Here is a 230,686-nt window from a genome sequence, read left to right on the forward strand (position 1 = left end):
AGGGAAAGAGAGTTATGAAATCTGGCAAAATAAGGATGGTAAATTTACTGGAGAATCTTACAAAATAAGAGATGAAAAAAAATATGTTTCTGAAAAGTTAGAGATAAAATTGTTTGATAATAATTTAGTATATATTGCCACAGTATTCAATCAAAACGAAGGGAAAGGTATTAGATTTATACTAAAACAGTCAGAGAGATATTTATTTTCTTTTGAGAATTTGCAGCATGACTTTCCAAAAAAAATTCAATATAAAATTATTAATAAAGATGAGTTACTTGTATCTGTTCTGGGAGAGTATGATAAAGGATTTTCCTATACTCTAATTCGGGTTCATAGTTCTGGAAAAGAAAATTAACAACTACTCCTTTTGTATGCTTACAAAATCTATTACATTTAAAGTAAGTATTCTGTGAAGAGTACTTAATTATTCGTGAAACAATTAAAAATATAAAGGATGAAACAAATAAAATGGTTTGATCGGAAATTTGAATTTTCCTTTGAGCAGAATATTTTTCCTTCAATACTAGAGAGACTAGATGGTACTTCATTGCGACTGAATGATAAGATTAATAAAATACCAACAGAACAATTAACCAAACGTAATAATAATAGCTGGTCGATTCAGGAAAATGTAGGGCATTTGATTGACCTTGAACCTATTTGGCAAGGTAGATTAGAAGATATTCTTAGTAATCAAAAATATCTGAGAACCGCTGACTTAGAAAACAGAAAAACTCATTTTGCACAACATAATAAAAAACCAGTTGAACTTTTGTTAAAAGAATTTCAAGATATTCGAAAAAGGACAATAAATAGCTTGAAATTAGTAACAGAAAAACAAGTTTATCAATATGCACTACATCCAAGACTAGAAACGCCAATGCGAACCATGGATCTGTTTCTTTTTGTAGCAGAACATGATGATCACCACCTTGCTAGGATAAGTGAGTTGAATAAATTACTAACAGAGTGAGCAAGAAATTGCTCAAAAAGACACCAATACTCTAGTAGGCATGAGAAGATTTTTAACCCCCAAGAGATTCAGGGATATTGTGTATATGCTTTTTAAAGAGAGTTTTGAATACATAGTTGACTAAACATGTGTTGCTAATTCTGAAACATATGTTTCTATTATATAGGTTGAAACCTTATAGATTTGCATAAAAACGCCATCATGTTCAAAAAAAATCCCCCCTTCAAGTTAATAGTATTTTTATTTATGTCTGTCAATATATCTGTAACTAGTTGTAGTAGTAATGATGGGAGCGATGTTGAAACAGAAGAGCCCAAGGATAATATAGACCCTACTATAGCATGTATTTCAAATATTAGTGAAGTTGTGGATGCTTCATCAAATGGTAAAGAGGTAACATATACTACACCAGTTGGTTCTGATAACCTACCAGGAGCTGTCACTTCACAAACAAAAGGTTTAGCATCTGGTGAGGTATTCCCCGTTGGAACTACCACAAATACATTTCAAGTAAAGGATGCAGCTGGCAATACGGTATCTTGTAGTTTTGACGTTGTAGTAACAAGAGACGAACCTTCATCAAATGCCCCTTACTTTATAGGGTCTGCTGATCCAGCTCCTTCTGGTAAATCATGGAGTAAAGTAGAAAACTTATCTGATGAGTTTGATGATGGTATTTTTGACGAAAGTAAATGGTTAAACACAGATCCAAAGAGATGGATTGGGAGAGCTCCAGGGATTTTCAAGAAAAATACAATGACAGAAACTGAAAATAATCTTAGACTAACAGCCTATAAGTTGGATACACCAGAAATGGTAAATGGTAATACATTTACACATGCAGGGTCATATATTGGTTCCAAGGCAGCAGCGCAGGTTGGGTATTATTTTGAATGTAGAATGAAGGCTAATAAAACGTTTATGTCCTCTACATTTTGGTTAATTAATCATAGAAATGAAGGTACAGGTTGCGATAGAAGAGTTACAGAATTAGATATTCAGGAATGTGTAGGACAAGTTACAGCAACTGCAGATTGGGCTTTGCAATTTGATGAAACTATTCACTCTAATACACACAGTAGACAAGCTGATTGTCCAGCAACAGGAACAGGATCTGTGGGAGGTAATACCGAAGTAGGAGGGAAAGTATGGTCAGATTATCATATTTATGCCGCTTGGTGGAAAAGTGCAACCGAAATAGAATTTTATTTAGATGGTAAAAAAGTGTATACGGCTATTCCAAAAGCAGATTTTGATTTACCAATGTATTTAAGAATGGTTGTTGAGACATATGACTGGAACCCTGTTCCTTCTGATGGGGGTATGACAGGAACCGAAGAAGAAAGAACAACCTCTTATGATTGGGTAAGAACGTGGGAATTAAAATAAAAAAATTAAAACCAAGCATGTGATACCGAATGCATGTGCTTGTTAACTCCTTAGCTTTGAAATACTATTAAATACTAAGGGTATACATTATTTAATTTGCTTTATGCTCTTGTATGTTATTCAACATATCTTCTAAACAGAGTGTAAGGATTGATATATAGATTTAAAAGTTTAAAAAACTTAACCAATTCTCAGGTAAGTTTCACTGAAAACAAGGTAATTTAAGAAAGAAGGAACACTTATTTTTATTCTGAAAAGATTGAAACATCATTTAATTAGAATAAATCAAACTGAGAAATGAACTTACAATATATTTTGCTTGGTTTAATTTTGATAATATCATGCAAATCAAATACCAATAAAGATGAGAAGGAAGAAAAATTGATAGAAGAGTCAAATAAAGAAGAAGAGGTTGCTAAAGAAAATAGTAAAGAATTTATAACCTTTTGTTTTTATCAATTAGATGATAAATATTCGAATGAAAATGATAGTATTAAAATACAAGAATGGATAAAAAAAGAATCCGACATCATAAAAACAGGAAAGCTTAACAGTAATGATTTATTTGATCATAATGCTGGTGGGCCTAACGGTGCAGAATGGAATGCTGGGACTCATATCTATCTGGTAATACAACAGTCACCACCTTCTGTAACTGAGAACCCAAAAATATGGATCAATGGAAAACCTTTTTATGATAAAAGCATCTATGAATCAAAAGACCTAAAATGGTTTCTCATCAGAAAAGAATATTGGTATAATCAATTAAGAGATGTAAATTCTGCAGATATCAAAGATTTATATCCTGATCAAGAAATTCAAAACGCCATTAAAAATGAAGAATATGAACCTTATGTTGGACAAGTGCTAAGGTTTGATATTAGTTATGAGAATTTACATCGAATAACCAAATATTTTCATGTAGCTTATGGAGAATGAAATTTTAGATTATGAAAACCAACTATCGATCAGGGTTTTTATTTCTGATTTTGCATGTCTAAGAATTGAGTTTAATTGGTCTCTATTTTGATCAACTCCAAAAGCCAAAATCTGTTCTGTAGGAATGCCTATGAAATCAAAATTTTGTTTAATCGTAGATGAAGCATATTCTTTAACATTATTCGAAGTATTATAATCAAAACCACTTACTATAATTGATAAAGCTTTTTTATTGGCACAAAGACCTGTAAATCCGGTTTTGGGGCTAAAAGAAAATGTTTTGTCACTAACAATAATAGCATCTATCCAAGCTTTTACGGCAGCTGGCATTGTAAAATTATAAATTGGAAAAGCCAGTACAATATTGTCAACTTCAAGCACTTGTTCTATGAGTTTATGATGATTCGATAGAATTAAGAGTTCTGTTTCTGAAAAATCTCTTTTGCCTTGATTCCATTGCATTATTAAATTCAAATTTTTTGTTAATAATAAATCAGGTGGGGTTTCGGCTAAATTTAGATGCCTTATTTCTGTTTTTCCTTTAGCTAGTTTCACAAATTCATCAAATAAAATTTTTGTATAAGAGCCTTTTCTGGGAGTGTAATTTATTACTAATGTCTTTGTCATGTTTTTATTTTTGAACAAATGTAAATTCAATCAATTAATAATTTTAATTATTTTTGTTTGATTATTTATAATAAATGTTATGATTAACTTGGAGTGGTTGAGAACTTTTAGGGCTATATATGAATGTAAAAATATTACAGAAGCTTCATTAAAATTAAATATGACTCAACCAGGGGTTAGTAAACATTTGTCAGCTCTCGAAAGCCATATTGGCAAAAAGTTGTTTGAAAGGACTACCAGAAAATTAGCACCTACCGAATATGGGAAATTTTTGTATTCACAAGTTAATAATCCATTACAAGAATTAGAGAAGGTAGAGTATTATTCGAATCAAAGAAGAAAAAAAACACGCTCTGCAATAATAATTGGTTGTACTACAGACTTTTTTAATAAAGAACTAATCCATAAAATGTATTCATTTGATATGTACATTGTAACTCATTTTGGGACAGAAAAAGAGCTAATAGAAGCTCTTGAAATAGATAAAGTTCAGTTATTAGTCGGAATAAAAAAACATGGTATTTATGATCATCAATTTGCGTATATAAAAAATGAAGAATTAGAATTAATCTGTTCTAATACTATAGATATTCCAGAAAATATAGAAAATAATGAGCGAGAACTCACCAAATGGTTGCAAAAGCAAACTTGGTTTGTCTATGACAATGATCAGAGTGATATTAATTTTTTTTGGGAGACAAATTTTAACAAGAGTCTCAAAATAATCCCGAGATATATTTTACCTTCTTATCTGGATATAATAGAGGTTTTAAAAAAGAATAATGGGTTTAGTGTAGTTCCTAAACACTTGTTTGAAAAAGAATTAAAAGATAACTTAATTAAGACTCCAATTAATTCTGCTAAAAAATCAGAACAAAAACTATTTTATTCTTATAAACTTAAGAATAGTAACTTGAAAGAAATTAATAAATTCATAGAGGGAATGAAAAACTAGTACTACTACAGAATATCTCGAATTATTAATAAAGGTTTTTTTAGAGAATCATCACAGGTTTTCGGTCTTACCATTATAGTACAGATCAATACAAACACAATAGAGATTGTTTTTATTGAGAACAGGAGTCTAAATAATATTTAGAAAAACGAAAGCCGTTCCTCCCCAGGAACGACTTTGTTCATCATTGCTTATTATGTGTTGCAATAACTACCTAACCAACTAAAAAAGGTTTTGTATAGATCTTAAAATTTAAAGCTTACCCCTGTGTAAACTCCAAAATAATAAGGTTTAAAATTACCGGCATTATTATTAAATGCGTTAAATTGATATTTAAAGATGGGTTCGAGATTAATCTCGAACTGATCTGATATTTTATAATCAACACCAAGTCCGATGTTACCTGTAAAACTTAAATCATTAAGATTATTGGCTTCACCAATAGAAGTTTCAAAATCTCCGGCCTCTAGGGAAACCTCGTTATCTTGTAAAAATAATGTGCTAAAACCGCCAATCATATTGACACCAAACTTTTTGTCTACTAAGGAATACTTCATTTCCATAGGAACTTCTATATATGCAATACTCTGATTGATTAATCCAACATTTTGAGTTTGGTCTAGTGCATTTCTGTTAATATCAAAAGCTTCAATATCTCTTGTGTTTCCAATATCAGAGATAAGAATTGCTCCGGCATTTTCATTATAATTTACACTTTCTAGGTTTTGTCCAACAGCAGAAGGAGCAAAACCAACACCATTTGTATTGTAGCTTAAATCTACCTTACTTACTCCTGAGCGGACACTAAGTTTTTTAGTAATAGCATAAGAAACTTGAACTCCATAACTCATATTTACCTGTCCATTTTTGTTGTTGTCAGCAAATTGAGGATCAATCGGAGATCCATCTCCAATAGAATTGTAATATACGGGAGCTATGTTTGGTGAAATATTCCATTTTTTTGAAGATGATGGGGTTTCAACAACCTCTTCTTCTTGATTTACTACATCAAAGATGGACTTTTTACCTTTGTCATCTAGATGTTCAGATTCTTCAGGAACGGTATTATTTTCTTTATTTCTTTCAGTATTGTTAGTATTCTTTTCGGCTATAGCATCTGTATTTGTTGCATTATTTTGATCTGGAGAGATAAAAGTAGAATGCTCTTTATCAGATTTCATTTCTTTATTTGGAGAGTTAGCAGCAGTAGAGGGCGTAGTCGAATTTTTTTCACGAATTACATCATCTTTTTCAGAACTAAAGGTTTTGCCTTTAGTATTTGTAGGAGTATTTATAGTTTTATTTCTTTTAGAATGATCATTACTTTTTTCAACTATAGCATTAGTGTTTGTTGTATTATTTTGATCTGGAGAGATAAAAGTAGAATGCTCTTTATCAGATTGTATTTCTTTATTTGAAGAGTTAGCAGCAGTAGAAGAAGTAGTCGAAATTTTTTCATGAACGATATCCTCTTTTTCAGAATTAAGAGCTTTGTCTTTAGTAGTTGTGTTTTTTAAAGAATGATCAACTATACGTTGTTCATCATTGGTAGTTGTAAGAGTATTTGTCGCATTATTTTTTACTGATTGTGATTGCTTTTCTTTAGTATCAGCAATAGTTATATTTTCCTTTGTTCCAGAAGGATCAAAATAATTGTTTTGAATTGTTTTGGTATCGTAATCATTTTTTTCTTCACTTTTATCAGAACCAGAGGCTTTTTCTTTTTCTGTATTGACTATTGGTTTTTTATTAGTTGTAGTTGTTTCAAAAGAATCATCAGGAATCTCTTCGACATTGGTTTTAGTTTCAGAATTGGTTATCGTCTGATCTTGTTGTTGGGTGGTGGTATTAAAAGGAAGGTTGCTGATACCAAATATAATAGCAATTAAAGCAGCAATACCTGCAATTCTATACCAAAAAGGAATAAGAAAAACTCTCTTTTTATTTTGGTTTTTCCGGGCTTTTATTTTCTCCCATACTATTTCATCAGGAATAACTTCAAAATCTTTGAATTTTTCCTGAAATAACCGATCTATATTTTTTTTATCATTCATCTTCGTCCTTCAATTGAGCGAACATATGGTTCTTGGTTGGTTTCTAGTTTTTCTTTTAAAATATTTCTTGCTCTGGCAAGGTTAGATTTAGAAGTTCCTATAGATATCTCAAGCATTTCAGCAACCTCCTTATGTGAATACCCATCTAGCACATAAAGATTAAATACCAATCGATATCGATCAGGTAGTTGTTGAATAATTTTAAGAAGATAATCTAATGAAACTTCATCATCGTCAATTTGTACTTCTACTTCTTCAATTTGTTCTTCGTTAATAATATCAAAAACTTTTTGTTTCCGATATTTTTGTAAAGCTGTATTTATAGTTACCCGTTTTATCCACCCTTCAAAAGAACCCTTATTTTTATATTGGGTTATTTTATCAAAAATGGTGATGAAAGCATCTTGCAGGGTATCTTCGGCACTAGAATAATCGTTAGAATATTTTAAGCAAATAGAGAATAACTTGCTACTGTATAGTCTATACAATTGTTCTTGCGCTACCGCATTTCCTTTTTTACATCCCTTTATGAGTTGGTCTAAACTCACTAATAACTTTTTTAGTTTAATTATAATACAGGTACTTCTCTAATTAAAAATTGATTATCTCCATTCTCATCTTTTCCTTGCCAAAATCTAAAAATGTAAGAATCTTCTTCTCCAACCAAAAAGTCGAAAGAAACTTCTACAAGATCTGTCATGTCTAGTTCTTCACAATTCCCTCTGTTAACCACCAAATTGATTACTGATACAGTTCTTTCGTTGGCTAATCTGTCATAATCAAACCCTGCAAAAGAATGACAATTTGATGTTCTAAAATAAGAAACAGTAATTGTATAAATCTCACCACGGTTAAATTGCTCAGGGACCGAAGCATCTTGTACCGTAACTAATTCATAAAAAAAACTAGTTTCATTATCATCATTAGAACACGTTGTAGATACAGCTACAATAAAAAATATCAATATTATTCTTATCCTTCTCATAATTGGGGTTTCGAGAAATAATACAATTATTCTATTATGTAGATGTAAGTAAGTAAATAAGGTTGCTTAGGTAAGCTTAAATTTACACTTATTTTAATTATATCAGGATATAGTTACCTTTACACATAAAAAAACCCCGAAACTTCGGGGTTTTTTTTATGGTATTAAGAAAGTTTTACTCTTTTACAATTTTTATAGCTTCAATAATTTTCTGTTCGAGCTCTTCCATAAGCTCAGGATTATCATTAAGTAATGCTTTTACCGCATCTCGGCCTTGACCAAGTTTAGTATCCTGATAGCTAAACCAAGAACCACTTTTCTTTATGATTTCATAGTCAACACCAATATCAATGATTTCTCCATTTTTAGAAATACCTTGTCCGTACATGATATCAAACTCTGCAGTTCTAAATGGTGGTGCAACTTTGTTTTTGACTATTTTTACCCGTGTTTTATTTCCTTGTACCTCGCTATTACTATCTTTAATTTGTGTAGAACGGCGAATATCCAAACGAACAGAAGCATAAAACTTTAATGCATTACCACCAGTAGTAGTTTCAGGATTTCCAAACATCACTCCGATTTTTTCACGAAGCTGGTTAATAAAGATTACAGTACAGTTTGTTTTACTAATTGAGCTGGTTAGTTTTCTAAGAGCCTGTGACATTAATCTTGCATGAAGACCCATTTTAGAGTCTCCCATTTCGCCTTCGATTTCACTTTTAGGAGTAAGTGCAGCTACAGAATCGACAACTATGATGTCAATAGCTCCAGAACGAATTAAATTATCCGCAATCTCTAAGGCTTGTTCACCATTGTCGGGTTGAGAAATAATTAAATTTTCAATATCTACACCTAATTTTTCTGCATAAAAACGATCAAAAGCATGTTCAGCATCTATAAATGCTGCGATACCTCCACCTTTTTGTGCTTGAGCTATGGCGTGCAGTGTAAGGGTTGTTTTACCAGAAGATTCTGGTCCATAAATTTCTACAACTCTACCTCTGGGATATCCTCCAACACCTAAAGCTAAGTCCAAACCAAGTGATCCTGTAGGGATAACCTCCACCTCTTGGATGGCACTGTCCCCCATTTTCATTACAGTTCCTTTTCCGTATGCTTTATCTAATTTATCTAAGGTAAGTTTTAGTGCTTTTAATTTTGCGTCTTTTTCTGTACTCATTTGTTGATCAAATATATCGGGATTTGACATTCTATTGTAAACTTTTTGCTAAAGTACTATTTCTTTTTGTAGTTGTGATATGGATTCTAAAATCGTTATTAACAACAGAATATAATGGATTTATATATAATATTTCTAGAATTATAAGAATCATGATATAGTACCTAAAAAGTACTTTTTCTATTATATCACGCAACCTTATATTTTTTTTGCATCTACTATAAAAGCAAATATGAACAAAAGAAGGAGGAAGGTGATCGATGAAATTTCTTAAAAAGGTCGTAAGACATAACCTTAACCACTCTACAATTGCTAGTATTAGCAATTGTAGAGTAGAAGGTGGTTAGCTTCGTTATTATATTGATTTAGATCGTTAAATTAAGTATTAACGAATTGGCCAAAAAAATGCCTTGAATTCTTTTCAAGGCATTTTTTATATTCAGAAAATACAATTTATTGATTTTACTTCTACAGAATTATTCTCATATCTAGACTTTCATAATAGATATGTAGTATCCGTTTCATTTTTTGGGACTTGGGTTTTAAAGTTAGATAGGGTTTTTTTATAAAGAGAAAGTAAAGTTGAATCTAGTATTGGACCCTGAGATGAAAATAAAAATTATTTGTACTTTTGTGCGAAATAAATTATTCTTTTTAACTTAAAACGTAGGTATAGCATGCAACTGTACAACAAATTAAGCGCAAAAGAAAGAGCAGCTCTTATCGATGAGGCGGGTACAGACCGACTTACGCTATCTTTCTACGCATACGCAAATATTGGTAATCCAGAAATCTTTAGAAATCACCTTTTTATTCATTGGAATGAACTCGATGTCCTTGGTCGAATTTATGTAGCCAAAGAAGGAATTAATGGGCAGTTATCTGTTCCTGCGCCTAATTTTTTGGCTTTCAAAAAACACTTAGATAGTATTACCTTCCTGGAAAATGTACGTCTTAATATTGCACGAGAACAGGATGCAAAATCCTTTTTAAAACTGAAAGTAAAAGTGCGTAACAAAATAGTTGCAGATGGTCTTAATGATGATACTTTTGATGTGACTAATAAAGGAATACATGTAGATGCTTCGGCATTTAATCAACTTATAGAAGATCCAGATACTGTATTGGTTGATATGCGTAATCATTATGAGAGTGAAATCGGACATTTTAAAGGAGCCGTTACACCAGATGTTGATACGTTTAGAGATTCTTTGGATATTATAGAAGAAGATCTTAAAGAACATAAAGAGGATAAAAAACTAGTAATGTACTGCACAGGGGGTATACGATGTGAGAAAGCTAGTGCTTATTATAAACATAAAGGATTCAAAAATGTATTTCAATTAGAAGGAGGAATCATAGAATATGCAAGACAAGTAGAAGCACAAGGTCTGGAAAACAAGTTTTTAGGAAAAAACTTCGTTTTTGATCACAGAAGAGCAGAACGTATATCAGAAGATGTAATTGCTAACTGTCATCAATGTGGAGAGCCATGCGATACTCATGTAAACTGTGATAATGAGGCGTGTCATTTACTATTTATTCAATGTTCAACATGTGCCGAGACCTTTGAAAATTGTTGTTCGACAGAATGCATGGAGATTAATAGATTACCATTCGAAGAACAAAAAGCTCTTAGAAAAGGCAAAGCAAATAGTAATAAAATCTTTAAAAAAGGTCGTTCTGAAGTATTGAAATATAAACAGTAATTGCTAAAATGCAAAAGATACTATGTTGATAATTTTTTTCATAGTATCTTTATCGATTAAGATATTAGATACGGTAATCGTTTCTGATTTTAGTAAGAACCATATTTGTTGTAGTGTTTAAAGCTACAGACAAATTTCAATATAGATAGAAAATATGGGGTGTAGCAGTTGTTCCTCCGGAAATGACGGGCAACCGAAAGGATGTAAGAATAATGGTACTTGCGGTACCGATGGATGTAATAAATTGACGGTTTTTGATTGGTTGTCTAATATGTCGCTCCCTGGTGGGGCAAAACCTTTCTCATGTGTTGAAATTAGATTTAAAAACGGAAGAAAAAATTTTTATAAAAATACAGAGAATCTCTCTCTAAGTATTGGCGACATTGTAGCTACAGAATCTTCGCCAGGTCATGATGTTGGAATAGTTACTCTTACTGGTGAGCTGGTTCGTATCCAGATGAAGAAAAAGAAAGTAGAAGAAGATAGCGAAGATGTTAAGAAAATCTACAGAAAAGCAACTCAAAAAGATATTGATATTTGGCAGAAAGCGCGTGATCGAGAAGAGAGCATGAAAGTGCGTGCACGTGAAATTGCGATTAGATTAGAACTCCAAATGAAAATTTCTGATATCGAATTTCAAGGAGACGGATCTAAGGCTACTTTTTATTATACTGCAGAAGAACGTGTAGATTTCAGGCAATTGATTAAAGAATTTGCCCATGAATTTAGCACAAGAATAGAAATGCGTCAAGTAGGTTTTAGACAAGAAGCAGCTCGATTAGGGGGTATTGGTTCTTGTGGGAGAGAGCTTTGTTGCTCAACATGGCTTACCGATTTTAGATCAGTAAATACTAGTGCAGCGAGATACCAACAATTGTCTTTAAATCCACAAAAACTGGCAGGTCAATGTGGAAAATTAAAATGCTGTCTTAACTACGAGTTAGATGCTTATATCGATGCATTGAATAGTTTTCCTAAAACTGAAACAAAACTCAAGACAGAAAAAGGAACAGCAGTATGTCAGAAAATCGACATTTTTAAAGGAGTATTGTGGTATGCTTATGAAGGAGAATGGATGAATTGGCATAAAATAACCGCCGAAGATGTAAATGAAATTATTGCATCTAATATAAATAACGAAAAAGTAGCAAGTCTGGAAGATTTTGCTTCTGAACTTATAGAGGATACTAAAACAGATTTTGAGAACGTTGTAGGACAGGATAGTCTAACGAGATTTGATCAACCTAAACGTAGTAATAGAAGAAGAAATCGTAATAAAAGGAAAAATAAAAAAAGAGGATCTTCAGAAAAACAAACTGTAGCTTCAAATAAATCAAAAGCGGGAAATTCTGAAAACAAAAACTCAAATAAATCAAACAATCAACCTAATAAAAAACGTAGGTCTAGGAATAAAAACAATGGTAAATCTTAGATTTTTTTTAATAGTTTTTATTATAATTGGAATAGTTTCTTGTGATGACAAGCAGGTTTTTGATGAATATCAAACCGTAGCAGATGCATGGGAGATAAATGAGAAGGTAAGTTTTACAATACCAGAACTCGATTCTCTACAAGACTATAATTTGTTTATTAATGTTCGTAATAATAACTCTTACAGATACAGCAATTTATTTTTGATCAGTGAGATGAAATTTCCTAATGGAAAAGTAATCACTGACACTTTAGAATATCGTTTGGCCGCGCCAGATGGACAATGGTTAGGCACTGGCTTTTCTGAACTTAAAGAGAATAAATTGTGGTACAAGGAAAAAGTAAAGTTTAAAGAACAAGGACAATATATGATAACGTTACAGCATGCTATGAGAAAGAATGGTGAAGTAAATGGCATAACATCGTTAGAAGGAATAACAGATATTGGATTTAGAATAGAATACGCGCAAAACCCTTAGGATATGGCAAAGGCAACACCCAAGTCGACAAAAAAAAGAAAAAAGACTCCAGCAAATAATACCATAAAATTTATAAAAGGATTCTGGATACTATTTGGATCAGGGATATTTTTAGTTATATTATTATTCCTTTTTGCGAGTTGGGGAGTATTTGGTGAGATGCCAACATTTGAGGACTTAGAAAACCCACAAAATGACTTAGCAACTCAGATTATTTCTTCTGATGGGGTGCAAATAGGAACTTTTTTTGATGAAAACCGTACTCCTGTAAATTATAATGATTTACCCGAACATTTGGTAAACGCATTGGTAGCTACAGAAGATGCAAGGTATTATAGTCATTCTGGTATCGACGGTAGAGGTACAGTAAGAGCATTTGTCTTTTTGGGAACCAAAGGTGGAGCAAGTACAATATCACAGCAATTGGCTAAACAATTATTTACAGGAGGGTCTAGAAATATATGGGAGCGAATCACGCAAAAACTTAAAGAATGGGTGATAGCTACCCGCCTAGAGAGACAGTATACTAAAAATGAGATTATTGCTATGTATCTCAACAAGTATGATTTTCTTAATCAGGCCATAGGGATAAGTTCTGCATCTAGAATTTATTTTGGTAAAACACTAAAAGATCTTAAAATAGAAGAAGCTGCTGTATTAGTAGGAATGCTAAAAAATTCATCTTTATACAATCCATTACGCAGACCCGAACTGGTAAGAGATAGAAGGAATACCGTACTTGGACAAATGTATAAATACGGTTATATTGGCGAAAAAGAAAAAAATGCTTTGCAAGAATTACCATTACAATTAGAGTATTCTCCAGAAGGCCATAAAGATGGAACAGCACAGTATTTTAGAGAATATGTGAGAAGTTGGATGGCAAACTGGGTAAAAGAGAACCCTAAAGGAGAAAATGAAGAAGGAGATCCAGAGTATTATGATATCTATAGAGATGGGTTGCGAATTAATGTAACTATAGATTCTCGTATGCAAAAATATGCAGAAGCAGCAGTGCAAGAACATATGTCTAACCTTCAAAAAGAGTTTGATAAGCAAGAGAAGAAAAACAAAACTACTCCGTTTAGAAACATTACAGAGGCAGAGAAAGAATCAATTCTCAAAAGAGCGATTAAAAGTTCTGCAAGAAGAAAGAAAATGCTTAGTGCTGGTAAAAGTGAGAAAGAAATCAATGCATCTTTTGACATAAAGACAGAGATGACCATATTTAGCTGGAAAGGTGATATTGATACCATTATGACCCCGAGAGATTCAATTTTATACTATAAAAAATTCTTACGATCTGGGTTAATGTCAATGGAGCCACAAACGGGGCATGTTAAAGCTTGGGTAGGAGGGGTTAACTATACACATTTTCAATATGATCATGTGTACCAGGGGGCACGTCAGGTTGGATCTACATTTAAGCCTTTTGTGTATGCTACGGCAATAGATCAGCTTAAACTTTCTCCTTGTGATACACTACCATTGTCACAAATAACTATTTCTGCAGGTAGTCATGGAGTTACAGAAGATTGGACTCCTAAAAATAGCGATGGAGAATATACAGGATACCTAAGCCTTAAATCTGCTTTAGCAAAATCTGTGAATACAATTTCTGCTCGCTTAATGGATAAAATAGGTCCAGAACCTATTGCCCGGTTAGCCACAAAAATGGGAGTAAAATCGCCAATTACACCAGTCGCTTCGATTGCACTAGGATCGGTAGATTTAAAATTATCAGAAATGGTAGGCGCCTACAGCACCTTTGCAAATCAGGGAATTTATACTAAACCTGTTACGATTACCAGTATTGAAGATAAAAATGGGGCAATATTGTATCAATTTGTTCCAGAAACCAAAGATGTAATTAGTAAAGAAGCAGCCTATGTTACTATTAATTTAATGGAAGGAGTTACACATTCAGGCTCAGGAGTGCGTTTACGAACAGGGGCTTCTTCAAGATATGATTTAAAAAATGTAGTTACTGGACATCCCTATCAATTCACAAATCCAATTGCAGGTAAGACAGGAACGACCCAAAACCAAAGTGATGGTTGGTTTATGGGAATTGTTCCAAACTTGGTTACAGGAGTATGGGTTGGTGCAGATGATAGAGCAACACATTTTCAGACTACCAAATTCGGACAAGGAGCTACAATGGCATTGCCAATCTGGGGATTGTATATGAAAAAATGCTATACAGATAAGACTTTGGAGGTTTCTACAGGTGCATTTCCTAAGCCAGAAGAACTAACTATTGAAGTAGATTGTAAAGTCTTTAGAGAGAGTAATATTCAAGATGAAAATATAGATGAGTTTAGTATGTAAAGAGGACTTTGTTCATCGATTAAATTATTCATAAAACTATCTTATTTCAAACGATCTAATCCTATTTTTTTAGTACTTTTAGTCTGCTAAAATTAGAACATTATGATTCGTAAAACGGTACCCAATGTTACCGAAGCTTTGACAGGAGTCAAAGATGATATGACCTTTATGTTGGGAGGGTTTGGGTTATGTGGTATTCCAGAAAATGCTATCGCAGAACTTGTAAAACTCAATATTAAAGGACTTACTTGTATATCAAATAATGCAGGAGTAGATGATTTTGGATTAGGGCTTTTACTTCAGAAAAAGCAAATCAACAAAATGATTTCTTCCTATGTTGGAGAAAACGATGAATTTGAACGACAAATGCTAAGTGGAGAATTGGATGTAGAACTTATCCCACAAGGAACACTGGCAGAACGATGTCGTGCTGCACAAGGCGGGTTTCCTGCATTTTATACTCCAGCAGGTTACGGTACCGAAGTAGCAGAAGGAAAAGAAACAAGAGAGTTTAATGGTAAAATGTATGTGTTAGAACATGCATTTAAAGCTGATTTTGCATTTGTAAAAGCATGGAAGGGAGATGAAGCGGGAAACCTTATTTTTAAAGGAACCGCTAGAAATTTTAACCCTTGTATGTGTGGAGCGGCAAAGATAACCGTAGCCGAAGTAGAAGAATTAGTTCCTGCAGGAAGTCTTAATCCTGATGAAATACATATCCCTGGGATATTTGTACAACGAATTTTTCAAGGAAAAGACTACGAAAAAAGAATAGAACAACGTACAGTACGTACAAGAGAATAATTTTTGATATTTTAAATTTTTAAACACATAAATCATGGCGGTATTACGATTAGGAGATGAGGCACCAAACTTTGATGCACAAACTACAGAAGGTGAAATTAATTTTCATAACTGGTTAGGGGATAACTGGGGAATTCTTTTTTCGCATCCAGCAGATTACACCCCTGTTTGTACAACAGAATTAGGAACGGTAGCAAAATATACAGAAGAATTTAATAAGCGTAATGTAAAAGTGGCTGCGTTAAGTGTTGATGGTGTAGAATCTCATCATGGATGGATAAAAGATATTAATGAGACACAACATACTACAGTTAATTTTCCGATTATAGCTGATGAGGATAGAAAAGTATCAGAGCTGTATGATATGATCCATCCTAATGCAGATAGCCAATTAACGGTGCGATCTGTTTTTGTAATAGGACCAGATAAGAAAATTAAACTTACTATTACTTATCCGGCATCTACAGGTAGAAATTTTGATGAATTATTACGCGTTATAGATTCACTTCAATTAACAGCATATCATAAAGTGGCAACTCCAGCAAATTGGAATCACGGAGAGGATTGTGTTATTGTTCCTTCTGTAACTAATGAAGAAATCCCTAATCTATTTCCTAAAGGACATAAAGAAATCAAACCATATCTTAGGATGACACCACAGCCTAATTTGAATTAATCAAAACTTTTATATGAAGCTAGAATTTACGTGTTCACAATGTAAAATTCAGAACAAATTCGTTCCAGTCGTTTCTACAAGAGGACAATTACAAATGCAAGTTGGGGATGAGGTTGAGGTTGAGTGTAAGTATTGTAATAGAAAAGATAAAAAACATATTAATAGAATTGATGCAGTGGTAGATAATAAAAAGATTTTGATTGTATTCATTATAAGTATGGTGATTTCGGTTGTTTTATTTTTTATGTTTGGACTGATAGGATCTTTGGTAATATCATTACCTATATTAATGTGGATTCAGGAAGGTAAATCAACAAGTGATTTTAATTCATATAAGATTAGAAGAAAATAGATATGCTTGATAAAAACGGAATAGCAAAACGTATCGCTAAAGAGCTTAAAGACAAATATTTTGTTAATTTAGGAATCGGTATACCAACGCTGGTGGCAAATTATATACCACAAGGTATTGAAGTCGAGTTTCAGAGTGAGAACGGAGTTTTAGGAATGGGACCTTTTCCATTTGAGGGAGAGGAAGATGCAGATGTCATTAATGCTGGAAAACAAACCATTACTACTATGCCTGGTGCATCATTTTTTGATTCGGCTATGAGTTTTAGTATGATTAGAGGTCAGCATGTAGATCTGACCATCCTGGGAGCAATGGAAGTTGCTGAAAACGGAGATATTGCAAATTGGAAAATCCCTGGTAAAATGGTAAAAGGAATGGGAGGAGCAATGGATCTAGTCGCAAGTGCAGAGAACATTATTGTAGCCATGATGCATACCAATAGGGCAGGAGAATCTAAATTACTTAAAAGATGCTCGCTTCCTCTTACAGGAGTAGGTTGTGTTAAAAAAATAGTTACTAATTTGGGTTTTCTTGAAGTGACCAATGACGGTTTTAAACTTTTAGAAAGAGCCCCTGGAGTTTCTGTTGAGGATATTAAAAATGCAACCGAAGGAAATCTCATAATTAAAGGAGATATTCCTGAAATGATATTGGATTGATTTAATCTAATTCTTTTGATATCCTAACGAATAATAATTAAAGGTTTACGGATAATAAATTAATAAAAGAAACGTTTGATATAAAACAGTACCAAATTGCTCTTCTTTGAAAGAAAAATACTACACTTTCAATGGTTTTTCTATTGTCTTAAACCTTTACTTTAACCTGTAAAAACAAGCTCCACAACCTTAAATGTTAAAATTTTGGGTATTTTGTCGATTTATTACGTATTTAAACGCTATTATTGAAAATAATTTGCATATTAGTGTCCCCTTAAAAAAGAATGCCCCCTATTAACATTGTTTTTTGAGATTAAAATAAATTATTAACCCACACAAGTTTCCCCTATTATGAAAAAGCGTATTAATCGTATACAGAGATCAGTTAGACCCACAATGGAATTGATTTCTAATTGTATGTATGTTGCGAAGAAAGTATTTTTGTTGATGTGATTTTTTGTTGTTAATCAGTCGCAACCTCCCCAAGTCGCGATGAATTAAACCTGTTAGACTTACGTAGCTTAACAGGTTTTTTTATTTCGACCGATTAGATGATTACGACGCTTAAAAATTTATGAAGTTCAGATAGAGAATAGTTTCTAAAAGTATCAAAATAACCTTAATTCAGTATAGTTCAAATACCTAATAAGGTAATTGATGTATAAAAAAACTAGCAAATCAACTTATATTTATCCTATAAATAAAACGAGTTTTTTAGACCAACTAACATTAACAATACATCAAGCTCAATTAATTTTTTCAAATATTGAATACTATACTATTAGGTTTTGCAATTCTTGCCAGTGGAATTATAGGATATTTTATCAGTATCTCATTGGTCACCACTCCTTTTTATAAAAATCCCGCAAATAACTATCTCTCTCTGTCATTGTTCTTGCTAACAAGTTTGACTTTGTTAGGGTGGTTTAACATAGAAGATACGGTTTTAGAATTTTTAAACAATCCTGTATTGGAGTACCTGGTAGGAGTTACTCTATTTACCTATTTTCTAATTCAAATTGAACATAAGTACCTTAAACAAAGCTGGTATAAATGGCTTTATCTTCCTTTTATTGGCGCTTTGATTATAGAAACTATTCTTTATTTAGATACTATTTTTAACTTCTATAATTCAGATTTTGTTGATCTGCAATTGCATATTATGGATAATGGATCATTTTTCTATAATGTTTTTTTGATCTTTTGGGGGAGGAAATTAATAAAAGGTTCTAAGACTATTTCAGAAGATAAAAAGCGTTGGCTGTTAAGATTAAACCTTTTTATGATATACATTATTATTATGTGGCTGTTGTCTACCATAGAATTCTATGTATTCGATTCAGAATATGCTACAAGTTTTCTATGGGTACTGCTTTCTTTTTTATCGTGGTGGGTGTTGTATTACGGAGTGTTCAGACTACAATTAGTAGTGCAAAAAGACGAAATACACCAATATTTAGTTTCAAAAAAGACAAATAGTACTAAGACAAAAAAGAAAATAAACGAAATTAAAGTTTCCAAAATTATTAGTCAATTATATGAGATGATGGATGAAGAGGAACTGTATAAAAACCCTCTTTTGAGTAGATCAGACCTGTCAAATCGATTAGAAACTAGCGAAAGATATTTATCGCAAATTATAAATCAAGAGCTTAACAAAAGTGTGATTCAATTTGTGAATGAATATCGAATTGAAGCGTCTAAAAACCTATTGCAAAATCCAGTATTTAATAAATATTCTGTTGAGGCGATTGGTATGGAGGCCGGTTTTAAATCTAAAAGTGTTTTTTATAGTACTTTCAAAACCAGTGAAGGAGTATCGCCTGGTGCTTACAGAAAGCTTCAAAAACAGTCCTAATTTATATAATTATCCCGTATTAGGACTTCTACAATTCTAAAATTGCATTTTTATTTTTTTGATTCAGATACTTTTACTTCGGTTAATCAAAAAAACATAATAATGACTAAAATAGTTTTTGCCTCCTTTTTAGCAATGAGTTCTTATTTAGGGTTTTCTCAAAATGAAAAAGACATATCGGTAGAAAAATCAGTTTTGGTATTCAAACAGGATTATTAGGTATATGGGCGCACAATGAATTAAAATTATCAAATCAAATTGCATTACGAAGTGAAATATGTTTTGGAGGTCTTAATACATCAAATATTAAACCTGTAATAGCATTAGAACCTCGTTGGTATTACAATCTAAAAAAACGGCTGATAAAAATAAAAGAATAGATGGCAATATTGGATATCGTTTTTAGCAATTTTCATAATCCTTAAATAGCAAAGAATACCGTTTTCTTTGGATCAAGTGTTTTTTGAATAGATGATCAAACGTTACAATTTTCAACTATAATAATTTCAAAAATAAAACTATGATGAATTCATATATCAACATAAAAACAGAAACAATAAAGTATGTTAATGCGTGTTTGCTAATACTCATTTTATTAATTTTTACCGCTTGTCAATCTGATGATGACATGCCTGCTACGCCACAAGATTCAACCAATGGATTTTGGTCAATAGCAGATAAAGGTTGGATTTTTGAATTTACCGATGGAAATGATGTGTTTTACAACACAAATGCTGCTGGTTGCTCAATTCAAAACGATGATTTTGTTCTTCAGGATTTCTTTGGATTTGACTTTGATCTTATCAGCGAAAATGAACTTGTTGCCTCTTCAGAATTATCAGATTCTGAAATAAAATTTGTTCGATTACCAAATCAGAATCCAAACTGCCTACCTGATCAAATTTCTGACACAGAAGACCCTCAAGTAAATTTTGATCATTTCTGGAACATCTTTAATGATTATTATGCTTTTTTTGAAACAAGAAATATTGATTGGTCTCAATATGAAGGTTTACGAGATCAAATAACAGCAGAAAATTTTTATGATACTTTAGAAGAGTTAGTCTTTTTATTAGAAGATGGTCATGTAAGTATTACAGATGAAAATAATGCTATTCAAATTGAATCAGGAAATCCTAAATTATATGAAAGATTAAATGCTAACCTAAGTGGAGATCTTATCATAGAGAATGGGGACGATTATGATGCTCTTTTCAATCAAAAAGCGATAACAATAGTATCAAAATATTTAGGAGGAGATTTTGAAATAGATGAGAGAGAGAAGATTATATGGGGGTTGATTAATGATGATGTTGGGTATATTCTTGTTTCGGCCATGGAAGGATATGGAACAAATTTTAATAATGAATTATCTACATTAAATACTGTTTTAGATACGATAATGAATGATCTTAAAGAATCTGGGGTTTCTAAACTAATTCTCGATATGCGTTTTAACGATGGAGGATATGATACTGTAGCTTTAAATATGGTATCCCGTTTTATGGATCAGGAGCGAGTTTCATATTATAAAAAAGCTAGATTAGGTGATGGTTTTACAGAAAATAAACCCTTTTCTGTTGGGCCACGCGGGGATTTTCAATTCACTGGAGATATTGTATTGCTTACAAGCCCTTTTACCATAAGTGCAGCAGAACTTTTTACATTATGCATGAAAGATTTACCGAATGTAACCCTAGTAGGAGAAAATACAAATGGCGCTTTTTCTACTATTCTTACGCATGTATTGCCTAATGGAGCAGAAATAGGATTATCAAACGAAATATATAGTGATGCACAAGGAGAAGTATTTGAAGCTATTGGAATTGGACCTGAAAATCAAGAAAATCGAGTGCCATTTTTGTCAACTATAGATTTTCAAGAAGAAAAAGATAGCGGAATAGAACGTGCTTTTGAATTGCTAAACAATTAGACGGTATCTATGGCGTTGTTTACCTAGAGCGGTAAACTGCTATACGACGTAACGTAACTAAAATTATGAGAAATGTTTTCATATTCACTTTAACATGTTTCGGCTGTCTGTCTGCTCAACAGAATAATGTGACCACAGTAAGAGATGGTTTTATTGGTATTGTAACAGATGGTAGGGCGGCTGGTCAAGGTGATGTTGGGGTAGGAACATCTACCGATGCTTTTTCTCAATTTTGGAATCCTGCAAAACATGTGTTTTCTGATAAAGCATGTGAAATAGGAATTACTCAAGTTCTTGGAAATAACCAAGAGTTTAATGAGCTTAATCAATTAAATCTAAGTTTTTATAATAAACTCGATACCCGCAGTGCCTATGGCTTAGGTTTTCGAGGTTATGCTTATGAAATCAGTAAATTTGTGGCATTCAGAACTAGAACTATTCAAGCCGCTCTAGAATTATCTATAGATGGTTCTTATTCGCTAAGATTGAGTGATACGTTTGCAATGTCGGTTGGGGGGCGTTTCATTTTATTAGAGGATAAAGTTCTTCTTTTAGATGAGTTTAGTGATGTATCAAGTCTATATGGTATCGATGTTTCAGGATTCTATTATGGAAATGAAATAGCATACAAGAAATTTAATGGTAGATGGAGAGCAGGGTTTCATTTTTCCAATTTAAGAGGGAGGTCTTTAAATGACAATAAACCTATTGAAATTTATGCTCCTTCTACTCTAAGTATAGGAACAGGTTTTGACTTTATTTTTAACCAGGAAAAAATACTTGGGATTACTACAGAGTATAAAACATTACTTGATTCATATGTTGAGAATACTAATGGAGAAAACCTTGGTTTTGGTTTAGAAGGCTCGGTAATAGCATTGGGCTTAGAGTTTGCATATAAAGAAAAATTAATAGCAAGAAGTGGTTATTCTCATGGTATAAATCGACTAACAGATTCTTTTGTCTCTATTGGCGCTGGTTTCAAAGGAAAATATGTTGATTTAGACGTTGCTAGTTTATTAGGACTATCAGAAGAAGAGAACCCAATACGAGAAAAGTTACGTGTATCGTTGAGTCTTAATTTAGAAGAAATTTTATAGAGCAGAAGGAGTCGCTATTTTTATTTTGGTTATGATGTTATATGAAAATGTATCTACCTGCTTTTAGGAATTGCCTGTATTAACTTTTTAGTATATTCTTTTTGTGGGTTTTCATATATTGTATCTGCATCTCCTTGCTCTTCTATTTTACCACTATTCATTACCAATAATTGGTCAGACATGTATTTTACCACAGCAAGATCATGAGAAATAAAAATATACGTAAACCCAAAATTATCTTTTAATTCATTTAATAGGTTAAGTACCTGAGCTTGTACAGATATATCCAGTGCACTTACAGATTCATCACATATAATGAGCTTTGGCTGTAAAGCTATGGTTCGGGCAATACCGATGCGTTGTCTTTGTCCTCCGCTAAATTCATGTGGGTAACGGTTAAAATGTTCCTCGCTAAGGCTTACTCGGTTTAGCAATTCTAATACTTTTTCTTTTCTTTCTGCATCATTCTGATATAACTTATGAGCTTGCATAGGTTCCATGATAGCTTTTCCTACGGTAATTCTTGGATTAAGAGATGCAAAAGGATCCTGAAATATAAGTTGGATTTCTTTTCGAAGAGACCTTATTGTAGAGCCTGATAATCGTGTAATATCTTCACCTTTATAAATAATTTGACCTTTATTTGCTCTGTCTAATTGTAAAATGGTATTTCCCAAAGTTGATTTTCCACAGCCTGATTCTCCTACAAGCCCCAGGGTTTCGCCTTCATATAGTTTAAAACTTACATCATCCACGGCTTTAAACTCTGCTTTGCCAAATAACCCTACTTTAGAAAAGTAACTTTTTTCAACATTAAGAACTTCTAATAAAGGTGGATTGCTATATAAGTTTTGATGATTTTGAGCTCGCTTTTCTTTAGTAATCACTTCCCGGTCTTTATCACCATCATCAAGAAAATCGGCTATAGTTGGTAGTTTTTTAAACCTGATATCCATAGGAGGTCTTGCATTAATTAGCGCTTTGGTATATTCTTTTTCGGGATTATGAAATATATTGTGTGTCGTATTGTATTCTACCATTTTCCCTTGATACATGACAAGAACGTGATCTGCTATTTCTGAAACCAGAGATAGATCATGTGAAATAAATAGAACACTCATTTTGTATTCTGCCTGTAAGCTTTTAAGCAACTCAATAATTTCTTTTTGTACAGTAACATCAAGTGCTGTGGTTGGCTCATCAGCAATTAGTAGTTTTGGTTTACACGCAATCGCCATAGCAATCATAATTCGTTGCTTTTGACCACCACTTAATTGATGAGGGTATGAAGTATAAGCACGAACAGGGTCAGGAAGTTTTACCTTATGAAACAAAGAAAGGACCTCGGCTTTTATCTCGGTTTTGGATAAGTCAGTATGTTGATGCAGGATTTCGGCAACCTGTTTTCCACATTTCATAGATGGATTCAAAGAGCTCATAGGTTCCTGAAAAATCATAGCTATCTCATTACCACGAATTGATCTATATTCTTTTTGATTAAGACCAGTTAGAGATTTGCCATCATAATTAATGTCTCCTTTGGTGATATTCGAGATTTTATTGGGGAGCAAACCAAGGATGGCAAGAGATGCTACCGATTTACCACTACCAGATTCTCCTACAACTCCTAAGATCTCGTTTTTTTGAATACTAAAAGATAGATCAAATAGAACTTGATTTTCTTTGTCTTCTGACAAAAAAGAGACGCAAAGATTTTGCACAGAAAGTAATGTAGAATTGTCCATAAAGTAAAAGCTAGGTAAATTTAGGAAATTCGAAGCTTTTTGAGATTTCTTTTTACAACTATTTTGGTGCGATATTTGCTATCTTTATGGTTCAAAAAATAATATGAGGCTACTAAGACTTTCTCTTCGTACACGAATTTTTATCTCGATGACTTTATTGATTTTTCTAGCTTCAATATTGATTGCAGCTGTTACTGTTTATCAATATAAAGAAGAAGCAGAAGAATATCACAGGGAACGTTTAGAAAGAAAAGAAGAACGAATACAAATTGCTATTGATAATGTTTTAAAGAGTACAACATATCCTGTAGAAGAAGATAATATAACCCTTATTTTTAGAGAAAAGAATCGTATTTATCAGATTTCAGAAGAACATTCATTGCCAATTAATATCTATAGTCTTTCTGGTAAGTTATTGATCAAGTCAGAAGCAGCTTTTATAAAAGACACAGTGCAATTGAACTCATTGATTATAGATACACTTTCTTCTCAATTTGATAAGAGATACCTGGTGGAGTCTGAGAGGAATGAGGGGAAATTTTTGACTTCCTATACTTATATTACTGATCGTAAAGCAAAACCATTAGCAATACTTAATCTTCCTTATTTAGAAGATAATGATTTGATTACTAGAGAGTTATTTGAATTTTTAAAGCGTTTAGGGCAAGTATATTTATTAATGCTTTTGATTGCAATTGCATTAGCCTATTTTCTGTCTAAATATATTACAAGATCATTGAAAACAATTTCTGAAACGATTGATCAAACCCGGCTTGATAAACGAAATAAGAGAATCGAAATTGGAGATGCAAGTGATGAAATCTACTCTTTGGTGAATGCGTATAATAGCATGATTGATGAGTTAGAAGAAAGTGCTGTCATGTTGGCTAAAAGCGAAAGAGAAGCAGCATGGAGGGAAATGGCAAAACAAGTAGCGCATGAAATCAAAAACCCATTAACACCGATGCGGTTAACTGTTCAGAGTTTTCAACGAAAATTTGATGCTAATGATCCTAATATTGATCAGAAAATACAGGAATATAGCGATACCTTAATTCAACAGATAGATACAATGAGTTCTATAGCTTCTGCATTTTCTAATTTTGCGCAGATGCCTGCTCAAAAAAGTGAAACTCTGGATGTAGTAAAGATTGTAGGATTGGCACTAGATATATTTAACGAAGGATATATTGTTTTCCCTTCAGAAAAAGAAAAAATCATAGCAGAATTCGATAGAACCCAACTTATAAGAGTAGTTACCAATTTGGTAAAAAATGGAATACAGGCAATTCCAGAAGATCGTACTCCAAAAATTATTGTAGATGTTTTTACCGACGGAAATGATGTGGTAATTACTGTTGCAGATAATGGAATCGGAATTAATGAAGAAAATAAAAAGAAGGTTTTTGAACCCAAGTTTACAACAAAGACAAGCGGAATGGGATTAGGTTTAGGAATGGTAAAAAATATTGTGGAAACCTATAATGGAAGTATTACCTTTACCTCTCGGGAAGAAAAAGGAACTGTTTTTAAAGTCAGGTTTCCCAAGGAGTAAATCAAAAAGCCTCTCACAACTGTAAATTTTGAAATAATTTAATTTATACAACAATTATAGTCTCGTAAATGCGAGAAAGAAAATAACTTTTTATGTACACTAATATTCTCACATCTCAAAACAAAGGAATTACAAGGATTACAATAAACCGTCCATCAAAATTAAATGCACTTAATAAAGAAACAATACAAGAATTACATGCTGCTTTTAGAGTAGCTGATCTTGATGCTGATACCAAAGTTATTATTGTTACCGGAAGTGGAGAAAAAGCTTTTGTAGCCGGAGCAGATATCAGTGAATTTGCTGATTTTTCTGTTGCCGAAGGAGGAAAACTGGCAGAAAAAGGTCAGGAAGTATTGTTTGACTTTGTTGCGAATCTTTCTACACCTGTAATTGCAGCTGTCAATGGTTTTGCGTTAGGAGGTGGATTAGAATTAGCAATGGCTGCGCATTTTAGAATAGCCAGCGACAATGCAAAAATGGGACTACCAGAGGTTTCTTTAGGAGTGATCCCGGGATACGGCGGTACGCAGCGATTACCACAATTGGTTGGTAAAGGTAGAGCTATGGAAATGATCATGACAGCAGGAATGATTGATGCTAATCAAGCATCACAGTATGGTTTGGTTAATCATGTTACCAGTCAGGAAGAATTAATATCATTAGCCGAAAAACTGGCAGGAAAAATTATGAGAAACTCTTCTGTGGCTATTGGTGCAGCGATCAAATCGGTAAATGCCGCATACGAAGATGGAGTGAATGGATTTAAAATGGAAATCGAACAGTTTGGTAACTGTTTTGGTACCGAAGACTTTAAAGAAGGAACTACAGCTTTTCTTGAAAAACGTAAAGCAGACTTTCCTGGGAAGTAGTTAGTTTATTAAGATAATAAACATATGACCCCTATAGATTTTATCTGTAGGGGTTTGTACTTTTAAGATACAAGAAAAGATACTATTGGTTTTTAGTTGTGGAATTATTTTTTTATTTCTAAGCAATTGATTAGTTTTGAATCATAAAATAAGTTTTTGGCAAGAAGAAAAGAATATAAGGAAGAAGAAGTAATAGAAAAAGCGATGCAGCTTTTTTGGAGAAATGGCTATGAGACTACTTCTGTGCGAATGTTGGAGAAAGAGATGGGGATTAACCAATTTTCTGTCTATGCTAGTTTTGGCAATAAACAAGGAGTATTTTTAGAAAGTATAAAATGTTATAAGAAAAAAGCACAATTTGAACTCATTGATAGATTAGATAACTCTGATGGAGTAGAAGGAATAAAACAATATTTCTATAATTTTATTGAATTTTCAAAAGATAATAATAGCAATAAAGGATGCTTGCTTACTAATACAGTAAATGAACTCGGGGAGAATGCAGATACATTAATTATGTCAGAAATTGTAAAATTTGCTACAAATGTTAAGGAGTCTTTTATAAATAAATTAAGCTTTAATTCTCAAAAGGATAAGGTTACAATAGATAAACAGGCAAATTATCTTATGGTAGCATTACAAGGGTTATCTGTAGCATCAAAAATGTTTAATGCAAAACAGTTGGATGACTTTATTGAAGTTACATTCAAAAACGTGTAAGTTTTTTTATACCAAAACTAAGCAATTGCTTAGAAATATTAATTTAAATTTTTTAGTACCATGAACACATTAAAAACAATGACTTTAGAACCAAAAACAATCGAAAATGCAGATGGAGTTTCGAGTAAAATACTGGAGAATACAGAAAAAAAACTAGGTTTTATTCCCAATATGTACTTAGGTATGGCAAATAACCCTGCGTTATTAGATAGTTATGTTGCAGGGTATAATTCATTTAGGGCAAATTCTGGTTTTACTCCGCAAGAACAAGAGGTTGTATTGCTATCTGTTGCCTTTGAAAACGGCTGTGAATACTGTATGGCAGCACATAGTTTTGTAGGAGATCATATGACCAATGTGCCTGCAGAAGTAACCAATGCAATTCGTGATAATGCTGAAATACCAGATGATAAATTGAAGGCATTAAGTTTGTTTACAAAAATCGTTACTTCAACAAGAGGATTACCCTTACAAACAGATATTGATAGTTTTCTAAGTGCTGGTTATACCGAAAAACATATTCTTGGTGTTATCACGGTGGTGGGTATTAAGACAATGAGTAACTATTTTAATCATATTTTTAATACAGCTGTTGATGATGTTTTTAAAGATCGGGTATGGAAAAAAGCATAGTATAAGATCTAAAAGTATATACAGATAATGAATAAAAAGCACAACTTTTAAGAGTTGTGCTTTTTTTGCTTCAAGTAATATTATTTGTTTTTCTTATAACAGAATTAATATTCAAAGGGTCCATGTTCTTTCTCATATATAAATTACTTTCATTCCATGTTAATACATATCGTATAAAAATACTTTGGCATAAGTTTCACTGGATTCAGGGATGTATCAAAACTCTATCAAAATGTATTTTGCGACACAGATTTCTTTTTTTATAAACTTTTGGTCATTCGCGGAAACTGGTTAAAAAAAATGATGAAACAATTATACTTATTAGGGTTGCTTTTAATAAACTCAACCCTGTTAGCGCAAACTAGTACAGAAGATTTATTTTTGAAATGTTATGGAAGAGGTGATACAACTCTAGACAATTTAAACGATTCAAGTATTGACATAAATGCCCAAAATAAAACGGGTAATACACCATTAATGGCTGCTATCAGTGATCGTCCAGAAATGGTTGAACCATTAATAGAGGCAGGTGCAGAATTGGATTTTGTTAACAATAAGGGGAATACTGCTCTTATGATAGCTCTTAATTATTTCAGAAAAAATAAAGAAAGTGCTACGTTATTAATTGAAGCTGGAGCCAAAGTAAGTTTAAAAAATAAAGAAGGAAAAACAGCTCTTATGATAGCTGCAAGTCATTATAATTCTCCAATAGTCAAGTTGATTGAGGCTGGGGCCAATCTAAATTCCCAAAATAACAAGGGATATACCGCTCTTATGATAGCTGCCTCAGACAGTAAAGAGAATACTAAACTTTTAATAGAGGCAGGTGCAGAACTGGATCTTGTTAACAGTGAAGGAGATAGTGCTCTCATGATTGCAGCTAGAGGTTATAATCTTTCTATGATTAAACTCTTAATAAAGGCTGGAGCTAAATTGGATTTGAAAAATAAAGAAGGAAAAACAGCTCTCATGATTGCGATAAGAGATTATCCGGAAAAGGCAAAACTCTTAATAAAAGCAGGTGCAAAATTGGATATTGTGGATAATGAAGGGAATACTGCTCTAATGATAGCTATAGGAAAAAATCCTCTTTTTGGCATTCCACCTATAGCTGAATTAATAAAAGCAGGTGCAAAATTGGATATAAAAAATAATAGAGGGAATACTGCTCTTATGATTACTGCTAAAAAAGGATATGGAGAAAATGTTATGCCATTAATAAATGCTGGAGCTAAACTAAATCTCATTGATAAAGAAGGGAATACTGCTCTTATAATTGCCGCAAGTCGTAACGATTTTCCAATAACCGAGTTGATAGAAGCTGGTGTTAAATTAGATGCAAAAAATAATAGAGGGAATACTGCTCTTATGATAGCTGCTAAAAAAGGCTATAAAAAAAACATGAAATTATTAGCAGAATCAGGTGCAAACCTTAATGCTGCTAATTATAATGGCCAAACAGCCTTAACGATATTAAGGTTAGGTTCTTTTTCTGGTTATCATGAAGGAAAAAGACATTTTGAAACATATTCATTTTTAAAAAGTAAGGGAGCTGTAGAGCAAGATTATGTAAAATATATTGCAGAAAACTTATCAGGAAATAATGATATAGCACAAAGGGAAGTATTATTGATAAAACAAAAATTTCAAAATTTCAATAAAAATATAAGATCCTATACAGTAAAAAAGTATGTCAAAGAATCAGATGATAAATCATCATATGATAGATATAATGTTAGATATGATAATAGGGGAGATATAGTATTTTTTCAACATCAAAGCTTTAATAACGATGAATGGGGAGATAACGGATTTCATGAAAAAATGGATGAACAATATTATTTTGAAAATGGGAAGTTATATTTTTATTTTCAAAATGGAGAACTTGGTAAAGGTATAACTTATGGTAATGAAAAAGATAAAGAATTTTATCAATTAAGGGTTTATGTAAATAATGGAAAAGAGGTGATAGCGGCTTCAAAGCATCTTAATGATTCTTATGGATTAGCCCCTTCAGAATTAAATAGTATTGATAAACTCATCAATATCAAATCAGATACAGTTGATCATTTTACCGTAGATGAAATTAATGTGAGGTTTAATACTAAACATGATAAAATTAAGTATTCTTTAAAATAGATAATAATGAACTTACCCTTCAAAAGTTTCATAAAGTAAAAACAAAAAGAACTACTGCGATTTTTTTGAATTATTGTATACTATCCTATCATAAAAACTTTAATAATAAGGGTTTTAATTGATAATTGTATTGTTTTTCAAAACCTAATAAAAGAATTGCTTTATACAAGTAATCAACTATAGATAGATTTTGTATTTTTATCTATATACTTTTAAGACCATGAAAGCATTATATAGGAACCCAATAGCAATAATTCTCATTATACTTGCTATTGGAAGTTTTATCTATTTTGAGGAACAGTTGCCGGCTATTGATCTTTCTCATTTGACTCCAGGAAATGTAATGGCTATGCTCGGTTATATATCGGTAATTATGCTGGTTGTAGAACAGTTTATTGAGATCTTTGTTGATGACCCTAATCAGAAAGTAAAAATACAATGTAAAGATCGTATTACTGATATTAACAAGTTCCTGGAGCGTTTAAATAATCCAATTGATGTTGCTGCATTAACAGATCCAGAATCTACCGAAGAAAAACCTGAGTCTGCAGAAGTGGCAAAAATGATGAAAGAAAAAAAAGAATTAGAGGAGTTTCTAATGACAAGAGGATTAAAAAGACAAAGAAGAACAACGATTATTGCATTTGCGATAGGGTTAATTCTTTCTTTTTCTGGGTTACGACTTATGGCTGGAATAGTATTTAATGGCCCAGAGACAGAATTGTCAAGTATTCAAATTACGATTATTCAATCTATTGATATTGTTCTTACAGCTGGGATTATAGCGGGAGGTAGTGGTAGAGTACATCGACTTATGAAAAGAATAAAAGAGACTATGGGAGGAGGTTCGTCTATAAATAGTTTATAACGATTTATTGATAAAAATTCATTTCATCGATATATTCCCATACAGAAACAGGAAGTAATGGTTTTACATTTTTATTATTAGCAATAGAGTTACGTATAAATGTAGAAGAAATCTCCATAATAGGAGCTTTAATACGTTGAATTTTTGGATGATCCTTAAATTGAGATTCTACATTCCCTTCTGCAATACGAGGATATATATAGATGTTATGATTTTCTAGGATGACATCATAATTTTTCCACTTATGAAAACTCTTTAAATTATCTTCACCCATAATGAGATGAAATTGATCTTCTGGGTATTTTTCCTGCAAATGAGCTAGAGTATATACCGTATAATTAGGTTGAGGTAAACCAAATTCGATATCGCTGGGTTTTAGCTTTGGATATAACTCTGTAGCACGATATACCATCTCATAACGGTGATGATTATCTAATAAGGAACTTTTCTTTTTATGTGGATTATGAGGAGTCACTACCATCCAGATTTCATCGAGATCAGAGAATTCAGCCATGTGATTAGCAATGGCTAAATGACCTATATGAATAGGGTTAAATGTCCCGAAATATAATCCTATGTTTTTCAAATTATGATTAATGGAAAATAATTATTTCACATTAAATATAGTTTTTTGAAGGTGTAAATCACTTAAAGACATTAAATTATTCCCTCTTTTTTTAATTAAACCTTGTTTTACTAAATCCTCAAATTCTTTTGATATTTCTTCAAATTCCTTAGTAATATCATCCTTGGAAAACTCTTTTTCAACAAGTTTGATGGTCTCATTTAAATTTTCTTCGATAGTTTTTTCCATGACATTAAATAAATTTTCTTGTGTGTACAAAGTTACGTACTCCTCCTCGAATTACATAATCTGATAATAATTCATAATAGTTTCGAATTAATTTTCTTCTCTCTATATTGTTGCTGTAATCTTCTATTTCTAATCTAAGTTCTTTCAAAGCATCAATGTTTATTGGCCTTCCATGAGATTTCCATTTGTTATTGTCGCTTAAAAAATCTGCAATCTCTTTTGCTCTTTCAATTTTTTCAGGCTCAGTTACAGGTTGTCCTTTTAATTTCGGATTAGTTCTGTGAACATCCCAGTTTTTAAATTTAAAGTTAACCAACCACTTTTCCAATAAAGCAATGGTTAAATCTTTAGCTTGTTCGTATCCTCTTAATTCAGCTAAATCAAAATCCTTTAGTATTATAAATTCAGCTTGAGTTAAAGTGTTGCTTTGAGCTTTAGTAATGAGTTCATTTATTTTATCTAAATAACCTAAAGCTGCTACAAGTTTACCTTCTTTATTTTGTACTTGGGGATCAATAGGGCCAAGTACAGAAAAATAATCCATGAGAATATTATCTCCACTCATACAGAATATTGTTCCTGCACTATAAGCATAATCCGGAACAATAAAATTTATTTCATTATAGTGCTTTCTTAATATATTTACAAACCTTTCTACAACATTAGCACTTCCTCCACCGGTTGTTAGAATAATATATAATTTGTCTTTTTTATCTTTATCATAAGCAATTTCTTCTACAATTTTTAAGAAATCATTTTCATTTCCAGATTCAAAAGGACCATAATATGATAATATATCCGCTTTAAAGTGAGTTTCTAATTCTAATAAAAATTTATTTAAAAGATCAGTTATCGTATTATCGAGTGCTGGTTTCATTGTTTTTCTTCTAAGATAAAAACTTTTTCACTAATTGAGATACTTCTTCTTTTGCTTTTTCAAGATCATCATTGGTGACTATAGCGTCAAATTGTGGGGCAGTTGCCATTTCTGTAGATGCTTTAGCGACCCGCATATTGATCTTATCTTCAGATTCTGTTTTACGTTTTTTAAGACGAATTTTGAGCTCTTCAATACTTGGAGGCTTTACAAAAATTGCTAAAGTACGATCTGGATAGATTCTTTTGATATCCAAACCGCCAACGACATCAATATCAAAAATCACATGTTTACCACTATCCCAAAGCCGCTGCACTTCGGTTTTTAAAGTTCCGTAAAAATTATCCCGATATACTTCTTCCCATTCTAGAAATTCATCAGCTTTGATTTTGTTTTTGAATTCTCTTAAGGATAAAAAATAATAATCTTTCCCATGAATTTCAGCTCCACGAGGTTCTCGGGAAGCAGCAGAAATTGAAAATCCAAGATTTAATTCCTCTTGGTTAAGTAAATATTTAACTAAAGTAGTTTTTCCACTTCCAGAGGGTGCCGAAAGTACAATAAGTTTACCTTGGCTCATTTACAATACATTTAGCAATTGTTCTTTAATTTTTTCGAGTTCATCTTTCATCTGAACCACCAATTGTTGCATAGGTGCGTAGTTAGATTTACTACCAATAGTATTGATCTCACGACCTATTTCCTGAGTTATAAACCCTAGTTTTTTACCATTAGAATCGGCAGAATTTAATGTGGTAGCAAAGTATTCCAAATGATTTGCTAATCTCACTTTTTCTTCAGTAATGTCGAATTTTTCAAGATAATAAATCAATTCTTGCTCAAAACGATTTTGATCTACCTCTTCTTTTAGATCAGAAACAGCTTTTTGTAATTTTTCTCTTACGGCAGTCATACGTTCCGGATCAATTTGTATTACCTTTTCTAGTAATTCACCTATGTTTTTGATACGAAGGTTAAAATCTTTTTCTAATGCTTTTCCCTCATCATTTCTATAGGATTCTATTTCTACAAGTGCTGTATTAAGAGCATCGGTTATGGCTTTAAATTCCTCTTCATTAATTTGTTCACGTTCAGTTTTTAAGGCATCTGGCATTCGAACAGCCATTTTTAACAATTCTGTAGTATCACCTTGATGTACATTGGATAGTTGCCTGATGTACTCTTTTACAATAGCCTCGTTAACTTTATTTGATGTTTCTTCACCAGTAGCTTCTACATATAATCCAAAATCAACTTTACCTCTAACCAAAGTTTTTGCTATGGTATTTCTCATCTGGAGTTCCTTTTCACGGTATTGTGAAGGAATTCGAGCATTAAGGTCTAGGTTTTTGCTGTTGAGTGATTTAACCTCTATAGTGATTTTTTTTGTAGGAAGTTGTAGAACCGACTTCCCAAAGCCTGTCATGGATTTGATCATAGAATTATGCTAAAAAGTTGCACGAAGATAATGAAAAGTCTTAACAACGTCACCCTAACACATAAAACCAAATTTTATACACCTGACCATCATTATTTTTTCTCTTAACTAAGAATCAAGAATTAAATACAAATTAGTCTAAAATGTTAAATATGTAACAATTTAGTTGTTTTAGTATCAGTGTTTTAATAATTTCAACATTCAACTTAAATATATACAAATTATGAAAACTTTTAAATTAGCTATGCTGATAGTTATTGCTATTGGTATGACAAGATGTTCTAGTGATGTTGACAATGATGTTCAACAAGACAGTACAATTACTCAACAGGATATATCTTCCGAAATTTTATCAAAATTACAGAGTATGGGATTTGATATGGATAAAACATCCGTTACATCCACTAAAGGAGGATATATTGTAGATGGAGATATTTTCTTCACCGAAGAAACACTAAAAGAAGATAACTACCAAAAACAAGCTTTTTTTGGTATTGTTAATTGTAACAGAGCAGGTAATATTCGTATTCAGAATGCTTTGGGTAATAATGCCGCAGGAAGAGGATTTCAAAGAGGTATTAACTTGTGGAATAGGGTGAATAATACAACGCTTCGATTAGTAGAAGTTACCTCTAATCCTGATATTCTCGTCCGTTTGGCAAGACCTGGTGAAATAGGTGGTTGGGGTCTAGGAGAGTTTCCTACCAATGGAGTAGAAGGAGGTCTGATTATTTTGAATCTTAATGAACCTAGTATTGATGGAGATCCAGTAACGGCTAGAGAATGGGGTAATATATTAACTCATGAAATTGGACATAATATCGGGTTTCTTCATGCAGAACAAGGGTTTTTTGGAACACAGGTGCCTGGAACACCTAATAATGATACTAGTTCGATTATGACTTCTGGATCAAATCCTAGTGTGGTTTTTAATGCAAACAATGTTTCTGTAAACGATCGTAGGGCTGTAAGAAGAATGTATAGCAATAGAAGTAACAGGTTATGTAGATAAAATAAGTAATGCACTTATAAATTAAGAGGCTGTCTAAAAATAATTAGGCAGTCTTTTTGTTATCACATCTTGAGAAAAAAGTAACCTCAAAGATTAATAATCATTGTAACCTTATCTATATATTTTTCCTCTTCAAGAAAGAAATTCTCAATAAATCCAGATTCCTTGAATCCCATTTTCTTATATAATCTAATACCAGGAAGATTCGTAGCATAAACTTCTAACCAGAGTAGTTTTAATAGGGTATTTTGTGTTGACCATGTCAATACATTTTGGAGCAATAAAGTACCGATTCCTTGATTTTGCCATGCTGTATGTATACCCATACCAATCATGGCAGTATGCTCCATTTTTTTTCTCCAACTGCCTGTAAGATCAATGTTTCCGATTATATTTCCATTATTCTCTGCAATAAGTAGTAAGCAATTAGGATTCTTTTTTAGGCGTTGAATTAATGCTCCTTCTTCTTCTATGGTATTAGTGTATTCATAATCGAATAAGGGTATAGTATCTGTTTCTTTAAGATATTGACGTTTAAGATCTAATAACTTTTGGGCATCTTCTGGAGTAGCTTCTCGAATGACTACAGATTTTCCTGATTTGGTCTGATATGTTTGTGGAATAAAATTCAAGATACTTGCGATTTTACTTTGATTATTTTCTTGGGTGTTCGGGCCGGGCTATTCGTTTTATCTTTTTTTGCTTGTATACTTCGACAAGCTCAGTATGACAAGAAAAAAAGGATGCCACTTCTATCCCTAACGCAGTTTTAATTTGTACTAAGCCTCAGGGTTTTTATCCCTGATTCTTTTGTAAAGTTTGATTCCCATCATAAGTAATATAGATAGAGATATGATTGAGATGACGCCATAAATCCAGTTAACAGCATCTCTGACAACGACGAGAAAAATTACTGAAAAAAGTATAATTGTAGAGCCCTCATTCCACATTCGCATTTGATTAGAAGACCATTTTATGATATCATTTTGAAGCTGTTTGTAGATATGATGACATTTAAGATGATAAAGGATGAGTAATACCACAAAACCTAACTTAACATGCATCCATGGTTGTTCTAGCCAGCCAGGCATTAAAACCAGTAACCAAATTGCAAATAAAGTGGCTAAGATAGAAGAAGGCCATGTGATGATAAACCAAAGACGTTTGGCCATTAGCTTAAGTTGATTTCCCAGAATTTCTTTATCAGGAGATGGTTTTTGCGAAGCCTCGATCTGATATACAAATAGTCTGGGTATATAAAATAACCCTGCAAACCATGTAATCACAAAGATGAGGTGCAGGGATTTTATGTAATTATAATATTCGAGCATTTATTTTTCTACAAAAAGATAATTAAGTTGCAAGGTATTGAACTCTGTATTAAAACTTTTAATTTCTTCAGAAATTAATTTGTCAAAAGCGCTCAATTGCTCATCAATCTTTTTGGTAAGTTCATTTTTTACAGCGATATCCTGTTCTGTAGGTCCAAAATCTCCCATACCAACTAACGAATTAAGATGACCAAGCTTATTGGTCAGCTTAATAGGAAAATTTAATGGATCTTGATTACTTTTATTCTTTGTTTGATATAAAGCTTTTTCGATCTCACCAAATTGTTTTTGTAATTCTGAAGCCTTTTTTACCAAATCTTTTGTTGATTCATTATCCTTATACTGCGTTGCAAATGCTTTTAGTTGCTTATTTATTTTTTTGATTTTCTTTATAGATTTATGAGCTCTGTCTACAGTTTTGTTTACACTGGTGATGAAATCAAATTGAGACTGCATTTGTTGCACAGTAGACTCTGCTCTGGGATCAGCTAAAATGGTAAAAGATTTTCTTGATGCTTCTTTGCCATTTATAGTAAGGCTAACTTTATAATTGCCAGGAACGGCTTTTGGCCCATTAAGATTAGCCCACCATAAGATCATACCATCTAATTTTTCTGCTCCATCCCCTCTCATATTCCAAGCAAACATTTGAGCTCCTTTTTCCTCTATTTTTAATTGATTTTTTTTCTCTTTTGCTTTTGTACTAAAGGATTTTATGGTGTCATTTTTAGTATTAAAATAAGTCAACGAGATGGTATCTTTTTCTTTATCATAATTTTTAAGATAGAAATAGGTCATCACTCCTGCAGGATGATTGGTACCTTCTGTTTTAGAGTCTTTAATACTTCCGCCACTCATTCGATACGAATCTTTTGGCTTGTATAAAATGTGATTTTGAGTCTTTATCGTATTATTTAATTGATGTAATACAGTAAGATCATCTATAATCCAAAGGCTTCTTCCTTGAGTAGCCACAATCAGATTGTTATCTTTGATCGTTAAATCAGTAATGGGAACAATTGGTAAATTAAGCTGTAAAGATTGCCATGCTGCTCCGTCATTAAAAGAGATATACATACCGGTTTCGGTACCAGCATACAGTAATCCTTTTTGTTTAGGGTCTTCACGAAGTACGCGGGTAAAATGCTCGCTTTTGATTCCATTAGTAATTTTGGTCCATGATTTCCCATAATCTGTAGTTTTATAGAGATATGGGGCAAAGTCACCAGATTTATATTTGGTTCCTGCAATATAACAGGTTCCTTCAGCAAAAGCACTAGGCTCAATACTATTGATCATCATCCATTCGGGCATTCCCTTTGGTGTAACATTATTCCATGTAGCACCTCCATCTTGGCTTATATGAATCAATCCGTCATCACTTCCAACCCAAAGCAATCCTTCTTTGATTGGACTTTCTGCAGCAGCAAATATTGTACAATAATATTCTACAGAAGTATTGTCCTGTGTAATGGGCCCTCCAGATGATTTTTGCTTGTCAGGATCATTTCTGGTAAGATCTGGACTGATTACTTTCCAGCTTTGTCCTTCGTTTTCAGTGACATGCACACGATTAGAAAACGTATATAATTTGTTTGGATTATGCTTTGAGAATAGTATCGGGAAGTTCCATTGGAAACGATACTTCATATCTTCTGCTCCGTGTCCCATAGGATTGTCTGGCCATACGCTAACAGATCGAACGGTTTCTGTTCTGTGGTTTATGCGTGTCAGAAATCCATCATAGCTTCCGCCATATACAACGTCATTATCTTTGGGGTCAACTGCGATATGAGCTGATTCTCCACCAGCTGTTCTTTCCCAGTCATTTTCTGATATAGATCGACCTGTGCTTCTATGCTTGATTCTTATTGTAGAATTATCTTGCTGTGCTGCGTAAATTCTATACGGAAAGCTATTATCTGTGGTAACTCTATAAAATTGAGAAGTTGGTTGGTTATGATAAGTACTCCAGGTTTCTCCTCCATCGTAAGTAATTTGTGCACCACCATCATCTCCTATAACCATACGTTTTGGATTTTCTGGAGCGATCCAAAGATCATGATGATCTCCATGTGGTGCGCGATAACTACTAAAATTTTTACCACCATCTTTACTCTTGTGATAAGAAACGTTTACCACATACACCACATCTATATCCTGTGGGTCGGCATAGATACGGCTATAGTACCAGGCACGTTGACGTAAGCTTCTACTACTATTCAATTGTTTCCATGTATCACCACCATCATCACTGCGATACACACCACCTTTTTCTTTATTTTCTACTATGGCCCAAACACGTTCGCTATTTACCGGTGAAACCGTTATTCCCATGATACCTAGGGTATCCTTGGCGAATCCTTTATTTTTCGAAATCTCGTTCCATGTTTTTCCACTATCCGTACTTTTCCACAACGCAGAACCATTTCCTCCAGAGCTTAAACTATATGGTGTTCTTCTGGCGTTCCAGGTAGAAGCATATAGAATCCTTGGATTATTAGGATCTAACGTTAAATCTACAGCACCCGCATCTTGATTTGCGAATAGTACTTTATTCCATGTTTTACCACCGTCATTACTTTTATATACTCCTCGATCCTCTGTAGGTTTATATATATTTCCTAAAGCCGCGGCATATACGATATCTGGATTAGTAGGGTGTATACTTATTCTAGGAATATGTCTACTATTAGGCAAACCAGCCTGTACCCATGTTTTTCCTGCGTCAACACTTTTCCAAACCCCGTATCCAGAGGATACATTACCACGCAACGTTTTTTCTCCACCACCTACATAAATTACATTTGGGTCACTTTTGGATACAGCGATCGATCCAATAGACCCTCCAAAGAAACCATCAGAAATATTTGACCATGTACGACCACCATCGGTAGTTTTCCATACTCCACCACCAGTAGCGCCAAAATAGAATAAATTGGGTTTTCCCGAAACTCCGGTTACAGCAGCACTACGCCCGCCTCGAAAAGGTCCAATTAGTCTATATTCCAGAGCATCATATAGCTCTTGATTATAAGATTGAGAATTGATTGTGAAAATACTTCCAAAAGCAAAAAACAGAATACAAATTGCCTTAGTAAAATGTGAGTACATGTGAGTTGTGTTTTAGTTGAAAAATACCTTAGAGTATGTTTAAAAACCTTATTTCTTGAAAACTACTATTTTGAAAACTATGACTTTGTTTCAAAAACTTCAAATATCTCGATATGCTCAGCATTTGAAACTTCATCAAAACCTCAAACTATTCATTTTCAATTCATATTCTTTTTAAACATACTCTTAGCACTTTTTAGAAAAATTGTAATAAGTAGATTTGATGGGGCACTAAAGTCTGGAATTAAAAATTATTCCAAAAGATTTTCACGTAATTTTAACCTTACCTTATAAGATCATTCCTAATTTTGAAATATGGTCAAAGATGGTTTTATACTTGTTTTAAGCTGTTTGGGTTTAGCCCAAGCTCTATTCTTGTGTTTTTATTTGTTTACCCTTAAAAAAGGAAACAGAAAAGCCAATACATTTCTGGCATTTGTATTATTGGGATTAACCATAAGAATTACCAAATCGGTTTTTAATAATTATATGGTTCTTGATCCCTGGTATCGCAATCTTGGTATTTCAGGAATTTTATTGTCTGGTCCGTTTTTATGGTTTTATGGAAAAGCACTTCTAAACAAAAATGCCGTTTTTTCAAAGCTACATTATCTACACCTAGTTCCGTTTGTACTTTTTGTTCTATGCAGTAAATTGATTCCTAATGTCAAAAATTTCGAATCCTACTTAAGTTATGGATTGGTAGTCTTTCATCTGGCCATTTATCTTATTTTATCTTGGACTTACATTTATAAAAGAAGGAAAGTCGCTAATCCTCAACTTTTAAAATGGTATCGTACGATTGTAATCGGAGCTTGTCTTATCTGGTGTTTTTATCTAAGTAATTTTATAGGATTCATCCCTTTTTATATTGGAGGAGCTATTCTTTATTCTATATTGGTTTATGGTTTTTCCTATTTATTATTAAAAAGACATGTTTTTGCATTAGAAAAATATAGCAAATCAACGATTGATCGTACCGCTTCAAAAAAATTACTTCAGCAAGTAAAGGAGATGTTTGAAGATCGGGAAGTGTATCTGAATCCAAAGATTTCACTACAAACCATAGCAGATAAACTATCGGTTACTACCAGAGAATTATCTCAGGTGATTAATGAAAATGAGCAAAAAAACTTTTCAGAATTTGTAAATCATTATCGAATAGAAAAAGCCAAAACTTTACTGATTAACCCCAATTATGCATTAGAGAAAATGGCTACTATTGCATATGATTGTGGCTTTGGTAATGTAACTTCTTTCAATTTGGCTTTTAAATCAGAAACTGGACGCACTCCTTCACAGTACAAAAATCAATTTAGTACGGTTTAAGATCTTTTTCGTTTTAAAGATCATGATTTTTAAAGGTTTTTAATAGCATCTTTTGGATTTTGCGGTCAGAATTCAAAATCAAAAAACATGAACAGAGTAATCCTCTTATTGCTTTTAGGAACACTAAGTTGTAGTAAAGTCGAAAAACCTATTCAGACTATTTCTTCAAAAACATCTCCTGTAAAAGAAACTATAATTGATAGTCTTAATCATCCATGGAGTATTGCTTTTTTATCAGAAGATGAAGTTTTAGTATCCGAAAAAGATGGAGATCTTTTAAAAGTAAATTTAATTTCTAAGAAGAAAGAAATCATAAAAGGATTTCCCAAAGACCTTACTGATAGTCTGAGAGTAGTGTACAGAGGAGATAATTCGGGTATTTTTGAAGTGGTATTGGATCCAGATTTCAATAGTAACAAACATATTTACCTTTCTTATGCAGCCAAACAAAAAGGCAAAGGAAGTGCTACCAAAGTGGTTCGTGCTGTACTGGAGAATGACTCTTTAATCAATATTAAAACCTTACTAGAAGCTGGACCTTTTATGAGAGAATATTTTCACTACGGAGGAGGAATGACATTTGGTTCTGATCATAAGCTATACATTACAATGGGAGAGCGATTGTTTAAAGAAATTGATGAACCCAAAATGCCAATTGCTCAGGATGTAAGAGACAAACGAGGTAAAATCTATAGAATAAATTCTGATGGAAGTATCCCAAAGGATAATCCAGATTTTGGTGCAACAGCTATTCCGGGTATTTATGCAGCGGGAATTAGAGCAGCACAAGGAATAACAGTACAACCAGAAACTGGAAATATTTGGTTTAGCGAACATGGTACTCGTCAGGGCGACGAAATCAACTTGTTAACTCCGGGAGCAAATTATGGATGGCCAATCATTACTACTGGTGGTTATCGAAGTCGGGATTATGTTCCTCCCAGACTTGAAGGAGCGTCCTTTACAGATCCTGTTTGGTACTGGAAACATACCGTGGCTCCAACCGGACTTATGTTTTATACGGGAGATGAATTTCCAGAATGGAAAAATGATTTATTGGTTCCAGGACTATCTGGAGGTAGCCTTTGGCGATTTAGAATAGAAAATAAAAGTATAAAAAGTGCAGAAGAATTATTTGTTGATGATAGAGTGCGCTCAAGAAAAATAGCGCAAAGCCCAAAAGGAAAACTCTATATGTTGACCGATGAAGATCAAGGTAAGATAGTACGAATAAAGAATAGTGTCACTATTCATGAATGATTTCCAATCAAATTTGTGTGTAACTAAAATTTAGAAATGAAAAAAATAGCTTTTATATTACTATTAATTGTGCAGATTTCCTTAGCACAAGAAAAAAATAAAATTGACAATTATACTGTTCAACGTCTATTGATTTTTAATGAAAACAATGAAGTCTTATTACAAAATAATGAATATGGGTGGTCTACACCAGGGATAAGGAATAATACAAGACAATCTATTAAAGAATCACTTGATAGTTTAGCTTCCAAATTTGGATTAAAAATATCAGAACATCAACTAAAGGGACTTTTTACATATAAATATGAATTTAAGAATGAAGTATCATATCGTAGTCATTATTCTGCAAAGATGAATGGAGGTATATTGAAAACACCATCAGATATGAAACAAGCAGAGTGGTTTTCTATTTCAGAGGCTATAGAAAAGATATCTAATCCTAAAACAGGAGTATCCATAAGATTTTTTTCTGAAATGACTACTCAAATATTTAAATTTCCAGAAATGTTATGGGGAGGTTCATACTTACTTTATCAGGACGCTAATGGTGTCGTGAGAGATCGTAAGGTTTTAGAACCAATATATCCTTTGGGTAAAACTTCTTTTGAAACCAATGAAGAAGATCAAATTAGAACTACAATCAATGCGTATCTTGAAGGGACTTCATATAATAAAACAGAATCTATTAAAGAGGCTTTTTATGCAGAAGCAAATTTGTTCCTCACGCATAAAGACAAAAAACTATGGATCGTACCTATACAAGAGTATGCATCTTGGTTTGAAAAGAAAGAAGAAGGCAAATTTAATGGACGAATTGGAAAAATATTATCTATAGATCAAGAAAATGATATTGCGATGGCAAAAGCCGAAATTAAGGCTAAAGGAAAAGACATACGATATGTGGATATTTTTTTGCTAAAAAAAATTGAAGGAGAGTGGAAGATTATTAGTAAAGCTGCAACAAAAACGAACTAAAACAAAAACCAGATGGACAGAAAAACATTTATTAGAAACTCATTGGGAGGGATTGCTTTAGCAACTGCAACTCCACATTTAATCTACTCAGAATCTATACAAAATCCAGATCCAGTCGATGTTAAATTGGTAAAAGAATTTGTGTCGGCAGGTCACGGGGATATTAAAAAGGTAAAAGAAATGTTGGCAGAACAACCCAATTTAATATATAGTCGCTATGATTGGGGAAATGGAGATTTTGAAGAAGCTATTGAAGGAGCTGGCCATGTAGGCAATAAAGAGGTCGCAGAATATTTAATCTCTCAAGGAGCCAGGGTTAACCTTTTTGTGTTAACAATGCTTGGCAAGATAGAATTGGTAAAGCCGATTTTGGAAATGTATCCAGATTTGATTTTTGCTAAAGGACCTCATGGTTTTACTTTGTTGCATCATGCCAAAGTTGGAGCTCAAAATGAATTTTATGACTATTTAATTGACAAAGGGTTGAATAAAATGCAGATAGAAATCAGGTAGTTTTTGTAACTGAAAGTTTTGTTCGTATTTCTCGGTTTAAAAAATACCCGGTAACAATTGTGGATAGTATATCTGCAATGGGGAAGGAGATCCAAACTCCGAGCTCCCCATAAAATTTTGGAAGTATAAGAATCAAAGGGACAAAAAAGAATCCTTGCCTGGATAGTGTAAGTAGTAAAGCCGGAATTGCTTTTCCCGCTGCCTGAAAATAAGCAGCACCGATAAGCTGAAGGGCTATAATTGGGGTAGCTGCAAAAACCCACCGCATGGGCGTTGAAGTATGAGATAAAACAAACCGATTTAATGCAAGCTCTTTAGGGGCTAAATTAGGATCGTTACTCAAAAATAAAGAAGTAATTTCTGATGGAAAGATCATTAACCCAATAAAAACTAATGTTGCTACAATTGCTGCATAAGTAATTGCAGTATTTATAGTTTCACGTACACGCTGGTATTGTTGAGCACCATAATTATACCCTGCAATAGGTAAAAACCCTTGGGTAACTCCAAAAACAGGGAATAAAGCAAACATAAGCATTCTCCCAATGATAGCATATACGGCTACTAAACCTTCTTGTCCTATATCAAAAAGGATATTATTCATCAATAAATAGGTGACACTTACTACAGCTTGTCTAGAGAGCGTTACTCCTCCTAGTTTGGCAATTTCAGAAACAATATCCTTTTGTAATCTAAGGTGACGAAAACTAATCTTAAGCTCAGAGTTTTTTGAAGAAAAAAACCAAAAAATGTATAAGAAACATGCTAAGTACGAACCTGTGGTTGCCCAAGCTGCTCCATGCATTCCCATATCTAATACTTTAATAAGAATGTAATCTAGAAGTAAATTACTGATCGTGGGGATAATCATTGCAGTCATCGCAAATTTTGGTTTGCCTTCTGCTCTGATCACAGTATTACCCATCATTGCAAATCCAAGAATAGGAACTCCATATAAAAGGATGGTATAATAAATCTTTGCAGGTTCAAAAATATCACCTTTCCCTCCAAATCTTGGAATAATGTCGTCAACAAAGATTAGTCCCAGAACTACTAGGGAAACCATAAATAGAAATCCCAGAGAAATCTGATTTCCGAAGGTTCTTAAAGCTTTTTCTCTAGTGTTTGCTCCTAAAGCACGTGAAATAATACTAGAACCTCCTACGCCAATAGACATACCTATTGCTCCGATAAAAAAAGATACAGGGAGTACAACATTGATAGAAGCAAATGCAATAGAGCCTATCCAATTCCCTACAAAAATAGAATCGATAAGAATATTAAGAGACATTACTAATATTCCAATAGAAGCAGGAACAGCTTGTTTGATAAGCAATTTTCCAATAGGTTCATTTCCTAGGGCTTCAGAGGAGACTTTTGCCATTATACAAGTTGGGTTTTTACTGAAACCCACTCATTAATCCAGTTAGCTACAACTTCTGCCCAATCATCCCGATCATTAAGACAAGGAATAGTAGTAAATTCTTTACCTCCAACTTCGTGAAATATTTCTTCTCCTTCCATCGCAATTTCTTCTAATGTTTCTAAGCAGTCTGAAACAAAAGCAGGAGTTACAATAGCCATTTTTTTAATACCTTCTTTTCCCATTCGTTCGATGGTACGATCGGTATAAGGTTTTAACCATGGATCAAAACCTAAACGAGATTGAAATGAAGTAGAATAGGTTCCGTTTTTAAGTCCTAGTTTTTTAGCTACTTGCACCGTTGTCATTTCACATTGATGACGATAACAGAACTCGTGTTGCTTTGATCCTTTTTTAAAGCAACATTTTCCATCCATTTTACAGTTCCCATTACTAATATCACTCTTTCTTATATGCCTTTCGGGTACTCCGTGATAGCTAAATAAAAGATGTTCATATTCAATACCTTCTAGATGTTCTTTAATGCTGCCAGAAAGGACTTCGATATACTCAGGTTTGTTATAAAAAGCAGGAACATCCGTAATTTTCATATTGGGGAAATGCTCTGCCCGTAACTCTTCTGCCAGCACCAGAATAGTCTCAGTGGTAGCCATTGCAAACTGAGGGTATAAAGGTACTATCATAACTTCATTAACACCTTTATCATGCAATTCTTGCAATCCTTTTTTGATACTCATTGCTCCATAACGCATAGCCAAACCTATCGGGACAGACGTGCGATCGGCGACTTTTTTTTGCAATCTTTCAGATAATACGATAAGAGGAGAACCTTCTTCCCACCAAATTTTTTTATATGCTGCGGCAGATTTTTTTGGTCTGGTATTTAGAATTATTCCTTTTACCAGTAAGGTTCGTGCCCAAAGAGGAACATCAATTACTCTTGGGTCCATTAAAAACTCACCAAGGTATTTTTTCACATCTTTTGGGTCAGTACTGTCTGGTGACCCAAGATTAACGAGGAGAACTCCTTTACTCATAGTATTTCTTTTTCAGAAAACAAAAATACGAACTATTAGGAGGATTGGTAATAAAAAGATGATAAGACTTATCAATACAAATATAGAGAACCTAAGTACTAATGAAAAAGAAGGTTTTGTATTATGATGAATGTCAATTAGGGTTTTAGATTTTAGTTCTTCCAGAGATAAAGAAAGAAGATCTTTTTTGCTGAGGTTGAGGCTAATAATTCCTTTTGTACTAGCACCTTTACTAAATCCAAGGAATAATTGTTTTGGATACGTGAATACTCCAATAAAAAAAGCTGTAAAAGAAAATACCCAAGCCATATAATGAGTTCCTAATCCAGTAGAGATTTCCCATCCAGTTATAAACACTTCGTCACTCCATTTTGTAGATTTATTATGTAGTAAATGATGAAGATCATGTATATAGAGTACTTCTTGTCTTCCTTTTGGATTTGGAAGAGGTATTTTTATCACTTTGAAGTCGAACCATGCAATTTTATTGTAGGCATTACCATGTTCACCAAAATTGTTATCTGTATAAAACTCTTGTAGGATTTCTTTTAAATTAGGAGAAGAAGACATATAGAGCTTTGAAATTTAATAGATTAATGTAAAGATACGTATGAAGAATTTATAATTACGTTAAATTGTAACAAACTGAAAGTCGAGTAATTTTATTTTTAGTATTTTTAAATGATTAAAAAGCAAAGATGAAACCGACTCAATTAAAATAATATCTAGTGTTGTGTACTAAATGTTTATTTTAATTGTTAAAGTTTCCATGTGATGGTTAACAAACAAAATAAAAAAAACACATGAAACGAATAATTGTGGATGTCGAAAAAGAGAAATTATCTTTTGTTTTGGAACTTCTAGAACAATTTGATTTTGTATCGGTTTTGGCTGATGCCTCTGATGATGATCAGGGGATGTATGATTCTATAGTATCCTTACAAAAAGGTGTTGGGATTCCTAAAGAGTAATATCTAATTAGTAATGACAATATTAGTTTAGGCTCATTACATATTTTTTTGGAGTAGTGCCGAATTTCTTTTTAAACGCGGCAATGAAATGACTTGCCGTACTGTAGCCTACTTTTAGTCCAACTTCATTTACATTATGACTTCCTGAAGCTAATAGTTGTCTGGCGACTTCCATTTTGTAGTCAAATAAGAATGTATATACTGGTTCGCCATAGATTTGTTTGAAACCATCTTTAAGTTTTTTTAATGAAAGTCCAATTTCGTTGGATAATTCTTGTAATGTAGGGGGTTCTGCCATACGAGCGATAATGATCTCTTTGGCTTTTCGAATCTTTAATACATTTTCTTCATCTACTAAGAAAGGACACTGTTCTATATCTGCATTTTCTGGCCTGTTAAAGTAAAGACTTAGTAATTCGTAAGCTTTTCCTTTAAAATATAATAGTTTAATAGATTTATGTAGGCTATAATTCATGATTTGATTTAAAACTACAGCCATCGCAGGAGAAATTATTGCATCAGTATAATATTTTTTATCGCGATTACCTTCTCCAAGAAACGGAATATAGTCTGCTTCTCTGGAAAATAAAGAGTGAAACTTTTTTATAGAAATAAGAACTGTAATTAACCAGGAATCATTTTCCATTTCGAGATTCATTGGTAAATCGCGTTGAGGATTGTAAAGTAAAAGTGAATTCTCTTCAGTTAAACTGATGGCATAACTACCATTGTTAAAATTAAATTTTACAGCCCCTTTTACACAGAAATGAAATTGAATATAACTACTGTTGATTTCTCTTATAACACACTGATCATCATTGGTTTCGTTCTGAAATTTTAGAATATGAAAACCATCTTCAATCTGAGTTTCTTCCAAAATCCCTGGAGCGTTATTTTTCAATTCAATTTCCATGATTACTAATTTTTTCAATTTAGAATTAATCTAAACTATCGCTATGAGTTTTACATAATCATAACAAAAATAAGGGTTTTCGGGAGTTTTTGATATAAAAAATGTCAAAAATACCATTTTCCGTTACTTATTGTTCTTCTAGCGTTACTTTATAATGCATTTGTAAATTAGTTTTGTTCTCAATAAATTAAGGAATAGGATTTACATGGAGCCCCAAATGCGAGCTATAGGAAAATATTTTTATGCAATTGGCCTCAGTTATAAAAAAGCTGATGCCGAAGTTAGGGGTAACTTTAGTATCAATGATGAGGCTAAAAACAATATTCTTAGACAAGCCAAAAATGAAGGAATTCCTTCTTTAGTTGTAATTTCTACCTGCAATAGGACAGAATTATATGGTTTTGCAGAACATCCTTTTCAGTTAATTAAATTACTTTGTGAACATACACATGGTACTGTCGAAGAATTTGAGAAAGTAGCATATGTTCATAAAAATACTGCCGCCGTTTCACACCTTTTTAAAGTAGGAACTGGCTTGGATAGCCAGATTCTTGGTGACTTTGAAATTATTAGTCAAATAAAAAATGGTTTTAAACAATCCAAAAAGGAGAATATGGTGAATCCTTTCATGGAGCGTTTGGTCAATGCGGTTATTCAGGCTAGTAAACGTATTAAAAATGAAACTGAAATTTCTAGTGGTGCAACCTCAGTGAGTTTTGCAGCAGTACAATATATTCTTGCTAGAGTTCCTCATGTATCTGATAAGAATTTATTGCTTTTTGGCACGGGTAAAATAGGGAGAAACACTTGCGAAAACTTGGTTAAACATACCAAAAATGAGCATATCGTTCTTATTAACAGAACCAAAGATAAAGCAGAGAAAATAGCAGGTAAGTTTAATCTTTTGGTAAAAGAATATGCTAATATTCAGTCAGAAATTAAGAATTCTGACGTTCTTATTGTAGCAACAGGAGCTCAAAAGCCTACAATATCTAAACAGTTAATTCATTCTGATAAGCCATTATTAATTCTTGACTTATCAATCCCTCGCAATGTAGCTCTTGATGTAATAGAATTACCAAATGTAACATTAGTACATCTGGATGATTTATCAAAAATGACAGATAGGACATTACGTAGAAGAAAAGAACACATCCCTCAAGCAGAAAGCATTATCGAGGAAATAAAAGCAGAATTTGATAGCTGGTTAGAGACTAGAAAATTTGCTCCTACCATCAAAGCACTAAAGAATAAACTGATTACGTTAAAAGAAGCAGAGATTAATTTGCAGCGAAAGAAATATTCAGATTTTGATGAGGAACATGCAGATATAGTGAGTAATCGAATTATTCAAAAAATCACCAATCATTTTGCAAATCATCTCAAGAACGAACATACTTCGGCAGATGAGAGCATAGAACTGATTCAAAAAGTTTTCCAACTACATCAAAATAAATAGTCTTGGCTAAAACAATTCGTATAGGTACAAGGGATAGTGAATTAGCACTTTGGCAAGCTAACACAGTACAAAAATATCTTGAAGATTTAGGGTATGAAACCAAAATTGTTGCAGTAAAATCGATGGGTGATATCGTTTTGGATAAACCACTTTACGAATTAGGAATTACAGGAATTTTTACAAAGACGTTGGATGTAGCCATGTTAAATGGTGATGTTGATATTGCAGTACATTCTATGAAGGATGTTCCGACGGCGTTGCCCAAAGGAATTGTCGAAGGTGCTGTTTTGGAACGAGCAAATGTAAATGATATTCTGGTACATAAAGGGTTAGATTTTCTACAAAAAGATGGTGTCATTGCCACAGGTAGTCTTAGACGTAAAGCACAATGGCTTCATAAATATAATAAACATACCGTTGTTGATTTAAGAGGAAATGTAAATACAAGGATGCAAAAGCTCACCGATAGTGATTGGAACGGAGCTATATTTGCAGCTGCCGGGTTAGAACGCATTAATCTAAAACCGGAACATTTTATCGATTTAAAATGGATGATTCCGGCACCAGCACAAGGAGCGATGCTAGCAGTTGCAAAAGAAGAAGATACATATTGTAGAGAAGCATTATCAAAATTGAATCATAGTACTTCTGAAATTTGTGTACATATAGAGCGCGAGTTTCTAAGAGAATTAGAAGGAGGATGTACAGCACCCATTGGAGCATTGGCAGTAATGAAGAAAGAAACAATTGATTTTACGGGAGCTTTGTTTAGCCTTGATGGAAGTCGCAAAATTGAAGTGATCAAGCAGGTTGATATTGGTGATAAACAAGACTTTGGTAAAAAGTGTGCGCAGGAAATATTGAATAATGGAGGAAGAGAATTAATGAAGGAGATAAAAGCAGAAATGAAATAGATTGAATATCTCAGCAACCATATTATCTGCAAAAAAACTAACCACACCTCAAAAAGAGTTATTACTTAATGCAGGAGTTCGTTTTGTAGAATATGACCCTATACAGATCGAACTTTTGAATGTTGAAATCAAACAGCAAATTCAAAATGCAATTTTTTCGAGCAAAAATGCAGTAAAAGCAATTCAAAATGCTAAAATCAATATTCAGAATTGTTTTTGTGTTGGTGCAACGACCAAAAAGCTTTTAGAAGAAAATGGACAAAATGTGGTAGAAACTGCTCAAAATGCAATAGAATTAGCCGAAATCATTGTAAAAAAGTATAAAAGTGAATCTTTTTTGTTTTTCTGTGGAAATTTGAGAAGAGATGAGTTACCAGAATATTTGAACCAAAATAATGTACATCTGGATGAACAGATAGTATATAAGACACATCAAACAGCTATTAAATTTAACCGTTCATTTGATGGGATTCTATTTTTTAGCCCTTCTGGAATTCAAAGTTACGTATCAGAAAACAGTATTGGAGAGAGTATTTCCTTTTGTATAGGAAGTACAACTGCTTCAGAAGCTAAAAAATATACAAATGATATTATTATAGCAAATAAACCTACAGTAGAGAATGTGATAGTTCAAGCTGTAAAATATTTTAATAATAAATGAATTATTCTTCTGGCACTTCGTCTACGCTCAGTATAGACTCCAGCCAGAATCTATTTAAAAATATAAAAACAAAATAGCCTATTAATTTAGGATAACATATATAAGATGACACAGCTAAAAAACGATCTATTTCTAAGAGCATTAAAAGGAGAAACGGTAGAACGACCACCAGTATGGATGATGCGTCAGGCAGGGAGATACCTGCCAGAGTTTAGAGCTTTAAAAGCAAAATATGATTTTTTTACTCGTTGTAGAACTCCAGAATTGGCTTCTGAAATAACAGTACAACCTATTGATATTATTGGCCCTGATGCAGCTATTTTGTTTAGTGATATTTTGGTGATTCCTCAAGCTATGAATATTGAAGTTGAGATGAAAGACGGTATTGGACCTTGGTTGCCAAATCCTATTCGATCTTTAAAAGATGTAGAGCAAGTTGTTGTCCCTGATGTGTATGAAGAACTGGGATATGTTATGGACGCTATTAAACTTACTAAAGAGCAACTTGACAATCGTGTTCCTTTAATCGGTTTTGCGGGTTCACCATGGACAATCTTATGTTATGCAGTGCAAGGTCAAGGGTCTAAGAATTTTGATAAAGCCAAAGAACTTTGTTTTGCACAACCAAAGGCAGCGCATCAATTATTACAAAAGATTACAGATACAACAATAGCATATCTAAAAGCAAAAGTGGCTGCTGGAGTAAATGCAGTGCAAATATTTGATAGTTGGGGAGGGATGTTATCTCCTGTAGATTATCAGGAGTTCTCCTGGAAATATATTCAACAAATTGTAGATGCATTAAAAGATGAAACCGAAGTTATTGTTTTTGGAAAAGGATGCTGGTTTGCTTTACAGGAAATGGCAAACTCTGGAGCCTCGGCATTGGGAGTAGACTGGACCTGTTCTGCTCGTAATGCACGATATCTTACAGGTGGTAATATCACATTACAGGGTAATTTTGATCCTTCTAGATTATTATCTCCACCAGCCGATATCAAAAAGATGGTGAAACAGATGATTGATGCCTTTGGTAAAGATAAATATATAGCTAATTTGGGGCACGGAATTTTACCTAATATACCTGTAGAAAACGCACAAGCATTTGTAGATGCTGTAAAGGAGTATGGGATGTAGGTATGAATGTCTGGAATGTAATAAGAGGATTAAGTATTCGTCAAATTTTTAGACTTGCACGCATATTAATTTTACAACCTTTATTGATTTATCCAACATTAAAAGCGACTAGGCAAACCATAAAGGTTTGTGATTTACTATATCAAAAAAAGCATCATAAAAACGGAAAAGCAAACGCTTTTCGACATGGGCTATGGAACCTGTTGATATGTCAGAGAACGTTCAGGGTTACAAAAAGCAGAGAAAAATCTATAATCTGGGCCAAAAAAATAACTGATCTACACGAAAAACTGGCGCCTAATGATCCATTAGAAACTGCAATGGATTTACGTAATAATGAAGTTGGAAGAGCTATTTTCGATGCTATGATTGATAATTCTGAAGAAGAAATGATAGCCGTTTTAAAAGAAAACACAAAAAATGCTAAAAAAATAATTGAGATAGATAGTATACTAGATCATAAAAAGGATTTGGTTTATCTTTCGGAAGATTAATAAAGCATTTAGTGAATATTGAAACAAAATTTACTAAAAGTGTACTTATAAAAGTAAATGATCAATCTGTACTAAATTTATTTCAGTATCAAAAATAGTTATTTATGTTCAAGAACATTTTCAACGGAATCAAAGCTTATTTTGGAACATTTAAACTCATTTCACAACTTGGGTTATGGAAATATTTTGCAATTCCTATCTTAATTAGTGTTGTTACAGGATTATCTTTTGTAGCACTGGCATACTTCTTTTCAGATAATCTTGGTGCGTTCATATCACAAATATGGGTATGGGAATGGGGAGCAGAGACTTTTGGAACCATTAGCACATACTTAGGAGGCTTTTTGATATTAGTTTTAGGGTTGATATTATACAAGCATATAGTAATGGCATTATCTGCTCCATTTATGAGTCCGGTTTCAGAAAAAGTAGAAAACCACCTTTTAGGGCAAACAGAACATGTACATCGTGAGACTTCTTTTAGACAACAACTATTAAGGGGTATTCGGATTAACCTACGAAACTTATCCAAAGAATTATTGTTTATGATTCCACTGGTTATTCTAAGTTTTATACCTGTGATAGGAATTGTATTTACCATATTGATCTTTCTAATACAAGCCTATTATGTAGGGTTTGGTAATATGGATTATACTATGGAGCGCCATTTTAACTACAAAGAAAGCATTCAGTTTGTAAGAAAAAACAGAGGAGTAGCTATCGGTAACGGAATCGTATTTGTATTGATGCTCTTTATACCAATATTAGGATTTATCATCACCTTACCTATTTCTGTAGTAGCAGCCTCTACAGAAACTGTTAAGATTTTAGAAGAAAAGAAACTGATAGCAATAAAAGATACTTCAGAAAAACCTAAAGAAATTAAAGAATAGATTTTCACAGTAGTGAGAATAGTATAAAACTAATTTTACGAATGAAAGAAAAATTTTATCAATATATACAAGAACTTCAGGATACCATTACCTCTAAGTTAGAACACATTGATGGTAAAGTTAAATTTAAGGAAGATCTTTGGGAAAGGCAAGAAGGAGGAGGAGGTAGAACACGTGTCATAGAAAATGGAAATGTATTCGAAAAAGGAGGAGTTAATATCTCTGGTGTACACGGTGCTTTGCCAAAGGCTATGCAAAGTTATTTTAATGTAGGTGATGTAGACTTTTTTGCCTGTGGCCTCTCGCTAGTCTTACACCCTAAGAATCCTATGGTACCTACAGTACATGCTAATTGGAGATACTTTGAAATGTATGATAAAACAGGGGCTATAGTGGATAGTTGGTTTGGAGGAGGCCAGGATCTAACACCATATTATCTATTTGAAGAAGATGCTAAGCATTTTCATCAAGTTTGCAAAAGATCTTGTGATCTGCATAACCCAGATTTTTATGCTACTTATAAAAAGAAATGTGATGAGTATTTTTATAATGCACATCGAGAAGAAGGAAGAGGTATAGGTGGGTTATTTTTTGACTATTGTAAAGCAAATGATGAAATGTCAATAGAAAACTGGTATGATTTTGTAACTGAGGTAGGTAACAGTTTTTTAGACGCATATATACCAATTGTCGAAAAAAGAAAAGAAATATCTTACACTCCAGAACAAAGAGACTGGCAAGAAATCAGACGTGGTAGATATGTAGAATTTAACCTGGTTCATGATAAAGGAACATTGTTCGGACTTAGGACTAATGGGAGGATAGAGAGTATTTTGATGAGTCTTCCGCCACATGTACAATGGCGATATGATCATGTGCCGAAACCGGAAAGTGAAGAGGAAAAATTGGTTAAAGTGCTCAAAAATCCGGTTGAATGGTCGTAAATTGATTTTTTTTTATTATCTTGCAAGACAATTACTTATGCCCTTAAGATACATGTTAGACAATTTAACACAAATGCCTTATGAAAAAATTTCTACTATTGACGATTACCGCACTACTTTTAGTAGGGTGTGAACTAATTCCTGAAAAAAAGGAGGGGTTCTCTAAATTTTCAAAAAATAAGATCGAATTTAAGAATAATACGATTGTTCTTACAAGCGATTATGTAAAAGCTACACCAGAAGAATTTAGAACAAGATTAGATTCTTTAAAAGACAAACCTAAATTTAAAACGGTTGCTTTACAGGAATTAAAAAAAGTAGAAGATAAAAAAGTAGACTTTGAACTTTTTATTGACGATACAAATGTAGAGAATTACGTATTTATTTATACTTGTGACTTCTATCAATTTGATGAGCATAGAGCCGCTAGAGTCGTGCAATCGCTTAGTGATCAATTACAAGATGAAGCCAATATTCAAGAAGTGAAATACAAAAGAATTCATGGTCGATTTTTCTTTACGCCAACTTCTAAAGTTGTAAAATTAAAATATTTAAAAGCGTATAAAAAAGACAGAAAATTTCAAACAGAATATATAATTTCTTCAAAATCTGGAGGGATTGGATTACTAATTAGTAATCTGGAAGATATCGATTTTGAAGGATCTGTAAAACGATTAGCTTCAAAATAATACAAGTGCCTGGTCGTTTTTAACGATAAATCATAATATTATATACCGTATTTAGACAAACTGATGTCTAATTACGGTATTTTTATGTGTATTTAATAGTAATCTTTCGACTAACTAAAAAAAGATTAGGAATGCCGAGAATTATACTACTTCTATTTTTGATATGCACAATAAGCTGTGCACGTAGCGTAGAACCTACTGTAGAACATATCAACACTATATTTGCCTCAAAAGATTTTACTTTTCAATTTAATCGTTTAGATGGTAGACAAGAGTCATTAAGTTTTAGAAATGATTATTTAGTGTATAAAAGTGATAAGCCTACATTTCGACGAGAGGTAAGTTATGATGAAGTACTTTTAATCAATGATTTTATCCAGAAAATTGTTAACCTTCATTCTCATACATTAGATCCAGAAACTTCATCACATTATGTCATAAAAAATACAGCGTATAAAGTTATTATTGTCCCTGAGCAGGAAGACCTTTATTTTGATGCTTTGATTAAAACACTACGATTGGATAAGGTAAAATGATCGTATTTTTTATTTAAAAAACAAGGTAAATGAAGTCTCGCTATTTGGAATAGAACGAGCGATTAGATTTCCTCCATGTAAATGCATAATTTGTTTAGAAAGACTAAGACCGATACCCGTACCATCTTGTTTTGTAGTGAAGAAAGGAACAAATATTTGATCCATAATATCTTGAGGAATCCCAGGGCCATTATCCTTAACAGTGATATATTTTTCTCTATCAGAAGTGATGCCTAAAATGAATTGTAGGGTAGCTTCATTTGTCCCAGTTAATGATTGAATAGCGTTTTTAGAAAGATTTACAAGTATTTGAGTGATTTGTTTTTCATCAGCATAAATCTCAAGATCATCAGCGTTTTTATATATACTAAAAGAAATAGTATCAAAACCGATTTCCTGACTAATTAAGACGCTTACTTTTTCTAATAACTCATCAACCTTGATTATCTTTTTATCAGGAATCGGTACATTTAAAAAGCTACGATATGATTGTACAAAACTCATTAAATCATTTCCTTGATTTTTAATTACTTCAAGTCCTTTGGCAGTATTTTGTATCTTATTTTCATCTACCTGAATGGCAGGGATTATCCCATTTTCATCTTTATAATACCGTAAAATTGATTCTGAGATAGAAGTAATAGGGGTCACAGAATTCATAATCTCGTGAGTCAATACTCGAATAAGTTTTATCCATGAATCTGTTTCCTTTTTATCAAGTTCGCTATGAATATCCTGAATGGTAATTAATTTTAGAACCTTTCCGTTTAAAATGATTTTAGAAGATTTAATAGCAAGTTCTATAGTTTCACGTTCATTGGTAAGCTGAAAAAGTTTACGTTCAAATGGTTCAATAGTACTAAAGAGTTCATATAATTTTTTGTCAACCTGCTCTAGTTGTTTTACATGATTTAAAGGAGTATAATTAAGTAATTTTTCGACCTTAGGGTTACTAAAAAGAATATGCCCATTATCATTACATGTTAAAATACCAGTTTCTGCGTGTTTTAATATTTCCTGATAGTATTGTTCTTGTGTTTGATTTTTTAGATATATTTTTTGTATTACTTCATTAAGAGTATTTAAGCTTTTATTTAATTCATTAAATGATTTTGGAGCACCATTTTCTGGGAATCGTAGAGTGAAATCTTCATTTTTGATAGAATTAAAAAAGTAAGCTATTTTACGATTGTTATGATTTAGGTTTTTGATTAAGAATATGGTTTGTAAAACGAGAAAAAGAATAATAAGAGCAGATAGTACATACAATTCCTGTAAGAAAATAAAGGCTAATATTAATCCGGTAAAAGAAATAGCCACTATCCTTGAAACTAGTTGTAGATAAAACCTGCGACTTACCATTACTTCTCTGATTTTTTAATTTTGTTATATAGTGTCTGTCTTGAGATGCCTAACTCACTGGCTGCAGCGCTATAATTTCCGTTATGCTTATCAAGTGCTTTTGCAATCATTAATTGCTCCATTTCATCAAGTGTTTCTGGACCCTTGTCCAAAGAAATTCCAATAGTAGTACTCAATAAGAAATCAGTAGGTTTCAAGACATTTCCTTCACATAGGATGACAGCTCTTTCAATAGTATGTTGTAGTTCACGTACGTTTCCCGGCCAACGATAACCTAATAATTTTTCTTCGGCAGAAGTATTTATCCTAAGGGATGGTTTGCCATATTTTGTCGCGTATTTTTTTAAATAAAAATCTGCTAATACGAGAATATCTTTATCTCGCTCTCTTAATGGAGGTACTTCTATATGGATAGTGTTGATTCGGTATAATAAATCTTCTCTAAAAATTCCTTCTTCGACCATCTGATTAAGATTGCAATTGGTAGCACAAACCAAACGTATATTTACAGGAATAGACTTATTTGACCCTACTCTTACAATAGTTCTATTTTGTATTGCAGATAGTAGTTTTGCCTGAGTTTGTAAAGATAAGTTTCCTATTTCATCAAGAAATAAAGATCCATTATCTGCAGCCTCAAACTTTCCGGCTCGATCTTCTTTGGCGTCTGTAAAGGCACCTTTGGTATGACCAAAAAGTTCGCTTTCAAATAATGTCTCTGATATAGACCCCATATCAACACCGATGAAAACCTCATTTTTGCGAGAGGACATCCTATGCAATTCGCGTGCGATCAATTCTTTACCAGTTCCATTTTCTCCGGTAATCAGGACATTTACATCTGTTTTAGCCACTTTACGAACGAGATTTAATACAGATGTTAGCGCTTTGGAATTTCCTATAATATAGTTGCCATCTTGATTAATAACCTGTTTTAAATGGCTTTCTTTTTGTTTTAATTCTTGTACTTCTTTAAGAGATTTACGCAGTAAATATGCTGATTTTATAGTAGCAAGTAACTTCTCATTATTCCAGGGTTTCAATATAAAATCAGTAGCCCCTTCTTTTAATGCTCTTACTGCCAAATCAATTGCTCCATATGCGGTCATCATAATTACCGAAGTGAGGGGAGCTTTTTTTTTAATCTCTTTAAGCCAAAATAATCCTTCATTGCCAGTATTAACTCCTGCAGAAAAATTCATATCTAACAAAGCGATATCAAAATCACTTAAATTAGGTAAAGAAGGAATTTGATTTGGGTTAGAAATCGTTTCGATGTGTTTGTATTCAAATTGCAAAAGAATTTCTAAAGCACTTAGAAGACTCTTGTTGTCATCAATGATTAAAATTTTTGCATCCTGCATAGTTAGCATATTTAACTTAACGAAGTAAAACTACAAATTTGAAATAGGACTTGGACAAAGGTGTAAAATTATTAGACACTATTTGTATAATAATTTTACATTTTAAAAACAGTAATATTGTATTTTTATATATAACCACTTGATTTATAAGTTTTTGTGTTTTTGGCACGAGATTAGGATATAGGATTGGCATCAAAAAGTTATTTAAGTGTTTATACATGATAAATTATAGAAACAAAATCTTATATTTTCTCTTGATTTTAATATCAAATACGATGTATTCGCAAGAATTATGGTCATTAGATGATTGTGTAAAGTATGCAATAGAGCATAATTTACAGCTTAACGATTTTAAATACAATCAGGATGCGAATAAAGAAACGTATAGACAGTCGATAAGAAATTTGTTGCCGAGTATTAATGCGAGTGCAGATTACATTAAAAACTTTGGTCGATCTCCAAACCCTAACACTAACATTTTTGAGAATAACGAATTTGTTTCAAACGCATATCAATTAAATGCTCAAATTGATTTGTTTCGAGGGTTTCAAAAAGTAAATACGATAAAGGCTACAAAGCTTTTATATAGTGCGACTAATGAAGAGACTCTTCAACAAAAATACTTGTTAGCATTTAGAGTCATGTCTGCTTTTTATGATATCCAGTTTATGGAAGGTTTGTTAACCATTTCTAAGGAACAAGAAAAAGTCTCACAAAATAATTATGACTTAGTAAAAAAACAAGTTGAGATAGGACAAAAGGCAAAAGCTGATGTCTATGAAGCAGAATCAGCACTATTAGCAGATCAATTATTAGTAACTCAAAACGAGAATAATATTATAGCAGCAAAACTGTCCTTGATTCAGGAAATGAATCTAAAAGGTACTACAGACATTTCTATTTTGTCCTCTACTATAGAAACCAATGAAAATGAGGTTGATCTCCAAAAAGATAAGGATTCTATTTTTGCCAAAGCAGAGAGCTTTATTCCTATAATAAAAGCACAGGAACTAAGAGCAAAAGCAGCCAAAAGACAGTTGGCTGTCGAAAGAGGAAATCTGTATCCTTCTTTATCGTTGTTTGCGGGGTATGGATCCAGATATGTTGATAATGGTATAAATGACGATACAGGAGAGGTTATTCCTTTCAATACTCAAATAAAAGATAATGCAGCGCAGTTTTTTGGTGTCTCGATTACGATACCTATTAGTAATGGTTGGTCTAATCGCTCACGTGTAAAACAACAAAAAGTAGCTGTAATGCGTGCAGAAAATACTTTTGAAATTCAGAAACAGGAGCTATATCAACTTATTCAGCAACTTGTTCAGGAGGGTACTGCCTTAGAAACAGAATATCAGCAGAGTTCACAAAGAATGAAAGCACAAATATTAGCCTTTGACATTGCACAAAAACGATATGAAAAAGGATTGATTAGCGCTATAGAACTTAACCAATCCAAAAATGTATTGGCAAATTCGCAGAATGAAAACTTACAGGTGCAATTGCGCTTAAAAGTAAATGAAAGTACCTTAGATTTTTATAAAGGATTACCTGTATTTAACATAAATAGAACACAATAAAATGGATATAAAGATTGAAAAGAAAAAAGGATTAAGACCTAAACATTATGGATATATTGTTATTGGTGTAATTCTATTTTTTGTAGGATGGAAAATGGTATTTGGTAACTCAGCAGCAACTTTTAGAACAGAAAAAGAAAAGTTATCGATTACCGAGGTTTCTTTCGGAAAATTTGATGATTATATTACAATTAATGGATCGGTAGCACCAATAAGTACAATTTATATGGATGCTTATGAAGGGGGACGAGTAACAGAAAAAATGATCGAAGAAGGTGCGATGGTCAAAAAAGGAGATATCATATTAACTTTAGAGAATAGAGGACTTTATGAGCAAATATTAGCTAGTGAAAACAATCTTGCTCTAAAACAAAATGATTTGCGATCTACCAAACTTACATTTGACTCGAGACAAGTAGAAGGTCGTAAAGACCTGGTGAATTCGCAATATGAATTACAGAAACTAAAAAGAAACTACGAACAAAATAAAGCGTTGTTTGAGGATGAGTTGATTTCTAGAGAAGAGTATCTAACATCAAAAGAGAATTATGAACTTTCGCAGAAACAATATGATATTATCAAAATCCAAACAGAACAAGATAAGGTGTTACGCAATACATCACTTAGCGAATTAGATGGTGACTTGGCACGTATGAAAAAAACACTATCGATGGTGTATGAACGAATCGATCATTTAAATGTAAGAGCTCCCGCTGATGGACAATTAGGATTTTTAGATGCAGAAATTGGACAAAATATCAGACAAGGAGAACGAATTGGGCAAATAAATGTATTAACAGACTACAAAATAGAAGCTGATATTGATGAGCATTATATTGATAGAGTAAAAAGAGACCTGACGGCTGTTTTGGATCGAAATGGTAAAGAATATCAACTACGTCTTAGAAAAGTATACCCAGAGGTACGTAATGGAAAATTTAAAGTTGATCTTGTTTTTGCAGATCAAAAACCTGAGACGATACGAACAGGACAGAGCTATAATATCAAACTACAATTAGGAGCATCTAATGATGCCCTTCTTTTGCCCAAAGGAAGCTTTTTTCAGAGTACAGGGGGGCAATGGATTTTTGTAGTAGATGCTTCTGGAGAAGTAGCCTGGAAAAGATCAATTAGAATCGGAAAACAAAATTCGAGATATTATGAATTACTCGAAGGATTAGAAGCAGGAGAAAAAGTAATCACATCTAACTATGATAGTTTTGGTGACGCTGAAAAAATAGTATTAAAATAAATCAATCAAAAAATGATTAAGATAGAAAACTTAAAAAAGAGTTTTAGAACAGAAGAAGTAGAAACTCTTGCCTTAAATAGTGTAAACCTAAAAGTTGAAGGAGGAGAATTTGTCGCTATTATGGGGCCATCGGGTTGTGGAAAATCTACTTTACTTAATATTATCGGGATGTTGGATAACCCAAATGAAGGGTATTATTACTTCAACGATCAGGAAGTAGGGGGTTTAAAAGAAAATCAACGTACCAAAATCAGAAAAGGAAACCTGGGATTCGTATTTCAGAGCTTTAATCTGATCGATGAACTCACGGTTTTTGAAAATGTAGAACTTCCATTGATTTATCTCAACATGAAAAAAAGCGAGCGCGAACAAAAAGTAAAAAAAGTACTTGAGCGAATGAAAATTGCACATCGAGAGAAGCATTTTCCACAACAACTATCAGGAGGACAACAACAGCGTGTGGCTATTGCAAGAGCCGTAGTAACAAATGCCAAACTAATTTTAGCCGATGAACCTACAGGGAATTTGGATTCTAAAAACGGAATCGAAGTAATGAACCTGCTTACAGAACTCAACCAGGAAGGTACCACAATTGTTATGGTAACACACTCTGATAGAGATTCTCATTATGCTCACCGAGTGATTAATTTATTTGATGGGCAAATTGTTACAGAAAGTCAAAATAAACCGTTCGAAGTTAACGCATAATATATAGTAAAACACACTTAAAAATTAAACTCATGGCAAAAATATCTTTATATCTCGCAGCCCTGCTAATTTCAGTTATTTCTATGATGACTGGATATAGTCAATCAAAAACAATTAGTGTAGATCACTTTGATAATGTAATTGTTAGTCCACATATTCAAGTACATTTTAAAGAAGGTAATAGTGAAAAAGTTACCATAGATAATGCTCGTTTACCAGAAGATAAAATCAATATAGAAGTCATAGGAAGAACACTTCGTATCTATTTGGATGATGCTAAGATGACAACTAAGCACATTACAATAAAAGAAAATGGATGGAAAAGAAAAGTGCCTATTTATAAAGGTACCATGATGACAGCTACGGTTACATATACTCAACTTAAAGAGCTTTCGATTCGTGGAGAAGAGATAATTACATGTGAAAGCCCAATAGAAAGAGATGACTTTAGATTAAAAATGTACGGAGAAGGTAAAATGACAATGAATGCTGTAAAATTAAATTCATTACAAGTATCTATTTATGGAGAAAGCTATTTAGAGATTAAAGAAGGAGTAGCAAATAACCAGAAATATACAGTTTATGGCGAAGGAGAAATAAATACTTTGGGTATGAGTAATGAAAATACAAAGATTACAGCCTACGGCGAAAGTCATTTTAGAGTAAATGTGTCTGATAGATTAAAAGTTACTGCTTTTGGAGAAACAACCGTAGCCTACAACGGAAACCCTACAGTTAATAAAGGAATAGTTTTAGGAGAAGCAACCATTCAAAAAATGAACTAGGAATTCATCAACTCCTACTGAACTTGTTTCAGTATCAATCAAATTCTGAAAATCAAAAAACGAACAGTTATGTTTAAAAATCATTTAAAAATAGCATGGAGAAATCTTAAAAAACGAAAAGTATTTGCCAGCATTAACATTTTAGGATTATCACTTGGATTTAGCTGTGCTATTTTGATTTTTCTATTTGTAAATCATCATTTACAGTTCGATAATTTTCATAACAATTCTGATCGAATTTACAGGGTAGTAACAGAAGAACATCGTGATGAGGTTGGCTATGATGCAGCTGTACCACCAGGGTTTGCAAAAGGTTTTAAGACTGATTATGATTATGCAGAAAAAGTAACAAAAATTTTTACTAGAGAAGGCTGGCAGATTAATGGTACAGGCAATAAAACATCACAACGCTTTCAGGAGAATGTTGCTTTTACAGAACCTGTTTTTTTTGAAATATTAAATTTCCCATTGCTTGAACAACTAGGAGATCAAACTTTAGACCAACCCAATACAGCATACATTACAGAAAGATTCTCAAAAAAAATGTTCGGTGATGAAAATCCTTTAGGAAAAACAGTAGTAGTTCGAAACAAAGAAACGATTCAGATTATTGGAGTACTTAAAGATTTACCAGAAAATACTGTGGTTCAAGGAGGCATATTTCTCTCTTACGAAACTTTAAAACACTTTGATCGTTTTGTTTATAGTGAATCTTGGGGAGGGATTAATAGTAGTTTGATGTGTTTTGCTTTACTTCATCCAAATCAAAATATTGCCGAGATTGAGAAAAACTTGATTCAATTAGTTGATAAGCATCGTCCAACCAGTAAAAATGTTCATCGATATAAACTTCAATCCCTCGATGATATTCATTTTGATAATAAGTATGGAGGAGTTAATGTAAGTCTATTATGGATTTTTACATTAATAGGATTTTTTATCATTACAATAGCTTGTATCAACTTTATCAATATTTCTGCGGCTCAGGCTTTTACTCGTTCTAAGGAAATCGGAATCAGAAAAGTATTAGGCAGTTTCAAACAGCATCTTTTTTGGCAGTTTATTTCAGAAACATTTATTATCAGTTTGTTTGCACTGATTTTTAGTTTAATCATTGTCATAGCTGTTTTACCATCTTTTAATGGCTTATTTACACTTAACCTTTCTGTAATATCCTTACTCGATGTTAAGGTCATTGGTTTTGTACTGGGGTTATTGATTTTTGTTTCTCTTTTTGCAGGAAGTTATCCAGGTATTTTATTAGCCAGAATTCTTCCAACATTAGCGCTTAAAGGAAAGTTAACTCAAAAAGATACTGGAGGTAAAATGACCCGTAAAGTTTTGGTAACTGTACAATTTGCAATTTCTATTGTTTTAATCGTAGCTACTGTAATTATAGGAAAACAAATTAGCTACGCGATTAATGCAGATTTAGGATTTGATAAAGATGCCATTGTTATGGTAGATATCCCCGAAAATATAGAACGTATTAAGTTAAATGGTTTACTAGAACGTATCGGGAAAATCTCTGGAGTTAAAAATACTTCAGCTTGCCTAACAAGTCCGGGAGGAACAGACAGTAACTGGATTACAGGTATTCGATATAATAACAAAGCTGAGTATGAAGAATTTTCTATCTCTGCAAAATTAGCAGATGAAAATTATATAAACACTTTTAATCTTGAGTTGATAGCAGGTCGTAATTTTTATGTTCGTGACTCTATCACCGAAGTAGTGGTGAATGAGATGGTTGCGCAAAAATTAGGCCTCGCATCATCAGAAGAGCTTATAGGCAAACACATAGAACTTAATGGTGGTGATATTAAAGCCTCAATAGTAGGGGTGATAGCGAATTTTCATGATCAAAACTTTCATGAAGGAATTAGTCCTGTTTTTATAGCTCCTCAATCAAATGCATTTAATGAAATAGCAATCAAAATAGACAGTCAAAATGCAGATGCGGCATTGACTGGAATTGAACAACGTTGGAAAGAAGTCTTTTCTAAATATATATATGAATTTAATTTTCTGGATGAGCGTGTAGCAAGACAATATGAAGAAGAACAGCGCTTTTTATCTATGTCAAAATTATTTTCTGGATTAGCCATATTTATTAGCTGTTTAGGGCTGTACGGATTGATTTCTTTTTTCGTTGCTCAACGTAGGAAAGAAATTGGTATCAGAAAGGTTCTTGGAGGCAAAGTTGGAGATATTTTATTGTTGTTCACTCAAGATTTCTTAAAGCTAATCTTTATTGCAGGAATAGTAGCTACACCACTGGCTTGGTATGCGATGAATAACTGGCTTCAAAATTATAAATATAGAGTCACTATCGATTGGTGGGTCTTTGTATTGGCCATAGGGGCAATTATTGCCATTACCATGGTTACTATTAGTTATCAGGCAATAAAAGCAGCTACCGTTAATCCAATAAAAAGTTTACGAACAGAATAATACATCAATTTGTTCTGAACTTGTTTCAGAATCAATCAAAAAACAAACAGTTATGTTTAAGAATTATTTGAAAATTGCCTGGAGAAATTTATTAAAAAACAAGGGATATTCTGCTATAAATATTGGTGGTCTCGCTATAGGAATGACTTGTTTTTTGCTTATAACCTTGTTTATAAGGAATGAACTTTCTTATGATAATTATCATGAAAATGCGGATCATATATACAGAATAGTTCACCATGGTAGTAAAGATAATTTAGAAGATAGATGGATATGGGGGAATGCACCAGTGGGACCCGCTTTAAAAAACGATTTTTCAGAAGTCGTTGAAAAAGTTCAATTTTCAGGAAGATCCGATGTTTTATTAAATTATAATGAGCGTTCTTTCCAGGAAGGGAATTGTTTTTATGTAGATCCAACTGTATTTGATGTATTTAGTTGGCCCTTAGTTTCAGGAAACCCAAAAACAGCCTTGAAAGCACCATACTCTATAGTGCTAACTGAAAGTATAGCAAAAAAATACTTTGGTAATGAGGATCCAATGGGGAAAAGTATTGATGGTGTAGGAGGTAGAGCTAATGATGGTATATACACTGTTACTGGTGTAATGAAAGATGTGCCTTCCAATTCACATTTTTCTTTTGATGTACTTATGTCAATGAGCTCCTTTTATCAAACAAGACCAGGTATTTTTGATGTTTGGGGATACGTTGATTTTTATACTTATTTTTTAGTGGCTGATAACTTTGACCAAGCAGCATTTCAAGCTAAGATGCCTGATTTTCTAAAAAAGAACAGACCTTCTGAAGATGCTGAATATTATTATGACCTTTCATTTGAACCTTTAAAAGATGCTTATTTAAGTTCTAAAGCTGCTCGACAACCGGGGGTAACAGGTAATTTATCCAATATTTACATTTTTGTGATTATTGGTTTTTTCATCCTTATCATTGCTTGTATTAATTTTATGAACCTAGCTACTGCGCGTTCGCTAGAAAGGGCAAAAGAGGTTGGAGTAAGAAAAGTAATAGGAGCGGATAAAAAAGGCTTAATTTATCAGTTTTTGGGAGAGTCATTGCTTATGGTTTTCTTATCTGCAATAATTGGTTTTGCATTGGTTATTGTATGCCTTCCATGGATGAATAACATAACAGGAAAGCAATTTTTAATTAGTGAAATTTTTAATGGTTTTACACTTGCATTGTATTTCGGAACTGCATTGATCACAGGATTATTAGCAGGAAGTTACCCTGCTTTTATATTATCTAATTTCAAACCATCAAGTGTACTGAAAGGGGTTTTTAGCACGTCAAAAAGTGGAATTAACCTTAGAAAAGGGCTTGTAGTATTTCAATTTAGCCTTTCTATCGCTTTAATAGCAAGTACTGTAATAGTATATTCTCAATTGGAGTATATGCTAAACAAGAATTTGGGTTTTGATAGAGAGCAACAGTTGGTCATCGATTTCAATTGGGATGGACAAGTACGCGATAATATAGAAACCATTAAAAATGAATTTTTAAGTCATCCCGATATTAGTTCGGTTTCAGCTTCAAGAACAGTTCCTGGAGGTCATTTTCCAGCGGCAGGAACCAATATAGAAACAAAAGAAGGGCCAATGAAAAACTTTGATCCTTTTTTATATGAAGTAGATATTGATTTTATATCTCATTATGATATTGAAGTAGTTGCGGGTAGAGCTTATTCTAGAGACTTTGCTACGGATACTATTTCTTCAATGGTTATTAATGAAGCGGCGGCTAAAAGTTTTGGATACGCAGATCCATCAGAAATTATCGGGAAACGTTTTGAACAATGGGGTAAAGAGGGTACAGTCATAGGTGTGGTAAAAGATTTTAATTATTTATCCTTACACCAAAAAGTAGCTCCTTTAACATTGCGATTAGATCCTGGTAGCAGTCGATATTTCTCATTACAAATAAAATCTCAAAATCTTCAGAAAACTATTAAGGATATAGAAAATAAATGGGCTGCCTTAGCTCCTCATCGTCCTTTTTTATATAGTTTTTTAGATGATTCTTTTAATACACAATATGAAGCCGATTTTAAGTTTAAGAAACTGTTTACCATATTTTCATTTCTAGCTATTCTAATAGCTTGTTTAGGCCTACTAGGCCTGGCAATTTATAGCGCTATGCAGAGAACTAAAGAAATAGGTGTTCGAAAAGTATTGGGTGCTGAGGTTACAAGTATAGTAACACTTTTATCTAAAGACTTTATCAAATTAGTAGGTATTGCAATTTTTATTGCTACTCCTTTTTCATGGTATGCGATGAATAAATGGCTTAATGTTTATGCTTATAGAGTTGAAGTAAATTGGTGGGTTTTTGCCTTAGCAGGGTGCTTAGCCTTAACGATAGCAATATTGACAGTTAGTTTTCATGCCATAAAAGCAGCTAGAACAAACCCAATAAAGAGTTTACGTACAGAATAATATATCAATTTGTTCTGAACTTGTTTCAGAATCAATCAAAAAACAAACAGTTATGTTTAAAAATCATTTAAAAATAGCATGGAGGACTATAAAAAATGAAAAACTCTTCACTTTTATAAAAATAGGAGGTTTAGCTATAGGTATTGCTGCTTGTGCTTTGATTGCATTGTTTATACAAGATGAGTTGAGTTATGATCAACATATTGTTGAAAAAGATAACGTATTTAGAGTTTATTCTGAGGGGGTATATGATGGAGATAAAGAAAGAGTAACTTGGTTTCAAGCACCTTTTGCTAAGGCGTTGAAAACAGATTTCCCCGAAATAGAAAAATCAGGTAGGTATTTAACCAGTGAACTTTTTGGTGCCGGAAATAAGCAACTTCGTATAGAAGGGGAGATACAAAATTATTTTGAAAGTAACTTCATATTTGCAGATCAGGAACTGTTAGAATTATTTGAAATTCCATTTGTAGAAGGAAAGATAGAAAATGCACTTTCAGAACCAGCTACTATTGTTATTTCGCAAGATAAGGCAGATAAGTATTTTCCAAATGGAAATGCAGTAGGTAATACTTTAATTTTAGATAACGATACCAATAAACCATATAAGATTACTGGAGTAATGAAAAATACTTCAGCAAAATCACATTTCGATTATGATTTTATCATAACAATGGAAGGGAGAGATTTTTATCCCGGTGAGAACGAAAATTGGAGAGCAACTAATTATTACACTTATATTAAGATAAATGATCAGACTAATGTTCAACAATTAGAGCAAAAACTTCTTTCAGTAGTAGAGAAGTATCTTATACCTATAGAGCAGGAAAATGGAAATGCTGACGATATTAAATATTTAAAATCATTACAATATAAATTACAACCTGTTCATGAAATACACTTAAGGTCAAGAGGTATTCAAGATGGTTTAAAGCATAGTGATATTCGCTTTACATGGCTTTTTGCTGCAATCGCCGGATTTATTCTAATACTAGCATGTATTAATTTCATTAACCTTTCTACCGCTAAATCTGCAAATCGAGCAAAAGAAGTTGGCTTGCGTAAAACAATAGGTGCATTTAGACACAATCTGGTTTCACAATTTTTGGTAGAGTCTATTCTTTTTAGTTTAGGTTCTTTTGTGATCGGTATCGGGTTGGCATGGCTGCTTTTACCTATGTTTAATTCTGTTGCTTCAAAAAGTCTATTTATTCCCTGGGATCAATGGTGGTTTATCTTAATAATGGTAGCTTCTTCATTGTTTATTGGTTTTTTAGCTGGATTATACCCGGCATACTATTTATCTTCATTTAAACCAATTCAAGTTTTAAAAGGGTCTTTAAGTATAGGAAGTAAAAGTGGAAAATTGCGAAGCGGACTGGTTATATTTCAATTTACAACCTCTATAGTATTAATTATTTCGACTTTGGTTATCCATCAACAAATGGATTTCATCCTAAATAAAGAATTAGGGTATAGCAAAGATCAGGTGCTTGTCGTAAAGGGTACAAGTACCTTGGGTGATGAGGTAGAAAATTTTAAAGATCAACTTTTACAACTTCCAGAAGTAAAGCATGTAACTATAAGTGAATATCTACCTATAGAAGGAACGAAAAGAAATACTAATCAGTTTTGGGAAGATGGTAAGAGAGAAACAACTATTGGTGGACAAATTTGGAGAGTAGACCATGACTATCTCAAAACTTTGGGAATTAAATTAAAGGAAGGAAGAGATTTTTCTCTTGATTTTGCATCGGATTCAATCGAGAATGTCATTATAAATCAAACATTGGTTACCAAATTAGGTTTAAAAGACCCCATTGGAAAAATAATTACAAATGGAAGACCCAAGACTATTATAGGTGTGGTAGAAGATTTTCATTTAAACAATTTAAAAGAAGATATCACTCCGCTAGTCATGGCTGTTGGAAATAGTCAAGGTATTATTTCTGTTAAATTAAGCTCGGCGCAGATTGATAGTGCTTTATCGTCAATTGCTGCTGTCTGGCAAACGAAAGTTCCAAATCAATCTTTCAGATATACTTTTTTAGATCAGGATTTTGCTCTTATGCATGAGGATGTACAACGTATAGGTAAGATTTTTAATGCCTTTGCCTTTCTGGCCATATTAGTAGCATGTTTAGGTCTTTTTGCTTTATCTGCATTTATGGTAGAACAACGAAAAAAGGAAATAAGTATTCGTGTGGTTTTAGGCGCCAGTTTCAGGAGTATTTATAAACTACTCACTATAAATTTTTTAAAACTAATTTTTGTCGCGGTACTTATTTCGATTCCTATTGCCTGGTATATGATGTCTAGGTGGTTAGAAGATTTTGCTTATCGGATGAGCATTGGATGGGAATTATTTGTAGAAGGAGCTATCATAGCTTTACTTATCGCAATATTCACAATTAGCTATCAATCTATTGGAGCGGCTTTAATCAAGCCTTTAAAAAGTTTGCGTACAGAATAATACATCAACTCGTGCAGAACTTGTTTTAGTATCAAAGTCAAAAAACAAACAGTTATGTTTAAAAATTATGTCAAAATAGCCTGGAGAAATCTAGTAAAAAATAAAGGGTATACCATCATTAATATAGCTGGATTATCTGTTGGAGTATGCTGTTTTATATTAATAGCACTCTTTGTAGAAAATGAATTTAGTTATGATCACTTTCATTCAAAAGCGGATAGAATTTATAGGGTATGGCAATATGAGAACTATGGACCAAAAGAAGATTTTGTAAATACTACAACACCAGTGTCAATGGTAGAAGTTCTTAAAACTAATTTTCCCGAAATTGAAGAGGGAAGTCGGGTATTTCGATTCAATAGTTTGGTAAAAGGAAACAATAATGAATTTAACGAATCGATACGAGCGGTAGACCCTAGCTTTTTTCAACTGTTTGATTTCAATATTTTAAAAGGTAACACTGCGAATCCTTTTGCAACGGCTAATACGATGGTATTAAGCGAATCTTCTGCAAAAAAATACTTTGGTGATGAGAATCCTATTGGAAAATCCCTGGCTTTAGAATTTAATGAAGAGATTAAGTTTTTCGAAATTTCTGCTGTAGTAGCCAATCCTCCTGAAGAATCAAGTATTCAATTCGAAATTCTTGTTTCCTTAGAAAATGAAGCTTTGTTTTTTAGTGAAAGAGCAAGAGAAAGCTGGTTCAATGTATCTGTAGAGTCTTACTTATTATTACAAGAAGGTCAATCTGTTACCCAATTGGAAGCCAAATTTCCGACTGTAATCAAACAATACCTAGGTGATAATTATAAGGAGAATACATTCTTTCTAAATTTACAACCACTTACTGAAATACATTTAGATACTTCTTTACCACCAGGGTTTGAACCTATTTCTAATCCAAAGTACTCTTATGTAATGGGATGTATTGCTTTTTTGGTACTGCTTTTAGCTTGTATTAACTTTGTGACTTTAGCGATAGGACGTTCCTTTTCAAGAGCAACTGAAGTTGGAGTACGTAAGGTTCTAGGTGCATTTCGCAAGCAAATTATACGGCAGTTTTGGGGAGAGGCCTTATTAGTTACTTTGATAGCCGTACTCGTCGGTATACTTCTTTCTTTTATACTTCTAAATACCTTTAATGACCTTACAAATAAACAATTGAATTTATCATTCAATATCAGTTTCTTAGGTATAGCATCTGGTCTCGTCCTTTTTATTGCTCTTATTGCTGGGATTTATCCATCTATAGTACTTTCAAAATTTAATCCAATGGAAGTTTTAAGACGAAAAATGGGAAAAGGAACTTCTATGGGGTTGTTTGGGAAAAGTTTAGTAGTAGTTCAATTTGTTACCTCTATAGTGATGCTTATTGGTACCTTGGTAATAGGGAGACAGATAGACTATTTGGTCAATAAAGATCTCGGATATCAAAAAGATACAATAGTAGTAGTGCCTACCAACATGTCGGGAGAACAGGCCGATACCTTTGGTGACTTATACATTGCTGAACTTAGAAAGCAACCCATAGTTACCGAAGCTTCAAGGTCAATATTTAGTTTCATCGAAAATGGATGGGCCGAATTAGGGTTTACCGATAGTAAAAATTCATACCGTGAATTTAATTTTAATGCGGTAGATCATGACTTTTTGAAAACGTATAATATTCAAATTAAGGAAGGCAGGGATTTTCAAGAAGGGAATGCTAGTGACGCTCAAAATGGTGTATTGGTCAACGAAACTTTTGTTAAGGCATTCGGACTCCAAAATCCTGTGGGAAACTCCTATGATAAATTCAAGATAAAAATTTTAGGTGTTATGAAGGATTTTAATTTTAAATCACTCAATCATAGCATTGAGCCATTAATGCTCACTATAAATCCAAGCCCTGTTTTAGAGACCATTGAGAATGCAAGTTCGAAATATAATTCACAACCAAGAATTTCAGTACGACTGAATACCCAAAATATGACTACTGGTATCGCCGTTTTGAAAGATACTTGGGAAAAGATCAATCCATCTCAAGAATTCGAATATTCTTTTTTGGATGAAGCGCTATCTACCCAATATAAAAACGAGATGCGCTCAAAATCGATCGTAAATATTGCTTCTCTACTGGCTATTTTTATTGCCTGTATGGGGCTGTTTGGATTAGCAACTTTGACGGTTGCAAGACGTACTTCAGAAATTGGTATCAGAAAAGTAATGGGAGCAAGTGTGATTAATATTGTGGGAATGGTTTCAAAAGATTTTATAAAACTGGTTTTGATCGCCATTCTGTTAGCTTTTCCATTAGCTTGGTGGGCTATGAACGAATGGTTACAGGGATTTGCTTATAGCACAGGTATTAGTTGGTGGATTTTTGTACTTGTAGGAATTACTGTGGTCGGAATTACCCTGGTAACTGTGAGTTTTCAATCGATCAAAGCATCCTTAACGAACCCCGTAAAAAGTTTACGTACAGAATAATGAATGTATAGAAAAAACGAGAATCATGTTAAAAAATTATCTAAAAATTGCTTGGCGAAATTTACTCAGAAATAAGAGTTTCTCGGTATTAAACATTGTTGGACTATCCATTGGTTTGGCTGTTACAGCGCTTATTGTCATCTGGATCAATTTTGAAATAGGTATTGACCAATTTCATGAACATAAAGATCGTACCTATCAAGTATATAATCAATATCCTGTGGGCGGTGAAATATGGACCTGGAATTCTACACCTAAAGTTATGGCATCTGCCATACAAAAAGATTATCCCGATGTAGAACACGTTGCAAGAGTAAATTGGGACTCTGAATTTTTATTTGCAAAAGATGATAAAAGAATAAAGAGTACAGGTAAAATTGTTGATCCCGATTTTTTAAAAATATTTAGTTTTCCGCTAGTAGAAGGTAGTTTAGAAACCGTTTTGGAGGGGGTTAATTCGGTAGTTATTACAGAATCTTTTGCTAAAAAGATATTTGGGGATGAAGAAGCAGTGGGTAAAACCGTTAAGGTAGATAATGCCGATAGTTTTATGATCACGGGTATTTTAAAGGATTTACCTTCAAATACAGATTTTGAATTTGATTTTTTAATGCCTTGGGCCTATTTAAAACAACGAGGCTCAGACGATAAATATTGGGGTAATAATTCTATTGCTACCTATGTGATGCTCAAAGAAGGAGTAGACTACAACTCATTCTCTAAAAAAATTAAAAACTTAAGAAAAGTATATGATAAAGATTCTCCAGAAATGGTTACTTATTTGTATCCATTTACACGTTCCTGGTTGTATTCAAATTTTGAAAATGGTGAAGAAATAGGAGGTAGAATCGATATCATTCGAATGTTTGGGATTATAGCTGCTATTATTTTGATAATAGCTTGTATCAACTTTATGAATTTAAGTACAGCTCGTAGTGAAAAACGAGCAAAAGAAGTAGGTGTTCGTAAAGTTGTAGGAGCGAGAAGATTAACCCTTGTAAGCCAGTTTTTAGGAGAATCCGTACTGATATCATTCATTGCAGCAGTATTTGCTTTTATTATGGTTTTAATAGCCTTACCTCATTTTAGCACATTAGTAGAAAAGCCATTATCATTGGATTTGACTAATATTTGGTTTTGGGGATCAACTATAGTAGTAATAGTTTTTACAGGTCTTCTAGCGGGTAGTTACCCTGCATTGTTTCTTTCTAGATTTAAGCCTTCTTCGGTATTAAAGGGAACTTTTGCAAAGTCAAAAATGGGGGTTACACCAAGAAAAGTTTTGGTAGTCCTTCAATTTTCTGCGGCCATTATATTAATCACTTCGAGCATTATTGTTATGCAACAGTTGAAAAAGGTACAAGATAGACAAACAGGTTATGCAAAAAACAACTTGATTTACTCAATAATTCAAGGGGATGCAGAAAAAAACTATTCGCTTATTAAGGAGGAACTTATGGCATCTAATGCTGTTACTTCTATAACAAGAACCAGTTCGCCTGTGACAGAGGGTTGGAGTAATACCTGGAATTTTGAGTGGATGGGAAAAGATAAAGAAAATAAGCGCATTGTTCAAAGATTTGCTGCGGATGAAAATATAAAAGAGACACTTGGTATTGAACTTGTTGCAGGACGTGATTTTGATTTAAACAAATATCCAACAGATTCTACCGCAGCACTCATTAATGAATCTGCAGTAGCACTCATGAATTTTGATGAACCCATTGGCCAGATTATTAAGGATAATGGAATAGAATGGCATGTTGTAGGAGTAACAAAGGATTTTGTATTAGATTCTCCTTTCCAAAGAATTCAGCCCATGGTTATAGAAGGTGCTAAAGCAGGTTTTAATGTAATCCATATAAAACTTAATACAACCAGTAATACTTCAGAAAGCCTTGCCGAGGTAGAAACTGTTTTTAAGAAGTATAATCCTGAGTACCCCTTTGAATACCAATTTGTCGATCAGGAATATGCTAGAAAGTTTGATAGCGAAAAAAGAACAGGTCAACTTGTAAGCATGTTTACATTGCTTACCATTTTTATCTCTTGTTTAGGGCTATTTGGTCTTGCTAGTTACATGGCAGAAAATCGAATTAAAGAGATCGGGATTAGAAAAGTTTTAGGGGCATCGGTTAGGAGTATTACTACACTTCTTTCGATAGATTTCATAAAACTGGTTTTAATTTCTATCATTTTGGCGGTGCCTATTTCCTGGTATTTCATGAATAATTGGTTAGAAGATTTTGATTATAGAGTAAACATTTCGTGGTGGACATTTGTTTTAGCGGGAATTTTAGCTCTTGTAATAGCACTTATAACGGTAAGTTATCAAGCTATAAAAGCAGCGATAGTAAACCCTATAAAAAGCTTACGAACAGAATAATTCATCAACTTATACTGAACTTGTTTCGGTATCATCAAAAAACAAAGGTTATGTTTAAAAATCATTTAAAAATAGCATGGAGGAGTCTTAAAAAACAACCTTTTTTTACTTTCCTAAACACATTTGGACTTGCCATTGGTATGGCTGGAGGATTACTTATTTGTTTATATATCTACGATGAATTAAGTTTTGATAAAATGTTCGCAGATGCTGATCGCATTTATAGGATAAATGTAGATGTGAAGTTTGGAGGAAATGCCGAAGAATATTCAGAGGTGTCAGCTCCAATGGCCCAAGCGATGAAAAGAGATTATCCACAGATAGAAGTAGCTACGCGATTTAGGAATTTGGGGAGTATGTTTGTAAGAAAAAGTGATGCCGAGTTAAATGTTAAAGAGGTTGGAATAACTTATGTGGATACTACTTTTTTCGAGATGTTTGGTCTTGATTTGTTGGTAGGAAACCCCAAGACAGCACTAAAAGAACCTAATACTTTGATCCTAACCAAAACAGCAGCAGAAAAACACTTTGGGATAAGCGAAGCTTTAGGGCAAAATATGATATTAGATAATAGGGATACCTATACAGTGGTAGGAGTTATAGATGATATGCCAGAGAACTCTTTTATTAGAAACCACAATATTTTTATTGCAATGGCGGGAAATGAAGATTCTTTTTCTACCGAATGGGGAAACCACAATTATCCAACTTTTATTAAACTGAGATCGGGATCAGATATTAAAGATTTTGATACTTTTTTAAAATCTGCATTAGGCACCTACGTAATTCCGGGTGTTCAAAATTATGCACCAGGGATAACAGAAGAACAGTTTTTGGCGTCTGGAAACTATCTTAATTTTAGTACTATAGCCCTAACAGATATTCATCTATATTCTAACAGATATCCAGAATTAAGTGTAAATAGCGATGTTCAAAATGTTTATATCCTTTCTTTTATTGCATTATTTCTAATCATTCTGGCAAGTGTTAATTTTATGAATCTGTCTACTGCTCATTCTCTAAAACGAGCAAAAGAAGTAGGAGTTCGCAAAACCTTAGGTTCTAACAAATCAGAGCTCATTAGGCAGTTTCTAATAGAATCTGGTTTAATTTCTTTTATATCATTAGTATTAGCTATTATAGTAGCTTCTGTAGCACTTCCTTTTTTTAACGAACTTGCAGGGAAAGAAATTTCTATACCATTTACCAATCCTTTTTTCTGGTTGATTTTACTGGCTTCAGTAATGTTATTAAGTCTTTTTTCGGGGAGTTATCCTGCATTTTTTATGTCAAAATTTAAACCTATTCAGGCAATGAAAGGTATAGCAGAAAATAATATTGGAGGAGGAAAAATCAGAAATTCTCTTGTTGTTTTTCAGTTTGCTATTTCTATCTTTTTGATTGTAAGTACTCTAGTTGTTTTTCAGCAATTAAAATTTATTCAAAACAAGGATTTAGGATTTACAAAAGATCAGGTTTTAATTATAGATGATGTGTATGTTACCGAAAATGAAATAGCATCTTTTAAAGAAGAGGTACAGCAATTAAGTCAGGTAAGAAGTACCTCGATTAGCGGATTTTTACCAACACCTTCATTTCGAGGGAATAGTACATTTTATCGAGAAGGATTAAAAGATGATCATGAAAAAGCAATCAATATGAATGATTGGGATGTTGATTTTGACTATGTGTCAACTCTAAACTTAGAAATTATTGCAGGCCGTGATTTTAATCGACAATTTAGTACAGATTCAACAGCCATGATCTTAAACGAATCTGCAGTGGCAATCTTGGGGGTGACCCCAGAAAAAGCATTGGGGATGAGATTATCATCTGATTATGGAGAAGATGAGGTCGTATTTAGAACAGTAATTGGGGTTGTTAAAGATTTTCATTATGAATCTTTAAGAAGGGATATTGATGCGTTAGGACTTTCTCTGAATAATAGTTTTGGATCAATGGCAGTAAAACTAAATGCAGGAGATTTCTCTAATACCATAGCACAAATTGAAACAATCTGGAACAGAATATCTCCAGGTCAGCCTTTTAATTATTATTTTATGGATGAATCTTTCAATACGACCTATCGGGCAGAACAACGGTTAGGTCGAATTTTTATCATATTTACCATTCTATCTATCTTAATTGCTTGCCTTGGGTTATTTGGTCTGGCGGCATTTAATGCAGAAAAACGAACCAAAGAGATAGGTGTGAGAAAAGTATTGGGAGCAAGTGTAAGTCATATTACATATAAACTTACCATTGATTTCCTGAAACTTGTTGGGATAGCAATACTGATATCTCTTCCCTTAGGATGGTTTGCTATGCGTAAATGGTTAGAAGATTTTTCATATCGAATAGAAATTAGTTGGTGGGTATTTGTTACAGCAGCTTTTCTTGCTGTTTGTATTTCGATATTGACAGTAAGTTATCAAAGCATTAAGGCCGCTATAGTCAACCCCGTAAAAAGCTTACGAACGGAGTAAAATATCAAAAAAGAATAATTATGTTTAAAAACTATATCAAAATCGCCTGGCGAAATATAAAAAGAAACAAAGGGTATTCTGTTGTAAATATCGGTGGGCTTACTATTGGTTTATCGGCTGTGATTTTGATGCTTTTTTATATCAGCCATGAGAATAGTTATGATGTATTTCATAATGATTATGATAAGCTTTTTAGAGTAGAAAGAACATATGTAAGTAGTATCCAAAGTGATATTTGGGATAGTTCGCCTTACGCATTATCAAGTGAATTAAAAAGTTCTATTCCAGAAATCACTAATGCTACCAGTATAAGAACTACAACAAATTATCTAAGTATTAATGATGTAATGTATCATGAGAAAAATGGATTGTTTGCAGATCATAATTTTTTTAAACTATTTACGCTAAAACTCGTAAAAGGTGATCAGTACAGTGCTTTAGAAAACCCGATGAGTATAGTATTGTCAGAATCATTAGCCAAGAAGCTTTCTCCAGAGAATAATATTATTGGAAAAACAGTACGTATTGATAAAAAATATGACTGTATAGTTACGGGCATATTTACTGACTATCCGGATAATTCTCACTTAAAGATTGACTATCTACTTTCTTTTAGTTCGTATGAAACTATAACAAAAAATACGCTTGATGCAGGATGGAGTGTAAATAATGCATCTGTTTATGTTCGGTTGGATCGTAATGCAAGAATTGATAATGTATCAGAAAAAATAAAAGGAGTTTTAGCAGATCATCTTACACTAGAAGATGGGATTGAGGAATTGCTTAGTCTAAGACCTGTTAACGATATTTATATGAAAACTTCTAAGGTAAGAGGAGGTGGGGGCAATAGAAGTGAGATTACAGTCTTGTATCTTTTTCTTGCTGTTGTAATTTTCACAGTCTTAATCACTCTGCTAAATTACATAAATTCATCTACCGCCCAGGTCATGAAAAGGGAATTAGAAATAGGAATTAAGAAGGTGATGGGGAGTACAAAAAGTCATTTAAGATATCAGTTTATTACTGAGTCCTTAGTTATGGTATCTATTTCTTTTATTCTTGCTATTGGTTTGGTAGTATTATTTCTTCCACTCTTTAATAAAATTGTGGGAAAGAATTTATCGATTATTTTTAGTCAAGATTGGCCGTTTTTTGTATATGCTGCCCTTGGAACGCTTCTAATAGGTATTTTGGCTGGTTTATACCCGGTTTTCTTTCTTTCATCTTTAAAAATCTCCTCTTTTCTTCAAGGTAATTCATCAATAAAACGTCGTGCAGGTTTAAGAAAAGCCTTAGTTGTTTTTCAGTTAGTTTTAGTAATACCATTGGTATTTACTTCAATACTTATTATAGAACAGTTTAAATATATAGAACAAAGAGATATTGGGTTTGTAAAAGAAGATTTATTGGTGTCACATGTAGAAATTACAAATGATGAAAACAGAGAAGTACTTAATACTATAGGAGAGCAATTACTACAAAATCCTAATGTTCTTAATTATTCTATATCAGATTCTGCTCCATTCGGCGGAGGAAGTAATCAGAGTATGGATTGGGAAGGAAATACAACCAACGGAAAGGCTATGATTAGGTTACATAGGGTAGATTACGATTTTTTGAATACCTATCAAATGATACTAACAGAAGGAAGAGGTTTTTCTGAAGATTATGCTACAGATATCCAAAGTGCTTGCATTATAAATCAAACAGCTCTAGAATTGTTCGGATGGAAAAATGCCTTAGGTAAAGAAATTGATAATGGTCGTTTAAAAGTAATCGGTGTGGTAAAGGACTTTAACGATTATACGGCATTTAAGAAAATCCCACCTATGATCCTTTCTATGGATAAAAGTTCTGGTAGCTCATATGTAACCATAAAAGTAGCTTCAGATAAAAGGGCAGAAACCCAAGCATTAGTCAATACACTTTTTAACAACAATTTCCCGGAAAACCCTATAGAGTTTAGATTTTTGGATGATGAATTTGATAGTAATTATTTGAATTCATTAAAAGGTACCATCAATATTTTTATTTTTTTCTCGGTGTTGGCCATCCTACTGGCAGTACTTGGGCTGTATAGCCTGGTCTCTTTTTCATTAAAGACACAGCAAAAAATGATCGCCATAAGAAAAGTATTGGGAGCCAATGTAGAAAACATTTTTCTAATACTGCTTAAAGAGTACATGATATTATTTAGTATCGCTACAACACTAGGACTTGTTACTGTTTATTTCATCGCCAACAAAGTGATACATGTTTTTGCATATCATGAGGGAATCAAATTTACCTATTTCATTATAGCAGGATTGCTGGCTTTATTTATAGTGCTTTTTTCAGTGAGCAGCAAAATAATTTCAGCAGTATTACAGAACCCTATAAAAAGTTTACGTGCAGAATAACTCATTATCAATCAAAAAATTACAGCTATGTTGAGACATCATTTCATTTTGTATATAAGAAGTATTAAAAGATACAAAGCATCTTTTTTTATAAATATCATTGGACTATCCACTGCATTAACATGCTCTATTTTGATATATCTATGGGTAAACGATGAATTGCATACAGATAAGTTTCACGAGAATAGTGATCATATTTTTCATTTGATGGAGCTTGCCGAATTTCCACAAGTGACAAAAGTAGGTTCTACTACATCAGGAAATATAGCGCCGCTTATGTTGGCAGAAATGCCAGAGATCAATATGGCAACCCAGGTAGTAAAATATCCTCAAAATGCCACACTTTCTATAGAAGACAAATCTATTAAAGGAGATGGTCATTATGTGAGCAAAGATTTTTTTAAAATATTCTCTTTTCCTATTATCAAGGGAGATAAAAATGATATATGGTCAAATACAAATACCATATTCGTATCAGAAACTATAGCTACAACTCTTTTTGGTTCTGTAGAAGACGCAATGGGACAAAATATTGAATTTCAGAAAGAAAAAGAATATACCGTTGCTGGTGTTTTTGAAGATGTTCCACAGCGATCTTCAGAACGATTTGATTTTGTACTTTCTTATGAAGAAAAAGCACTTTCTCAAACGAATCTTTTGCATTGGGGAAGTCAATCAACATATGTATACCTAAGTATGAAGCCTGGTACCGATATTGTTGCTTTTAATGACAAGATTCATGATTTTATTCGCAAGAAAACCAATAGGGGGCAATCTTATCGCACTCCGTTCTTAAAAAAATATACAGATGAGTATCTATACGGGAGTTATGAAAATGGTGTTGAGGCTGGTGGCAGAATTACATATGTAAAACTGTTTTCTATTATAGCCTTATTTATTCTAGTTATCGCTTGTATTAATTTTATGAATATGTCGACGGCAAAAGCCTCGAGAAGACTTAAGGAAATAGGGATTAAAAAAGCTATAGGAGCAAATAGGAAAACACTTATTTTTCAATATTTGACAGAAGCCGTAGGAATTGCGTTTATAGCTCTATTGCTAGCAATGATTTTTGTTACTCTATTACTTCCTGAGTTTAATCAAATTACCGGAAAACAACTTTCCATGACGATAAGTTCTGGTTTTGTTTTGGCATTATTAGGGATCACATTATTCACTGGATTATTATCCGGTAGTTATCCTGCTTTGTATTTATCGGGTTTCAGGCCTGCTACCATATTAAAAGGAAAATTAAACACTTCTGTTGGGGAAGTATGGACACGTAAAGGGCTGGTTATTATTCAATATACGGTTTCGATAGTGCTCATTGTATCTGTATTAATAGTACATAAACAAATTGAATATATCCAAAATAAAAACTTAGGGTACACCAAAGAACAAATTATCCATTTTAGTCGAGAAGGAAAAACATTGGATAATAATCATATAGATACTTTTTTGGCAGAACTTAAGAATATCCCGGGAGTAACAGATGCATCAAGTACTCGTAATGCAATGACTGGAGATGGTTGGGGTGTAGGAGGTTTTGATTGGGAAGGAAAAGACCCTAATGATTATACTCAATTTCAAAACATGATAGCATATTATGGTTTGATTGAAATGTTAGATATTGAAATATTAGCAGGCAGATCGTTTTCAAAAGATTTTAGCGAAGAAAATACTAAAGTTATCCTTAATGAATCTGCTATCAAACGAATGCAATTGAAAGATCCTGTTGGTAAGTTTATCGGGTTTAGAAATAAAAAAAGAGAAATTATAGGAGTAATAAAAGACTTTCATTTTGAATCTCTTCATGAAGATATAAAACCGATGATTGTCAATTTATGGCCTGAAAGACTTACTAAGTTTATGGTAAAAATTGAAGTAGGTAAAGAACAGGAAACCTTAGCGTCACTTCAGGATTTTTATGAAAAATATAACCCTGGATTTTTGTTTGATTATATGTTTCTGGATGAGAATTATCAAGAACTTTATGTTGCAGAACAAAGAGTGTCTAAGTTGTCTCGTTATTTTGCTGTACTAGCTATTATTATCTCATGTTTAGGTCTCTTTGGACTAGTATCCTTTACCGCAGAACGAAGAAAGAAAGAGATTGGGATTCGTAAAGTCTTGGGTGATAGTAGTGCACATATTTCTTTTTTATTATCCAAAGAATTTGTAAAACTAGTCCTGGTAGCCATTGTTATAGGCTTACCCATAAGCTACATGCTAATTAATAATTGGCTTTCGGGGTTTGCTTATAAGACAGGACTAAATCTTTGGTATTTTTTTACAGCCGGAGTGTTAGTGCTTATTGTAACCATTTTTACAGTGAGTACCCAAACTATGATTGCAGCGAATAGAAATCCTGTGGACGCATTAAGAGACGAATAGGGTTAATTAAAAATAGATACAATGTTTAAAAGTTATATCAAAATAGCGTGGAGAAGTTTATCAAAAAATAAACTATATACAATTCTAAATATTATGGGTTTAGGATCAGGTATGGCTGCAGCAATTTTGGTTGGACTTTGGTTGGTAGATGAATTAAGTGCCAATCATTATCATGAGGATTATACCAGAATAGGACTACTTCATAAAAACAGACAATATAATGGAAGTATTTTCACAGAAGTTTCTAATCCAGTTCCATTAGGGCAGGAATTAAAAAATCTTTTTGCTGATGATTTAGAAGAGGTGGTGGTTTCTTCATATGGAGGAGAACGTTCTTTACGAATTGGTGATAAAACTGTAATACGAAGAGGTCTTTTTATGCAAGAAGGAGGTATTGATATACTGGGGTTAAACATAATTCAAGGAACTTTAAAACGCCAGTTAGAACCAAATACAATATATCTATCAGAATCTGCAAATAAGGCACTTTTTGGAAATCAATCGGGAGTTGGACAAGTAATTCGCTTGGATGAAAATGTAGATGTCGAAGTTGTTGGTGTTTTTGAAGATTTACCTAAGAACTCAACATATAAAAGCATTTCCTTTTATGGCTCTTTTCAATTGTTTGAAAACCTGGAGTTATGGGTGAAAAATTCAAGAGAAGATTGGGGGAACAATTCTTTTCCAATATATATTAAAATTGCCTCAGGAACTGACATGGATCTAGTGTCAGAAAAAATAAAGAATACCCTATATAATGTTACAAAAGATATATCAACGCCAGAGTTATTCCTTCATCCTATGGAAAAATGGCACTTATATCAGGAATTTAAGAATGGAAAAGCAATAGGAACCGGACTTAAAAACGTTCGCCTTTTTGCAATCATCGGAGTATTGATATTGCTTCTGGCAAGTATAAATTTTATGAACTTGAGTACGGCAAGATCTGCAAAAAGAGCAAAAGAAATTGGAGTTAGAAAAGCTATAGGTTCATCAAATCGCCAATTGGTAAAACAGTTTTTGATAGAAACCTATATAATGGTGATTTTATCCGTAGTAATCGCACTGGTCCTAGCACGTTTATTTCTTCCAACCTTTAATACTTTAACAAATGATGTAATACAAATCCCTTGGTTGCATCCAATTTTTATAAGTGCAATTGTTGTTTTTACTCTTGCAATAGGTTTTTTGTCAGGAAGTTACCCTGCTTTATATCTGTCTTCTTTTAAAGCTGTCAAAGCGCTAAAAGGAACTAAAACATACAGTAAAAAAGAATCTGTTTTAAGAAAAGGATTGGTTGTTACACAATTCGCAATTTCTATAGGCTTAATAATTTGTACAGTTTTTATTTATCAACAGATTGATTTAGGTAAAAATAGGCCTATGGGGTATGATCAGAATAATCTGATCTTTTTTCAAAAAAGATCAAACGAATTGAAAGGACATTTTTTTGCTATGCGAGAAAATCTTTTAAACTCTGGGGGAATTGTAGAAATGTCAGAATCGTCTGGACCTATAACCGAAATGTGGACAATGAATTCTGGCTTTGAATGGGAAGGTAAAAACCCTGAATCAAGAGATAATTTTATCACGTTAAGAGTTACTCCCGAATTTGGAAAAACTACTGCATGGGAAATTTTAAAAGGAAGAGATTTCTCTAGAGATTTTTCAACAGATACAGAAGCCATAATTCTTAATGAATCTGCGGTTGAGTATATGGGATTTGAAAATCCGATAGATCAGATGATTCGATGGGAAGGAGTTAACTATAAAGTTGTAGGAGTTTGTAAAAACCTAGTGATGGAATCACCTTTTGAAAAAGTAAAACCAACAGTTTTTACCATGAGAAAGGCTAATCTACCCTTTGTCACTATGCGAATGAATCCCGATCTATCCGTTTCAGAAAGTAGATCGAGAGTGACCAAAGTACTCCAGGGTTTTAGTCCTAACGGAGAATTTAATATCAAATTCGCTAATGAAGAATTCGGACTTAAATTATGGCGTGAAGAACAAGTAGCCAAGTTAGCTTCTTCTTTATCCATAATGGCCATTTTCATAAGTCTCTTGGGGATTTTTGGACTCTCTTCTTTTATGGCAGAACAACGCAATAAAGAAATTGGAATTAGAAAAATATTAGGAGCTTCTCTCAAAAATATTATTAGACTTATGACAGCTGATTTTATGGTACTCATGATTTTGGGCTGCATTCTTGCATTTCCTATAGCCTATATTTTTATAGATAATTGGTTATCAAAATATGAATTAAAAATTAATATTTCCTGGATGATTTTTATGATTGTTGGTTTTGCTGCAATCATTATGGTGATGCTTACAGTAGGTATTAGGTCATTTAAAACAGCAAATATGAATCCTATAAAAAGTTTGAGAACAGAATAAAATCATAAAACGACCAGAGATATGTATAATTTATATTTCAAAATAGCGATCAGATATCTTCTTAAGAACAAGCTCTATTCTTTTATTAATATCCTGGGCTTAGCTATTGGAGTAGCATCTTTTATTTTGATCATGGTTTATGTGAATTATGAAAATAATTATGACAAGTTCACAGGATCTGAAAATGTGTACAGGGTATATATGGACTATAAAAAAGGAGATCATTTTATACAAGGTGATGCACAGACGTACAATATGGCTGGCCCAACGTTCCAAAAAGAATTTCCAGAAGTACTAGATTATACACGGTTTTATAGATTAGACAAAACTACACTTAAAATAGAAGACAAAGTAATAGAGGAAACCAACGGAAATGTAGCTGACCCTTCCTATTTTGAGATATTTAATCAAATATTACTCAAAGGAGATTTAGCTACTGCATTGGTAGAACCTAATAGTATTGTATTGACTGAAACGGTTGCAGCAAAACTCTTTGGAAATGATAACCCCTTAGGGAAAACCATATCTGTTTTTTGGGGAGATCCTACCTTGGCAACGGTTACAGGAATAATGAAAGATATTCCTGAGAATACACATTTTAAGATTAGTTATTTGTTATCCTATACCACTATGAAGGGATGGGAAGCTATTGATGAGAATCAAAAAATACCCAATTGGAATAATAATGTGTTTTATACATATTTAAAACTTAGCCCAAACGCAAATATAACAGCTTTACGCAAAAAAATAGTCGAAAGTGATTTTGAAGATGATCCTGATGAAAGGCATAATATAGAACCCATCGAGGATATTCATTTATATTCTAATAAACCCTATGAAGCCGAATTAAATGGAAGTGTAGTTAGAGTTAAGTTTTTAACAGCAATCGCCTTTATTATTTTAATACTCTCTTGGCTAAATTATATTAATTTATCTACTACCAAATCATTAGAACGAGCAAAAGAAATAGGGATTAGAAAAGTAGCTGGTGCCCAAAAACAACAACTTATTATTCAATCCTTGTTAGAATCAATTATCCTTAATATGATTGCTATAATAATGGCAATTACAATTGCCATTATTATATTACCACTGTACAACTCGTTTACAGGAAAAGCATTGACTTTTGAACTAGCGAGTTTAATAAATATCCTCCCAATTTTAGGATTCATTCTTCTGGGAATGATGCTTGCAGGCCTATACCCTGCAATGTTACTAAGTAATTATTCTCCTTCAAAAGCATTAAAAGGCAAAATAAGAACTTCGGCTAGCGGATTAAACATTCGTAAAGGGCTAATTATTACACAATTTCTAGCTACCATAGTGTTATTAATTGGAACCATAGTAGTTACAAAGCAGATCAATTATATACAGAAACAGCCTATTGGTTCTGATCTTAATAATATTGTAGCCATACATGGAGAGATTTTAAATAAAAAATCTGATTCCTTGCTAATTCAAGATTTTACTGCACTTAGTAGTGAAATAAGAAAATTATCAATGGTCAAAGATGTGACAACAACTCAAACATATCCTGGAGATGGTTATGAAAATCTATCTTCTTTTATGGGGATTACGCATCCAGATGGCACAGAAGAAGGAAACGTAGTATATTATAATTATAGAGTAGAATCAAACTATTTTGATCTGATGGATATTGAGTTTTTAGCAGGTAGTACTTTTCTTCCAAATAGTAAAAGAAATGATAGAAACCTGGTTATTAATGAAAAATTCGCAAAAGAAGTAGGTATTGCCAACCCTAAAGCAGCAATCAATCAAAAAGTAAAATTTTGGGATGTAGAATGGAATATCATAGGAGTCATCAAAAATTATCATCACTTTGGTTTGAAAACCCCTATGCAGCCTGTAATGATTCGATATGGAAAAACAAGAAACAATCTGTTGGTAAAGTTAGATCCAGAGATGGCTTCAACAATAGGATATCAAAACTCATTGTCACAGTTACAAAATGTTTGGGAAGAAGTTTTTCCCGAAAGTACGTTCAATTATACTTTTATTAATAAAAAGTTTCAAGCGCAGTACGAAGAGGATACTAAGTTTAGTGAAGCGTTTAAGGTATTTACCGCGTTGGCCATCTTTATTGCTGCATTAGGCCTGTTCGGGCTTACTTCTTATACCTGTATACAACGAAAAAAAGAAATCGGAATCCGAAAAGTAAACGGAGCCTCGATTTTTAAAATATTAAAACTATTAAATATAGATTTTATCAAGTGGGTGGGGATTGCATTTATTATCGCTGTTCCTATAGCATGGTATGCTATGAATTCATGGTTAGAAAACTTTGCAGTAAAAACTAACATAAGCTGGTGGGTATTTATACTGGCAGGGATTATGGCATTAGGAATTACACTCCTTACGGTAAGCTGGCAAAGTTTTATAGCCGCAAATGGAAACCCTGTGGATGCCTTAAGAGATGAATAACTATTAATAGTCTAAAAATGTTAATACCATGGAAGAGATAAAAGAACAAATAGAGAAAGAAAAAGTAGGGTTAGAACTACGCCTTTTCATTGTTAACAATTTACCTGCTCTTAATGAGATGGAATTACATTCTGTTACATTTTTGATGGAAGAGATTATAAAAACAAAAGATTGTAATGAGCAGTGTTGATTCTAATAAAAACCTTTGTTAATACAGATAATGGCCATTATAGATGCTTTTTGGTTGGATACAGGATTTGTAGAATAAAATAATACAGATAATATTATGAACACACACATATTAAAAGCGATTATTAGAAATGTATGGAAGAAGAAATTCTTGTCATCAACAAAAATTTTAGGGCTGATTGTTGGATTTACTGTGTTCATTTTTCTTCTTGAAAAAATAAAACATGAAACTAGTTACGATACATTCTGGAAAGATTCTGAATCTATTTATAGAGTAGGTTTAGATTTAAAATATAAGGATGGTGAAGAAGTAAGGTCTGCAAAAAACTTTGGTGGATCCTCAGAGCTTTTAGAAGCAGAAATACCAGGTGTTGTCGCTCAGTGTAATTTTGGTAGAGATGTGGTAACTATTTTTAATGGTCCTCAACAAAAAATACAAGATGTTGATTTTGTTTGGAGTGACCCTTCTTTTTTCTCAGTTTTTGATCGTAAAATCATCACTGCCGAGACGAATTCTTTACTAGAAAATATTCATGGTATAGCCATTTCACAATCTTTTGCACAAAAATTATACGGAGAAGAAAGCCCATTAGGAAAGGAACTAACGGTCAATGAAGGGTGGAAATTTGTTGTTGACGCAGTTTTTGAAGATATCCCCAGTAATAGCCACATGAATATTGATGTTATTGGAACTTTTAAAACACTGTTTTATTACCTTCAAAATTTTGACAATAAAAATCAAGTATTGGTTGACAATCCTGATTATGAATATCAAAGGGCAACTCCATATGAAACAAAACGATGGCAAGCACCAGTACAATATCGATCCTATTGCTATATCAAACTAGACAAAAATACATCAATCAATGCGATAGAAAGTCGATTAGGCGGTTTGCTTGGTAAGGTGGCGCTTCCACAAAAATTAAAGGAGGCTAAAATGAATTTTATATTCCAACCTATAGCCGATATCCATTTAAAATCTAAACTTGATCATGAACTATCGGTTAATGGAGAACAAACGCAAGTATTTTTCCTGTCGATAATTATTCTAGTAGTGTTACTTGTATGTCTTATCAATTTTATTAATCTAAATACGATTACAACTCTCGAAAATGCTAAAAACTATTCAATAAGAATACTTAATGGTTCTGGATATAATCAAGTGTTCTACTTAATGTTTGTAGAAACGATATTGTTTAATATTGTTGCTATTATTGTCTCTATACCAATAGCACATTATTTGATCGATTCGCAACTTCCAATTGATGGAATCACATTTTCTACATATGCACTATTAGGAACTATTGGGATAGTTGTTGTGGGTATTGCTTCTATTGTGCCGTTTATGTCGGTGATCAAGAACAAGGCTTTCTCGGTAGTTAAAAAAGGTGATCAAAAACTACATCAAAAATGGACAAGTCAAAAAGTAATGGTCACCTTACAATTTTCAATCACCATTGTATTGATGATTTGTACCGTTGGAATTTATAAGCAGATGCAGTTTATGATGGATAAGGAATTAGGATTTAATGGTACGCAAACGATATTTAGTTTTACGCCTATGACAATGAATCAACATCCTGATCTTGTGAGTAGACTCTCTACTTTTAAAAACGAGGTATCTGCATTAGGAGGTGTTGCTTCGTTTTCGGCGAGTTCATCAATACCAGGTAAAGCGATTACTCGTCTAAATGATCAGGTAAAAGCTGTAGTTGCTGCTAAGCCTTATCCGGTGACCTTTAACCAGATTAGTATTGATGATGGATATTTGGATACTTATGATATTCCCCTAATTGCAGGTAAGAATTTAAACCCCGAAAGCAATTGGAAATCTAATGGGATATTAATTAATGAAACGGCACTTTCTAAAATGGGCAATATTCAAGCTGATAATGTTATAGGAAATGCTATTACTATTGGCAATAAAAATTATCGAATACAAGGTGTAGTAGAAGATTATCATCATGTTTCACTTCACAAAACTGTACAACCAACTATTTATATCCAGAACCTGGAGTGGGATCATGCTGTTGGGTATTACTCATTTAAATTAAAATCAAATACTATTGCGGGGACTATGGATCAAATAGCCCAAATTTGGAATGAATTGTATCCTAAAGAAGAGTTTATCTTTAATTTCTCTAATACAGTTTTTCAAAACCAATATGCAAAGGATCAGAAATTCAGTCAGATTTTAAATTCCTCTACGATACTTGCCTTATTTATTTCATGTATAGGTTTATTAGGAGTTGCACTATTTAATACCAGGAAACGAGTCAAAGAAATAGGTATTCGAAAAGTAAACGGAGCAAAGGTTAAACAGATCTTATTTACACTTAATAAAGATTTTATAAAATGGGTAACCATTGCTTATGTATTAGCGTGTCCTATTGCTTGGTATGCATTGAATATATGGCTGGAGAATTTTGCTTATAAAACAACTTTGGGGTTATGGGTATATGTTTTGGCTGGTCTAGGGGCGCTAACGATTGCATTATTGACAGTAAGTTGGCAAAGCTTTATAGCCGCGAGTAGAAATCCTATAGAGGCATTAAGAGACGAATAAATTTCATCAACGATTCAATCAAAGACAAGTAATTATGTTTAAACACAATGTAAAACTATTTCTCAGAACTATAAAGAGGTACAAAACCACATTTATGATTAATGTTATAGGACTGTCTTCTGGATTGGCCTGTGTATTTTTGATCGCTCTTTGGGTATTAGATGAGGTTCAAGTAGATAAAATTCATGAAAATGATGAATACCTGTATCAGGTATGGAATAAGTTTGAAAGCCGCGAAGGTCCTAGAGTCCTTAATTGGACTCCAAGTATTTTGGCAGAAACAATGGCCGATAAATTACCCGAAGTAAAATATGCAGCATCTCAAACAGTGCCTACACAATTTGCTAAAACACCACTTCGAGTAAATAACAAAATTATAAAAACTGCTGGTGTATTTGCTGGCAAAGACTATTTTAATATATTTTCTTATCCTTTGATAGAAGGAGATAAAAATCAGGTACTAGAGGAAATTAATTCGATTGTGATTTCAGAATCTCTGGCAAATCAACTTTTTGGATCTCCAAAAGAAGTAGTAGGAAAAGTAATCGAATGGGATGCAATGGGAATGCTAGGAAAACATCAAGTGAGTGGTGTTTTTAAAGATATTCCTACTAATTCAACAACTCATTTCGATTTTATATTACCATTAGCGGCATATAAAAAAGGAATTATACATAATGGCGGAAAAAATGATTGGGTTAATAATAACCCGATAACGTATATTTTACTAAATGAAGGAACGAATGTACAGGAATTTGCTGCTAAAATAGAAAACTTCTCGAAGCTACAAGACGAAGATGTTGAAGCAGATCTTATAATCACTAAATACTCATCTAATTATCTGTACAGTAATTTTGAAAATGGGAAACAAACTTCTGGACGTATGAATTATGTATACTTATTTTCCTGTATTGCATTATTTATTTTGACCATTGCTTGTATCAATTTCATGAATCTTTCTACAGCGAATGCATCAAGACGTTTAAAAGAAATAGGGGTTAAAAAAGCATTGGGATCCAAAAGAACTACGCTTATTACACAGTATTTTGGAGAATCGGTAATGACTGCGTTTATTTCTCTATTATTTGCGCTTTTAGTAGTGTTTCTTTTTATCCCACAATTTAATGTAATTACTGGTAAAACATTATCCTTAAGTTTTGAACCTTTGACTTTTGGTTTACTATTATTAATTGCTCTTTTTACTGGGGTATTGGCAGGAAGTTATCCTGCATTACATCTTTCTCGTTTTAAACCGGTAACCATTTTAAGAGGTCAATTAAAAAATTCTTGGGGAGAAGTTTGGGTCAGAAAAGGGTTAGTGATATTTCAATTTTCATTATCAATTATTTTAATTATAGCAGTGTTATTAGTTTCTCAACAAGTGGATTATGTACGGTCCAAAAACCTGGGAATGGATAAGGACAATGTTGTTTATTTTAGTCAGGAGGGTCACTTAAGACAAAATGCTGAGGCATTTTTAAAAGAATTAAAAACGTTTCCAAACATAGTTAATGCTGCTATGACCAGTCAAAATATCATAGGAACAAACATTAATACAACCGGGGGGGTAGTTTGGACAGGTAACGAAGAAGAACGTCAATCCCGTTTTAAAACACTTCGTATAGGTCATGATTTTATAGAGACCATGGATATGAAAATTAAAGAAGGTAGATCCTTTTCTCGGCAGTTTCCCGCAGACAGTGCTGCAATAGTTTTTAATGAAACCGCCATAAAGATGATGGGGATCAAAAATCCAATTGGAAAAACAATTCGTTACGGATCTACTCAATATACGATTATAGGAATCTTAAAAGACTTTCATTTTCAATCTTTTCGAGAAACTGTACGTCCCATGTTTTTTAGATTAAATAATAATAGATCCAATTTAGAATTTGTAGTTCGAATTGCTAGTGGAACAGAAAAAGAAACACTTACGATGCTTGCAGATGCATATGCCAAATTTAATCCTGGGTATGTATTTGAATATAGTTTCTTAGACACAGATTTTCAGGCACAGTATGCAGCAGAACAACGTGTAGCTTCCTTATCAAAGTATTTTGCGGGCCTAGCTATTTTAATCTCTTGTCTAGGTTTGTTTGGTTTAGCGATGTATACAGCAGAGCGAAGACGAAAAGAGATTAGTATTAGAAAAGTACTGGGGCAAAGCGTTTCTCAGGTTACAATTATGTTATCTGGCGAATTTGCGAAGTTAGTATTGATAGCTATAGGTATTGCAATACCCATAGCATATCTATTGGCAGGTAATTGGTTATCAAGTTTTGCATATAGAATCCCTTTAAAAATATGGTATTTCATAGGTGCAGGTTGTATAGCCTTATTTGTTGCTTTGCTCACGGTTGGATCACAAGCAATAGGTGCAGCAAATAAAAACCCTGTTGATGGATTAAAAGAAGAATAAGGAGAATCAGAATATCAAAAAACAAAAAGTTATGTTTAAAAATTATATCAAAATAGCCTGGAGGAACTTATTAAAAAACAAGTTTTTTTCACTCATCAATATCTTTGGGTTAGCAGTAGGATTGGCTACATGTTTTCTTTTGATGTTATATGTATTTAGTGAAACAAGTTATGATAAGCATCATAAGGATATAAATCAGATATATCGCGTAGCTCTAGAAGCTGATGGAGAAAAATGGGCTGCAGGTCCTGCACCATTAGCCCAAGGTTTGGCCTCTGATTTCCCTGAAATTGAAGAGGCAACACGTATCCTTAATTTTCCGACAACAGATAAAATGCTTTTAAAAGATGAGAGTACTAATATTAAATTTTATGAAACCAATGGGTATTATGTAGATTCTACTTTTTTTAAAGTATTCACATATGATTTTTCTTACGGAGATCTAAAAACGGCACTCAATCAACCTAATACCGTAGTGATTTCTGAAGCTATTGCCCATAAATTATATGGTAATGCAAATCCAATTGATAAAGTAATTAATATTGAAATCCCCTACGGAAAATACAATTACACCGTTAAAGGAGTTTTTAAAAACAATAGCACTAAGTCGCATATTAATGCAAACCTTTTTCTCTCTATGCAAAACACAGATATAGGAGAGTGGGTAGGTCAACAAACCAACTGGGCATACAATAATATTTTTCATACGTATATCAAACTTGGAAAAGGAACCAATGCTATTGCTTTTGAAGAAAAGCTACCTGCTTTTCTAGAACGTAACGCTGCTGTTGATTTTAAGGAAATGAATCTTTCTAAAGAACTATTTCTGCAGCCGGTAAAAGATATTTACCTAAAATCTGATATAGGTAATGAACTTTCTGTAAATGGTAATATGACATACCTGTATATTTTTGGTTCTATAGCAGCTTTCTTATTGCTGATTGCATGTATTAATTTCATGAATCTTTCTACAGCGCGTTCAGAAAAAAGAGCAAAAGAAGTAGGAGTACGCAAAGTAATGGGAGCACATAAAAAATCATTGATATTTCAGTATTTGGGGGAATCTTTGATGATGTCTGTATTGGCGTTAGGCCTTTCTGTGGTGATTGTAGTATTATTTTTACCAATTTTTAATAAGTTTTCACAGAAAGAGCTTGTCTTTTTAGAGAGCCCGCAACTCATATTCTGGGGTATTGGCCTTACACTTTTTACAGGCCTTCTTTCGGGATTGTACCCTGCATTTTACTTGTCTTCTTTTAAGATAACAACCGTATTAAAAGGAAAATTGGTCAATAGCTTTTCTGCAACTTTTATTCGCAAAGGATTAGTCGTTTTTCAATTCGCAATATCGGTATGCTTAATTTTAGTAGCGGTTGTCATCGCAAAACAATTAGATTTTATTAAGAACCAAGACCTTGGGTTTAAAAAAGATCAACAAATTATATTACCCTTGCGAAGCACGACTGCAGTAGATAATTACAATGCTTTCAAAAATGAAATGCTTAAGAACCCAAAAGTAGCTTCGGTTTCTGCGGGATCTACTTATCCGGGTTTTGACCTGGTACAGGATATGTTCATCTATGCTGAAGATAAATCCTTGGATGATAAAGTCGAAATTCATTATGCCCAGGCCAATGAAGATTATATCAAAACATTGGGGTATACATTAATAAAAGGTAGGCTTTTATCTACAAATCCAGAAGCAGATCTTGATGGAGTAGTACTTAATGAAACTGCTATTAAACAACTAGGATATGATGCTAATAATGCCATAGGAAAAAAAGTACATTACGAGTTTGATAATCAGCAACAGTCATTACAAATTGTTGGTGTAATTAAAGATTTTCATTCACGTAGTTTCCATAAAAGCATTTTGCCTTATGCTATACGAAAATTTGATAAGGGTAATCAGCCCAATTATTTTATTGTAAATATTAAAGAAGGGCAATTTGATAATGCATTGTCTAGTGTGAAAGGAGTTTGGAAAAAAATAAATCCTGAAGTTCCATTTCAATATTCTTTTTTAGATCAGGATTTCCAAAGAAATTATGAACGAGAACAACGTATGTCTAATGTAATTATGTGTTTTACATTCATTGCCATTTTTATAGCGTGTCTGGGATTATTAGGATTGGCTTCGTTTACAACAGAACAACGAAAAAAAGAAGTCGGAATACGTAGGGTTCTTGGGGCGTCTGTATTAGGAATTACCACGTTACTGTCTAAGGATTTTTTAAAGTTGGTGGTTATCGCTATTCTTTTTGCAAGTCCGATTTCATATTATCTGGGGAGCAGATGGCTAGAAGGTTTTGCATATCATATTAATATTAGTTGGGGATTATTTGTTATTGCTGGTGGAGTAGCATTAGGTATCGCTTTTGCAACGGTAAGTTTTCAGGTTATAAAAGCAGCTGTATCTAACCCTGTTAAAAGTTTACGAACAGAATAAAAGGAAAATTATGATTAAGAACTATATCAAAATAGCCTGGAGAAATGCCATTCGACAAAAACAATTTACAATTCTAAATATATTAGGACTTAGTATCGGTATTGCAACTTGTTTTATTATTGGCTTATATGTTCATAGCGAAATGACGTATGATACCTTTCATGAAAAAGCAGATCGTATATACAGAGTGAATCAACCCAATATTTGGGGAGATTGGGACGAAATGGTTTCTAGCACAGGACCTAATGTAGCTACTGCACTAAGAGCAGATGCACCAGAGTTTGAAGAAGTAACAAGACTTTTGAGTACCGGAAGACAAACAATTCGTGCTAACCATAATAATAAAGTTAATTTCTATAATGAAAGCCGTTACTTTGCAGCCGAAGAGAATGTTTTTGATGTATTTTCCTTTCAGTTTCTTCAGGGAGATCCAAAAACAGCACTTAGTGAGCCTCTTACTATGGTGATGACCAAAGAAACAGCAGAACGTTATTTTGGTGATGATGACCCTATGGGAAAAACATTGGAGGTTAAGGATTATGATGGTTCCTGGAAAACATATACTGTACAAGGTATTATTGCTGAGGTTCCTTATAAATCGCACCTTCAGTTTGATATGATCGTTTCTTTAAAAAGCTATTCAGAAATGATGGATGCTAATGGATGGAAATGGATATGGACAGCATTTGCAACCTATGGTCTGGTAAAAGAAGGAACCGATATGAAGGCGTTTACTGATAAAATTCAGGCAATACCCCCAAAATGGGCTCCACCAACAACCGAACGTATTTTTAACCAGACATTTGATGAGTTTACAGCTGGACATGCCTGGACATTAGATCTTCAACCACTTAGAGAGATATACTTATCAGAATCTCCTAATTTTAATGTTTTTGGACCTTCTGGTAATCCTATGTTTGTGAAGATATTTGGAGCTATTGGTATTCTGGTACTTATTTTATCCAGTATCAATTTCATGAACCTTTCTACAGCGCGATCCTCCAAAAGAGCAAAGGAGATAGGAGTAAGAAAAGTTCTGGGATCAAAACGAAAAGCATTGATCAAACAGTTTGTATTAGAATCAACACTTTTTGTATTGGCAGGTACGATTATCGCTTTGGTATTAGTACAAGTATCCTTACATACATTTAATGATATTGCAGAAGTACAACTAGCATTAATTCCGTACCTCATCAATCCCATATTTTTGGGAATCGTGGTACTATTTATATTAGGCTTAGGTCTTATATCTGGAAGTTATCCGGCTTTTTATCTTTCTATGTTTGAACCTGTAGAAACACTAAAAGGAAAAATCAGTAATAAGTTTAGAGGAAAAGGAATTAGAAACGGACTAGTGGTATTTCAATTTACCATTTCTATTGCATTGGTTATTTGTACACTATTTGTTCAAAAACAATTATCATATACTTCTACTCTTGATATAGGATTTGAAAAGGATAATATTTTGCAGATTCATAATATAGAACAGATGGGATTTGACACAGAATCACTTAAAGCAAAATTTGCATCAAACCCTGCATTTTCTAAAGTTGGTAAATCTTTTGGGATACCTCCAAACATATGGTCCGGAGATCGATACAAAGCTCTGGGACCCGAAAATGATGTGGTTCAGCTTAGAAATGTAAGAGCAGAAGAGGACTATCTCGATGTATTGGGAGTAGAATTTGTTGCAGGAGGTAATTTTGATTCCTCCCGACCTAATGATAAGTATAAAGTGATACTCAATGAGAAGGCAGTTAAAACATTAGGCTGGGGCTCAAAAGAAATGTATGCTACAGACTCTCCAATCGGAAAAATAGTGGCTCTCGCTTCTGGAAGCGAAGATGAATTTGAAGTCTTGGGAGTGGTAAAGGATTTTAATTTTAATAGTGTACATCAGGAAATAGGACCATTGGTTATTATCCACCATCAAAATGATAAAGTTTGGGATTATGGAGCAGGATTGTCTTTTTACTCCATGAAACTCAATCCAGAAGTAGTGAAGACTGCAACTGACCTGCAAGCTTTGGTCGAAAATGTAAAAGATGAGATTGCACAGATGGATCCATCAGTACCTTTTGAGTATAGTTTTATGGATCAGGAATTTGAAAACACCTTCGAGTCAGAACAACGAATGGGAGTTGTACTAAATATATTCACTCTTATGGCGCTTATTATTGCATGTCTTGGATTATTTGGTTTGGCTGCCTTTACAGCAGAACAGCGGGTAAAAGAATTAAGTATTAGAAAAGTATTGGGAGCCAAAGTATCAGAATTAGCAGTATTATTTTCATCAGAATTTGCCAAACTTATAGGAGTTTCGATTCTGTTAGCTTCACCTCTTGCTTATTTTCTGGTTGATGAATGGCTTAAAGGATTTGCCTATAGAACCCCGATCGATATATGGGTATTTATATTGGCTGCACTATGTGCGGTGATTATTACATTGCTAACTGTTGGCTTTCAAACGGTTAAAGCAGCATCATCTAATCCAATACATAATTTACGAACCGAGTAAAAGAAAACGTGATGATTAAAAACTATATCAAAATAGCCTGGAGAAATCTTTTGAAAAATAAAGTGAATACTGCTATTAATATCTTTGGATTGTCCATAGGGATTAGTACTTGTATGGTCATATTGATTTTTGTGAGGTATGAATCTAATTTTGATCACTATCACGAAAAAGCAGAAAACACGTATCGGGTAGTTCAACATAATCAATTACCCGATCAGACGTTATATTGGAATACTACGGCATACCCCTTAGCATCGGCACTACGTAATGATTTTCCCGAAATTGATATGGTTACTCAGACTGCTGGACCAGTAAGTCGCGAGTTTAGTATTGAAGACGGAGAAAGAGACTTAATACGATTCGAGGAATCTCATGTATTGTTTGCAGACCCTTTCTTTCTTAAAACATTTGATATCGAATGGATTGCAGGAGATTTCAATACTGCACTTTCAGATATCAATTCGATTATATTGACAGAAGAATTGGCGAACAAGTATTTTCCCGAACATAACGAGAATTATCAATCGATTCTGGGCAAAACCATAGCTCTACAAAGTAAAGATCCACTTAAAGTTACTGGTGTTATAAAAAGTGCTCCCGGAAACTCTAATCAACGATACAACATATTGATTCCGTATGAATTCTTTAAAATTAATAACCCCTATTTCTCAGGAAATTGGTCTGGGAATTACCAGGGAACGACCTATGTAGTTTTACAAAATGAAGAATTGAGGAAACCTCTAGAGGCTAAAATTGCTAGCTGGAAGAAAAAATACCTAAAACCAGAAGATGATAAACGTATTTCATATTTTCTCCAACCATTAACAGAAATTCATAACGAAACATTATATGGCAGTAGCCCTGGCGGATATATTTTGCCGTCAAAAATTCTCTTTACGGCTTCGATTGTAGCCTTATTTATTTTGGTCATTGCTATCGTTAACTTTATCAATTTACTTACTGCACAATCGATATCTAGATCAAAAGAAGTGGGTATTCGTAAAGTCTTAGGGAGTAAAAGAAGAGATTTAATACGTCAGTTCATCTTTGAAAATAGTATCATTATTATAGGGACATTATGTATTTCTGTTGCTATTGTGAGTGCCTTACTACATCAGTTAAATACTAATTTATCTATTATTGATTTGAAGCTTCAGTTTGCCTGGAGTCATATAGGTTTGATTCTACTCATCGGTTGTTTTACCATTCTTCTGGCAGCTATTTATCCTGCTATCGTTCTTTCTGCATATAGACCAATACAAGCATTAAAGAATAGAATTCAGCTACGCGGAACGGGAAATTTTAATCTACGTAGATCATTAATTGTATTTCAGTTTGTTATTGTTCAGCTTTTTGTCATTGCAGCGATAGTTGTGGCCTTACAGATGAATTATTTTAAGAATGAATCTATGGGGTTTTCATCAAATGCTGTAGTGATGACACCAACACCAGAGTTTTCAAAATTGGAAGTGTTTAGAAACGTACTGTTAGAAAACAATAACATTTCTAAAGTTAGTTTTGGTTCTGGTCCTCCTATGGCAGTTCATGGCTTTCAGTTAGGAACAAGTTTTCGTCGTCCAGAACAGACAGTAGAGGAATCTTTGGATGCTGAGATGAAAATAGGAGATGTTAATTATCTGGATTTTTATGATTTAGAACTCCTGGCCGGAAGAAATTTTACTTCCAATAAAGAAACCTTTGATGAATTTATTGTGAATGAAACCTTACTGAAATCCTATAACTGGACACCAGAAGAGGCGATCGGAAAGAAAATTCAGATTAATGAAGGTCAAGCCACTATTGTTGGAGTAGTAAAAGACTATCATAATAATTCCTTTCAGTATGAGATTACTCCATGTATTATTTTAAATTGGGAGTATTATCAAAATCAGGCATTTATCAAAATTGGAAATGAGAATTATGAATCCCTTGCGATGATTAAGGAGGTATGGGAAGATACGTTTACCTCTTCGATATATCGATATGATTTCTTAGATGATGCTATCGAAAAAGAATATGTTCTGGAGCGATTGGTGTTTAATGGATTTACCATTTTTTCTATTCTCGCCATATGCATAGGGTGTCTTGGTCTTTTTGGCTTGATGTCGTTTATTACTTCAAGAAAAACCAAAGAGATTGGAATTCGAAAGGTGATGGGAGCCAGCATCTTGCAAATTCTTTCTTTTTTTACAAAGGAGTTTATGCGCTTAGTCGCTTTGGCATTTATCATTGCCGTTCCTGTTGTATATTATCTTATGAATTTATGGCTTGAAGGGTTTACGTATCGTATTGATATATCGATTTGGATGCTTTTAAGTGGCGGACTAATCACTTTTATAATTTCGGTAATCACATGTAGTTTTCAGTCCATAAAAGCAGCGTTGGCAAATCCGATTCATGCGCTTAGAGAAGAATAAAAACAATACATCAATTCTTATAAATTGTATGTAAAATCAAATGATATAAATATTAATTATAAAAAATAAAACAAATACAGATGCTATTAAATTTAAAGAATATTTCGAAGTGGGTACATTCTGGAGGACAGAAGGTTTTCTTATTAAAAGATATTAATTTTTGGGTTAATGAAGGAGATTTTATCTCTATTATGGGACCTTCTGGATCAGGAAAATCAACTTTACTAAATGTAATTGGAATGTTGGATGATTTTAATGAAGGAGAATATACATTTTTGGATGAATCTGTTCATACGCTCAAAGAGAAACACCGCGCCAACTTATATAAGCAATATGTAGGATTTGTTTTTCAGGCATACCACTTAATTGATGAATTAACGGTCAAGGAAAACCTGGAAATGCCATTATTATACAAAAAACACAGTGCTTCTGAGCGAAAATCACTCGTTGGAGATATGCTAGATCGTTTTAATATTGTGGGTAAAAAAGATCTTTTTCCTGCTCAATTAAGTGGTGGGCAGCAGCAATTGGTAGGAGTAGCCAGAGCACTTATTGCGAGTCCAAAACTTATCCTTGCCGATGAACCTACCGGGAACCTGAATTCTAAACAAGGGGAAGAAATTATGGAGATCTTTACACAACTTAATAAAGAAGGTGTAACTATTATACAGGTAACACATTCTGAAAAAAATATGGCCTATGGATCGAGAGTGATTAATTTGTTGGATGGGAATATTGTTTAGGTATTGTTGCATCTCGATAGTCCTGCTGAGTTTATCGAAGTGTAGTTAAAAGAGTCATATAGATCCCAGCTTACGCTGGGATGACAACTTAATAATCATTATTTTAAACATTTTAGTTTTGTCATTCCGGACTTGATCCGGAATCTATTATAATTGTCTTTCTAATCTAAACTGGGGATGACAATAATACAATCATTCACTCTCTGGGGCTACGGTAAACTGTTTTATGGCCGCATTGGGCTCAATGATATTATACCCCTTCCAGAATTCTGGGTTGTATCTTGATAGGTATTCAGGCCTGATGGACTTGTTTTCTATGCTACCATTATAATCGGTTTCGGTTAAGGATTTAGAATCAAAAACTACTATTTCATATTTAGAAACATTACCAATACCGGCATCGATCTCCAGAGATAATTCATTTTGTTTGCGTTTTCCCTTAACGTGTTTGTTCTTTTCGATTACTTTTAGCGGTCGATCCACACCAAAAAGATTACCCTTTATTTTTTCGAGGTACTTTACCGTGTATTTATTATCCTGTCCTTTAGTAAAAATTGTTGTTCCTTTATAAAGGTTTTCCTGGTAGCTAAGTCCAAGCAGTCTAAAATTGCGTAAGTTTTTTACATTAGTATAATCAACACGCATGATGGCAAAGTCTTCGGTATTTACATATATAGTCCCCTTAAAATCTTCTCTTCTTTTAGGCGAAAAATTGATGATGTATACGCTACTGTCATCCATATAGGTGTAATCAATCAACTCAAACTCATATCGTCCTGATTTACTGATAAAATTTACTGTGGGATCTTCCTGAAAGAACATATTTTTAAAAAGCCCTTCTATTGCCATTCTTCTATATTTAAGAAACTCACTTTTTTCCTCTTTTTTATCATTGATCTCATCTTTGGCTGCTTTGGCTTCCTCACTCTGTTCGAGGATAGAATCTACTTGTACTTTGGTGCCAAATAATCCCGATTTAATTTTTAGATAAGAATCAGGTTTTACATTGTCTTTAAAGATTTTTTCTAACTTTTCTGACATTGCTTCCATAGAACCCGAATTATTTTTGTCGTATAATTCTGCAGCTTTAATGATATTGATTTTTCGTTTTTCGACACTACCATAATAATCACATAGGGTCTCTATATAATATTCTGATTTTCTTGGGATAATAGTAATCACACTATCGATAAATTCTTCATTAAGTTCTTCGATGGTGGATTTTTTAAACTCCACATCCAGTTTCTTCATGGTATTAAACTCAGATTGTCTAAAAAACAAACGCTTTTGCGTCATATCAAAATGATAATTCTGTGCTAATCGTTCCTCAACTTTATCCATGATTTCGTCTATAGTATAATTCTTGTTAGACAGGTATACACTTTTTAACTCTATCGCCTTGGGTTGGATATAAATGATACTATCTATTGCGGGCTGTACTGCAATACCTATTTTTTCATATCCCATAGAAGAGATATAGATAGAATCTGCAGAGGCATTTGCCTGACCCATATGTATCGTAAACCTTCCTTCTTCATTGGTAATGACCCCATCATTTTCTGATATCTGGATCGTGGCAAATGGTATAGGCTGGTTGGTTTTTTTATCTACCACTTTAGAAGTAATTGTTTGTGCAGAGCCTATAGTACCCACAAGACCAATTAAAAATGAAAAGATGATGGTTTTATTATATATCATTATGATGAAGTTTATATCAAACACGTTTCTATACCTATAGACAATATTTAGACGCAAATAGTTGCCTGACATGTCAATAAATAATAATGAATATCAAAAACATATGAAACACAATGGTTTTGATAGTGTAAAAGGAAGACTACAATATGGAAGAATTGTTACAATGGGGTGTGATGTAATCTGTTTTTTTTAGTTACTTAAGCTTGACTGATTCCTTCGCTATGCTCGGAATGACGATTTTTCAGACGGTCTACTCACATCTAATAAGGACTAATGCTTTGTAGTTTGAGACCCTGAAAGAAGTTCAGAGTGATGTGAATCACATTGTATAGTAGATATTCATAAAAGAGGAAGCCAGGCAAGTACGTATTACTTGCCTGGCTTCCTCTCTTCATTATTTTCATCAAAAAGATCCAATGGAACGTCTTTTTGGTTCATCGTTTTATAATCGTGTCTCAAAATTGAACCCTCAAAGTCCAAAAATGAGTGTCAGAAGTCCAATTTTAGAAGAAGTTAAAAATTACAATACTCACATACTAATTTATCAAAGGGAAAACAGTATGAATATTATAATGAAACATATCAAAATCATAGAACGTGTAGATCAATCAATTCGATTACAAGCAACAGGGTCTCCAGAAGATTTTTCGGCTCGTTTAGGAATTTCAAAAACCAAGCTTTATCGTATTATTAATGTCATGAAAACATTAGACGCTCCTATTGAGTATGATCTTTCTTTACAGAGTTTTGTCTATAGAGAAACCGTAAGTTTTGCATTTGGATTCTATGCCAAAGATCAAAGCCCAGAACAGATAAATCCATTTGTGGGATAGTGTCAGGTGCTTGAATGCGTAAGTTTAGAGTTAGAATTGAAAATTGGAAGTGTGGATATGGGATTAGGTTTTTACCTGATCATAAAAAAATCACGGCCGAGACAGCGCTTCTCAATCGTGATTTTTACAACTAACTAAAATTACTCTTCTTCAACAGGCCTTAGGTTATCACCAGAATTCCTGTCGATTAATTTATTATAAGGATCAATACCTGCTTTTATAGGTTTATTATCCGTAATGATAGTGAAGGTATTTTCACCAGGGTGTAACCATTTTCGTTCCAGGTAATATGGATTTTTAAGAGGAACTTCTTGGTCATCTACGATATCTTTACCAAATAATCCAACCTCGATATAATTGGTTTTGTCATCAATACGTTCTTCTTTTCCTGTATCGTCATAATAGATTTTCTGAGCATTAACAGTAAAAGTAGTTTCATAGGTATCATTATCCAGTTTCTTTGTTTTGGCCTGTACGACACGGTTTTCGTATAAGGCTATTTTGGTAAATCCATCTTCTACAGCATATTTTAGAGAATCTGGGGCTACTTTATAAATGGCATTATACAAGTTTTCTGAAGTGGGATACACCCCTTTTTCAAAATTCTTATATTCATTAAGAAAATCTTTGAGCGCAGTATTTATTTTTTCCTCTCCAATAATATCCTGAAGCTCGTACATGACCATAGACCCTTTACGATACCAGATATGCGGTCCTACTTCGACATTGATTAAGGAGCGTTCGGGTTTAAAGCTAAAAGCTCTGCTTCTTAAATAGTCATCCAAAGAATATTTAAGGAAATTTTTGATTCCGTTTTCTCCATATTGATGCTTCATAGTCATAAGAGATGAATATTCTGCCAGTGTTTCTGAAATGATATTGGCTCCCGAGGTTTTACTAGGAGTTACAATATGTCCCCACCATTGATGAGCTACTTCGTGAGTAGTGACTCTAAAGGCATAATTAAAATCCTCGGCTTTATCAAAATTAGCAGCAAATCCAAAATCTTCAGAGTAGGGGATAGTCGTTACAAATGATTGTGCAAAGGTAGCATGCGCCGGAAATTCTACTATTCTTATCACCGAGTTAGGATACTCATAAAAGTTTTTAGAGCAATAGTCTAATGCTACTCGTGTGCCTTCAACAAAATGTTTGAGGTTACGCTTGTGTTTTGGAGAATGGTAAATTTCTATGGCTACCTCTTTCCCGCTAGGAGCAGTCCAACTGGATTTTTCAATATCATATCGGGCGGATACGACATTAAAAAACAGATCGGTTTGTGACTCTAATTTGTAATGATAATATGCCCTGTTATTTTCATTCCATTCCTTTATTAATTTTCCTGGAGCTAAAGCGATTTGATCATCGGCAGTACTTACTACAGCTTCAAAATTAATATAATTAGCATCTTCGTTAAATAGATTCTTTTTAAGGGCTAAAGAATCTGTTCGGGGAGGATAGAGATAATCCAGTTTTTCTAATCCGTGTTTTACACGTACTCCATTATCAATAAGACTTCTTTCAAAATGAAATCTCGGAAAAATACTACTATTAAAGAAAGACCCATTATGTAATACCTCGGTTTCTAAATCATTAGCAAATCCTTTGGTTTCTGATGATACTTCTATAGTAAGCTCTGCTTTTTCATTAGGAAGCATAGCCTTGGGTAGCTTATAAAAATACATTCTATATACCGAGTCAGATACGACGGGATGTAATGATGTACCATTATAAATCACTTTTTTTAGATAGGTATTAGGACCAGGATATTGAATCTCCAGCAGTAAAGTGTCAATCGGAGTATCATAAGAGTTAATGATTTTATATTCTCCTTTTGCTTTTACATTTCGTTCTTTAGGGAATACATCAATATATGCTTTTAGATCTGTGACCTGCGGATGAGCTTGACCAATATATTTACTGTATTTCTTTTCTGCATCAACCTCTACTTCTTCTGCATAATTGCCATCTTCGAGAGTATTGAGTACTTTAAGGTTATAATAATTATATGCGGTTACAGATATAAAAGCCAATAAAATGACTACAAATGCTAAAATAGTCTTGGCATCAAATCTTTGTTTTGCAAGAGATAAACGTTCTTTGGCTGTAGAAAAGAAACCTCGAGTCCAGAGAACTTTACCAATCATCATTAAGATTGAAGCCATCAGAATCCAATATAGATTAAGCCATGTAATTCCTTCCAGATAATGCCCAAATCCATTTAGGTCACTTAAAAAGATCGGAGTGGTTCCTGTAAAAATATACATCGGATTGACGCTTTTAAAAGCAAAAGCAACCAAAAGTGGTAATCCGACATAGATCAAGATAATAATAAAATGACCTAAGAATTTATTATTGACTAATACATGGATAAAAAATGAAACCAGAATAGTGGTGATAAAACTGGGAAATACCAAAACAAAATTATAAATGATGTACATACCCAGGTCATATCTAAAATACCCATTAAAAGTCTGAAACAAAATACCGATAAAAATATTAGCGATAACCAATGTAAAAGCAATACCGATAAGCGATATTATTTTTGAAAAATATAAACTAGAATTGCTAATGGGCAATGCGTCATAAAACACAAACGTCTTGTTACTTCTTGTTCGATGTACTGCTTCACCAGAATAAATGACTAAAATTATAACACAGAAGAAAGAAATAAGTCCGTTGATATACATAACCACATATCGGGTTAGTGGCAGGTTAGGAGTTCCGTATGTTTCATTGGCACTATATATACTAAATATAGAAAATATGACTCCGATGATTAGGAGAATCAAAAAAACCGGACTTTTAAAAATAGATAAGAATTCAATTTTACTAAGAGAAAGTAAATTGTTTCGTTCTGTTTTTTTGGTGAATACTTGTGTAACCGAAGATACTAATGATGGAGTATACTCTCCGTTCTCTATAGTGTTCTTTTTCTTTCCGGAAAGCAAGAATTTTTTATAATCAAACTTGAAAAAAGTAATTAAAAAAAGAAGTAAGCCTATGCCGAACCATAATATTCTATTGAATAAAAATTTACCATATATAGGAAGTTGGTTTGTATTTAACTCATTGATTGACCAGTATTTTTTAACAAAACTAAAGGCTCTAGTTCCGAAAGGATCTAAGTAAACGCTTAACCATTGATTATCTAAACTTCTTAGTAAATCTCCAGAAATACTATATAATAGAAAAAGACATATTCCGCCAAGATAGATAATGGGCATCTTTTTAAAAAATGCCATCAAACAAAAAAATAGAGATCCAATTAAAAATGCATTGATTTCTAATAAAAATAGAAAAGGAAGCCAATATGATGTAAAATTAAATGAAGTAAAGGTTCCATAATCAGGGCGATCAAGGAACATATTTATACCAAGACCAATAATAATTCCTAAAAGTATAAATAGATTTAATAAAGTAACTATGGTAAAACTCCCCAAAAACCTCCCTAAAACATACGATTTTTGTGTAATTGGAAAAGTAAAATAGGTTTGTGCAGTTTTATGATCCTTATCTCTAAATATCGGAACTCCCATAATTGCAGCATAAAAAAAGATCGAAATAATAGAAACAGGACCGATAATTCCAATAATATTGTTTGGGCTATTTATAAATTCTGGTGTAGAAGATTGCATCAATGCACCCCACATTCCTGCTATGATTAACCCTAAAACGATATAAATCCAGGTAGCGGGTCTTTTTAATCTATATTGTAATTCGAATCGTAAGATTTCTATCATACCGTTACCTCCTCCTGTTCTTTCTTATTGATGCAGTAGAAGTAAAAATCTTCTAAATCATTGTTTATTACTTCAAACCCTTCTCCAGGATTAGATTCGGCATATACATTTACATAAAATTGTCCTGCTCTAAGGTAGTTTGATAATATGGTAAATTCGTTTTCAAGTGTTTCTAATTCTGATTTGTCAATACGCTTTTTAAATACCTTACCATTCAAAGTATTCGAGAGTTCTTGAGGATTTCCTTGTACCAGGATTTTCCCTTCATTAAAAACAGCCATATTTTGACATAGATTGGTCACATCATCCACAATATGGGTACTTAGAATTACAACAGCATTTTCTCCTAACTCACTAAGTAGGTTATGAAAACGGTTACGTTCTAGAGGATCCAGACCAGCCGTGGGTTCATCTACTATGATTAATTTTGGGTTACCTAACAACGCCTGAGCAATACCAAAACGCTGTCGCATTCCTCCCGAATAATCACCGAGGTTACGATCTCTGAATTTGTATAGATTTACTTTATGAAGAAGATCAGCAACATAACCTTTACGTTCCTGGCTGTTGGTAATACCTTTTACCCTAGCAATATGATCAAGCATCATTTTTGCCGAAACCTTTGGGTACACTCCAAAATCTTGTGGTAAATACCCTAGTATTTTTCGCAACTCTCCAGGGTGTTTAAACACATCAATACCATCAAAATCAATTGTGCCCGAGTCTGCTAGTTGCAGAGTAGCTATAGTTCTCATTAAGGTAGATTTACCTGCACCATTGGGTCCCAAAAGGCCAAACATTCCTTTTTCTAATGACAGATTAACATCATTCAAAGCTTGTGTTCCATTGGGATATGTTTTATTGAGGTTTTTTATCGTAAGCATACAGTTGAATTTGCGAGTTAGATATTTCAATGTTAGTAGGTTTTGTTAAGGTTTTGTTACATTATTTGATATATTTTTTAAGTAAAATTACCTTTATAACCAATTATCAACTTGGCTTGAACTAGTACTATTTTTTTATTTTAATTTGACCAATCAAACCCCACTTTTGAATTTCTATTTTGTATAAACGCGAAAAAAAATATTTTGTTTTTAGACAAATTCGAATACGAAAAAAATAACAGATATATGAGTATCTTTACACATATCAAATTTTACCATTAAGAATGCAACAACTTCGCAGAAACAGAAGACTAAGAACTAATGAAGCGATTCGTTCTTTAGTTAGAGAACATACCATTACTCCACATGATTTTTTAGTTCCCCTTTTTGTAGTAGAAGGAAAAGGAATAAAAGACGAGATCCCTTCGATGCCAGGGTATTATAGATATAGCCTCGATTTACTTACAAATGAGGTAAAAGAACTTTGGTCTATGGGATTAAAATCAGTATTACTTTTTGTAAAAGTCCCCGATGATCTTAAAGATAATAAAGGAACAGAGGCAATAAATCCAGAAGGACTCATGCAACGGGCGGTTAAAACAGTGAAGGAGGCTGCTCCAGATATACTTGTAATGACCGATGTAGCATTAGATCCATATTCTTCATATGGGCATGATGGAATTGTAGAGAAAGGGTATATCATCAATGATGAAACCTGCAAAGTTTTGGCAGAGATGTCTTTGTCACATGCTCAGGCAGGTGCAGATTTTGTTGCACCTAGTGATATGATGGACGGACGAATTTTGGCCATTCGGGAAGTATTAGAAAAAGAGAGTTTTAAACAAACGGGGATCATGAGTTATAGTGCGAAATATGCATCAGCCTTTTATGGACCTTTTAGAGATGCACTGGATTCTGCTCCCGGATTTGGAGATAAAAAGACATATCAAATGGATTTTTCTAATCGGGATGAAGCGATCAAAGAAACGCTTATGGATATCGATGAAGGTGCAGATATTGTCATGGTAAAACCTGGTCTTTGTTATCTGGATATCGTAAGAGATGTAAGAGATGCAGTAGATGTTCCTGTAGCTGTATATCAAGTAAGTGGAGAATATGCAATGGTGAAAGCAGCAGCAGAAAAAGGATGGTTAGACCATGATACTGTCATGTTAGAACAGATTATGGCATTCAAAAGAGCAGGAGCGCATATTATCGCTAGTTATTTTGCAAAAGATATTGTTAAGCTTTTGAGTTAAGACAAATGTCGTTTGTGCATAACAAGTTTGAAATAAATTAAATGGGGTTAATAAAATAAAACTATGATTTTATGGTAAGCAGAGATAGATTATATCAGACCTTTGGAGAATTACTTTATGTAATTGCAATGAGTGATGGGGTTATTCAGAAAGAAGAAGTCGAAACACTCGAAGAAATTTTGAAAGGACATCCAAAAGGAGCGGTAATCAAGTGGTCTTTTGATTATGAAAATAAAAATCAAAATGATATAGAAACCCTATACAAGAAAGTAATAGAAGTGTTTTCTGATAATGGACCCGATGAAGAGTATGATTTTATGCTTTACGCACTTGCCAAAATTGCAGATGCAAGTGAGGGAATGAATAGCAAAGAAGAAAAAGTGATTACTAATTTTTCAAGAGATTTATTAGAACGCTTTAAAAATGATATCGAAAAGATTAAAGAAAAATATAGTTAAAACCTTTCATGAATTACATATATAAAATCGGAGTACTGTTTGGAATAGTACTATTATTTTCAACAAGTTGTCAATCAGAAAAAAAAGATAAAGAAGAGATAAAAATAGGGACAAAGAAAGAGAAAATTTCTTCTTTTGATTTGGGAAAAAGTGTTTTTAATGGAAAAGGGAAGTGCTATACGTGCCATAAAATTGATAAGAAATCTATAGGCCCCGGAGTTATCGATATTATAAAGATATATGAAGAACAAAATGGTGATCTAATTGCATTCTTAAAACAAGAAGCAGAACCTATTGTGGATCCAGAAACTTATGCGGTGATGAAAACCAATTTTGCTATTATCAAAACATTCACAGAAGAAGAACTTAAAGCTGTGACTGTGTATATGAATGAAATAGGCAAAACAGAGACTAAATAGAAAATTATATGCTTTTATTTTTTGATGTAAGGTTTAGTTTATGACGAAAAATGTTAAAATACACATTAGGTTTATGTTATAACTTAGTTACAAAATACTTACTTTAGTAGCATATTTAAGATAAAATGACCTTACTAATTATTTACGCCGTACTTTCTATTTTCTTTTCGTTTTTATGTTCGATATTAGAAGCAGTATTGCTTAGTGTAACTCCGACATTTATTAATGTTAAAAAGAAAGAAAGAAAATCGTATGCAACTACATTAGAGAATCTAAAAAAAGATGTAGATCAACCACTTATTGCCATTCTTACCTTAAACACAATTGCCCACACTGTTGGAGCAATTTTAGTGGGAGTACAAGCAGAGCAATTACCATATAAGTATGAAATTTTTGGGGTTAATATGGTAGGGATTGTCTCTACTATCATGACATTACTGATTCTGGTATTGTCAGAAATTATTCCCAAAACTATTGGAGCTACATTTTGGAAGCAATTGGCAAATTTTACTTCTAAAGCACTAGTTATTTTAATAGCTCCTTTAAAATATACAGGAATCTTGTGGATATTACGACTTACTACCAAGCTTATTGGAGGTAAAGGCCATCATGGATCAGTATTGAGTAGAGAAGATTTTACAGCAATGACAGATATTGCCGAAGAAGAAGGAGTTTTTGAAGAGTCAGAATCAAAAGTGATCAAAAATCTATTAAATTTTAAAAAGATTTTCACCAAAGATGTAATGACTCCAAGAACAGTAATGAAAACTGCATCAGAAAAAACCACAGTCGAAGAATTTTTTAATGAGAATCAAAACCTTCGTTTTTCAAGAATACCTATTTATAATGAGAAAGCGGATAATATCACGGGACAGGTATTAAAAGATGAGATTTTTAAAGAAATGGCCAATCAAAATGGTCATAAAACCTTGGCAGATATAAAAAGACCTATAATTTTCACAACGAGAAACCTACCGATTCCAGATTTATTTAATGAATTGATTCAAACCAAAAATCATATAGCATTGGTTGTTGATGAATATGGTTCAATAAGTGGTTTGGTAACTATGGAAGACGTAATTGAGACCCTTTTAGGATTAGAGATCGTTGATGAAAGTGATACCGAAACTGATATGCAAGTACTTGCTCGTAAGAATTGGGAAAGTCGCGCCCGACGCCTAGGGATTTTAGACGACAAAAAAGAAGAATGATAGAAGAAGTGTATATAGATACCCCCTTAGGGATTGCTACTATAACAGGAAATAAGGATGGAATAACTAGTGTTTCTGTTACCAAAGAATCTACAAATACACCTTCGATTGATATACCTTCTCATTTACAGAATGCAGTTTCTCAATTACACGAATATTTTGAAGGAAAACGCACTGATTTTAATCTTGTTTTAAATCCTGTGGGTACTGATTTTCAAAAAAAAGTCTGGAATGAATTACTTCATATTCCCTTTGGTAAAACTGCTACATATTTGGATATGGCCAAACGATTAGGAGATCCAAAATGTATACGTGCAGCAGCAAGTGCTAATGGTAAGAATCCATTGTGGATTATTATACCTTGTCATAGGGTGATTGGAAGTGATGGATCGCTTACAGGGTATGCAGGAGGACTATGGCGAAAAAAATGGCTGCTAGATCATGAAAATCCAGTAAAGCAACAATCGTTGTTCTAAAAATTCCTTTTTTATAACCTAAACCTAAAACAATATTGTCATAGAAATATTCAGTTTCAAAAAATGAAACTGAGATGTTCTATTATTGTGGTTTAATCCTATAAATCATAAAAACTTTAGAGTTTTTAAATTTTTGTAGTGGTTATTTATGTGCAATTAATTTTCATACATTAGCTATAAACAAGGTACTTGTTTGGCAAATGATCATATAAACTCAATCTTACATAGAAATGATAAAACGTATACTTAAATTTCTTCTTAAAAGTTTTCTAATTATTATTCTCCTTTGCGTAGCACTATTATATATTTTTGATTACGATTATATCCTAAAAGGAGTAAGAGTGGTATATATGACTGGGCATACTACAGCATATATAGATGATTATCCACATTTTGATAACCGTAAAATAGAAAAAGGAAATAGTACATCTGCTTGGGCTGTTCATCCAGATTATAATAAGGCAAAATCTACTGATAAATTGGATGCAATTAATGAACAACTTGGAACTGTTGCTTTTATGATTGTTAAGAATGATAGTATTTGGTATGAAAATTATGCCGAAGGATATAATAAAGATTCAAAAACTAATTCTTTCTCTATGGCAAAAAGCTTGGTGACAGGGATGCTCGGTAAAGCAATAATGGATGGTCATATAAAAAGTCTAGATCAACCTTTAGGAGATTTTTTCCCTGAATTTTCTAAGGGACTTGCAGCAAAAACAACAGTAGGAGACCTTTCTTCAATGTCATCGGGTCTTAATTGGACAGAACACTACACAAGTCCATTTTCTATTACAGCAAGGGTATACTATGATCCCAATATTAGAGATGTAATGTTAGGATTAGAAGTGGTAGACGAGCCGGGAAAAAAATTCAAATATCTTAGCGGAAATACTCAGTTATTAGGTATGGTGATTGAGAAAGCTACGGGCCAACAATTATCATCATATTTAAGTCAAAGTTTCTGGAAACCTTTAGGGATGCAGCAGGATGCAATCTGGCAATTAGATAGTGATGATAGCGGTATGGAGAAAGCATATTGTTGTGTAGCAAGTAATGCAAGAGATTTTGCACGTTTCGGGATGTTGTTTAAGAATAAAGGTGTTTTTGAGGGAGAACAAATACTACCTGAAGAATTTACTGAAATAGCAACTAGAGCGAGATTTGAAGATGGCGAAATGTATGGGTATGGCTTTTGGTTATCAGATCATTTGGACAAGAAGATATTTGCAATGAGAGGTATTTTGGGACAGTACGTAATTTGCATACCAGAAGATAATATTATGATAGTTAGATTAGGTCATAACAGAGGTCAGTTTGTTCCAGGAGAATCATTTACAGAAGATTTCTTTGTCTTCATTGAAGAAGCATATAAAATGTTGGAGAATGCTTCATAAACTTAATTTAGAGCATATCCTGTTTTTGGATATAGAAACAGTTCCAGAACATAAAGATTTTGAAGAACTCAGTGAAGAAATGAAATATCTCTGGGCGGATAAAACTAAATATCAACGTAAAGAAGAATTCTCTCCAGAAGAGTTTTATGAACGAGCTGGTATCTGGGCAGAGTTTGGCAAGATAGTATGTATATCAGTTGGGTATTTTACGTCCAAAGGAGAAACGAGGTCTTTTAGAACTACCTCCTTTTTTGGAGAAGAAAAACAACTATTGATAGATTTTAAGAATTTAATAGAAACTCATTTTAGCAGGCCGCATCATTTACTTTGTGCTCATAACGGAAAAGAGTTTGATTTCCCTTATATCGCCCGTAGGATGATTATTCATAATATATCACTACCTCACAAGCTTAATCTCTTTGGTAAAAAACCCTGGGAAGTACCACATTTAGACACTTTAGATTTATGGAAATTCGGAGATTACAAACATTATACTTCTTTAAAATTACTTACCGGTATTCTGGGAATTCCCTCTCCAAAAGATGATATAAATGGTAGTCAGGTACGACAGGTTTTTTATGAAGAAGAGGATATCGATCGCATTGTGATTTATTGTGAAAAAGATACTGTTGCTGTAGCCCAAATTTTGCTGCGTCTTCGACAAGAGGAACTATTAGATGATGATGAAGTGATATCTGTGTAAAGTACTTTGACTTCTTATTAATACTTATTCTTATATTATTGTATTTTAAAGAAGAAGATCTACAGTAGTTAACTTTTGATATGGAAAAGAAAGGAAACAAGTCCTTTCTTATTCCATAATTTTGCTAAATCATGACGTAGTGCTTACGAAGTCAAGTTGATAAAACGGGGTAACAATTTCTTTATAAAAAATCAGCTTCATTAAGAAGAGTATAGGTGAATTTGTTTCCAAATGCTTTCTCACCGTTTTTACATTTATTCATGAACTCATTAAAATGTCTGGAGTCTGCAAAAACCTGACAACCTGCAGAATATGCAGGGTTATTATCAGTACCCCAATTACCATTTCTCGGCCCTCTATGAATATTGATACCAAACCTACCTGTTTGTATGGTATCTGGTTGTAAAGCTAATGTGCCATTTTTGTCATTGTCACGATATACAGAAACGTCTGCTAATCTTTGACATAATGCATAATATCGTCCATTATGTTTATCGATTTTATATGTGCTTTTATATTGGCCTTCTAATAAAACAGCTGTCCCTTTAGGATTGAGAGGCTTTTTTAGATAAAAAATACTTGGATCGGTGGTGATAGGATAATATGAAATATGCCAATGGTTAAGAAAGTTATGAAAGATAACCAGAGTGTCATCAAATTTATCGGGAACTATGTTCTTATTTCGTATTCCAACTATATTTAGATTCCAATCGATTGCGGGAGTATTATAAACTCTATACCCTTTTTGATCCATTACCGAAAGTATTTTTTCTATAGGAGGTGTAATCATTTTTTTTGTTTTATGGTTGGTTTTAAAGCATAAAATATTGGAAAAAGAAACAAGTCTTTTATTTGCTTATATACAAAAATGTGGGGAAGAAGTATTTACGAAGTATCTAACTAATATACAGATTCTATTGCTAAACACAAATGTTTTCAAGAGAAAATTCTTATAAAGTTGTTTTGTGAAGTTTATATCAGTTTTTTTTAAAATTTGATATGTAGAGATTATGTACTATAATAAATAAAAAAATCCCCTCTCCTCAGAGAAGGGATTCAGTAATTATATACCTGTTGTGTCCCCCAACACACTCGAACTATATGCTGATACTACAGCTAAATTCGATAATTTCCCTTCGATATAATTACTAGCAAGCAGGCGAAAAATTTCCGCACTGTTAATGCTATTATTTCTTTCTATTATTTTCATTAAAAATGACATTGCTTAATGTCAAAAAAATTAATGAAATAATACTAAGCTATTGTATAGAATAAATACTAAATGTTAAAATGATGTGTGTGAGGTTGTGAAGCTACTTTGAATGGGCGAATATAGAGATTTATCTTAAGAAATCACATTTTTATTAACATTTTTTTAAGATTTATTGGTATTCCTCTTAGGGGTCTATCGATTTTTTTTATTGAAGTAAGTATATGATAATGAAGATATTATAATGATTTAGGAATAAAAAAGAAGCTGCTCTAGAGTAGCTTCTTTTTTATTTGTCATGGTATATTATTAGTTATTTTGAATTAAACCAAATCCTAACCATTCATTATTTGAATACACCCAACCTATATAATTACCAGATACTGGATTTGTATTGAAAATAATGTCTCCTTGGATCCAATTCCCATTTTTTGGAGGAGAAGCCAGACTAATTTTATCACTTTTAGAAGAAGTTATGCTGCTTAATGAACTAGAACCTCCGTAATTTCCTCTTTCTGATGTTGGATTAAAAACCTGACTATTTAAGGGGATAGAATTTATTATAGGATAGTCTGGATTGGCTATAATGCTAGGATTATTACTACAAATATTTGCATCTGCAACTCTAATATTTTCGATGGTTTTCCATGTACACATGTTTATATTTATTCCTTCTGCAAAACCAGCACTATAAATTGGATTTTTCCACCAGTTTGTAAAATAAGAATCTGTAATAGACATGCCTTTTGCTCCACCCAGAACAATTGCAAAATTGGGCTCATATCGATTTCTGTCGATACCTCTATTACATGCTGTTCCTTCAGTAATTGAGTTAAAATAGTTATTCGTAATATTTATTCCTCTAACATTTGCTTGGTTATGAATGCTTATGGCTGAATATTGTATCCATTCCCAATAGCATCCAATAAAAGAAATATTAGTCAACGCAGCTTTAGTACTTCTGCTGTCAATAAAAAAACCTTTTCCAAATTCGAATGTGCAACTCATAAAAGTTATACTTGAAGAAGGTTCGCTTATTACAACTAAATAATCATCATTTTTCGCCGAATTACTTAAGACACATCCTTCGATTAATAAATCATTACATTGGGTATTAAAACGATATCTATTCTTAAAATTTGAATTTGTAGTATTTATTAAACTTTTGCAATTTCTTATAGTACTTGACCAGAAGTGATCTGCATAAATATCGTATCGTAAATCACGGAAAATTAAATTTTCAATTAGTGCACCTTGATTTTCACTTATTTGAATACCAGTTACTAAATTGGTAGAAGGATTGACTGTAATTAAGGTCATATCTTTTATGACCATATTTTGTATAGTGTCAGAATCTGGTACCATTTTAAGATCAAAAATAACTCCATTAAAGTCTGCCTGGATCGATGTGCGTGTTTTCTCTTCTCCTATTATTCGCAATCTTCTTATTATTTTAGTAGTATCCCCTTCTATTATTCTTTCAAGTCTTGTATCTATTTTAAGTGATTTTGTAGTTCTATATTCCCCTTTGGGTAAGTAAACTATCTTCCCTTTATATTGAGATTCATAGATAGCATTTTGTATCGCATCTGTGTCGTCATCATGAAAATTACCTTTTGCTCCAAACCATTTTACATTAATACTAGCATCATAGAGTCTAATCCATCTTTTGGTTGGATTGCCATTAACGTTAAAAATGGTACCTCCATTTTCTGGAAAATTAGATACTTCATTTTTGAAAAGACCACCACCACCATCATCAGGAGTATAATAACCTTTTACATAAACATATTGGTCATTACCAGCAAAATTCTTTAAATCCTGAATATTAGGTAAAATAGAAGTTGCTAAAACCGATTGTGCACTAGCGGTAAGAGAAATAAATACTGCCGCAAATAATAGAAAAAAAGTTTTTTTCATTTTGATAGTTTTTAAGAGTTTAACTTATTTATCAAAAATACATGGAGTGAGTTCCATTTTTCGGGACTGAGGTTTTTTTTTACTATTTAATTTTTAAAACTCTATTTTTTAATTGATATAGAGGTGCAGTAAAAATAATAGCGGCAAGGATATATACCCAAGCCGCTATAATATCGATGTAGCAATCAATTATCTTTAACTCAATTTTTGAAGTAACAACTCTGCTACTAATTCTGATGAAGCAGGGTTTTGCCCTGTAATTAATTGCCCATCTTCTACGGCATAAGGGGTCCAATCTTGTCCTTTAGAATAAATTCCTCCATTTTTTTGTAGCATATCTTCTACTAGAAATGGTACAATAGAAGTTAATTGTACGGCTTCTTCTTCGCTATTTGTAAAACCGGTAACTTTTTTACCGTTTACCAAAGACGATCCATCTGTGTTTTTTGTGTGTTTAAAGACTGCAGGTGCATGACAAACTGCAGCTACAGGTTTGTTACTGGTATAAAAGGATTCGATTAGTGCTATCGAATTTTTATCTTCAGCCAAATCCCAAAGTGGACCATGGCCCCCTGGATAGAATACAGCATCAAAATCAGAATGATTCACAGTTTCTAATTGTACTGTCTTTGCTAAAATTTCTTGTGTTTCCTTATCAGAGGCAAATCTTTTGGTCGATTCTGTTTCAAAATCTGATGAAGCACTTTTTGGATCGATTGGTGGTTGACCTCCTTTAGGAGAGGCAATAGTAATTTTAACTCCTTTATCTTTTAAAAGATAATATGGAGTTGCAAATTCTTCAATCCAAAATCCAGTTTTATGTCCAGTGTTTCCTAAATCCTCATGACTTGTTAAGACAAATAATACGTTTTTCATTTTTGTGTTTCTTTTATTGTTGATTTATTTTTCTTTAACGGGGGAGATTCTCCTATGATTTTCACAAGAAGAGAATAGTATAATAATTATAATTGGGGTAATTTATCTTACTAGTTAAATATAGTTTGTTAGTTCTAATTGCGAAATTAGAACTAATGATGATTAAAAAAATTGATGTATGGTAATAAATTAACTTGTTGTCAATTCTTTTCGAATTCTGCTTAGACTTTCGGTTGTGATTCCTAGATATGAAGCAATATGATAATTTTTTATATGCTGTTCTATATTGGGGTATGTAGAGATAAAATTAACATAACGTTCTTTGGCAGACTGTGCGAGATTAGCTAAAATTCTTTTCTGAAAACTTGCAAATGATTTTTCCATTTTCTTTCTAAAGAATCGTTCTACTTTTGGGATTTTATCATACGTTTTTTCTATATTTTTTTTAGAAATTTTATATAATACCGCATTTTGAATACATTCTATATTTAGCACGGCCTTTTCGCCAGTAAAAAAAGCAATATAATCACTAATCCACCAATCTTGTATTGCAAATTGTATAGTATGCTCTTTTCCTGCCTTGTCGATAAAGAAAGTTCGTAAGCATCCATCGTATACATAATATTGATCAGTAACTCTTTCACCTGCTTTGAGGACAATTTCCCCTTTGGTTAGTATAACTCTTTCGAACGTATTCTCCATAAAACTAACCTCTGGTTTTGTGAAGGTTATGTCTTTAAAAATGCTGTTTATTATAACATCAGAACTGTGCATTTTTCTATTGTATAATTTCAAAATCAATTTTTAGAAGAGAAAACTCATCAGCATATTCAGGCATAGTCTTTTGGATAAATTCGAGGAGTTTTTTTCTGTTTTTCTTTTTATGGTAACATTCAATCTTTACCGCTTTTTTATCCTCATGATAATAAACCTCTGGAAGCGGTATAAATATTTTTGGCTCATAATTGATAGGCTTAATCATAATTTTTGAGAAAGCACTTATCGGAATTTTTTTGCCACTATTGTTATTTATAGATTGATGCATTACATCTGAAGGGCTAATTTTGGATGTATAGATGGCCTCAATTTTATTTTCTAAATCTTCAACCGAAATCTCAAGTTGTTGTACGGCTACAGAATCGATTTGAATATCTAAAGAAGAAACGGTAATGGGTCTACCTATAATTTTAAGACTGTCTATAAGCCCCGTTTGCATCATATTATTTCTTATTTGATCATAAGTTTGTTGCGGGTTTAAAAAATCCGTATAAATAATTATGTCCACATTTTTGGATGATTTATTTGTAGCGCAGGATGAAATAAATAAGATAAAAATTATAAAAAAAATGTGCTTCATGATCAATAAAGGGTTATATTTTTTAAGTCGACTGTTCTCAAAAATAACTTGTTTTTATGTAGTCTAAAAATTTACATTCCCTAAAGGGGGTGTTTATATATCATTTTTTATTTCTTCGAAGCTTTTTACTTCTATTTTTCCTTTGGTTGGAATCATATTTTGCCAAACCCAATTATAATGTTCAATCACTTTTTTGGCTTCGAGATGTGGTCTTTCACCAGTAGTATGACCATCACTCACAACAGTTATATTATAATCTTTAGTCAGAGCCGATTGTATAGTGGATTCTACACAAAAATCCGTTGCGCATCCTGTAATGTATAATTCGTTTATAGCAAGATTGGTTAACGTTGATTGTAGCTTAGATTCGTAAAATACATCGTTAGCATATTTATCAATAAAAATATCATTAGAAACTACCTCTAAAGTGTCTAATAATTCCCATTCTTCTGTACTAGGTATAAATTCATTTTCTTTTGTTCCATCATGCTGAATAAAGATTACAGGCAAATCAGATGCTTTAAATAGTTGGGCAAGTGCATTGATTTTATTAACCACGCCTTTAGTATCAAATCGGGGTGTTTTGGATGTAAAAGAGCCTTTTTGCATGTCGATCACTAAAAGAGCTTTTTTATTTTTCATTACCTTATTTATTAATATTGATTTTAGGTTACAAGGATACAAAATATGAATTTCATTGTTTGAAATATTCGGTTTTTATTATTTTGGTAAAATGGAATGAATGATGATCAATTACTATAATATCTTTAAAGATGATTAAAGTTAAAACATCATTTTTTGTTTGTATTAGATGAAAAATATTCCTTATTCTTTTTCCTGAAACCCACTTTTGGTAAGAATTTCCACTTTAGCAGTATTGTCTTTGACTTGTTCTTCTGTAAACCATGCATCACGTAATTCTTTCTTAGAGAATAACTCTAATTGATCTCCATTATGGGGAGAATCTTTTTGAGTGGCATTACCATAGCTTAATAATACTTTTGCATGTACTGTATCACCAAACTCTATGACACCTACCCAGGAGTCACCACCGCCTACATACATATGATTTTCATCAGTACCTCCTGGCCATGCTACTCTAAAAACACCCATAGATCCATCAATACCATTGGCAGGAAGGTTTTTCCCGTTATACCTGATTCTATAATAATCTCCCCAAGGCATATCTAGTTTTCCAAATTTTGTTTTTATTTCGGTTGCTGAGGTTTCTAATAATTCAACTGCTCTTTTGGGATCAGAAAGTCCATCTGGCGTTGTGTTGGGATTTTTGATATTCCATGATTTAGAATAATTAGAGCTTCGTCTTACATTAAATTTACGAGCCCAGTTAAAGAATAGTAACATCCCTTTACTGTCTGTATCTGCTTCTCTGTCCCAATTTTCGAGAACTACCTTTGCTTCTTTTGCTTTTTTGGAATCAGAAGCATCTACAGCGGCAAAAAGATCATCCAAAATACGGTCTGCAAATTCTAACCGAGTAGAGAGTTTATAAGCGACCAATTCTTCAAAAGTTATAGATTCATCCTCTAGTAACATTCTTGCAGAACGCTGAGGTCTAAAAGGCATATATTGAGGAGCCATGTAACTGGGGTAGTCATCCGGATTTAAGGCCATAGGTATAGTGCTGGTCCAGGGCGGATCATTTGCGTTTTGTAACCAACCATTCGCAGGGTTTTTTACTTTTGGCAAATCGGCATAAGGATGCACTTCTGTCCACACATCTTTGGATTTACCTCCTGGGATAATTCTATTCCAATATTTCCAATCACCATGGTTTCTTTTAGGGACCAAACCATTAAACAGGTAAAAAATCTCACCTTTTTTGTCAGCATACATTACATTCCAAAATGGGATTTGTGCCATTTTTAATGCAGATTCGAATTCATTAAAATTGGCACTATTAATCATTCTCCACCATTGTAATAACATATTTGGGCGATCTAATCCCACCATACGCAATGCTAGTACCTTGTCTTTAGTTTTATTAACTACTGGACCATGAATAGTCTTCATCAAAGGGATTTTATGATCTATCAATGAACCATTTTTTTGTTTTATTTTTATTGTTTTTGAAGAGGTTTTAAACGCTGTTAGTTTACCATCTAAAAGATAGCCACCATCCTTCAATTCTAGTTCATATGTATCTGCATTGTCAATAGTATTATCGGTATGACTCCATCCTAAATTTTCATTAAAACCAATTGCAATTCCAGGAAAACCAACTAGCGTTGTCCCATACATGTTTTTTCCGTTAAGATTTAAATGTGATTCGAAAAATAAAAATTCTTGCCACCAGGGTAAATGAGGATTTTGTACTAACATAGCATTTCCAGAAGCAGAGCGTTTAGGACCAATGGCATACGTATTGGATCCCATATCTGGCCATTGTTGAACACGCCCCAAATCATTGCCACCAATAAATCGAGTGAAGATAACATACATACTGTGCATGTTCATATCTTGAGCTGTAAGCGGTAAGACAACTTTATTTTTTTGATCTATTGCATCGGGATGAGCTTTTGCATAAGCATTCATACCTTTGATAAAAGAAGTGTAAATGGTTTTGATTTCGGGATCTTGTTTTGTTTCCCACTCTTTTGCTAATTCTTCAAACCCTAATGTATGGATAAGCATATCATTTTGAAGCTTGCTTTGTCCCCAATATTCGGCACCTTTTCCTCTGGAACTTCCATAAAGCTCTAAAATCAAGTTGGCGTGATTGTGCATTTGAGCCCAGCCTTGTGCATAGAATAAATCCTCAATAGTAGTTGAAGTAATATGCGGAACACCCCAGGTATCCCAGGCAATCTGCGTTTCTATCGTTTCAGTTTGAGAGCATGATGTATTTACTACAAAAAGTGTAATCAGTGTAAAAAGCAAACGTATTTTTATGATGTTTGTATTCATTAGAGTGAGGATTATGTGACTGAATTAAAGAACTAGAGGAGGTGTAGCTAAACCAATTTTATCAATTGGGTTTATCCCCTTAAACTTACAAAAATTTAATGCTACTACAAATTTTTGGATGTACTGAACCCAAGGATGAATTGATTTTTATTGACGATATGCTGTAGTCAATTTTTTTGTTTTTGTATCAAAAACTAGAAACCTTTCTGTAGAGTTGTTTAATTGCCCTATTTTATGACCGGCCTCATCCCAGACAGAAGAATTTCCTGCACATTGACCATTATCGGCTTTTCCTATAGCATTTGACATCATCGTTGTTATATGATGTGTTTTTGCAATCTCTGTTAATCGATGATTGGCTTTTTCAATTCCGTTTGTAAATTTTGCAACACTAGCCATATATAGAGTTGCTTTATGTTTTATAGCTTGATCTATATGCTCTTGTATTGATATTTCATAACAAATTGCAATTGCAATTTGTTCTTCATTAATTATTAACGGTTTTATATTCTCTCCAGGAACAAAGAAAGGCTCTTCATCTATATGTAGATATTTTTTTGAATACGTATTCCTCTCTGTATTGGGTTGAAAAATAATCATGCTAATGCAAATTCCTGTCTTGCTTTTTGTTGGAACCCCAACACCGATAACAATCTTATGTTGGTCACTCAATTTTTGAAAATCATCAAGACGATGATCATTGGGGAATATAGCAAGTTTTTTTGCTAATTCTGGTTCATAGCCAGTCAATGACAATTCTGGAAATATGATACAATCTGTTTGATGTAAAACAGCAAGTTTTATCCATGCTTTATGATCTGCAATATTACATTCGATATCTCCTGTTATTGGTTTAGTCTGTACACTACAGATTTTCATGGCGATGGATTATTAGCATTAGATTTACTCAAAAAAGTAAATATCTTTTTGAGTAAATCTAATCATTTTAAATGATAAGAAGAGAGAGTTTTTATGGTACTAATTTGATGATCTACTTCTTTCTTGCTACCCTTTGTATTATATAATATTTAGGAATCAAACATAAAACAAAACCTAATGCCAAAATACCTTTACTATTCAGTATTTCATCATTTGATTTTAATTATTATCAAAACGTCCTGAGTATTTTTTATAAGTTAATTTCTTCCAATTTGTTGAACCTCCTTCTGAGATTCTATAATATAAAGAATCACTTTTAACAAAAACATCAGCTGTTCCATTTTCATCAAAATCTCCAAATTTTAATTTATCAATAGTATGTTCAGAAGCATTTATCCAAGACCATCCAGATTGCCCTCCTTCAGAAATATACCAATCGGTTCCATTAGCGTTTAGAACATCTGTAGTTCCATTTCCATTAAAATCTCCAAAACCAAGAGCAATAACAGGTTTTTGTGAAGTATTTATTCTATCCCACTCAGAGCTACCTCCTTCTGATAGGTGCCAACCTTCTTGATTAGCTTTAAAAACATCAGTGGTTGCATTTTGATTGAAATTTCCAAAACGTAACAAGTTTAATGTTGTTGTTGTATTCGGATTTATTAGACTCCATCCGGATTGAGCTCCTTCTGAAATATACCAATCTGCTCCATTAGCATTAAAAGCATCTGTTGTTCCGTTTCCATTAAAATCTCCAAAACCAAGAGCAAGAACTGATTTTCCTGAAGTATTTATAGAGTTCCATTGCCATTCTAAGGCATTATAAGAATTATTGGTTAATGGAATTTCGGCTAAATACCAATTCCCTTCAAAAGATTTAAAAATCTCAGTTTTTCCATCCCCATCAAAATCTCCAAGTTCAAAATCCATCATGATGTCTTGCTCATAAGGTTTTGTAGTAGGTGATGAAAATAGTATGGCTGGTCTTTTATCACTACTCATTCTATAGAAAGGCTGTAAAACCACAAAATCTTTTCCTTTTTTCTCCCAACTTCTAGAAATGAAAACACCTTTATAATTACCATTACTGTTAGTCTCATTCCAGTCATATATATTATTCCATGCTAAGAGGTTTTGTCTAAAAAGAATTTGCATTCCATTAAAATTAACTCCATGACTTACAGCTTGATTCATGTTGGGGTTTGCAAATTTATTTTTTTCTATAAGGCACATAAATGTTGGAATTCCTCTAACCAAAACATTTTCTGCCCCCAAACTGGTAAATGTATTGTGGTGTATATGTGTAAAGTGTCCCGCTATTGCATTGATAGTATGATCAGACCCATGAATGTCAAAATTACCATTAGTAGCATACCCTACTAGATTATAAGATGCTTCATAGCCAGAACCTTCTCGTCCAGATGATGTAATATCATGCCTGTTATTATCAAAAACATTATAAGTTATTAGAGCAAAAGTATGTTCCCCACCAATGGCTACACCGTATCCGAGATCACTTTGTATGTTGTTGTGAAAGTAATTATGCTTGATTACAATATTATTGTTGACATTTTTATCCACATTCAAAGCGAAATAAGGAAAGTCATATAATTCACAATTATCTACCGTTATATTTTGAATTTCAGTTGTATGGTTTTCTTTGTTTTTAATATTGATTCCCTGTTTTACTTTTAATTTTGTCCTATCACTTCCTATATTTCCATATGGTCCCTGAAATCGAATACCCGTAATTCTAACTCCAGAGGATTTTATTATAAAAATAGGATCATTAGAAGAAGCACTGTTATTTACGTATTGACTTGGACTAGTAGTAGCATTTAGAAGACCATATGCATCTGTTTTTATAATGGCACCGCATTTTCCATTCGCCCCACGACTGCTGGCAATTGTAATAGCTTTGTCTACTACAATAGAATCTAATTCAGGAACATTTATTATGGCAGAGTCTTCAATGTAAATTATATCACCGTCTATTGCATCGATAATAGCTTGTTTTAAACTAGCTAAATTATTTACTTGATACGAAGCACTTCCGATATTAATAAGATCAGTATTCGCGGTGCCTATAGAACAATTATTTGATGATGATTTTACGGATGAAGTATCCTTGTTTGCTTCAAGAATATAATCATCTTTAGAACATCCTGATAAGACTAATAGTGCTAACAATAACTTAGTTATTTGACCTTTTAAAGACTTTTTAATGAAGAGGTTTTTCATTGTTTTTAGATTTTACAGAGTTTTTAATATCATAGGGCTTTCCTATTTTATGGATAAGCTATAAAGCTTTTAGTCGGAGTTTTCGACTTAATAGGAACAAAGATAAACGCCGCCAGTTTCATTTTTCGGGACTGGGAATTTTATTTTTATTTAGGAGAGTATTTAATTCTTAAACCCAGTAGTAAACAGATTTCTCGCACCTCGTATTCCACATTTTTGGTACTTATTATAAGTTTGAGCTGCTCTTTCATCAATTTGTTTTCCGGTTTCATTTTTTATCCACCCATCAATAGCAGATTTTAATGTATATGCTTCGGGAGCCATTAAATGTGTAGTCCATAAAATTGGATTGGCATTTGCTTTTTTAATTTCGGGAGAAAAGAAATTTCTACTATAACAAGCTAAAACGATGATATCTTTCTGTTTTGTTTGTACTGGTTTGTACGAAATAGAAACATCAAATTCCATCAATCCATCATGTCCTACATAAGCTAACAAATCAGAATCTCCGCCAAACCCTAATTCTTTAGTGTTAAATTGAATTTTTTGAGGATCTTGCGCATTTGATGCCTTTAAAAAGTCTTCAATACATGTTTTAATTTGTTCGCCATCATAAGCATCGGCGAGTAAGTAGACTTCTTCTGTTGCATGTTTAAATAATACTCTATCTAAAATGTTGGGGTTGGAGGTATCTAATTCTTTTACTAATTTCCAGTCTTTTGTTTTTAGTTTTAAGAATGATTTTACACCATATCCAGCTCCCCAATACAAGTTATTTCTAGTGTCTTTTCCATTTCCTATTTTTGCAGGAACAGGAACTATTCCTTGATTCTCGTTATCACATAAAGCAACAAAAACATGAATTGTTTTGATTTGCCCATAAGTTTTTATAGAGAGTATAACGAGTATTGCGAGGATTATAAGTTTCTTCATGTTCTAAGCTAATTAAGATTCATCACTAATATATAGATAATAGTAGAATTGGTATTTCTCCCTTATGCTTATATTTATTTTTTATCTCCTACATGAGTTATACCATAGTTTATAAAACTGACTTCAATCTGCTGAAGATTATCAGATTTGTTTTTAAATTTAACTGTAATGGTTCTATCTAGAGAAATAAAATCATACTTATCTAATGGTATTAGATAATTCTCTAATCCATAATCTGGGAAATCTAATTTGAATACTCCATTTTCTTTTGAAATGTTCATTTTAATTGAATATGTTTTTGCCAAATATTCTCCTAATATATTATCATCTATATCTACAGCTTTATATTGATCAGGTAATGAAGGGAAATAATTATCAAGTGGATTGAAATCTGGAAAATCTGAATTTATAGCTATAGATTTAACGTTATCCGCATTTGGAATTTTAAGTGCATATTTCAAAGTATTGTTTTTCCATACTGATGAAGAAATCATAGAAGAGTATGGAGCTTGTTTTTTGCCATCGTGATGATTGTACTCTACTTTAATACTAATAGGGACTATTCTTTCACCAATTCTTTTTATTCTAAGATTACCATCTTCGAATGATTCAATTGAGATATCTGGATACCCCATTTTAAAATACCAGGAATTCCAAATGAAACTTAAATCTTCTCCACTAACATCCTCGAATGTGTAGAAAAAATCATAAGGAGAAGGTGATTTCTTAGCCCAACGACGAATGTAGGTTCTAAAACATTCAAGAAACTTTTCTTCACCTAGATGTTGATAAAGAAGTGAATAGGTAAATGCAGGAAGAGTATAAGAATGATACCCATAATTAGTACTCATGTATTGCGATGAAGTTATTGTTGGCAAATCGCCAATACTTCCTATCATCCCTTGCATTCCAAACATAAAATTAGAATAGAGAGAAGAAGTGTTGTTTTTATCATTAAAAAACTTGTGAGTTACTAATGCAGTAATAAAATCAGCCCAACCTTCATCCATCCAGGCAAATCGACTCTCATTTATTCTTACATACATAGGAAAATAAGTGTGAAACATCTCATGAATCGTTAATGATTCACGGGAATTACCATTATTTGCCATCATTGGAAATTCCATACCTCCGCCTCCTCGACCTATAAATGTTGTAAATGTTGGATATGGATATGGAATTCCTGGAATATCTTCAGAAAAATGTTTCATTGTTTTTTGTTGAATAACAGTTACTTCTTTGCATTTATCGGCTTTTTTAACAGGAAATGCTGTGTTGATAAGAACATCTTTTCCAGCAACTCTCTGTGATAATGCATCCCATAAATAATGATCACTCATTGCAAATGCAAAATCTGTGACTTCTGTCGCTTTAAAATTCCATGTATTGTTTTTTAGTTTCAAATTATCGAGATCATCTGTTGTTATAACATGAACTAGTTCTTTAGAAGACTTTGCTTGGTTGTACTTTTTGTAGATTTCTGTAGGAAATACACTTAAACTATTTTCTAACGTACCAGTGGCCCAAACAAGAAAGTTATCAGGAGCTGTGATATTTACATCAAAATTAGCAAGATTGTTATAAAACTCTGTATCAAAAGTATAGTTAGTGGTGTCCCATCCAAAAATATCATCATATACAGCCACTTGTGGATACCAGTATCCAACAAAAAAGGAAGAATCATCAATAGTACCAGCTCTATCAAGTGTTAGTGGAACTTTTTGTTGCCATTCAAATTTTAAATTTATTTGGTTACCAGGATTAAGAGGCTTTGATAACTTAATTTTCATGATTGTGCCCGATCGCTCTATCTGTTCTGAGTTTGAAAGATCATAGCTCATTTCATTAACAATAATTTTTCTGATATCAGTTCCTTTTCCTATATCATCTTCATTTACAGCAGTTCCTCTGATATTCCCTTTTTTGAAAACATCATAATAAAGTCGAATAACAATTTCTGATAATTCATCAGGGCTATTGTTTGTAAAAATAACTTCTTCTTTCCCATCAATTAATCTTGTGGTTGGAGTAACTGTTACCTCAATTTTGTAGTCAACACTATTTTGCCAATACTTTTTTCCAGGTTTACCATCTTTTGATCGTGTTTGATTTTTGTAAGCATTCTGGATTTCCTTTGGAATATGAAGATTACTTTGAGCATTACTTATAGCTACGGTTATTGAAAGACTCAATAAGGTAATAATCGTTTTCAATTTCATAATAATTTGCTAATTGTTATAATGCAAGAATACAAGATATCAGTTTCATTTTTTGACACTAAGATTAATAATTTAAAGTGGATTCATTTTTTTGAGTAATGTGTTCTTCTATTTTATCGTTTTTATTTCCTTATTTTTCAGATTCTCGTAAAAAATTATAAACCCCACCATATAGAAGGTAAGGGATATAAATAAGTTAAGAAAGAAAAATGTTCCTAATAAACCAAAAAACAATCTGATTTGGATTGCTGTGATAATGAGTAGATATTATTATATTATTTTTATTTAATACTGCCTTGGAATTCTTCCTGATCCTTTACAAATATCGCATTTATCTTTTTCGCCTCTCATAGCAATCCAATATCCTTTGCCATCACACTTTTTACAGCTTTTGTATTCAGAATTACCAAATACGTTTCTTATAATATAGTATGCCCCAGCTATAGCTAAAAAGATAACTAAAAGTCTAAAAATCATAATGTTTTTGTTTTGTTCCCAGTTCGAATAAAAAATACAAAATCCGTTTGTAGTTGGTACAAATCTAAATATTTTTAAATAATGTAAGTGTTATATTATTTGTCAAACGATAGTTTTGAAAAAACAAACCCTCAGAAACTCTTGTTCCTGAGGGTTAAAAATTTGTTTATCTATTGGTTTTATTCCTTAACAATATTAATCATTGTTGAATTTACTTTAAGCATATATAGTCCAGCTTCTAATCCATCAACATTGATAGTATTTGTCACTTTTCCTTGATCTACAACTTGCCCTAGCGTATTGTAGATTGTATATGGTTTAGCTTCACTGTTTTGAGAAGTAATATTAAGAACGTCTCCTGGCGCTAGCGGATTTGGATAAGCAGTTATCTTAGTGCTTAATTCACTAACCTCTTGTCCTAAAGTATCTGCTGTTACAGCAAAAATCGAAGTTGTAGAAGAACCAGAAGATAGAGCAACATTATCTATAGCAATATCAGCTTGCCATGTAGCGCCCGTAACTCTATTAAATCGTAGTTGTACACTATTACCTACATAAGAAGCAAGGTCAATATTAGCAGTTTGCCAAGAATTTCCTTTGTTTCCAGTTTGATTCCATAGACTAGTCCAGGTAGCTCCATTATCATTACTTGCTTCTACTGCAATACTTCCCATATCAGCAGCACCATACATATGGTAACTAAATGTAAAACTTGCAGAAGTAAGTCCAGATAAATCAAAACATGGAGAGTTTAAGATGGCTTGTTTGTTTGGATATCCTGTTCCGTTTCCAGAAGCTTCTACAAAGATGTAGTAAGATCCTTGAGTTGCACTAGAAGGTCCAGTTCCTCTAGAAGGAGTACCACTAGCATCTACGGTCCAGTTAATGTCATCTGCAGATGATTGAGTCCATGCTCCAAGAGTGTTTTCGAACCCTTCATTATATGGGAAAGATGAAATACCAGACGTACAACCTGTGTTTCCACCTCCACCTCCTGTAGATGTGCCTATTATTATTGTATAATCTTCTACTTCACCATATTGGAAAGACTCACAAGAAGTTGGGATACCATTATATTTCATAGATACACGCATTCTTGTGCTCCCATCTGCAGCACTTGCAGGAACAGTGAAAGTTCCACTTACCGGAGTAGTTTGTGTAGCAGCTTGTGTCCAAACTTGTTCTCCAGAATCTGCAAAATCCCCATCTTGATTATAATCAATCCATACACTGTATCCTTCGTTATACTGGGTGCCAGTCCAGGTAGGAGTAACAGAAATGGTATTAGAACTTCCTTTTGCTACTGTTGTAGAAATAGAAGTGAAATCAGTATAACCACCACTTCCCGCACTAGAAGCATTGTTAATTGTTCCTAATTGTACATTACTAATATATTCATCGGCTACACTATTTCCATTCGAAGCACAATAGTTTAATTGTACTGCTGTAGTTGTAAACGTAGTAGAAGCACTATATGAAGATGTCGTTCCGTCAGAACATTTACTTCTTACTTGCGCTTCATAAGATGTAGAAGCTGATAATCCTGAAATTGCGTAAGAAGTTGCACTAGCAGTCTGGGTAGTCCAAGAAGTAGTTCCTGTTTGACGATATCTAACATCATATGTTGCTCCTGGAACAGCTGTCCATCCAATAGTTGCACTAGTGTTTCCAACATTAGAGTTGTTAACACCTGCAGGTACTGTTGCAGAACATACTACAGGAGTTCCTGTTAATCCAGTTACGATAAGAGAAAAGTTTTGACTTCCTCCTGTTAATGAACCTTTGTTGGTTACTGTAATTGTATATGTTCCTGATGCATTAGCAACATCGATTCTTTCATAAGGATCAACGGTGTTATCTCCAGTTCCATTAGTTGTAATTCCTGTTAATCTGTAAGGGTTATATGTAGTTCCTCCTTTGGATACTCTAATGTCTAGGTCATTTACTAATACAGCTGTGTTAGAATTCGTAGCTGTAACTGCAGCACCTGGTACATCTGTCCATGAGATAGAAGCCATTAAAGGGCTAGTACCATCAGAATCTACAGTTATTGTATATGTTTGACCACTAGTAAGTGTTAATTCTTCAACTTTTGTTTCACTACCGTTATCAGTGATTGTTTCGGCAGCTTTTTTAGCGTTTAATAATCCCCATCCATATACGGCGTCTGGTCCAGAAGGTCCAGCATCATCTGCAGTATGTAAAGCTAAACCTTTTAAAGTAGCCGCTTTCATAAAGTTTCCATTTACGTTGTTATAATGTTGCTGTAATAATAAAAGAGAACCAGCAACATTTGGTGATGCCATAGATGTTCCGGTAATGCTGTTGTAAGCAGTATCACTACTTTCATAAGTAGAGTATACACCTGTACCGTTACCAGTAATATCTGGTTTGATTCTATAATCATCTGTAGGTCCTTCACTACTAGAACTATTGATTGATACACTTACCAGAGTACCACTACTATTTACATTGGCATCTTGTGCATTTGCAACTACCAAGTTGTTTTTTGAAGTAGAATGACCAGTTAATTTATCATAAGAAGAATTACCGTCTAAAGGTGCAGCATTATATGTATCTCTGTTACCATCATTACCTGCAGCAACAACCATTAGATAAAATGGAGCGTTGTGCATTACCTCATCCCAATTTCTGGATTCGTCAATATATGCCCCGAAATACTGATCAGGAACAAGGTCACCTCTAAAACCATAAGAGTGATTAGAAACTAACATTCCGTTAGCAGCAGCAGCAGTTGCCTCTGCAACGTCGTTGTTCCACATATATCCATCGATTTTTGTATGAGGAGCCATTCCTTTTGCGTTAGCTTGTACACCAGATGCAGCAATAGTTCCTGTTACGTGAGCTGCATGAAAGTTAAGTTTTAAACCACCTTCTCCAGCGATATCTCTTATAGTAACACGATTGCTACCCCCAGCACCATCATATTCCTGATGTGATGCTCTGGCATGACCACCATCCCAAACGTGGGCAGTCATATTCTGACCATCAAGATTTAATCCTAGAGAACCTCCAGAATTAAGATGATTTGTTCTTGTAGATTTTGCCGCATCTACATTAAATGTTGTGTAATAAAGTGGGCTTCCGTCTTTAGCAATTCTTTGTAATTCAGAAAAACTTCCATCGGCATTGGTCATTTTTACCTGCCATCCATTAGACTTTGCAGCCTGTAAAGCTTCTTTCTTTTGTAAAGTTGCTTTGTTAGAAGATTCAATCTGAAGTTGACTTAATTTTGCAAGATTAGTTTCTTGTGCGATTTGTTGCTTTTGTTTAGCATTTTGAGCAAAAAGTCCTGAAGATAGTAAAACCATTGTCATAAAAGCAAAGGTGCTCATTGCAGGAGTCACTTTGCCCATAAAGCTCAATGAAGTATTGAGGCTTTTGTAGCTTTTTTTCATTTTAATTGAATTTGAGTTAGTGTTAAATACATTTCCTTGAAAAATTAAAAGGAAACAACCAAAATTCTTAAAATATTCTTAATTAAAAAAAGATTTTCGATCAAGTGAAAGAAAAACACTTCATAAAACCTTAACAAACGCTTAACGTTCGTTTAAGGTGTTTTTTGGGTAGGAAAAAACCTTCTTTAAGATGGTTTAAGATATATGTTTTTCAAAAAACTCCAGTGTTCGTCGCTCATTGTAGTAGGTTTTGTCTGGAAGATAAAAACCCACATGACCACCATAATCAGGCATTTCTAGAAATATACTAGGATTTTTTTCTGCTTCATCTATTGGATAACACTGATTTCCAAGGAAAGAATCATTTTTTGCATTAAGAATAAGTGTAGGAATTTGGATAGCTTTTAGGAATTGTTTGCTGCTACATTTTGAGTAATAGTCCATGGCATCTTCATAGCCATGGGCTTTGCTGGTATATAAGTTATCAATATCTATAAGCGAAGTGCAAGCCTTAATGTCGGATTTATCTAGGACCTCAGAAAACTGAATCTGCCTATCATATAGTTTGGCTTTAAGGTTTTTAATAAAACGTTGTTGATAGATATAATTTTTGGGTTTATTTATTTCTGATAACGAATCATAAAGATCACAAGGAACAGAAACGGCAACAGCATTTTTTACTTCTGATGGAAGAACACGACCTTCTCCCAAGTATTTGAGTAGAAGGTTACCTCCCAGACTAAATCCACAAATAGTTATACTGCTGTAATCATAGATAGAAAGGATATGATTGATAATATGATCAAGATCTTCACTAGCTCCGGCATTGTAAGATTTGTACAAGCGATTTACTTCACCACTGCAATTTCTAAGATTAACTGCGGCAGAATCCCAACCATTATGATTAAGATGTCTTGCTAATCCAAGCATATATTGTCGTTGTCCATTGCCTTCTAATCCATGAATAATTACGGCTAGTTTTTTAGAATGCTTAGCTGAGCCGTGACTCCAATCCAAATCTATAAAATCTCCATCGTCAAGTTCTATTCGTTCTCTTTTTTGAGATATGTCTTTTACTTTACGTAATAAGTTAGGATATATGGTGGAGATATGTCCGTTTCTAAATAAAAAAGGAGGATTATATTGAGAGTCTATTACTGGCATTAATATAAGATGTTATCTTTTGGTTGTTCTTTTTCTGGTAAATCTTTTTCGTCCAACATATCACGAAGATCAATTTCTATAGTTCTGCAAAGCGCTGTCATAGGGACATCATTAATTCTTCCTTCAAAAGGGTCTTCACTGTTACTTCCAATTTTTTCCATAGTGGTGAAAATCCAACTTATCAAAACACAAAGCGGTATCATTAGAAAAATGAACCATGGTTTAAGGTGTTGCGACATATCACTTAATTCACTTTCAAATACATTAAGTAGTCCAAAGGGTAATAAGAGAACAAAGATCCAGGTAAATACAGTACTAAAATAAGCATATTGACGAGGAAAAGGTGTGTTTTTGATACGTTCACATTTTCCCTGAAGATTATAAAACTCTTCCAGAGTATGATGAAAAAGTTGTTTATCGAATTCTGTGATTTGGTCATTGTCAAGAAGTTGTTTGATGTGAAGTCCTTGATTTTTTACAAGATGTGTAGCGGTGTTTTTTCTTTCGAGTAAATCTTGATATTCTTTTTCAGAAACAAATTGTTGAGTAGCATCACAGGCTGGTTTTTGTTCGCCATGTCTTTTAAAAAGATTTTCTACAGCTGCATTTTCTTTAATGGTAAATGAAGTAGGTTGACGCAGTTGAATTCGTAATGCATTGATCCACGCGATATGACGGTGGATAAGAACTTTTTTTGTATTATGATCAGCATTTACTAAGCATAATACTTGATTTGCCCAGGTTCTGGAATAATTTACAATACCACCCCAAATTTTTCTACCTTCCCAAAACCGATCATAGCTTTGACTATTTTTAAAACCAATATAAAAAGCAACTGCGATACCAATTAGAGATAATGGCTGAAAAGGAATATCAATAAAATCCCAGCCCAAAAAATAATAGATAGAAAAAATACTTGTGGTATATACGGTGAAGAAGATAATGTTCTTCCATGCATATCTAAGAATAACTCCCCAACTAATATTTCGTTTAATGTACATGTGCGGTTTTTTGTTAAAAATAAGAAGACCCAACAGACTTTCAAAGTCTGCCAGGTCTTTTTTGGATCACATGGATACCAGTAGTTTATGGGGATAACTACTTTTCGATTACGAATTAACGTTTCGATTTTCCTAGAATGGAAATGATATGTAAGGGTTAGTGAAGAGTATTAATTGTGGTTTCAAGATAAATAAGTGTTAAGTGAGTTGAGTTTGTGTTGATAAGAGAAAGAAGTGTTGTTTTTTGTGTGTAATAGTGTTGGTTTTTGATTCATTTTGTTGTGGGGCAAAGGTTCTTAAATAGATAAATAACATCATTAAATACATGGGTACATTAGGAGTACATTTTGTAAAATGAGGGTACTTTTGGCATACGATAGACATAATTAGAATATCAGGTGCGAAAAAAATAAAATCAGTTTTTTATTATCATTTTTTCGGCTTTTTATTATACCGTAGGAAGTAATATTTAACACAATAATATTATGCGTGCATAATCTATCTTTTGTATTTTCGCAGTTCAGAAAAATCAGGGAATATGTATATAAAAGATTTTGAAATTAGATGGAACGATATTGATGCTAATCGTCATTTAGCCAATAAAGCATATATAGAATTTGCAGCTCATACGAGAATGTCTTTCTTGGTAGAACAAGGATTTGATCAGCGCTTATTGGCCAAGTTTAATGTTGGTCCGGTTGTGTTCTATGAACATATCTATTATTTTAAAGAAGTTTTTTATGGCAGACCTGTTCGGGTTTCTTTAGAAGTGTCAGGATTAAGTGAGGATGGGAAATTTTTTGAATTCAGGCATAATTTTTATGATTATAAAGGAAGAAATTTTGCTCAGTGCGAGATGATGGGAGCATGGATGAATTTGGAGACTCGTAAACTTATTGCGCTTCCAGAAGAGATGCACCAGTTTTTGAATACAATAGAACGCCCAAAGGATTTTAAAGTATTAACCAAAGAAGATACTAGAAAATTTGCTAAGGTTCCAGTGGATTTAGTGTAAAGCTTTAGGTTTTTTGGTTACAAGATATACTCCGATAAAAATTAAAAGAGTAGCAACAATTTTGATAATATCCAAGGTGTCTTTGCCTAATCCAATCGCAAATATAGAAGCCAATAAAGGCTGTAGGTAAATAAATACAGCTACTGTAGTAGGTTTAAGTTCTCGAATAGCAAAAATATTGAGAATATAGGTCCCAAAAGTGGCAAAGAGAATAACATAACCAATTTTAAGGTATCCTTCTATGGGAATTATATCAGGCTGTACTTCTAAAAGTTGAGAATACCCAAAAGGTAAAACAAATAGAAAACCAATACCATACATCCATTTCATAAAAGTAAAAGGATGATATTTTTGAGTGATTTTTTTTACTACAATGATATAGCTGGCATAAGAGACTGCATTTACAAAAATCAGAAAATTTCCTAAAGTCGGGTTTGTTGCGGTAGCAGAGTTTCCGGTGGCGTATAAGATAATAAGCAATGTTCCCGAAAGTCCGACTAAAACCCCGAGAACTTTCAATGCTCTTATTTTTTCTTTTAAGAAGATTACAGCCAGAATTAATACGATCACAGGTGTGGTAACCATTAAAACGGAAGCACTTATAGGAGTGGTGAGATGTAAACCTTCAAAAAATGCCAACATATTTATACCTACTCCAAATAAAGATGCAGCGACAATTCTGGCAAAATCTTTACGTTCTATTTTTTCCTTTGGCCCTAAAAAACTAATTCCCCAAAATAGAATTGTAGCGCCCGCTATTCTCAATAGAATAAATCCAAATGGCTGAATATAAAAATGCATTACATCTTTAGCAATAGTATAGTTTGCTCCATAAAATATTGCCACAAAACTAGCTGCAATTAGTGCTAAAGTTCTTTTACTCATATGTTATATCACCAATTTGGCCGATTCTACTACTTTTTTGCTATTTCCTATAAAAATCTGATCATTAATGATAATCACCGGACGTTTTAAAAATGTATAATGTTCAAGAATTAATTTTTTATAATCTTCTTCTGTAAGACTTTGATTTTTGAGATCACGCTCTTTATATAATCGTGCACGTTTACTAAATAAGGCTTCATAACTACCTGCCAGTTGATGCATTTCTTCTATTTGATCTAAAGTAATTGATTCATTTTTGATGTCTTGTGACACAAAATCTGAAGATAGATTTAACTCATTGATAATGCGTTTACACGTGTCACAAGTGGATAGGTGATATATTTTTTTCACAGTTAATTATTTTAAGTATCAAAATCACTGCAAAGGAATTCATTTCACAATTAAAACTCATATTTTTGGCTAAAAATTATGAAATCATACATTCATTATGTTATTACTAATCAATATTGAAGTATGACTTTTGAAAAGCAATAAAATAAAGAGATAAATACCATGCAAGATCCAATTACAATTACTCGGGTAAATCGAAAATTAATCGAAAAGATACTAGATAATCATACATTAGAGCAGCTTAATAAAGTACCTGAAGGATTTAAGAATAATTTGATTTGGAATATTGCTCATGTTGTAGTGACACAACAGTTGTTAGTATATAATTTAAGTGGATTACCAATGATGATTGATGAGGAGATGGTCAATTTATATCGAAAAGGAACCAAATTCGAAAGAGAAGTCACGGCAGAAGAAGTGTTAAAAATAAAAGAATTGCTATTTAGCACTCTGGATAAAACCGAAGAAGATTTGACAGCTGAAGTTTTCAAAGATTATAACGAATACCCAACCAGTACGGGATTTGTGTTAAAATCTGTTCAGGACGCTCTAAATTTTAATAATTTTCATGAGGGAATTCATTTAGGATATATTCTGGCACTTAAGAAATCTGTATAACATCTATTTAAAGAGTATGAAGTGTTTCTTTCTAAAGGATTCTAACGGGAGTGATTCTGTAATTCTCTAATTATAAACGATTAAAAAGCACAAAAATGAGGTCACTAATAAAATATGCATTCATTACTTTGTTGACCTTTGGTTGTGCTAAAAAAGAAGAACTTCAATTTAATAGTTCAGAAAAATTTGAAAATGAACTTATAGAGTTGCAGAACTTTTTTAATGTCCCTGGTATTGCAGTGTCAGTGATAAAAGAGGATAAGACTATCTATCAGAACTATTTGGGGTATTCTGATTTAGAATCCCAAACTAAATTAGATAGTACTTATGTATTTCCGATAGCTTCTATTACAAAAGTATTCTCTGGTGTTTTGATGATGAAGTTAGTAGAGCAGCAGAAAATTTCTTTAGATGAACCTATACAAAAGTATGTTCCGCAAATGAATGTCCCAGACTCGATTTTGGTAAAACATGTTTTGTCTCATACCTCTCAGGGAGAAGTGGGAAAACAATTTTATTATAGTTCTAGATTCGGAATTTTAACAGCTATCATTGAGAAAGCTTCAGGAAAGTCGTTTAAGGAGTATATGACCTCAGAAATCTTTAAACCTCTAGCCTTACAAAATACCTATTTACTAAAAGACACTGTACAGATAAGTCAAAATAACTTAAAAATACCTTCTCCATATATTTTAGATAATGGTATAGAAAAAGGATTTATTGATTTTGGGTATTCTTCATCTGCTGGTATTATTACTGATCTAAATGATTTGAAAACTTTTAGCCTAGCTTTTGATCATAATAAACTCATTTCAGAAAGATCAAAAAATCTAATGCTTTCTGGAGTTAATGAAAATTTACCGTATGGATACGGAGTTTTTAATCAACAGTTTGATGACTTAAAATTAGTTTGGGCTTACGGCCAATACGATTGTTATTCGAGTTTATTACTTAAAGTACCTTCAAGAAACATCACTTTAGTATTGCTTGCAAATAATAATTTATTGAGTGATCCTGCACGATTAATTTATGGAGATGTTACTACATCACTTTTTGCTCTAAGTTTTATAAAAAACTATATCTATCAAATAGAAGATATGCCGCTATTAGAATCAGAAGAGTCTGGTAAAACTAAAGGAGATTATAAAAATGAGAATTTTTATACCAGAAAACTTTTGGCTCAAGCGTTAGCCTCATCGTTTATGGCAAGATTCGAAACAAAAAAAATGCAAACCAGCTCGATGTTACTAGAGAAGGTTTTTTCAGAATCTCCAGATTATTTAGAGTATGCAGACCTTAACTTGTTGCATAACCTTACATTTCTAAAGGATGTGGCATTTTATAAAGAATTAGGAGAGTTTAATCAATTTGATGAAAAAATTGAAGCTATTGGCGCAAAGGTGTTAAAAGAAGATCCTGAAAATCCATATGGCCATGTATATATGGGTGTTTATTATGATCGAAAAGGAGATATTAACAGGGCAAGATATCATTTTGAAAGTATTGTTAATGCTGATAATTTTTCAAAAAACTGGTATACTACTGAAGCAAAAAATTGGATTGAGACGCATAAGAATTAGATAGCTTTATTTAATATCAATAATTAAAAGACGAGAAGATTTTTTCTATATTCGGTTAAAAATAGAGAAAAGAGAGATAAAACATGGAGTATCTGGAAAAATTGGATTGGAGTTTGGTTTGGGGCGTAATTAAGGATACAATTGTTCCACATTCTGCCACATTAATCTTTAATACTATTTTATTTTTAATAGTTGGTTTTTTTCTATCGATCATTTACACTATTATTTTATCCAAAAAAAAAGTTCTCAAAAGAAAGCCTAAATATTATAATTGGGCAGTAAAACTATACATTCCAATACTTCTATGTGCATTTCTATATATTTTTGGACAAGTAGGTTTTATAAGAGGTGTCTACAAGATTTTGCACAAAGAAAAAGAACCTATTGTATCTAACGTGTATTTTATTACCCTGAGCTTTATTTTTAGATCAGAGGAAAATAAAAACACATTTGTTAAAGAATTACAAGCATCTGCAGAATATGCAAAGGATGGATCTGATTATTTGGTTGAGCTATTAAAAGTAACATCAACGAATTATAATTCAGGAATTTCGTTAATAGATCGTGGTAAAAATAAGATTTCTGTGTATCTAATTGAAAAATACGGAGACGACATTTATAAGACATGCCTCTATGCTATGCTTAATCTCGCTGGAGGAAAGGTTCATGCTGACATCAATGAGTCAATGTCTTATGATGAATTTAGTGCCGCAATGGACTTTTTATTAGATGTTGGATATAAAGAAATTGAAGTAGCTGTGCAGGATAAGTTAATGACGTGGCTTACTTCTTTTCTAGATTCTCAATACCATTCGATGGTGAAATCTCTTTTTATCATATTATTTATTATTATGAGTATACCTGTAATTGAATTTTTTATATACAAAAAGTGGATTGAACCTGGCCTAATTAAAAAAGAAATCAAGAACTAATATTTGTAAATGTATATATGCGTTTTGCGAAGCAAACTGGGCTATACATGAAACCTCAAAACAAATTTAGTTTAACTCCCACTCATCATAGTAATCTAACTCTATAACTTCTTATTGAACCTTAATAGCAAAAAACGATAGAACCTCTTCTTTGTTTAATTTCAGCTCAACAGGGCCTTCAGCGTATGAGTTAATTTCATATTGATTATAATATAAAACGACTTCTTTATCCGTAAAACCAATGTTCTCTGGTAAAGTAAATACATCGTTTTCAAAAAAGAAGCCCGTACTATTAATAGATTCTTCTTCCGGGATTTTATGTTGTGTTCTAAATACCTTTTCGGCGTAGCTCACAAAAGCATCATAATCTTTAAATAAGGATTTGTTTGCAATTCGTTTACCACTTTTTGTGTCGATATTAATATAAGAGATACTGCCATATCCATGCGCACCACCAGTAAAGACATATGAATCCATGACAACAGAGAGTAAGCCCTTGCATTGAAAACCAAGTTCGCAATTAATAGAAGCCTCATAAGGAACAGTTTCATCAGGAAATTCTTCGCTAATCTCCTGGTAAGATGTATTAAATTGATGAGCAGCTTCTTTTAATGTCTCCTGTGATGTCTGCTCACCAATATTTAATATACTGCAAGCAACTTGTTCAATTTCCTTATTAATGGTTGTCGAAATTTGGTTATCATCAATTACCTTAAGTAGATTGATTTCTAAAGAAGCGCAATCCACAACCTTACAATCGAGTAGGTCGTCTACGGTAAAATTTTCTTTCTCAAAAGTGAAGGATTCCTTGTTATTACAGCTATAAAAAACGATGAAAATTAGAAGGAAATAAATGAATGTAAAACGAGTGTTAGGTTTTCTGTTAATCATCTACTAAAGGTATTCATTGAAATATGATTAGAACGAATTAAATGATACATTTGTTCAGTTTTTTAAGATAAAAACGATCAAGTTAATTTTTTCTTCTTAATAATAGGGTGAGAAATGAAATTTAATACAAAAACGATACACGGAGGGCAACAGCATGACCCAGCTTATGGAGCCGTAATGCCTCCTATTTATCAAACATCCACGTATGCTCAAACTACTCCAGGGGGACATAAAGGATTTGAATATAGTAGAACCCACAATCCAACCAGAAAAGCATTAGAAGATTCTTTTGCAAGTGTCGAAAATGGAAAATTTGGATTGGCTTTTGGGTCGGGATTAGCAGCTATAGATGCTGTTATCAAATTATTGAAACCTGGTGATGAAGTAATTTCTACTAGTGATCTATATGGGGGAACGTATAGATTATTTACTAAAATATTTGAAGAATTTGGTATCAAGTTTCATTTTGTTGGTATGGAAAATGCTGATAAAATAGAACAGTACGTTAATGATAAGACCAAATTAATTTGGGTAGAGACTCCAACCAATCCAATGATGAATATTATTGATATCAAGGCGGTAGCTATGATATCAAAAAAACATAATATTGTATTAGCAGTTGATAATACTTTTGCTACACCATATTTACAAAGGCCTTTGGATCTTGGAGCCGATATTGTAATGCATAGTGCCACTAAATATATGGGAGGTCACAGTGATGTGGTTATGGGGGCATTAATTGTGAAGGATGAAAAAATTGCAGAACGCTTATATTTTATTCAAAATGCAAGCGGTGCTGTTTGTGGACCTCAGGATAGTTTTCTAGTCTTAAGAGGGATTAAAACATTACATATACGAATGCAAAGGCATTGTGAGAATGGAGAAGCGATTGCAAAATACTTGAAAAATCATCCCAAAATTGAAAAGGTGTATTGGCCAGGTTTTGAAGATCATCCTAACTATGATATCGCTGCAGCTCAAATGGATGGATTTGGGGGTATGATTTCTTTTATCACAAAAGGAAGTGATTATGATAAAGCGATTAAGATTGTTGAGAATCTGAAAATATTCACGTTGGCAGAATCACTTGGAGGAGTAGAAAGTCTAGCAGGACATCCAGCTAGTATGACACATGCTTCGATCCCAAAAGAAGAACGGGAGAAGACAGGAGTAGTAGATGCTTTGATCAGATTAAGTGTAGGAATTGAAGATGTAGATGATCTAATTGCCGATCTTGATCAAGCAATAGGTTAATTGATTATTAAATTAAAAAAAACAAACCTCTATTTTTAAGAATATCATATATTTGACGAAGTAATTCAACCATTAGATTAGAATCTATTAATTTTATTAACATATGCAAGCAAAGATAGATGCATTTATGGAAGAAGTAAAGGCTCGTAACTCACATGAGCCCGAATTCTTGCAAGCAGTACAGGAAGTTGCAGAGACTGTAATTCCGTATATAGCTTCAAACGAAATTTATAATGGTAAAAACATTCTGTTACGAATGGTTGAGCCTGAGAGAGCTATTATGTTTCGTGTACCATGGGTAGACGATAAGGGAGAGATTCATGTAAATAGGGGATATCGTATTCAGATGAATTCTGCTATTGGTCCTTATAAAGGAGGATTACGTTTTCACCCATCGGTAAATCTAAGTATTTTAAAATTCTTAGCTTTCGAACAAGTATTTAAGAATAGTTTGACCACACTTCCTATGGGAGGAGGTAAAGGTGGATCTGATTTTGATCCAAAAGGAAAGTCTGATGACGAAATTATGCGCTTTTGCCATAGTTTTATGAGTGAACTTTTTAGACATATTGGTCCAGATACCGATGTTCCTGCAGGGGATATAGGAGTAGGAGGCCGCGAAATAGGATTTTTATTCGGGATGTATCGTAAAATGCGTAATGAATTTACAGGAGTACTTACCGGAAAAGGCCTTACTTGGGGGGGATCATTAATCCGTCCTGAAGCTACAGGATATGGAGCGGTATATTTTGCGCAAAATATGCTTGAAACAAAAGGAGATTCTTTCAACGGAAAAGATGTTGTGATCTCTGGTTCTGGAAACGTGGCACAATATGCTGCAGAAAAAGCTACACAATTAGGAGCAAAAGTAATCACCTTATCAGATTCATCTGGATATATTTATGATGGCAATGGAATCGATGATGAAAAACTGGCTTTTGTAATGGAGCTTAAAAATATAAAAAGAGGACGTATCAGTGAATACATAGATAAATATCCATCAGCAGAGTTTCATAAAGGACAAACTCCATGGGGAGTGAAAGGTGATATCGCATTACCATGTGCTACTCAAAATGAATTAAATGGAGATGATGCAAAAGCTTTAATTGCTAATGGATGTATTTGTGTTAGTGAAGGTGCTAATATGCCAAGTACACCAGAAGCTATTGCGGCATTTCATGAGGCTAAGATTTTCTTTGCCCCTGGTAAGGCATCCAATGCTGGTGGTGTAGCGACTTCTGGATTAGAAATGACGCAAAATTCATTACGTTATAATTGGACTCGTGAAGAAGTAGACGACAAATTAAAACAAATTATGAAGGAAATTCATTCTGCATGTCTTGAGTATGGCTCAGATGGAAATGGATATATTGATTATGTCAAAGGAGCTAATATTGCAGGTTTTGTAAAAGTTGCAGATGCTATGCTTGCGCAAGGCGTGATATAATTTCATAAACATAAAGGTTAAAAAAACGGCTTAGAGTTTTCTCTAAGCCGTTTTTTATATCATATTTTATTCTATAATCAACTTTTGTCCGATTTTTAAAATAGCACTGCTTTTAATATAATTGGTTTTGCAAATTGTAGTAATAGGAATGTTATTTTTTAAAGCTATTCTAGACAGTGTATCTCCTCGTTTTACAATGTAAATCTTTTTTCGGTTTTTACGACTTCTAACCGCTTCTTCTTTAGTTGTAAAAAGGTTCAAAGTACTCTGCTTTTTATGGTTATGCAGGTATGAACGTGTCCATTTATTTGTGACCCAAATTTCTTTTGCTCTTACACTATTAGCTGCTGAAAATTCAAATAAATACTCTGGATATATTGCTATACCATGGTAATAAATGCCTAAATGCAAATGACTTCCTCTGGCATTACCAGAAATTCCTCCATAACCGATATGTTGTCCATACTTTACGGTGTCATTCGCTTTTACTGCATATTTAGATAAGTGCGCATACACTGTTTCTAAACCGTTATAATGTCTAACTACAACAGTTTTGCCATATCCGGTACTATATCTTGCAAAACGAACAATACCGCTAAACATAGAAAAAATACTGTCTCCGGTAATAAGATCTATATCAATACCATTGTGACCTCTACCATTTCGCCATCCAAATCGAGAGGTAATAACTTTGTTTCTTGTAATTGGAGAGCTATAACTACTATCTGAGAATTCTAATTTAATTGGGAATTTGGGTTTTATATTTTTATACGGATTAAAAACGGTAGTATTCCAATGATTTGCTTTAATGTCAATGGGCTTAATCAGTTTTGTAGAATCTAGAGGGATAGTATCTAATTTTAGAAAAAGTGAATCATCTGTTTGATTAAAAGCACTTTGTTTCAATAATTGATCCTGTACAGAAGTTTCAGGTTGATCCCTTATTTTTCCTATAATAGTATCATTTTGACTATATCCACTTGAGGAGATAAGAAAGAAAACAGTAAGGTAAAAAGGTAATTTCATAAAATAATATTGAATTTTAATGAGGTTGTGAAAAGGGCATAGATATCCTATTCTGCTTAAAAAAACAGAAGTAATTATCTGATTAAATGATTTTAAATTTAGAGTTTAAAGACTAGTCGTAGAAGGTTCTAATTTTTTATATAATCTATTGGATTTAACCAATTTCCGTTAAGCTTTACTTCGTAATGTAAATGTGGACCGGTAGAAAGACCTGTGTTTCCAACATAACCTATGATTTCTCCTTTTTTAATATGTTGCGTTTCTTTGCTATTAAAACTTTTTAAATGAGCATACCAGGTTTCATAACCTCCAGAGTGAGAGATAACAATTAAATTACCCCAATCTCCTTCCATAGATGCTTTTGAAATTATACCGTCGGCAGTTGCAATAACAGGGGTGCCTTCTTCTGCTCGTATATCAATCCCACGATGAATTTTTTTCTTGCTAATTTTTGGACGTCTACTATTAGAACCGTATTTACTACTGATGTCATTTATACTTCCATTTTGAACAGGGAAAAGGGAAGGAGGAAAATTTTCTATTTCAAATACTTCTGTTGTCGTATCCATAAAGGTGTGATCAACAGTTGGTTTTGTAAATGCAATTAAAAAGAGTGCACAAACAGGTAAAAGCAAGAGATATTTTAATTTTGCGATATTGTTAGATTTAGTTTTTGTCATCATATTTATTCTTTTTAATAGTATTGGGTGATTAAAATAACTATACAAATTATTTGGTTTTTCAACAGCTATACTTTGCAATAGCAATTGCATATAATGAGAGGTTTTAACTTTGTTTTTAAGTACTTGGTGATCTGCTTGAAATTCATGAATCGATTTTAATGATTTCCTGTAGAGATATACTGCAGGATTAAACCAAAAAAATGTTATGAAAAACTCAGCAATAATGAGGTCTAAGGAGTGCTTTAATTGTATGTGAGCTTTTTCATGTTCAATAATTAAATCATCATATTTTTCTAATTTTTCTTCTGGAGTAAATATCCAATTGAAATATGAAAAGATTTCAGGAACGTTGGTTGCTATTAATTTAAATCCTTCTTTCTGATATACTTTAGACGTACGTTTCAGTATAATTAACTTTCGAGTGGTAAAGAAGAATTTTAGCAAACATATTAGAACTCCAATACAATATAATGCCATTAAAAAAGAAAAATAAGTATAAGGAGTATCGGTCATTGGTTTTTCAATGCCATTACTTATGTTATCAGGATTAAGCGTTATGGTTTCGAATAGTTGAGGTACTTCTATAATTGTCGAATGTATTGGAGGAAACACATTGTCCATTAATGGTATAAAAACAGATATAGGAATTAATGACAATAATATAAATCTATTAAGTCTATGAAATGTAAGTTGACTTAAAACTAATTTATAAATTAGAAAAAGCGCTATAAAAAGTAAAGTCGATTGAAAAAAGTATACAATTAAATTATTCATTTTTATCTTTCAGGGTTTCAATTTTTTCTTCTATCATCAGTTTCATTTTTTCTAATTCACTAAGATTTAAATCTTCACTTTCGGCAAAGAATAAGGCAAATTTACTGGTCGAACCGCTAAAGAAATTACCTATAACTTGTTTAATGTGTTTTTTAAAATAGTGCTCTTTTGATATTGCCGGATGGTACTGCCGAATTTTACCATAGGTGTCATATTTTAAAAACTCTTTTCTAACCAATACTCTCACTACAGTAGAAATAGTGGTGTATGCGGGTTTGGGTTCTGGAAACTGCTCTACAATATCTTTAAGGAATGCTTTTTCTAGCTTCCAAACGTATTGCATAACTTGCTCTTCTGCTTTTGTTAGTTCACTCATAGGCGCAAATATAGGATAATATTTTAAATTATGACTATAAAAATAGTTATATAACTATTTTTATAGTCATATAGCTTGTTGCACCTTTTGATTCCTGGTTTTTTATGTTGTGATAGAAAGCACCTAGGCTTTGAAAAAGGTAAATCATTGGATCAATTTTAAGGTATATTATTTATGTTACGTATTTTTATAGTAAAACTGATTTTTATGAGGCTTATAGTTTTTATACTATTCATTATAGGGCTAACTTCTTGTGGAGTTACCAATACTAGTTATGATTATGACGAACAGCAAGATTTTTTGGTATACAAAACGTATGCATTTTATCCAGAAATGAATTCAGGACTTAGTGAGTTGGATCATAAGAGATTGATACAGGTAACAGAAAAAGTTATGGAAGTTATGGGGTTTGTCAAATCAGAAACTCCAGATATTTATATAAATTTTAAAACAACTACGGTTAAAGCCCCATCACGAAATAGTATCGGTGTTGGTTTAGGAGGCGGAGGCGGAGGAGGTGTCAATATAGGTATTGGAGGTTCCATTCCTATAGGTGGGCCAGAAACCTATCTTGAGCTCACCACAGATTTTGTTGATACCAAACGGGATGAATTAGTGTGGCAGGCGATAGCAGAGAAACGTTTTAACCCTAATGGCTCTCCTAATGCACATACAGACTTTTTTAGAAGAATAATCGAAAAATCTTTATCAAAATATCCTCCAAAAAAGAAAAAGTAGAAACTATGGATCACCTTACTAAACTTGAAGAAATGTTACATTTGGCCAATGATGATATCAAAAATGGGTTGTATGATGATGCTACCAACAAATTAGAAAAGATTATTGACATAGATCCTGGCTTTGGTAAAGCATATAATCATCTGGGATATCTGTATGAGGTAAAATTTAAGGAGTTTGATAAAGGGGAGACATTATATAAACTATGCTTAGAAAAATCTCCTATGTATCCAAGCGTCTATTATAATTATGCTGTTTTGTTATCTACATTAGGGAAATGGGATGAGCTTAAAGAACTTTTGGATACAGCAATGAATATACCTGGTATCGTTAAAGCCACAATCTATAATGAATATGCTATTATGTACGAGCAACAAGGTAAATTAGATAAAGCAATGGACTTTTACAAAAAATGTGCATTAAACACTTTAGATAAGAATACAGTTAATCGGGCAAAAGATTCGCTTGATAGGTGTAAAATGAAAAAGGAATTGTTATAAAACAATTGGTATTGAATTATTCCTTGATTTAAAGGATAATCTTCTTTTTTTAAAGTTATTTTTACCCGATTATGATTGTCCATTCTCCAGCAATAGTTATACACTCCTTACGATATGGAGAAGCAGATTTAATAGTTACATTGTTTACTAAGACAAGTGGATTACGTTCTTATTTATTAAAAAGAATTCTAAAATCAAAACGAGGTAAAATTAGGTCATCTTTATTTCAACCGCTTACCATATTAGAAATAGAAGCATTTCATAAAGATAAAGGTTCTTTAGAACGTATTAAAGAAGCTAAGCTTCATACTATGTATAAAACATTACATACAGATTATGTAAAAAGTGCATTGGTCTTTTTTATTTCAGAAATACTAAAGAATTCTATTCAGGAAGAAGAAACTAATATTGATCTGTTCGATTATCTCGAGACTGCATTTATTTGGTTGGACGAGCATGATACAATTGGAAATTATCATATTACATTTCTAATTAAGCTTACTCAATATCTTGGATTTTACCCAGATACATCAGGGATAGAGTCTGAGTATTTTAATATGCAGGAAGGTTTTTTTCAGACGACTAGCAGTAATGTGTATTGTGTAAAAGGAAATCATATAGCACAATTCAAACAATTTTTAGGCACAACATTTGAGGCAAGTATGAATATTAGACTCTCAAGGAGTATAAGAAGTGATATTCTAGCTATGCTATTAGTATATTTTGAGCTACATTTGCACGGTTTTAAGAAACCAAAATCACTTTCGGTTTTGAACGAAATTTTTAATTAGAATAATGAAGTTATTTGTGTCTTTTTTGTTAACTGTTTTTTTTGTGATACCTAGTGTTGCACAAAAGATAACAGTATACAGTTCTACTAATAACCAAGCTATTCCTAATGTTGAAATTTATAATAAAATTAAATCAAAAAGCGCAGTAACAGATTTTGATGGCGTTGCTGATATTTCTATATTTTCTGATACAGAGATATTATATTTTGCACATATATCCCATTTAAAAACTAGCCTTGTAAAATCGAAAATATTAAGATCAAATATTGTTTACTTAAAACCTGATGAAAATCAACTTTCTGAAGTTGTTATATCAGTATCAAAATGGGAACAGGAACAAAAAGATGTTACTCAAAAAATAGTAAGTATTTCTTCTAATGATATTGCCTTATCTACTCCTCAGACCTCTGCGGATCTTTTACAGAATAGTGGTCAAGTATTTATTCAGAAAAGTCAATTAGGAGGAGGTAGCCCAATCATTAGAGGTTTTTCTACCAATCGATTATTATTAGCGGTAGATGGAGTGCGAATGAATACTGCGATTTTCAGAGGAGGGAATCTACAAAATGTGATCTCTGTGGATCCTTTTTCTGTAGAAAGAACAGAAGTGATTCTTGGTCCCGGTTCGGTAGTTTACGGAAGTGATGCAGTAGGAGGTGTACTTAATTTTTATACGAAGCAACCCAAATTTGCAATAAGCGGTAAAAACAAAGTTAGCGGTAATGCATTAGTAAGATATGCAAGTGCAAGCAATGAAAGAACGGGACATATGGACTTTAATATTGGCTTGGAGAAATGGGCCTTTTTAACTAGTGCCAGTTATACAGATTTTGATGATCTTAAAATGGGAAGCCATGGTCCTGATGATTATTTGAGAAACGAATATGTAGAAACATTCGACGGAACAGATATCGTTATTCAAAATGATGATCCGAAAAAACAAGTTTTTACAGGATATGATCAATTCAATGTATTACAGAAAGTACGATTTGTTCCCACTGATAAATGGGAGTTTGATGCAAGTTTTATTTATACAGAAACTTCAGATTTTCCGAGATACGATCGTTTGATTAGAAGAAGTGATGGTAATTTAAGATCAGCAGAATGGTTTTATGGACCTCAAAAATGGTTTATGGGTAATGTGCAGGTTTCACATAAATCTGAGAGTAAGTTGTTTGATAAAATGAGAATTACAGGAGCGTATCAATATTTTGAAGAGAGTAGAAATGATCGTGATTTTGGTAGTACAATTTTATCGAGAACCAAAGAGCAGGTAGATGCATACTCTTTAAATTGGGATTTTGAAAAAAACTTTAATAAAAAGACAGCATTGTATTATGGGTTAGAATATGTATTAAATCAGGTATATTCTGACGGTTTTGAACGAAATGTTGAAACTAATGTATTATCAGATGCTCCCTCACGCTATCCTGATGGCTCTACTTGGCAATCTATTGCAGCATACGCAAGTATAAAGCATAAATTCAGTGAAAAATTAAGATTTCAAGGAGGATTACGATATAATCGAATTATCCTGTATTCAGAATTTGATGATACCTTTTTTGATTTTCCTTTTACCGAGGCCAATATTGATACAGAAGCAGTTACAGGAACTGCTGGATTAAGTTGGTTCCCTAACGATTTTATACATTGGAAACTTAATTTCTCTACTGCTTTTAGAGCACCTAATATTGATGATGTAGGTAAGATTTTTGATTCAGAACCTGGATCTGTAGTAGTGCCTAATCCAGATATAAAACCCGAATACGCATATAACGGTGAACTGGGAGTACGATTAAATTTGGATAAAAATTTATCTTTAGATTTAGCCACGTATTATACCTTATTAGATGATGCGTTGATTCGAAGAGATTTTAACCTTAATGGAGTAACAGAGATTGAGTTTGGAGGAGAGCTTAGTACAGTACAGGCAATTCAAAATGCGGCAAATGCCAGAGTATATGGTTTTGAAGCGGGCTTAGAATATAAATTTCTTGAGAGTTTTAAATTAACATCAAAATATACCTTTGTCGGCGGAGAAGAAGAATCAGATGACGGTACAATAGCCCCATCTAGACATGTTTCTCCTCAATTCGGGACTACCCGAGTTAGTTATGCGTTACCTAAGATAACTATTGATGCATTTGCAGTGTATAATGGTAAATTTAGTTTTGAAGATTTGGCACCTTCTCAGCAAAATAATGATTTCTTATATGCCAAGGACGAGAACGGAAACCCATATTCACCTTCCTGGTATACGCTTAACCTTAGAACGCAATATCAAGTAAGTAAAAATATACAAGGGATATTATCCGTAGAAAATATAACAGATCAAAGATATCGACCTTATTCTTCTGGTATTGCGGGAGCAGGGCGAAATTTTATTCTATCTGTAAAATATACACTTTAATAAAAATAACCTTTACTCTAGACTTGCTATAGAGAAGGGTTTAACCTAATATTTGTTTTCTGAAAAATACATTATTCATATTCGACATAGATGGTACGCTTACAGATAGTGTTCCTATGTATCTAATTTCGGTTACCAAATCATTAATGGCTTTGGGAATTTCTGATATCGATACAGATTATAATAATTATAAACATCATACTGATAGTTATGCTTTACGATATAACTATGAGCGTAATTTTAGAAAAAAACCTCCCAAAAGCTTATTAGGAGATTTTGAAGAGCATCTGATAGATCAAATGAAGAGGTTTGATCCAGTTCATGAAATTGAAGGAGCCATGACATTAATTCAGTTTTTCAGAGATAATGAAATTCCATTTTGTTTTGCTACAGGAGCTTTGCCAAAACCAGCAATTATGAAACTAGATCAGTGTGGTATATGGTATGATACATCTTTATTAGCTACTTCAAAAACACATGAATCCAGAGAAGGTTTTGTGATGGATGCGATAGAGCGAGCAAAAACTTTTTATAGCAAAGAACAATTTGATACTATTATCTCTGTTGGTGATGGCCTTTGGGATCTAAAAACAGCTCAAAACCTATCACTTGATTTTGTAGGGATCGGAGATAAAAACAAAGTAAGACTCATTGAAAACGGAGCAGAAAATTGTTTTTCAAATTTAACAGCGTTTAAAGAATGGCTAATCTAATTACTTTTAGCTCTTAGTTTTTTCATTAAATCAGTGTCAAATGTTTTTTTAAGCTCAGTGATCTCTTTTACATTTTCATTCGGAATTGCAATCGACAAAACATAATGTTTTATTTTCCAACCTTGGTTAGTTTTTTGAACTACACCACTTCCACGGCAAATCCCCATTTGAGTATCTAATAATTCATCAAACCAGGCAATGGACATATCATTTTCAACAAAAATATTTCTTTCGAGGGTTGAAAAACTCCATGCTTTTCCTTTGTCAAAATAAGGTTTAGAAAATGCTTTAAAGTCTGCATTAGTCCAATTTTCTGTAGGATCAGTTCCTATAAAAATTGCGTCTTTAGTCATTAAGCCAAAATAGGCATCAAAATTGGCATCTGCTGCGGCTTTATGCCATTGTTCTAATATGTTGTTGATTTCTGTTTTCTGTTGGGCAGAAGAGAAACTATATGTTAATAGTAAGAGAAACAATGTTAGTTTTTGCATAGGGATAATGTTTTGTTTATTCTTCCTCTTCTAAGTCTAATTTTTTAAGAAGTTCTTTTTCGATATTTTCAGGAATTGCTAATGACAATTCATTAAGCTGAATAATTAAACTATTATAGGCCTTAATCAACCTGGTATTAGCCTCCATTATTTTTTCTGAATCGGGATTTTTCTTTTCAGTAAGTAATCTTAATAAACCAGATTCTGTAGCAAGCACACCAATACGAGAGTTGATGGTATTTACATTTAAATCTTCAGAGAGATTTTCTTTAAATGTACCTATTAATACATTTATACTGTCTGCGTGTTTATTAATATAAAACGAATTTCCATTACGTAGAGATGTTACAAAATTTCTTAAGTTTTGGAAATCCTCAAAGTTCTCAAGACTTTTTTCTGCTTGAGGAGAAAGCTTTAAAGGCTCTAATTTGATTTTTTCTTTAGAAAGACTGTCCAGTTGAGCAACGGGTTTTTCTTCTTGGGTATTTGCGGTATTTTCGCTTTGACATCCAATACAAATTAGTAATATTCCTATAAAAAGAAATCGTTTCATTCTACGTTTTTAAGTAAGGACTCAAAAATAAGGTATTTATTACTGTGACCAAAAAAAAGACCTCGGATAGATTAATATCCAAGGTCTAAATATATACTTTTAATAGAGTTATGATTCTAGCTTTTAATCCTTAAGCGTAGTACCATGCCCCGTTTCTATATACAACTTCTCTCCAGCCGTTACTAGAAGTATAGTAGTACCACTTATCATTATAACGATATACTCTTAAGCCGTTTACAGTATAATATTGTCCATTTGCATATGTTGGCTCTCCGCCGCCGCCTGTACTAGATGGGTACATTTGACTTATCCCTTGCAAATCTGCAGAAGACAATGCATTTCTTTGCACAGAATAAGAGCTACCATCTTTTTTAGTAATTGTTGGTTGTCCATTTTTAGAGAAAGATGTAGGACCATACATCATTATAGATCCAAAATCTAATGAACTTGTGTATTCATCACCATCTCTTCCTTGCTCAGCATAAGTTCTAAAATTAAACTCTTTTCCAGATTGGATATTTTGAAAGTTGATAGTGATATATTGATTTCTATCAGCTCTACTTTGTTCGTGCCAAAGACCTACAGCATGACCAATTTCATGAATAGTATTTCCCGTACTACACCCATTGGCAAGAGTAATATTTTGTCTTCCACCTACCATTCCTACACTAGAAGAACATCCTCCTCCAGATCTGAAATAGATATAATTTCTTTGATTTGTTCTTCTAACAAACCTAAGATTAGTGTTGTTTTCCCAGCTTGCGATTGCATTAGTGACTCTCGCTTGATTCGGAAGGTCACTGGCAATAGTGTAATATACCGTATTGTTTGGCCATCTTCCTCCGGTTCTCCCTACACTTTTTGCTTGATTTGGATCTTGTCCTTCTTCAAGAACAATATTGGTTGCACTTTTAAAGATTTGATTTTCGGGCATTACAATATCTCCTTCCAGGATATTTTGACCGTTAATTTTTTCATAAGTAACAGCCAATCCTTGAAAAAACCCTTCTTCGATAGTTCCTGATTGATCTGCAAAAGCCTTTTCTGCTCCGTCAAATTTTAAAACTTCTGGTTGTAAGGATTCTAGTTCTGAGATTGGTTCGTTGTCCGAACATGCGACCATAGCTATCGCTGTAGCTAGCAATAGCATCGATTTACAATTTTTCATTTTGTTGAGTTTGTAGTTATTAAATTATGTGTTAAATAACCGCAAAAGTTTTGAGTTATTACCTTTTTATGAAAAATTAACATTTTTTTAGTAAACAAAACTGAGTTTTCGTGCTTATGAAGGTAGGAAGATGAAACCAAGGAGCAATTACTTATCTCATGATGTAATAAATAGAAGGTTTATACAATAAGCTTTTTAAATTAACATCTTAAGGAAAATTTGTAAATGGTGAATTAAAAAAATCCTAATATATTTAAAAAATTAAAAACGCATAAATCATGGGCATACTTTCCTTTTTAGGATTTACATTACTTGTTGGTATTATTTCTTACATAGCAACCAGAAAAACAGATGAAAACACATCAGATGGATATTTTTTGGGAGGTAGAAGTCTTACAGGCGTTGTAATCGCAGGTTCTTTATTACTTACTAATCTTTCTACCGAACAAATTGTCGGGCTTAACGGACAAGCATTTACCGAGGGGATTTTGGTAATGGCTTGGGAAACTCTAGCGGCTATTGCAATGGTAGTTACTGCTATATTTTTATTGCCTAGATATCTTAAAGGAGGAATTACTACGGTTCCTCAGTTTTTAGAAAGACGATATGATACTACCACCAAAGCAATAGCATCAGGATTGTTTCTTACAGGTTATGTAGTTGTGTTTCTGCCTATTGTTTTGTATTCTGGATCCTTAGCTATTAGTACTATGTTCGATGTTCCCGAATTATTAGGAGTGTCTAAAACTATGTCAATTTGGATTTGTGTTTTTGGAATTGGAATTACAGGTTCAATCTATGCTATTTTCGGAGGTCTTAAAGCTGTTGCTGTTTCTGATACGATTAACGCAGTTGGATTATTGATAGGAGGAATTATGATTCCCATTTTTGGATTACTTCATATAGGAGATGGAAGTCTTACTGGAGGATTAACGACATTGCTGAATGATAACCCCGAGAAATTTAATTCTTTAGGTTCTGGTGAAGCTTCTGTACCCTTTGCAACGATCTTTACCGGGATGATGCTGGTACAATTGTTTTATTGGGGAACGAACCAAGCAATCATTCAGAGAGCACTGGGAGCAAAAAACCTAAAAGAAGGGCAAAAGGGATTGATATTAGCATCTTTTATTAAGATTTTAGGTCCTTTAATTGTAGTGCTTCCCGGTGTAATTGCGTTTCATATGTTTGGGGATACGCTTACTAATGCCGATGAAGCATATCCAACTCTGGTAAGTAAAGTATTGCCTTTGTCCCTGGTAGGCTTTTTTGCGGCTGTTCTTTTTGGAGCAATACTAAGTTCATTTAATAGTGCTCTAAATAGTTCTGTTACTTTATTCGGAATTGATATCTACAAAGAATATATCAATAAAGAAGCTTCTGAGCGACAAGTGGTGAAGGCCGGTAAATTATTTGGAGTGGTATTGGCGCTGTTGGCGATGTTTATAGCTCCGTTTATTGCAAATGCTCCTGATGGGTTATTTGGATATCTGCAACAAGTAAATGGATGTTATAGTATTCCGATCCTAACTATTATTGTAGTAGGGTATTTAACCAAAAATGTACCTGCTATTGCTGCAAAAATTGCCATTGTTTCGGGTGCAATACTATATTTGATTTATGTGGTATTGGATAGCACAGTTATGAAAGATCAGTTTCCTCATTTCTTACATGTTATGGCTATTCTTTTTGTATTAAATATTATTATCATGCTTATTATAGGAAAACTCTTCCCAAGAGAAGTGCCTTATGAACAACAATACACTAAAGAAGTCGACATTACTCCCTGGAAGAATGTGAAAATAGTAGGAGGATTAATCTGTGTAATTGTCATAGGAATCTATATTTATTTTTCATAGAAAATACTTTTCTCTTCGAGATAAAGCTCAAACTACATATACCCCTTAGTTTAAGTGTAAAAGAGGATAGGTTACATGTAACCTATCCTCTTTTTTTATTGTTAAGAATTATTTAGATAGTTCTACGTATTAAAATTCCTCTTGAATCAAATAGTTGTTTATATGTACTCCTGTTAGAGTACCAGAAGAAACTGCAAGTGAAACCGTTCTTTTATTAGAATTATCACCGCATGCATAGACACCTTCGACGGTAGTCTGGTGAGAAGTGTCTATTTTGATTAAACCTTCTTCTGTTAATTGACACCCAAGTTTTTCAGGGATATCACAATGTTGCTCGAATTGTGGTCCGGAGTAAATCGCTTCGACAACAGTTTTTGATTGATCATGAAAAGTAATGTGTTGTAATTTTCCATTTTCATGCACTATAGCATCAACCTCTTTTTCAATAATTTCAATATTATTTTTCTTAATTTTTTCTGTTTGCTCGTTTGTAAGTGTTGATTTGCCGTTGGTAAAGAGTATTAGTTCTTTTGTCCAGTTGGATATTAGCTGAGCATAATGAAAAGCCATATCACCATTTGCTAAAATACCGGTTTTTTGGTTTCTAACCTCGTAGCCATGGCAATACGGACAATGTATAACCGATATTCCCCAACATGCTGCAAAACCTTCAATATTTGGCATGATATCTCGTAACCCTGTGGCAAATATTATTTTTTTGGAAAGGAATAACGCTCCCGACTGGGTTTCAATTTCGAAGCTGTTATTGGTTTTTTTTGCAGTAGTGGCAAGATCTGCAAAAAATGATACCGTATTGTATTGTAGCACTTGCTTCTTTGCAATCGAAGCGATTTCTGAGGGTTTTTTTCCGTCTTGAGTGATAAAATTATGAGAATGAGGCGTTTGTCGATTGCAAGGTTTTCCGCTATCTATGATCAAAACGGTTCTAAGAGATCTACCTAGAGCCATGGCGGCAGAAAGTCCTGCGTAACTTCCGCCAATAATAATTACATCAAAATTATTGTTATCTATCATTGGGTTTTTTTTGTCAAAGATAATAATTATTACTTTATTGCGACATAGTTGCATTAATAAAATATGATAAGGAGAACTACATAATCGAAATAGGAAATTTTGGATGTTTTAAAATTATCTGGAGCTGCTTTAAATTATATAATGATACAGTCTCAAGTTAAACACAAGTATGGATAGAGCTACCATTTATTGGGTGTGAAATAGGTTTTGAGAAAGATTTGCCAAAATTTGTGTTACGCTGCTTACTTTCCGGTATTTATATTGTGTAGTATAGCATTGTAGTGCAAGAAAGAAAGCTATTTAGCATTTTTTAAATATCCATTCTGTAAAATCTACATACCCCAAAATATGATCAGGGATAGGATACTCTTCGAGTTGGTCATTAAGATCAATAAAAGCTTTTCTTTTTTCTATAGCATCATATTCAACAGTTTTTGATAAAAATTTTAAGATAGTTTTTTCATAGAAAACTATGTTTTTTTGTTTTCTTAATTGTTTTTTCATAGAATCAATTAGGTAGCGTAATGTAAATCCATTGCCTAATTCATAATGTACAAGAAGGTTGAGCCAATACGCATGTGTGATTAAATCTTTGCGATCTTTTTTTGTTTGATGATTCAGGATATCATTGATCCATTGCAGTGCTTTTTTGTAATCTTCTTTTAGGAAGTAGATATTAGCAAACTGAAAACGAAATGAAAGCCAATAGTTGTTAGGGACCAGAGTCTTATGTGTGTTGATGAAGGTCTGAATTTCATTAATTACTTCATGAGTGGTGTGTAGGTCTTTTAGATTTCTATGGATCTCGAGTTCGATATTGTAGAGTCGCAATGTTTCTTTTATTATAGCTGCAGAGATGGTAGTTATTGTTTGGGCTTTTTGTTTTAAAAGAAGAATTCTCACAAATGCTTCTTTATATTGTTTATTAAACACCAGAAAACCAAGAAGATTATTATTAACAGAGAAATACATGGCAAAATATTCCTTTAGTAATTCTGGGCTCTGTTCCCATTCTTTGATTAAGTTTTCTAACGTTTGCCTTGCTTTATCTGTGTGTTTAGACAAGAGCTGTTTCCTGTATTTATGAAGGGTTTTGAGTGTTTTGTTTTGAAGAGAAACACTTTTTTTATGTGATAATGAGAATTGTGCAGGATCTACATTAGCTAGTAATAAATCGATATACTCATTGGTAGAGTCAAGAGTGTCTTTTTGTTTTTCTATGATGGTTTTTAATGTTGTGAAATCCTGAGGATATAGGGCTTGGTGTACTTTTCTTTTCCAGTCTTCTATATGAAATAACAACATGTCTTGTTGAAAGTTTTTAGCTTTCTTTTCTGCGCGATTTAATTCACTTTTGCAGATTGAATATTGTCCTTTGTGATACAGAATTTCTACGTTACGTATGATGTCCATAAGTTCTGCATTTTTTGAAATTCTAGAATGATAGCTTCGCAAAGATTGTAAAATGCGTTGTTTCAGGTAGTTTTTTATTGTTGTTAATTGAAGAACGAAGGTTTTATCTTTAAAAAGCGTTTTGATTTTTGTTTCATCATAGATTTTTTGTGCTTCTATAGCATCAAAGAGATGAAGGTATTCTGCGGATTCATTTCCTTGTGCACTTAATTTAAAATATCGTTTTTCGCTTTTGGTTAATGACTTGATTAGATAAAATAATTCTTCGTTTTTCTTCATTTTAGAAACCTATGTTTTTACAAAAATATAATTTTTTTGATTCATATGATCGTTTACCTTTGAAGTATTAGAAACCAATAAATTATACATCATGTCAAATGCAATTAGCTGGTTTGAGATACCAAGCACAAATTTTGAAAGAGCAATAAAATTTTACAACGAACTTTTGCAAGCCGAATTACAGCCTATGGAAATGGATTTTAAAATGGCATTCTTTCCATACAAAGATGGGGGAGTAGGAGGTTGTGTTACCCATGGTAATGGTAATAAACCTTCACAAGAAGGTACATTTGCATACCTTAATGGGGGCGATGATCTGTCTGTACCTTTGGCTAGAGTAGAAAAAGCTGGAGGAAAAATTCTTATGCCTAAAACCTCTTTAGGAGAAAATGGTTTTATGGCTATTTTTCTAGATACCGAAGGAAATCGAGTAGCTTTTCACTCTATGAAATAACTCTCTTGTAGTTTAAGTTAATTTTGATATACATTTTATTTAGAGCTTATCGAAGTTGTCAAGATAGTATCTTCGATAAGCTCTATGTTTTCTCTTAAATTTATTACCATGCATTATTTTACAGAAGACTTTGTTGCTTTTTTTAAAGATTTGGCAAAGAATAATCACAAGGACTGGTTTCACGAAAACAAAAAAAGATATGAAACTAGCATAAAAAAACCCTTCGAAGTATTTGTTGGAAAATTAATTGAAGAAATCCAACAATACGACACTAACATAGTGGTTCAACCCAAAGACTGTATGTTACGAATTAATAGGGATATTCGATTTTCTAAAGACAAATCACCATATAATCTTCATTACACAGCTTTTATCTCGAGAGAAGGGCGTAAGGATAAAAGTATTCCTGGTATTTTTTTACGTTTTTCGCCAGAAATGATAGGGATTATGGGTGGATGTTTTGGGCCATCTAAGGAGCAGTTACATAAGATAAGAACTACAATCAATAAGGATGCAACAACATTTAGAAGCCTGTTAGAGCATGCCGATTTTGTACAAAAATTTGGAGAGATCAGAGGAGAAACTATGAAACGTATTCCTAAAGAATGGCAAGAAGCATGTAAAAAAGAACCTCTGATCGCAAATAAACAATTCTATTTTGTAGGTGAAGAAGCTTCAGGATTAATTAGTAGCGAAAATCTTCTTGAAGAGATTATGGAATATTGGCATACCATGCGTCCTGTAAATGAATATTTATTAAAAGCAATTCAGTAATTATGGCATATAATGAATTTTTAGCAGATCGAATACGCCGGATTTTTAGAGAACAAAAAGTCAATGTCTATGAAAAGAAGATGATGGGAGGATTGTGTTTTATGGTAGATGATAAAATGTGCTGTGGAATTCATTTTAGCAAGAAAAAAGAAATGGATTTACTCATGGCAAGAATAGGAGTTGACGCTACAGAAGAAGCTATGAAAAAAGAAGGATGTCAACCCATGGATTTTACAGGTAGACCTATGAAAGGTTTTGTTTTTATAACCCCAGATGGTTTTGATCTTGATAAAGATTTGGAGTATTGGGTAGAACTATGTCTCGATTTTAACCCTTTAGCAAAAAGTAGTAAAAAGAGGTAAGTCATGAATTACGCTAAACTTCATGGTCTTAGCTTATAATCTCTGAATTTAAAAGTAATTCTTACTTTTGGATAATTACACATCCATCAGAATGACTTTTTCTACTCTACAAAATTTAGCTTTTAGGCTTAGTGTTACGTTATTTTTTTTAGTACTGTTTTCTGGTCGTATTTCTGCTCAGGATAAGGATAGTATCGCAATACAATACATTCTAAAGGGAAAATCTTTTTATAAAGCAGATGATTATGAAAAAAGTATAACGTACTATAATAAAGCTTTAGCGCTGGTAGAAAAAACAAAAAATGATGTTCTAATTGGGGATATACATACCAAGAAGGGGCATGCGTATTTACTAAGCGGAAAAAATAAAGAAGCTTTAGATGCTTATGACAAGGGGTTGTCGATGGCCAAAAAAACAAAAGACCTGGATCAGGAGTTTGTTATCAACTCTGGACTTATTCAGGTTTTAAGAAGGATGAATCGATTGGATAAAGCTCATACAATTGCTTCAGGAATGATTAAGTCCTTGGATCAAACCTCATTTAAAAATACACATAACCATGTCAATATCCTTACTACGGTAAGTGATATATATCTTGCCCGAGAACAATACGATTCTGTATTGTTCTTTTCAAAAAAAGGAATTGAAGTCAGTAAAAATCTGGATTATAAAGAAGGTTTAGTTGATTTCTATATCAAAAAGGGAATGATATTCTACTATAAGAAAGAATATGATAAGTCATTTAAATATCTGTTTGATGCGCAAGATATTTTACTGGAACATGATATTACAAACCAGTCTTTCCCCAAGATAAATATCAATTATTTTTTAGCAAGCTCTTATTATGAAAAAGGGTTGTATGATAAAGCCATTGAGATCCTACATAAAACTACCGATGTTGCAGAAGAAAAAGATGTAATGAAACCACCAGTGATTCAATCGTATCTATTACTGGCTAATTGTTATGGCGAAAAAAAGGATTTTGAAAAAGCATTGTATTGGAATAATGAATATGTACGATTAATTGAAAACTATCAGAAAGATAAAGACGAAACCTTAAATAGCATTTATGAGAAAGATGCTCAAAAATTGAAGTCTGAGATAGAAAATTTAAAAAAAGAAAAAGAAAAAGGAGAAAACATAAAAAAGATCACCTTTGGAATAGTAACCTTACTTGTTTTGATTTTGATTTTCATTGTTTTTAAATACGTTAAAAAACAGAAATTAAATAAAATACTTTTTAATGATTTGCTAGAAAAAATTAATCAATTAGAATCTAATGGAGCAATTGATGTTAAAAAAGAATCTTCCAAAGAAATTATAATTGATGATGATAAGGTGGTTGAGGTACTTAAGGGATTAACCCGATTAGAAGATCAGGAATATTTCTTAAAATCTGATTGTAGTCTAAGAGCAATGGCAAAAAAAGTAAAAACAAATGCTACCTATCTATCCAAAATTATAAATATTCACAAAGAAAAAAACTTTAATGACTATATCAATGATTTACGAATAGAGTACGCGTTAATGAGAATTAAGAACGATAAGAAATTTAGATCATTCTCTATTAAATCTATTGCAACAGAGATTGGATACAAAAGTGACTATTCGTTTGCTAAACATTTTAAAGCAAAAACGGGGATCAATCCATCGTATTATATCAAGAATATACAGAAGCAAGAAACAAGCTTTGAAACGGTATGATAGAGACACCCTATTTTAAACAAAATAGGGAAGCTTTATTATTTTTAATTTTGTAAAAAAATTACCTTCTCATTTTATTATACTGGAGGATTCTGAAAAGCCATAAAAGAGTAGGGAAAATTAACTTATCACATACCATGAAAAAGCACAACACAAACAAAATTAGCTTGAAAAAGCTTACTATTACTAGAATTAATGTAGCATCATTACAGGTAATAAAAGGAGGAACCAGTAGAGTTTCTGATACAACAGTATATAATATGGAAGCTGATGGTATTTGTTATGATGAAAAGTAATTAAAAACAAAAAATGATAGTAGAAAAACCCTGCAAAATTTGCAGGGTTTTTCTACTATCATTTTGTTTAATATAGGGATACTTCGTTTTTATACCTTCATTTTCGTGTATACCTTCATATCAAAATCAATGTACTATGTATCATTGATTTTGATAAGGGGCAACCGAAAACCTTAAGGATAGAGTAGGTAATCAAAACCATATCATTATGCTAAGTAACATTTTAAATTTAGAGGGAGTAACTACACTTCAGAAAAACGAACAAAAAACGATTAAAGCAGGGACATATTATGGAGATCAATGTTTGAGATTTTGTTCAGGTTCCTGTTCAGGAGGACGATGCTTTTTTCATATTGATTAATGTATAATTTTTCCCTGGAGTTTTTGCTTCAGGGAATTTTTTATAATGACCAATTCAAAGCTCATCGTATCATTATAAAACCAAATCAAATGATTAAAAATATATTAAAAGTAGAGGGTGTTGCTGTTCTTAAAAGAAAGCACCAACAATCCATTCATGGAGGAAGCTATGGGTGTCAAAACGTAGCCCGAAAATGTGTTGATGACAGTGATTGTTGTTCTGGCATATGCGGAGTCGAAAGAATAATTAATGGTCGTCCTATTCAATTATCGGTTTGCGCATTTTAAAGATTTTATTTTGAACATTTTATGTCAATATTGAATACCCTTATTATAAATTCTAATAAGGGTGTTGTTATTGAGGGAAAAACCAACTACATTTCTGTAACTGGTTCTTATAATTTATTTACTTACTCTTATGGAAGTCCGAGTTGCAAACTCGAACTAGCACATACTATAACCCAGCGGGGGATTATTGCCACAATTAAAATGATTATTGAAACAATAATTATACCCCTAAATTTTCTCATAAGGTTATTTCTCAACAATTTAATTCAAAATGGTTTTCTCTATTTTACTTTTTTATAAGCTACTTTTAAAAGCATTATAAATACCCAAATCAAACAACTATAAATTACAGATCCTAATAATTGGCCTAAAACGAAAAACAAGTCTGAATCATAAATATAATTACCAATAAATCTAGCCATTATGCCAAAAAGTTTTGCTGGTCGGATAATAGAATAACCTAAATCATCTTGTATATTATCAAAATACAGAGATATGCTCCTCCTACTAAAGTAATCATAGGTTCCTAGCAATATAAATAGCCCTGAAATAATTAAGGATGCTAGAATAGTTGTTTTTCTCATTACTTACTTTTATTAATAGCGATAGCGCGGATTTGTAATCCGTGCTTTCTACAAAACTAGAACATATTTAAGACTATAACTTCTAATTCGTTCTCTAAATCTGCATAATTTCTTGCAGAACTAAATAGATAATCTTCTGGATGCTTTACAATTTTATCTACTACAAGATTATTATGAACATAATTTATTTTTTGTTTTAAAAACTAATTGGAATTAACAATCTCCGCATGATATCCATCTTGCCAAACCTTATACTGCTGGTTTCGCTTCAAATGTTCACATGCATTTTTAAAATAATCTAACATCCACTCTCTTCGACTCTCTGGATAATCTATAATAGTCTGAATGATCTTTTTGGAAGTAAACTTTTTAAAATCTCGAATAATATTAGATAACATACCCCCTTCTTTTGCTTTACAAACCATATGTATATGACTTGGCATAATACTATAGGCATAAATTTCTAATCCTTTTTGTTGTTGACAATAACGTAAACTATCTATAAGGACATATTTTTGCCTTACTCTTGTAAATATATCAATCCAACCTATAGTAGTTATGGTAATAAAATACCCAACATCTGGCATCGTAGCTTTATATTTTGTAGACATCTGTAATCTATCTTAACACATATAACTTACAATAATAGATCATGATAGTTTCATTTTTTGAAACTGAACTTTCTTAAATAAAAAACGATCACTAATGATGTGACCGTTTTTTATTTGTATTCGTGTGTGGCACGGATTGCAAATCCGCGCTATCATATCCGAGCGATCGGGATTTTCTTCTATTGCCTGCATAATCTTTCTAGAGGTATATCCTTTAAAATCTCTTATCAGTCCTGATGGGTCATCATTGGTAGAACGAAACACAAAGTGCACATGACTTGGCATAAAACAATATGCATAGACTTCCATTCCTTTTTCTCTCCTACAATAGTCTATACTTGTTGCCATTATTGATAAATATTTTTCTCTTGTAAATACATCTATCCAATAGACTGTAGCGAAGCTAACAAAGTATAATCCAGACTTATTATGGAACTTATAGTTTCTACTCATGGACACAAAATATAACAAGCCAGTTTCATTTTTTGAAACCAGCTTGTTTTTTACTTATATACCACCGCTAACCAATCTTTGAGGCCTCTAGCGAGACGCTAGCGGGAGCGGGGGGCATACTATATACCCCAGCAGGGCTGGCTTTACTCTTTAATTAATTTAGAGAAGAGATAATCGAAAACATCTTGTTCTACAAAAACACTCTCCTTCTCTTTAGTTTTTTGCTTATAAATAGTAGGGATATTTAATTCACATTTTTTTAAACCTTTCTCAATTTTAGTAAAATAAATATAATCTGTATCATGAGAATAATCTTTTGAGTAAAAAGTTGAATATCTAAAAGGTGCTTTACAAACAATTGAATCAAAAACTTTCTTTAAAAGACTAGTTTCTTCTAAATTGTCATAATATTTTTTAATAAATTCTTTTTTTTGATTCTTAAAATCAAACTCCTCTTCAAAACAATAAATCCTATATCCTTTACAATTTTTGTTAATCAGCATGATTTTATTCTTTACACTAAAAACCACATAAGAAAAATCATCATAATCAACACCAAGTACTTTAATAGCAAGTCTTTCTGCTCTACTAATGTTTATTGAATCTAATTTAGCTATACTCTCATATGAATTACTTTGAGCATTTAAACTACCTAATAATCCTATTAAAAATAAATAACTTAAAATTGAGTTTTTCATTATCTTATATTTATTTAAACCCTGGACTAGCACTAGGGGTTTTAATTTTAGTTTTGGGTCCGTGGTCTGTTCCGTCTCTTTGGATATTCTTTTTACCTATTACTCTTAATACAAGGTTTTCAGTCCGTATGGCATCTTGATGTTGATTGGTATCTCCTCTTCCTAAAGAAAGTGAACGTCCATGTCCTATTACTTCATGAATAGTTATATTTGATCTACCGCCTGGGTTTGGAACATATTTTTTTGTAATACTATCAAAATAGTCACTTGGAGATTTATCATCTTCAATTATTAGAGAATAAGATCCATCCGTTGTTTTTGTCGTTTGTGAGCCTAATATGGATGCAGGAGGTGTTTTTCCAAGACCATCGAAGTATTTTTTTAGTGCTGGAACTAACGGTATATTAGATTCCGCGTTACTGGTCAAAGGGTCACTTCCTTTTTCAATAAACTCAACTTCATGAACATCAGCAGAATTTATTGCTCCTGTAATAAGTTCTGCTAAAGCTAAATCCTCTCCTTCCAGACCTGACAAAGCAGACTTTAAAGCATCTCCATCAATTTTATCAAAAGCTTTTTTATTATTCCTTTTGCCTCTTGTAAATAAGGCTCTTAATGCAGTAAATTGTTTTCCTGTAAATACCGTGTTTAAATCATCATGTACTTTCTTTGCATCATCTTTTGTTGCTCCTATCACTTGCCTTCCATCTGGATCAATAAAACTTAAAGGGTTATTTAAAACATAGGCATAAGGAGTATCTGTATGATATATTTCTGCTAATTGGTCTAAATTCATCCATCTACCTATAGTTGCATCATAATTTCTAGCGCCATAATCATGCCAATTTAACCCTAACTCATCTTGGAACTCTTTTCCGTTATAGGTTTTCTTTAGTGCTGGATTTGTTGATGTTATTACATTATTGTACCCTTTATGAGTCAATCCAAATGGATAGTAATTATTCTCTTCTATAATCTCAGAAGTAGTAATTGAACCATTGCCATCAGTATCTTTATACGATAATCTAATATTACCAAGGTGATCTTTATACTGGTACACATAACGATATGAATCACCTTCTGGTGTTGCATACCCTTCGGGAGTAGACATATACTGTAATTGGTCATTTTTATAGATGTTGTTACCAGCATACTCCGTTTCTATTAAAGAACTTCCACTTGGAGTAATTTTCTTTACTTTTGCTCCAGTAGCGTCGTAAATATAAGTAATATTTCCTGTTCCTTCGCTATTGGATATAGAAACTATTTTGGGTAGATTCAAATGGTTATAGGTAATATTTGTAATACCTTTATTACGATCTATGATCATATTACCATTAATGTCATACTCAAAATCATCATTAGTATTGGTACCGTCTTTAAATCCAAAGGTGGTATTTCCTGTATCTGCAACTTTTAGGAGTCTGTTTCCTGTATCGTAGGTATATCCTAAATTATCCATCACTCCAAAAGAAGTAGCCGCTTCATTAAGATGTCCTGTTCGGTTTAAGGATAGAATATTTCCCATTTTGTCATAAGATATATTACTCAGGTTATACCTGCCATCATTGCTTATACCACTTGTAATCCTATTTAAGGCATCATACTCATAATTATACCAACGCATTGTATTGTCATTAGCTGTTTGCCATGATGTTGCAGCGATATTACCGTTATATATGGGATTTATCCCGGTGTTATACTCTAAAGCAAAACCAAACAAATCTCCATTAGCTGTTGTACCTTGGTTTATGGTTTTTAGCCAGCCTCTTATGTTGTAGGTGTAGTCTACGGTTTGTAACCCTTCGACTACGCTCAGGGTTCCATTGCTGCCACTGAGCGGAGTCGAAGTGCCGCCCACATCCTTTTGTTTCAGTTGCCCAAGGGCATCATAGACATTACTTACAATCTGCTCGGTATCTTGAGTGTTGATCTTTTGGGTTTGAGTTAGTAGTCTCCCCATATGATCATAGTCAAATTTGTCAATGGTTACAATAGCTGCATTACTCCCTTTGGTATGTGTGGTTTTTGTTTCTTCTACTCTGCCTGGAAAATCCAATTTGCTCTCTATGATATCCGTCGTGTTTAGATACTCATTTTTACTCCCTACATATATAGGTCTTGCTTTATCATCATAATAGGTCAGTGTGGTAATCCAATCATTGGTATCTAATATCCGTACTTTACTTCCAGTAGGTAAAGATTTGATATTGGTATCAATCGTTTTTCCATATACAGTTCCCGGATGAGTTAATCCATCGATATCAAAAGTATAATCATCATAATAATTGATGGTAAGAATTCTATACATCCTTACCGGGTACATATCATTTGTATAATACACTGGTGTACCTGCAATAGTAATAGGGCTTATAGTTTTGGTTTCATAGGCTTGATAGCTAGATGAATTAACTTTACTACGTAGTAAAGCTACTGTACTTCCATTTTCTATTAATCCGGTATAGATTACTCTCCCAAAAGCATCATATTTAGTGAACAACCATCTACTTTTTGCTCTTAGACTTGCATCCTGGGTAAGTACGGGTTGATCTAATGTGTTATAGATAATATATTCTTTTTCTTTTCCCGGGATTTTCTTTTCTATCAATCGATTTCTGTGATCGTAGGTGTACTGATAACACAATTCAGCAAGCTCAGTGGTACTTACTCCATCTGCGGTGTTCACTTTTGGTGGAATCACATAGGTAAGATTACCATAGCGATCATAGACATAATAGGTGTCATGTGTTTCTGATGTTGCTGAAGGTGTCGATGCATAGGTTCTCTTCAGGATTACTCTACCTTGTTTGTCTTTATATTCTTTGGTGGTATGTAAATCTCCATCTGCGGGTATCCAATTCTCATCCTTGGTAATGGTCACATACAATTGATTGGTAGCATAATAATTGTCTTGTACCAGTACTGGTTTTTCGGTATCACCTCCTGTAAAGGTTACAGTAAAATTCACTACTTCATTAACCACATTGGTACCCCAGTCAAATTTGATCGTATGATCGGTATCGCTGTTGGGATCAGCTTTCCATGCTTTTCCTGGGGCACCTTGTTCTGTAACCCTGTTTAATGGAGAAGCCTCAAACACACTTTCACTATAGGCGTTAACATCTCCCAGATTGGTCGTAATCCCAGGAAAGTCGTCTGAATACGTATTTTTATAATACGCATTGATATCGGTATTGACATCTACGGTTTTATAACTCCCAATAGTATTATTCGCCTCAAAAGGTAAATGTTGCTTGGCTTGTCTACCATAGGCGTCATACTGCATATGATTGACAATATCTTTTTCACCTGGTGATGCTGCTATAGCTCGTTGCTGTATGGGTCTCCCCAGGCCATCATAGTAGGTAACACTCTCAATGGTGTTATCTACATCATTGGCATTGGCACAACTCACATTCTCCATATCAGTAATCGTTACTGCGGTTTGAGGAACCGTGGTATGCACATAATTCTTATCAGACAACACTACCTGAGCTTGTACTTGCAACCCCATAAGTAGCATCACTATGCTATATATAATTTTATTATTTATCATCTTAAATATTTTGTTAATGGGATTAATGTTGTGGTCCACAATTTTGGCAGTCACCGTCACCACCAGAAGAAATACTGGATATGACCACCATAAGCCTTGTGACTTGTTTACCTGTTAGGTTATCCTTAACTGTAGCCGTAATATTATATTCATGAGTCCCTGTTGCAAAATTGGAAAAACTGAACTGTGTACCCGTACCTGAACCAGCAGTTTGTGATGGACTAATAGCTTTAAAGGCTCTCCATGTGATTTGACGTGATCCTGATCCACCAGAAATGCTTGTTACATTAAAAGATACGTTTGCACTAGAACCTGAGACCGAGGTAGCAGACTGGCTTGTGCTGACAACCATTTTAGGATATACTTTCAAGATAGGGGTATTAGCACCCCATTTAGAATTTGCATTCTGCATGGTTAAGTCCACTACTTTAAATTTAATAGTATAGGTTCCTGTATTAGGGAAATGATAGGAGTATGTTGTTCCTGTAGCACTTTGTTTTACGTTATTTACATACCATTCATACCTTCGAGACCCTGAACCCCCACCTATATTAGAGGCTGTAAATGTTGTGGTTGTTCCTCGTTCTATATGTGCTTTTGATGCACTTACATTGGGTGTGTTTAAAGGATGATACGCATACAGTTTTCGAACTGCACTGTTTACCGATTTTCCACTCTCGGTATCAATGACTTTAAAATATATGTTATAGGTTCCTGGTGTATTAGGTTTGTATCTGTAGGTAGTTGCTGTGCCAGCTTGTTTCACATTATTCACATACCATTCATAGCGAAGGTTCCCTGTACCACCTCCTATACTCGATGCACTAAAATCAACATTGGTTCCTTTTACAATATGCGTATAATTTGCATTAACCACTGGTGTAGTTAGTTCAGGATATTTTACTATTACACTCATGGTATGACTTACTCTGTGTTTGGTTTCTGTATTGTAGGCCAATACCTTTACTTCATAAGTACCTTCACTAGTAAAGGTTTTGGTAAAACTTACTCCACTACCACATTGTTCTTGTGTACCATTCACACTCCATGTATATAGATTAACACTCCCACTACCAGAAGTATTAGCAGTAAAAGTGACAGGCTGGTTAGGGATCTTAGGCCCGGAACCCGGAGTATCAATCGTTACTCCACCCAAAGCATCAGATTGTTGACCTTGATAATTATAGCGCACTTGCTGTACTATATGTTGATCTTGATCTAAGATGTACTCTAAACGATTAAACTCATCATAATGATAGGACATGGTATATCCTTTGGGATCGGTAACTGTGGTCACTCCAATTAAAGGATCATAGGTATACCCACTGATCTGCGCCTTGGCAAAATAAGGATGTTCCCTTAAGTTTTTAAACAAGGTACGCATAGTGGTTTCTTCGCCTGCAGTGTCTTCTGTATCTGATGTGGCTTTTAACTGATTGATCAGTGTCGTTACTGCTGCAGGTATCCCCGTATAACTTGCATTATCAATTTTTACAATGGGTTGGGTGTTGTTATATCCCCAAACATACATGATATGACGCCCATCGACTTGGGACACTTCTAAGGGGTTACCGTTAGTGTCATAATCCAGATATTCGATACGATCTTGTAGGGTTGCATCCCCTTTAGCAGATTGGACGATCTCAGGTAAAACAATGCTAGTATTCCAATCTTTGTATTTGGTACGCTGTCGGGAAGTAAGTTCTCCATTTATATAGGTCTCTTGCTGTATAGGTGCTGCAATACGGTGTTGTGTTGCTTTTTTCTTCAACTTAGAGATGGTATTGTATTCAGCAGTGGTTAAAGCTTTTCCTAGTGCAGTTGTAGAAATAACATCATCTGGATAATAGCTTTTTGTAACTACCGTTTCTGCATTACTATCAGTGGTTGTAGTCTGTATGGGCATGGTTCTACCTTGATAGCCTGAATCATATCCGTATTGAATGGTTGTCTTTACTGCTCCAGAATTATACTGATTTGTTTTTTGGGTTTGTTCTAATAAATAGCGTTCACTTAGATTATCATATCCCAAATATCCAGCACCCGCACTACCAACATAGCCCATGGCTATATTATCAATCCGAATATCCCCTTGTTTTTTATAAGTATTATATATTTCTTCTACTTCATCAAATGTGTCTCTGTCTTTATTATATTTATATGTTTTTTCACGAATTAATAACCCTCTTCTGTGAGAATAATCCACGGCTGGAGCAAAAGGATAAAAGTTTTCTGACCAAACATACTCATTAGAACTACCAAACCCGCCAGCATCAGCAAAAAAACTATAGGTGTACTCTGTTTTACCTTGTTCTTTATCAGTGTTATATGCCGTAACGTTAGTATATCCAACGTGATACGTGCTTTGTCCGTTAAATGGAAATATACTATTGGACTGGATAACATTAAAAAAACAAGAATTAGGACCTTGGCGAAAAGGAGCATTTTTTATTAAAAAAACAGGTGGATTTAGCGATAAGCCACTTGATAAACCCGTATTATCAAATTGATTATAGGTGTATTTCTTAGTATTTAGGATAGTGCCATTATCATCTTTAAATCGCATTTCTTTAATTCTAAGGCCTCCTGTCTTTGCTACATTAGAAGGATTGTTATTGTCATTTTCTATGGTTTGTTTATAAAAAGATATGTCTGCTGCACCGTCAGAAAGGAAGGGGCCATTTTTTATGCTTATAGTATAAGTTCCAGCTTCCAGATCCATTACTCCTGTCTCATTAGCGTTACGAAACGTGAGTACCAAATCACCATTGGCTTTAGTGATTTTGATGGTGGGGCAATCACGAGTAGGGTCACCAAGACAATTCTGAGAAAAAGAGGTTCTGTAGGAAACAATACCACTCTCATTGAGAGTAAAATTAGAACTAACAGTTTCTCCAGGAACGTTAGAGTTTACAACTTGTGACCCTATAATTAACTTAGAAGTTAACCTGTTGCCAGCAAAGAAAGCTGCTCCACCTGACACGGTATTGGATTCGTATACAAACTCTGTTTTACCTTTGGTAGGATATTCTATTTCCTTCAATAATAGCGTTTGTGCGTGAGACTCATCCACTGTGCGATCCCCGCCGTCTACGTGTACTGGGCCAGTATTGGTTGTATATGCAAATTCTGGATATAAATATTGGTTATCAACACCGTTAGCATAATCCCAAAAATCTCTATCAAATGAAAATCGCTCAGGAAATGGGTGTTCCTGGTAATAGGTAAAGTTATGTTCCTGATTGATTGTGTTTCCTTTTTGTTGTTTGATCTTTTGTAAGTACAATTTCTTAGTTCTTTGGTCAAGATCTCCATAGTTTCCAAAATGTTCCCATGCGCTAGTAGTGAAATACCCATATTCAAATAAATAACGATCAACAATCTTGTTATTAGTATCTTTTAGCTCAATCTTAGAAAGTGCTTTATCATTTTTGAGATCCGTTCGGGAAATAGTATAGTCAAAATGGATACTTCCCTTAGGTGTTACAATAGAGGTAAGATATGTAGGAAAATAACGATCTTCAGAAAATGTAAGAGATACTCCCGGTGTAGTACAATCTCCATTCAGAGAAGCTTGTATGTATTTTTTCTGTTCCAATATATTCCAATACTCAATTTCGTTGGTGCCTCTTGTATAATTGAAACGAATACGATTCCCTTTATGATCTTTGATCTGTGTAAGATACCAACCAGAAGTATAGAAATTAATTGCCGAGGGAAGGTTCTGATTTTGAGCTCTAATCCTACTTTGTTTGGTTTCAAGAACTGTATCTAAGGTTCCTGGAATAGTACCAAAAGTATAGATTAGCCCCGTTTCGGTAGTAATTTCCCAACCGACAATCTTATTTGAGTTGTCTTTTGTATAGTTAATAATTAGATCATTTTTTGGATGACTATATATCCCACCATTTTGATCGAAGAAAAATTTTCCACTTCCTCCAGGGTAGTTAAAATAATATACATCAGACTCATAATCCTGGTGTCCATCTATAGCATTTTGAAAAAGTAGATTCTTTTCTGAAGCGTTGGAAGTAAAGTAATTGCTTACTGTATTACTGGTATTAATAAACCCCTGAGGGTCATCATCGGCAATACCTCTCACATTACGCGTAATCATACCTCCTGCATTGAGTGCCCAACCCAGACCAACACGAGACGCAATTTCATTAACTTTTATTCCGGAAGCATGATAATTTAAAGATACAGGAATGTTTATTTCCTGTTCTGCAATATTGACTATTGGGATAGAAATATTGGGCGTACCTGTATGTAGGCTCACTGGGATATCTATAAATTTACCCAAAGCAGCAGCCTCTGGAGTTGGGGGAGAAATATTAGGAACTTCTTGCCCAAAAGTTAAGGCACATACCATCCCAAGGATAAATAACATTTGTTTTTTCATAAAAGTGATTTTGTAAGTGTTTTTAATTTTCCCATTACGAATTTGTGTTTAGCGGCACAAAAAACGATGTTTTCTCAATAAAAATTTTACGGGTTTCCCCATGTTTTATGTTTTCCTGGTACAATATTAATACCTGCCAGTTTCATTTTTCGGGACTGGTAATTTCAAAATGTTAATTAATTGTTAAGGGTTTAAGGTCGGAAGTTTGAAAATATAAAATCAAGGTCTAGAGTATGATATAATATGTTTTCTTCCAACTTCCGTCTTCCAACATTCGACGCTTTTCACCACTTATTTTCGTATTAAAATAATTTAAAAGGAATCCTTACATTTGAGTGATCACTTCACACTCAACAGGATGTTTTTTTGTAGAAGGCTTTGGCTACGCTATATATTTTTCTTTTTTGTTTTACCTGTTTTTCAGGTTGCAGCATTATATGCGCAAGACAATCAAAAAATAAACAGTACAGAACTTGGTGATAAAACTCCACAAGAACTGGTTGATCTTATTAAGAAAGCAACTCCGGATGAGCGTGAGCAATACGAAACAACTCTACTGAACTATCCGCAACAGGATTTAGCGACAGCGGAGCAATATCTTCGGGTCGGACGCTATTTTTATGGTAAAGAAGAATTTGAAAAATGTATCAGATACTTAGATAAAGCAATAGTCATTGCAAGAGAACTACAAGAGTATAAAATTATTTGTTATTCCTATACGATAAAAGGGAATTGTTATCTAAGAGAAGGAGATAACCAAAGTGCTTTGGATGCCTACTATATTGCTTTGGATGTGGCGAAGTCTTATGAAGATCTTGAGCTGCAAATGATAACCAATTCTTGTCTTATTCTTGTTTTACAAAGGATGAATCAGTTAGATAAGGCAATTGGGATTTCTGAACGAATCTTAAAATTAATAGATAAAACCTCTTTCAAAAATACAAGAGAACATGTTAGGATATTAACCACCATCAATGACGTATATCTGAATGCAGAACACTATGACTCGGTATTACATTATGCAGAAAAAGGAATTGCGCTAAGCAAACATCTTGATTATAAGGAAGGATTGGTAGATCTATATATCAAAAAGGGAATGGTGTTCTATCATACCAAACAATATGACAAAGCATTTAAATACTTATTAAAAGCGGAGGATATTATATTGAATTTTGATATTGAAAATAAATTTTTTCCTAAGACCAATATCAATTATTTTTTAGCAAGTTGCCATTATGAACAAAAGGAATATGATAAAGCGATTGCGTATTTAGATAGAACTTTGGATTCAATTGAAGAGACGGATTTGGATAAAATGCCTGTGATTCAATCTCATTTGCTTATGGCAAACTGTTATGGAGAAAAGAAAGATCTTGAAAAAGCCCTGTATTGGCATAATAAGTACCTGGAGTTGAATGAGGAATATCAAAAGAATAAAGATAAAACCGTAAGTAAAATTTATACCGCTGAAGCAGAAAAATTAGAGAACGAAATTGAGAACTTAAAAAGTGATCAAATAGCTGATAAGCAAACTAAAACCTATGTGCTGATTATATTGATTATTGTTTCAGTAGCTTTTGTTTTTGTAGTATTTAACTATAGAAAGAAGCAAAAGAAGAATACGGTATTATTTCAGGATTTGATGCAAAAAATAGAAGTGTTAGAACTTCGTGAACAAGAGGAAGGAGAACAAAAAGAGGAGGTAAAAGAAATCATAATTGACGATATAAAGGTCGATGAAGTTCTTAAAGGGCTAAGTAAGCTTGAAGCTACAGAGTATTTTTTGAGATCAGACTGTAGCCTGGGATCCATTGCAAAAAAAACAAAGACGAATACAACCTATTTATCCAAGATTATTAAAATGTATAAAGGCAAAAATTTTAATAGTTATATTAATGAGCTACGAATTGATTATGTGTTAAGGAGGTTGAAAAACGATAAGAAATTCAGATCTTTTTCTATCGTATCTATTGCCAAAGAAATAGGGTATAAAAGTGATAATTCTTTTACCAAACATTTTAAAGCAAAAACAGGATTAAATCCATCGTATTATATCAAGAAGATTGAGCATATGGAGGAGCAATTACAATCCTAAGAAATAGCTTTAAAAAGAGTACCGCAAATTATTTAAAATAAGGTTTCCAGATTATGATGTAGTTCTGGTAACTCCTATCTTCAAAAAAAGGTTAAGAATTCACAATAAATCATTTTTAGTATGAAGAAGAAAAAAACGCACAAAATTATGTTGAGAAAGCTAACTATAGCACGGATTAGCAATGATACATTAAACCAGATTAAAGGAGGGAGTAGTGTTCCACCTTCTACATCTTCAAATTTTGAATCTGATGCCTGGTGTGAGGATAGTCATATCCCATGATTTATACTTAAAAAAAGCCCTGTGAATCACAGGGCTTTTTTTAGCTCCTTATTTTATCAAATTTGAGGAATTCTAATTTTTCACTTGCTGTATTTCAGGTTATCTTGAGATCAAGATCTTACTGTTAAAATCGATTTTGATAAGGGGAAGCCGAAAACCTTTTAAAATAGAGTAGGTAGTTTTTTTAAACATATCTCATGAAAAAATCATTAAAAAATCTGGAGCTTAAAAAAGAAACCATTAGTAAACTTAATTTGGACAAGGTAAAAGGAGGATGGCATGCAACGGCAATGTGTAATCCTACAAATTTTTGTCCAACACAAGGAGCGCTTAATTCTTGCCCTCCTCCAGGAGTTCAATGCTTCTAATTAGTGTAAGTTCGATTTTAGAAAACAACGTCAATTCGAGTGATCCGACAAAGGAGGATTGTATCGAGAATAGTTGTTTTCGACTCAAAAAGTCTAATTGCGATAGCTCTACTGAGTCTGTCGAAGTACAATTTTTCTTCTGTCACCTCGAGTATAATCGAGAGGCCATTACGAAAAACCACTCAATTTGACGACTTTTTTTAATTCACTTTAGATCGAACTCAGATTAATTAGAGATATAGGGTTGATCAATTTCATATAAAAACCAGTATTAGATGTATCAACCTTCTTAAACATATGGCGGAAATCGAAAAGCCTTTAACAGAGTAGATAGTTTTTAAAATATATCTCATGAAAAAATCATTGAAAAATTTAGAACTTAAAAAAGAAACCATAAGCAAATTAGATACATCGGCATTACATAAGGTACAGGGTGGACATTCTGGTTGCTGTCCAACAGAAGGAGCTCTTAATTCTTGCCCTCCTCCTGGACGCATGTGCTTCTAAGATAATTGATAGTAAATTCGATACAAGATTTTTTTTCAGAATATCATAAACATTTTTCTTGTATTGATATTATCAAGCATTTAGGTTTAAATAGCAAGAAAGCTGCCCCATAAAGGCGGCTTTTTTCTCTTATAGAAAGAAAAAAGTATGAATCAAGAACAGGTTTTATTAGAAAAACTAAAGGAGATTGCAGAAATCCTACAAAAAGAATATACCCATAAAGAAGAGATAGGAGTATTGTCCGGTATTTCGGGAATTGCTTTGTTTCAGTTTTATTATGCTAAGTTGATGAATGAAGAATCTCATGCAGAAATCGGAGTTGAACTCCTGGGATTGGTTTTTCAAAAGATAAATGAAGGATATACACTTCCGACTTTTTGCTCTGGAATTGCAGGAGCAGCCTGGGCAATAGAATTGTTACAAGAAGAAGAATTTATAGATATAGATTGTGATGAGGTATTATCAGGACTTGACACGTATTTAATTCAGTTTATAAAGAACACAGAGAGCGATCAAAATTTTTACGATTTCTTGCATGGGATATTAGGTGTGGGATTCTACTTTGTAAAACGATATCAAAATACCAAATCAAAAACCTTAAAAGAAAAATATAAAGGTCTTTTATTAGAGATCGTGGCGTTACTTCAAAAAACGTCGCAGATAGAAGACAATAGAGCAAAATGGGAATCGTATTTAATACGAGATGAGGATGTAAAAGGGTATAACCTTAGTTTTGCTCATGGAATCACAAGTATTATTAATTTTTTATCACGATTAGCAGCATATGATGATTTTAATAAAGAGGTGGTTACTTTACTACAGCAATCGGTGAAGTATATTTTTAGCTTAAAAAACAAGGAAGGTAGAGATTCATCATCTTTTCCTAGTTGGATAACCTGTGACAATAAAAAGAGCGAGAGTTCGAGATTGGCGTGGTGTTATGGAGATTTAGGGATAGGAATAACACTGTGGAGAGTTGGTAAGGTGTTAGATAATACGGAGTATAAAAATGAAGCTGTTGCAATATTAAAACACGCAGCAAAAAGAAGAGACCTTACAGAGACATCGATTAATGATGCGGGATTGTGCCATGGCGCTTTTGGGGTAATGCATATGTACAATTATATGTATACTGAAACGCGTGACCCTATATTTGAAGAAACTGCTGGTTTTTGGATGAATGTAGGACTTAATATGGCTGTGCATAAAAAAGGACATGCAGGATATATGCAGTGGGTAGGAGGCGAACATCCGGGATGGCGAACAGAGATTAGTGTACTAGAAGGTATTGCTGGTATTGGATTATCTATACTGTCGTATCTGGCGCCATTTGATACTAAATGGGATGAGTGTTTGTTAATAGGTTGATTGTTAAGTTGTAATGTTTAGTATTTCTTTTACAATTCTTGTAATTCTTTCTTAATTTTCCCGACCTATGGGATATGCCTAAACCAATTTTTAACCAAACCAATTTTTTTATAGCATTACAATATCTATTCGCTAGAAAGAAACAAAGTTTTCTGGCGACAGTGGGAGTGATGCTTGGTGTAACTACATTTATTGTCATGATTAATTTTATGACAGGGGTTAATGATTTTTTGGATGATGCTGTATTTAAAGGGAGTCCTGATGTAATTATAAGCGGAAAACAGGAAAGGTTTTCTAAACAACAATCTCTGGGTGGGAATTTAAACACGCTTAAAAATATCGATCAAATTAATACACTGTTATCAGATCATGATAATGTGCATTCTTTTGCACATCAGATAATTTCACCTGCAATTTTGATCAGTACTACCAATCAGTTACCTGGAGGTATTAATGGTATTTTTCCCCTGCAAGAGCGTCAAATGGTTGATTTGAATCGTAGATTAATAGAAGGACGTGGTTTTGAAAGCCTTTCTGAAGAGAATACAATTTTACTCGGAGTTAGCCTGGCTAAACGTTTGCAAATTTCCGCAAATGATACGTTAAAAATGATTTTGCCTAATGGGAAAAGCGAACAACTTCTAGTTGCAGGGATATTTAGTTTCGGAATTACTACCATTGATAATGTACGTACGTATATGCCCGCAACAACGTTACAACGGTTATTGGGCAAAGAAAATTCGATTACACACATTCATATAAAACTTAAGGATCGTGATAACGTAGGGATTAAAAAAACATTAATTCAAAAATTTGAGGGAAGTACTGTAGAAGATTGGAAAGATAGTAATAAGACTATTGTGATAGGCAATAAAGTGCGTGATATTCTAACCTGGTCGGTCTCGTTTGCATTGCTTTTGGTTGCTGGGTTTGGGATTTACAACATCATGAATATGACAGTCTTTCAAAAACGAAAAGATATTGCAGTATTAAAAACGGTGGGATATTCAAGTAATGATATTATTTTCATTTTTCTTATACAATCCATAATTATTGGAGTGTTTGGAGCTCTTTTGGGAGCGGGTTTTGGATATATCATCAGTTATGTGATTTCTACCACACCTTTAGACACTTCTGATTTTATTATTGTCGATACCTATCCTATTAATTTTAACCTGGGATATTACATTTTAGGACTTGCTTTTGGTGTATTTACAACAATTTTAGCAGGGTATTTTCCATCAAAAAAAGCAAGTCTAGTTGATCCCGTAACCATAATTCGAGGCCTATGATTCTGGAAGCAAAACATATTCATAAGTATTTTCATGAACCACAAAAACAGCAAGTGTTAAATGATGTTTCCTTGCAAATCGATGAAAAAGAACTGGTTTCTGTATTTGGAGAATCAGGAAGTGGCAAATCTACTTTATTATATATTTTATCAACCCTGGATACTAATTATAAAGGTGACCTAATTATAAATAAAGAAAGTATTAAAACGATGTCACCATCATGTCTTACTGATTTTAGAAATGCTCATATAGGATTTGTGTATCAATTTCATTATTTACTTCCAGAATTTAATGTGTTGCAAAATGTAATGCTTCCTGCGATGAAACTTGCAGAAAAAAACAGGGATGAAATTAAGGAAGAAGCATTGTTTTTATTAGAAGAAGTGGGAATGAAAGATTTTGGATTAAGACCATCGTACAAACTATCAGGAGGACAACAACAAAGAGTTGCTATTGCAAGAGCGTTAATTAATAATCCGATGCTTATTATTGCCGATGAACCTACAGGTAATTTGGATCAAAAAAATACAGATATGGTATTTGAACTACTCAAAGATATTACAGAACAACGTGCAAAAACTGTGGTTATAGCTACCCATAATTCAAAAATTTATAAAAATTCTCATAGAACTATTGAAATGATTGATGGTTCTATCCGACTATAAAGAGGTAACAATTTAAAAACCAATCAAATGGAGTCTCTTTTAAGAAAAAGTATTATTATTTTCGATGGTGAGTGTAATTTATGTAATGGAGTAGTAGGGTGGCTAATGAAATTTGCTAATGATGATGTTTTTGAATTTATTCCATTTCAATCTCCAAAAGGACAACAACTACTTAAAAGTTTTGATTATCCAACAGAACAGTTAGAAACTGTAATTTTAATTGACGAAAATGGGTCTCATACACATTCTGATGGTTTTCTAAAAATTGTTGCCAAAATCCCAAAATGGAAACGTGTTGCGGCTTTATTGGTCTTTGTTCCAAGAATAATACGAGATGCTATCTATACCTTAGCCTCTCGCAATCGTGTAAAATGGTTTGGACAATCAAAAAGTTGTACAATTAATTTTAGATAACCCTCATATTTCTTAATCTAGATTAAACATTTATTGATATTCTTCTTGTATTTTTATAGTGCGCTTAGTTACTGTAATGATTAGCGCATTGAATTGTATTATGCATAAGATATGGAGATAGCAAAGGTATCAATACCCAGTCATTCAATATTATATAAAAGCCAGTATGATTATGCCGATAGTTATACTGGCTTTTTTGTAGATAAAGATGATAAAATAGATTTGCTGTTCATCAATAAAGTGTTTTTAAATTCTGCACCAAAATGGGGTGATATATTATTAAATCTTCGTAATAAAATTGTACCACTTTTTGGACTGAAGGGAGCTAAAAAACCTAAAAATAAAAAAGACCTTTTAAATAATTTTTCAGGAGCAGTAGGAGAATCGATTGGTTTTTGGAAGGTGTTTGCAAAAAACGAATCAGAAGTTATTCTTGGAGAGAATGATAAACATCTTGATTTTAAAGTTTCATTATTAGTGGATGACGAAAATGAATCCAAGAATAAAAAACTTACCATTACAACCATTGTAAATTTTAATCACTGGTCAGGGAATTTCTATTTTTTTCTGGTAAAACCTTTTCATCAATTGATCGTGCGAATGATGCTAAAAAAAGCAATACGAAATATTGAAAAAGAAAGTATTAAGATAAAATCCAAAATCACAATATAGTTTTATTAAAAATCTACATGAATTTTTATGAGTTGTAAAGTCGTATTAGAATCAAAAATTAAACCGGAAGTATCAGAAGAAATACAGGTTTTTTTGGAAGAAAATTTACCAAATGTTCGTAGTTATAAGGGATGTAAGTCTGTCCATGTTCTCTTGAATGATGTTACGAATGAAATGATTTTTTATGAAGATTGGAAAAGCAAAGAAGATCATCAAAATTATATTAATTTTATAAATAAAAATGGAGTTTTGGAAGAACTTTCTTCTTTTCTTGAAACCGCACCAAGCATAAAGTACTTTGAAGAACTTATAATATAAAGTATTAAGTATATGGTCAATAATCTAACGGAATATGTTAGAAATTATATCGAAATTTCTGATGAAGAAATGGAACTGTTTTATCAGTATCTAAAGGTGATAAAACTCAAAAAGAAAGCATATGTATTAGAAGAAGGTAAAGTTTGTCGTGCCAGATATTTTATTGTAAAAGGGTGTTTAAGGTCGTATTATATAGATGAAAAAGGAGTAGAGCAAATCATGGATTTTGCAATAGATAAATGGTGGTATACAAACTATAATAGTTTATTAGATCAAAGCCCTTCAGAAAATTTTATCCAGGCATTAGAAGATACAGTATTATTAGAATTAAGTTTGGATTCATTTGAAGAACTCACAACAAAACTTCCTAAGATAGATAGGTTGTTTAGGATTATTATGGAAAGAACTGTTATTGCAAATTCTAATAGAATAAAGTACACAAGGGTTCTTTCTGGAGAGGAAATGTATCAAGTGTTTTTAAAAGCAAATCCACAGTTTTTTCAAAGAGTTCCCCAATATATGATTGCTTCTTACTTAGGATTATCTCCAGAATTTATAAGTAAGATAAAGAAAAGACCCACTAAGAAAAAGAAGATGTAATTGATATACCTAATGTGAGAGCTATGAAAGTGATCAATATTCATAAAAGAACAATACATCAACCAAAATCTGTAATTGTCAAAATATTAGAAACCTTATCGACTACAAATGATCAAATCTGGCCCTATGAAAAATGGCCGGCAATGAGATTTAAAGAAGGATTAAGAGAAGGAGCAAAAGGAGGACATGGACCTATAAAATATACTATAGAAAAATACGAGCCTGGGAAATTAATTCAATTTAAATTTTCTAAACCAACCGGACTAAATGGAATACATAAACTAGAGATTTTTGAATCTGGGGATAATAAAACACGATTGGTACATACCATAGCAATGAATGCTGTTGGAAAAGGATTATTGCTTTGGATATTTATTATACGCTCTTTTCATAATGCGCTTATCGAAGATGCCTTTGATAAAGTAGAAAATCATTTTTTGGATGAAAAGAAAATTACCAAATGGAATATTTGGGTAAGGATATGGAGAAAAATATTGGGCTAGTTTATTGTCTTTAAAGCTGTCTAAAAAGTATTGAAAACTCAAAACGCTCAGTCTGAACCTGTCGAAAATATATTGAAAATCAAAGTGTTAAAAACTTCAACAAGCTTAGTTTGACAAAGAGAATTGACTTTTTATGCAGCTCCTGGATTTTGTGTATCGATTTTCTATTGGCGTACAATTTTTCTTGTAGTTCTGCCATTTCCGGTTTCTACTTCCATAAAATATATTCCAGATCTTAGGGAAGAAATATCAAAAGTGGATGTTGACGCTTCAAACACTTTTCTTCCGTAGTAATTAAATATAGAAATTTTTTGCACCGGAATAGTAATATTTATAATCCCATCGGTTGGGTTAGGATATAATTTAAAATTAGAAATAGTATCTTCCTGCTGGAGCACTATAGAATCTACTAAAATACACGAAGATCTGTTAGTGCAACCATTTAATGTTATATCCACTGCATAAGAACCGTTTTCTGTAGCCGTAAATGATATACTGGTCTCTCCAGAGATTGGTTGATTAGTCTCACAATTAATCCACTGATATGTTGCACCAGTCGTATCAGCAGTGAATGTCAGAGAATTTTCTGTTACTGTTGCATCCGGTAATGCATTAATGGTTATATCTGCAGTACTAGAGTTAGAACAAATACCCGATGTAGTATAAGTTATAGTATATGTTCCTGGTGTGGATTCTACTAGATTAATTTCTCCAGAATTACTATCGATGATTAATCCTAATGTAGAACTAAACGTTCCTCCGGTTATCCCTGTGATGTTAGGGATAGGGTTTATGGCATCAGTACAATATGCAGAGTTTTCATAAGTAAAAGTTGCATCGTCTAAATCAGTGATGATTACCACGACATCACTAGAGTCAGGACATGATCCTGTGGTGGTATACGTTACTGTATAAGATCCTGCTATGCTTGCGGCAATGTCAATTTCTCCTGTAGTAGAATTAATACTTAATCCAGCTGTACTAGAAAATACTCCACCAGTTACTCCCGAAATTGTTGGTGTGGGATTTATGTCTCCTTTGCAATAGTTAGCAGCATCATAGCTAAAACTTGGATCATCAATAGCATTAACCATAATTGTGACTGTCATACCGGTTGCAGTTGTTTCATCAATACAAGATATGTCTCCATCTTCACCTCTAATATAATACGTAGTGCTTGGAGCAGTAGGTATAACCTCAAAAGTAGAAGTATTTGTAGTGGTTGTTCCTAATAAGGTGCCCCCATAAGAATCGGTATATATCGACCATTTCGAAGCAATATTAAGTGTCCCTGTAATCGTTATGGTAGATGTTTCTCCTTCACAAAGTACAGGTGTAGCGGTTACATTAGTAATTACAGGATCTACACAAACAGGAACTTGTCTAAACCAGGCAAATCCACCGGGATTAAAATTAGCAAACAGTGCATCTTGCAATCCATCTCCATCAACATCACCAAAATCTACAACGGGAAAACTTCCTACGTCCCAGGTTGCTAAACCTCCGTCCATTGCATTTTGCGTATTTGAAAAATGAGGATTTGTTGCTGTCCCAACATTTTCAATCCATCTTACAAGACCAGTATCAATCATAAAATACATATCATAATCTCCATCCTTATCAAAATCTTTAAATACAGGTATGGGGACATCCATATTAGAGTAGGCATCCTCATCATCCCAGGGGCTATCAGCTTCAGACTGTAGTTCAAAATTGGGATTTTCTTTAGTGCCAATATTTTTATAATAGATTAATTTATCACTTCCTAAAGCAACCAAATCAAGATCTGTATCGTCATCAAGATCGACGAATCCCATACCCGGATATTCTGAAATATCCTGGTTTAAAAGTCCAGGTAAACAATCCGGAACAAACTCAAAAACTGGTACTTCAGGGGTACCTATATTTCGATAAAAAAGAATATCATCATCTCCATCTCCGTCAAAATTACGCTCGGTTCCGATAAACAGATCCAAATCCCCATCATCATCGATATCTACCAATTGAGGGCGATTTTGATTTCTGGCTGTATTAGTGGCGTCTATATTAATGGCATCTAAAGATGGTATTGGTGTTGAAACCCAGTGAGGAGCTGTAACTGTACCAGTATTTTTAAAATAATGAATCGTTCCTCTCTGACTTCCCGAAATAAAATCAAGATCATTATCATTATCCAGATCTGCCAGTACTACTGAAGGAAGGCGGTGATCTGAAGTAGGTATTTCTGCAACATCTAATCCTGCAGGTTCTGGTCCTGGTATTGCAACACCAAGAAGTTTCCCTCCTCCAAGTTCCCAATCGATATAATTAGCTTGGGCAGAAATGAATTGATTTCCCAAAATAAAAAATAAACAAACGAGTAATAGTTTTTTCATAACTATAATGTTTTAAAATAGTTGATCTCTAACTTACAATACAAAGTATTATGGCATATACATTTTGGTATATACAAATTGTCAATTATTAATTTTAAAATGGTAGGCCATTATAGCAAACCAATTATGGAGAAACTAGGGTCAATTAAGAGACATTTTATGTTCTCTTGGTTTTGTGGTTTTAAGAATTACAGTATTACCATTACTAAGAGGGGGGATGTAAGTAATTTTTGGTGTGTAATACTAATGGGTGCAAAATTAATAATTTAGTTCTTCTTTAACAAGATAATATTTTGTTAATACTTTGTTTTTGATTTTGTACAAAATCAAATAGGATGCTTTTTAAACTTTCAAAATAAAGGTGTTAACACCAGAACGTATAGTTGTAATACTTATGGTATAGAGATAACAATGAAGCAACTATGTTTTTTAAGAAATTGATTTGCAAGTATATTTATCTTTTCTCCAGCTCCTTAATAAAATAAGAAGGATAGATTCCTGTCTTTTTATAGAATGCTTTAGCAAAAGCCTCTGCATTATTAAACCCGATTTCTTGGGCAATCGCTTTTACAGTATATTTTCTAAAAATACGATCTTCTCTTAATTTGTTTACTACAAAATCTATACGCAGATCATTGATATAACTTGTAAAGTTTTTTTCTTTAAAAGTATTAACCACTTTAGAGAGATAACTGGCATTCGACCCGAAGCTTTTTGCAAGATCTTTGGCATTTAACCCTTGTTTTAGATAGCCTTGTTTTTCTTCGAATATCTGTAATTTATCCATAAGATGATTTAATGTTTCTTTATTGATAGCTGATGTCTCTGATGGATCAGTATCAGATCGACCTTTCTTTTGATCTGTGGTATTAGTTTTATTAAGAAGTTTTAAAAACCGTTTTTTATAAAGACGTTGTCGATGGTAATAATAGTTCCCTCCAATCAGGCTTATTGCTAGTAGTATTGATATAATAATATTTTGAGATGAGATTTTAGTGTTTTCTTTTTCGAGAGCAGCAATGAGCTTTTCTTTTTCAGCGATGAGTTTTGGGGTGTCGAATTCAGTAAACAACTTGTTAGTAACAAAATTTCTTTGCTTATTAGTTATACTATCAAATAGTAATAACTTATTTATGAACTCTAATTGTTTATCCTTATCTTTTTTTTGTTTATAATTATTGATAATAAACTCATAACCCTGTCGTATTTCAGGAATGAATATTTTTTTCTTTTGTACTAAAGAATCTTGTTTAAGAAAATAGTATAAAGCTTTTTCATGATGTCCTAGTTTATTTTGAATTTTACCACTATAAAACATACCAAGAGTAATTGTTTCTGCATTTAAAGGGTTGTAAATATTTTTTAAGGATAATCCTTTATCAATACTATCTTTGGCGGCTGCAAAATTCTTCTTGTAATATTGATTTATCCCTTCGTTAATAACAAATGACGAATACATTTTTTTATATTCATTTTTACTTTTGATAATTCCTTCTTTGTTGTAAAATGTCGCGGAGTCTAATATTTTGTTATATCGATATGAATCAGCTAAAGAAAGTAATGATTCAAGATAATGCTCTAAGTCAAAATCTTTTTTGTTTTTCTCGTACAAAAAGCCCTCTTTAAATATGGATAATGCTTCTTCATATTTACCTAAATGAGTTTTAATAAGAGCAATATTATGTTGTGTAATATAAATGTAGTTAATACTATTAACTTCTCTAGCCACTTCTAGGGTCTTTAAATAATTGTTTAGTGCAGATGAATAATTTCCTTTATTATAATAGTATGAGCCTTTAAAAGAATATGGTAATAATAGGTAGGAAGCATCACTTAAATTTTCACTAATCTTAATTGATTTGTCAAGTAAGGCTAATTTTTCAGATTCTTTTTTTGCATAATATGATAAATAACAATACGATCTGGCTTGACGTTCTCTGTTATTATCTTTTATGGCTTTAGTTAATATGGTATTTAAATAAATATTCGATTTTAAAGTGTCATTATAAATTTTTAGGTAGGATTCATTTAATTGTTCGTAACTCACATCAACAAGTGAATCCGGCACCTTAAGCGCCTGCCCAAATCCAACAAATGAAAGTAAAAGAAGTAATGTAATAGTATAAAACCGTAGCTGCATGATCATTGCTTTTGTTGGAATCAAAAGTATTTAATTAAGGAGAAGATTATTGGTTTAGTGCTTTAAAATATAACAAGTAGCTCACGGTTTTTGTAAAAGACGAGCTTATATGAAGTATTAAAAAGTCTTCATAATACAATGAAGACTTTGAGTATGATTTGTTTTACTGTTGAGATCAGATTAATATTATTGATCTACTTTATCTTCAGGAAGTTTAATATCATTTTCTTCTTCAGGAATACGTTTCTTAAGCATCAAAATTTGGCCTAAATGACTCGATTGATGTTCCATGACATGAAACCAGGCAAAATGATTATTCATTGTTGATCCGGGCCATGATCCTTCTAACCATTCATCGTTACGTTTTTTTAACTCTTCAATGGTTTTTTTTCTTACTTCTTTATAAATATCCAAGTAATATGTAATCGGTTTCCCTTTAAATTCTTCCCGAGCTTTATCGCCAAGATCGAGGCCGATTTCCCATTTTTCTTTCTCTTCTTTATTAAAGGCGCGATTTTCAAAAGTATACACTTGGTAATATACTTCTGCTGCTGCGAGGTGCATAATTAGTGCTCCAATCCTATTAGCTTTTTCATCCAAAAGATGATCAGTTTGTCTGATATCTAAACCTTTAACAACTCGTTCTACTCGATTACTTAAATTATTAAGCATAGAAACCAATGTTCCTATTTGTGGTGTAAAGCCTTCTTCTGTATTAATATTACTTGCTGGATTGTTTTTTACCCCATTTCCCAGAATCATCAAAGCTAATTTACCATTGTGTTTTGACTCACTAGAATGAAATGTATATCCTTTTACTTTTATAATATTTTCTTCTTTGTCAACATCTTGTTGCCATCCAGGAACAGTGTCATCCATTACTTTTTCTTCAAAACCAGAATTGGCAATAGTAACCGGTTCATAATTACCATCCTCTTTTTGAAAGAAGAGTTCAAAATCGTCAAAATAAAATTCACCATCGCTTACTACCCATGCACCAAAAGTTAGCTTTTCTGCTGCTTCATCAAAATACCCTTGTATTTCATAAGGAGTCCATTGTGGGTTTTTTAAAACACTGTCTTGCACGCTTTCGCTAAACCCCGATTCTTCTGTTTTGTTTTTAACCCAAGCATAAAGTGTTGCAGCGCTATTACTTTTAATGCCGACAGTTTTAAGATTTGCACGTAGCTTAAATTTTACTTTTTTATCTGTTTTCACATCTATTTCCTGAGTAAAAGCTACCCATTCCCGAGATACTTCTTTTGTAGTTTGTGAGAATGCTGTAGTACTTACTATAAGTATTAGTAATATAGTAAAGATTTTATATGACTTTAGAAACATGAATTTGGATTAGTTTTGTTGTTGTTTTTTGTTTTATTCAACAATAATATTCATTCTTAGTTTCATTTTTTGAAACTGAGAAACTTTTTTTTGATAATTATACTAGATAAAGAAAACAAAACTATAAGGTATTAATTCTTACTCTTAGATATCTGCTCAGCCATTAATAGTGCATTATATAGATTGACTACTTTACCAGATTTTGAGAGTTCCGAGAAGGGCACTTTCGGACTTTTCTTTTTCCCTGGAATTGTTACTTGCATAGTATAAGAATTCCCAGAATCCATCAATATCTTTTTTACTTGAGCTGCTTTTAATTCTGGGTATTGAGATCTAATAATAGCGGCAACTCCAGAAACAACAGGTGCCGCAACAGAAGTTCCTCTTTCAAGAATGTAAGTATTATTAACAGAAGTAGTATATAGATCATGTCCGGGAGCAAATACATCTACGTTTGTTTTTCCGTAGTTGGAATAATAGGCAGGTAGTTTACGGTTTAGTTTATAATTTAAAGCAGCTACATTAATAAATGTTTTACTGATTTCAGTATTATTTACATAATCTAGTGGATAAAAATTGTATTGATCAATATTTTCACTATCATTCCCAACTGCGTGAACTATAAGTACATCATTTTTAGAAGCATATTCAATAGCTTTAGTAACTAGATGTTTCTGCGGAGAAAAAAATTTCCCGAAACTCATATTGATAACCTTAGCACCATTGTCAACTGCATAACGTATTGCTAAAGCAATATCTTTATCATACTCATCACCTTCAGGTACTGTTCGTAATATCATCAATTTTACTTTATCAGCAATACCATCTATCCCAATATTATTGCCTCTTGAAGCACCAATTAACCCAGAAACTATTGTTCCATGACTTTCAATTTTTATGTCACCTTTTACATCGTTATTACCATAACTTTTATCATTAATATCACTCACATCATCTCCCACTATTTTACGATCGTTATAGGCATGATTTAACTTATAATTTTCGATAATATCATTGGATTTTTCATAATAATCCAGCCATTCTTGGGTTAGATCGTAACGTAAAAAATCATATAATTTTTTTACAGGAACTTTTAAATGAGGATGTTTAATTGTATCTATGGTCATAAGTTTTTCCATAGAGTATTCTTGATTGGGAAAATAATCTTTTAACTTTTCATTAATATTTTTGTATTCTAATTTTTGCTCTGAGACATACGATTTATCTTCTTTCAAAACATTTTTGGCTTCCTTATAAAACTTGGCGGCTTGTAAAATTATGGAATCTTTTTCCTGTGAAGAGATTTTCAAACCACTTTTATCGAGTATTCCTTTATTTTTAAGAATTCTAACATATTCCCATCTGGCATAATGGTTATTTTCTCCTTCTTTATTGCCTAAAAAATTCCAACCATGAATGTCATCAATATATCCATTTTGGTCATCATCTTTACCATTATTTGGTATTTCTTTAGAGTTGATCCAAATTTGGTTTTTTAGGTCTTCATGATCTATATCTACACCACTATCAATAACTGCGACAATAATGGTATCACCATCCTTCCTATTGGACAAAATGTGCTTGTATGCCTTTTCAGAACTCACTCCAGGAATGTTATCTACGATGATGTCTTTGTGCTGCCATACTTTCATTAATGTATCTGGAAGCCGTTTTTCTTGATATCCAATTACAACTATGTTTTTAGAAATATTAGTCATTTCTTGAGCAATACAGGAAAACGAAAATAACGACAGCACAAAGAATATTTTTTTCATCTCAAAAGATTTTTATAAGATTAATTATTAAACTTCTTCTTCTGTTTCACAAGCACCATGTCTTGATTGGTTTTTAGGCTTCAGTACATTTCCATCTCCACCACGGATTTTTCCTAACCCTTGATTATTAAGTTTTGATATTTGAATTTTTACAAGTTTGATAGATTTTTTTGTTTCCATAATATATAAATTAAATTTTTTTCGAAAGTATAAATATTTTTAATAATACGATCGAGAATAAATTATAAGCTATTAAAAATTCCTGAATTTGCAGTAATTTTTAAATATTAAAAACCTTACGGTAAGATGTTTATGGTTGTTTTTTAGATTTAGAACTGCTTTCTAATTGTTTAATAAAATAAGAGGGTTTAAGGCCTGTTTTTTTATAAAATGCTTGTGAGAAAGAAACCGGATTACTGAAACCAGTTTCATAAGCTATTGCTTTAATAGTATATTTTCTAAACTTTTTGTCATTTTTTATTTTTTCCATAGCATATTCAATTCTTAAATCATTAATATAATTAGTGAATTTTTTTTGTTCGTAATGATTTATAAAAAGAGAAAGATATTTAGAATTAGAATCCATCTTTTTTGCCAAAGTACTAATAGAAACGTGTGGATTTAAATAATCATTGTTAGATTTAAATTTTTCTAATCCTATTTTTATTTTTTGAGTAATGTCTTCAGAAAGATAAGTAAAATCTTGTTTCTTTTTATTGATAAATTCATTCTCCTGCTTGTTATCTGTATCAATTAGTCGTTCAAATTTTTTTCTATATATTTTTTTAGTTCTATAATTGTTAATTAAAAAAATTGATAGGATTACTAATACTATAAGTAAATATAGAATTCCTTTATTTTTGAATGAGTTAGACCGATTGAGTTTTTTAATTAACCTTTGTTTCTCTAAGATTAAATTTGGGGTATCGTAGTTTTTTATTATCTTATCATTTATATATTTATAATTAATATTATAGATACTATCTACAAAAATCAATCTGTTTAAATAAAATAGTTGATTCTCCTTGTCACCATTGTTTTTATAGAAATCAATTAATGATTTATATCCTTCGCGAATTTCAGGGAAGAAGTCTTTATAATCACTGAACAATGAATCTACTTTTTTGTATTGTTTGACTGCTTTTTTTACTTTGTTAAGTTCATAATACGCTTTTCCTAAATATAATCTAGAAAACATGATATTGGATTGATCTCCTAGTTTAATAATATTAGGAATTGCCTTTTTTAAACTATCTATAGAACTTTTATATTTTTTTTGAAAATACAGGTTTACACCTTCATTCATTATAAAATAATGATACATATCTTTGTCATTATTTAATAATGAGATCTTGATTCCTTTTTGATTAATTGTTGTTGCAGTATCAAGCTTTTTCAATCTGGTGTAAGAATCTGAGAGCGCAAATAAAGCAATAAGTTCATTATAATAATCTTTCGGGTATTTAGATTCTTCGGATAAAATATAATCATAATATTCCTTAAAAATCTTTTGTGCTTCCTTGTATTTTCCAACCCTATTTTTTAATGATCCAATATTAAACTTAGAGTCATATGCCAATACAGGATTATTATCCTTAGTCATGTTATAGGAAATAAAATAATTATCCAAAGCTTCTTTATAATTGGCGTTTTCAAAATAATAATCACCTTTACTATAATATAACAAGGCTGGATAGTATTTACTATGAAAGTTTTTGGATAAATCAATTGCACGATCTAGATAGGATATAATTAAAGAATCATGAGAAATAGAACTCAATAAAAAATATCCTCTAGCCATTTCTATACTATCTTTCGCGATTAAACTTTTTTTAATATAACTTTTGGAATATAGATTTGCCTTTTCAAAAGAGTTAGAATGCTTATGAAATCTAGTTTTAAGAGATTTATATGTTTGGTTTTGTAATGAATCCGGTATCTTGAATTTATTTATATTTTCTGTAATTAAAAAATTTTCTTCATTATTTTGAGCGAAAGAAGAAATGAGAACAAAAAAGAAGCCTAATTGTAATAGTTTAATCATAATACAGCCAAATCATAATCTGAAGAGTTAAAGCTAATCAGAATTATTGAATAAGATTAATGAAAGTAGATAAATTATAGGTTATTATCAATTTATATTCTACATGTTATCTATAACTTTTTATTATTTGTTTTATTTTGAAATTATAGTTCAAATTCATGAATTTGAACTATAATTTCATGAATCTGGAGACACTCCCCTTGCAAAATCCCTCGTACCTCTCTTACATTTGACTCAACAAAAAATGTACAAGATGGCTACCTACCCACACAACAGTAAACATATGTTTATGTCTGATATCTTAACAATGTTACACCTTAAGATGGATATTTTTATGTATAACCTGATTCATTATCATCCTTATGAAATTGTACTCTACGTGTGGATCAACAAATTGTATGCTCAAAACAAATCTATAGAAGAAGCCATACAACTCATTTATAAAGCCAGAAATAGATTTCTACTTACCTCAAAAGATAGTTTGTGTAATTACCCCCCTAATGAGAGTCCTTTAACAAAACCTAATAGAGGTGATGCAAAAGGGCTCTCTGATTAAGATTAAGAAGTGAAAAATGAAAAGTGAAGTGAGAAGTAAAAAAAAGACCAGAACTCTGACTTCCAACATCAAAACTTAAAAATTATGATCAGAGATGTTTACAAACTACATTCAACTAGATACAGTGCAACAAAGATTAGTCAATACCAAAATTGTAGAAAGAACTAACGCCCCCAGAACTATAGTTCACGAAATACTATCCCAAATCAATCCCCCAATAAAAATTGTAAACCAAGAAGTCATCTTGTCCTATGACATGCTCATGTTGATTAATGAAAAATGTAAAAGGAGTTAGATGTCGGGTGTTGGAAGTTAGAAGATAGGAGTTAAGAAGTTATTGAAATGGAAAATGTGGTAGGGAGTTAGATGTCAGGTGTCGGAAGTCATAAGTCAGTAGGTGGCGATAAAAATACATCAGACTTCTGTCATCTAGCCTCAATCATAAAAACAAAATGTATAATTATAAATAATAACAACGTATGAGAAACATCATTCAAGATCAATTGAGTCAGGAAGAAAAGGATCAGGCAGAAAGTTTGGTACATCAATTAGAGACCATATTCACAGATAAATTATCGGCATTAACCGAAAAAGAGCGTGGGAGTTACAAGGCAATTAATGAGACCAATAAACTGTTTGTGAATAAAATTTGGGATTATCGCCGTAATAGTAATGTTTTAAGTTCTCCAGATGTGGATTGGGACGAATTTGAAAAAGATTATAAAGCCCGAGTCTTTACAGAAAACTTGTTGGGACGACTAGAAAGTTTGGCGTATCGATTAGAAAGCACTAAAATTCTACATGACTATGATAATTACCAGGATGCACTCAATGATTATTCATATTCACAATATAGTAAAGGAGCAGGTAAACCTGGATTTACAGAAAAAGTAGCAGAACTTAAGCAGTTTTTTAATCGTAGTAAAAGCGTTTCCAAAACTAGTGAAACAGAAGAATAATTGTACTTGTCATTCCAGCGTAGGCTGGAATCCATTAGAGGTAAATCTTATCCATAGATTCCAGCCTACGCTGGAATGACAAATCTAGACTAGAATGAAAGGCTTCGAGTTAAGGTTCAAAGACCTTCTGTTGGATCAAAAAGACGCTCAGTTAGAGATTGGATACCCAAATTTAGACTTTGAAATCCCAAATTTGGGTGTCACAAGTCCAATTTTGAAGGTCGGAAGTCCAAATTTGGACCTTGATGACTCAATGTTGAGCTTTAAACGTCCAAATTTTCATCAAAAAGATCCAATGGAACGTCTTTTTGGTTCATCGTTTTATAGTTGTGTCTCAAATTTGAACCCGCAAAGTCTAAGAATGAGTTTCAGAAGTCCAATTTTGGCTACAATACTCACATACTAATTTATCAAAGGGAAAACAGTATGAATATCATTATCAAACATATCGAAATTATAGAACGTGTCGATCAATTGATTCGGCTACAAGCAACGGGGTCACCAGAAGATTGTTCCGCTCGTTTAGGAATTTCAAAAACCAAGTTATATCGTATTATTAATATCATGAGACGATTAAATGCACCTATAACATACGACCTATCAATACAAAGTTTTGTGTATGAAGAAACGGTGAGTTTTGCATTTGGATTCTATACCAAGGATCAAAATCCTAACGAAGTAAACCCTTTTGTAGGGTGAAGGAAGACGGAAGTTAGAAGTGAAAAATGTATTGTCACACTGAGCTTGTCGAAGTGGTTTGAAATAGTGAAAAGAAAAAAACGAAAAATGAAAAGAGTTAGATGTCAGAAGACCGAAGTTAGAAGAAAACAGTATATTCCTTGTCAGTCTGAGCCCCTCGACAAGCTCAGGTCAGGCACTGTCGAAGACAGTTTTAAGAAGTTAGATGCTGGAGCTTGGAAAGTGAAAAGTGAAAAACACATCATACATCTGGCTTCATACTTCGGGCAACTATAAAATGTAGAGACACTGCTTCTTTGAAACTTAAAAAAAGGTTCCCACTTCGTGGAATAAAAAAATTAGCCATGAAAATAGTATTAAGATTATTCATCTTAACCATTATAATGACAAGTTGTAAATCAGACTTTGAAAAAAACGATAAGGATTATAAACTTGTTAAGGAAGAAGGTGTATTTGTTGAAGTATTTGATTCTACAAATGTAAAACTTACTAGATATACAGATAACAATACTATCTACACAAAAAACACATCATTTATATATTCTTATGAACATATTACAAAAAATAATAGCAAATACTATTTTAAAGAAGATCCATCAATAGACAACTGGAGGCATTCTTGGAAGTTTGTTTCTGCTGATTCAATAGATGAAAACACCATTCTAGAGGTTGAGATTAAGATAAAAGAGGGGCTGAAAGCTATGATAGAATATATTCCTGATTATAATCAAACAGTAGCTCAATATAACTACGTAACAAAGGGTAAATTATCAGCTTTTAATTCAATTTCGGGTATTATAGAAAATGAAAAAAACGTATGGATGCATCCACCAAGGGATAAATATTTTAGGATTCTTGAGTTAAATCCATTTCCGTACATACAAACTCCTTTTGAAGTTGGAAATACATGGAAATGGAATTTGGAGATAGGAGATTCTTGGGCAGACAAAAGATGGTTAACCTGGAAGGGAGGAATTGAAAATAAGTATATTTATGAAATAACGGATAAAAAGAAGATACATACAGCTTTTGGTAAATTAGAGTGTTATACTATTGATGCCACAGCAACAAGTAGGCTAGGTGAAACCAAATTAACTTCATTTTTTAATACTGAATATGGTTTTATTGAATTATTGTATACAAATATCGATGGAAGTAAGACTAAATTACAACTCGATAAAGTAGTTGAAAAATAAAATTAAACTACTACTACCGGCTTGAAGCCGGTAGATTTGGAAACCGACTTTAAGTCAGTTTAAGATCCGCCAATCTCGAAATTACCATCTTCTCACTCTAAATTTTGATTCTTGATATACTCCATTATAATTTCATCAGTCATGTTTCCAGAACTTGTTACAAAATAATCAAGTGTCAGAAACCTGAGGTTCGAGAGCCTAAAAGCATAGAACTTCTGACACCTGTTTTCGGATTCAAAAAAAAATGACATAAAATTTTCCCAGTCCCGAAAAATGAAACTGGCATCTTCTATTATTGTACCAGGAAAACAAATTATAGGACAAGTAAGATGATAAACAATAAAATTATACATAGCATAGTGATGCTACTTATGGGATTGCAGGTACAGGCCCAGGTAGTATTATCCGATAAGAATTATGTCCATACCACGGTTCCTCAAACTGCAGTAACGATTGCTGATATGGAGAATGTGAGTTGTGCTAATGCTAATGATGTAGATAATACCATTGAGAGTGTTACCTACTATGATGGTCTGGGAAGACCCATACAGCAACGAGCGATTAAAGCCTCTCCCGATGGTAAAGATATCGTTACCCATATGCAGTATGATGTCTATGGCAGACAAGCCAAACAACACCTTCCTTTTGAAGCGAACAATACTGTGGGAAGTTATAAAACCGTAGATGTCAATACCGATATCAATGCGTATTATAAAAATACGTATTCAGACGACTTTCCTGGGATTACGACCAATCTGGGAGATGTTAATGCTTATAGTGAAAGTGTGTTTGAGGCCTCCCCTTTAAACAGGGTTATAGAACAAGGTGCACCCGGAAAAGCATGGAAAGCTGATCCCAACAGTGATACCGATCATACGATCAAATTTGATTGGGGTACCAATACCACTAATGAAGTAGTGAATTTTACTGTAACCTTTACAGGAGGTGATACCGAAAAACCAGAACTAGTACAAGACAATTATTATGCAGTCGATCAACTCTATGTAACCATTACCAAGGATGAGAACTGGACACCTGCAGATGGAGATTTACATACTACCAAAGAATATAAAGACAAACAAGGTAGAGTAATCCTGAAGAGAACCTATGCATCGACACCTTCAGCAACATCAGAAGCACATGACACCTATTATGTCTATGATCGGTATGGTAATCTTACCTATGTGATCCCACCAAAAGTGACCACAGTAGATGGAGTAAGTACCGCAGAGCTTTCCGAATTGTGTTACCAATATGCATACGATCACAGAAATAGATTAATAGAAAAGAAAATCCCGGGAAAAGGAAAGGAATACATCATCTACAACACATTAGATCAACCCGTACTTACCCAGGATGCAAATCTAAGAGCAAAAAGTAGATGGTTGTTCACTAAATATGATGCTTTTGGTAGAGTAGCGTATACAGGTCTTATAGAGAATGGAAGTACAGAGGCTTTGCTACGAAACAAAACCAGTTCATCTACTTATGAAACTTACGAAACCAAAACAACAAGCCCAATTACCATTGCAGGGACGCCAGTATATTATACCAAAGATTCTTATCCTGTAAGTATTTATAAAGTACTTACCATCAATTATTATGATGATTATACTTTTGATATCGACGGATTAACCAATCCCGGAACAGTATATGGAAAAACGATTGATACCAATATCAAATCTTTACCTACTGGAAGTAAAGTAAGAGTGCTAGATACTAATGATTGGATTACTACCATAACCTATTATGATGATAGGTCAAGGCCTATTTATGTAGCTAGTAAAAATGACTATCTTAATACTACTGATATCATAGAGAGCAAACTGGATTTTGTCGGTAAAGTAGAAGAAACCACTACCCGACATACTAAAGGTAGTAATCCAGCTATTGTAACGGTTGATCAATTTACCTATGATCATATGGGGAGACTTCTTACGCAAACCCAACAAATCAATACCCAGGATACCGAGCAGATTGTAAGTAATACCTATGATGCCCTTGGACAACTAGAATCTAAAGCTGTGGGCGGCACTTCGACTTCGCTCAGTGGCAGCAATGGAACCCTGAGCGGAGTCGAAGGGTTACAAACAGTAGATTACACCTACAACATACGAGGGTGGCTTACAGGAATTAATGATATCAATACTATCGGTGATGACCTGTTTTCTTTTAGAATTCGCTACGATGATGTAGCTGCAGCATACCAGGATAAAGCCTTGTATAATGGAAATATAAGTCAAACCTATTGGCGTACGGCCAATCAGGATAATAGTATCAAAGCTTATACATATTCTTATGATGCCTTAAATAGAATTACTAATGCTATAAGTAGTAGTGGTAATTATGACTTAAGTGGTATCACCTATGACAAGATGGGAAACATCCTATCCTTAAACCGAACAGGACATCTTAATGAAGATGCTACTTCTTTTGGAGTGATGGATAATTTGGGATATAGTTATGATGCAGGTAATAAACTTTTAAAAGTTGCAGATACTGGCAATACCTCATTTGGATTTAAGGATGGTACTAATACCAACGATGATTTTGAGTATGACACTAATGGTAATATGATCATAGATCAAAACAAAGGCATCACAGGGATTACGTATAATCATTTGAACCTACCCAAAACAGTTTCTATATCTAATGCACAGGGAACAGGAAATATTACTTATATTTACGACGCTACTGGAGTAAAAGTAAAGAAAATTGCTCCAAGTGGAAGTTCTTTAACAGAAACGGAGTATGCTGGGAATTACGTCTATAAGAATGACCAATTACAGTTCTTTACTACTGCTGAGGGGTATGCTGAACCTAATAGCTCAAATGGGTTCGATTACATCTATCAATATACTGATCACTTAGGAAATATTAGGTTATCATACAAAGATGCTAACGGTAATGGAACAATTACCCAAGATGAGATTATTGAAGAGAATAATTATTATCCCTTTGGACTAAAACATAAAGGTTACAATAATGTGATAAATGGTAGAGAACATCCTTATGGCTACAATGGAAAAGAAGAACAAGGAGAGCTTGGTTTAGAGTGGTTAGACTTTGGTTTTAGAAATCATGATCCTGCATTAGGTAGATGGATGAATATTGATAATCTAGCGGAAGATTACTATAATTATTCACCATATACTTACACAGCAAATAATCCTATCTATTATAAAGACCCTGATGGTCAACAAATAATTATTCATTATCAAGATGCTGATGGCAATGACCAAGAGCATATTTATGAATTTGGAGGGAGTTATGATGGAGATAATCAATTTATAAAAGATGTTTACTCTGCTCTTAACCATATTATAGATAATGATGCAGATGTTGCAGGTGTTATTGAAACTTTATCGGGAGATGAATTAGGGGATGTAAGTGTTCTTCAGAATACAAAAGAAAATAACCCTTTCTTCGGTCAAGAAGGTAAAGAAACTTATTTTAATAGTAATAATAATACTGTCATTTGGGACCCAGAAGTAGGAATTAATCAAGAACAGAATAGTGTTTTAGATTGGGTGATGGGCGATGGATATGAGCATAGTGCCTTAGTTTCACCTGCTCAAGGGTTATTACACGAATTGGGGCATGCAGAAAGCTCATTAGAAGATCCTGAACAGCATAAGGAAGATTCAGAAACTGTTTTTACAGGTGGATGGGATAACAAAGAAGAATTTGATGTAATCAATAAAATTGAGAATCCATCAGGGAGAAAGTTAAAGAGAGATAGAACAAGAAATGCTCATAGAGGTAAAGCTTATAGGACAGTATCTCCTACATCGGTAAAACCTAAAAAAGAAAAGAAGAAAAAATCATGAATAGATTAATCGTTATACTTTTAGTGGCTTTTTGTTTATTGTCTTGTAAACAAGAGTTCGATATTGAGAAATATGATATTGCAAGAATTGAAGTTTATCATATTTCTTTTGAATTACTTTTTCCTACTCAAATGGTGGAAGAGTCTGTACGAGAAACAAAAAGTTATCAAATTGATAATTCATCGAAAATAGACAATATAGTTGAGCAAATTAAGAGTTCATCAAGAGTAAAATCAGGAGCTGGATTTAATAAAAATCAAGTTTATTTAGTATGTGATTTTTACACAAAAAAAGATAAAGCTTTTACCTTAATGTTTGATAAAAATTTTATTGATCTAAATGGAAAAACCTATGAAAATAATGAGCTTCTTATCAATACGCTAATTAAGAAAGATTAGGGCGATATATTAATTTATAACAAGAAACCACCTTTAAACGAGGTGGTTGTTTTATGTATATGCTTTTTTAGTTTTATAATCTCTAATCAGCGCATCTACCACAGAATAGATTTTATCTTTTTCACTATCAGGCAAACCCTGTATCTCTTTAATACGTTTTACAGCATCATTATCCAGAACATCTTCTTTGTCATTATCACTTACCAAATAATCAAGAGAAACCCCTAAAGCATCGGCAATACGCTTCGCATAATCAACTGATGGTATAGAATCCCCCGCTAGCGCCAGAATGTTTCTGGTGCCCTCAAAGTTTATCAGGATATTAGTTAAATATGTAAACTTTTTCAGGATGAGATGCATGTTATAAAGGTACAAGTTGCAAACTTGCGCCAGCTAGGGAATCAGGATACTTCCAAATTTTATTGGGTGACCTAATTGGGTTCTTTTTTGTTTAGATAAGAAGATAAATTTAGATTATAGATGGATTATTTAAGAAGTACAGAAATTTAATACAAATCCAATAATAATGGGGTTTAAACACAAAAAAGTCCAACATTGCTGCTGGACTTTTGCTCCCCTTAATATTGTTTTGTCGAACCAATTTGATGAAGAGTTGAAGAGGTTTGCACAACTTGAAAAACACCATGCATACCATTAATCTGTGCTTAAACGTTAATATTGTCTTGTAATGAATATGTTTCTATAATTGAATCTATCCAGTCTTTATAAAAAATAATATTCATTAAAACATCATATTCCAAATGCTTAGGATTATTTGAACAATGGTCACTTCCTATGGCTATTACCCCTATTAATTTAATATCACTCGAAGATTCATAAAATATCCCTCCTCCGCTATCACCATGACAAGCAGATATAATGTTCTTTTCACCAATACAAGTCATTCCATGATACAGAATTTTTTTAATGTTTTTACCTTTTTTACAATTATCAAATGAAATTATTGGTAATCGCTTTTTAACTAGTCTCTGGGGTTTAAAAAAATTTCCTGCTTTACCCCATCCCACCATTGTAATACTATCTTTTCTCTCAATTAATTGATTTAGTTGACTTTCCGAAATAGGTTCTAACAATTCAACGTCAAAATCAGGTTCTAAGGGTTGTTTTAATTGAATTAATAAGATATCATGTCTATAACTAGAGCTATCATACTTCTCTAATTTTCCATTTTCATGGTTTAAAAAATCAAACGGGTAAGTTTGAAGGATTTCGTGGTAGGTCCCATCTCCGTTTAATTCACCATTACCTAAATAAATCAAGAAATCACTGTTTCTTACATCATCAAAGCAATGAGCTGCTGTTAAAACCCATTCTGAATTTATTATTACTCCTCCGCAGTTTGCAAATTTTTTCTTTTTCTTTGGTACAATTGCTACTTGATAAGGATATTCATTCTCTACTGAATATTCTCCGTCTCTTATAGATTCTATTTCTAAAACATTTGTACATTTTTTTAAAACGACTAAAATGACAATAAGTGCAATTAGGATAACAATAATTCTTCTAATTATCCTCTTATTCTTCATCTTCTTCATTGTTTCCTTCCAACTGTTTTTCTAGGTCTCTCTTTTTTAATCTTAATTCAAGTAATTCGGTCTCTTCTTTCAGTGACTCCGTTTCAGATTTGCCTTTTACTAAATCCTTTACCTCCTTTACCGATGACCCAATTGAGGATATATCATCTGGGTTTATAGATTTTGTGGTGGCATTAATTTCTTTGAACCAACCTAAGTCAGAGTAATAAACCAAATTATTAATGTTGGTTTTTGATGAAAGCCTTCCATATATATTACCTACCGCATAAAAATTATAGCTTCCAAGCTCTCCAAAATCGTTGGTGAATACTTTAGCTTCATACGATGCAGGTACTTTATATGCAAGCCCTGCGTTATTCGAAGAGCCAATTTTACTATAAAAATTGTCTCCGAAATCGTCAGTGTCCTTTTGAATTTTTATTCTGAAACAGTTTTCACATCTAGAACCATCATCAGTCTTATCAAATACATCTTTTGATGAGGTCTCCATAACAATTTCCTCACTAGCACTATCAAATTTAATTTTATAATAATTATCGATATCAGAAAAAGTACCATGATTAAATTGATTACTCACAAGACCCTCAACTTCTATTGTTCTTGACTTTTTGGTACCTAAAAATGAACTAATAACTTTGATGAATTCAAGCTGTAGTTTTTCTCTGTCAGACTTAAGTTTCGAAATAAGTTCTTTCAGCGTAAATATTCTATGCTTGTATACGTTTAAATCTTTTCCAAACTTATTTTTTCTAGCGAAATTATCTTGTAATTCAATTAATTGTTTTGTGTAACCTTTAATATTCAGATTATTATTCCCATTAATTTTATTGTCTATTGAATTACGTTTTTTAAGGAGTACTCTTAATTTTTCAGCGATTTTATATTCTTCGCTTCCGTTGTCTGAATAAGACTTAATATCGGATACTTTAAGTTCTTTAAACAAGCGTTTTCCATCTTTTTCAGGGTCGTAGGGATTACCTGTTGAATTAACCTTGAAAAGGCCTGCAACACTGGATATAGCTGTTGTTATTATTTTGAATGTTTTATCCTCACTAGTCAATTCACCCCCCTGTATTAATCCATTTTTGCCAATTTTCAATCCAACTTTGTTTTCCTTATTCCAGCGCTTTTTTAAGGATATTTTATAAATATGTTTTTCATCTGGTATTGCTTTAGTAAATAGACTAATGTTGTTTATTTTTAGTTTAATTATATCAGAATTAGTTTCATTAGGGATAGTTATAGATGGACTTGACACAAATATTTTGTCTTCTTCTACATCCTTCTTTGGTGTTTTGAAAATAGACTCTTTTACTTCAGCTTTACAATTTAATGTTGTTACGGGTAGTGCATAAATTAAATCATTGGCTTTAAAATTTGTACTTATGTCCAATTTATTAACTGTAAGTGATTGTGATTGTAAAACGGAAGATGTGATTAATGTTACAAGTAATAAGATGATTTTTTTCATGATAATTAAGGATTTAAATACTCTAAAATTAAACAAATAAGAGGTTGTTTCAATACCCTTTAGTGGGTATTTTGTTGCTCAATTTCTTTTGCCATTCATATAATTATATTATTTATATTTAGGGAATAAATAGTATTTATGGAAGCAGAAAAACTACAACACGAAAATAAAAATGTTGGCAGAACTACGAGAGAAAAGGTTAATAACACATTAACTGAAGAGTTATTTTTTGGTATTTGTGCTCCGATAGGATCATTAAAAAAAGAGGTTATAACTTCACTTTCAACAATTATTAAGGATAAATATAATTATGAAGTAGAGTGTATTAAACTAAGTGAATTTATCAAGAAATATAAGATTAATAAATCTGAAGCTTTAAAGGAAAAAACAAAAGCTTATTCAGATTTAATTTATAAAATAAAAGAGGGGAATGAGATAAGAAAAAAGTATCATAATAATTCTGTTCTTGTTGAATTAGCTATACAAGATATTCATATTTCTAGGTTGGAAGAAATTAATTTAGATGACCCAAATGAATTAAATCCGACTAAATTTAAGAGTCGTAGAAAATGTTATATTTTTGATTCTATAAAAAATAAGGAAGAACTTCTTTTACTAAGAAGAATCTACACTAAAAACTTCTTTCAGTTTAGTGTTTTCTCCCCAATGGATGAAAGAAAAAACACTCTTTTAAATAAGGATTTATCACAATCTGAAGTAGATAATATTGTTGAAATCGATGAATTCGAAAATAACGATTTTGGACAAAATGTAAGAGGAACATTTTCTCAAGGAGATTTCTTTCTTAGAGTTTCTCATAATAATTTAGATAAATTAAGTAGTAAAATAGAAAGGTATTTAAATTTAATTTTTGAAAGCGATATTATTACACCAACTATAGAAGAAACAGCAATGTATTCAGCTAAATCAGCTGCAGGGAACTCAGCTTGTTTGTCCAGACAGGTTGGAGCTTCAATAACAGATGATAAAGGAGATGTAATTTCTATAGGTTGGAATGATGTTCCTAAATTTGGAGGTAATTTATATAGAGAAGGTAATCAATTAGATGTAAGGTGTAAACATAAAGGTTATTGCAGTAACGATAATCAGAAAGATTTACTAGTAGAGAAGGTAATAGAATCTATTAAAAACGATGAGGAATTGAAAACTATTTTAAATGATAAAAATGGTTTTTTAGATATTACAATTATTGATAAACTAAAAAAGAATCTTAGAAACTCAAAAATTAAGGATTTAATTGAATTTTCTCGTTCAGTGCATGCTGAGATGCATGCAATAATTTCTGGTAGCCAATTATCTGGTTCAAAAATGGTTAATGGTAAGCTTTTTTGTACAACTTATCCTTGTCATAATTGTGCTAGGCATATTATAGTTGCTGGAATTAAAGAAGTATATTATATAGAACCTTATGTGAAAAGTTTATGTTTGACTTTACATGATGATGCAATAACTGAAGATGAAAAAAGTTCTGATAAAGTAAGAATATTGATTTTCGATGGTGTGGCTCCAAGAAATTATTTAACTTTTTTTACTAATTTTGTAGAAAGAAAAAATAATGGTAAATTAATCAAGGTTGATTTTAAAACCGTTAAACCAAAAATTTCTAAATCTTTACAAGCATTACCAACTTTGGAACAACAAGCAATACATTCTCTAAAAGAATGTGGATTAATTAATGGCTAAAAAAGAAAACATAACAAAAAAGAAGTTTGTTCAACTTTCTTTTGAGTTTCCTAGTAGCAGTTTGACTCTTGGCAAAATGTTAAACGATTCTACTCCTGTTATTCCTTTGAAAGGAAGCAATACTTTATGTAAAAAGGTTAAAACAAATTATATAAATTTTGTTTTGGACAATACGAAATCCTTTTAAAACATAAAACCTCTGATAATTCTAAACCAGAGGTTTTTTTATTATTGCTACTTATCCAAAAATATATTTCAAAAATCTCCATCTTTTTTTGTTCGATTTAGTTTTTGAAATTTCATCATTACTATTCTTGGTAATAGATGGGGTTGATTTTTTATTTTCATAATATTCAATTCTTTCATTGTCTTCACTATTACGAATTCTCTTAATTTTCTCATCACTCCAAGTTGAAGACCATTCAATTTTGTTATTTGTAATCCAGTAATGAGATTTACAATTAAAACTCCAATTCCCTATTGATGGCTTCAAAGTGACAGACTCGCCATTATAAATCATTTTCCATGCTGTAGGTGACAATGGCGTGTTAACCTCATTGCCACATCCACAGGCACAGTTATGAATTACCGTCCCAAAATTTAAAGAGATATATAATATACCATCTTCAATATTATCTGGAATATAATCTACAAATCTATGCTCAACAGTCATTATTTGTAACGGTATTAACATTAATAGAGTAACAACCATCATGTTCATTTTGAAGGTCATTATAGAATCCAAAAAGTTTCTTCCATTTAATAACAGCAAAAGCAGCATTTAGTGCGTTTAATTCTGCAATTTGAATATTTGAAGAATAATCTTCGTCTTCTGCATCAGCAAAAGATACACGACCCTCCCAAATATGATTTCTCTTTTCTTTTGTACTGGTAGTTGTTCTTACCATTCCAATTAAAGAGTCTTCAACTTTTTGAACTCCAATGCCTACATCTACAAATGGTATCCCTAGGTTTTCTAACCTTTCGAATATTATCTTTTTTATCTCACCTTTATCAATGCAGATAAAAACGAAACTTAGTGTATTAAGAAGTCCTAAATTGGATTCATTAATGAATAATTCATGAGGAATTATATGTTTATGCATTTTAGAATAAATTCTACTGAAATACTCAACCTTAGAGATTGATTCATCCAATTCTTCTAGTGAAGGTGCCCCTGGTGCTCTAAACGCATTATGTTGCAAGAACTTGTCTCCATCAAAAAGATGAATTTCACCAACTAAAGTTTTTGATACAGAATCCAAAATATAAGACCCTGTACCTCCTAAACCTATTATACCAATTTTTAAACCCGAAAGCTTTTGGTTAATATTATCAATTTCGGCTTTTGACGAGTTAGTATCACTGTAGTTTAAAACAGAATCTTGTTCCGATGACTCAATCACTTTATAAGTTTGAGCAGTAACTTTAGAATCATAATGCCGCGCAGGAGCGGATATGATTTTAATGTATTGCGTTATTTTTTCGTAGTAATCAGAATAGCCATTAGCAGGTTTATTTGAAAATGAATGATTTACTAGGATACCCTCTGCAAGATTCATAGTATTACTTTGGTGTTGTAGTTGACTAATAATTGTCCCATCAATGTTACAGGGAAACTCACCAACAAAATGAATTACATGTGTGTTTGGTTTTGTAACACGATTATTTGCAATAGACACGTTAGTTACTAACGTGCCCATTGCTACTTCCTTTCTAGCATTCAAATATGGAATGCTTTGTACCAAAAGATAATTTCCGATTATCTTAACTTCGTAACCTTGATTACGAAGTTTTTTGATATCTGTGCTATGATTTATTTGTTTGAGTAACATTAAATATCATTTTATTGTTAACATAAATCACATCACCTTTAACCATACTACCTTCTGGCTTACTGGGAACACCTTTTACATAATTTATAGTATAAATTACATTCGGATTGGTAGAGATAGAACCATACTCTAGTAATACTATATCTTCAAAAGAAATAGTATCCTTAGTCCATGGTTTGGTTCTTGCATTAACGATTATACACTCTATTTCTACCGGAATTTTACAAGAGATAAAACACGATTTTTTAGTAATCGAAATTTTATGCTCTACATCATCTTTATAGGTAACTTCAACTCCTCCCGCACGAATTTCTATCAGAGAATTTCTATCTGGATTTATGCCTGCGATGGACATAATCTCTCTTGGAGTCATAAAACACTTTTCTACTTCAAAATGTTTATTATCCACTTTAATAGAAATCTTTTTATAAGGTTTGGCTTTTAAGCTTTCAATTCCTGCTGTTTTAAGGTCTATTTCTTCATCAAGCTGAATCGGAGTAAATCCTTTTTCATTGATTTTATAGAGTAATTCGTAATCTTCTACAGGAATCAAATTTGCATTTATTAGTAATTGACGCCCTGTTAATTTTGAGTCATTTGACTCAAATCGCTTGTTATTTATTTTATATGTATACATTATATACTTTTTTTAAAAAAATTAATAGAATAGTTCTCCAAGGCTTTTCGTGAACCTTAGCATTGGAAAGAAAATGTCATTTAAAGCTCATAGCTCATATGACTGAATAAGGAAAAGAATAAATAAAAAGCGTAACTAAAATTTTTAAATGATTAATAAATCATCAAGAAGAAGTACCAGATTTGGTAATTTATAGAAGAATTCGTATCTTTGTCTTCCTACAGAACAAGGATTGCTAGGCTTACGAGGCCGAGTAAATTCTTAAAAAATACCAAATCGGGTAGTTTTCTACCTGATTTTTTTTGTTTAAATACTATTGTATAAAAACAGCGATTTACAAATATACAAATTTAATCAATACCAGCAAAAAACATAAAAAATATTATTATATTTAAATTTGCTTGTTTTACAAGCAAAAATGTTTTATATTTGTAATAGTCAATATGAAAGACAAAAAACAATCCTTTTATAAAAGAATAGGGAGTAACATTAAGGAACTCCGTAAGCTTAAAAAAGTTGGTCAAGAAGACTTAGCCGGAATGATTTCTTTAAGCAGGTCTTCTCTTTCGAATATAGAGATTGGAAACCAACAACCGACGCTGCATGCAATTTATGAGATATCTATTGCGTTAGACTGTGACATAACCGATATTTTACCATCAATTAAAGACTATAAATCTGCAACAAGTCAGATTGATGAGAAATATGTAGATTTGCTTAATTCAATGTCTGATTCTGGTAATAAAAAGACTTTGAATGTTCTTAAAGAAATTCTGAGAAAAGATGACAACTAGAGAAATCGAGAAGTGTTCATCACAATTATTGATAGGCAATAATTTGATGGAAAGACCTGTAGACTCCGAAAAACTTGCTAATATGCTTGGTATTTCAATTGAATATCAAGATTTAGATGATGAAGTATCCGGATTCTTGGTTCGGAAGGATAATAAAAACATAATAGGTGTTAATGAGAATCATCATAAAGTGAGGAGACGCTTTACTATTTCTCACGAAATTGGTCATTACATTCTTCATGTCGATGAGCCATTATTTGTGGATTATTATAAGGGTTCAAAGCTATTCAGAAGTAATAATAGACCTAATAATTATCGTGTAGAAAAAGAGGCTAATCAATTTGCAGCTTCTCTACTTATGCCAAAGAGTCTTATCCAACTGGAACTGGATAAACTGTCGGACAATATGGAATATGATGATAAAATTTATGAATTGAGCCGACTTTTTCAAGTGAGCCAACAAGCCATGGATTATAGATTGAAATCCTTAGGTTATTATGATTATGGGTTTTAGTGTCTAATCTAATCTATTAAATCCTTCATTTTTAATTCTAATGCTTCGGCTATTCTCATTAGCATAGATATCCGCATTTCTTGCTTGCCTAGTTCGTATTTTCTAAAGTTTTGAGGTTCAACACCTGCTCTATAGGCTACTTCTGCAACTGTTAGCTTTTTAGTTTTTCTAATATCCCTAATCTTCTTTCCAATCCGAAGACAAAGTTCATGTGCTTCTCTTTTTCGGTCTCTTTTTTCCATAACCTAAAAGTGAATACAATTGGTTAGTTTTAACGAATTGAATAAAATAGGTTGAAAACAATGTTTTTAGTATATTTGTATGTAATCACAAATATGAATAATGAACAAGACAGAGAAAGTAATATTAAAAATAGGTATAGGTCTAATTTTATTTATGGTAGTCGGTCTACCCTTAATATTTGGAGGAGATGAAGGTAGCAATACCAAGGCTAATGATTTCAATGTCCAAAACAAAGAAACAGTTTTAAGCTACCTTCAAGGTAAATGGCAAGGTGAGGTTCATTCTGGGAATAAAAATACTAATATTCATTACAGGTTATTGATAGAAGGGAATACAATGACTGTCTATACAAAACTAGGTTTCAACCAATGGAATATGAGTAACCCGAAATCGATTCATGCTTTTTCTATTAGCTCCATATCAAGAACTTCTTTAGGAAATATAAGAAGGTTTGTTATGGTTGACAAACCAACATTAGCAGTAGAAAGTTTTACGCCATTAGAAGTAAATGAATGGGGCTTTTTTCATGTTGACCACGCATTGTTCAAAGGATGGAAGTAGGTGTTATGAAAACTATACTTTAAATGAGTAATTTATTGATTACGTACGGTTCTTTGACATACTTTTTTTGATTAAATATATGTTTTCAGGGGTAATAATGGACAATTAATTTAAGATAACTATACCTCCTCCCTTCCTTATTCTACAATTTGGTTAAGGTGACATTTATACTCTTATTCATCACCTTTCTTACCATATAAAATATGTTTTTTAGCCCTTTTTGAAACTCGGATATATTTATAAGTAGTAGGAAATTTTTCTACTCAAAATACCTAAGTAGACATTTGTCCTCTTTGTTAGAGAAATTATTTCTTCTCCTAACTATTGACTAATTCAAGGATTTTGTTTACTAATTAATCATAATAACGAGTCGCATCTTGTATTGGGATTGATGCACCCAATTAATACTAATGAAATTTAAAAAATACTATGCTACAGAAGAATTTGCAAGACTAGCAAATAAGGACAAAAGGACCATTAAAAGATTAAAGAAGAAATTAATAACTAAAAACCCTAACACTAATTTGGTTATAGCTGGAAGACCTGATAAATATCACCATAGCCTGCTCAAGAAGTTTCTTTCTCCTTCTATCTACAATATTATAATGAATAATAAAAGTTTATTAAATACTATTAGGTGTTTAAGTAAAACGGATACTTTAGAATATAAGTTATTTAAAATGCCTTGGAAATGGTGGTGCACTGTTTCATATGCTAATGAGTTACATAGTAATGCTTGTAGAGACACAATGAATAAATTGTATGATTATATAGAATCTAAATATGGTAATAAAAGTGAATTAAGAATGTTTTACACAACAGAATCATTTTCATGTAGGGATGAAGGGCATCACAATCATTTTGTTTTGGATGTTAGCGAAGAAAAATATCACTACTCTATTAAGAAAGATATAGAAAAATTTCTGGAAGGTAATAGAATCTATATTGAAAAGTATGATGAATTAAAACCTTGTATATTTTATTGTGGTAAAGAAGGGTTATACGGAACGGATTGGGATATTTTGGGGAATAACTTAAAACAAAATGGTGTAGATTATGACTAAAATTAAAGTTACTAAAAGACAATTCAAGCTTCTTCTTCATAATATGCATTGGCTTAAACATGGTCTGACATTGCATTCAAAGGCTAAATTGCTAAAACAGATATTAAATTAATTGGTACTTGAAAAATATTTTAATTAAATTATTCTCAATAAAAAAGATAAATATTTAAATTTAATTATAAAAAAATTCACTTTTTTTAAAAATAATTCAAATTTGACTTGACCGTCTTAAAAAATATTACTATTATCGCTTAAGTTGAGTTTAAGACAATTCTTACCTCAACATTCCACATAAGTTTTATCATCCGGATTTTATAAAGACTTATTTGTGACTGTAGTTATACTATATGTGACTAGCCATTCCTATGACTAATTTCTAAGTATTACTTGATGTCACGTCGAGCTTGTATAGCATAAAAGTTTAGCATCGCAAGAGACGTTAAAAGAATAAGCCAACTATAAATATTTAGTAGGCCATAGGTAATTCACGATAATGTGTTATGTATAAGTAAATGCGATAAAATTTTAAATAAAAAAGGAATTAAATATTCAAAAGAAGAAGTAGAGATATTAAGAAAAGTATTAAACAAAATGGCTGAAAGTCAGCTGAAAAAATAAAATTTATTAAAAAAAAAGAAATATGAAAGTAATTATATACACAAGAGTAAGTACAGATGAACAAGCGAATAAAGGTCATGGTAGAGATTACCAACTGGAGGTTTTAAGAAGGCATTGTGATATAAATAATTATAAAATAATTGAAGAATTTACGGAAGACTATTCTGCCAAAGATTTTAATCGTCCTAAATGGAAAGAACTAGAGTCTTATGTTAAAGCAAATCGTAAATCAATTGACAAAATAATATTTACCAAATGGGATAGATTTTCTAGAAATATGGAAGAAGCTTTAGCTAAAATAAGAACATTTGATAAATGGGGTATTGAAATAAACGCCGTTGAGCAAATGTTGGATTTAACAAATCCTGATAATAAAATGATGTTATCAATATATCTTGTGTCTCCGGAAATTGAGAATGATAAGATATCAAAACGAACAATAAATGGAATGTATAAGGCAGCCAAAGAAGGTGCTTGGGTAGGCCGTGTACCATATGGGTTTGCTAGATGTTGGTTTGATAAGTATGCGTCCTTAGCTCCTAATAATGACTCATATTTGGTGAAGGAAATTTTTGAAGAAGTATCATTAGGTGTTAATTCCATAGAGCAATTAAGGAAAGATTATAAGAATCGTGGATATAATAGGTGTAAACAATCTTTTTATAATATGTTAAGAAATAGGGTTTATACTGGAATGACTAAAGTTCCTCAATTTGAAAAGGATGATACATATTGGATTGATGGATTGCATGAAGCTATTGTCGATGAAAAAACTTTTAATAAGGTTCAAAATATATTTAAGAGCAAGAAGAAAAACTCAAAATTTCCTAATAAGAAAAACGAAAACTTACCATTAAGAGGTTTTTTAGAATGTAAATCATGTGGAGGTACCTTAACTGGTAGTCCATCAAAAGGAAACGGAGGGGTATATTATTATTACCATTGTAGAAGTGGATGTAAGAATCGTATTAGGTCTGAAAAGGCACATGAAATGTTCAAAAATGATGTGCTAAAAGATATTTCTGTTAACGATAATGTATTGGCGTTATATAGAGAAATATTGATTGATGTACAACGTAAAAAACGGTACTGTAAATTAAACAATAAAGTTCAAGTTGAGAATAAAATAGTGGGTATGCAGAATAATTTGGAAGCAGCTGAGGACAAACTAATAAATGGGGATATTGATTCATGTACTTTTAAAAGAATCTCTACACGATACAATAATAATTTAAGGGATTTAAAAGCGCAATTACAAGCTATTAAGGATATGCATGAAGTATCCACCAAAATGATTGATAAAGCTTGTAAAACCTTAAGGGAAATACCCCAGCTTTTTGACGATAGTAGTTATGAACAAAAGACTAGTTTACTTGGTTTGATGTTTCCAGAAAAATTGATTATTTCTAAAAAAGAATGTCGAACCAAACAACAAAACATAGTTATAGAACTTTTAACTAGAGTTAACAAGGCTTCGCAAGGATTAGACAAAAAGAAAGCCATCAGAAATGATGGCTTGTCTAATTATGCTCCCCCTCTTGGGCTCGAACCAAGGACCCTTTGATTAACAGTCAAATGCTCTAACCAACTGAGCTAAGGAGGAATTTATTTCTGCAAATATAGAGCGTTTTTCTCTTTTTGCGAGTGCAAATATATACTATTTTTTATATCTCGAAAAGATTTTTTCGATTTTTTAGAATTATTTTTCCTCTATTGGATAAAATAAGGGATATCATCATGTAAAAATGGCATTTTGTTCAAGAATGATTACAATTCAAAAACCTCCGACTAATTATTTTTAACTGAAGGTTTATATAAGATCATATCCCCTAATTAAAGATTGCCTACCTCTTATTTTTTTAGGAAATAAAATCTCTTAGTATAAAATAGGTGTTGTAGGGTAAGGGATAGGAAAGTGCCCCGGTCTTGTACAACCATTTTGAGATCCATCATCATATACACTTGTTGTATATGGTTCTGTTCCACCGTTAATATGCTTAACTTCTATACTTGTTAACTCGGTTACATTTGTTGAATTTTTCATCTTTTAATTGATTTACTGTTTATATTATCTTACTAGGTTTACCGCTTTGCGGATAACTGGTGTAAATCTAATGCTGGTTGATCTCAAATGCTGAGACGCTGTTAAAAAATGAAGGTGTAGTTAAATAATTTATGATACAGGCACACGTTAAATTAAATTTTAAATAGCAATCTCGGGATTTGAGACATTGCCATTCTACTTTAGCACCATGAGAAATGATAGTGCGCAATGTGATTTTTCAGAAAAAATAATGTTTAATAATAAAAATAAATTTTATGAAAGATGTAAAAGATTTTGGAGTACAAGAATTGAATTTTAATGAAACCAAAAATGCAAATGGTGGTTTCTGGGTAGAACTGTGGGGTGGAATTAATTTTGCAAGATTAAACAGTAGCAGTGTTCTTAGTTGGGATGATGGAGCTATCGGATACTCTTAGTCGTTAGAAAACAAAGTGATGTAAAAAAGCTATTTCCTATAAAATGGAAATAGCTTTTTTTAATTTTTATAGAATCAAATTATAGAAGCTTTGTTGAAAGTTCTATTTTTTTGATGAATAGTTATTATTTAAAAATTGCCCTATAAATGTCATTACCGTTAGCAAATAATAATAATGCAATTAATAGAATAAACCCTGCTAGTTGAGCATACTCCATAAATTTGTCATTTGGTTTTCTACCCGCAATAATTTCATACAATAAAAACATTACATGACCACCATCTAATGCAGGAATAGGTAAAATGTTCATAAAGGCTAATATAATCGAAATAAAAGCAGTTGTGCCCCAAAAAGCTCTCCAGTTCCATGCGTCTGGGAATAGATTTCCTATGGCTCCAAATCCTCCTACCTGACTAGCTCCCTTTTTTGTAAAAACATATTTAAATTGAGCAATATAATCGTGCAATGTCCAGTATCCAAAATCAAAACCTTTGGTAATACTCGCTCCAAAAGAATATTGTTTTTCCTGAATTTTATATCCATTCCTAACAACAATTCCTATGAGCCCATCTTCATTGGGAGTTATCGAAGTTGTATGAGTTTCTCCATTTCTTGAATAATCTATAGAGATTGTTTTTCCTTTATTTTCTTGGATTGTTTTTCTAAACTCGTGCCAATATTGTATTGGTTTTCCTTCTACCTGTGTTATTTTATCTCCTTTTTTAAATCCAGCTTTAACAGCAACATCAAGATATGTACTATCTACAATGGGCTTATTAATAGGAGAGAAAGGCCTTAATACACCAGATTCAAACATTGTAGTACCAATATTTTCAGGAATTTGAATAGTTTCTTCACTTCCGTTTTGATGTAAAACACTAATATTTTTTACATCTCGCATGAATAAGTGATGGTTAATTTGGGTAACATCTTCAAGAGGTTTGCCATTAACACTCATGATGCGATCCCCGTCTTCAAACCCCATTTTTTTAAATGAGTCTTCGATGGCAAATCCATTTGGCATATCATCAAAACCTACATGATTAGTTCCCCAAGTGAATATTATTGCCATATAAATCAAAAACCCAAGAATGATATTAACAGTAACACCACCGAGCATAATAATCAATCGTTGCCAAGCTGGTTTAGATCTAAATTCCCAAGGTTTAGGAGGACCAGCCATTTGCTCTTTATCCATACTCTCATCTATCATACCAGCTATCTTTACATAACCTCCTAGAGGCAGCCAGCCAATACCATATACGGTTTCCCCTATTTTTTTCTTGAATAATGAAAATTTTACATCAAAGAATAAGTAAAATTTCTCTACTCTCGTTTTAAATAGTTTAGCAGGAATAAAGTGTCCTAATTCGTGTAAAACGATTAGAATAGATAAACTTAATAGTAATTGTATAGCTTTTACAAAAAATGGACTCATAGGTCGTTCTTCAAAATTAAATCACGCAAAAGTAACCTTTTAGAAGGGTATATAAAAAAAATCTGCTATGCAGTTAGGTATATTTAGTATTTTTTTAATGAAAAACAATGTTTTAATAAAGTAGAATCCTTGTAATTTTGCAGCATAATAATTCGCAATGCTTCAGTTTTTCTCTAAATACAAATTTTTTGCAGTTGTACTTTTTGTATTATCAGCTATTATAATTTCTATTATCTATTCTATTCTTAAGCCCAATAAGGTTTTGCCTGTGTATGAACCGGATATGGTAAATGCAGAATTAGTGGATAGTACAGTGCAATACATTCGCAAGTATCATAAAATTGCAGATTTTAAACTTACCAATCAAAACGGAGAAGAGATCACTCAACAAAATTATGAGAATAAGATTTATGTTGCCGATTTTTTCTTTACAACTTGCCAAACCATTTGTCCGATTATGACAGGACATATGAAAGAAATACAAGAACGATTAAAGGATGATAATGAGGTTTTGCTGCTTTCTCATTCTGTTACACCCCAGATTGATAGTGTAGCCAGATTAAAAAAATATGCTATAGAGAAAGGAGTAAATGATGCAAAATGGAATTTGGTTACCGGTGATAAAAAACAGATCTATGATCTTGCTAGAAAATCCTATTTGGCAGCCAAATCAGATGGCGATGGAGGAGCTTATGACATGGTACACACAGAAAATTTTGTTCTTGTAGATAAAAAGAAACGAATTCGTGGATTTTATGACGGGACTAATCCAGAAGATATTGATAAGCTGATTGAAGATATAGCTGTTCTGAAAAATGAAACTAAGTAAAATTATACACTTCATATTTTTGGATTATTGTATTTTGAAAAATTTAGCTTTTTCGATAAGATTATTTACATTACTTTTGCCTTGTTTAAAATTAATCTAAATAAACATTTGAAGACTACAATTGCTACTCTCAAAAGAGGTCAACGTGCATTGATAAAAGAAATCATGTCTGATGTTATTCCACTTAAATTATTAGAAATGGGATGCTTGCCAGGAAATGAGGTCGAATTATTGCAGACAGCTCCTTTTCAATGCCCAATGTATCTTAATATAAATGGTAGTCATCTTGCGATCCGTAAAGAAATTGCAGCCCAGATAGAAGTTCAAATTATTTAGTAGCAATTCTTTTTTATGGCTAAGCAAATTAAAGTTTCACTTATTGGAAATCCAAATACCGGAAAAACATCTGTTTTTAATTTGCTTACTGGCCTTAATCAGCAAGTAGGTAATTACCCTGGTATTACTGTAGAGAAAAAAGAAGGAATATGTAAACTATCTCGAGGTGTAAAAGCTCATATTTTAGATTTACCAGGGACCTATAGTCTAAATGCGTCTTCTCTGGATGAAAATGTAGTTATAGAACTCCTTCTAAATAAAAAGGATAAAGATTTTCCAGATGTTGCTGTTGTAGTAAGTGATGTAGAAAATCTAAAACGAAATTTACTGCTGTTTACACAAATTAAAGATCTTGAAATCCCTACGATTTTGGTGATTAATATGGCAGATCGAATGAGTAGAAAAGGAATTTCACTAGATATTCCGCTATTAGAAAAAGAACTAAATACCAAAATAGCTTTAGTAAGTGCCAGAAAAAGTCAAGGAATTGATGAGCTTAAAAAACTTATAGAATCATACTCTACATTACCCAAAACATCCTGCTTAAATGCCCTATCTTTTGCTCCAGAGTATTTTGACAGATTACAAAAAGCATTTCCTAATCAATCCTTGTATAAACTTTGGTTAGTTATTACTCAGGATGTAAACTTTAGGAAATTTGATAAACAAGACTTGGATATTGCTCCTGATTTTAAAATCAAATCAGAAAGTGAACTCAAAAGACTACAGCAAAAAGAAACCATTAAAAGATATCAGTTTATTAATAATGTCCTTAAACAAGGGCTTACAATAGATGAAAAAGCTGCTACTGGAATGCGAGCTAGACTCGATAGAGTGCTTACTCATAAATTCTGGGGATATTTTATTTTCTTTGCGATATTAATGTTGATCTTTCAAGCGATATATGATTGGTCTTCATATCCAATGGATTTAATCGATGAAGCTTTTGCGTGGCTTAGCGAAGCTGCAAAGTCAGCATTACCATCGGGTCCATTTGTAGATCTTATTACAGAAGGTATCATTCCGGGATTAGGGGGGATTGTTATTTTTATTCCTCAGATTGCATTTTTATTTCTTTTTATTTCAATTTTAGAAGAAAGTGGCTACATGAGTCGTGTAGTTTTTCTTATGGATAGAGTAATGCGTCGCTTTGGATTAAGTGGTAAAAGTGTAGTGCCATTAGTTTCTGGGACAGCGTGTGCAATTCCTGCAGTAATGGCAACTAGAAATATAGAGAATTGGAAAGAGCGATTAATTACTATTCTTGTTGTTCCTTTTACAACGTGTTCGGCAAGATTACCGGTATATTTAATTATTATAGCATTGGTTATTCCAGATGAAAAGGTAGGTTGGATATTCAGTTATCAAAGTCTTACCTTAATGCTTTTATATTTTATTGGTTTTGGGTCTGCCGTTGGGTCTGCCTGGTTGCTCAATAAGTTGCTTAAGATAAAAAGCAAATCTTATTTTGTTATCGAAATGCCTGGCTATAAAGTGCCTTTGTTTAAAAACGTTGCTATTAATGTAATTGAAAAAACTAAGGCTTTTGTTTTTGGAGCTGGAAAAATCATTTTGGCAATTTCAATTATTTTATGGGTATTGGCTAGTTTTGGACCCAATGAAAATTTTAGTAAAGCCGAAGAAATTGTGACAGCACAATTTCCTGATGTTTCTCAGGAAGAACTAGATCAAAAAATAGCATCACATAAGCTCGAATATTCTTTTATTGGATATGCTGGTAAGGCAATTGAACCCGTGGTAGCACCATTGGGGTATGATTGGAAAATAGGAATAGGGATTATTAGCTCATTTGCCGCAAGAGAAGTATTTGTAGGAACATTGGCAACCATTTATAGTGTAGGGAGTGATGAAGAAGAAACCATAAAAAATAGAATGGCAGCAGAGGTTCACCCTGTAACGGGTAGGCCCTTGTTTAATTTGGCTAGTGGAATCTCTTTATTATTATTTTATGCGTTTGCAATGCAATGTATGAGTACGTTAGCTATTGTAAAACGCGAGACTAATAGTTGGAAATGGCCAATGGCTCAACTTATATTGATGAGTGCTTTAGCATATAGCATTGCATTGATTGTGTACCAAATTTTAAAATAAAAAAATAAGTTTCAGTATCTTTATACGACTTTATAGGTATTATGAATATTCTTATCCAAAATGTAGCGGTGATTTTAGTTTTTGCAGGAGCAATAGGATTTTTAATTAAAAAGTTCTTTTGGAAACCTTCATTGTCTTCTGTAAAGAAAAAATCATCAAACTCTTGTGGGAGTTCTGGGTGTGGCTGCCATTAATCTTTTAGTTTTTTTATCCATTTTAGAGGTCCGCTACTAATTAAATACACACCAACAAAAATCAAAACACAACATAAAAGTTTAGGAAGTGTTATATCTCCCTGGTATTGACTGTTTACTACAAAATATGATACGACAGCTACAAGAATCATAGCAACCGCGGGTTGAACATAAATATAACTACTGGAAACGGTAGGTTTTACAAATTGTAAGGCAAACATATTGAGTAAATAGGCAAAAAAAGTAGGGCCAATCACTACATAAGTCAATGAGATCCAGCTAGAGGCATCAAAAGATTGAAAATCTGTATGGATTAATTTTTGGATACAAAAAGGGAACATAAATATAAAGCCAAACAAAAAAGTCCATACAATTACGGTAATCGGTTTATATTTTGACATAAGAGGTTTTACAATGACTAAATAAAATGCAAAAGCCAGTGCATTAATGCTAACAAAGATATTTCCTAATAAAGAACCTGTTCCAAGACCAGAATTACCTAAATAAATTAATAGAACCGCTCCAGCTCCGCCAATGGATATACCTAGAATGCGTTGTAGTGTCAAAGGTTCTTTAAGTAAAAAATAACTAATAATCACAGTAAAAATTGGCATTGCAGTAATGATAATTGCAGCGTCTACAGGAGAAGTAAGGCTCAATCCATTCATAGAAAAGAACTGATTAGTAGCAACACCTAATAAACCACATAGTGCCAGACGAGCTATATCTTTTCTTTCTACTTTTTCTTTTACAAAATACTTTAAAACAAAAAATAGAATGCCAGCTCCACTAATTCTTAGAAAAACCAATGCAGATGCTTCAATTTTATTTGGCATTAACCCTTTGGCAATAAGATAGTTTGCCCCATAAATCATATTTACACTCAATAAAGCTATGTGTGCTTTGGTTTTATTGGAAATCATCAGGCAAAGAAAAGGAAACTTAATGAAACTATATTTCAAAAAGTTTGAAAACGTACTTTAAAATAGTAAGTGAATTAATTTGGTTACAGAAATGAATATACCTGATGTTGATTTATTTAGAAAGTAATGCTTTAGTTAATAAGTAATTCTAATTGATAATCAGAAGGGTTAATAGCATCATTTGCTGAAGGGTAAGGACTGATATTATACCCATATATTCTTTTCTGTTCAATGTTTAGTATTTCTACAATATGATCTGGATTTATATTTTGAGGACCAAAAATAAGTTCCTGTTCTTCTAACAAAACATCTTTTTCATAAAGGGCAATACTTATTTTTACTTCTCCAGGCCAGATACAATTAATATCAGTAGGACATCGGGAATCCTCTATTACTTTGATAAACTTGATACTTTTAGAACTAAAACTGATGCTATTTCCAACATTAAGTTTTGTGATGATTTTAGGTGTATTGGATTGAGCTAAATCTTGTGCTGTAATCAAAACAAGAGGAGTAATGAATAAAAGAAGAGTTAGTAGTGGTTTCATTGTGATATAACAGAAGTTAAATATATACAAAAAACGCTTTAAAATCCAATGAAATATCAGCAAATTGTTCAATTTTGAATATCCATTTATGGCATATGATGAATAAAAAAAGTGCTCTCATTATTGGTTCTGGCATTGCTGGTTTGGCAACCGCAGTACGTCTAAAAAATCAAGGTTTTGATGTTCAGGTTTTTGAAATCAACAAAACCCCTGGAGGTAAATTAACTGAAATTAGTGAAAATGGTTATCGTTTTGATTGTGGTCCATCTTTGTTTACTATGCCACAAATGATAGAGGAGCTTTTTACAGTTTCTAAAAAACAGAGATCAGATTATTTTGAGTACGAAAGGAAAGAAATTATTTGTAATTACTTTTATGAAGATAATACTCGTTTTACAGCGTTTGCCGATAAAGAAAAATTTGCTGAAAAAGCTGCAATGACTTTTGATGTTGATGCTATTGATATTATTAATTATTTTGAAAAGAGCAAGAAGAAATATGACCTGACTACTTCTCTGTTTTTAGAAAAATCATTACATAAATTATCAACTTATCTATCCATAGATACATTAAAAGCGATAGCAGGAATTAGCACATTAGAGATTAATACTTCATTGCATAAGGTGAATACAAAAAGGTTTAAAGATCCTAAGTTAATTCAACTTTTTGATCGATTTGCTACCTATAATGGATCTTCTCCTTATCGAACTCCAGGAATTATGTCGATGATTCCGCATTTAGAACAACATTATGGCACTTTTTTTCCTAAAGGGGGAATGTACAGTATTGCAAGAAGTTTATATAGATTAGCATTAGATCTAGGAGTGCGTTTCCATTTTGGAGAAAAGGTTGAGCAAATTATTGTTAAGAATAATAACGTAGAAGGTGTTCTTGTAAATGATAAAGAAATTAAGGCAGATGTTGTGATTTCTAATATGGATATTGTATCAACATATAGTAAACTTCTTCCTAATCAAAAACCTCCAGGAAAAATTTTGAAACAACAAAGATCCAGCTCTGCATTAATTTTTTACTGGGGTATCCGTAGGATTTGTTCAGAACTCGATTTACACAATATATTTTTTTCTAATGATTATAAAAAAGAATTCGAATTTATATTCGATAAAAAGCAGGTCACAGATGACCCAACAATATATATAAATATCAGTTCCAAAAACGAATGGCAAGATGCTCCTCAAGGCTGCGAAAACTGGTTTGTAATGATTAATGTACCAGGTAATGAAGGGCAAGATTGGGATAATATTATTGCAAAATCAAGAGGAAATATAACAAAAAAAATATCTCGTATTCTGGGAGTTGATATAAAAAATTTAATAGAATTTGAAGAAATTCTGGACCCAAGAACAATAGAAAGTAAAACGCAATCATACCAAGGTTCATTATATGGATCATCTAGTAATAATAAGTATGCAGCTTTTTTAAGACATCCTAATTTTTCTCGAAGTATTAGAAATCTATATTTCTGTGGAGGAAGTGTACACCCTGGCGGAGGCATTCCGTTATGTTTACTATCAGGAAAAATAGTTTCAGAGTTGATTCAAAACGATAATAGATTATAAACACAAATGAATTCGGATAAAAAAAGACAATTTTTCATAATAGCCATTATTTGGATATTTAATATTTCGGGAATTATAGGCATTCTAATAGGTTATGAAGATTGGTTTTTACCTTTGACGCCATTACACCTTTTAATTTATTTGTTTTTGATCCTTTGGGATACTAATTTCAATCGCACTTTGATTTTAGCATTAATGATTCCTTTTGGTATTGGAATGATTACAGAGTATCTAGGTGTGAATTATGATTTAATCTTTGGAAACTATGAGTACGGAAAAAACTTGGGCTATAAGATTTGTGGAGTGCCTTTAATCATTGGTGTAAATTGGGTGATTTTAACCTATAGTTCTGCTGCTATAGCTCAAAAGGTGCATGATAACCTATTCATTACTTCTGCAATTGGAGCTGTTTTAATGGTTGGCTTAGATACTTGTATCGAAATGTCTGCCCCTCGATTTGATTTTTGGGAATTTGAAGGTGGGGTAATTCCGTTACAAAATTATATTGGCTGGCTGTTTACAGGATTTGTCGCACATGTTTTTTTACAAAAAATTATAAAAGCTTTTCATTTCAAAATTTCACTACATATTTTTATCGCTATATTGGTCTTTTTTACCATCTTTTTATTTGTTTAGATGCAAAAATACGATTACATCATTGCAGGTTCAGGTGCTTCAGGGTTGATGCTGGCATATCATATGGTCTTAGATCCTTTTTTTGATGAGAAGGAGATTCTACTTATTGATAAAGAAATAAAGAATAAGAATGATCGTACCTGGTGTTTTTGGGAACAAGGTGAAGGGATTTGGGATACCATCATAAGTAAAAAGTGGAATAAAATTTACTTCGGAAGTGAAACGTTTTCGTCTGAAACAAATATTTCTCCTTATCAATATAAATTGATCAGAAGTAAAGATTTTTACAGTTTTGTTTTAAAAACTTTAGAACAAAAGCCAAATATTACGATTACTCAGGAAAAAATTACTTCTTTAACCGATGAAGGAAGTATTGTAAAAGTTGAAACAAATCAAAGTATCTACCTTGGAGATAAAGTTTTTAATAGTATACTACTATCCCGAGAATATGAGAGTCAGAAAAAATACCCAGTTTTAAACCAGCATTTTGTGGGATGGTTTGTCAAAACTTCAGAACCTGTATTTGATTGTACTACTGCTACTTTTATGGATTTTACGGTAGCTCAGAAAGAGAATACTCGGTTTATGTATGTATTACCCATTTCTAAAACTGAAGCATTGTTTGAATATACTTTGTTTTCAGAAGATCTTTTGGAAGAACAAGAATATGAAGATGAAATTATAAAGTACTTAGAAGAAAAAGGGATCATTTCATATGAAATCACCGAAAAAGAAAAAGGATGTATCCCGATGACATGTTATAAATTTGAAAAACATAATTCTAAAAATATTATACATATAGGTACTGCCGGTGGGTGGACAAAACCTAGTACAGGATATACATTTAATTTGACATCAAAAAAGGTTCGCGAGCTTACTAAATTCCTTAAAAACAATACAGAATTATCAAAATTTGGTAGGAAGACTAAGTTTTGGTACTATGATTTATTATTTATCGATCTATTATTTCAACAAAATCATATAGGTGCTTCCTTGTTTTCAAGATTATTTGAAAAGAATAAAGTAATCAAGATTTTAAAGTTTTTGGATGAAGAGACTTCATTGTTAGAAGATATTAAAATTACAACAAGTCTTCCGGCAGGAAAATTTTTGAAAATGGTATGGGGTAGAGTTTTTTAAATCAGATTTCTTCTGATTCTGTAAACTTTTCAGTTTTAGTATTCAAAATGTATAAAATCTTTTGAAGCCGTATTTTTAATATATTACCAATTCATTAATTTTTTTAACCCTTCTTTTCTTGATTTTGATAACTTCAATTTGTCTCCATTTTTTAACGTCATTATATAATCCCCACTAAAAAAAGGTTCAATTTGCTTAATTTCATTAATGTTGACTATGTTTGAACGATGACATCTAAAGAATATTTCTGGGTTGAGTTCACTTTCAAGACGATTAAGAGTATCTCTGATCAAATGCTGAGTGCCGTTGTTTAAAAATACATTAATATATTGATTCTCTGCTTTTAAATAAATCACTTTATCGATTTCTAAAAAATAAACTCGATTAGCCAACTTAACAGAAATACGTTTGATATACATTGCTTTTTTATTGGCATTCGTTTTTTGAAGTAATGCATCTAATTTGAAGTTGAGGTCTTCGTTTGTTTTGAGCTCAATCTGTTTTTTTGCTTTATGAAGAGCTGCATAAAAACGTTCGTCATCAAAAGGTTTTAGTAGATAGTCAATAGCGTTTACTTCAAATGCATGTATTGCGTATTGATCATAGGCAGTAATAAATACATAAACAGGGGCAAAGTATGGGCGTACTGCGCTTATTACATCAAAACCGGATATCTCGGGCATTTGAATATCGAGAAAAACCAAATCGGGTTTTTGTTCTATAATAGCCTCAATGGCTGTTTTTCCATTAGTGCAAGAATCAATTAATATATAATCATCTTGCTCATCAAGCAAAATCTTTAAATTTTCCAGAGCTTCGGGTTCATCATCTATGGCGATTACTTTTATTTGCATTTATTTGATTTGATATGGAATGTTTAATTTGACTAACACTCCATTTTTAATATTCAAAAACTTAATAATGTACTGATCTTGATATAGTTGACTGAGCCGTTCTATAGTGTTTGCTAATCCAATTCCTTCTACTTTGAAGACATTAAAGTTTTCTGATAATGGGGGGCCATCATTATACATTTCTATGCATAATTGATCTCCCTTTTTTTTAATATCAATACTCAGTATACTCGCATCTACCTTTTTTGATAATCCGTGATAGATACTATTTTCAATTAAAGGTTGTAATAAAAAAGAGGGTATTAATGTCTCAGATAAATCATCACCAACCTCTATTTGAACGTTCATTTTATTTTTAAATCTCTTCTCTTCTAAAGCGATATACTTTTTGATGAACTCAAGTTCTGATGTTAGTTTTATGAATTGTTCTTCATTTTGACTTAATACGATCCTTAATAAATCACCCATTTCTGATAACATCGAAATGGATTTTTTCTTTTCGTCTTGTCTTACTAGAGAAGAAATTGTATGTAATGTATTAAAAAGAAAATGTGGATGTAACTGCATTTTAAGAGCCATTAGTCGGGATTTTGTAAGACGGGAATCTAATTGAGCTGCCTTTAAATTACTTTCTCTAAATTTTTGATAATATTCGACGGCATAACTCCCAAGCATTAATGCCCAATATGTCAGAAAATACCATTCAAACTGAGAGAACAAAAGACCAATGAATAAAGTAGCGATTGGTTGTCCCTGAAAACCAGGTATGGGACTTAATTTGATGATTATCACATACAATAATAGGTGGAAACAAACAATCATGATGCTGATTGGTAAGTGTAATAAAACCCCTAGATAATAATTGTGTTTATGAATTGGGACTTTATGAGAGAGGTAAAAAATAAAAGGAATCCAACACCCCCAAAAAAGCCAGGTAGTAGTCTTTATACATAGAATCCAAAAAAATGATATTGATTGTCCATTTAAATCGGATTTAATATAAAGCATAATAGAAGAGATTATTGCCATTGCGATTAGGCATAGAATAATCTCTCCTTTACTTAAATAGAATCTTCTTTTCATTAGTTTGATACCACATCTTTTGAAAGAAAAATCTCAAAAGATCACTTTATGTTCTCTAATTTATTTTAAATAATCTAAATAAGCGAGTTCATTAATGATTTTCCAGTTTCCATTTGTGTTAATTAAAGAAAAGTATAGATTGAATATGGCTTTTTTACCGGTCTCCTTTACTTTGACTATAGCGCTTAAGTTACCCTGCACATCTATAGATATAAACTCTATTAATTTTACTTCTCCTCCAAATTTTTTCTGCTTATAGAAGTTAAGCATGGTTGCTCTATCTAATACAGTGACTCCTTTTTTAGCATCATTTACAACAATTCTAAAATCATCATGTAATACTGAACTCATTTTTGAAATATCTCTTGTCGCAGAACCATCTAGATGTTCCTGAACTACGTTCTTGATATCGCCGATAGGATCATCAGAAATAGGGATGGACAAATTCTTAATTTCAGATGTTTTAAAAGGAATGGAAACTGAAAATCCTTTGTTAAAACTTCCGATTAAAATAAACAATAGCATTAATTTTTTCATAGAATGAAGGTTTTTAAAAAGGAGTCTAGAACTGATTATAATTCTATCTCTTTTTGATTAAATAATGCTTAAATGAACAGCAATACTCTCTAATTTTAATAGTGTATTTTGCGAATGGTAGAAAAAATGTTGTGAATACTACGAGTTTTAAGATAAACTCATGTCTATGCAGAGTATAAACCAAAGAAATTAAACAATCCCTCGTTCTTTTTTGATTTGGTCATAGGCTTTTTGTACCTCTCTAAATTTATCTTCGGCACCTTTGATGTGTATTTCATCCATATGCTGTATTTTATCTGGATGATATTTTTTGGCCATTGTTCTAAATGCTTTTTTTACTTCGGCATCTGTTGCCGATTTTTCAATTTCGAGAATCTTATATGCATGATCTCCAGTTTTAAAAAACATGGCTTTAATACTTTCAAAATCTTTAAAATTGATTCTTAGAAAGCCTGCAATTTTGCCAATTTCACTAGCTTCAGAATCACTTACTATACCATCTGCATTTGCAATTCCGAACAAAAAATGAAGAATTTGTAGCCTAGAGGGGTATCGGGTATGTTGATTAATATACATGCAAATACGTTGTGCAGAGATTTGCCTGCTTTTAATGATTTCATTAAACGATCTAAAAGTAGCATTTGCATGTTCTTTTCCATAAGCACTTACAAAGTATCGACGAACATAATCTAGCTCGGTTTGATTTACTTTGCCATCTGCTTTAATAACAATTGAAGAAAGGGATAATAAATTAAGTTCAAAATCTGCAGGAGTAATTTTTTGCTGTTGCGAAAATACAGTTTTGAACCCTCTGCCATTTTTACCAGAGGTAGTATCCAAGAGGCTTCCTAGGATAAAACCAAGAATTGCTCCCGGAAATCTAAAAAACACGGCTCCTAATATAGCAGCAAACCATTTAATCATTCAAATTTTTTTTGGGTTGTAAAGATAACTGAAATTATTTTTTAATATATTTTGTTCTATAGTATATTAGACAATAAGATACAATATTTGTTACGGGATCGTTGTAAATAAAATAGAATTATGTTGTGAGATGATATATTTCTACGACTACTTGTCAGTTACTTTTATATGGTACATAATTTGTACCTTTGTATAAAATTGTAGTACGAAAAAAAACAGAAATATGTATCCACCAGAGTTAGTAAAACCAATGCGTGAAGATCTTACCAATATTGGTTTTGAAGAATTACATACAGGAGAAGCAGTAGAAGCAGCAATAGCAAAAGAAGGAACTACGTTGGTAGTTGTTAATTCGGTATGCGGTTGCGCTGCGGCAAATGCACGCCCGGGAGCAAAGGCTTCTTTAGATAATAATAAAAAACCAGACAATTTGGTAACCGTTTTTGCAGGAGTAGACAGAGAAGCAACGGATAAGGCGCGTGGATTTATGATCCCGTTTCCTCCATCATCTCCTTCTATGGCTTTATTTAGAAACGGGGAGTTAGTTCATATGCTAGAGCGTCACCATATAGAAGGGCGACCTGCAGAAATGATCGCAGAAAATCTTAAAGATGCATATAACGAACATTGCTAAAATGTAAGTAGCGTATATGCTAAAAAAAGAGTTCTAAACCGTTTGTTGTTACAGGCGGTTTTTATTTTAGTAAAACTATTGGTTTACTTGAAATAATGTAAGACCTTGCGAGACAATTACACAAGTCAAAATTTTAATAATTGAACAGAAGGGATGGAGGCAGTAAAAAGGATACTTAGTTATCCGCTTTCTATAATTTTCTATTTATCTTTTGGATTAACATTAGTAGTTTTTCAACCACTGCAGTGGCTTGGCAAAAAACTGGGCGGTAGATCGGGACACAGAGGGGTAGTAAATATCATGAATCTATGTTTATTACGATGTCTACACTTTTTGGGAGTAAGAATCAGTTTTAAGAATATTCATAAATTGCCAAAGGATCAATCTTTGATCATTGTTTCTAATCATCAAAGTATGTTTGATGTTCCTCTGATATCTTGGTATTTAAGAAAGCACAGACCAAAGTTTATTTCCAAGATTGAATTAGGGAAAGGAATTCCGAGTATATCGTTTAACCTAAGGCATGGAGGGCATGTTTTAATCGATAGAAAAAATCCTAAACAATCTATTCCGGCCTTATCTAAATTTGGAAAGTTTATCGCTGAGCATACATTTTCTGCAGTAATTTTTCCTGAAGGCACAAGAAGTAGAGATGGAAAACCAAAAGAATTTGCTCCTACAGGATTAAAAATTTTGTTTAAGAATGCACCTAATGCTTTAGTCGTACCTGTAACTATAAATAATAGTTGGAAACTAGTTCGATTTGGTAATTTTCCAATGGGCGTTGGAGTACATTTGACATTGGAGGTGCAAGAACCTCTTTCAATCGATAAAGAACCCGAAATATTACTCGAAAGAATTGAAGAAAGGGTTACTTTAGCAATTAGAACGTAACATACAACTATAATGGCTTTAGATAATATTAGACTAGAAGTAATGCAACTATTAGAGAAGAAAATAGAATCTTTTATAGATAAATTTTTGATTCCGATAGATAAGGTGTGGCAGCCAACAGATTTCTTACCAGATTCTCAGAATGAAGATACGTTTTTTGATGAAGTAAAAGAATTAAGAGAGTTGGCAAAAGAACTTCCTTATGATTTTTGGGTTGTTCTTGTAGGGGATACGATTACAGAAGAGGCTTTACCTACATATGAATCATGGTTAATGGATGTAGAAGGGATTAATCAGCATGAAGATGGTAAAGGAAATGGCTGGTCTCGTTGGGTACGTTACTGGACAAGTGAAGAAAATCGCCACGGAGATACACTGAATAAATACTTATACCTATCGGGTAGAGTAAACATGATTGAGGTAGAAAGAACAACTCAACATTTAATTAATGACGGATTTGATATTGGTACAGATAGAGATCCGTATAAGAATTTTGTATACACTAGTTTTCAGGAGTTAGCCACCAATATTTCTCATAGTCGGGTGGCAAAAATGGCAAGGGAGTACTCAAATAAATCACTAGCTAAAATGTGTAAAATTATCGCAGGTGATGAGATGCGTCATTATAACGCATATAGTGAGTTTGTAAAAAATATTTTTGAAGTTGACCCTAGTCAGATGATGATTGCTTTTAGCCATATGATGAAACATAAAATTGTAATGCCTGCACATTTTCTTAGAGAATCTGGAGACGCTATAGGTACTGCCTTTGAAGAATTCTCAAATGCTGCTCAACGTTTAGGAGTATATACTTCTCAAGATTATATCGATATCATGCAACGCTTAATTGATAAATGGGAAATTGATAAACTGGTAGATTTAACCGATGAAGCCGAGAAAGCACGGGATTTTGTGATGAAACTACCTGCTAGAATGCAACGAATTAGTGAGCGACTGGTAATCCCTGATGAGATTTTTGAATTTAAGTGGGTACAACCTGCAATAGTAAAATAGTAGATATAGGTATGATTGAAGATAAGATTGTATCTAAAACTATTGATTTTGTAAAAGAAAAACTTGTTGGAGCAGAGGGAGGACATGACTGGTTTCATATCCAAAGAGTGTATAATAATGCAAAGCTAATTGCTAAGGATGAAAATGTAGATCTTTTTGTGGTATCCTTAGGTGCATTGCTTCACGATATTGCAGATTCAAAATTTCATGATGGTGATGAAACTGTTGGGCCTAAAGTCGCATCAGATTTTTTAGAAAGCCTCAGCGTTGAAGAAAGTGTTGTTACTCATGTAATCAAAATTATAGAAAACATTTCCTTTAAAGGGGGTAACACAGATCAAAAATTTAAATCCCCAGAACTGGATGTTATTCAAGATGCGGATCGATTAGATGCCATAGGTGCTATCGGAATTGCAAGATGTTTTAATTATGGCGGGTTTAAAAACAGAGTTCTATATGATCCTGATATTTCTCCCAACCTTAATATGACGAAAGAAGAATACAAGTCTTCAACCTCTCCAACAATTAATCATTTTTATGAAAAACTATTCCTGCTTAAGGATAGAATGAATACTGAAGCCGGTAAAAAACTGGCTAATGAACGTCATCAATATATGGAAGGGTTTTTAGAACAGTTTTATAAAGAATGGGAGGGGCAAGTCTAAACCCTAACGGTATAAAATACTATATTACTCTGATTATGAAGTAATTGCTCTATCAGAAGAATATTGTTGTACATCATTAACTTTTATAAGAATCGATATTTCTTTTAACAAGGTGAAAGCACAAGAATATTGTATATGAACTAGAGTATGTTTACATAGAATAAAAAAAGAGGCTGGGTGCAACCCAACCTCTAACAAATTCAAAATATTTAATTATCTATTTTTAATTAAGGGTAGCAATAGGAGCAGTTGATCCTCCTTTGCTTACAGATCCATTTGTTCCTGTACTGTTACCTCTTAGTAATAGTATACCTGCTACATGTGGTGATGCCATAGATGTACCAGAGATTCTATTAAATTGACCGTTTAACCAAGTAGACCATACTGCGGTACCTGGAGCCCAACGATCTACACTTCTTCCAAAGTTTGAAGTACCTGCGGCTGCCCCTGAACGAGTCATGTTACCAACACACCAAGAGTTACCCGTACGTAATCTTTGTGGTGAGTAAAATTGGGTGTCATCATTGCTATTTCCTGCCGCCATAGCTCCAATCGCTCTTGCTTCAAGATTTCTAAAAGCATTATCAATGGCCTGAGAAGTAGCTCTATTACGGAATCCTACACTATAGTTCCAGGTATCTCCATTTCTTGCATTATTTGCTACATAGTCTACCCCAGCAAGAATACCAGCGGTACCACCACTTCCTGCAGCATTTAGTACTCTAACAGAAATTACAGTAGCCCCAAAAGCCACACCTACAACTCCAGAGCCATTATTTTTTGCAGCAACTGTTCCTGCTACGTGAGTTCCATGTCCATTTTGATCTTGCCATGATCCACCTACAAAGCTTCTGCTTCTGCCAGTATCAATAGTTAGATCACTATGTGGTGCTATACCACTATCGATAATCCAGCAGGTTCTACCACTACCGTTAGCTCTTCCTACTCTTTCTATACCCCAGGGTAAAAAATCTCCATTTGGAAGTTGAGAATCCTTAGTAGCATTTTTACCTTGTACTGTCGCAGGAAGCGTGCTTACAGGTTTTCCCATATCTATATCCAACTTATGAATATAATTAGGTTCTATATAAGCTACTTCAGGATCATTTTTAAGCATGTCTGCTTGTTTTTGAGATAGATTTTTAACAGCAAACCCTTGAATAGCATTAGTATAAGTTTGCTTTATATTATCCTCTGCTATCGCATATTTTGATAGCGTTTGCATGGATTTAGCTTTCATACCAGCACTTTTACCTAATAGAGACTCATCCTCTTTGTAAATTATAATATACTCTCCAGGTATTGCTTGATCTGCTCCTATATTGTCAGTAGTTTCTATTCCTGTTTCTATCTCAGTAATCTCATTTTCATCTTTTTCACAACTATAAAAGAGAAAAGAAAAGACCGTTATAGCACTTAAAATTTTTAGTTGAGTTTTCATTATTTTTCAAATTTTGTGTTAAAGTTTAATTTTAGTTTTAAATTAAAATGTTGAGCTCTCATTAAAATTTGTCGTTCAAAAGTAGAGATTAATTCTTACAAAAAAATACGGTAAAAACGTAACAAGCAGCTGGTTTCTAGGGAGTTATTTGCTTATAAATAAGTCAAAGTATATCTTAATTTTCAATAATGCAACATTGTTGCGTTATTGAGGATCAAGGAGTTGAACAGAAAAGAAAGACATCTAAAAGGAATAAAATTTAAGAAGGAAATTGACACAAAAAACCAAAAGTAATACAATTGAAGTTAACTGTATTTAACAGTTAATTAACTTTAGTTTAATATAATAACTAGCATTATTCAGAATAAATCCTTAGTAATTCTATAAATAAATCAATGTGTAATTAAAATTTAGCAATAGATGCTTTTTAATAAAAAGGGGTATTGCTCAATATCGAACAATACCCCTTTCTTTGGTTTGATAAGATGATGTTTTTCTAAAAATTCAATATTTTAAAGGGTTTTATCCATAAACCCTTGTCTTTGTTTCCGAACAACTTTAAAAATAAAATATTCTCACCAGTTAGATTCATTGTTGTTTGAAAACCTTAATACTTTTTTGTACT

General features: G+C 32.7%; 197 protein-coding genes, 1 tRNA gene and 2 pseudogenes (2 of these 200 running past the window's edge). 122 read left to right on the forward strand and 78 right to left on the reverse strand.

Annotation, left to right across the window (positions count from 1 at the left end):
- From PQF96_RS22265 to PQF96_RS22280, 4 genes are all read left to right on the forward strand, one after another.
- Nucleotides 1-358, forward strand: the 3' portion of a protein-coding gene (locus PQF96_RS22265) for a DUF6265 family protein (protein WP_271768471.1). It extends 113 nt beyond the left edge of the window; 358 of the gene's 471 nt are visible here — the last part of the coding sequence; its start codon lies beyond the left edge, outside the window; it ends in the stop codon at nt 356-358.
- A 99-nt stretch (nt 359-457) separates the two neighbouring features.
- A complete protein-coding gene (locus tag PQF96_RS22270) occupies nt 458-976 on the forward strand; it encodes a DinB family protein (RefSeq protein ID WP_109436071.1) in 519 nt (172 codons plus the stop codon).
- Between the two features lie 246 nt (nt 977-1,222).
- Nucleotides 1,223-2,365 carry an HYR domain-containing protein gene (locus PQF96_RS22275; RefSeq protein ID WP_271768473.1) on the forward strand — a complete coding sequence of 381 codons (1,143 nt, stop codon included), beginning with the start codon at nt 1,223-1,225 and terminating at the stop codon, nt 2,363-2,365.
- 297 nt (nt 2,366-2,662) lie between these two features.
- Entirely contained in the window at nt 2,663-3,304 is a 642-nt protein-coding gene (locus tag PQF96_RS22280; protein WP_271768474.1) for a hypothetical protein, read from the forward strand.
- Nucleotides 3,305-3,313: 9 nt separating this feature from the next.
- Here the strand turns inward: PQF96_RS22280 and PQF96_RS22285 are convergent, their stop codons facing one another.
- The gene (locus PQF96_RS22285; RefSeq protein ID WP_271768476.1) at nt 3,314-3,931 is read right to left on the reverse strand and encodes an NAD(P)H-dependent oxidoreductase; all 618 of its coding nucleotides are present in this window, start codon (nt 3,929-3,931) and stop codon (nt 3,314-3,316) included.
- 79 nt (nt 3,932-4,010) lie between these two features.
- Between PQF96_RS22285 and PQF96_RS22290 the strand changes: the two genes are divergently transcribed.
- On the forward strand, nt 4,011-4,886 hold the full coding sequence (locus PQF96_RS22290; protein ID WP_109436067.1) for a LysR family transcriptional regulator: 876 nt from the start codon (nt 4,011-4,013) through the stop codon (nt 4,884-4,886).
- A gap of 245 nt (nt 4,887-5,131) precedes the next feature.
- On the opposite strand, the gene PQF96_RS22295 is transcribed toward PQF96_RS22290, so the two are convergent.
- From PQF96_RS22295 to recA, 4 genes are all read right to left on the reverse strand, one after another.
- A complete protein-coding gene (locus PQF96_RS22295; RefSeq protein ID WP_271768477.1) occupies nt 5,132-6,940 on the reverse strand; it encodes a hypothetical protein in 1,809 nt (602 codons plus the stop codon).
- Complete coding sequence (locus PQF96_RS22300) at nt 6,937-7,488, reverse strand: RNA polymerase sigma factor (RefSeq protein ID WP_109436065.1); 552 nt, start codon at nt 7,486-7,488, stop codon at nt 6,937-6,939. The genes PQF96_RS22295 and PQF96_RS22300 overlap by 4 nt, the downstream gene beginning before the upstream one ends.
- 20 nt (nt 7,489-7,508) lie before the next feature.
- Nucleotides 7,509-7,925, reverse strand: coding sequence for a hypothetical protein (locus tag PQF96_RS22305; RefSeq protein ID WP_271768479.1), 417 nt, complete (start codon nt 7,923-7,925; stop codon nt 7,509-7,511).
- A gap of 175 nt (nt 7,926-8,100) precedes the next feature.
- Nucleotides 8,101-9,108 (reverse strand): recombinase RecA, encoded by a 1,008-nt coding sequence (recA, locus tag PQF96_RS22310; RefSeq protein WP_109436442.1) that lies wholly within the window; start codon nt 9,106-9,108, stop codon nt 8,101-8,103.
- A gap of 677 nt (nt 9,109-9,785) precedes the next feature.
- Here recA and trhO point away from each other — a divergent pair.
- The 11 genes from trhO to PQF96_RS22365 all read left to right on the forward strand — a co-directional run bounded on the left by trhO (nt 9,786) and on the right by PQF96_RS22365 (nt 22,440).
- The gene (trhO, locus tag PQF96_RS22315) at nt 9,786-10,817 is read left to right on the forward strand and encodes an oxygen-dependent tRNA uridine(34) hydroxylase TrhO (RefSeq protein ID WP_271768481.1); all 1,032 of its coding nucleotides are present in this window, start codon (nt 9,786-9,788) and stop codon (nt 10,815-10,817) included.
- Nucleotides 10,818-10,971: 154 nt separating this feature from the next.
- Nucleotides 10,972-12,249 (forward strand): PSP1 domain-containing protein, encoded by a 1,278-nt coding sequence (locus PQF96_RS22320; protein ID WP_143918296.1) that lies wholly within the window; start codon nt 10,972-10,974, stop codon nt 12,247-12,249.
- Nucleotides 12,236-12,727, forward strand: a complete 492-nt coding sequence (locus PQF96_RS22325; RefSeq protein WP_109436061.1) for a gliding motility lipoprotein GldH — start codon at nt 12,236-12,238, stop codon at nt 12,725-12,727. Before PQF96_RS22320 ends, PQF96_RS22325 begins: the two co-directional genes overlap by 14 nt.
- A 3-nt stretch (nt 12,728-12,730) precedes the next feature.
- A complete protein-coding gene (locus PQF96_RS22330; RefSeq protein WP_109436060.1) occupies nt 12,731-15,058 on the forward strand; it encodes a penicillin-binding protein 1A in 2,328 nt (775 codons plus the stop codon).
- A 102-nt stretch (nt 15,059-15,160) separates the two neighbouring features.
- Nucleotides 15,161-15,862, forward strand: a complete 702-nt coding sequence (locus tag PQF96_RS22335) for a CoA transferase subunit A (RefSeq protein WP_109436059.1) — start codon at nt 15,161-15,163, stop codon at nt 15,860-15,862.
- 34 nt (nt 15,863-15,896) lie between these two features.
- On the forward strand, nt 15,897-16,538 hold the full coding sequence (locus PQF96_RS22340) for a peroxiredoxin (protein WP_143918295.1): 642 nt from the start codon (nt 15,897-15,899) through the stop codon (nt 16,536-16,538).
- Between the two features lie 13 nt (nt 16,539-16,551).
- The gene (locus tag PQF96_RS22345; protein ID WP_271768482.1) at nt 16,552-16,890 is read left to right on the forward strand and encodes a hypothetical protein; all 339 of its coding nucleotides are present in this window, start codon (nt 16,552-16,554) and stop codon (nt 16,888-16,890) included.
- 2 nt (nt 16,891-16,892) lie between these two features.
- The gene (locus PQF96_RS22350; protein ID WP_271768484.1) at nt 16,893-17,549 is read left to right on the forward strand and encodes a CoA transferase subunit B; all 657 of its coding nucleotides are present in this window, start codon (nt 16,893-16,895) and stop codon (nt 17,547-17,549) included.
- A gap of 766 nt (nt 17,550-18,315) precedes the next feature.
- Nucleotides 18,316-19,407, forward strand: a complete 1,092-nt coding sequence (locus PQF96_RS22355; protein WP_271768486.1) for a helix-turn-helix domain-containing protein — start codon at nt 18,316-18,318, stop codon at nt 19,405-19,407.
- Between the two features lie 520 nt (nt 19,408-19,927).
- Nucleotides 19,928-21,340: a S41 family peptidase gene (locus PQF96_RS22360; protein WP_143916547.1), complete on the forward strand. Its 1,413-nt coding sequence runs from the start codon at nt 19,928-19,930 to the stop codon at nt 21,338-21,340.
- Between the two features lie 65 nt (nt 21,341-21,405).
- Nucleotides 21,406-22,440, forward strand: a complete 1,035-nt coding sequence (locus tag PQF96_RS22365; protein WP_271768489.1) for a PorV/PorQ family protein — start codon at nt 21,406-21,408, stop codon at nt 22,438-22,440.
- A gap of 53 nt (nt 22,441-22,493) precedes the next feature.
- On the opposite strand, the gene PQF96_RS22370 is transcribed toward PQF96_RS22365, so the two are convergent.
- A complete protein-coding gene (locus PQF96_RS22370) occupies nt 22,494-24,185 on the reverse strand; it encodes an ABC transporter ATP-binding protein (RefSeq protein ID WP_271768492.1) in 1,692 nt (563 codons plus the stop codon).
- 103 nt (nt 24,186-24,288) lie between these two features.
- On the opposite strand from PQF96_RS22370, the gene PQF96_RS22375 reads away from it, so the two are divergent.
- The 6 genes from PQF96_RS22375 to PQF96_RS22400 all read left to right on the forward strand — a co-directional run bounded on the left by PQF96_RS22375 (nt 24,289) and on the right by PQF96_RS22400 (nt 30,972).
- On the forward strand, nt 24,289-25,740 hold the full coding sequence (locus tag PQF96_RS22375) for a sensor histidine kinase (RefSeq protein WP_109436051.1): 1,452 nt from the start codon (nt 24,289-24,291) through the stop codon (nt 25,738-25,740).
- 92 nt (nt 25,741-25,832) lie between these two features.
- Nucleotides 25,833-26,612 (forward strand): enoyl-CoA hydratase/isomerase family protein, encoded by a 780-nt coding sequence (locus PQF96_RS22380; protein WP_271768495.1) that lies wholly within the window; start codon nt 25,833-25,835, stop codon nt 26,610-26,612.
- A gap of 156 nt (nt 26,613-26,768) precedes the next feature.
- Entirely contained in the window at nt 26,769-27,332 is a 564-nt protein-coding gene (locus PQF96_RS22385) for a TetR/AcrR family transcriptional regulator (protein WP_271768498.1), read from the forward strand.
- Nucleotides 27,333-27,392: 60 nt separating this feature from the next.
- Nucleotides 27,393-27,965 carry a carboxymuconolactone decarboxylase family protein gene (locus tag PQF96_RS22390; protein WP_271768501.1) on the forward strand — a complete coding sequence of 191 codons (573 nt, stop codon included), beginning with the start codon at nt 27,393-27,395 and terminating at the stop codon, nt 27,963-27,965.
- Nucleotides 27,966-28,265: 300 nt separating this feature from the next.
- Nucleotides 28,266-30,104: an ankyrin repeat domain-containing protein gene (locus tag PQF96_RS22395; RefSeq protein WP_271768502.1), complete on the forward strand. Its 1,839-nt coding sequence runs from the start codon at nt 28,266-28,268 to the stop codon at nt 30,102-30,104.
- Nucleotides 30,105-30,324: 220 nt separating this feature from the next.
- Nucleotides 30,325-30,972 carry a nucleoid-associated protein gene (locus PQF96_RS22400; protein ID WP_109436047.1) on the forward strand — a complete coding sequence of 216 codons (648 nt, stop codon included), beginning with the start codon at nt 30,325-30,327 and terminating at the stop codon, nt 30,970-30,972.
- Nucleotides 30,973-30,976: 4 nt separating this feature from the next.
- Here PQF96_RS22400 and nadD read toward each other — a convergent pair whose 3' ends face one another.
- Genes nadD through PQF96_RS22425 form a run of 5 tightly spaced genes read right to left on the reverse strand, consistent with a single transcriptional unit; the run spans nt 30,977 to nt 34,101 of the window.
- Nucleotides 30,977-31,558, reverse strand: coding sequence for a nicotinate (nicotinamide) nucleotide adenylyltransferase (nadD, locus tag PQF96_RS22405; RefSeq protein ID WP_271768504.1), 582 nt, complete (start codon nt 31,556-31,558; stop codon nt 30,977-30,979).
- Nucleotides 31,559-31,579: 21 nt separating this feature from the next.
- Nucleotides 31,580-31,786, reverse strand: coding sequence for a hypothetical protein (locus PQF96_RS22410; protein ID WP_271768506.1), 207 nt, complete (start codon nt 31,784-31,786; stop codon nt 31,580-31,582).
- Between the two features lie 4 nt (nt 31,787-31,790).
- Entirely contained in the window at nt 31,791-32,663 is an 873-nt protein-coding gene (locus PQF96_RS22415) for an SDH family Clp fold serine proteinase (RefSeq protein ID WP_271768508.1), read from the reverse strand.
- 10 nt (nt 32,664-32,673) lie between these two features.
- A complete protein-coding gene (gmk, locus tag PQF96_RS22420; RefSeq protein ID WP_271768511.1) occupies nt 32,674-33,243 on the reverse strand; it encodes a guanylate kinase in 570 nt (189 codons plus the stop codon).
- Complete coding sequence (locus tag PQF96_RS22425; RefSeq protein WP_109436044.1) at nt 33,244-34,101, reverse strand: YicC/YloC family endoribonuclease; 858 nt, start codon at nt 34,099-34,101, stop codon at nt 33,244-33,246.
- A gap of 223 nt (nt 34,102-34,324) precedes the next feature.
- Here PQF96_RS22425 and PQF96_RS22430 point away from each other — a divergent pair, with 223 nt between their 5' ends.
- Nucleotides 34,325-35,113, forward strand: coding sequence for a zinc metalloprotease (locus PQF96_RS22430; RefSeq protein ID WP_109436043.1), 789 nt, complete (start codon nt 34,325-34,327; stop codon nt 35,111-35,113).
- Between the two features lie 86 nt (nt 35,114-35,199).
- Here PQF96_RS22430 and PQF96_RS22435 read toward each other — a convergent pair whose 3' ends face one another.
- The 3 genes from PQF96_RS22435 to PQF96_RS22445 form a co-directional block, all read right to left on the reverse strand.
- Nucleotides 35,200-35,745: a GNAT family N-acetyltransferase gene (locus tag PQF96_RS22435; RefSeq protein ID WP_167571801.1), complete on the reverse strand. Its 546-nt coding sequence runs from the start codon at nt 35,743-35,745 to the stop codon at nt 35,200-35,202.
- Between the two features lie 147 nt (nt 35,746-35,892).
- On the reverse strand, nt 35,893-36,444 hold the full coding sequence (locus PQF96_RS22440) for a CopD family protein (protein WP_109436041.1): 552 nt from the start codon (nt 36,442-36,444) through the stop codon (nt 35,893-35,895).
- The gene (locus tag PQF96_RS22445; protein WP_109436040.1) at nt 36,445-39,558 is read right to left on the reverse strand and encodes a WD40/YVTN/BNR-like repeat-containing protein; all 3,114 of its coding nucleotides are present in this window, start codon (nt 39,556-39,558) and stop codon (nt 36,445-36,447) included. It abuts the gene before it with no gap.
- A 387-nt stretch (nt 39,559-39,945) separates the two neighbouring features.
- Here PQF96_RS22445 and PQF96_RS22450 point away from each other — a divergent pair, with 387 nt between their 5' ends.
- The 4 genes from PQF96_RS22450 (at nt 39,946) to PQF96_RS22465 (ending at nt 43,635) form a co-directional block, all read left to right on the forward strand.
- Nucleotides 39,946-40,887, forward strand: coding sequence for a helix-turn-helix domain-containing protein (locus PQF96_RS22450; protein ID WP_271768516.1), 942 nt, complete (start codon nt 39,946-39,948; stop codon nt 40,885-40,887).
- An 87-nt stretch (nt 40,888-40,974) separates the two neighbouring features.
- Nucleotides 40,975-42,147 carry a PQQ-dependent sugar dehydrogenase gene (locus tag PQF96_RS22455; protein ID WP_271768520.1) on the forward strand — a complete coding sequence of 391 codons (1,173 nt, stop codon included), beginning with the start codon at nt 40,975-40,977 and terminating at the stop codon, nt 42,145-42,147.
- 36 nt (nt 42,148-42,183) lie between these two features.
- Nucleotides 42,184-43,122 (forward strand): nuclear transport factor 2 family protein, encoded by a 939-nt coding sequence (locus PQF96_RS22460; RefSeq protein WP_271768523.1) that lies wholly within the window; start codon nt 42,184-42,186, stop codon nt 43,120-43,122.
- Nucleotides 43,123-43,134: 12 nt separating this feature from the next.
- The gene (locus tag PQF96_RS22465; protein WP_143916535.1) at nt 43,135-43,635 is read left to right on the forward strand and encodes an ankyrin repeat domain-containing protein; all 501 of its coding nucleotides are present in this window, start codon (nt 43,135-43,137) and stop codon (nt 43,633-43,635) included.
- On the opposite strand, the gene PQF96_RS22470 is transcribed toward PQF96_RS22465, so the two are convergent.
- From PQF96_RS22470 to PQF96_RS22480, 3 genes are read right to left on the reverse strand one after another with little or no spacing between them, the layout of a single operon-like run.
- On the reverse strand, nt 43,628-45,019 hold the full coding sequence (locus PQF96_RS22470) for an MATE family efflux transporter (RefSeq protein ID WP_271768526.1): 1,392 nt from the start codon (nt 45,017-45,019) through the stop codon (nt 43,628-43,630). The two genes, PQF96_RS22465 and PQF96_RS22470, sit on opposite strands and share 8 nt — an antisense overlap.
- Nucleotides 45,019-46,056: a ferrochelatase gene (gene hemH, locus PQF96_RS22475; RefSeq protein WP_271768529.1), complete on the reverse strand. Its 1,038-nt coding sequence runs from the start codon at nt 46,054-46,056 to the stop codon at nt 45,019-45,021. The genes PQF96_RS22470 and hemH overlap by 1 nt, the downstream gene beginning before the upstream one ends.
- 12 nt (nt 46,057-46,068) lie before the next feature.
- Entirely contained in the window at nt 46,069-46,626 is a 558-nt protein-coding gene (locus PQF96_RS22480) for a hypothetical protein (protein WP_271768531.1), read from the reverse strand.
- A 233-nt stretch (nt 46,627-46,859) separates the two neighbouring features.
- On the opposite strand from PQF96_RS22480, the gene PQF96_RS22485 reads away from it, so the two are divergent.
- Complete coding sequence (locus PQF96_RS22485) at nt 46,860-47,027, forward strand: hypothetical protein (protein WP_160114135.1); 168 nt, start codon at nt 46,860-46,862, stop codon at nt 47,025-47,027.
- 22 nt (nt 47,028-47,049) lie between these two features.
- Here the strand turns inward: PQF96_RS22485 and PQF96_RS22490 are convergent, their stop codons facing one another.
- A complete protein-coding gene (locus tag PQF96_RS22490; protein WP_109436031.1) occupies nt 47,050-47,940 on the reverse strand; it encodes an AraC family transcriptional regulator in 891 nt (296 codons plus the stop codon).
- Nucleotides 47,941-48,145: 205 nt separating this feature from the next.
- Here PQF96_RS22490 and hemA point away from each other — a divergent pair, with 205 nt between their 5' ends.
- From hemA to PQF96_RS22535, 9 genes are all read left to right on the forward strand, one after another.
- Nucleotides 48,146-49,399: a glutamyl-tRNA reductase gene (hemA, locus tag PQF96_RS22495; RefSeq protein WP_271768534.1), complete on the forward strand. Its 1,254-nt coding sequence runs from the start codon at nt 48,146-48,148 to the stop codon at nt 49,397-49,399.
- 2 nt (nt 49,400-49,401) lie between these two features.
- Nucleotides 49,402-50,313 (forward strand): hydroxymethylbilane synthase, encoded by a 912-nt coding sequence (gene hemC, locus PQF96_RS22500; RefSeq protein WP_271768537.1) that lies wholly within the window; start codon nt 49,402-49,404, stop codon nt 50,311-50,313.
- Between the two features lies 1 nt (nt 50,314).
- A complete protein-coding gene (locus tag PQF96_RS22505; RefSeq protein WP_271768540.1) occupies nt 50,315-50,974 on the forward strand; it encodes a uroporphyrinogen-III synthase in 660 nt (219 codons plus the stop codon).
- 105 nt (nt 50,975-51,079) lie between these two features.
- On the forward strand, nt 51,080-52,111 hold the full coding sequence (gene hemE, locus PQF96_RS22510) for a uroporphyrinogen decarboxylase (protein ID WP_109436028.1): 1,032 nt from the start codon (nt 51,080-51,082) through the stop codon (nt 52,109-52,111).
- A gap of 2 nt (nt 52,112-52,113) precedes the next feature.
- Nucleotides 52,114-52,605, forward strand: coding sequence for a DUF6973 domain-containing protein (locus PQF96_RS22515; protein WP_271768544.1), 492 nt, complete (start codon nt 52,114-52,116; stop codon nt 52,603-52,605).
- A gap of 104 nt (nt 52,606-52,709) precedes the next feature.
- Nucleotides 52,710-53,498, forward strand: coding sequence for an EI24 domain-containing protein (locus PQF96_RS22520; RefSeq protein WP_271768547.1), 789 nt, complete (start codon nt 52,710-52,712; stop codon nt 53,496-53,498).
- Nucleotides 53,499-53,539: 41 nt separating this feature from the next.
- Nucleotides 53,540-54,442, forward strand: coding sequence for an oxygen-dependent coproporphyrinogen oxidase (gene hemF / locus PQF96_RS22525; protein ID WP_271768550.1), 903 nt, complete (start codon nt 53,540-53,542; stop codon nt 54,440-54,442).
- 80 nt (nt 54,443-54,522) lie between these two features.
- Complete coding sequence (locus tag PQF96_RS22530; RefSeq protein WP_109436024.1) at nt 54,523-55,131, forward strand: hypothetical protein; 609 nt, start codon at nt 54,523-54,525, stop codon at nt 55,129-55,131.
- A gap of 131 nt (nt 55,132-55,262) precedes the next feature.
- Nucleotides 55,263-55,667, forward strand: coding sequence for a hypothetical protein (locus PQF96_RS22535; protein WP_109436023.1), 405 nt, complete (start codon nt 55,263-55,265; stop codon nt 55,665-55,667).
- Between the two features lie 9 nt (nt 55,668-55,676).
- On the opposite strand, the gene PQF96_RS22540 is transcribed toward PQF96_RS22535, so the two are convergent.
- Together PQF96_RS22540 and PQF96_RS22545 are read right to left on the reverse strand one after the other, a co-directional pair.
- Nucleotides 55,677-57,029 carry a sensor histidine kinase gene (locus tag PQF96_RS22540; RefSeq protein WP_109436022.1) on the reverse strand — a complete coding sequence of 451 codons (1,353 nt, stop codon included), beginning with the start codon at nt 57,027-57,029 and terminating at the stop codon, nt 55,677-55,679.
- Nucleotides 57,029-58,393 (reverse strand): sigma-54-dependent transcriptional regulator, encoded by a 1,365-nt coding sequence (locus tag PQF96_RS22545; RefSeq protein WP_109436021.1) that lies wholly within the window; start codon nt 58,391-58,393, stop codon nt 57,029-57,031. Before PQF96_RS22545 ends, PQF96_RS22540 begins: the two co-directional genes overlap by 1 nt.
- A gap of 275 nt (nt 58,394-58,668) precedes the next feature.
- Here PQF96_RS22545 and PQF96_RS22550 point away from each other — a divergent pair, with 275 nt between their 5' ends.
- The 21 genes from PQF96_RS22550 to PQF96_RS22650 all read left to right on the forward strand — a co-directional run bounded on the left by PQF96_RS22550 (nt 58,669) and on the right by PQF96_RS22650 (nt 100,374).
- Nucleotides 58,669-59,973 (forward strand): TolC family protein, encoded by a 1,305-nt coding sequence (locus PQF96_RS22550; RefSeq protein ID WP_235010945.1) that lies wholly within the window; start codon nt 58,669-58,671, stop codon nt 59,971-59,973.
- Nucleotide 59,974: 1 nt separating this feature from the next.
- Nucleotides 59,975-61,225, forward strand: coding sequence for an efflux RND transporter periplasmic adaptor subunit (locus tag PQF96_RS22555; protein WP_109436019.1), 1,251 nt, complete (start codon nt 59,975-59,977; stop codon nt 61,223-61,225).
- A 12-nt stretch (nt 61,226-61,237) separates the two neighbouring features.
- Nucleotides 61,238-61,933 (forward strand): ABC transporter ATP-binding protein, encoded by a 696-nt coding sequence (locus tag PQF96_RS22560; protein WP_109436018.1) that lies wholly within the window; start codon nt 61,238-61,240, stop codon nt 61,931-61,933.
- A gap of 32 nt (nt 61,934-61,965) precedes the next feature.
- Nucleotides 61,966-62,718 (forward strand): head GIN domain-containing protein, encoded by a 753-nt coding sequence (locus PQF96_RS22565; protein ID WP_271768553.1) that lies wholly within the window; start codon nt 61,966-61,968, stop codon nt 62,716-62,718.
- 69 nt (nt 62,719-62,787) lie between these two features.
- The gene (locus PQF96_RS22570; protein WP_271768555.1) at nt 62,788-65,172 is read left to right on the forward strand and encodes an ABC transporter permease; all 2,385 of its coding nucleotides are present in this window, start codon (nt 62,788-62,790) and stop codon (nt 65,170-65,172) included.
- A 52-nt stretch (nt 65,173-65,224) separates the two neighbouring features.
- Nucleotides 65,225-67,627 (forward strand): ABC transporter permease, encoded by a 2,403-nt coding sequence (locus tag PQF96_RS22575; RefSeq protein WP_271768558.1) that lies wholly within the window; start codon nt 65,225-65,227, stop codon nt 67,625-67,627.
- Between the two features lie 52 nt (nt 67,628-67,679).
- Complete coding sequence (locus PQF96_RS22580) at nt 67,680-70,100, forward strand: ABC transporter permease (RefSeq protein WP_271768562.1); 2,421 nt, start codon at nt 67,680-67,682, stop codon at nt 70,098-70,100.
- A 54-nt stretch (nt 70,101-70,154) separates the two neighbouring features.
- Nucleotides 70,155-72,569 (forward strand): ABC transporter permease, encoded by a 2,415-nt coding sequence (locus PQF96_RS22585; RefSeq protein WP_271768565.1) that lies wholly within the window; start codon nt 70,155-70,157, stop codon nt 72,567-72,569.
- Between the two features lie 25 nt (nt 72,570-72,594).
- The gene (locus PQF96_RS22590; RefSeq protein WP_271768567.1) at nt 72,595-74,955 is read left to right on the forward strand and encodes an ABC transporter permease; all 2,361 of its coding nucleotides are present in this window, start codon (nt 72,595-72,597) and stop codon (nt 74,953-74,955) included.
- A gap of 50 nt (nt 74,956-75,005) precedes the next feature.
- Nucleotides 75,006-77,441: an FtsX-like permease family protein gene (locus PQF96_RS22595; protein ID WP_271768569.1), complete on the forward strand. Its 2,436-nt coding sequence runs from the start codon at nt 75,006-75,008 to the stop codon at nt 77,439-77,441.
- Between the two features lie 20 nt (nt 77,442-77,461).
- The gene (locus tag PQF96_RS22600; RefSeq protein ID WP_271768571.1) at nt 77,462-79,840 is read left to right on the forward strand and encodes an ABC transporter permease; all 2,379 of its coding nucleotides are present in this window, start codon (nt 77,462-77,464) and stop codon (nt 79,838-79,840) included.
- A gap of 27 nt (nt 79,841-79,867) precedes the next feature.
- Entirely contained in the window at nt 79,868-82,234 is a 2,367-nt protein-coding gene (locus tag PQF96_RS22605) for an ABC transporter permease (protein WP_271768574.1), read from the forward strand.
- 21 nt (nt 82,235-82,255) lie between these two features.
- Entirely contained in the window at nt 82,256-84,631 is a 2,376-nt protein-coding gene (locus PQF96_RS22610) for an FtsX-like permease family protein (RefSeq protein ID WP_271768577.1), read from the forward strand.
- Nucleotides 84,632-84,652: 21 nt separating this feature from the next.
- Nucleotides 84,653-87,073 (forward strand): ABC transporter permease, encoded by a 2,421-nt coding sequence (locus PQF96_RS22615; protein WP_271768579.1) that lies wholly within the window; start codon nt 84,653-84,655, stop codon nt 87,071-87,073.
- A gap of 28 nt (nt 87,074-87,101) precedes the next feature.
- Complete coding sequence (locus tag PQF96_RS22620; RefSeq protein ID WP_160114134.1) at nt 87,102-87,263, forward strand: hypothetical protein; 162 nt, start codon at nt 87,102-87,104, stop codon at nt 87,261-87,263.
- Nucleotides 87,264-87,359: 96 nt separating this feature from the next.
- Nucleotides 87,360-89,828, forward strand: coding sequence for an ABC transporter permease (locus PQF96_RS22625; RefSeq protein ID WP_271768582.1), 2,469 nt, complete (start codon nt 87,360-87,362; stop codon nt 89,826-89,828).
- A 94-nt stretch (nt 89,829-89,922) separates the two neighbouring features.
- Nucleotides 89,923-92,247: an ABC transporter permease gene (locus tag PQF96_RS22630; protein WP_271768584.1), complete on the forward strand. Its 2,325-nt coding sequence runs from the start codon at nt 89,923-89,925 to the stop codon at nt 92,245-92,247.
- A 31-nt stretch (nt 92,248-92,278) separates the two neighbouring features.
- Entirely contained in the window at nt 92,279-94,696 is a 2,418-nt protein-coding gene (locus PQF96_RS22635; RefSeq protein ID WP_271768587.1) for an ABC transporter permease, read from the forward strand.
- 10 nt (nt 94,697-94,706) lie between these two features.
- Nucleotides 94,707-97,214: an ABC transporter permease gene (locus PQF96_RS22640; RefSeq protein WP_271768590.1), complete on the forward strand. Its 2,508-nt coding sequence runs from the start codon at nt 94,707-94,709 to the stop codon at nt 97,212-97,214.
- Between the two features lie 11 nt (nt 97,215-97,225).
- Nucleotides 97,226-99,631: an ABC transporter permease gene (locus PQF96_RS22645; RefSeq protein ID WP_271768593.1), complete on the forward strand. Its 2,406-nt coding sequence runs from the start codon at nt 97,226-97,228 to the stop codon at nt 99,629-99,631.
- An 80-nt stretch (nt 99,632-99,711) separates the two neighbouring features.
- Nucleotides 99,712-100,374 (forward strand): ABC transporter ATP-binding protein, encoded by a 663-nt coding sequence (locus PQF96_RS22650; RefSeq protein WP_271768595.1) that lies wholly within the window; start codon nt 99,712-99,714, stop codon nt 100,372-100,374.
- A gap of 192 nt (nt 100,375-100,566) precedes the next feature.
- Here the strand turns inward: PQF96_RS22650 and PQF96_RS22655 are convergent, their stop codons facing one another.
- On the reverse strand, nt 100,567-102,072 hold the full coding sequence (locus tag PQF96_RS22655) for a carboxypeptidase-like regulatory domain-containing protein (RefSeq protein WP_271768596.1): 1,506 nt from the start codon (nt 102,070-102,072) through the stop codon (nt 100,567-100,569).
- Nucleotides 102,073-102,632: 560 nt separating this feature from the next.
- Here PQF96_RS22655 and PQF96_RS22660 point away from each other — a divergent pair.
- Nucleotides 102,633-102,905: a hypothetical protein gene (locus PQF96_RS22660; protein ID WP_271768598.1), complete on the forward strand. Its 273-nt coding sequence runs from the start codon at nt 102,633-102,635 to the stop codon at nt 102,903-102,905.
- A gap of 140 nt (nt 102,906-103,045) precedes the next feature.
- On the opposite strand, the gene PQF96_RS22665 is transcribed toward PQF96_RS22660, so the two are convergent.
- Together PQF96_RS22665 and PQF96_RS22670 are read right to left on the reverse strand one after the other, a co-directional pair.
- Nucleotides 103,046-106,648, reverse strand: a complete 3,603-nt coding sequence (locus PQF96_RS22665) for an ABC transporter permease/M1 family aminopeptidase (protein ID WP_271768601.1) — start codon at nt 106,646-106,648, stop codon at nt 103,046-103,048.
- The gene (locus PQF96_RS22670) at nt 106,645-107,532 is read right to left on the reverse strand and encodes an ABC transporter ATP-binding protein (RefSeq protein WP_143917593.1); all 888 of its coding nucleotides are present in this window, start codon (nt 107,530-107,532) and stop codon (nt 106,645-106,647) included. Before PQF96_RS22670 ends, PQF96_RS22665 begins: the two co-directional genes overlap by 4 nt.
- Nucleotides 107,533-107,816: 284 nt before the next feature.
- On the opposite strand from PQF96_RS22670, the gene hemB reads away from it, so the two are divergent.
- The 7 genes from hemB (at nt 107,817) to PQF96_RS22705 (ending at nt 113,455) form a co-directional block, all read left to right on the forward strand.
- The gene (gene hemB / locus PQF96_RS22675; RefSeq protein WP_271768604.1) at nt 107,817-108,791 is read left to right on the forward strand and encodes a porphobilinogen synthase; all 975 of its coding nucleotides are present in this window, start codon (nt 107,817-107,819) and stop codon (nt 108,789-108,791) included.
- 71 nt (nt 108,792-108,862) lie between these two features.
- Nucleotides 108,863-109,249, forward strand: a complete 387-nt coding sequence (locus tag PQF96_RS22680) for a tellurite resistance TerB family protein (RefSeq protein ID WP_143917594.1) — start codon at nt 108,863-108,865, stop codon at nt 109,247-109,249.
- 8 nt (nt 109,250-109,257) lie between these two features.
- Nucleotides 109,258-109,668: a c-type cytochrome gene (locus PQF96_RS22685; protein WP_271768606.1), complete on the forward strand. Its 411-nt coding sequence runs from the start codon at nt 109,258-109,260 to the stop codon at nt 109,666-109,668.
- Nucleotides 109,669-109,793: 125 nt separating this feature from the next.
- Nucleotides 109,794-110,879 (forward strand): CNNM domain-containing protein, encoded by a 1,086-nt coding sequence (locus PQF96_RS22690; protein WP_271768608.1) that lies wholly within the window; start codon nt 109,794-109,796, stop codon nt 110,877-110,879.
- The gene (locus tag PQF96_RS22695; protein WP_408629615.1) at nt 110,876-111,355 is read left to right on the forward strand and encodes a methylated-DNA--[protein]-cysteine S-methyltransferase; all 480 of its coding nucleotides are present in this window, start codon (nt 110,876-110,878) and stop codon (nt 111,353-111,355) included. The genes PQF96_RS22690 and PQF96_RS22695 overlap by 4 nt, the downstream gene beginning before the upstream one ends.
- Nucleotides 111,356-111,585: 230 nt before the next feature.
- Nucleotides 111,586-112,752, forward strand: coding sequence for a serine hydrolase domain-containing protein (locus tag PQF96_RS22700; protein ID WP_109435987.1), 1,167 nt, complete (start codon nt 111,586-111,588; stop codon nt 112,750-112,752).
- Nucleotides 112,742-113,455, forward strand: coding sequence for a 3'-5' exonuclease (locus PQF96_RS22705; protein WP_271768612.1), 714 nt, complete (start codon nt 112,742-112,744; stop codon nt 113,453-113,455). Before PQF96_RS22700 ends, PQF96_RS22705 begins: the two co-directional genes overlap by 11 nt.
- Before the next feature lie 181 nt (nt 113,456-113,636).
- Here the strand turns inward: PQF96_RS22705 and PQF96_RS22710 are convergent, their stop codons facing one another.
- From PQF96_RS22710 to PQF96_RS22775, 14 genes are all read right to left on the reverse strand, one after another.
- Complete coding sequence (locus PQF96_RS22710; protein ID WP_271768615.1) at nt 113,637-114,245, reverse strand: hypothetical protein; 609 nt, start codon at nt 114,243-114,245, stop codon at nt 113,637-113,639.
- Nucleotides 114,246-114,974: 729 nt separating this feature from the next.
- Entirely contained in the window at nt 114,975-116,585 is a 1,611-nt protein-coding gene (locus tag PQF96_RS22715; protein WP_271768617.1) for a glycosyl hydrolase family 28-related protein, read from the reverse strand.
- 195 nt (nt 116,586-116,780) lie between these two features.
- Nucleotides 116,781-117,461, reverse strand: coding sequence for a type 1 glutamine amidotransferase domain-containing protein (locus PQF96_RS22720; RefSeq protein ID WP_271768619.1), 681 nt, complete (start codon nt 117,459-117,461; stop codon nt 116,781-116,783).
- A gap of 189 nt (nt 117,462-117,650) precedes the next feature.
- Nucleotides 117,651-118,163 (reverse strand): Crp/Fnr family transcriptional regulator, encoded by a 513-nt coding sequence (locus tag PQF96_RS22725; protein ID WP_271768621.1) that lies wholly within the window; start codon nt 118,161-118,163, stop codon nt 117,651-117,653.
- 76 nt (nt 118,164-118,239) lie between these two features.
- Nucleotides 118,240-118,746, reverse strand: coding sequence for a hypothetical protein (locus PQF96_RS22730; protein ID WP_271768623.1), 507 nt, complete (start codon nt 118,744-118,746; stop codon nt 118,240-118,242).
- A 165-nt stretch (nt 118,747-118,911) separates the two neighbouring features.
- Nucleotides 118,912-119,460 (reverse strand): isochorismatase family protein, encoded by a 549-nt coding sequence (locus PQF96_RS22735; protein WP_271768625.1) that lies wholly within the window; start codon nt 119,458-119,460, stop codon nt 118,912-118,914.
- 183 nt (nt 119,461-119,643) lie between these two features.
- The gene (locus tag PQF96_RS22740) at nt 119,644-121,746 is read right to left on the reverse strand and encodes an acylase (protein ID WP_271768628.1); all 2,103 of its coding nucleotides are present in this window, start codon (nt 121,744-121,746) and stop codon (nt 119,644-119,646) included.
- Nucleotides 121,747-121,893: 147 nt separating this feature from the next.
- Complete coding sequence (locus PQF96_RS22745; RefSeq protein WP_271768631.1) at nt 121,894-122,625, reverse strand: carbon-nitrogen hydrolase family protein; 732 nt, start codon at nt 122,623-122,625, stop codon at nt 121,894-121,896.
- A gap of 219 nt (nt 122,626-122,844) precedes the next feature.
- On the reverse strand, nt 122,845-124,866 hold the full coding sequence (locus PQF96_RS22750; RefSeq protein ID WP_271768634.1) for a hypothetical protein: 2,022 nt from the start codon (nt 124,864-124,866) through the stop codon (nt 122,845-122,847).
- Nucleotides 124,867-125,028: 162 nt separating this feature from the next.
- Complete coding sequence (locus tag PQF96_RS22755; RefSeq protein WP_143917603.1) at nt 125,029-125,799, reverse strand: hypothetical protein; 771 nt, start codon at nt 125,797-125,799, stop codon at nt 125,029-125,031.
- A gap of 74 nt (nt 125,800-125,873) precedes the next feature.
- Nucleotides 125,874-128,018, reverse strand: coding sequence for a M1 family metallopeptidase (locus PQF96_RS22760; RefSeq protein WP_271768637.1), 2,145 nt, complete (start codon nt 128,016-128,018; stop codon nt 125,874-125,876).
- A 656-nt stretch (nt 128,019-128,674) separates the two neighbouring features.
- Nucleotides 128,675-131,914: a S8 family serine peptidase gene (locus tag PQF96_RS22765; RefSeq protein ID WP_271768640.1), complete on the reverse strand. Its 3,240-nt coding sequence runs from the start codon at nt 131,912-131,914 to the stop codon at nt 128,675-128,677.
- Between the two features lie 195 nt (nt 131,915-132,109).
- Nucleotides 132,110-133,078: a YheT family hydrolase gene (locus PQF96_RS22770; RefSeq protein WP_143917604.1), complete on the reverse strand. Its 969-nt coding sequence runs from the start codon at nt 133,076-133,078 to the stop codon at nt 132,110-132,112.
- Complete coding sequence (locus PQF96_RS22775) at nt 133,078-134,079, reverse strand: bestrophin family protein (RefSeq protein ID WP_109435975.1); 1,002 nt, start codon at nt 134,077-134,079, stop codon at nt 133,078-133,080. Before PQF96_RS22775 ends, PQF96_RS22770 begins: the two co-directional genes overlap by 1 nt.
- 538 nt (nt 134,080-134,617) lie before the next feature.
- Here PQF96_RS22775 and PQF96_RS22780 point away from each other — a divergent pair.
- Nucleotides 134,618-135,094 (forward strand): acyl-CoA thioesterase, encoded by a 477-nt coding sequence (locus PQF96_RS22780; protein ID WP_109435974.1) that lies wholly within the window; start codon nt 134,618-134,620, stop codon nt 135,092-135,094.
- Here PQF96_RS22780 and PQF96_RS22785 read toward each other — a convergent pair.
- Nucleotides 135,086-135,979 carry a DMT family transporter gene (locus PQF96_RS22785; RefSeq protein ID WP_271768642.1) on the reverse strand — a complete coding sequence of 298 codons (894 nt, stop codon included), beginning with the start codon at nt 135,977-135,979 and terminating at the stop codon, nt 135,086-135,088. The two genes, PQF96_RS22780 and PQF96_RS22785, sit on opposite strands and share 9 nt — an antisense overlap.
- 3 nt (nt 135,980-135,982) lie before the next feature.
- Nucleotides 135,983-136,330 carry an arsenate reductase family protein gene (locus PQF96_RS22790; RefSeq protein ID WP_109435972.1) on the reverse strand — a complete coding sequence of 116 codons (348 nt, stop codon included), beginning with the start codon at nt 136,328-136,330 and terminating at the stop codon, nt 135,983-135,985.
- Nucleotides 136,331-136,492: 162 nt separating this feature from the next.
- Here PQF96_RS22790 and PQF96_RS22795 point away from each other — a divergent pair, with 162 nt between their 5' ends.
- From PQF96_RS22795 to PQF96_RS22805, 3 genes are all read left to right on the forward strand, one after another.
- Nucleotides 136,493-136,948: a DinB family protein gene (locus PQF96_RS22795; protein WP_109435971.1), complete on the forward strand. Its 456-nt coding sequence runs from the start codon at nt 136,493-136,495 to the stop codon at nt 136,946-136,948.
- Nucleotides 136,949-137,043: 95 nt separating this feature from the next.
- The gene (locus PQF96_RS22800) at nt 137,044-138,528 is read left to right on the forward strand and encodes a serine hydrolase domain-containing protein (RefSeq protein WP_271768645.1); all 1,485 of its coding nucleotides are present in this window, start codon (nt 137,044-137,046) and stop codon (nt 138,526-138,528) included.
- A gap of 83 nt (nt 138,529-138,611) precedes the next feature.
- Entirely contained in the window at nt 138,612-139,460 is an 849-nt protein-coding gene (locus PQF96_RS22805) for a hypothetical protein (protein WP_109435969.1), read from the forward strand.
- A 111-nt stretch (nt 139,461-139,571) separates the two neighbouring features.
- Here PQF96_RS22805 and PQF96_RS22810 read toward each other — a convergent pair whose 3' ends face one another.
- The gene (locus tag PQF96_RS22810; RefSeq protein WP_271768648.1) at nt 139,572-140,351 is read right to left on the reverse strand and encodes a DUF3298 and DUF4163 domain-containing protein; all 780 of its coding nucleotides are present in this window, start codon (nt 140,349-140,351) and stop codon (nt 139,572-139,574) included.
- 114 nt (nt 140,352-140,465) lie between these two features.
- On the opposite strand from PQF96_RS22810, the gene PQF96_RS22815 reads away from it, so the two are divergent.
- A complete protein-coding gene (locus tag PQF96_RS22815; RefSeq protein ID WP_271768651.1) occupies nt 140,466-141,605 on the forward strand; it encodes a cystathionine gamma-synthase in 1,140 nt (379 codons plus the stop codon).
- A gap of 103 nt (nt 141,606-141,708) precedes the next feature.
- Nucleotides 141,709-143,052, forward strand: a complete 1,344-nt coding sequence (gdhA, locus tag PQF96_RS22820; protein WP_143917608.1) for an NADP-specific glutamate dehydrogenase — start codon at nt 141,709-141,711, stop codon at nt 143,050-143,052.
- A gap of 66 nt (nt 143,053-143,118) precedes the next feature.
- Here the strand turns inward: gdhA and PQF96_RS22825 are convergent, their stop codons facing one another.
- From PQF96_RS22825 to PQF96_RS22835, 3 genes are all read right to left on the reverse strand, one after another.
- Nucleotides 143,119-144,078 (reverse strand): M23 family metallopeptidase, encoded by a 960-nt coding sequence (locus PQF96_RS22825; RefSeq protein ID WP_271768654.1) that lies wholly within the window; start codon nt 144,076-144,078, stop codon nt 143,119-143,121.
- A 128-nt stretch (nt 144,079-144,206) separates the two neighbouring features.
- Nucleotides 144,207-145,535, reverse strand: coding sequence for a M23/M56 family metallopeptidase (locus PQF96_RS22830; protein ID WP_271768656.1), 1,329 nt, complete (start codon nt 145,533-145,535; stop codon nt 144,207-144,209).
- On the reverse strand, nt 145,528-145,911 hold the full coding sequence (locus tag PQF96_RS22835; protein ID WP_143917611.1) for a BlaI/MecI/CopY family transcriptional regulator: 384 nt from the start codon (nt 145,909-145,911) through the stop codon (nt 145,528-145,530). Before PQF96_RS22835 ends, PQF96_RS22830 begins: the two co-directional genes overlap by 8 nt.
- Before the next feature lie 207 nt (nt 145,912-146,118).
- Between PQF96_RS22835 and PQF96_RS22840 the strand changes: the two genes are divergently transcribed.
- From PQF96_RS22840 to PQF96_RS22860, 5 genes are all read left to right on the forward strand, one after another.
- Nucleotides 146,119-146,649: a DUF4136 domain-containing protein gene (locus PQF96_RS22840; protein WP_160114130.1), complete on the forward strand. Its 531-nt coding sequence runs from the start codon at nt 146,119-146,121 to the stop codon at nt 146,647-146,649.
- A gap of 5 nt (nt 146,650-146,654) precedes the next feature.
- Nucleotides 146,655-147,149 (forward strand): tetratricopeptide repeat protein, encoded by a 495-nt coding sequence (locus PQF96_RS22845; protein WP_109435961.1) that lies wholly within the window; start codon nt 146,655-146,657, stop codon nt 147,147-147,149.
- A 71-nt stretch (nt 147,150-147,220) separates the two neighbouring features.
- The gene (gene recO, locus PQF96_RS22850) at nt 147,221-147,940 is read left to right on the forward strand and encodes a DNA repair protein RecO (RefSeq protein WP_109435960.1); all 720 of its coding nucleotides are present in this window, start codon (nt 147,221-147,223) and stop codon (nt 147,938-147,940) included.
- 43 nt (nt 147,941-147,983) lie between these two features.
- Nucleotides 147,984-150,350: a TonB-dependent receptor plug domain-containing protein gene (locus PQF96_RS22855; protein WP_333968208.1), complete on the forward strand. Its 2,367-nt coding sequence runs from the start codon at nt 147,984-147,986 to the stop codon at nt 150,348-150,350.
- Nucleotides 150,351-150,427: 77 nt separating this feature from the next.
- Entirely contained in the window at nt 150,428-151,063 is a 636-nt protein-coding gene (locus PQF96_RS22860; RefSeq protein WP_333968225.1) for an HAD family hydrolase, read from the forward strand.
- Here the strand turns inward: PQF96_RS22860 and PQF96_RS22865 are convergent.
- The 3 genes from PQF96_RS22865 to PQF96_RS22875 form a co-directional block, all read right to left on the reverse strand.
- On the reverse strand, nt 151,060-151,554 hold the full coding sequence (locus PQF96_RS22865) for a nuclear transport factor 2 family protein (protein WP_271768660.1): 495 nt from the start codon (nt 151,552-151,554) through the stop codon (nt 151,060-151,062). The genes PQF96_RS22860 and PQF96_RS22865 overlap by 4 nt on opposite strands.
- A 16-nt stretch (nt 151,555-151,570) precedes the next feature.
- The gene (locus PQF96_RS22870) at nt 151,571-152,107 is read right to left on the reverse strand and encodes a hypothetical protein (protein ID WP_109435956.1); all 537 of its coding nucleotides are present in this window, start codon (nt 152,105-152,107) and stop codon (nt 151,571-151,573) included.
- Nucleotides 152,108-152,237: 130 nt separating this feature from the next.
- Complete coding sequence (locus PQF96_RS22875; RefSeq protein WP_109435955.1) at nt 152,238-153,275, reverse strand: M12 family metallopeptidase; 1,038 nt, start codon at nt 153,273-153,275, stop codon at nt 152,238-152,240.
- 278 nt (nt 153,276-153,553) lie between these two features.
- Here PQF96_RS22875 and PQF96_RS22880 point away from each other — a divergent pair, with 278 nt between their 5' ends.
- Complete coding sequence (locus PQF96_RS22880) at nt 153,554-155,134, forward strand: solute:sodium symporter family transporter (RefSeq protein WP_109435954.1); 1,581 nt, start codon at nt 153,554-153,556, stop codon at nt 155,132-155,134.
- A gap of 129 nt (nt 155,135-155,263) precedes the next feature.
- Here the strand turns inward: PQF96_RS22880 and PQF96_RS22885 are convergent, their stop codons facing one another.
- Complete coding sequence (locus PQF96_RS22885; RefSeq protein WP_271768663.1) at nt 155,264-156,169, reverse strand: NAD(P)/FAD-dependent oxidoreductase; 906 nt, start codon at nt 156,167-156,169, stop codon at nt 155,264-155,266.
- A 300-nt stretch (nt 156,170-156,469) separates the two neighbouring features.
- Nucleotides 156,470-157,861, reverse strand: a complete 1,392-nt coding sequence (locus PQF96_RS22890; protein ID WP_271768665.1) for a hypothetical protein — start codon at nt 157,859-157,861, stop codon at nt 156,470-156,472.
- Between the two features lie 91 nt (nt 157,862-157,952).
- On the opposite strand from PQF96_RS22890, the gene PQF96_RS22895 reads away from it, so the two are divergent.
- The 7 genes from PQF96_RS22895 (at nt 157,953) to PQF96_RS22925 (ending at nt 162,100) form a co-directional block, all read left to right on the forward strand.
- Nucleotides 157,953-158,315, forward strand: coding sequence for a VOC family protein (locus PQF96_RS22895; protein ID WP_109435951.1), 363 nt, complete (start codon nt 157,953-157,955; stop codon nt 158,313-158,315).
- Between the two features lie 108 nt (nt 158,316-158,423).
- On the forward strand, nt 158,424-159,089 hold the full coding sequence (locus tag PQF96_RS22900; protein ID WP_271768667.1) for a DUF2461 domain-containing protein: 666 nt from the start codon (nt 158,424-158,426) through the stop codon (nt 159,087-159,089).
- Between the two features lie 2 nt (nt 159,090-159,091).
- Nucleotides 159,092-159,451: a TfoX/Sxy family protein gene (locus PQF96_RS22905; RefSeq protein WP_271768669.1), complete on the forward strand. Its 360-nt coding sequence runs from the start codon at nt 159,092-159,094 to the stop codon at nt 159,449-159,451.
- 91 nt (nt 159,452-159,542) lie between these two features.
- Complete coding sequence (locus tag PQF96_RS22910) at nt 159,543-161,156, forward strand: tetratricopeptide repeat protein (RefSeq protein ID WP_271768672.1); 1,614 nt, start codon at nt 159,543-159,545, stop codon at nt 161,154-161,156.
- 137 nt (nt 161,157-161,293) lie between these two features.
- Nucleotides 161,294-161,452: a class I lanthipeptide gene (locus tag PQF96_RS22915; protein ID WP_255412220.1), complete on the forward strand. Its 159-nt coding sequence runs from the start codon at nt 161,294-161,296 to the stop codon at nt 161,450-161,452.
- 208 nt (nt 161,453-161,660) lie between these two features.
- Complete coding sequence (locus tag PQF96_RS22920) at nt 161,661-161,813, forward strand: hypothetical protein (RefSeq protein ID WP_271768675.1); 153 nt, start codon at nt 161,661-161,663, stop codon at nt 161,811-161,813.
- Nucleotides 161,814-161,902: 89 nt separating this feature from the next.
- Nucleotides 161,903-162,100, forward strand: a complete 198-nt coding sequence (locus tag PQF96_RS22925) for a hypothetical protein (protein WP_271768677.1) — start codon at nt 161,903-161,905, stop codon at nt 162,098-162,100.
- 281 nt (nt 162,101-162,381) lie between these two features.
- On the opposite strand, the gene PQF96_RS22930 is transcribed toward PQF96_RS22925, so the two are convergent.
- The 6 genes and pseudogenes from PQF96_RS22930 to PQF96_RS22955 all read right to left on the reverse strand — a co-directional run bounded on the left by PQF96_RS22930 (nt 162,382) and on the right by PQF96_RS22955 (nt 172,404).
- On the reverse strand, nt 162,382-162,684 hold the full coding sequence (locus PQF96_RS22930) for a hypothetical protein (RefSeq protein WP_271768680.1): 303 nt from the start codon (nt 162,682-162,684) through the stop codon (nt 162,382-162,384).
- Between the two features lie 56 nt (nt 162,685-162,740).
- A pseudogene (locus PQF96_RS22935) lies at nt 162,741-163,295 on the reverse strand (REP-associated tyrosine transposase).
- A 159-nt stretch (nt 163,296-163,454) separates the two neighbouring features.
- Nucleotides 163,455-163,748: pseudogene (locus tag PQF96_RS22940) on the reverse strand (transposase); the annotation flags it as partial.
- Nucleotides 163,749-163,891: 143 nt separating this feature from the next.
- Nucleotides 163,892-164,446, reverse strand: a complete 555-nt coding sequence (locus tag PQF96_RS22945) for a hypothetical protein (RefSeq protein WP_271768682.1) — start codon at nt 164,444-164,446, stop codon at nt 163,892-163,894.
- 10 nt (nt 164,447-164,456) lie between these two features.
- The gene (locus tag PQF96_RS22950) at nt 164,457-168,002 is read right to left on the reverse strand and encodes a DUF6443 domain-containing protein (RefSeq protein WP_271768684.1); all 3,546 of its coding nucleotides are present in this window, start codon (nt 168,000-168,002) and stop codon (nt 164,457-164,459) included.
- 22 nt (nt 168,003-168,024) lie between these two features.
- Nucleotides 168,025-172,404, reverse strand: coding sequence for a PKD domain-containing protein (locus PQF96_RS22955; protein ID WP_271768687.1), 4,380 nt, complete (start codon nt 172,402-172,404; stop codon nt 168,025-168,027).
- 358 nt (nt 172,405-172,762) lie between these two features.
- On the opposite strand from PQF96_RS22955, the gene PQF96_RS22960 reads away from it, so the two are divergent.
- From PQF96_RS22960 to PQF96_RS23015, 12 genes are all read left to right on the forward strand, one after another.
- A complete protein-coding gene (locus PQF96_RS22960; RefSeq protein WP_143918993.1) occupies nt 172,763-174,499 on the forward strand; it encodes a tetratricopeptide repeat protein in 1,737 nt (578 codons plus the stop codon).
- A 120-nt stretch (nt 174,500-174,619) separates the two neighbouring features.
- A complete protein-coding gene (locus PQF96_RS22965; RefSeq protein WP_167571998.1) occupies nt 174,620-174,781 on the forward strand; it encodes a class I lanthipeptide in 162 nt (53 codons plus the stop codon).
- A gap of 197 nt (nt 174,782-174,978) precedes the next feature.
- The gene (locus PQF96_RS22970; RefSeq protein ID WP_160114125.1) at nt 174,979-175,149 is read left to right on the forward strand and encodes a hypothetical protein; all 171 of its coding nucleotides are present in this window, start codon (nt 174,979-174,981) and stop codon (nt 175,147-175,149) included.
- 351 nt (nt 175,150-175,500) lie between these two features.
- Nucleotides 175,501-175,656, forward strand: coding sequence for a class I lanthipeptide (locus PQF96_RS22975; RefSeq protein WP_160114124.1), 156 nt, complete (start codon nt 175,501-175,503; stop codon nt 175,654-175,656).
- Nucleotides 175,657-175,803: 147 nt separating this feature from the next.
- A complete protein-coding gene (locus PQF96_RS22980) occupies nt 175,804-177,024 on the forward strand; it encodes a lanthionine synthetase C family protein (protein WP_271768690.1) in 1,221 nt (406 codons plus the stop codon).
- 74 nt (nt 177,025-177,098) lie between these two features.
- On the forward strand, nt 177,099-178,316 hold the full coding sequence (locus PQF96_RS22985) for an ABC transporter permease (protein ID WP_271768692.1): 1,218 nt from the start codon (nt 177,099-177,101) through the stop codon (nt 178,314-178,316).
- Nucleotides 178,313-178,981 (forward strand): ABC transporter ATP-binding protein, encoded by a 669-nt coding sequence (locus tag PQF96_RS22990; protein WP_271768695.1) that lies wholly within the window; start codon nt 178,313-178,315, stop codon nt 178,979-178,981. The genes PQF96_RS22985 and PQF96_RS22990 overlap by 4 nt, the downstream gene beginning before the upstream one ends.
- Before the next feature lie 27 nt (nt 178,982-179,008).
- A complete protein-coding gene (locus PQF96_RS22995; RefSeq protein ID WP_271768698.1) occupies nt 179,009-179,395 on the forward strand; it encodes a thiol-disulfide oxidoreductase DCC family protein in 387 nt (128 codons plus the stop codon).
- Between the two features lie 111 nt (nt 179,396-179,506).
- A complete protein-coding gene (locus tag PQF96_RS23000) occupies nt 179,507-180,067 on the forward strand; it encodes a DUF2867 domain-containing protein (RefSeq protein ID WP_271768701.1) in 561 nt (186 codons plus the stop codon).
- Between the two features lie 27 nt (nt 180,068-180,094).
- A complete protein-coding gene (locus PQF96_RS23005) occupies nt 180,095-180,385 on the forward strand; it encodes a putative quinol monooxygenase (protein WP_109435935.1) in 291 nt (96 codons plus the stop codon).
- 12 nt (nt 180,386-180,397) lie between these two features.
- Nucleotides 180,398-180,985 carry a Crp/Fnr family transcriptional regulator gene (locus tag PQF96_RS23010; RefSeq protein ID WP_271768704.1) on the forward strand — a complete coding sequence of 196 codons (588 nt, stop codon included), beginning with the start codon at nt 180,398-180,400 and terminating at the stop codon, nt 180,983-180,985.
- A 23-nt stretch (nt 180,986-181,008) separates the two neighbouring features.
- Nucleotides 181,009-181,488 carry a hypothetical protein gene (locus tag PQF96_RS23015; protein ID WP_143918861.1) on the forward strand — a complete coding sequence of 160 codons (480 nt, stop codon included), beginning with the start codon at nt 181,009-181,011 and terminating at the stop codon, nt 181,486-181,488.
- Between the two features lie 164 nt (nt 181,489-181,652).
- Here the strand turns inward: PQF96_RS23015 and PQF96_RS23020 are convergent, their stop codons facing one another.
- From PQF96_RS23020 to PQF96_RS23045, 6 genes are all read right to left on the reverse strand, one after another.
- Entirely contained in the window at nt 181,653-183,863 is a 2,211-nt protein-coding gene (locus PQF96_RS23020) for a T9SS type A sorting domain-containing protein (protein ID WP_271768707.1), read from the reverse strand.
- Nucleotides 183,864-184,317: 454 nt separating this feature from the next.
- Nucleotides 184,318-186,003 (reverse strand): AraC family transcriptional regulator, encoded by a 1,686-nt coding sequence (locus tag PQF96_RS23025; RefSeq protein WP_271768710.1) that lies wholly within the window; start codon nt 186,001-186,003, stop codon nt 184,318-184,320.
- 186 nt (nt 186,004-186,189) lie between these two features.
- Nucleotides 186,190-187,344 carry a DinB family protein gene (locus PQF96_RS23030; RefSeq protein ID WP_271768713.1) on the reverse strand — a complete coding sequence of 385 codons (1,155 nt, stop codon included), beginning with the start codon at nt 187,342-187,344 and terminating at the stop codon, nt 186,190-186,192.
- 131 nt (nt 187,345-187,475) lie between these two features.
- The gene (locus PQF96_RS23035) at nt 187,476-189,119 is read right to left on the reverse strand and encodes a S8 family peptidase (protein ID WP_271768714.1); all 1,644 of its coding nucleotides are present in this window, start codon (nt 189,117-189,119) and stop codon (nt 187,476-187,478) included.
- 27 nt (nt 189,120-189,146) lie between these two features.
- Nucleotides 189,147-189,299, reverse strand: a complete 153-nt coding sequence (locus PQF96_RS23040) for a hypothetical protein (RefSeq protein WP_271768717.1) — start codon at nt 189,297-189,299, stop codon at nt 189,147-189,149.
- A gap of 130 nt (nt 189,300-189,429) precedes the next feature.
- On the reverse strand, nt 189,430-191,163 hold the full coding sequence (locus tag PQF96_RS23045) for an AraC family transcriptional regulator (protein WP_271768719.1): 1,734 nt from the start codon (nt 191,161-191,163) through the stop codon (nt 189,430-189,432).
- A 289-nt stretch (nt 191,164-191,452) separates the two neighbouring features.
- Here PQF96_RS23045 and PQF96_RS23050 point away from each other — a divergent pair, with 289 nt between their 5' ends.
- The 7 genes from PQF96_RS23050 to PQF96_RS23080 all read left to right on the forward strand — a co-directional run bounded on the left by PQF96_RS23050 (nt 191,453) and on the right by PQF96_RS23080 (nt 198,801).
- Nucleotides 191,453-191,719 carry a hypothetical protein gene (locus tag PQF96_RS23050; protein ID WP_271768721.1) on the forward strand — a complete coding sequence of 89 codons (267 nt, stop codon included), beginning with the start codon at nt 191,453-191,455 and terminating at the stop codon, nt 191,717-191,719.
- 479 nt (nt 191,720-192,198) lie between these two features.
- Entirely contained in the window at nt 192,199-192,678 is a 480-nt protein-coding gene (locus tag PQF96_RS23055) for a hypothetical protein (RefSeq protein ID WP_271768724.1), read from the forward strand.
- A gap of 94 nt (nt 192,679-192,772) precedes the next feature.
- Nucleotides 192,773-193,084 (forward strand): hypothetical protein, encoded by a 312-nt coding sequence (locus PQF96_RS23060; protein WP_271768727.1) that lies wholly within the window; start codon nt 192,773-192,775, stop codon nt 193,082-193,084.
- A 20-nt stretch (nt 193,085-193,104) separates the two neighbouring features.
- Complete coding sequence (locus tag PQF96_RS23065) at nt 193,105-193,377, forward strand: hypothetical protein (protein WP_271768730.1); 273 nt, start codon at nt 193,105-193,107, stop codon at nt 193,375-193,377.
- Between the two features lie 344 nt (nt 193,378-193,721).
- Nucleotides 193,722-194,573 (forward strand): hypothetical protein, encoded by an 852-nt coding sequence (locus PQF96_RS23070; protein WP_271768733.1) that lies wholly within the window; start codon nt 193,722-193,724, stop codon nt 194,571-194,573.
- Between the two features lie 329 nt (nt 194,574-194,902).
- Nucleotides 194,903-198,403, forward strand: coding sequence for a DUF6443 domain-containing protein (locus PQF96_RS23075; RefSeq protein WP_271768735.1), 3,501 nt, complete (start codon nt 194,903-194,905; stop codon nt 198,401-198,403).
- Nucleotides 198,400-198,801, forward strand: a complete 402-nt coding sequence (locus PQF96_RS23080) for a hypothetical protein (RefSeq protein ID WP_271768738.1) — start codon at nt 198,400-198,402, stop codon at nt 198,799-198,801. Before PQF96_RS23075 ends, PQF96_RS23080 begins: the two co-directional genes overlap by 4 nt.
- Nucleotides 198,802-198,852: 51 nt before the next feature.
- Here the strand turns inward: PQF96_RS23080 and PQF96_RS23085 are convergent, their stop codons facing one another.
- The 3 genes from PQF96_RS23085 to PQF96_RS23095 form a co-directional block, all read right to left on the reverse strand.
- Nucleotides 198,853-199,161 (reverse strand): helix-turn-helix domain-containing protein, encoded by a 309-nt coding sequence (locus tag PQF96_RS23085; RefSeq protein WP_271768741.1) that lies wholly within the window; start codon nt 199,159-199,161, stop codon nt 198,853-198,855.
- 305 nt (nt 199,162-199,466) lie between these two features.
- Nucleotides 199,467-200,348: a S1 family serine peptidase gene (locus PQF96_RS23090; RefSeq protein WP_271768743.1), complete on the reverse strand. Its 882-nt coding sequence runs from the start codon at nt 200,346-200,348 to the stop codon at nt 199,467-199,469.
- Nucleotides 200,338-201,828 carry a hypothetical protein gene (locus PQF96_RS23095; protein ID WP_271768745.1) on the reverse strand — a complete coding sequence of 497 codons (1,491 nt, stop codon included), beginning with the start codon at nt 201,826-201,828 and terminating at the stop codon, nt 200,338-200,340. Before PQF96_RS23095 ends, PQF96_RS23090 begins: the two co-directional genes overlap by 11 nt.
- Before the next feature lie 138 nt (nt 201,829-201,966).
- On the opposite strand from PQF96_RS23095, the gene PQF96_RS23100 reads away from it, so the two are divergent.
- Nucleotides 201,967-203,532, forward strand: a complete 1,566-nt coding sequence (locus PQF96_RS23100; RefSeq protein WP_271768747.1) for an anti-phage dCTP deaminase — start codon at nt 201,967-201,969, stop codon at nt 203,530-203,532.
- Between the two features lie 238 nt (nt 203,533-203,770).
- Here PQF96_RS23100 and PQF96_RS23105 read toward each other — a convergent pair whose 3' ends face one another.
- From PQF96_RS23105 to PQF96_RS23115, 3 genes are read right to left on the reverse strand one after another with little or no spacing between them, the layout of a single operon-like run.
- Complete coding sequence (locus tag PQF96_RS23105) at nt 203,771-204,205, reverse strand: DUF6527 family protein (RefSeq protein ID WP_271768749.1); 435 nt, start codon at nt 204,203-204,205, stop codon at nt 203,771-203,773.
- Nucleotides 204,195-205,367 carry a ThiF family adenylyltransferase gene (locus PQF96_RS23110; protein WP_271768752.1) on the reverse strand — a complete coding sequence of 391 codons (1,173 nt, stop codon included), beginning with the start codon at nt 205,365-205,367 and terminating at the stop codon, nt 204,195-204,197. Before PQF96_RS23110 ends, PQF96_RS23105 begins: the two co-directional genes overlap by 11 nt.
- The gene (locus PQF96_RS23115; protein ID WP_271768754.1) at nt 205,342-206,004 is read right to left on the reverse strand and encodes a multiubiquitin domain-containing protein; all 663 of its coding nucleotides are present in this window, start codon (nt 206,002-206,004) and stop codon (nt 205,342-205,344) included. The genes PQF96_RS23110 and PQF96_RS23115 overlap by 26 nt, the downstream gene beginning before the upstream one ends.
- Nucleotides 206,005-206,447: 443 nt before the next feature.
- Here PQF96_RS23115 and PQF96_RS23120 point away from each other — a divergent pair, with 443 nt between their 5' ends.
- Together PQF96_RS23120 and PQF96_RS23125 are read left to right on the forward strand one after the other, a co-directional pair.
- A complete protein-coding gene (locus PQF96_RS23120; RefSeq protein WP_271768757.1) occupies nt 206,448-206,798 on the forward strand; it encodes a helix-turn-helix transcriptional regulator in 351 nt (116 codons plus the stop codon).
- Entirely contained in the window at nt 206,788-207,312 is a 525-nt protein-coding gene (locus PQF96_RS23125) for an ImmA/IrrE family metallo-endopeptidase (RefSeq protein ID WP_271768759.1), read from the forward strand. The genes PQF96_RS23120 and PQF96_RS23125 overlap by 11 nt, the downstream gene beginning before the upstream one ends.
- 8 nt (nt 207,313-207,320) lie before the next feature.
- Here the strand turns inward: PQF96_RS23125 and PQF96_RS23130 are convergent, their stop codons facing one another.
- Nucleotides 207,321-207,554 carry a helix-turn-helix domain-containing protein gene (locus PQF96_RS23130; protein ID WP_271768762.1) on the reverse strand — a complete coding sequence of 78 codons (234 nt, stop codon included), beginning with the start codon at nt 207,552-207,554 and terminating at the stop codon, nt 207,321-207,323.
- 100 nt (nt 207,555-207,654) lie between these two features.
- Here PQF96_RS23130 and PQF96_RS23135 point away from each other — a divergent pair, with 100 nt between their 5' ends.
- The 3 genes from PQF96_RS23135 (at nt 207,655) to PQF96_RS23145 (ending at nt 211,362) form a co-directional block, all read left to right on the forward strand.
- Nucleotides 207,655-208,116, forward strand: a complete 462-nt coding sequence (locus PQF96_RS23135; protein WP_271768765.1) for a hypothetical protein — start codon at nt 207,655-207,657, stop codon at nt 208,114-208,116.
- A 410-nt stretch (nt 208,117-208,526) separates the two neighbouring features.
- Nucleotides 208,527-209,180, forward strand: coding sequence for a hypothetical protein (locus PQF96_RS23140; RefSeq protein ID WP_271768767.1), 654 nt, complete (start codon nt 208,527-208,529; stop codon nt 209,178-209,180).
- A 640-nt stretch (nt 209,181-209,820) separates the two neighbouring features.
- Nucleotides 209,821-211,362 carry a recombinase family protein gene (locus tag PQF96_RS23145; protein WP_271768769.1) on the forward strand — a complete coding sequence of 514 codons (1,542 nt, stop codon included), beginning with the start codon at nt 209,821-209,823 and terminating at the stop codon, nt 211,360-211,362.
- On the opposite strand, the gene PQF96_RS23150 is transcribed toward PQF96_RS23145, so the two are convergent.
- A tRNA-Asn gene (locus tag PQF96_RS23150) sits at nt 211,328-211,401 on the reverse strand. The two genes, PQF96_RS23145 and PQF96_RS23150, sit on opposite strands and share 35 nt — an antisense overlap.
- A gap of 273 nt (nt 211,402-211,674) precedes the next feature.
- A complete protein-coding gene (locus PQF96_RS23155) occupies nt 211,675-211,842 on the reverse strand; it encodes a hypothetical protein (protein WP_271768772.1) in 168 nt (55 codons plus the stop codon).
- 275 nt (nt 211,843-212,117) lie between these two features.
- Between PQF96_RS23155 and PQF96_RS23160 the strand changes: the two genes are divergently transcribed.
- Complete coding sequence (locus PQF96_RS23160; protein WP_160114280.1) at nt 212,118-212,279, forward strand: hypothetical protein; 162 nt, start codon at nt 212,118-212,120, stop codon at nt 212,277-212,279.
- Nucleotides 212,280-212,403: 124 nt separating this feature from the next.
- Here PQF96_RS23160 and rseP read toward each other — a convergent pair whose 3' ends face one another.
- The gene (gene rseP / locus PQF96_RS23165; protein ID WP_271768775.1) at nt 212,404-213,717 is read right to left on the reverse strand and encodes an RIP metalloprotease RseP; all 1,314 of its coding nucleotides are present in this window, start codon (nt 213,715-213,717) and stop codon (nt 212,404-212,406) included.
- 157 nt (nt 213,718-213,874) lie between these two features.
- Between rseP and PQF96_RS23170 the strand changes: the two genes are divergently transcribed.
- The 4 genes from PQF96_RS23170 to PQF96_RS23185 all read left to right on the forward strand — a co-directional run bounded on the left by PQF96_RS23170 (nt 213,875) and on the right by PQF96_RS23185 (nt 217,188).
- A complete protein-coding gene (locus PQF96_RS23170) occupies nt 213,875-214,546 on the forward strand; it encodes an SCO family protein (protein ID WP_109437891.1) in 672 nt (223 codons plus the stop codon).
- A 108-nt stretch (nt 214,547-214,654) separates the two neighbouring features.
- Nucleotides 214,655-214,882 carry a FeoA family protein gene (locus PQF96_RS23175; RefSeq protein WP_143917329.1) on the forward strand — a complete coding sequence of 76 codons (228 nt, stop codon included), beginning with the start codon at nt 214,655-214,657 and terminating at the stop codon, nt 214,880-214,882.
- Between the two features lie 15 nt (nt 214,883-214,897).
- Entirely contained in the window at nt 214,898-216,994 is a 2,097-nt protein-coding gene (feoB, locus tag PQF96_RS23180) for a ferrous iron transport protein B (RefSeq protein ID WP_271768777.1), read from the forward strand.
- Nucleotides 216,995-217,035: 41 nt separating this feature from the next.
- Nucleotides 217,036-217,188, forward strand: a complete 153-nt coding sequence (locus tag PQF96_RS23185) for a hypothetical protein (protein ID WP_200825155.1) — start codon at nt 217,036-217,038, stop codon at nt 217,186-217,188.
- On the opposite strand, the gene PQF96_RS23190 is transcribed toward PQF96_RS23185, so the two are convergent.
- On the reverse strand, nt 217,185-218,111 hold the full coding sequence (locus PQF96_RS23190) for a DMT family transporter (protein WP_109437893.1): 927 nt from the start codon (nt 218,109-218,111) through the stop codon (nt 217,185-217,187). The two genes, PQF96_RS23185 and PQF96_RS23190, sit on opposite strands and share 4 nt — an antisense overlap.
- 131 nt (nt 218,112-218,242) lie before the next feature.
- Nucleotides 218,243-218,659: a hypothetical protein gene (locus PQF96_RS23195; protein ID WP_109437894.1), complete on the reverse strand. Its 417-nt coding sequence runs from the start codon at nt 218,657-218,659 to the stop codon at nt 218,243-218,245.
- A gap of 74 nt (nt 218,660-218,733) precedes the next feature.
- Between PQF96_RS23195 and crtD the strand changes: the two genes are divergently transcribed.
- The 3 genes from crtD to PQF96_RS23210 are packed head-to-tail and all read left to right on the forward strand — an operon-like array spanning nt 218,734 to nt 222,015.
- The gene (crtD, locus tag PQF96_RS23200) at nt 218,734-220,239 is read left to right on the forward strand and encodes a 1-hydroxycarotenoid 3,4-desaturase CrtD (RefSeq protein ID WP_333968220.1); all 1,506 of its coding nucleotides are present in this window, start codon (nt 218,734-218,736) and stop codon (nt 220,237-220,239) included.
- 6 nt (nt 220,240-220,245) lie between these two features.
- Nucleotides 220,246-220,875: a carotenoid biosynthesis protein gene (locus tag PQF96_RS23205; RefSeq protein WP_271768780.1), complete on the forward strand. Its 630-nt coding sequence runs from the start codon at nt 220,246-220,248 to the stop codon at nt 220,873-220,875.
- The gene (locus tag PQF96_RS23210) at nt 220,876-222,015 is read left to right on the forward strand and encodes a lycopene cyclase family protein (RefSeq protein WP_271768782.1); all 1,140 of its coding nucleotides are present in this window, start codon (nt 220,876-220,878) and stop codon (nt 222,013-222,015) included.
- Between the two features lie 83 nt (nt 222,016-222,098).
- Here PQF96_RS23210 and PQF96_RS23215 read toward each other — a convergent pair whose 3' ends face one another.
- From PQF96_RS23215 to PQF96_RS23230, 4 genes are all read right to left on the reverse strand, one after another.
- On the reverse strand, nt 222,099-222,869 hold the full coding sequence (locus PQF96_RS23215) for a LytR/AlgR family response regulator transcription factor (protein ID WP_109437898.1): 771 nt from the start codon (nt 222,867-222,869) through the stop codon (nt 222,099-222,101).
- Nucleotides 222,870-223,952, reverse strand: a complete 1,083-nt coding sequence (locus PQF96_RS23220; RefSeq protein WP_143917334.1) for a sensor histidine kinase — start codon at nt 223,950-223,952, stop codon at nt 222,870-222,872.
- A 60-nt stretch (nt 223,953-224,012) separates the two neighbouring features.
- Nucleotides 224,013-224,489, reverse strand: a complete 477-nt coding sequence (locus tag PQF96_RS23225; protein WP_143917335.1) for a nuclear transport factor 2 family protein — start codon at nt 224,487-224,489, stop codon at nt 224,013-224,015.
- 189 nt (nt 224,490-224,678) lie between these two features.
- Nucleotides 224,679-225,413, reverse strand: a complete 735-nt coding sequence (locus PQF96_RS23230; protein WP_109437901.1) for a TerB family tellurite resistance protein — start codon at nt 225,411-225,413, stop codon at nt 224,679-224,681.
- A gap of 223 nt (nt 225,414-225,636) precedes the next feature.
- Here PQF96_RS23230 and PQF96_RS23235 point away from each other — a divergent pair, with 223 nt between their 5' ends.
- The 4 genes from PQF96_RS23235 to PQF96_RS23250 all read left to right on the forward strand — a co-directional run bounded on the left by PQF96_RS23235 (nt 225,637) and on the right by PQF96_RS23250 (nt 228,620).
- Nucleotides 225,637-226,047 carry a BrxA/BrxB family bacilliredoxin gene (locus PQF96_RS23235; RefSeq protein WP_109437902.1) on the forward strand — a complete coding sequence of 137 codons (411 nt, stop codon included), beginning with the start codon at nt 225,637-225,639 and terminating at the stop codon, nt 226,045-226,047.
- A 153-nt stretch (nt 226,048-226,200) separates the two neighbouring features.
- Nucleotides 226,201-226,941, forward strand: a complete 741-nt coding sequence (locus tag PQF96_RS23240) for a lysophospholipid acyltransferase family protein (RefSeq protein ID WP_271768785.1) — start codon at nt 226,201-226,203, stop codon at nt 226,939-226,941.
- Nucleotides 226,942-226,953: 12 nt separating this feature from the next.
- Nucleotides 226,954-227,955 (forward strand): acyl-ACP desaturase, encoded by a 1,002-nt coding sequence (locus PQF96_RS23245; RefSeq protein WP_109437904.1) that lies wholly within the window; start codon nt 226,954-226,956, stop codon nt 227,953-227,955.
- 11 nt (nt 227,956-227,966) lie between these two features.
- Nucleotides 227,967-228,620, forward strand: a complete 654-nt coding sequence (locus PQF96_RS23250) for an HD domain-containing protein (protein ID WP_271768787.1) — start codon at nt 227,967-227,969, stop codon at nt 228,618-228,620.
- A 223-nt stretch (nt 228,621-228,843) separates the two neighbouring features.
- Here PQF96_RS23250 and PQF96_RS23255 read toward each other — a convergent pair whose 3' ends face one another.
- Entirely contained in the window at nt 228,844-230,061 is a 1,218-nt protein-coding gene (locus PQF96_RS23255) for a S8 family peptidase (protein WP_109437905.1), read from the reverse strand.
- A 588-nt stretch (nt 230,062-230,649) separates the two neighbouring features.
- Nucleotides 230,650-230,686 carry the end of a discoidin domain-containing protein gene (locus PQF96_RS23260; protein WP_271768789.1) on the reverse strand. 3,248 nt of this gene lie beyond the right edge of the window, so the window shows 37 of its 3,285 coding nt (coding positions 3,249-3,285); its start codon lies beyond the right edge, outside the window — the gene reads right to left on this strand; it ends in the stop codon at nt 230,650-230,652.

This window comes from Aquimarina algiphila (assembly GCF_947494415.1).
Taxonomy (GTDB): domain Bacteria; phylum Bacteroidota; class Bacteroidia; order Flavobacteriales; family Flavobacteriaceae; genus Aquimarina; species Aquimarina algiphila.

What these genes read in the sequence shown, in the direction of transcription:
- PQF96_RS22945 (WP_271768682.1), bottom strand. Translation starts at nt 164,446, where the DNA reads ATGAAAAACTCAATTTTAAGTTATTTATTTTTAATAGGATTATTAGGT.
- PQF96_RS23020 (WP_271768707.1), bottom strand. Translation starts at nt 183,863, where the DNA reads ATGAAAAAACTATTACTCGTTTGTTTATTTTTTATTTTGGGAAATCAA.
- PQF96_RS22585 (WP_271768565.1), top strand. Translation starts at nt 70,155, where the DNA reads ATGTTTAAAAATTATGTCAAAATAGCCTGGAGAAATCTAGTAAAAAAT.
- PQF96_RS22440 (WP_109436041.1), bottom strand. Translation starts at nt 36,444, where the DNA reads ATGCTCGAATATTATAATTACATAAAATCCCTGCACCTCATCTTTGTG.
- PQF96_RS22465 (WP_143916535.1), top strand. Translation starts at nt 43,135, where the DNA reads ATGGACAGAAAAACATTTATTAGAAACTCATTGGGAGGGATTGCTTTA.
- PQF96_RS22705 (WP_271768612.1), top strand. Translation starts at nt 112,742, where the DNA reads ATGCTTCATAAACTTAATTTAGAGCATATCCTGTTTTTGGATATAGAA.
- PQF96_RS23155 (WP_271768772.1), bottom strand. Translation starts at nt 211,842, where the DNA reads ATGAAAAATTCAACAAATGTAACCGAGTTAACAAGTATAGAAGTTAAG.
- PQF96_RS22490 (WP_109436031.1), bottom strand. Translation starts at nt 47,940, where the DNA reads ATGGAAATTGAATTGAAAAATAACGCTCCAGGGATTTTGGAAGAAACT.
- PQF96_RS23215 (WP_109437898.1), bottom strand. Translation starts at nt 222,869, where the DNA reads ATGCAAATAAAAGTAATCGCCATAGATGATGAACCCGAAGCTCTGGAA.
- PQF96_RS22680 (WP_143917594.1), top strand. Translation starts at nt 108,863, where the DNA reads ATGGTAAGCAGAGATAGATTATATCAGACCTTTGGAGAATTACTTTAT.
- PQF96_RS22395 (WP_271768502.1), top strand. Translation starts at nt 28,266, where the DNA reads ATGATGAAACAATTATACTTATTAGGGTTGCTTTTAATAAACTCAACC.
- PQF96_RS22330 (WP_109436060.1), top strand. Translation starts at nt 12,731, where the DNA reads ATGGCAAAGGCAACACCCAAGTCGACAAAAAAAAGAAAAAAGACTCCA.
- PQF96_RS23115 (WP_271768754.1), bottom strand. Translation starts at nt 206,004, where the DNA reads ATGTATACATATAAAATAAATAACAAGCGATTTGAGTCAAATGACTCA.
- hemA (WP_271768534.1), top strand. Translation starts at nt 48,146, where the DNA reads ATGGAGCCCCAAATGCGAGCTATAGGAAAATATTTTTATGCAATTGGC.
- PQF96_RS22905 (WP_271768669.1), top strand. Translation starts at nt 159,092, where the DNA reads ATGGCATATAATGAATTTTTAGCAGATCGAATACGCCGGATTTTTAGA.
- PQF96_RS23210 (WP_271768782.1), top strand. Translation starts at nt 220,876, where the DNA reads ATGCAAAAATACGATTACATCATTGCAGGTTCAGGTGCTTCAGGGTTG.
- PQF96_RS22605 (WP_271768574.1), top strand. Translation starts at nt 79,868, where the DNA reads ATGTTGAGACATCATTTCATTTTGTATATAAGAAGTATTAAAAGATAC.
- PQF96_RS23105 (WP_271768749.1), bottom strand. Translation starts at nt 204,205, where the DNA reads ATGACTGTTGAGCATAGATTTGTAGATTATATTCCAGATAATATTGAA.
- PQF96_RS22950 (WP_271768684.1), bottom strand. Translation starts at nt 168,002, where the DNA reads ATGATAAATAATAAAATTATATATAGCATAGTGATGCTACTTATGGGG.
- hemH (WP_271768529.1), bottom strand. Translation starts at nt 46,056, where the DNA reads ATGAGTAAAGGAGTTCTCCTCGTTAATCTTGGGTCACCAGACAGTACT.
- PQF96_RS22550 (WP_235010945.1), top strand. Translation starts at nt 58,669, where the DNA reads ATGTATTCGCAAGAATTATGGTCATTAGATGATTGTGTAAAGTATGCA.
- PQF96_RS22590 (WP_271768567.1), top strand. Translation starts at nt 72,595, where the DNA reads ATGTTAAAAAATTATCTAAAAATTGCTTGGCGAAATTTACTCAGAAAT.
- PQF96_RS22335 (WP_109436059.1), top strand. Translation starts at nt 15,161, where the DNA reads ATGATTCGTAAAACGGTACCCAATGTTACCGAAGCTTTGACAGGAGTC.
- PQF96_RS22430 (WP_109436043.1), top strand. Translation starts at nt 34,325, where the DNA reads ATGAAAACTTTTAAATTAGCTATGCTGATAGTTATTGCTATTGGTATG.
- PQF96_RS23205 (WP_271768780.1), top strand. Translation starts at nt 220,246, where the DNA reads ATGAATTCGGATAAAAAAAGACAATTTTTCATAATAGCCATTATTTGG.
- PQF96_RS23035 (WP_271768714.1), bottom strand. Translation starts at nt 189,119, where the DNA reads ATGAAAAAAATATTCTTTGTGCTGTCGTTATTTTCGTTTTCCTGTATT.
- feoB (WP_271768777.1), top strand. Translation starts at nt 214,898, where the DNA reads ATGGCTAAGCAAATTAAAGTTTCACTTATTGGAAATCCAAATACCGGA.
- PQF96_RS22540 (WP_109436022.1), bottom strand. Translation starts at nt 57,029, where the DNA reads ATGGTAAGTCGCAGGTTTTATCTACAACTAGTTTCAAGGATAGTGGCT.
- PQF96_RS22580 (WP_271768562.1), top strand. Translation starts at nt 67,680, where the DNA reads ATGTTTAAAAATCATTTAAAAATAGCATGGAGGACTATAAAAAATGAA.
- PQF96_RS22455 (WP_271768520.1), top strand. Translation starts at nt 40,975, where the DNA reads ATGAACAGAGTAATCCTCTTATTGCTTTTAGGAACACTAAGTTGTAGT.
- PQF96_RS22770 (WP_143917604.1), bottom strand. Translation starts at nt 133,078, where the DNA reads ATGCCAGTAATAGACTCTCAATATAATCCTCCTTTTTTATTTAGAAAC.
- PQF96_RS23060 (WP_271768727.1), top strand. Translation starts at nt 192,773, where the DNA reads ATGAAAGGCTTCGAGTTAAGGTTCAAAGACCTTCTGTTGGATCAAAAA.
- hemE (WP_109436028.1), top strand. Translation starts at nt 51,080, where the DNA reads ATGACACAGCTAAAAAACGATCTATTTCTAAGAGCATTAAAAGGAGAA.
- PQF96_RS22695 (WP_408629615.1), top strand. Translation starts at nt 110,876, where the DNA reads ATGATAGAAGAAGTGTATATAGATACCCCCTTAGGGATTGCTACTATA.
- PQF96_RS22725 (WP_271768621.1), bottom strand. Translation starts at nt 118,163, where the DNA reads ATGGAGAATACGTTCGAAAGAGTTATACTAACCAAAGGGGAAATTGTC.
- PQF96_RS22900 (WP_271768667.1), top strand. Translation starts at nt 158,424, where the DNA reads ATGCATTATTTTACAGAAGACTTTGTTGCTTTTTTTAAAGATTTGGCA.
- PQF96_RS23235 (WP_109437902.1), top strand. Translation starts at nt 225,637, where the DNA reads ATGTATCCACCAGAGTTAGTAAAACCAATGCGTGAAGATCTTACCAAT.
- PQF96_RS23010 (WP_271768704.1), top strand. Translation starts at nt 180,398, where the DNA reads ATGGTCAATAATCTAACGGAATATGTTAGAAATTATATCGAAATTTCT.
- PQF96_RS23160 (WP_160114280.1), top strand. Translation starts at nt 212,118, where the DNA reads ATGAAAGATGTAAAAGATTTTGGAGTACAAGAATTGAATTTTAATGAA.
- PQF96_RS23140 (WP_271768767.1), top strand. Translation starts at nt 208,527, where the DNA reads ATGAAATTTAAAAAATACTATGCTACAGAAGAATTTGCAAGACTAGCA.
- PQF96_RS22975 (WP_160114124.1), top strand. Translation starts at nt 175,501, where the DNA reads ATGAAAAAATCATTGAAAAATTTAGAACTTAAAAAAGAAACCATAAGC.
- PQF96_RS22610 (WP_271768577.1), top strand. Translation starts at nt 82,256, where the DNA reads ATGTTTAAAAGTTATATCAAAATAGCGTGGAGAAGTTTATCAAAAAAT.
- PQF96_RS22480 (WP_271768531.1), bottom strand. Translation starts at nt 46,626, where the DNA reads ATGTCTTCTTCTCCTAATTTAAAAGAAATCCTACAAGAGTTTTATACA.
- PQF96_RS22745 (WP_271768631.1), bottom strand. Translation starts at nt 122,625, where the DNA reads ATGAAAATCTGTAGTGTACAGACTAAACCAATAACAGGAGATATCGAA.
- PQF96_RS23245 (WP_109437904.1), top strand. Translation starts at nt 226,954, where the DNA reads ATGGCTTTAGATAATATTAGACTAGAAGTAATGCAACTATTAGAGAAG.
- PQF96_RS22775 (WP_109435975.1), bottom strand. Translation starts at nt 134,079, where the DNA reads ATGTACATTAAACGAAATATTAGTTGGGGAGTTATTCTTAGATATGCA.
- PQF96_RS22670 (WP_143917593.1), bottom strand. Translation starts at nt 107,532, where the DNA reads ATGCTTACGATAAAAAACCTCAATAAAACATATCCCAATGGAACACAA.
- PQF96_RS22515 (WP_271768544.1), top strand. Translation starts at nt 52,114, where the DNA reads ATGAATGTCTGGAATGTAATAAGAGGATTAAGTATTCGTCAAATTTTT.
- hemF (WP_271768550.1), top strand. Translation starts at nt 53,540, where the DNA reads ATGAAAGAAAAATTTTATCAATATATACAAGAACTTCAGGATACCATT.
- PQF96_RS22870 (WP_109435956.1), bottom strand. Translation starts at nt 152,107, where the DNA reads ATGAAACGATTTCTTTTTATAGGAATATTACTAATTTGTATTGGATGT.
- PQF96_RS22720 (WP_271768619.1), bottom strand. Translation starts at nt 117,461, where the DNA reads ATGAAAAACGTATTATTTGTCTTAACAAGTCATGAGGATTTAGGAAAC.
- PQF96_RS23025 (WP_271768710.1), bottom strand. Translation starts at nt 186,003, where the DNA reads ATGCAGCTACGGTTTTATACTATTACATTACTTCTTTTACTTTCATTT.
- PQF96_RS22415 (WP_271768508.1), bottom strand. Translation starts at nt 32,663, where the DNA reads ATGAAACCAGCACTCGATAATACGATAACTGATCTTTTAAATAAATTT.
- PQF96_RS22615 (WP_271768579.1), top strand. Translation starts at nt 84,653, where the DNA reads ATGTATAATTTATATTTCAAAATAGCGATCAGATATCTTCTTAAGAAC.
- PQF96_RS23130 (WP_271768762.1), bottom strand. Translation starts at nt 207,554, where the DNA reads ATGGAAAAAAGAGACCGAAAAAGAGAAGCACATGAACTTTGTCTTCGG.
- PQF96_RS22750 (WP_271768634.1), bottom strand. Translation starts at nt 124,866, where the DNA reads ATGAAAAACCTCTTCATTAAAAAGTCTTTAAAAGGTCAAATAACTAAG.
- PQF96_RS22485 (WP_160114135.1), top strand. Translation starts at nt 46,860, where the DNA reads ATGAAACGAATAATTGTGGATGTCGAAAAAGAGAAATTATCTTTTGTT.
- PQF96_RS23045 (WP_271768719.1), bottom strand. Translation starts at nt 191,163, where the DNA reads ATGATTAAACTATTACAATTAGGCTTCTTTTTTGTTCTCATTTCTTCT.
- PQF96_RS22370 (WP_271768492.1), bottom strand. Translation starts at nt 24,185, where the DNA reads ATGGACAATTCTACATTACTTTCTGTGCAAAATCTTTGCGTCTCTTTT.
- PQF96_RS22880 (WP_109435954.1), top strand. Translation starts at nt 153,554, where the DNA reads ATGGGCATACTTTCCTTTTTAGGATTTACATTACTTGTTGGTATTATT.
- PQF96_RS23195 (WP_109437894.1), bottom strand. Translation starts at nt 218,659, where the DNA reads ATGAAACCACTACTAACTCTTCTTTTATTCATTACTCCTCTTGTTTTG.
- rseP (WP_271768775.1), bottom strand. Translation starts at nt 213,717, where the DNA reads ATGAGTCCATTTTTTGTAAAAGCTATACAATTACTATTAAGTTTATCT.
- PQF96_RS23065 (WP_271768730.1), top strand. Translation starts at nt 193,105, where the DNA reads ATGAATATCATTATCAAACATATCGAAATTATAGAACGTGTCGATCAA.
- PQF96_RS23015 (WP_143918861.1), top strand. Translation starts at nt 181,009, where the DNA reads ATGAAAGTGATCAATATTCATAAAAGAACAATACATCAACCAAAATCT.
- PQF96_RS22270 (WP_109436071.1), top strand. Translation starts at nt 458, where the DNA reads ATGAAACAAATAAAATGGTTTGATCGGAAATTTGAATTTTCCTTTGAG.
- PQF96_RS23100 (WP_271768747.1), top strand. Translation starts at nt 201,967, where the DNA reads ATGGAAGCAGAAAAACTACAACACGAAAATAAAAATGTTGGCAGAACT.
- PQF96_RS23080 (WP_271768738.1), top strand. Translation starts at nt 198,400, where the DNA reads ATGAATAGATTAATCGTTATACTTTTAGTGGCTTTTTGTTTATTGTCT.
- PQF96_RS22895 (WP_109435951.1), top strand. Translation starts at nt 157,953, where the DNA reads ATGTCAAATGCAATTAGCTGGTTTGAGATACCAAGCACAAATTTTGAA.
- PQF96_RS22360 (WP_143916547.1), top strand. Translation starts at nt 19,928, where the DNA reads ATGATGAATTCATATATCAACATAAAAACAGAAACAATAAAGTATGTT.
- PQF96_RS23255 (WP_109437905.1), bottom strand. Translation starts at nt 230,061, where the DNA reads ATGAAAACTCAACTAAAAATTTTAAGTGCTATAACGGTCTTTTCTTTT.
- PQF96_RS22805 (WP_109435969.1), top strand. Translation starts at nt 138,612, where the DNA reads ATGGAGTATCTGGAAAAATTGGATTGGAGTTTGGTTTGGGGCGTAATT.
- PQF96_RS22825 (WP_271768654.1), bottom strand. Translation starts at nt 144,078, where the DNA reads ATGAAATTACCTTTTTACCTTACTGTTTTCTTTCTTATCTCCTCAAGT.
- PQF96_RS22625 (WP_271768582.1), top strand. Translation starts at nt 87,360, where the DNA reads ATGAACACACACATATTAAAAGCGATTATTAGAAATGTATGGAAGAAG.
- PQF96_RS22400 (WP_109436047.1), top strand. Translation starts at nt 30,325, where the DNA reads ATGAAAGCATTATATAGGAACCCAATAGCAATAATTCTCATTATACTT.
- PQF96_RS22290 (WP_109436067.1), top strand. Translation starts at nt 4,011, where the DNA reads ATGATTAACTTGGAGTGGTTGAGAACTTTTAGGGCTATATATGAATGT.
- PQF96_RS22545 (WP_109436021.1), bottom strand. Translation starts at nt 58,393, where the DNA reads ATGCAGGATGCAAAAATTTTAATCATTGATGACAACAAGAGTCTTCTA.
- PQF96_RS23095 (WP_271768745.1), bottom strand. Translation starts at nt 201,828, where the DNA reads ATGAAAAAAATCATCTTATTACTTGTAACATTAATCACATCTTCCGTT.
- PQF96_RS22365 (WP_271768489.1), top strand. Translation starts at nt 21,406, where the DNA reads ATGAGAAATGTTTTCATATTCACTTTAACATGTTTCGGCTGTCTGTCT.
- PQF96_RS22350 (WP_271768484.1), top strand. Translation starts at nt 16,893, where the DNA reads ATGCTTGATAAAAACGGAATAGCAAAACGTATCGCTAAAGAGCTTAAA.
- PQF96_RS23040 (WP_271768717.1), bottom strand. Translation starts at nt 189,299, where the DNA reads ATGGAAACAAAAAAATCTATCAAACTTGTAAAAATTCAAATATCAAAA.
- PQF96_RS22280 (WP_271768474.1), top strand. Translation starts at nt 2,663, where the DNA reads ATGAACTTACAATATATTTTGCTTGGTTTAATTTTGATAATATCATGC.
- PQF96_RS22740 (WP_271768628.1), bottom strand. Translation starts at nt 121,746, where the DNA reads ATGAATACAAACATCATAAAAATACGTTTGCTTTTTACACTGATTACA.
- PQF96_RS22970 (WP_160114125.1), top strand. Translation starts at nt 174,979, where the DNA reads ATGAAAAAATCATTAAAAAATCTGGAGCTTAAAAAAGAAACCATTAGT.
- recA (WP_109436442.1), bottom strand. Translation starts at nt 9,108, where the DNA reads ATGAGTACAGAAAAAGACGCAAAATTAAAAGCACTAAAACTTACCTTA.
- recO (WP_109435960.1), top strand. Translation starts at nt 147,221, where the DNA reads ATGATTGTCCATTCTCCAGCAATAGTTATACACTCCTTACGATATGGA.
- PQF96_RS22690 (WP_271768608.1), top strand. Translation starts at nt 109,794, where the DNA reads ATGACCTTACTAATTATTTACGCCGTACTTTCTATTTTCTTTTCGTTT.
- PQF96_RS23085 (WP_271768741.1), bottom strand. Translation starts at nt 199,161, where the DNA reads ATGCATCTCATCCTGAAAAAGTTTACATATTTAACTAATATCCTGATA.
- PQF96_RS22795 (WP_109435971.1), top strand. Translation starts at nt 136,493, where the DNA reads ATGCAAGATCCAATTACAATTACTCGGGTAAATCGAAAATTAATCGAA.
- PQF96_RS22765 (WP_271768640.1), bottom strand. Translation starts at nt 131,914, where the DNA reads ATGAAAAAAAGCTACAAAAGCCTCAATACTTCATTGAGCTTTATGGGC.
- PQF96_RS22700 (WP_109435987.1), top strand. Translation starts at nt 111,586, where the DNA reads ATGATAAAACGTATACTTAAATTTCTTCTTAAAAGTTTTCTAATTATT.
- PQF96_RS23090 (WP_271768743.1), bottom strand. Translation starts at nt 200,348, where the DNA reads ATGAAGAATAAGAGGATAATTAGAAGAATTATTGTTATCCTAATTGCA.
- PQF96_RS22735 (WP_271768625.1), bottom strand. Translation starts at nt 119,460, where the DNA reads ATGAAAAATAAAAAAGCTCTTTTAGTGATCGACATGCAAAAAGGCTCT.
- PQF96_RS22990 (WP_271768695.1), top strand. Translation starts at nt 178,313, where the DNA reads ATGATTCTGGAAGCAAAACATATTCATAAGTATTTTCATGAACCACAA.
- PQF96_RS22410 (WP_271768506.1), bottom strand. Translation starts at nt 31,786, where the DNA reads ATGGAAAAAACTATCGAAGAAAATTTAAATGAGACCATCAAACTTGTT.
- PQF96_RS22645 (WP_271768593.1), top strand. Translation starts at nt 97,226, where the DNA reads ATGATTAAAAACTATATCAAAATAGCCTGGAGAAATCTTTTGAAAAAT.
- PQF96_RS22565 (WP_271768553.1), top strand. Translation starts at nt 61,966, where the DNA reads ATGGCAAAAATATCTTTATATCTCGCAGCCCTGCTAATTTCAGTTATT.
- PQF96_RS22575 (WP_271768558.1), top strand. Translation starts at nt 65,225, where the DNA reads ATGTTTAAGAATTATTTGAAAATTGCCTGGAGAAATTTATTAAAAAAC.
- PQF96_RS23005 (WP_109435935.1), top strand. Translation starts at nt 180,095, where the DNA reads ATGAGTTGTAAAGTCGTATTAGAATCAAAAATTAAACCGGAAGTATCA.
- PQF96_RS22660 (WP_271768598.1), top strand. Translation starts at nt 102,633, where the DNA reads ATGAATATTATAATGAAACATATCAAAATCATAGAACGTGTAGATCAA.
- PQF96_RS22930 (WP_271768680.1), bottom strand. Translation starts at nt 162,684, where the DNA reads ATGAGAAAAACAACTATTCTAGCATCCTTAATTATTTCAGGGCTATTT.
- PQF96_RS22785 (WP_271768642.1), bottom strand. Translation starts at nt 135,979, where the DNA reads ATGAGTAAAAGAACTTTAGCACTAATTGCAGCTAGTTTTGTGGCAATA.
- PQF96_RS22620 (WP_160114134.1), top strand. Translation starts at nt 87,102, where the DNA reads ATGGAAGAGATAAAAGAACAAATAGAGAAAGAAAAAGTAGGGTTAGAA.
- PQF96_RS22875 (WP_109435955.1), bottom strand. Translation starts at nt 153,275, where the DNA reads ATGAAAAATTGTAAATCGATGCTATTGCTAGCTACAGCGATAGCTATG.
- PQF96_RS22715 (WP_271768617.1), bottom strand. Translation starts at nt 116,585, where the DNA reads ATGAAAAAAACTTTTTTTCTATTATTTGCGGCAGTATTTATTTCTCTT.
- PQF96_RS23135 (WP_271768765.1), top strand. Translation starts at nt 207,655, where the DNA reads ATGAACAAGACAGAGAAAGTAATATTAAAAATAGGTATAGGTCTAATT.
- PQF96_RS22305 (WP_271768479.1), bottom strand. Translation starts at nt 7,925, where the DNA reads ATGAGAAGGATAAGAATAATATTGATATTTTTTATTGTAGCTGTATCT.
- PQF96_RS22470 (WP_271768526.1), bottom strand. Translation starts at nt 45,019, where the DNA reads ATGGCAAAAGTCTCCTCTGAAGCCCTAGGAAATGAACCTATTGGAAAA.
- PQF96_RS22535 (WP_109436023.1), top strand. Translation starts at nt 55,263, where the DNA reads ATGCCGAGAATTATACTACTTCTATTTTTGATATGCACAATAAGCTGT.
- PQF96_RS23055 (WP_271768724.1), top strand. Translation starts at nt 192,199, where the DNA reads ATGAGAAACATCATTCAAGATCAATTGAGTCAGGAAGAAAAGGATCAG.
- PQF96_RS23185 (WP_200825155.1), top strand. Translation starts at nt 217,036, where the DNA reads ATGAATATTCTTATCCAAAATGTAGCGGTGATTTTAGTTTTTGCAGGA.
- PQF96_RS22630 (WP_271768584.1), top strand. Translation starts at nt 89,923, where the DNA reads ATGATTAATGTTATAGGACTGTCTTCTGGATTGGCCTGTGTATTTTTG.
- PQF96_RS22295 (WP_271768477.1), bottom strand. Translation starts at nt 6,940, where the DNA reads ATGAATGATAAAAAAAATATAGATCGGTTATTTCAGGAAAAATTCAAA.
- PQF96_RS23190 (WP_109437893.1), bottom strand. Translation starts at nt 218,111, where the DNA reads ATGATTTCCAATAAAACCAAAGCACACATAGCTTTATTGAGTGTAAAT.
- PQF96_RS22755 (WP_143917603.1), bottom strand. Translation starts at nt 125,799, where the DNA reads ATGAAGAAACTTATAATCCTCGCAATACTCGTTATACTCTCTATAAAA.
- PQF96_RS22665 (WP_271768601.1), bottom strand. Translation starts at nt 106,648, where the DNA reads ATGATAGAAATCTTACGATTCGAATTACAATATAGATTAAAAAGACCC.
- PQF96_RS22340 (WP_143918295.1), top strand. Translation starts at nt 15,897, where the DNA reads ATGGCGGTATTACGATTAGGAGATGAGGCACCAAACTTTGATGCACAA.
- PQF96_RS22325 (WP_109436061.1), top strand. Translation starts at nt 12,236, where the DNA reads ATGGTAAATCTTAGATTTTTTTTAATAGTTTTTATTATAATTGGAATA.
- PQF96_RS22595 (WP_271768569.1), top strand. Translation starts at nt 75,006, where the DNA reads ATGTTTAAAAATCATTTAAAAATAGCATGGAGGAGTCTTAAAAAACAA.
- PQF96_RS22955 (WP_271768687.1), bottom strand. Translation starts at nt 172,404, where the DNA reads ATGAAAAAACAAATGTTATTTATCCTTGGGATGGTATGTGCCTTAACT.
- PQF96_RS22345 (WP_271768482.1), top strand. Translation starts at nt 16,552, where the DNA reads ATGAAGCTAGAATTTACGTGTTCACAATGTAAAATTCAGAACAAATTC.
- PQF96_RS23230 (WP_109437901.1), bottom strand. Translation starts at nt 225,413, where the DNA reads ATGATTAAATGGTTTGCTGCTATATTAGGAGCCGTGTTTTTTAGATTT.
- PQF96_RS22890 (WP_271768665.1), bottom strand. Translation starts at nt 157,861, where the DNA reads ATGAAGAAAAACGAAGAATTATTTTATCTAATCAAGTCATTAACCAAA.
- PQF96_RS23070 (WP_271768733.1), top strand. Translation starts at nt 193,722, where the DNA reads ATGAAAATAGTATTAAGATTATTCATCTTAACCATTATAATGACAAGT.
- hemB (WP_271768604.1), top strand. Translation starts at nt 107,817, where the DNA reads ATGCAACAACTTCGCAGAAACAGAAGACTAAGAACTAATGAAGCGATT.
- PQF96_RS22865 (WP_271768660.1), bottom strand. Translation starts at nt 151,554, where the DNA reads ATGCAAAAACTAACATTGTTTCTCTTACTATTAACATATAGTTTCTCT.
- PQF96_RS22650 (WP_271768595.1), top strand. Translation starts at nt 99,712, where the DNA reads ATGCTATTAAATTTAAAGAATATTTCGAAGTGGGTACATTCTGGAGGA.
- PQF96_RS23030 (WP_271768713.1), bottom strand. Translation starts at nt 187,344, where the DNA reads ATGTTTCTAAAGTCATATAAAATCTTTACTATATTACTAATACTTATA.
- PQF96_RS22780 (WP_109435974.1), top strand. Translation starts at nt 134,618, where the DNA reads ATGTATATAAAAGATTTTGAAATTAGATGGAACGATATTGATGCTAAT.
- PQF96_RS23240 (WP_271768785.1), top strand. Translation starts at nt 226,201, where the DNA reads ATGGAGGCAGTAAAAAGGATACTTAGTTATCCGCTTTCTATAATTTTC.
- PQF96_RS23225 (WP_143917335.1), bottom strand. Translation starts at nt 224,489, where the DNA reads ATGAAAAAATTAATGCTATTGTTTATTTTAATCGGAAGTTTTAACAAA.
- PQF96_RS22655 (WP_271768596.1), bottom strand. Translation starts at nt 102,072, where the DNA reads ATGATATATAATAAAACCATCATCTTTTCATTTTTAATTGGTCTTGTG.
- PQF96_RS22375 (WP_109436051.1), top strand. Translation starts at nt 24,289, where the DNA reads ATGAGGCTACTAAGACTTTCTCTTCGTACACGAATTTTTATCTCGATG.
- PQF96_RS22800 (WP_271768645.1), top strand. Translation starts at nt 137,044, where the DNA reads ATGAGGTCACTAATAAAATATGCATTCATTACTTTGTTGACCTTTGGT.
- PQF96_RS22555 (WP_109436019.1), top strand. Translation starts at nt 59,975, where the DNA reads ATGGATATAAAGATTGAAAAGAAAAAAGGATTAAGACCTAAACATTAT.
- PQF96_RS22920 (WP_271768675.1), top strand. Translation starts at nt 161,661, where the DNA reads ATGCTAAGTAACATTTTAAATTTAGAGGGAGTAACTACACTTCAGAAA.
- PQF96_RS23000 (WP_271768701.1), top strand. Translation starts at nt 179,507, where the DNA reads ATGGAGATAGCAAAGGTATCAATACCCAGTCATTCAATATTATATAAA.
- gdhA (WP_143917608.1), top strand. Translation starts at nt 141,709, where the DNA reads ATGCAAGCAAAGATAGATGCATTTATGGAAGAAGTAAAGGCTCGTAAC.
- PQF96_RS22570 (WP_271768555.1), top strand. Translation starts at nt 62,788, where the DNA reads ATGTTTAAAAATCATTTAAAAATAGCATGGAGAAATCTTAAAAAACGA.
- PQF96_RS22885 (WP_271768663.1), bottom strand. Translation starts at nt 156,169, where the DNA reads ATGATAGATAACAATAATTTTGATGTAATTATTATTGGCGGAAGTTAC.
- PQF96_RS23145 (WP_271768769.1), top strand. Translation starts at nt 209,821, where the DNA reads ATGAAAGTAATTATATACACAAGAGTAAGTACAGATGAACAAGCGAAT.
- PQF96_RS22960 (WP_143918993.1), top strand. Translation starts at nt 172,763, where the DNA reads ATGTTTTTTTGTAGAAGGCTTTGGCTACGCTATATATTTTTCTTTTTT.
- PQF96_RS22980 (WP_271768690.1), top strand. Translation starts at nt 175,804, where the DNA reads ATGAATCAAGAACAGGTTTTATTAGAAAAACTAAAGGAGATTGCAGAA.
- PQF96_RS22985 (WP_271768692.1), top strand. Translation starts at nt 177,099, where the DNA reads ATGCCTAAACCAATTTTTAACCAAACCAATTTTTTTATAGCATTACAA.
- PQF96_RS22560 (WP_109436018.1), top strand. Translation starts at nt 61,238, where the DNA reads ATGATTAAGATAGAAAACTTAAAAAAGAGTTTTAGAACAGAAGAAGTA.
- PQF96_RS22425 (WP_109436044.1), bottom strand. Translation starts at nt 34,101, where the DNA reads ATGATCAAATCCATGACAGGCTTTGGGAAGTCGGTTCTACAACTTCCT.
- PQF96_RS22995 (WP_271768698.1), top strand. Translation starts at nt 179,009, where the DNA reads ATGGAGTCTCTTTTAAGAAAAAGTATTATTATTTTCGATGGTGAGTGT.
- PQF96_RS22710 (WP_271768615.1), bottom strand. Translation starts at nt 114,245, where the DNA reads ATGATTACACCTCCTATAGAAAAAATACTTTCGGTAATGGATCAAAAA.
- PQF96_RS23120 (WP_271768757.1), top strand. Translation starts at nt 206,448, where the DNA reads ATGAAAGACAAAAAACAATCCTTTTATAAAAGAATAGGGAGTAACATT.
- PQF96_RS22845 (WP_109435961.1), top strand. Translation starts at nt 146,655, where the DNA reads ATGGATCACCTTACTAAACTTGAAGAAATGTTACATTTGGCCAATGAT.
- PQF96_RS22530 (WP_109436024.1), top strand. Translation starts at nt 54,523, where the DNA reads ATGAAAAAATTTCTACTATTGACGATTACCGCACTACTTTTAGTAGGG.
- PQF96_RS23220 (WP_143917334.1), bottom strand. Translation starts at nt 223,952, where the DNA reads ATGAAAAGAAGATTCTATTTAAGTAAAGGAGAGATTATTCTATGCCTA.
- PQF96_RS22445 (WP_109436040.1), bottom strand. Translation starts at nt 39,558, where the DNA reads ATGTACTCACATTTTACTAAGGCAATTTGTATTCTGTTTTTTGCTTTT.
- PQF96_RS22965 (WP_167571998.1), top strand. Translation starts at nt 174,620, where the DNA reads ATGAAGAAGAAAAAAACGCACAAAATTATGTTGAGAAAGCTAACTATA.
- PQF96_RS23110 (WP_271768752.1), bottom strand. Translation starts at nt 205,367, where the DNA reads ATGTTACTCAAACAAATAAATCATAGCACAGATATCAAAAAACTTCGT.
- PQF96_RS22685 (WP_271768606.1), top strand. Translation starts at nt 109,258, where the DNA reads ATGAATTACATATATAAAATCGGAGTACTGTTTGGAATAGTACTATTA.
- PQF96_RS22830 (WP_271768656.1), bottom strand. Translation starts at nt 145,535, where the DNA reads ATGAATAATTTAATTGTATACTTTTTTCAATCGACTTTACTTTTTATA.
- PQF96_RS23170 (WP_109437891.1), top strand. Translation starts at nt 213,875, where the DNA reads ATGCTTCAGTTTTTCTCTAAATACAAATTTTTTGCAGTTGTACTTTTT.
- PQF96_RS22285 (WP_271768476.1), bottom strand. Translation starts at nt 3,931, where the DNA reads ATGACAAAGACATTAGTAATAAATTACACTCCCAGAAAAGGCTCTTAT.
- PQF96_RS22600 (WP_271768571.1), top strand. Translation starts at nt 77,462, where the DNA reads ATGTTTAAAAACTATATCAAAATCGCCTGGCGAAATATAAAAAGAAAC.
- PQF96_RS22810 (WP_271768648.1), bottom strand. Translation starts at nt 140,351, where the DNA reads ATGATTAACAGAAAACCTAACACTCGTTTTACATTCATTTATTTCCTT.
- PQF96_RS22915 (WP_255412220.1), top strand. Translation starts at nt 161,294, where the DNA reads ATGAAAAAGCACAACACAAACAAAATTAGCTTGAAAAAGCTTACTATT.
- PQF96_RS22640 (WP_271768590.1), top strand. Translation starts at nt 94,707, where the DNA reads ATGATTAAGAACTATATCAAAATAGCCTGGAGAAATGCCATTCGACAA.
- PQF96_RS22835 (WP_143917611.1), bottom strand. Translation starts at nt 145,911, where the DNA reads ATGAGTGAACTAACAAAAGCAGAAGAGCAAGTTATGCAATACGTTTGG.
- PQF96_RS22390 (WP_271768501.1), top strand. Translation starts at nt 27,393, where the DNA reads ATGAACACATTAAAAACAATGACTTTAGAACCAAAAACAATCGAAAAT.
- PQF96_RS22840 (WP_160114130.1), top strand. Translation starts at nt 146,119, where the DNA reads ATGAGGCTTATAGTTTTTATACTATTCATTATAGGGCTAACTTCTTGT.
- PQF96_RS22910 (WP_271768672.1), top strand. Translation starts at nt 159,543, where the DNA reads ATGACTTTTTCTACTCTACAAAATTTAGCTTTTAGGCTTAGTGTTACG.
- PQF96_RS22380 (WP_271768495.1), top strand. Translation starts at nt 25,833, where the DNA reads ATGTACACTAATATTCTCACATCTCAAAACAAAGGAATTACAAGGATT.
- PQF96_RS23125 (WP_271768759.1), top strand. Translation starts at nt 206,788, where the DNA reads ATGACAACTAGAGAAATCGAGAAGTGTTCATCACAATTATTGATAGGC.
- gmk (WP_271768511.1), bottom strand. Translation starts at nt 33,243, where the DNA reads ATGAGCCAAGGTAAACTTATTGTACTTTCGGCACCCTCTGGAAGTGGA.
- PQF96_RS22275 (WP_271768473.1), top strand. Translation starts at nt 1,223, where the DNA reads ATGTCTGTCAATATATCTGTAACTAGTTGTAGTAGTAATGATGGGAGC.
- PQF96_RS22520 (WP_271768547.1), top strand. Translation starts at nt 52,710, where the DNA reads ATGTTCAAGAACATTTTCAACGGAATCAAAGCTTATTTTGGAACATTT.
- PQF96_RS22815 (WP_271768651.1), top strand. Translation starts at nt 140,466, where the DNA reads ATGAAATTTAATACAAAAACGATACACGGAGGGCAACAGCATGACCCA.
- PQF96_RS23250 (WP_271768787.1), top strand. Translation starts at nt 227,967, where the DNA reads ATGATTGAAGATAAGATTGTATCTAAAACTATTGATTTTGTAAAAGAA.
- PQF96_RS23075 (WP_271768735.1), top strand. Translation starts at nt 194,903, where the DNA reads ATGATAAACAATAAAATTATACATAGCATAGTGATGCTACTTATGGGA.
- PQF96_RS23050 (WP_271768721.1), top strand. Translation starts at nt 191,453, where the DNA reads ATGTCTGATATCTTAACAATGTTACACCTTAAGATGGATATTTTTATG.
- PQF96_RS22320 (WP_143918296.1), top strand. Translation starts at nt 10,972, where the DNA reads ATGGGGTGTAGCAGTTGTTCCTCCGGAAATGACGGGCAACCGAAAGGA.
- PQF96_RS22460 (WP_271768523.1), top strand. Translation starts at nt 42,184, where the DNA reads ATGAAAAAAATAGCTTTTATATTACTATTAATTGTGCAGATTTCCTTA.
- trhO (WP_271768481.1), top strand. Translation starts at nt 9,786, where the DNA reads ATGCAACTGTACAACAAATTAAGCGCAAAAGAAAGAGCAGCTCTTATC.
- PQF96_RS22635 (WP_271768587.1), top strand. Translation starts at nt 92,279, where the DNA reads ATGTTTAAAAATTATATCAAAATAGCCTGGAGGAACTTATTAAAAAAC.
- PQF96_RS22760 (WP_271768637.1), bottom strand. Translation starts at nt 128,018, where the DNA reads ATGAAATTGAAAACGATTATTACCTTATTGAGTCTTTCAATAACCGTA.
- PQF96_RS22925 (WP_271768677.1), top strand. Translation starts at nt 161,903, where the DNA reads ATGATTAAAAATATATTAAAAGTAGAGGGTGTTGCTGTTCTTAAAAGA.